General features: G+C 66.7%; 213 protein-coding genes and 2 tRNA genes (2 of these 215 running past the window's edge). 87 read left to right on the top strand and 128 right to left on the bottom strand.

All coding sequences use genetic code 11. From position 1 onward, the window contains the following. Positions 1-10, top strand: the final stretch of a protein-coding gene (locus R2733_22075) for a hypothetical protein (protein ID MEZ5379202.1). Its footprint begins 416 nt before the window's first position; the window shows 10 of its 426 coding nt (coding positions 417-426); its start codon lies beyond the left edge, outside the window; its stop codon occupies positions 8-10. A 61-nt stretch (positions 11-71) separates the two neighbouring features. Further along, positions 72-758 (top strand): hypothetical protein, encoded by a 687-nt coding sequence (locus R2733_22070; protein MEZ5379201.1) that lies wholly within the window; start codon positions 72-74, stop codon positions 756-758. A 13-nt stretch (positions 759-771) separates the two neighbouring features. Here the strand turns inward: R2733_22070 and R2733_22065 are convergent, their stop codons facing one another. The 4 genes from R2733_22065 to R2733_22050 form a co-directional block, all read right to left on the bottom strand. Further along, positions 772-1,380, bottom strand: coding sequence for a DsbA family protein (locus R2733_22065; protein ID MEZ5379200.1), 609 nt, complete (start codon positions 1,378-1,380; stop codon positions 772-774). A gap of 76 nt (positions 1,381-1,456) precedes the next feature. Further along, entirely contained in the window at positions 1,457-2,302 is an 846-nt protein-coding gene (locus R2733_22060; protein MEZ5379199.1) for a metal ABC transporter permease, read from the bottom strand. Positions 2,303-2,312: 10 nt separating this feature from the next. Further along, positions 2,313-3,125 (bottom strand): metal ABC transporter ATP-binding protein, encoded by an 813-nt coding sequence (locus R2733_22055; GenBank protein MEZ5379198.1) that lies wholly within the window; start codon positions 3,123-3,125, stop codon positions 2,313-2,315. Next, positions 3,122-4,135 carry a metal ABC transporter substrate-binding protein gene (locus R2733_22050; protein MEZ5379197.1) on the bottom strand — a complete coding sequence of 338 codons (1,014 nt, stop codon included), beginning with the start codon at positions 4,133-4,135 and terminating at the stop codon, positions 3,122-3,124. The genes R2733_22055 and R2733_22050 overlap by 4 nt, the downstream gene beginning before the upstream one ends. Before the next feature lie 83 nt (positions 4,136-4,218). On the opposite strand from R2733_22050, the gene R2733_22045 reads away from it, so the two are divergent. From R2733_22045 to R2733_22015, 7 genes are all read left to right on the top strand, one after another. Beyond that, on the top strand, positions 4,219-4,659 hold the full coding sequence (locus R2733_22045; protein ID MEZ5379196.1) for a transcriptional repressor: 441 nt from the start codon (positions 4,219-4,221) through the stop codon (positions 4,657-4,659). Between the two features lie 134 nt (positions 4,660-4,793). Continuing rightward, entirely contained in the window at positions 4,794-5,369 is a 576-nt protein-coding gene (locus R2733_22040) for a sigma-70 family RNA polymerase sigma factor (GenBank protein ID MEZ5379195.1), read from the top strand. Continuing rightward, positions 5,362-6,273 (top strand): hypothetical protein, encoded by a 912-nt coding sequence (locus tag R2733_22035; protein MEZ5379194.1) that lies wholly within the window; start codon positions 5,362-5,364, stop codon positions 6,271-6,273. The genes R2733_22040 and R2733_22035 overlap by 8 nt, the downstream gene beginning before the upstream one ends. Before the next feature lie 81 nt (positions 6,274-6,354). Continuing rightward, positions 6,355-6,942 carry a hypothetical protein gene (locus tag R2733_22030; GenBank protein MEZ5379193.1) on the top strand — a complete coding sequence of 196 codons (588 nt, stop codon included), beginning with the start codon at positions 6,355-6,357 and terminating at the stop codon, positions 6,940-6,942. 175 nt (positions 6,943-7,117) lie between these two features. After that, positions 7,118-7,804: a hypothetical protein gene (locus tag R2733_22025; GenBank protein ID MEZ5379192.1), complete on the top strand. Its 687-nt coding sequence runs from the start codon at positions 7,118-7,120 to the stop codon at positions 7,802-7,804. A gap of 1 nt (position 7,805) precedes the next feature. Next, entirely contained in the window at positions 7,806-8,750 is a 945-nt protein-coding gene (locus R2733_22020) for an FAD:protein FMN transferase (protein MEZ5379191.1), read from the top strand. Beyond that, positions 8,747-9,310 (top strand): ferric reductase-like transmembrane domain-containing protein, encoded by a 564-nt coding sequence (locus R2733_22015; GenBank protein MEZ5379190.1) that lies wholly within the window; start codon positions 8,747-8,749, stop codon positions 9,308-9,310. Before R2733_22020 ends, R2733_22015 begins: the two co-directional genes overlap by 4 nt. 35 nt (positions 9,311-9,345) lie before the next feature. On the opposite strand, the gene R2733_22010 is transcribed toward R2733_22015, so the two are convergent. The 7 genes from R2733_22010 to R2733_21980 all read right to left on the bottom strand — a co-directional run bounded on the left by R2733_22010 (position 9,346) and on the right by R2733_21980 (position 18,812). Continuing rightward, positions 9,346-9,996 (bottom strand): nitroreductase family protein, encoded by a 651-nt coding sequence (locus R2733_22010; GenBank protein MEZ5379189.1) that lies wholly within the window; start codon positions 9,994-9,996, stop codon positions 9,346-9,348. Next, the gene (locus tag R2733_22005) at positions 9,993-10,775 is read right to left on the bottom strand and encodes a class I SAM-dependent methyltransferase (GenBank protein MEZ5379188.1); all 783 of its coding nucleotides are present in this window, start codon (positions 10,773-10,775) and stop codon (positions 9,993-9,995) included. The genes R2733_22010 and R2733_22005 overlap by 4 nt, the downstream gene beginning before the upstream one ends. Positions 10,776-10,785: 10 nt before the next feature. Continuing rightward, positions 10,786-12,939 (bottom strand): acyl-CoA dehydrogenase, encoded by a 2,154-nt coding sequence (locus R2733_22000; GenBank protein ID MEZ5379187.1) that lies wholly within the window; start codon positions 12,937-12,939, stop codon positions 10,786-10,788. A gap of 116 nt (positions 12,940-13,055) precedes the next feature. Beyond that, positions 13,056-13,880 carry an amidohydrolase family protein gene (locus tag R2733_21995; GenBank protein ID MEZ5379186.1) on the bottom strand — a complete coding sequence of 275 codons (825 nt, stop codon included), beginning with the start codon at positions 13,878-13,880 and terminating at the stop codon, positions 13,056-13,058. A gap of 98 nt (positions 13,881-13,978) precedes the next feature. Further along, positions 13,979-14,293, bottom strand: a complete 315-nt coding sequence (locus tag R2733_21990) for a hypothetical protein (protein ID MEZ5379185.1) — start codon at positions 14,291-14,293, stop codon at positions 13,979-13,981. A gap of 219 nt (positions 14,294-14,512) precedes the next feature. Next, a complete protein-coding gene (locus tag R2733_21985) occupies positions 14,513-15,355 on the bottom strand; it encodes an ankyrin repeat domain-containing protein (GenBank protein ID MEZ5379184.1) in 843 nt (280 codons plus the stop codon). 73 nt (positions 15,356-15,428) lie between these two features. Continuing rightward, complete coding sequence (locus R2733_21980) at positions 15,429-18,812, bottom strand: carboxyl transferase domain-containing protein (GenBank protein MEZ5379183.1); 3,384 nt, start codon at positions 18,810-18,812, stop codon at positions 15,429-15,431. Positions 18,813-18,973: 161 nt separating this feature from the next. Here R2733_21980 and R2733_21975 point away from each other — a divergent pair, with 161 nt between their 5' ends. Next, positions 18,974-19,840: an alpha/beta hydrolase gene (locus tag R2733_21975; GenBank protein MEZ5379182.1), complete on the top strand. Its 867-nt coding sequence runs from the start codon at positions 18,974-18,976 to the stop codon at positions 19,838-19,840. Positions 19,841-19,913: 73 nt separating this feature from the next. After that, positions 19,914-20,489 carry a DUF1801 domain-containing protein gene (locus R2733_21970; protein MEZ5379181.1) on the top strand — a complete coding sequence of 192 codons (576 nt, stop codon included), beginning with the start codon at positions 19,914-19,916 and terminating at the stop codon, positions 20,487-20,489. Between the two features lie 21 nt (positions 20,490-20,510). Here the strand turns inward: R2733_21970 and R2733_21965 are convergent, their stop codons facing one another. Beyond that, on the bottom strand, positions 20,511-20,747 hold the full coding sequence (locus R2733_21965) for a hypothetical protein (GenBank protein MEZ5379180.1): 237 nt from the start codon (positions 20,745-20,747) through the stop codon (positions 20,511-20,513). Between the two features lie 175 nt (positions 20,748-20,922). Between R2733_21965 and R2733_21960 the strand changes: the two genes are divergently transcribed. The 5 genes from R2733_21960 (at position 20,923) to R2733_21940 (ending at position 25,657) form a co-directional block, all read left to right on the top strand. Further along, positions 20,923-22,485: a long-chain-fatty-acid--CoA ligase gene (locus tag R2733_21960; GenBank protein ID MEZ5379179.1), complete on the top strand. Its 1,563-nt coding sequence runs from the start codon at positions 20,923-20,925 to the stop codon at positions 22,483-22,485. A gap of 106 nt (positions 22,486-22,591) precedes the next feature. Further along, entirely contained in the window at positions 22,592-23,497 is a 906-nt protein-coding gene (locus R2733_21955) for a universal stress protein (protein ID MEZ5379178.1), read from the top strand. A 75-nt stretch (positions 23,498-23,572) separates the two neighbouring features. After that, on the top strand, positions 23,573-24,424 hold the full coding sequence (locus R2733_21950; GenBank protein MEZ5379177.1) for a helix-hairpin-helix domain-containing protein: 852 nt from the start codon (positions 23,573-23,575) through the stop codon (positions 24,422-24,424). Positions 24,425-24,436: 12 nt separating this feature from the next. Next, positions 24,437-25,105 (top strand): DUF6629 family protein, encoded by a 669-nt coding sequence (locus R2733_21945; GenBank protein MEZ5379176.1) that lies wholly within the window; start codon positions 24,437-24,439, stop codon positions 25,103-25,105. A gap of 81 nt (positions 25,106-25,186) precedes the next feature. Continuing rightward, positions 25,187-25,657: an Hsp20/alpha crystallin family protein gene (locus tag R2733_21940; GenBank protein MEZ5379175.1), complete on the top strand. Its 471-nt coding sequence runs from the start codon at positions 25,187-25,189 to the stop codon at positions 25,655-25,657. Between the two features lie 59 nt (positions 25,658-25,716). Here R2733_21940 and R2733_21935 read toward each other — a convergent pair whose 3' ends face one another. The 3 genes from R2733_21935 to R2733_21925 all read right to left on the bottom strand — a co-directional run bounded on the left by R2733_21935 (position 25,717) and on the right by R2733_21925 (position 28,331). Next, positions 25,717-26,100: a PPOX class F420-dependent oxidoreductase gene (locus R2733_21935; protein MEZ5379174.1), complete on the bottom strand. Its 384-nt coding sequence runs from the start codon at positions 26,098-26,100 to the stop codon at positions 25,717-25,719. A gap of 91 nt (positions 26,101-26,191) precedes the next feature. Continuing rightward, entirely contained in the window at positions 26,192-27,334 is a 1,143-nt protein-coding gene (locus R2733_21930; protein ID MEZ5379173.1) for a phytanoyl-CoA dioxygenase family protein, read from the bottom strand. A 67-nt stretch (positions 27,335-27,401) separates the two neighbouring features. Then, positions 27,402-28,331 (bottom strand): zinc-binding dehydrogenase, encoded by a 930-nt coding sequence (locus tag R2733_21925; protein ID MEZ5379172.1) that lies wholly within the window; start codon positions 28,329-28,331, stop codon positions 27,402-27,404. A gap of 132 nt (positions 28,332-28,463) precedes the next feature. Between R2733_21925 and R2733_21920 the strand changes: the two genes are divergently transcribed. The 3 genes from R2733_21920 to R2733_21910 all read left to right on the top strand — a co-directional run bounded on the left by R2733_21920 (position 28,464) and on the right by R2733_21910 (position 32,063). Next, the gene (locus R2733_21920) at positions 28,464-29,246 is read left to right on the top strand and encodes a hypothetical protein (protein MEZ5379171.1); all 783 of its coding nucleotides are present in this window, start codon (positions 28,464-28,466) and stop codon (positions 29,244-29,246) included. A gap of 129 nt (positions 29,247-29,375) precedes the next feature. After that, on the top strand, positions 29,376-30,824 hold the full coding sequence (locus tag R2733_21915) for an FAD-dependent oxidoreductase (protein ID MEZ5379170.1): 1,449 nt from the start codon (positions 29,376-29,378) through the stop codon (positions 30,822-30,824). A gap of 54 nt (positions 30,825-30,878) precedes the next feature. After that, complete coding sequence (locus R2733_21910) at positions 30,879-32,063, top strand: hypothetical protein (protein ID MEZ5379169.1); 1,185 nt, start codon at positions 30,879-30,881, stop codon at positions 32,061-32,063. A 19-nt stretch (positions 32,064-32,082) separates the two neighbouring features. Here R2733_21910 and R2733_21905 read toward each other — a convergent pair whose 3' ends face one another. The 19 genes from R2733_21905 to uvrC form a co-directional block, all read right to left on the bottom strand. After that, entirely contained in the window at positions 32,083-32,241 is a 159-nt protein-coding gene (locus tag R2733_21905; protein MEZ5379168.1) for a hypothetical protein, read from the bottom strand. Between the two features lie 179 nt (positions 32,242-32,420). Then, complete coding sequence (locus R2733_21900; protein ID MEZ5379167.1) at positions 32,421-33,167, bottom strand: hypothetical protein; 747 nt, start codon at positions 33,165-33,167, stop codon at positions 32,421-32,423. Further along, positions 33,167-33,823 carry a helix-turn-helix domain-containing protein gene (locus tag R2733_21895; protein MEZ5379166.1) on the bottom strand — a complete coding sequence of 219 codons (657 nt, stop codon included), beginning with the start codon at positions 33,821-33,823 and terminating at the stop codon, positions 33,167-33,169. The genes R2733_21900 and R2733_21895 overlap by 1 nt, the downstream gene beginning before the upstream one ends. Positions 33,824-34,281: 458 nt before the next feature. After that, a tRNA-Leu gene (locus R2733_21890) sits at positions 34,282-34,365 on the bottom strand. A 44-nt stretch (positions 34,366-34,409) separates the two neighbouring features. Continuing rightward, on the bottom strand, positions 34,410-35,909 hold the full coding sequence (locus tag R2733_21885; protein MEZ5379165.1) for an ABC transporter substrate-binding protein: 1,500 nt from the start codon (positions 35,907-35,909) through the stop codon (positions 34,410-34,412). A gap of 104 nt (positions 35,910-36,013) precedes the next feature. After that, positions 36,014-36,244 carry a preprotein translocase subunit SecG gene (secG, locus tag R2733_21880; protein ID MEZ5379164.1) on the bottom strand — a complete coding sequence of 77 codons (231 nt, stop codon included), beginning with the start codon at positions 36,242-36,244 and terminating at the stop codon, positions 36,014-36,016. 7 nt (positions 36,245-36,251) lie between these two features. Then, positions 36,252-36,869, bottom strand: a complete 618-nt coding sequence (locus tag R2733_21875) for a hypothetical protein (GenBank protein ID MEZ5379163.1) — start codon at positions 36,867-36,869, stop codon at positions 36,252-36,254. 8 nt (positions 36,870-36,877) lie between these two features. Next, entirely contained in the window at positions 36,878-37,933 is a 1,056-nt protein-coding gene (locus R2733_21870; GenBank protein MEZ5379162.1) for a dipeptide ABC transporter ATP-binding protein, read from the bottom strand. Beyond that, positions 37,930-38,925, bottom strand: a complete 996-nt coding sequence (locus R2733_21865; protein MEZ5379161.1) for an ABC transporter ATP-binding protein — start codon at positions 38,923-38,925, stop codon at positions 37,930-37,932. The genes R2733_21870 and R2733_21865 overlap by 4 nt, the downstream gene beginning before the upstream one ends. Then, on the bottom strand, positions 38,922-39,848 hold the full coding sequence (locus R2733_21860; protein MEZ5379160.1) for an ABC transporter permease: 927 nt from the start codon (positions 39,846-39,848) through the stop codon (positions 38,922-38,924). The genes R2733_21865 and R2733_21860 overlap by 4 nt, the downstream gene beginning before the upstream one ends. Continuing rightward, on the bottom strand, positions 39,841-40,800 hold the full coding sequence (locus R2733_21855; GenBank protein MEZ5379159.1) for an ABC transporter permease: 960 nt from the start codon (positions 40,798-40,800) through the stop codon (positions 39,841-39,843). Before R2733_21855 ends, R2733_21860 begins: the two co-directional genes overlap by 8 nt. Before the next feature lie 76 nt (positions 40,801-40,876). Beyond that, positions 40,877-42,748, bottom strand: a complete 1,872-nt coding sequence (locus tag R2733_21850) for an ABC transporter substrate-binding protein (protein ID MEZ5379158.1) — start codon at positions 42,746-42,748, stop codon at positions 40,877-40,879. Positions 42,749-42,953: 205 nt separating this feature from the next. Further along, positions 42,954-43,733, bottom strand: a complete 780-nt coding sequence (gene tpiA, locus R2733_21845) for a triose-phosphate isomerase (GenBank protein MEZ5379157.1) — start codon at positions 43,731-43,733, stop codon at positions 42,954-42,956. A gap of 13 nt (positions 43,734-43,746) precedes the next feature. Next, positions 43,747-44,880, bottom strand: coding sequence for a phosphoglycerate kinase (locus R2733_21840; GenBank protein ID MEZ5379156.1), 1,134 nt, complete (start codon positions 44,878-44,880; stop codon positions 43,747-43,749). A 152-nt stretch (positions 44,881-45,032) separates the two neighbouring features. Next, a complete protein-coding gene (gap, locus tag R2733_21835; GenBank protein MEZ5379155.1) occupies positions 45,033-46,046 on the bottom strand; it encodes a type I glyceraldehyde-3-phosphate dehydrogenase in 1,014 nt (337 codons plus the stop codon). A gap of 122 nt (positions 46,047-46,168) precedes the next feature. After that, complete coding sequence (gene yvcK, locus R2733_21830) at positions 46,169-47,086, bottom strand: uridine diphosphate-N-acetylglucosamine-binding protein YvcK (GenBank protein MEZ5379154.1); 918 nt, start codon at positions 47,084-47,086, stop codon at positions 46,169-46,171. Then, on the bottom strand, positions 47,073-47,978 hold the full coding sequence (gene rapZ / locus R2733_21825; GenBank protein ID MEZ5379153.1) for an RNase adapter RapZ: 906 nt from the start codon (positions 47,976-47,978) through the stop codon (positions 47,073-47,075). Before rapZ ends, yvcK begins: the two co-directional genes overlap by 14 nt. 5 nt (positions 47,979-47,983) lie before the next feature. Continuing rightward, complete coding sequence (locus tag R2733_21820; GenBank protein ID MEZ5379152.1) at positions 47,984-48,748, bottom strand: class I SAM-dependent methyltransferase; 765 nt, start codon at positions 48,746-48,748, stop codon at positions 47,984-47,986. Positions 48,749-48,971: 223 nt separating this feature from the next. Beyond that, positions 48,972-50,828, bottom strand: coding sequence for an excinuclease ABC subunit UvrC (gene uvrC, locus R2733_21815; protein MEZ5379151.1), 1,857 nt, complete (start codon positions 50,826-50,828; stop codon positions 48,972-48,974). Positions 50,829-51,321: 493 nt separating this feature from the next. Between uvrC and R2733_21810 the strand changes: the two genes are divergently transcribed. From R2733_21810 to R2733_21785, 6 genes are all read left to right on the top strand, one after another. Then, positions 51,322-52,182 carry a hypothetical protein gene (locus R2733_21810; protein ID MEZ5379150.1) on the top strand — a complete coding sequence of 287 codons (861 nt, stop codon included), beginning with the start codon at positions 51,322-51,324 and terminating at the stop codon, positions 52,180-52,182. A 74-nt stretch (positions 52,183-52,256) separates the two neighbouring features. Further along, positions 52,257-53,384: a quinolinate synthase NadA gene (nadA, locus tag R2733_21805; protein MEZ5379149.1), complete on the top strand. Its 1,128-nt coding sequence runs from the start codon at positions 52,257-52,259 to the stop codon at positions 53,382-53,384. 91 nt (positions 53,385-53,475) lie between these two features. After that, positions 53,476-54,684: an N-acetyl sugar amidotransferase gene (locus tag R2733_21800; protein ID MEZ5379148.1), complete on the top strand. Its 1,209-nt coding sequence runs from the start codon at positions 53,476-53,478 to the stop codon at positions 54,682-54,684. A 2-nt stretch (positions 54,685-54,686) separates the two neighbouring features. Then, complete coding sequence (hisH, locus tag R2733_21795; protein MEZ5379147.1) at positions 54,687-55,322, top strand: imidazole glycerol phosphate synthase subunit HisH; 636 nt, start codon at positions 54,687-54,689, stop codon at positions 55,320-55,322. 2 nt (positions 55,323-55,324) lie between these two features. Then, entirely contained in the window at positions 55,325-56,077 is a 753-nt protein-coding gene (locus tag R2733_21790) for an imidazole glycerol phosphate synthase cyclase subunit (GenBank protein MEZ5379146.1), read from the top strand. A 47-nt stretch (positions 56,078-56,124) separates the two neighbouring features. Then, positions 56,125-57,084: a methyltransferase domain-containing protein gene (locus tag R2733_21785; GenBank protein MEZ5379145.1), complete on the top strand. Its 960-nt coding sequence runs from the start codon at positions 56,125-56,127 to the stop codon at positions 57,082-57,084. A 48-nt stretch (positions 57,085-57,132) separates the two neighbouring features. Here the strand turns inward: R2733_21785 and R2733_21780 are convergent, their stop codons facing one another. Next, positions 57,133-58,767, bottom strand: a complete 1,635-nt coding sequence (locus R2733_21780) for a hypothetical protein (GenBank protein MEZ5379144.1) — start codon at positions 58,765-58,767, stop codon at positions 57,133-57,135. Positions 58,768-58,917: 150 nt separating this feature from the next. On the opposite strand from R2733_21780, the gene pseB reads away from it, so the two are divergent. From pseB to R2733_21760, 4 genes are read left to right on the top strand one after another with little or no spacing between them, the layout of a single operon-like run. Continuing rightward, on the top strand, positions 58,918-59,907 hold the full coding sequence (gene pseB / locus R2733_21775; protein MEZ5379143.1) for a UDP-N-acetylglucosamine 4,6-dehydratase (inverting): 990 nt from the start codon (positions 58,918-58,920) through the stop codon (positions 59,905-59,907). Beyond that, positions 59,904-61,031 carry a UDP-4-amino-4,6-dideoxy-N-acetyl-beta-L-altrosamine transaminase gene (gene pseC, locus R2733_21770; GenBank protein ID MEZ5379142.1) on the top strand — a complete coding sequence of 376 codons (1,128 nt, stop codon included), beginning with the start codon at positions 59,904-59,906 and terminating at the stop codon, positions 61,029-61,031. The genes pseB and pseC overlap by 4 nt, the downstream gene beginning before the upstream one ends. Further along, entirely contained in the window at positions 61,028-62,071 is a 1,044-nt protein-coding gene (locus R2733_21765; protein MEZ5379141.1) for an N-acetylneuraminate synthase family protein, read from the top strand. Before pseC ends, R2733_21765 begins: the two co-directional genes overlap by 4 nt. Then, positions 61,957-62,814, top strand: a complete 858-nt coding sequence (locus tag R2733_21760) for a glycosyltransferase family protein (protein MEZ5379140.1) — start codon at positions 61,957-61,959, stop codon at positions 62,812-62,814. The genes R2733_21765 and R2733_21760 overlap by 115 nt, the downstream gene beginning before the upstream one ends. A 5-nt stretch (positions 62,815-62,819) precedes the next feature. Here R2733_21760 and R2733_21755 read toward each other — a convergent pair whose 3' ends face one another. Then, positions 62,820-63,836, bottom strand: a complete 1,017-nt coding sequence (locus R2733_21755; protein MEZ5379139.1) for a glycosyltransferase family 2 protein — start codon at positions 63,834-63,836, stop codon at positions 62,820-62,822. 98 nt (positions 63,837-63,934) lie between these two features. On the opposite strand from R2733_21755, the gene R2733_21750 reads away from it, so the two are divergent. After that, positions 63,935-65,479, top strand: a complete 1,545-nt coding sequence (locus tag R2733_21750) for a polysaccharide biosynthesis C-terminal domain-containing protein (GenBank protein MEZ5379138.1) — start codon at positions 63,935-63,937, stop codon at positions 65,477-65,479. Here R2733_21750 and R2733_21745 read toward each other — a convergent pair whose 3' ends face one another. From R2733_21745 to coaE, 7 genes are all read right to left on the bottom strand, one after another. Further along, the gene (locus tag R2733_21745) at positions 65,480-66,802 is read right to left on the bottom strand and encodes a sugar transferase (protein MEZ5379137.1); all 1,323 of its coding nucleotides are present in this window, start codon (positions 66,800-66,802) and stop codon (positions 65,480-65,482) included. A 34-nt stretch (positions 66,803-66,836) separates the two neighbouring features. After that, the gene (locus tag R2733_21740) at positions 66,837-68,312 is read right to left on the bottom strand and encodes a bifunctional UDP-2,4-diacetamido-2,4,6-trideoxy-beta-L-altropyranose hydrolase/GNAT family N-acetyltransferase (protein ID MEZ5379136.1); all 1,476 of its coding nucleotides are present in this window, start codon (positions 68,310-68,312) and stop codon (positions 66,837-66,839) included. 136 nt (positions 68,313-68,448) lie between these two features. Beyond that, positions 68,449-71,310, bottom strand: coding sequence for an excinuclease ABC subunit UvrA (gene uvrA / locus R2733_21735; GenBank protein MEZ5379135.1), 2,862 nt, complete (start codon positions 71,308-71,310; stop codon positions 68,449-68,451). Between the two features lie 122 nt (positions 71,311-71,432). Further along, a complete protein-coding gene (locus R2733_21730) occupies positions 71,433-73,148 on the bottom strand; it encodes a hypothetical protein (protein ID MEZ5379134.1) in 1,716 nt (571 codons plus the stop codon). A 63-nt stretch (positions 73,149-73,211) separates the two neighbouring features. Next, positions 73,212-74,936 carry a hypothetical protein gene (locus tag R2733_21725; GenBank protein MEZ5379133.1) on the bottom strand — a complete coding sequence of 575 codons (1,725 nt, stop codon included), beginning with the start codon at positions 74,934-74,936 and terminating at the stop codon, positions 73,212-73,214. 154 nt (positions 74,937-75,090) lie between these two features. Continuing rightward, positions 75,091-77,121 carry an excinuclease ABC subunit UvrB gene (gene uvrB, locus R2733_21720; GenBank protein ID MEZ5379132.1) on the bottom strand — a complete coding sequence of 677 codons (2,031 nt, stop codon included), beginning with the start codon at positions 77,119-77,121 and terminating at the stop codon, positions 75,091-75,093. A 10-nt stretch (positions 77,122-77,131) separates the two neighbouring features. Further along, positions 77,132-77,785, bottom strand: a complete 654-nt coding sequence (coaE, locus tag R2733_21715; GenBank protein MEZ5379131.1) for a dephospho-CoA kinase — start codon at positions 77,783-77,785, stop codon at positions 77,132-77,134. Positions 77,786-77,993: 208 nt separating this feature from the next. Between coaE and R2733_21710 the strand changes: the two genes are divergently transcribed. From R2733_21710 to R2733_21695, 4 genes are all read left to right on the top strand, one after another. Then, positions 77,994-79,769: a sensor histidine kinase gene (locus R2733_21710; GenBank protein ID MEZ5379130.1), complete on the top strand. Its 1,776-nt coding sequence runs from the start codon at positions 77,994-77,996 to the stop codon at positions 79,767-79,769. A 149-nt stretch (positions 79,770-79,918) separates the two neighbouring features. Further along, complete coding sequence (locus tag R2733_21705; protein ID MEZ5379129.1) at positions 79,919-80,545, top strand: response regulator transcription factor; 627 nt, start codon at positions 79,919-79,921, stop codon at positions 80,543-80,545. Between the two features lie 109 nt (positions 80,546-80,654). Further along, a complete protein-coding gene (locus R2733_21700) occupies positions 80,655-80,843 on the top strand; it encodes a Flp family type IVb pilin (GenBank protein ID MEZ5379128.1) in 189 nt (62 codons plus the stop codon). Between the two features lie 151 nt (positions 80,844-80,994). After that, on the top strand, positions 80,995-81,180 hold the full coding sequence (locus tag R2733_21695; protein ID MEZ5379127.1) for a Flp family type IVb pilin: 186 nt from the start codon (positions 80,995-80,997) through the stop codon (positions 81,178-81,180). A gap of 243 nt (positions 81,181-81,423) precedes the next feature. Here R2733_21695 and R2733_21690 read toward each other — a convergent pair whose 3' ends face one another. The 12 genes from R2733_21690 to R2733_21635 all read right to left on the bottom strand — a co-directional run bounded on the left by R2733_21690 (position 81,424) and on the right by R2733_21635 (position 95,633). Continuing rightward, positions 81,424-82,950, bottom strand: a complete 1,527-nt coding sequence (locus tag R2733_21690; GenBank protein ID MEZ5379126.1) for a hypothetical protein — start codon at positions 82,948-82,950, stop codon at positions 81,424-81,426. Positions 82,951-83,006: 56 nt separating this feature from the next. After that, positions 83,007-83,951: a type II secretion system F family protein gene (locus R2733_21685; protein ID MEZ5379125.1), complete on the bottom strand. Its 945-nt coding sequence runs from the start codon at positions 83,949-83,951 to the stop codon at positions 83,007-83,009. Then, positions 83,944-85,887: a type II secretion system F family protein gene (locus R2733_21680; GenBank protein ID MEZ5379124.1), complete on the bottom strand. Its 1,944-nt coding sequence runs from the start codon at positions 85,885-85,887 to the stop codon at positions 83,944-83,946. Before R2733_21680 ends, R2733_21685 begins: the two co-directional genes overlap by 8 nt. After that, positions 85,884-87,194 carry a CpaF family protein gene (locus R2733_21675; GenBank protein ID MEZ5379123.1) on the bottom strand — a complete coding sequence of 437 codons (1,311 nt, stop codon included), beginning with the start codon at positions 87,192-87,194 and terminating at the stop codon, positions 85,884-85,886. The genes R2733_21680 and R2733_21675 overlap by 4 nt, the downstream gene beginning before the upstream one ends. A gap of 85 nt (positions 87,195-87,279) precedes the next feature. After that, complete coding sequence (locus tag R2733_21670; protein ID MEZ5379122.1) at positions 87,280-88,593, bottom strand: P-loop NTPase; 1,314 nt, start codon at positions 88,591-88,593, stop codon at positions 87,280-87,282. A gap of 31 nt (positions 88,594-88,624) precedes the next feature. Next, positions 88,625-89,518 carry an RcpC/CpaB family pilus assembly protein gene (locus R2733_21665; GenBank protein MEZ5379121.1) on the bottom strand — a complete coding sequence of 298 codons (894 nt, stop codon included), beginning with the start codon at positions 89,516-89,518 and terminating at the stop codon, positions 88,625-88,627. A gap of 202 nt (positions 89,519-89,720) precedes the next feature. After that, on the bottom strand, positions 89,721-91,052 hold the full coding sequence (gene rpsA / locus R2733_21660; protein ID MEZ5379120.1) for a 30S ribosomal protein S1: 1,332 nt from the start codon (positions 91,050-91,052) through the stop codon (positions 89,721-89,723). Between the two features lie 172 nt (positions 91,053-91,224). Beyond that, positions 91,225-92,004, bottom strand: a complete 780-nt coding sequence (locus R2733_21655) for a class I SAM-dependent methyltransferase (protein MEZ5379119.1) — start codon at positions 92,002-92,004, stop codon at positions 91,225-91,227. A gap of 5 nt (positions 92,005-92,009) precedes the next feature. After that, positions 92,010-94,652 carry a DNA polymerase I gene (gene polA / locus R2733_21650; GenBank protein MEZ5379118.1) on the bottom strand — a complete coding sequence of 881 codons (2,643 nt, stop codon included), beginning with the start codon at positions 94,650-94,652 and terminating at the stop codon, positions 92,010-92,012. A gap of 10 nt (positions 94,653-94,662) precedes the next feature. After that, complete coding sequence (locus tag R2733_21645; protein ID MEZ5379117.1) at positions 94,663-95,241, bottom strand: response regulator; 579 nt, start codon at positions 95,239-95,241, stop codon at positions 94,663-94,665. Then, positions 95,238-95,528, bottom strand: a complete 291-nt coding sequence (locus R2733_21640; GenBank protein MEZ5379116.1) for a hypothetical protein — start codon at positions 95,526-95,528, stop codon at positions 95,238-95,240. Before R2733_21640 ends, R2733_21645 begins: the two co-directional genes overlap by 4 nt. Before the next feature lie 22 nt (positions 95,529-95,550). Next, positions 95,551-95,633: transfer RNA gene (locus R2733_21635), tRNA-Leu, on the bottom strand. A gap of 223 nt (positions 95,634-95,856) precedes the next feature. On the opposite strand from R2733_21635, the gene fabD reads away from it, so the two are divergent. The 5 genes from fabD (at position 95,857) to R2733_21610 (ending at position 100,403) form a co-directional block, all read left to right on the top strand. Continuing rightward, complete coding sequence (gene fabD, locus R2733_21630) at positions 95,857-97,029, top strand: ACP S-malonyltransferase (protein ID MEZ5379115.1); 1,173 nt, start codon at positions 95,857-95,859, stop codon at positions 97,027-97,029. Next, positions 97,026-98,060: a beta-ketoacyl-ACP synthase III gene (locus tag R2733_21625; protein ID MEZ5379114.1), complete on the top strand. Its 1,035-nt coding sequence runs from the start codon at positions 97,026-97,028 to the stop codon at positions 98,058-98,060. The genes fabD and R2733_21625 overlap by 4 nt, the downstream gene beginning before the upstream one ends. After that, a complete protein-coding gene (gene fabG, locus R2733_21620; protein ID MEZ5379113.1) occupies positions 98,057-98,794 on the top strand; it encodes a 3-oxoacyl-ACP reductase FabG in 738 nt (245 codons plus the stop codon). The genes R2733_21625 and fabG overlap by 4 nt, the downstream gene beginning before the upstream one ends. Positions 98,795-98,985: 191 nt before the next feature. Next, positions 98,986-99,225: an acyl carrier protein gene (gene acpP, locus R2733_21615; protein MEZ5379112.1), complete on the top strand. Its 240-nt coding sequence runs from the start codon at positions 98,986-98,988 to the stop codon at positions 99,223-99,225. Beyond that, a complete protein-coding gene (locus R2733_21610) occupies positions 99,225-100,403 on the top strand; it encodes a beta-ketoacyl-ACP synthase II (protein MEZ5379111.1) in 1,179 nt (392 codons plus the stop codon). Before acpP ends, R2733_21610 begins: the two co-directional genes overlap by 1 nt. Before the next feature lie 30 nt (positions 100,404-100,433). On the opposite strand, the gene fabZ is transcribed toward R2733_21610, so the two are convergent. From fabZ to R2733_21590, 4 genes are all read right to left on the bottom strand, one after another. Then, positions 100,434-100,886: a 3-hydroxyacyl-ACP dehydratase FabZ gene (gene fabZ, locus R2733_21605; GenBank protein MEZ5379110.1), complete on the bottom strand. Its 453-nt coding sequence runs from the start codon at positions 100,884-100,886 to the stop codon at positions 100,434-100,436. Next, complete coding sequence (bcp, locus tag R2733_21600) at positions 100,883-101,356, bottom strand: thioredoxin-dependent thiol peroxidase (protein MEZ5379109.1); 474 nt, start codon at positions 101,354-101,356, stop codon at positions 100,883-100,885. Before bcp ends, fabZ begins: the two co-directional genes overlap by 4 nt. A gap of 247 nt (positions 101,357-101,603) precedes the next feature. Beyond that, positions 101,604-101,879, bottom strand: a complete 276-nt coding sequence (locus R2733_21595) for an HU family DNA-binding protein (GenBank protein ID MEZ5379108.1) — start codon at positions 101,877-101,879, stop codon at positions 101,604-101,606. Between the two features lie 145 nt (positions 101,880-102,024). Next, positions 102,025-102,504 (bottom strand): globin, encoded by a 480-nt coding sequence (locus R2733_21590; protein MEZ5379107.1) that lies wholly within the window; start codon positions 102,502-102,504, stop codon positions 102,025-102,027. Between the two features lie 176 nt (positions 102,505-102,680). Here R2733_21590 and R2733_21585 point away from each other — a divergent pair, with 176 nt between their 5' ends. The 3 genes from R2733_21585 to leuA all read left to right on the top strand — a co-directional run bounded on the left by R2733_21585 (position 102,681) and on the right by leuA (position 105,513). Beyond that, positions 102,681-103,271: a sigma-70 family RNA polymerase sigma factor gene (locus tag R2733_21585; protein ID MEZ5379106.1), complete on the top strand. Its 591-nt coding sequence runs from the start codon at positions 102,681-102,683 to the stop codon at positions 103,269-103,271. Continuing rightward, a complete protein-coding gene (locus R2733_21580; GenBank protein MEZ5379105.1) occupies positions 103,268-103,531 on the top strand; it encodes a zf-HC2 domain-containing protein in 264 nt (87 codons plus the stop codon). The genes R2733_21585 and R2733_21580 overlap by 4 nt, the downstream gene beginning before the upstream one ends. A 284-nt stretch (positions 103,532-103,815) precedes the next feature. Further along, positions 103,816-105,513, top strand: coding sequence for a 2-isopropylmalate synthase (leuA, locus tag R2733_21575; protein ID MEZ5379104.1), 1,698 nt, complete (start codon positions 103,816-103,818; stop codon positions 105,511-105,513). Positions 105,514-105,742: 229 nt separating this feature from the next. Here the strand turns inward: leuA and R2733_21570 are convergent, their stop codons facing one another. The 6 genes from R2733_21570 to R2733_21545 form a co-directional block, all read right to left on the bottom strand. Beyond that, positions 105,743-106,126, bottom strand: a complete 384-nt coding sequence (locus R2733_21570; protein MEZ5379103.1) for a hypothetical protein — start codon at positions 106,124-106,126, stop codon at positions 105,743-105,745. Between the two features lie 14 nt (positions 106,127-106,140). After that, on the bottom strand, positions 106,141-106,932 hold the full coding sequence (gene trpA / locus R2733_21565; protein ID MEZ5379102.1) for a tryptophan synthase subunit alpha: 792 nt from the start codon (positions 106,930-106,932) through the stop codon (positions 106,141-106,143). After that, the gene (gene trpB / locus R2733_21560) at positions 106,929-108,134 is read right to left on the bottom strand and encodes a tryptophan synthase subunit beta (GenBank protein ID MEZ5379101.1); all 1,206 of its coding nucleotides are present in this window, start codon (positions 108,132-108,134) and stop codon (positions 106,929-106,931) included. The genes trpA and trpB overlap by 4 nt, the downstream gene beginning before the upstream one ends. Before the next feature lie 14 nt (positions 108,135-108,148). Then, positions 108,149-108,919, bottom strand: a complete 771-nt coding sequence (locus R2733_21555; protein MEZ5379100.1) for a phosphoribosylanthranilate isomerase — start codon at positions 108,917-108,919, stop codon at positions 108,149-108,151. A gap of 102 nt (positions 108,920-109,021) precedes the next feature. Further along, on the bottom strand, positions 109,022-109,798 hold the full coding sequence (locus R2733_21550) for an indole-3-glycerol phosphate synthase TrpC (protein MEZ5379099.1): 777 nt from the start codon (positions 109,796-109,798) through the stop codon (positions 109,022-109,024). Positions 109,799-109,827: 29 nt separating this feature from the next. Beyond that, positions 109,828-110,139 carry a putative quinol monooxygenase gene (locus R2733_21545; GenBank protein MEZ5379098.1) on the bottom strand — a complete coding sequence of 104 codons (312 nt, stop codon included), beginning with the start codon at positions 110,137-110,139 and terminating at the stop codon, positions 109,828-109,830. A 56-nt stretch (positions 110,140-110,195) separates the two neighbouring features. Here R2733_21545 and R2733_21540 point away from each other — a divergent pair, with 56 nt between their 5' ends. Next, on the top strand, positions 110,196-110,864 hold the full coding sequence (locus R2733_21540) for a response regulator transcription factor (GenBank protein ID MEZ5379097.1): 669 nt from the start codon (positions 110,196-110,198) through the stop codon (positions 110,862-110,864). Then, entirely contained in the window at positions 110,864-112,288 is a 1,425-nt protein-coding gene (locus tag R2733_21535; protein ID MEZ5379096.1) for a HAMP domain-containing sensor histidine kinase, read from the top strand. The genes R2733_21540 and R2733_21535 overlap by 1 nt, the downstream gene beginning before the upstream one ends. Here the strand turns inward: R2733_21535 and R2733_21530 are convergent. Further along, positions 112,254-113,489, bottom strand: coding sequence for a hypothetical protein (locus R2733_21530; protein ID MEZ5379095.1), 1,236 nt, complete (start codon positions 113,487-113,489; stop codon positions 112,254-112,256). The genes R2733_21535 and R2733_21530 overlap by 35 nt on opposite strands. Between R2733_21530 and R2733_21525 the strand changes: the two genes are divergently transcribed. Continuing rightward, a complete protein-coding gene (locus tag R2733_21525) occupies positions 113,464-114,198 on the top strand; it encodes a DUF459 domain-containing protein (protein MEZ5379094.1) in 735 nt (244 codons plus the stop codon). The two genes, R2733_21530 and R2733_21525, sit on opposite strands and share 26 nt — an antisense overlap. 97 nt (positions 114,199-114,295) lie before the next feature. Here R2733_21525 and trpE read toward each other — a convergent pair whose 3' ends face one another. Genes trpE through R2733_21510 form a run of 3 tightly spaced genes read right to left on the bottom strand, consistent with a single transcriptional unit; the run spans position 114,296 to position 116,651 of the window. Beyond that, positions 114,296-115,804 (bottom strand): anthranilate synthase component I, encoded by a 1,509-nt coding sequence (gene trpE / locus R2733_21520; GenBank protein MEZ5379093.1) that lies wholly within the window; start codon positions 115,802-115,804, stop codon positions 114,296-114,298. Between the two features lie 12 nt (positions 115,805-115,816). Beyond that, positions 115,817-116,185 carry a phosphoribosyl-AMP cyclohydrolase gene (gene hisI, locus R2733_21515; GenBank protein ID MEZ5379092.1) on the bottom strand — a complete coding sequence of 123 codons (369 nt, stop codon included), beginning with the start codon at positions 116,183-116,185 and terminating at the stop codon, positions 115,817-115,819. A 4-nt stretch (positions 116,186-116,189) separates the two neighbouring features. After that, positions 116,190-116,651: a co-chaperone GroES gene (locus tag R2733_21510; GenBank protein ID MEZ5379091.1), complete on the bottom strand. Its 462-nt coding sequence runs from the start codon at positions 116,649-116,651 to the stop codon at positions 116,190-116,192. 62 nt (positions 116,652-116,713) lie between these two features. Between R2733_21510 and R2733_21505 the strand changes: the two genes are divergently transcribed. Continuing rightward, positions 116,714-117,343: a hypothetical protein gene (locus tag R2733_21505; protein ID MEZ5379090.1), complete on the top strand. Its 630-nt coding sequence runs from the start codon at positions 116,714-116,716 to the stop codon at positions 117,341-117,343. Positions 117,344-117,376: 33 nt separating this feature from the next. Here R2733_21505 and hisF read toward each other — a convergent pair whose 3' ends face one another. The 6 genes from hisF to hisD are packed head-to-tail and all read right to left on the bottom strand — an operon-like array spanning position 117,377 to position 122,653. Continuing rightward, positions 117,377-118,159, bottom strand: coding sequence for an imidazole glycerol phosphate synthase subunit HisF (gene hisF, locus R2733_21500; GenBank protein MEZ5379089.1), 783 nt, complete (start codon positions 118,157-118,159; stop codon positions 117,377-117,379). Beyond that, positions 118,156-118,932: a 1-(5-phosphoribosyl)-5-[(5-phosphoribosylamino)methylideneamino]imidazole-4-carboxamide isomerase gene (hisA, locus tag R2733_21495; protein ID MEZ5379088.1), complete on the bottom strand. Its 777-nt coding sequence runs from the start codon at positions 118,930-118,932 to the stop codon at positions 118,156-118,158. Before hisA ends, hisF begins: the two co-directional genes overlap by 4 nt. Beyond that, positions 118,929-119,603 (bottom strand): imidazole glycerol phosphate synthase subunit HisH, encoded by a 675-nt coding sequence (gene hisH / locus R2733_21490; protein ID MEZ5379087.1) that lies wholly within the window; start codon positions 119,601-119,603, stop codon positions 118,929-118,931. The genes hisA and hisH (R2733_21490) overlap by 4 nt, the downstream gene beginning before the upstream one ends. Then, positions 119,604-120,224: an imidazoleglycerol-phosphate dehydratase HisB gene (gene hisB, locus R2733_21485; protein MEZ5379086.1), complete on the bottom strand. Its 621-nt coding sequence runs from the start codon at positions 120,222-120,224 to the stop codon at positions 119,604-119,606. It abuts the gene before it with no gap. A 3-nt stretch (positions 120,225-120,227) separates the two neighbouring features. Continuing rightward, positions 120,228-121,349, bottom strand: coding sequence for a histidinol-phosphate transaminase (gene hisC / locus R2733_21480; GenBank protein ID MEZ5379085.1), 1,122 nt, complete (start codon positions 121,347-121,349; stop codon positions 120,228-120,230). Beyond that, positions 121,349-122,653: a histidinol dehydrogenase gene (gene hisD, locus R2733_21475; protein MEZ5379084.1), complete on the bottom strand. Its 1,305-nt coding sequence runs from the start codon at positions 122,651-122,653 to the stop codon at positions 121,349-121,351. Before hisD ends, hisC begins: the two co-directional genes overlap by 1 nt. A 129-nt stretch (positions 122,654-122,782) precedes the next feature. On the opposite strand from hisD, the gene R2733_21470 reads away from it, so the two are divergent. Beyond that, positions 122,783-122,974, top strand: a complete 192-nt coding sequence (locus R2733_21470; protein ID MEZ5379083.1) for a hypothetical protein — start codon at positions 122,783-122,785, stop codon at positions 122,972-122,974. A 306-nt stretch (positions 122,975-123,280) separates the two neighbouring features. Here the strand turns inward: R2733_21470 and nth are convergent, their stop codons facing one another. Then, complete coding sequence (gene nth, locus R2733_21465; GenBank protein ID MEZ5379082.1) at positions 123,281-123,919, bottom strand: endonuclease III; 639 nt, start codon at positions 123,917-123,919, stop codon at positions 123,281-123,283. A 60-nt stretch (positions 123,920-123,979) separates the two neighbouring features. On the opposite strand from nth, the gene mshD reads away from it, so the two are divergent. Further along, a complete protein-coding gene (gene mshD, locus R2733_21460) occupies positions 123,980-124,873 on the top strand; it encodes a mycothiol synthase (GenBank protein MEZ5379081.1) in 894 nt (297 codons plus the stop codon). Between the two features lie 55 nt (positions 124,874-124,928). Here the strand turns inward: mshD and R2733_21455 are convergent, their stop codons facing one another. Beyond that, the gene (locus R2733_21455) at positions 124,929-125,657 is read right to left on the bottom strand and encodes a VIT1/CCC1 transporter family protein (GenBank protein MEZ5379080.1); all 729 of its coding nucleotides are present in this window, start codon (positions 125,655-125,657) and stop codon (positions 124,929-124,931) included. 38 nt (positions 125,658-125,695) lie between these two features. Then, positions 125,696-127,747, bottom strand: a complete 2,052-nt coding sequence (locus R2733_21450; protein MEZ5379079.1) for a right-handed parallel beta-helix repeat-containing protein — start codon at positions 127,745-127,747, stop codon at positions 125,696-125,698. A 160-nt stretch (positions 127,748-127,907) separates the two neighbouring features. On the opposite strand from R2733_21450, the gene rlmN reads away from it, so the two are divergent. The 3 genes from rlmN (at position 127,908) to R2733_21435 (ending at position 131,263) form a co-directional block, all read left to right on the top strand. Next, complete coding sequence (gene rlmN / locus R2733_21445; protein MEZ5379078.1) at positions 127,908-128,963, top strand: 23S rRNA (adenine(2503)-C(2))-methyltransferase RlmN; 1,056 nt, start codon at positions 127,908-127,910, stop codon at positions 128,961-128,963. A gap of 46 nt (positions 128,964-129,009) precedes the next feature. Continuing rightward, a complete protein-coding gene (locus tag R2733_21440) occupies positions 129,010-129,372 on the top strand; it encodes a hypothetical protein (GenBank protein MEZ5379077.1) in 363 nt (120 codons plus the stop codon). Between the two features lie 403 nt (positions 129,373-129,775). Beyond that, positions 129,776-131,263 (top strand): hypothetical protein, encoded by a 1,488-nt coding sequence (locus R2733_21435; GenBank protein ID MEZ5379076.1) that lies wholly within the window; start codon positions 129,776-129,778, stop codon positions 131,261-131,263. 131 nt (positions 131,264-131,394) lie between these two features. On the opposite strand, the gene R2733_21430 is transcribed toward R2733_21435, so the two are convergent. Then, the gene (locus R2733_21430) at positions 131,395-131,943 is read right to left on the bottom strand and encodes a hypothetical protein (GenBank protein ID MEZ5379075.1); all 549 of its coding nucleotides are present in this window, start codon (positions 131,941-131,943) and stop codon (positions 131,395-131,397) included. A gap of 194 nt (positions 131,944-132,137) precedes the next feature. Here R2733_21430 and R2733_21425 point away from each other — a divergent pair, with 194 nt between their 5' ends. The 3 genes from R2733_21425 (at position 132,138) to R2733_21415 (ending at position 134,702) form a co-directional block, all read left to right on the top strand. Then, positions 132,138-132,836: a ubiquinone/menaquinone biosynthesis methyltransferase gene (locus R2733_21425; protein MEZ5379074.1), complete on the top strand. Its 699-nt coding sequence runs from the start codon at positions 132,138-132,140 to the stop codon at positions 132,834-132,836. 97 nt (positions 132,837-132,933) lie between these two features. Next, positions 132,934-133,722, top strand: a complete 789-nt coding sequence (locus tag R2733_21420) for a WecB/TagA/CpsF family glycosyltransferase (GenBank protein ID MEZ5379073.1) — start codon at positions 132,934-132,936, stop codon at positions 133,720-133,722. After that, complete coding sequence (locus R2733_21415; protein ID MEZ5379072.1) at positions 133,719-134,702, top strand: glycosyltransferase family 2 protein; 984 nt, start codon at positions 133,719-133,721, stop codon at positions 134,700-134,702. Before R2733_21420 ends, R2733_21415 begins: the two co-directional genes overlap by 4 nt. On the opposite strand, the gene R2733_21410 is transcribed toward R2733_21415, so the two are convergent. Then, positions 134,655-135,668 carry a glycosyltransferase gene (locus R2733_21410; protein ID MEZ5379071.1) on the bottom strand — a complete coding sequence of 338 codons (1,014 nt, stop codon included), beginning with the start codon at positions 135,666-135,668 and terminating at the stop codon, positions 134,655-134,657. The genes R2733_21415 and R2733_21410 overlap by 48 nt on opposite strands. 91 nt (positions 135,669-135,759) lie before the next feature. Between R2733_21410 and R2733_21405 the strand changes: the two genes are divergently transcribed. Then, positions 135,760-137,259 carry a right-handed parallel beta-helix repeat-containing protein gene (locus R2733_21405; GenBank protein ID MEZ5379070.1) on the top strand — a complete coding sequence of 500 codons (1,500 nt, stop codon included), beginning with the start codon at positions 135,760-135,762 and terminating at the stop codon, positions 137,257-137,259. Positions 137,260-137,456: 197 nt separating this feature from the next. On the opposite strand, the gene R2733_21400 is transcribed toward R2733_21405, so the two are convergent. The 5 genes from R2733_21400 to R2733_21380 all read right to left on the bottom strand — a co-directional run bounded on the left by R2733_21400 (position 137,457) and on the right by R2733_21380 (position 143,763). Further along, entirely contained in the window at positions 137,457-139,001 is a 1,545-nt protein-coding gene (locus R2733_21400; protein MEZ5379069.1) for a glycosyltransferase family 39 protein, read from the bottom strand. Between the two features lies 1 nt (position 139,002). Next, positions 139,003-140,514, bottom strand: coding sequence for a glycosyltransferase family 39 protein (locus tag R2733_21395; GenBank protein MEZ5379068.1), 1,512 nt, complete (start codon positions 140,512-140,514; stop codon positions 139,003-139,005). A 64-nt stretch (positions 140,515-140,578) separates the two neighbouring features. Then, the gene (locus R2733_21390) at positions 140,579-140,905 is read right to left on the bottom strand and encodes an LPXTG cell wall anchor domain-containing protein (protein ID MEZ5379067.1); all 327 of its coding nucleotides are present in this window, start codon (positions 140,903-140,905) and stop codon (positions 140,579-140,581) included. A 109-nt stretch (positions 140,906-141,014) separates the two neighbouring features. After that, positions 141,015-142,832 carry a DUF4012 domain-containing protein gene (locus tag R2733_21385; protein ID MEZ5379066.1) on the bottom strand — a complete coding sequence of 606 codons (1,818 nt, stop codon included), beginning with the start codon at positions 142,830-142,832 and terminating at the stop codon, positions 141,015-141,017. Further along, positions 142,822-143,763 carry a glycosyltransferase gene (locus R2733_21380; protein ID MEZ5379065.1) on the bottom strand — a complete coding sequence of 314 codons (942 nt, stop codon included), beginning with the start codon at positions 143,761-143,763 and terminating at the stop codon, positions 142,822-142,824. Before R2733_21380 ends, R2733_21385 begins: the two co-directional genes overlap by 11 nt. A gap of 60 nt (positions 143,764-143,823) precedes the next feature. Between R2733_21380 and R2733_21375 the strand changes: the two genes are divergently transcribed. Then, positions 143,824-144,717: a glycosyltransferase gene (locus R2733_21375; GenBank protein MEZ5379064.1), complete on the top strand. Its 894-nt coding sequence runs from the start codon at positions 143,824-143,826 to the stop codon at positions 144,715-144,717. A 24-nt stretch (positions 144,718-144,741) separates the two neighbouring features. Here R2733_21375 and R2733_21370 read toward each other — a convergent pair whose 3' ends face one another. Further along, positions 144,742-145,581 carry a WecB/TagA/CpsF family glycosyltransferase gene (locus R2733_21370; protein MEZ5379063.1) on the bottom strand — a complete coding sequence of 280 codons (840 nt, stop codon included), beginning with the start codon at positions 145,579-145,581 and terminating at the stop codon, positions 144,742-144,744. Positions 145,582-145,682: 101 nt separating this feature from the next. Between R2733_21370 and R2733_21365 the strand changes: the two genes are divergently transcribed. The 5 genes from R2733_21365 (at position 145,683) to R2733_21345 (ending at position 152,373) form a co-directional block, all read left to right on the top strand. Then, positions 145,683-147,014 (top strand): O-antigen ligase, encoded by a 1,332-nt coding sequence (locus R2733_21365; GenBank protein MEZ5379062.1) that lies wholly within the window; start codon positions 145,683-145,685, stop codon positions 147,012-147,014. Positions 147,015-147,036: 22 nt separating this feature from the next. Continuing rightward, entirely contained in the window at positions 147,037-148,698 is a 1,662-nt protein-coding gene (locus R2733_21360; protein MEZ5379061.1) for a polysaccharide biosynthesis tyrosine autokinase, read from the top strand. A gap of 101 nt (positions 148,699-148,799) precedes the next feature. Beyond that, complete coding sequence (locus R2733_21355) at positions 148,800-149,429, top strand: methyltransferase domain-containing protein (GenBank protein ID MEZ5379060.1); 630 nt, start codon at positions 148,800-148,802, stop codon at positions 149,427-149,429. A gap of 58 nt (positions 149,430-149,487) precedes the next feature. Then, a complete protein-coding gene (locus R2733_21350; GenBank protein MEZ5379059.1) occupies positions 149,488-151,536 on the top strand; it encodes a right-handed parallel beta-helix repeat-containing protein in 2,049 nt (682 codons plus the stop codon). Between the two features lie 93 nt (positions 151,537-151,629). Further along, on the top strand, positions 151,630-152,373 hold the full coding sequence (locus R2733_21345) for a class I SAM-dependent methyltransferase (protein ID MEZ5379058.1): 744 nt from the start codon (positions 151,630-151,632) through the stop codon (positions 152,371-152,373). A 19-nt stretch (positions 152,374-152,392) separates the two neighbouring features. Here the strand turns inward: R2733_21345 and R2733_21340 are convergent, their stop codons facing one another. Next, on the bottom strand, positions 152,393-153,106 hold the full coding sequence (locus R2733_21340) for a sugar transferase (protein MEZ5379057.1): 714 nt from the start codon (positions 153,104-153,106) through the stop codon (positions 152,393-152,395). A 272-nt stretch (positions 153,107-153,378) separates the two neighbouring features. On the opposite strand from R2733_21340, the gene R2733_21335 reads away from it, so the two are divergent. Then, positions 153,379-155,013: a sugar transferase gene (locus tag R2733_21335; GenBank protein MEZ5379056.1), complete on the top strand. Its 1,635-nt coding sequence runs from the start codon at positions 153,379-153,381 to the stop codon at positions 155,011-155,013. A 62-nt stretch (positions 155,014-155,075) separates the two neighbouring features. Then, positions 155,076-156,029 (top strand): GDP-L-fucose synthase, encoded by a 954-nt coding sequence (locus tag R2733_21330; protein MEZ5379055.1) that lies wholly within the window; start codon positions 155,076-155,078, stop codon positions 156,027-156,029. Positions 156,030-156,083: 54 nt separating this feature from the next. Here R2733_21330 and R2733_21325 read toward each other — a convergent pair whose 3' ends face one another. The 3 genes from R2733_21325 to R2733_21315 form a co-directional block, all read right to left on the bottom strand. Next, positions 156,084-157,910, bottom strand: a complete 1,827-nt coding sequence (locus R2733_21325; protein ID MEZ5379054.1) for a DUF4012 domain-containing protein — start codon at positions 157,908-157,910, stop codon at positions 156,084-156,086. An 87-nt stretch (positions 157,911-157,997) separates the two neighbouring features. Then, positions 157,998-158,345 (bottom strand): LPXTG cell wall anchor domain-containing protein, encoded by a 348-nt coding sequence (locus R2733_21320; protein MEZ5379053.1) that lies wholly within the window; start codon positions 158,343-158,345, stop codon positions 157,998-158,000. Between the two features lie 127 nt (positions 158,346-158,472). Beyond that, positions 158,473-159,519 carry a hypothetical protein gene (locus tag R2733_21315; GenBank protein ID MEZ5379052.1) on the bottom strand — a complete coding sequence of 349 codons (1,047 nt, stop codon included), beginning with the start codon at positions 159,517-159,519 and terminating at the stop codon, positions 158,473-158,475. Positions 159,520-159,713: 194 nt separating this feature from the next. Here R2733_21315 and R2733_21310 point away from each other — a divergent pair, with 194 nt between their 5' ends. Then, a complete protein-coding gene (locus R2733_21310) occupies positions 159,714-160,946 on the top strand; it encodes a glycosyltransferase family 4 protein (protein MEZ5379051.1) in 1,233 nt (410 codons plus the stop codon). Next, the gene (locus tag R2733_21305) at positions 160,946-162,133 is read left to right on the top strand and encodes a glycosyltransferase family 4 protein (protein MEZ5379050.1); all 1,188 of its coding nucleotides are present in this window, start codon (positions 160,946-160,948) and stop codon (positions 162,131-162,133) included. The genes R2733_21310 and R2733_21305 overlap by 1 nt, the downstream gene beginning before the upstream one ends. On the opposite strand, the gene R2733_21300 is transcribed toward R2733_21305, so the two are convergent. The 5 genes from R2733_21300 to R2733_21280 form a co-directional block, all read right to left on the bottom strand. Beyond that, positions 162,099-163,412 carry a polysaccharide biosynthesis C-terminal domain-containing protein gene (locus R2733_21300; protein ID MEZ5379049.1) on the bottom strand — a complete coding sequence of 438 codons (1,314 nt, stop codon included), beginning with the start codon at positions 163,410-163,412 and terminating at the stop codon, positions 162,099-162,101. The two genes, R2733_21305 and R2733_21300, sit on opposite strands and share 35 nt — an antisense overlap. Positions 163,413-163,414: 2 nt before the next feature. After that, the gene (locus R2733_21295; GenBank protein ID MEZ5379048.1) at positions 163,415-164,833 is read right to left on the bottom strand and encodes an O-antigen ligase; all 1,419 of its coding nucleotides are present in this window, start codon (positions 164,831-164,833) and stop codon (positions 163,415-163,417) included. A gap of 2 nt (positions 164,834-164,835) precedes the next feature. Next, the gene (locus R2733_21290; protein ID MEZ5379047.1) at positions 164,836-166,470 is read right to left on the bottom strand and encodes a polysaccharide biosynthesis tyrosine autokinase; all 1,635 of its coding nucleotides are present in this window, start codon (positions 166,468-166,470) and stop codon (positions 164,836-164,838) included. After that, positions 166,467-167,444 (bottom strand): WecB/TagA/CpsF family glycosyltransferase, encoded by a 978-nt coding sequence (locus R2733_21285; protein MEZ5379046.1) that lies wholly within the window; start codon positions 167,442-167,444, stop codon positions 166,467-166,469. The genes R2733_21290 and R2733_21285 overlap by 4 nt, the downstream gene beginning before the upstream one ends. A 74-nt stretch (positions 167,445-167,518) precedes the next feature. Continuing rightward, positions 167,519-168,598, bottom strand: a complete 1,080-nt coding sequence (locus R2733_21280; protein MEZ5379045.1) for an NAD-dependent epimerase/dehydratase family protein — start codon at positions 168,596-168,598, stop codon at positions 167,519-167,521. Between the two features lie 364 nt (positions 168,599-168,962). Between R2733_21280 and R2733_21275 the strand changes: the two genes are divergently transcribed. The 4 genes from R2733_21275 to R2733_21260 all read left to right on the top strand — a co-directional run bounded on the left by R2733_21275 (position 168,963) and on the right by R2733_21260 (position 174,925). Continuing rightward, positions 168,963-170,243 carry a DUF4214 domain-containing protein gene (locus R2733_21275; protein ID MEZ5379044.1) on the top strand — a complete coding sequence of 427 codons (1,281 nt, stop codon included), beginning with the start codon at positions 168,963-168,965 and terminating at the stop codon, positions 170,241-170,243. Between the two features lie 76 nt (positions 170,244-170,319). Then, entirely contained in the window at positions 170,320-171,492 is a 1,173-nt protein-coding gene (locus tag R2733_21270; GenBank protein MEZ5379043.1) for a DUF4214 domain-containing protein, read from the top strand. Between the two features lie 184 nt (positions 171,493-171,676). Beyond that, positions 171,677-173,392 carry a DUF4214 domain-containing protein gene (locus tag R2733_21265; protein MEZ5379042.1) on the top strand — a complete coding sequence of 572 codons (1,716 nt, stop codon included), beginning with the start codon at positions 171,677-171,679 and terminating at the stop codon, positions 173,390-173,392. A 258-nt stretch (positions 173,393-173,650) separates the two neighbouring features. Beyond that, positions 173,651-174,925 carry a nucleotide sugar dehydrogenase gene (locus tag R2733_21260; GenBank protein MEZ5379041.1) on the top strand — a complete coding sequence of 425 codons (1,275 nt, stop codon included), beginning with the start codon at positions 173,651-173,653 and terminating at the stop codon, positions 174,923-174,925. Positions 174,926-175,077: 152 nt separating this feature from the next. Here the strand turns inward: R2733_21260 and R2733_21255 are convergent, their stop codons facing one another. Continuing rightward, on the bottom strand, positions 175,078-177,102 hold the full coding sequence (locus R2733_21255; GenBank protein ID MEZ5379040.1) for an O-antigen ligase family protein: 2,025 nt from the start codon (positions 177,100-177,102) through the stop codon (positions 175,078-175,080). A 45-nt stretch (positions 177,103-177,147) separates the two neighbouring features. Then, positions 177,148-178,182, bottom strand: coding sequence for an SDR family oxidoreductase (locus R2733_21250; GenBank protein MEZ5379039.1), 1,035 nt, complete (start codon positions 178,180-178,182; stop codon positions 177,148-177,150). A 270-nt stretch (positions 178,183-178,452) separates the two neighbouring features. Between R2733_21250 and R2733_21245 the strand changes: the two genes are divergently transcribed. Next, positions 178,453-179,958 (top strand): sugar transferase, encoded by a 1,506-nt coding sequence (locus R2733_21245; GenBank protein ID MEZ5379038.1) that lies wholly within the window; start codon positions 178,453-178,455, stop codon positions 179,956-179,958. Positions 179,959-179,986: 28 nt separating this feature from the next. Here the strand turns inward: R2733_21245 and dnaE are convergent, their stop codons facing one another. From dnaE to R2733_21220, 5 genes are all read right to left on the bottom strand, one after another. Continuing rightward, positions 179,987-183,577: a DNA polymerase III subunit alpha gene (gene dnaE, locus R2733_21240; GenBank protein MEZ5379037.1), complete on the bottom strand. Its 3,591-nt coding sequence runs from the start codon at positions 183,575-183,577 to the stop codon at positions 179,987-179,989. Positions 183,578-183,774: 197 nt separating this feature from the next. Continuing rightward, on the bottom strand, positions 183,775-184,647 hold the full coding sequence (locus R2733_21235; GenBank protein MEZ5379036.1) for a DUF4214 domain-containing protein: 873 nt from the start codon (positions 184,645-184,647) through the stop codon (positions 183,775-183,777). Between the two features lie 429 nt (positions 184,648-185,076). Continuing rightward, entirely contained in the window at positions 185,077-185,733 is a 657-nt protein-coding gene (locus R2733_21230; protein MEZ5379035.1) for a hypothetical protein, read from the bottom strand. 231 nt (positions 185,734-185,964) lie between these two features. After that, a complete protein-coding gene (locus R2733_21225) occupies positions 185,965-186,510 on the bottom strand; it encodes a bacterial proteasome activator family protein (protein MEZ5379034.1) in 546 nt (181 codons plus the stop codon). Between the two features lie 63 nt (positions 186,511-186,573). Further along, the gene (locus R2733_21220) at positions 186,574-187,620 is read right to left on the bottom strand and encodes an alkaline phosphatase family protein (GenBank protein ID MEZ5379033.1); all 1,047 of its coding nucleotides are present in this window, start codon (positions 187,618-187,620) and stop codon (positions 186,574-186,576) included. Positions 187,621-187,816: 196 nt separating this feature from the next. Between R2733_21220 and R2733_21215 the strand changes: the two genes are divergently transcribed. Together R2733_21215 and R2733_21210 are read left to right on the top strand one after the other, a co-directional pair. Then, positions 187,817-188,260 carry an Rrf2 family transcriptional regulator gene (locus tag R2733_21215; protein ID MEZ5379032.1) on the top strand — a complete coding sequence of 148 codons (444 nt, stop codon included), beginning with the start codon at positions 187,817-187,819 and terminating at the stop codon, positions 188,258-188,260. A 12-nt stretch (positions 188,261-188,272) separates the two neighbouring features. Continuing rightward, positions 188,273-188,929, top strand: a complete 657-nt coding sequence (locus R2733_21210; protein MEZ5379031.1) for a nitroreductase family protein — start codon at positions 188,273-188,275, stop codon at positions 188,927-188,929. On the opposite strand, the gene R2733_21205 is transcribed toward R2733_21210, so the two are convergent. The 3 genes from R2733_21205 to R2733_21195 form a co-directional block, all read right to left on the bottom strand. After that, entirely contained in the window at positions 188,907-189,857 is a 951-nt protein-coding gene (locus R2733_21205; protein MEZ5379030.1) for an RluA family pseudouridine synthase, read from the bottom strand. The genes R2733_21210 and R2733_21205 overlap by 23 nt on opposite strands. 8 nt (positions 189,858-189,865) lie before the next feature. Next, positions 189,866-190,837: a hypothetical protein gene (locus R2733_21200; GenBank protein MEZ5379029.1), complete on the bottom strand. Its 972-nt coding sequence runs from the start codon at positions 190,835-190,837 to the stop codon at positions 189,866-189,868. A 143-nt stretch (positions 190,838-190,980) separates the two neighbouring features. Then, positions 190,981-191,268, bottom strand: coding sequence for a DUF167 domain-containing protein (locus tag R2733_21195; protein ID MEZ5379028.1), 288 nt, complete (start codon positions 191,266-191,268; stop codon positions 190,981-190,983). 146 nt (positions 191,269-191,414) lie between these two features. Here R2733_21195 and ileS point away from each other — a divergent pair, with 146 nt between their 5' ends. After that, complete coding sequence (gene ileS / locus R2733_21190; protein ID MEZ5379027.1) at positions 191,415-194,561, top strand: isoleucine--tRNA ligase; 3,147 nt, start codon at positions 191,415-191,417, stop codon at positions 194,559-194,561. A 56-nt stretch (positions 194,562-194,617) separates the two neighbouring features. On the opposite strand, the gene R2733_21185 is transcribed toward ileS, so the two are convergent. From R2733_21185 to R2733_21100, 18 genes are all read right to left on the bottom strand, one after another. Continuing rightward, a complete protein-coding gene (locus R2733_21185) occupies positions 194,618-196,111 on the bottom strand; it encodes a hypothetical protein (GenBank protein MEZ5379026.1) in 1,494 nt (497 codons plus the stop codon). A gap of 57 nt (positions 196,112-196,168) precedes the next feature. After that, positions 196,169-196,420, bottom strand: coding sequence for a YggT family protein (locus tag R2733_21180; protein ID MEZ5379025.1), 252 nt, complete (start codon positions 196,418-196,420; stop codon positions 196,169-196,171). Position 196,421: 1 nt separating this feature from the next. Further along, a complete protein-coding gene (gene sepF / locus R2733_21175; protein ID MEZ5379024.1) occupies positions 196,422-197,180 on the bottom strand; it encodes a cell division protein SepF in 759 nt (252 codons plus the stop codon). A gap of 130 nt (positions 197,181-197,310) precedes the next feature. Continuing rightward, positions 197,311-197,970, bottom strand: coding sequence for a YggS family pyridoxal phosphate-dependent enzyme (locus R2733_21170; GenBank protein MEZ5379023.1), 660 nt, complete (start codon positions 197,968-197,970; stop codon positions 197,311-197,313). Then, entirely contained in the window at positions 197,967-198,683 is a 717-nt protein-coding gene (locus tag R2733_21165) for a polyphenol oxidase family protein (GenBank protein MEZ5379022.1), read from the bottom strand. Before R2733_21165 ends, R2733_21170 begins: the two co-directional genes overlap by 4 nt. A gap of 43 nt (positions 198,684-198,726) precedes the next feature. Continuing rightward, complete coding sequence (gene ftsZ / locus R2733_21160) at positions 198,727-199,842, bottom strand: cell division protein FtsZ (protein MEZ5379021.1); 1,116 nt, start codon at positions 199,840-199,842, stop codon at positions 198,727-198,729. A 114-nt stretch (positions 199,843-199,956) separates the two neighbouring features. Next, the gene (locus R2733_21155; GenBank protein MEZ5379020.1) at positions 199,957-200,814 is read right to left on the bottom strand and encodes an FtsQ-type POTRA domain-containing protein; all 858 of its coding nucleotides are present in this window, start codon (positions 200,812-200,814) and stop codon (positions 199,957-199,959) included. Further along, complete coding sequence (gene murB, locus R2733_21150) at positions 200,811-201,818, bottom strand: UDP-N-acetylmuramate dehydrogenase (protein ID MEZ5379019.1); 1,008 nt, start codon at positions 201,816-201,818, stop codon at positions 200,811-200,813. Before murB ends, R2733_21155 begins: the two co-directional genes overlap by 4 nt. After that, entirely contained in the window at positions 201,815-203,263 is a 1,449-nt protein-coding gene (gene murC, locus R2733_21145) for a UDP-N-acetylmuramate--L-alanine ligase (protein ID MEZ5379018.1), read from the bottom strand. The genes murB and murC overlap by 4 nt, the downstream gene beginning before the upstream one ends. A gap of 28 nt (positions 203,264-203,291) precedes the next feature. Continuing rightward, a complete protein-coding gene (locus R2733_21140; protein MEZ5379017.1) occupies positions 203,292-204,410 on the bottom strand; it encodes a UDP-N-acetylglucosamine--N-acetylmuramyl-(pentapeptide) pyrophosphoryl-undecaprenol N-acetylglucosamine transferase in 1,119 nt (372 codons plus the stop codon). Positions 204,411-204,457: 47 nt separating this feature from the next. Continuing rightward, entirely contained in the window at positions 204,458-205,645 is a 1,188-nt protein-coding gene (ftsW, locus tag R2733_21135; protein ID MEZ5379016.1) for a putative lipid II flippase FtsW, read from the bottom strand. Positions 205,646-205,929: 284 nt separating this feature from the next. After that, positions 205,930-207,261: a UDP-N-acetylmuramoyl-L-alanine--D-glutamate ligase gene (murD, locus tag R2733_21130; GenBank protein MEZ5379015.1), complete on the bottom strand. Its 1,332-nt coding sequence runs from the start codon at positions 207,259-207,261 to the stop codon at positions 205,930-205,932. Positions 207,262-207,271: 10 nt separating this feature from the next. Next, on the bottom strand, positions 207,272-208,333 hold the full coding sequence (mraY, locus tag R2733_21125; GenBank protein ID MEZ5379014.1) for a phospho-N-acetylmuramoyl-pentapeptide-transferase: 1,062 nt from the start codon (positions 208,331-208,333) through the stop codon (positions 207,272-207,274). Then, positions 208,330-209,793 (bottom strand): UDP-N-acetylmuramoyl-L-alanyl-D-glutamate--2,6-diaminopimelate ligase, encoded by a 1,464-nt coding sequence (locus tag R2733_21120; protein MEZ5379013.1) that lies wholly within the window; start codon positions 209,791-209,793, stop codon positions 208,330-208,332. Before R2733_21120 ends, mraY begins: the two co-directional genes overlap by 4 nt. Next, positions 209,790-211,712 carry a penicillin-binding protein 2 gene (locus R2733_21115; GenBank protein ID MEZ5379012.1) on the bottom strand — a complete coding sequence of 641 codons (1,923 nt, stop codon included), beginning with the start codon at positions 211,710-211,712 and terminating at the stop codon, positions 209,790-209,792. The genes R2733_21120 and R2733_21115 overlap by 4 nt, the downstream gene beginning before the upstream one ends. After that, complete coding sequence (locus tag R2733_21110) at positions 211,712-212,104, bottom strand: hypothetical protein (protein ID MEZ5379011.1); 393 nt, start codon at positions 212,102-212,104, stop codon at positions 211,712-211,714. The genes R2733_21115 and R2733_21110 overlap by 1 nt, the downstream gene beginning before the upstream one ends. Beyond that, positions 212,104-213,087 carry a 16S rRNA (cytosine(1402)-N(4))-methyltransferase RsmH gene (rsmH, locus tag R2733_21105; GenBank protein MEZ5379010.1) on the bottom strand — a complete coding sequence of 328 codons (984 nt, stop codon included), beginning with the start codon at positions 213,085-213,087 and terminating at the stop codon, positions 212,104-212,106. The genes R2733_21110 and rsmH overlap by 1 nt, the downstream gene beginning before the upstream one ends. Positions 213,088-213,339: 252 nt before the next feature. Then, complete coding sequence (locus tag R2733_21100; GenBank protein ID MEZ5379009.1) at positions 213,340-213,765, bottom strand: hypothetical protein; 426 nt, start codon at positions 213,763-213,765, stop codon at positions 213,340-213,342. Positions 213,766-214,161: 396 nt separating this feature from the next. On the opposite strand from R2733_21100, the gene R2733_21095 reads away from it, so the two are divergent. Genes R2733_21095 through R2733_21075 form a run of 5 tightly spaced genes read left to right on the top strand, consistent with a single transcriptional unit; the run spans position 214,162 to position 217,235 of the window. Next, on the top strand, positions 214,162-214,944 hold the full coding sequence (locus R2733_21095; protein MEZ5379008.1) for a hypothetical protein: 783 nt from the start codon (positions 214,162-214,164) through the stop codon (positions 214,942-214,944). A 22-nt stretch (positions 214,945-214,966) separates the two neighbouring features. Next, positions 214,967-216,214 (top strand): acyl-CoA dehydrogenase family protein, encoded by a 1,248-nt coding sequence (locus tag R2733_21090; GenBank protein ID MEZ5379007.1) that lies wholly within the window; start codon positions 214,967-214,969, stop codon positions 216,212-216,214. 28 nt (positions 216,215-216,242) lie between these two features. After that, positions 216,243-216,572 (top strand): antibiotic biosynthesis monooxygenase, encoded by a 330-nt coding sequence (locus tag R2733_21085; GenBank protein ID MEZ5379006.1) that lies wholly within the window; start codon positions 216,243-216,245, stop codon positions 216,570-216,572. Further along, the gene (locus tag R2733_21080) at positions 216,527-216,964 is read left to right on the top strand and encodes a VOC family protein (protein MEZ5379005.1); all 438 of its coding nucleotides are present in this window, start codon (positions 216,527-216,529) and stop codon (positions 216,962-216,964) included. The genes R2733_21085 and R2733_21080 overlap by 46 nt, the downstream gene beginning before the upstream one ends. Positions 216,965-216,974: 10 nt before the next feature. After that, positions 216,975-217,235, top strand: a complete 261-nt coding sequence (locus R2733_21075; GenBank protein ID MEZ5379004.1) for a hypothetical protein — start codon at positions 216,975-216,977, stop codon at positions 217,233-217,235. 25 nt (positions 217,236-217,260) lie between these two features. Here the strand turns inward: R2733_21075 and R2733_21070 are convergent, their stop codons facing one another. Beyond that, positions 217,261-218,136 carry an ROK family protein gene (locus R2733_21070; GenBank protein ID MEZ5379003.1) on the bottom strand — a complete coding sequence of 292 codons (876 nt, stop codon included), beginning with the start codon at positions 218,134-218,136 and terminating at the stop codon, positions 217,261-217,263. Between the two features lie 146 nt (positions 218,137-218,282). Here R2733_21070 and R2733_21065 point away from each other — a divergent pair, with 146 nt between their 5' ends. From R2733_21065 to R2733_21050, 4 genes are all read left to right on the top strand, one after another. Next, positions 218,283-218,942 carry a TIGR03086 family metal-binding protein gene (locus R2733_21065; GenBank protein ID MEZ5379002.1) on the top strand — a complete coding sequence of 220 codons (660 nt, stop codon included), beginning with the start codon at positions 218,283-218,285 and terminating at the stop codon, positions 218,940-218,942. A gap of 190 nt (positions 218,943-219,132) precedes the next feature. Continuing rightward, positions 219,133-220,116 carry a MoxR family ATPase gene (locus R2733_21060; GenBank protein ID MEZ5379001.1) on the top strand — a complete coding sequence of 328 codons (984 nt, stop codon included), beginning with the start codon at positions 219,133-219,135 and terminating at the stop codon, positions 220,114-220,116. Continuing rightward, positions 220,116-221,291 carry a DUF58 domain-containing protein gene (locus R2733_21055; GenBank protein MEZ5379000.1) on the top strand — a complete coding sequence of 392 codons (1,176 nt, stop codon included), beginning with the start codon at positions 220,116-220,118 and terminating at the stop codon, positions 221,289-221,291. The genes R2733_21060 and R2733_21055 overlap by 1 nt, the downstream gene beginning before the upstream one ends. Further along, the gene (locus R2733_21050; GenBank protein ID MEZ5378999.1) at positions 221,288-223,546 is read left to right on the top strand and encodes a transglutaminaseTgpA domain-containing protein; all 2,259 of its coding nucleotides are present in this window, start codon (positions 221,288-221,290) and stop codon (positions 223,544-223,546) included. The genes R2733_21055 and R2733_21050 overlap by 4 nt, the downstream gene beginning before the upstream one ends. Positions 223,547-223,679: 133 nt before the next feature. On the opposite strand, the gene R2733_21045 is transcribed toward R2733_21050, so the two are convergent. The 3 genes from R2733_21045 to R2733_21035 form a co-directional block, all read right to left on the bottom strand. Further along, complete coding sequence (locus R2733_21045; protein MEZ5378998.1) at positions 223,680-224,036, bottom strand: DUF3040 domain-containing protein; 357 nt, start codon at positions 224,034-224,036, stop codon at positions 223,680-223,682. A gap of 146 nt (positions 224,037-224,182) precedes the next feature. After that, positions 224,183-225,484, bottom strand: a complete 1,302-nt coding sequence (locus R2733_21040; GenBank protein MEZ5378997.1) for a DNA polymerase IV — start codon at positions 225,482-225,484, stop codon at positions 224,183-224,185. Positions 225,485-225,494: 10 nt separating this feature from the next. Then, complete coding sequence (locus R2733_21035) at positions 225,495-226,022, bottom strand: NUDIX hydrolase (protein MEZ5378996.1); 528 nt, start codon at positions 226,020-226,022, stop codon at positions 225,495-225,497. Between the two features lie 72 nt (positions 226,023-226,094). Between R2733_21035 and R2733_21030 the strand changes: the two genes are divergently transcribed. Genes R2733_21030 through R2733_21010 form a run of 5 tightly spaced genes read left to right on the top strand, consistent with a single transcriptional unit; the run spans position 226,095 to position 230,467 of the window. After that, positions 226,095-226,532, top strand: a complete 438-nt coding sequence (locus tag R2733_21030; GenBank protein MEZ5378995.1) for a hypothetical protein — start codon at positions 226,095-226,097, stop codon at positions 226,530-226,532. Then, entirely contained in the window at positions 226,519-227,334 is an 816-nt protein-coding gene (locus R2733_21025; protein ID MEZ5378994.1) for an inositol monophosphatase family protein, read from the top strand. Before R2733_21030 ends, R2733_21025 begins: the two co-directional genes overlap by 14 nt. A 37-nt stretch (positions 227,335-227,371) precedes the next feature. Beyond that, entirely contained in the window at positions 227,372-228,055 is a 684-nt protein-coding gene (locus R2733_21020; protein MEZ5378993.1) for a response regulator transcription factor, read from the top strand. A gap of 19 nt (positions 228,056-228,074) precedes the next feature. Then, positions 228,075-229,799 (top strand): HAMP domain-containing sensor histidine kinase, encoded by a 1,725-nt coding sequence (locus R2733_21015; protein ID MEZ5378992.1) that lies wholly within the window; start codon positions 228,075-228,077, stop codon positions 229,797-229,799. Beyond that, entirely contained in the window at positions 229,796-230,467 is a 672-nt protein-coding gene (locus R2733_21010) for a hypothetical protein (GenBank protein MEZ5378991.1), read from the top strand. The genes R2733_21015 and R2733_21010 overlap by 4 nt, the downstream gene beginning before the upstream one ends. A gap of 32 nt (positions 230,468-230,499) precedes the next feature. Here R2733_21010 and R2733_21005 read toward each other — a convergent pair whose 3' ends face one another. After that, positions 230,500-230,686, bottom strand: partial view of an ATP-dependent 6-phosphofructokinase gene (locus R2733_21005; protein MEZ5378990.1) — the 3' portion only. It continues 842 nt past the right edge of the window; the window shows 187 of its 1,029 coding nt (coding positions 843-1,029); the start codon falls outside the window, past its right edge; its stop codon occupies positions 230,500-230,502.

The raw sequence follows: 230,686 nt of genomic DNA, 5'->3' as shown, positions 1-230,686 counted from the left end.
CACTCACTGACCACGTTTCGTCGCTCACCGAGGTGCCCGCTTCGGCCCCGCGGCTGCAGTAGTTTCACTGCATGCGGCACGATCGACCGGCGGTCACTTGGCGAGCGGCGATCGCTACCGACGCTCGGGCGGCGAGCACCAGCCGACTGGCGGCGCTGATCACCCTCATCGTCGCCCTGCTCTACGAGTGGGGGTCGGGCAACGAGACCCTCAACGTCACGGTCATCGCGTCGGCGTACGAGCGCCATCTCGGCGTCGTCGGCATCGCCATGGCCACCCTGGTCGGGGGCGTCGCACCCGCGCTGCTCCAGGTGGTGACCGGATCGATCGCCGCGCTCGGCTTCGCCGCGGTCACCGCGACGACCGACAAGTCCTGGTCGAGTCTTCTTCGGCTTCGTCCCGACTTGGCCGGATCCTCATGGCTCGGGCTACGGCCGCTCGGCCAGTTCGCGGTGGCGTTCGGGCTCGGCGCATCGGTGGCGGTCTTGATCGAACAGATGACGACCGGTCGCTCGGGCCTGCGGGCCATGTTGCCGGTCATCGCCCGGTCTGCGGCCTACACCGGCCTCGGTGCTGCCGGCGTCTCACTCGCACTCACCTCGGCGACCGAATCGGCTCGTCGCTTCGAGCGGACGCGACCAGCAGCCGACTTCCTGCTCCGTTGGGCGACCAATCCCGTCGTCTGGTTCGTGCTTTTCACGCTGCTCGCCGTGTGGGCATGGTGGAGCGGCCGCTCGTCGGCGAACGTCGGCAGCTGACTGACAGCAGGCTTCAGGCGAAACACGCCTCGACAAAGGTCTCGAATGCTGGGAGGTCGGGCGCAATGCGGAGGTGGCCGTCTACTCGCTTGATGTCGAGCGCCGGACAGAAGAACGCACCATGCTCGGTGAAGAAGTGCGGTGAACCGACCACGCCACGCTCCTTGCCCTGCTCCCACTCGGCCAGGACGGCCTCGGTGTCGGCCGGGATCGCCGGCGGCAGACCGGCGGCGTCCGCGATCGTGTTGAGCACGTGCGGATCGCTGATGTCTCGTCCCTCTTCGAACAGGGCGTCTCGTAGTGCGAGGCTGAGTCGCTCACCCTCGGCATCGCCGATGCGGTAGGCCGATTCGACCAGCGCCAGTGCCGGCAGGGTGGTCGTCGGAAAGGCCTCGACGTCGAATCCGCTGAACAGGTCGCCGGCGGCCTGCTCCCGTAGATCATCGACTTCCTCGCCGATGAAGTGGGCGTCCATGGGTTTGCCGTTGACCAGTTCGAGGGGCCACGGACGCACTCGCAGCGTCACCCCGTCACCGCGAGCAGCTCGCTGCTCGACCAATCGCTTGAGTCCAACGTGGGTGAACGGACACCAGATATCGGCATACACATCGATGACGGTCATGGCTCCAGTGTGGCGACGGGGCCCGTGGATGCGCACGGCCGAAGGTCCCAAATGTCCGGACATAGCGGACGCAGCGTCAGTGATGATCGATTCCCGCGAGGCGGCTGCGGGTTCGTGACCCCGAGACCAGGTAGACCGCGGCGAACCCGATCGCCCCGACGAGCACGATGGTCGGACCGGACTGGATGTCGAGGTGGTAGCTGAGATTCATCCCGACGAAGCCGGTGACGGCTCCAATGCCGGTGGCCAGGAACAACATGTCGCGGAACGAGTTGGTGAGCATCCGGGCGATCGATGCGGGGATGGCGAGGGTGGCGGCGATCAGCGTGACGCCGAGCACCTGCATGCTGACGAGGATCGATGCCGACAGCACGACCATCAGCAGAGCGTCGACCCGTGCGGTCGAGATGCCAGAAGATTCGGCGACGTCGGGGTCGAACGTGGTGAACAGCAGCTGGCGGTAGCCGAAGAAGACCACCACCATGACGGCCAGTGTGACGACGGCGACCGCCACCACGTCGTCGTAGTCGACGCCGAGGATGCTGCCGAACAACGCCGCTTCGAAGCTCCTCCCCTGGCGACCGAAGATGGCGAAGAGAGCGAGACCAAGCGCAAACGACGCCGTGGTGATCACGCCGATCGCGGCATCGGCCCCGATGACCCGACGACGGGTCACGCCGTTGATGGCGAGCGCAGAGGCAACACCCCAAACCCCGGCCCCGAGCACGAAGTTGACGCCGATCAACGCGCTGATCGCAAACCCACCGAAGATCGCGTGTGACAATCCATGCCCGATGTAGCTCATGCCCTTGAGAACCACGTAGACGCCGATCATCCCGCACAGAGCACCGGCCAGCGTGGCCACGATGAGGCCGTTGCGAAAGAACTCGAACTCGAAGGGGCGAACCAGTTCCTCGATCATCTGCGGCTCCTCATCGTGCGTCACGCATCAGCGGAATGATCGGTGCGGTGTCGGCGAGGTCGATCACGACCCGATGACCGCTGTAGTCGAAGACCTCCATCGCCGCCCCGAACGTTGCCTCCATGACCTCCGAGGTGAGGACGTCGGCCGGAGCACCGCTGGCGACGATCGAGGTGTTCATACACACCAGATGTGGGAGGTGTGACGCCATGCCGTTGAGATCATGCGTGGTCAGGACCACCGCGAGGCCATCGGCGTTCAGATCGGCCAGGAGATGGAGCACCTCGTGACGAGTCTTGACGTCGACACCCGAGGTCGGCTCGTCCATCACGAGCAGCTGCGGCTGTCCGAGCAATGCCCGAGCGATGAACATGCGCTGCTGCTGACCACCGGACAGCTCGCGAATGTGCCGATCGGCCAGCGCACCGATGCCGAGGCGATCCATGACGTCTCGGGCCGCAGCTCGCTCGGCCCGGCTCGGCCACGGGAGCCGACGATTCCCGGGGCTGGCCAACAACACGCACTCCGACACCGTGAGTGGGAAGCTCCAGTCGACCGTTTCGACCTGCGGCACGTAGCCGATCCCGAGACCCGGTGTGCGGTATACCTCGCCGTGCACGGGCCGCATGGTGCCGAGCAACACCTTGAGCAGGGTGGTCTTGCCCGAGCCCGATGGGCCCACGATGCCGGTGAATTGGTGATCGCCGATCGTGAAATCGATGTCGCGCAACACCGGGCCTTCGCCGTAGGAGCACGTGACGTGTTCGAGGCGGAGCAGCTCACCGGGCCGGATCATCTTGTGGACCTCACCATTGTCGTTCATTGGGGGTACGTCGCTTCGTCAGGTGCGACATTGCGCACGTCGAGGGCGGCAATGGCCGAGGAGTCGCCGCCAAGGGCATCGGTCATCGTGAGGTAGTCGAACACCATCAGGCCGAGCCAGGAGTGTTCGGCGTCACCGGGCTCCCCGGGAAGGTCGTCGTCTCGCAGGACATCGACGTAGGTCACGCCGGCCTCCTGGCCGATCTGTTCGAGGACCGGGCTCGGGAACACTTCGGAACCGAAGATGGCTTGCACGCCCTCGGCCCGGACCTGATCGATGAGGTCGGCCAACTCCTTCGCCGTCGGGTCCTCGAAGTCCGATACCTGGATCGCCCCGATCACCTCCCAGCCATAGTTCTTGGCGAAGTACGCGTAGGCGTCGTGATAGGTCAGCAACTTCTTGCTGCCTTCGGGAATGGTGGCGAACGACTCCCGCATGGCGGCATCGAACTCGTCGATGAGGGCGGCGAACGCCTCATAGTTCGCCGCGTAGTAGTCGGCGTTCTCGGGATCGGCAGCGGTCACCCGGTCGCGAATGATTTCGGTGTACTGGAGTGCGTAGCTCGGATCGGTCCACAGATGAGGGTTGGGTTTGCCTTCGGACTCGGGGAACGAGAAGTCGTAGATGTAGTCCGCTTCCGGCAGGGCGATCGTCCCGAGTTCGATGATCTCGGCGTCGTCACGCATATTGGCCTCGGCCAACTCGACGGTCGGCTCCTCGAGCTTGAGACCGTTGACGAAGATGAGGTCGGCCCGACTGAGCAGTTCGGCGACGCTCGGCTTCGGCTCGTAGGTGTGGGAGTTGGTGCCCTCGGGGACGATGCCGACCACCTCGGCGCGATCGCCGACGATCTGGCTGGCCAAACTGGTGATGGGAGCCACGGTGGTCGCCAACACGAGCCGGTCGCTGTCGGCGCTTGCGTCGTCAGATGCCGAGGCGCCGCCCCCCGATCCGCCGCACGATGCAGCAACCAGGGCACCGGCCAACAACAGTGGAGTCAGAAGCTTCATCCCGAGCACGCTAATCGCAAGCTGCTTGCAACAACGGGTCGGGCGGCGAAGTTCACCAGATTGTTTCCGACTACCCTCCGGCCATGGCCGGGACCGATCTCGCGAGCATCCTCGAACTGTTGAGCAACAACGGCCACCGGATCACCACCCCTCGCCGCCAGATCGCCGAGGCAATGCTCGCCCTCCCCGACCACTTCACGCCGGCCGACCTTGCCGATGCGGTGAAGGTCGACCACCCGGAGATCGCCGAGTCGACGATCTATCGCTTCCTCGACACACTGAGCGAGCTCGACGTGGTCGAACACGGCCACATCGCCCACGGGTCGGCCGTGTACCACGTGCAGCCGGTTGCCGACCACGTGCATCTGGTGTGCGTGCAGTGCTCGTCGATCACGGAAGCACCCACCGCCGAGTTCGACGCTGCGACCCGCGAACTGCGTGAACGGTTCGGATTCACCCCTCGACCACGACACTTCGCGCTCGAGGGCATCTGCTCGGCCTGTGTCGATGACGGCAGCGCCTGACACCTGCTGCAGTAGCCGTCCAACCTTTGGTTAAGGAACGGCAAGGACCCTGGTCCCCGCCTCAACCGATCGGTACAAGTTGACGAAGTTCAACGCAAGCCAAACCTTCGACGTCGCCGGTGACGTGGAAGGGCGTGAACTCGTTCGTCCTTGCCCCCGCCGCCGGTGCGACGGAGATGACCTTGTCCTGGGAGGTGTTGATGCGTTCCGACGCCGAGTTCGATCGGTTCTTCTGCAGCCACTACCCGGGCGTCGTGCGCTCGCTCACCGTCATCACAGGCAACCGCGAGGCCGCAGCCGACTGCACGCAGGAGGCCTTCATCAGGGCGTATGCCCGCTGGGGCCGAGTCCGGCGCTACGCCAGCCCCACGGCATGGGTCCGACGGGTGGCGATCAATCTTGCGAACGACCAGTTCCGGTCCGACGACCGTCGCCGTCGCCGCGAGGACCGATTCCATGTCGGACGTCAGCAGTTCGAAGGCCCGGCGTCGACCACGGTCGACCATGATCTCGTACTCGGATCGCTCCTCGGCTCACTCACGCCACAGCAGCGTTCCGTCGCCGCCCTGTTCTACGTCGAGGACCTGCCGGTCCTCGAGATCGCCACCACACTGGGCCTCTCGGAGGGTGCGGTGAAATTCCACCTCCATTCGGCACGCAAGGCGCTCCGTACGTCGTTGGAAGCAGCCGAGGAGGTCGATCATGTCTGATCACTTCGATCCGCTCGAGTTCGATCCGCTCGATCTCGACGCCGAACTCGACACGGCACACCTCGACCAGCTGATCCGGCGCCGGCTCTCAACGGCCATCGAGGCGCCTGCGCCCTCCCCCGCCGTGCTCGATGACCTGCGCCGACCGCTCCGCCGGGCTCGGCTCGTGCACCAGACGCACCTCGTCGCCAGCGCAGCCGCCGTCATCGCACTGGTCGCCGGGGCGTCGCAGTTGGTCGTCGATCGGTCGACGGAATCGACGCTGATCGCCGCCAGTAAGACCTCCGAGGTGGCGGCACCGCTGGCATCGGACGCATCGACCACCATCGACGAGGGCCCGGACCAGGGCGTGCAGATCGATACTGCGGTTGTCACGACCGGCGACGGTTCCACCCCCGTCACTGCCGCCGACGGGTCGGTGGGCGAGGGTTCGGCCGTTGCATCGACGACGGTGTACGGCACGGGGTCGACGGTCACCAACCGTCCCAACCCCACCACCAGCCCCACGAGCACTGCGCTGCCAACGACGGTACCCGCCACCTCCGGCTCACCCGCGACGACCAAGGCGCCCGCGACCACGGCCACCACCGCCGTATCGACATCCACGACGAGCACGGTGCCCGCCACGACCTCGACCACCGTCGCGACGACGCCGAAGACGATCTCGACCAGCTGTGGATCGATCACCGCAACCGCAAGCGGCCGGGCCATCTCGCTCGTCGGCACCCAGCCGAAGCCGGGCTTCACCGCTCACGTCGACAACGACGGTCCCGAGGAGCTGGAGGTGAAGCTGTCGGGTTCGCAGGGTTCCTGCGAGATCAAGGCGACGGCTCGGGGCGGCGTGATCAGCGCCGAGACCAGCTTCGAATCCTCGAGCGACGACGACGGCGAACACGACGACTGAACGAAGTTCCGAGATTTCTCGTCATCGCACAAACCTTTCGGGTTCGCGGTGACGTCTCTTCCACCAAAGGAGGTCACCAACGTGATCACATCAACGGCCCTCTCGGGCAAGACTGCAGCCATCATCCTCGGAGTTGCCGGCGCCGCCGGTGGTCTGAACATGAGCGTGATGGCCCTCACGCCCTCGGCCGATGCCAGCGGCACCACCGAGGGAGCGGCCGCCTCCACCGATCCGCAGCGAGTCCAGGTCGTCGTCGACGTCCCGACGGCCGCCAGCCCCGAGACCACGGTCGACGGCACGGTCGCCGGCAGCGGTGAAACTGGAGCGCCCGCTGCCGTTGCGCCAGCCGATGGACAGCCGGCCTCGCTCGCCTGGAGCCAGTCGAACGACGCGTCCGTCCAGGCTCCTGCGGCTCCCGACGAAACGCTGCCCTCCGCCCCGGCCACGACGGCGGCCCCGGCCACCACGACCGCGCCGCCGGCACCGAAGCCCACCGCCGCTCCCCCAGCTCCAGTGGCGACGACCACGGTTCCAGCCCCCGTCACCACCGCCTCCGGTGGGAGCAGCCACGACGATGACGATGACGAGCACGACGAGCACGACGACCACGACGACGAGCACGAGTACGAAGGCCACGAGTCGCGTGAGCACGAGGATGACGATGACTGAACCGACGGCTCAGGAACGCCTGGCCGCCTTGCAGGCTCGGCGGGCGCAGACGTCGCCCGGCGCTCAACCCTCACCGGGTGCACGATCCTCCCATGGTGCAGAGGGCCGACCGCAACGTGCTCCCCGACCGCAGCGCACCCCGAGCACCGAGCCGGCAACTGCTTCGTCCCCTCGAGTGAGGCAATCCTCTGGGTCGGCGGCGGCCACGGCTCGCAAGCCGGTGTCGACCGCTCGGCTGGTCACCGCCGGAGCGTCGGCGATGTCGTTCGGTGCCATGGTCGTCGCCATGGGCCCGATCCTGCAGTCGACGGTCGACGCCCAGCTCGCCGCCGAGGCCAACGACGCCGCCAATGCGGTTGCCGGCGTCGGCTCGGCCATCGCCCCCAACGTCGTCATCGAAGTGGTCCCGAACCCGGTGCCGCTTGTCGACGAGTCGGCGGCCATCGATCCGCTCACGGGCCAGGCCCTGCTGGCCGATGGCACCGTCGCCCCCAACGCAGCGGTCGACCCCAATGCCGCCGTCGACCCGAACGCAGCAGCAGTGTCGACGCAAGCAGCGGCCCAGACGGCGCCAGCGGCAGCGGCCCCCGCCACCACCCCGGCCAAGCCCAGTGCATCAGCAGCCCCGGCGACGCAAGCTCCGGTTGCCGCCCCGCCGGCGACACAAGCGCCGGCTACTGCGCCTCCGGCGACCCAACCACCGGCGACGGCCGCACCGGCTCCTCAGACCGCGCCGCCGCAGACGGCACCTCCGCAGACCGCTCCACCCCAGACAGCACCACCGGAAACGGCACCTCCGCAGACCGCGCCGCCACAGACCGCGCCGCCCGCACCCCCGACCACGCAGGCGAGTGGCGGCTGACATGCACACGATCAGCTTCCGGGCCATGGGAAGCCCCTGCCGCATCGTCGCCGATGGGTGCAGCGAGTCGGCCGTGGCCGACGCGCGCTCGCTCATCGACGACCTCGAACAGCGCTGGAGCCGCTTCCTTCCCGACAGCGAGATCAGCGATCTGAACCGCCACGCCGGCGAACTCACGATCGTCAGCGAATGGACCTACCGCCTCGTCGAGGCAGCCGCCGACGCCCAGGTTCGAACCGGCGGCCTGTTCCATCCGCTCATGCTCGACCAGCTCGTCGAACTCGGGTATTGCTCGCCCTGGCAGGAGCGTCCTGCCGGGGGTGGCTCGACCGCCACCAAGCCGGCGAGCAGCGAGCCGATCGAGTGCTTCGGACCGATTCTGGGCGTTCGTCTTCCTCCCGGCACCCGCCTCGATCCAGGGGGAATCGGCAAGGGGCTCGCCGCCGATCTCGCTACCGATCTGTTGGTCAGTCATGGGGCGACCACCACGTCGGTCGAGCTCGGCGGCGATCTCCGAGTCAGTGGTCAGGCCTGGTACGGGCCTTCCTGGCGGATCGGTGTTGCCGATCCGTTCGACGACGATCGTGAAATTGCCGGACTCACGATCAACGAGGGGGCCGTCGTGACGAGCAGCACGCTGCGCCGTCGCTGGCCGGGCGAGGGCGCTGATCTGCATCATCTGCTCGACCCTCGCACGGGCTTGCCGTCCGAGAGTGACATCGTTGCCGTTTCCATGTGTGGCGCATCGACAGCGTGGACCGAGGTGGCAGCGAAGGCTGCCCTGCTCGCCGGATCTCAGCAGGTGATCGAGGTGGCGGAGCGTCTCGGGGTCCGAGGCATCGCCGTCACGGCAAGCGGCGAGATCCTCGGCAACGATCACGCAGCGATGGCCGCTGCCGATGATCGATCAACGAACCAACGAATCGAACAAGGGAGTCTTCGATGAATGAGCAACTGTGGTGGTTCGTCGCCCGATCGGGCGGCATCGTCGCCTGGGCGCTGGTCACGCTGTCGGTGTGCTGGGGCCTCTTCATCTCCACGAAGGCCGTTGCCAAGGCCAGCCAGCCTGCCCACTTGCTCAACCTGCACCGCTTCCTCGGCGGGCTTTCGGTCGTGTTCACCGCCATCCATGTCGCCGGGCTCATGCTCGACAGCTACGTGCAGTTCCGCTGGATGGACATCCTCGTTCCCTGGGCCGCCAGCTGGAAACCGACGGCGGTCGCCTGGGGCGTCATCGCCATGTATCTACTCGTTGCGGTCGAGGTGACGTCGCTGCTGATGAAGCGACTGCCGCGAACCGTGTGGCGCCAGATCCATCGCTCGAGCTTCGCCCTCTACATCCTCTCGACCATCCACGGCATCCAGGCCGGCACCGACGCAACCAACCCGATCTACCGGATGCTGATGACGGCATCGATCAACATCGTGGCCTTCCTCACCATCGTCGCCGTCTTGGCGCATCGCAAGAAGCAGTTGGGCTCGGCGGGCGTTGCCGCTGCCTCCTGACGACCCGTCGCCCGATGGGCCGGATCACGCCGATCTCAGGGACCCCACGGTGGACGTTCACCCCAGTTGTTCCAAAAGGTGGTTTCGCTCGTCGGCCGCCGACGCGTCGTGCCGAAGTTTCCCCGCGGGTAGCCCATCGGGATACAGCAATGGAAACGCATCTCCGCCGGCACCGCGAACATCTCGTAGAGCCGTTCGAGCACCGTGTCGTGCAGCGTGGTCAGCACCGAACCGATCCCGAGCGCGCGAGCGGCGATCATCAGGTTCTGCGCCGTCGGGAAGACCGAGACGCCCGGTGCCCGATGCGAGAAGACCAGGAGGACAACGGGCGCTGCGCCAATCTCGTTGGCGAGCAGCGCCGGCATGGCATACGGCGACCCTTCGGGCAGCTCCTGGTCGGGAACCCAGCCGTAGGCGTCGGCTCGCTTGGCCCACCACGCCTCGTGGTAGAGCTCGCCAAAGGTGGCAATGCGCTCACGATCGCGGATCACGAGCAGCCGGACCGGCTGCACGTTTCCACCGTTCGGTGCCTTGGAACCGGCGTCGATGATCGTTCGGAGATCGGCATCGCTGATCGGTCGGTCGGGGTCGAATCGCCGAATCGCCCGTTGCGTGAACAGCGCCTCACCAACGCTCATCGACAGCTCGGCGGGTGGTGGCAACGCCACCATGTCATGGTCGGTCATGGGTGCTCCTCGCGATGGTGGTCGGGTCGCCCATGATGGTCGACCGAGCGGGCGACGAAGACGAACTCCTTGCCCGGCCGATCGGGAGCGTCGCGCACATCGACGACGGCAAACCCCGAAACACCAAGCGACTCGACGAGTTCGTCTCGCTCGCGAAACCGCAGTGTCGAGTCCGATGTGAGCGTCGTTCCACCGGGACTGAAACAGTACGTGTGGCGGAACGTCACCAGGGGCAGCGCCACGTCAAGCAGTTCGGTCCACGTTTCCACCACACCGCCGTCGCCGGTGGCGACCAACCGACGAGTGTGCTCGGCCGTCCATTCGGTCCACCCCCGAGCCATCGGGTCGCGAGTCTCGAAGATCAGGTGCCCGTCCGGTCGGAGGGCAGCTCGAATGCCCGACAGCGTGGCGAGCCAGTCGGTGTCGTCGAGGAAGACCTGCGCCACGTTGCCGGTCATCACCGCAGCGTCGACGCAGAGCTTGGGAAGGGTGGTTGCGTCGCCGTTGACCCAGCGAACCTGTTCGGCACCTGCCTTGGTTTGGGCGATCTCGAGCGAGGCCACCGCGGGATCGACGGCGGTGATCTCTGTGCCCCGAAGCGCAAGAGCGCAGGCAAGTGTGCCGGTGCCGCACCCGACGTCGAGCACGGAGGTGGCGCCGACCTCGTCGAGCCAGCTGAGGTAGTGCACGAGGTCATCTCGCTCCCCGTCGACCACGTCGTAGATCGCGGCCAGCCGGGGATGCGAGAAGATCGGGTCGATCCCGAGGTCGCCGCTCACCGCGCTTGGGTCATTTGATCAGGGGGTCTCGCGGGAGGCCGAGGATGCGCTCGCCGATCTGGTTGCGCTTGATCTCGGAGGTGCCACCGGCGATGGACATGCCACGGTGCATCAGCACGAGGGCATTGCTCATCGCTCCCGACCCTTCCATGAACAGCGAATCGGTGCCGCCGAGCTCAGTCAGGATGGCCGCCGCCTCGTGTCCGATCTCGGACAGGATGAGCTTGGTCATCGCACCCTCCGGGCCGGGAGCGCCACCGGCGACCGCTCGGCTGGCGCTGCGAAGATTCAGCAGACCCATGGCCTGGTGCTCGGCGATGTAGCGACCGACTCGCGCCGCGCCGCCATCGAGTCGTTCGGGGTGCGCGTCGAACGGGGCGATCAGTGCGGTGCCGGGCAGCGAGAGGCCACCCTGTCCCCCACCGATACTCACACTTTCGTTGCCGAGCGTGGCTCGGGCGACGGTCCAGCCGCCGTCGACGGGTCCGACCACATCGTCGTCGGGGACGAACACGTCGTTGAAGAACACCTCGTTGAACTCGGAGTCACCGGTGGTCATCTTGAGCGGCCGAACCTCCACGCCCTCGGCGTGCATGTCGATGACCATCGTGGTGATGCCGTCGTGCTTCGGCACATCGGGATCGGTGCGCACGGTGGCGAATCCCATGCCGGCCACATGCGCGCCGCTGGTCCACACCTTCTGACCGTTGACGAGCCAACCACCGTCGACGCGAGTCGCCTTGGTCTTGACACCGGCGGCGTCCGACCCGGCGTCGGGCTCGCTGAACAGCTGGCACCAGATGACGTCCTGGCGCAGCGCCGGGTTCACCCAGCGGGCCACCTGGTCTGGCGTCGAGTACTGGATGAGCGTGAGGATCACCCAGCCGGTGATGCCATAGGCGGGCCGCTTCACGCCGGCAGCGGCAAACTCCTCTTCGATCACCAACTGCTCGATCGCGCCGGCGGCGCGCCCGTAGGGCTCGGGCCAGTGGGGCATGACGTAGCCGGTCTCGATCAGCTTCGCTCGCTGCTCGGCCGAGGGCAGATCCTTGATCGAGTTGGCGAAGGACCGCACGTCGTCGCGGATCGCTTCGGCCTCGGGCGGCAGTTCCACGGTCTTCGCTCGTTCGACGCCCCGCCGGGTGAGATCGGTGAGGTCAGCCGCTGCGGCGTCGGCCTCGAGGAGGGCGAGGAGTGTGGTGGCCCGCCGCATGTACAGGTGCGCGTCGTGCTCCCATGTGATGGCGATGCCGCCGTGTACCTGGGTGCTGAGATTTGCGCAGAGATCGGCGGCCGGGGCTGCCAGTGTGGCGGCGACGGCAGCCGCGTAGGTGAGCTGATCGCCGCCGGTGGAGGCGGCTCGGGCGGCGTCCCACACGGCGCTGGTCGCCAGTTCGGTGGCGACGATCATGTTGGCGCAGTGGTGCTTCACCGCCTGGTACATGGCGATCGGGCGTCCGAACTGGATGCGTTCCTTGGCATAGGCCGCCGCCAGCTCGGTGCTCTCGCGGGCTACCCCGACGGCCTCGGCCGAGAGGAGCACACGGGCGAGATCGACGAGCGTCTGACGAGCTCCGGCGATCACCGTGGCCGGGGCGGCATCGAGAGTGACACGTGCTGTTCGACGGCTGGGATCGAGGTTGCGAGGCACCTCGACGGCGACGCCATCGCCGACCTCGACAACAGCGATGTCGTCCCCGGCGGGAACCAGCAAGAGTGTGGCCAGACCGCCGCCAAGCACGACACCGGCCGAGCCGGAGACCGTTCCGTCGTTCACCGTGACCGAGCCGCCGAGTGCGACGGCACCGACCGCCGACCCGTCGGCGACGCCCGGAAGGTGCGTTGCCTTCAGGTCATCGCTGCCGACGGCATCGATGACTGCGCTCGCGATCACGCTGGGCACCAGCGGCCCGGGAGCGACCGCTCGGCCCAGCTCTTCCACGATGATCACCAGTTCTTCGAGTCCGTAGCCCGATCCGCCATGCTGCTCCGGAAGATGCAGGCCGAGCCAGCCCAGGTCGGCCATCTGTTGCCAGGTCTCGGGCAACGACTCCTCGCTGGCTTCGAGCAACGCCCGGGCGGCGCCTCGGAGCTCACGTCGGCTGGCGAAGTCTCGAACGGTCTCGGCGAGTGCTCGATGCTCGTCGGTGATGGCAATGGACACGATGTGGCTTCCGATTCGGTCGGGGCGCCGGTTCGAGGCGCCGGCAGCAAGGAATTGCCGCCCATCGTGTTCGACCCGGGTCCGATCGACAAATCGCCGGCCGATCGGTCGCAGCGTCAGTCGACGGGTACGAGGCGACGGGCGTTGCCGCCGAGGATGGCAGCGACGCCAGCTTCGTCGATGCCGCTCGTGACCACTCGCTCGATCAGCGTGCCGACCCGGCAACCGGTATTCGGGGCGTCGCTCCCGAGCAGGATCCGATCGGCGTATCGGGCAAGTAGCTCGACGCCGATGTCGACCTGGGAGTGGACCACCGGTGTCAGATCGGCATAGAGGTTGGCATGCCGATCGAGGTAGGGCACCGCGTCGTTGGCAGCAGCATGACCGAAGTGGGCCAGCACCAGGATGGTGTCGGGGTGATCGGCGGCCGCCCGCCCGATCGGTGCGAGCTCGTCGGCCCCGGTCATCCCGCTGACGGCATGGCCGGCGTGCACGACCACGGGCAGGCCGAATGCGCCTGCCGCGTCGAGCGTGCCGGACAGCCTTGGATCGTCGACCTCGTAGTTGCCGACCGAGCAGTGCAGCTTGAGGACCCGGGCTCCAGCGCGTGCCGCCACTTCGAGATCGGCCGCCGGGTCGGGGTCGTCGGGGTGCACGGTGCAGCCGGGGATCACGGTCACCGGATGATCGGCGAACGTCGCTGAGGTGGCGATCATGTCGCGATTGAGTGCGGCGGCCATCCCCGGCTTGTGCGCGTAGGGCAGGTTCCACACGGTGTCGACTCCCTCGGAGGCGAGGGTGTCGAGCACGATCCGGTGGTCCAATGGGTACTGGAGTTGGTCACCGATGTTGGCCTCGAAGAAGGCGCGGATGGCGTGGCCCAACTTGCCGGGCTTCAGGTGCACATGGGCGTCGACGATCGGCGAGTAGGAAGGTGTCACCCCGCCATTGTGGATCAGCCGTCCGGCGGGTGTCTTGCCCAGCGCCCGAGCAGTCCCGCGAACACGATCGAGCAGCTCGCGACCCTGCTGGCGTCGACCTACCCGGCCATCGTCGACAACGCCGCCTGCACATCGTCGACGTCGACCAGTTCGATCCAGCGCTCGGCAACCGTCATGCCCGCCGCTCGGCGGGCGAGGGTTGCGGCAGCACCGCCAGCACTCGACCCTTCCTTCATGTCGAGCAACAGCACGACATCCCAGTCGCCGACATCGGTGAGCCACATGCCTTCGATCTCACCGTGCACGTGATGGACGAGATGCTCGAGATAGGACCGCCGAGCGACGGGCCCGTCCTTGACCATCTTTGCTGCCTCCTCGGACGAAACCTTCAACATGCCCAAGAAACGTGTCATGACGGCTCCTTCGTTCAGCTCTCCTCCCACCGTACGAACCACATCGGCACCGGACCAGGGTCGAACGTCCGAGAACGTTCTGTGCGTCAAACACGTCGCCTGATCCGTTCTGTGCGTCAAACGCGTCGGCTGCGGGAACTTTGACGCACAGAACGGGAATGGCGGTGACTCTGACGCACAGAACGGGGGGGGGTGATGTCCCGGGCGCCACCACCAGCGTCAGGGAGTGAGAAGGTCGACCAGATGGTCGTGGCCGTGGTGACGAGCCCACCCGGCGGCGTCGGCGCCGACCATGCCGTCGGTGATCGTGGGGTCGGCACCGTGCTCGAGCAGCCAGCGAACGAGGTCGGCATCACCCGAGGCGGCGGCAGCGTGGAGGGCGGTGCCTCGCCAGTGAAATCCGGGAGGTACGGCGTCGATGTTGGCGCCGCGTTCGAGGAGGTCGGCCGCTGCTGCCCGCCGGCCACAGTCGGCCGCCATCACGAAGGCGTGGTCGAGGACCGACTGTCGCTCGTCCGCACGGTCGAGTGGCACGGTCTCGGCGAACGGCGAGCCGATCCGGCCAGCCGCGGCAGTGAGGTTGCCGGTGGCGTCGAAGCACGCCGCGATGGCGCCGAGGTCGCCAAGTCCCGCCGCCGTACTGAGCGCGCGAATGCCGGCACCGCGATCCAGGAGCACCTGAGCCATGTCGGCGTTCGACCAGTACAGCGCCTCGTCGAGTGGTGTCCACGACGTGGTGGCTGCGAGGTCGCCGCCGTCGATGTCGGCACCGGCATCGAGAAGCACGTCGACCACAGCGAACGACCCGCAGCCGGCGGCGGCGACGAGCGGCCCCTGCAACTCGGCACCGGCCGCGACCAGCACACGAGCTGCGCCAGCCGGGTCCGGTAGCTGTGCCGCCTCGCAGGCGACGAACTGGAGCAAGGACGGGTGGCTCACGGCCGATGGCCGGGTGATGAGCTCCGCATCGGCGGTGACCAGGTCGGCCAACTCGGCGAGGTTGCCGGCCAGGATCGCCATCGCCGCGGGACCGAATCGTTCCTCCACCGCTCCCCCTCCCATCAACCGATCGTGCGTTGAACACGCTAGTCGCCGCCTGCTCGACACGGCCGCCGAGCGCCGACGCCCTCGTGGTTCAGGGGCGATATTCGATCGACCGCGGGGTCAGGTTCGCCGGCAAATTGATCATTCGGTACGCACCGGGCAGCCACTCGCAGATCAGGCGTCGTGTGTCGCGCGGGTCGATCATCTCCTCGAGCTCGAATCGGTTCAGCGGACCGACGGGGCCCCGCACGCTCTCGATCCGAGCTTCGAGATCGGCTCGAAGCGCAGCGGGATCGTCGGCCTCGGCCAGCTGTCGCTTGTATGCCGCCTCGATCCCGCCCTCGGGTGGGATGCCACCGACGTCGGCCGACGGCCAGGCCACCCGCACCGTCGCCGCCGAGCGCGGCGTCGCGTAGTTGTTGCCGGCGACGCCGAAGCTACGCCGCATGAGCACGGTGAACATCGGCACCGTCGACTGGGCCGCCGCGATCATCCACGTCGCACCTTTGCGGATCGTGCCGTTGATCTCGTGCTCGATGCCAACCGCGAACCCGGGGTTGTCGACGAGGTTGAGCACGGGCACGTGGAAGAGGTCGCACAGGTCGAGATGGCGAGTCAGCTTGTCGCACCCGTCGGCGGTGAGTGCGCCGCCGTTGACGTGGCGGCTGTCCGACGCCACGATCCCCATCGGGTGCCCGTTGAACCGGGCGAAACCGACGACTTGGTCGGTTCCCCACAGCGAACCGATCTCGAAGAACGAGTCCTTGTCGGCGAGCAAGCGAATGGCCCGCCGGATGTCGAAGGTCGTGGTTCGGTTGCGGGGCACGATGGTGAAGAGCTCGTCGTCACGCCGATCAGCCGGGTCTGCCGACGACGGCGGGACCACCGGTGGTGCCTCGTACACACTCGACGGTAGGTACGACAGGAAGCGGCGGGTCATCTCGGCCGCTTCCTCCTCCGACTCGGCCAGATTGTCGACCGACCCGTTGCGGCAGTGGATCCGCCAGTCGCCGAGGTCCTCCTTCGTCACGTCGTATCCCATGGCGTGGCTCACGACCGGCGGCCCGGCAACGAACAGCTGGGAGATGTCTCGCACCATGACCGAGAAGTGGCCGAGCACGGCTTTGGCCGCACCGATCCCGACCACGCTGCCGAGGAGCATGTTCACCACCGGAACGGTGGCGAGCTGCCGGGCGTACATCGAACTCCCGAGATGGCCGGGCAAGAACGAGCCGCCACCGCCGCTGACCCGAGGTCGCCCGGCTTTGATCGCCCCGCTGCTCTCCTGGGCCTTGCTCTCGCCGTCGGACTTCTGCTTCGGCAACATTGCCGCCACACTGCCGCCACCGCTCGAGCCGTCGAGGAGACGGATCGACGGCTGCAGCAGCTCGATCGAGAGCCGGTCGAGATAGGTGCTCTTCGCCCCGATGGCGCCGTCGGCGTGGCCACCGCGAGACGTGAAGTCGTCGGCGCAGACGATGGCATTGCGCCCCTCGATCAGACCGTGCCCGCCCACCATGTTGGCGGGCGTGAAGGCGTCGATGTCGCCGTACTCGCCGTAGGACGCAAACCCGGCGATGCTCCCGACCTCACGGAACGAGCCGTCGTCGAGCAGCAGATCGATCCGCTCCCGGCAGGTCAGCTTGTTGCGGGAACGCTGTCGGACCACGCCGGGATCGTCGGAGTCGTGGCCGAGCCGCTCGTGAGCGAGGCGCTGCAGCGTCGCAACGTCGTCGAGCGTCGGTGCCCAGGTGTTCTCGCCGCTCGGCGTGTCACCGTGACCACTGCCTTCTCCGGGTGCGACAACCGCCAGCACGTCACCGAGGGCGACCGAGTCGCCCGCTGTGACGTCGGCCAGCGAGACGATCGTGCCTGCGCATGGGGCCGTGATGAGTGTTTCCATCTTCATCGCCGTCACCACGAGCAACGTCTGGCCCGCAGCGACGGCGTCGCCGATCGACACGGTCACGTCGATCACCGACCCGGACATGGGACACGCCACGGCCTCATGGCCCGACTCGACCGGCAGGGTGCGCGTTGGCCCACTCGCCGGGCCGGAGGCACTGGTCGTTGGGGCTGCCCGAGATTCGAACAGCTCGGTGAGGGCCGTACGAGGCACCGCTGCGCTTGCCGTCAGCCCGTCGGCGGTGGCCACGAGTGTGGTGCGGGCGTCGCCGGCGCGTACCGAGTCGTGCGCCAGGATCGCATCGAGCTGGCCGAGGTTGGTGGGCAGGCCACCGATGTGGAAGCCGGCGAGGGCCCGCCTCGTCTGCTCGGCGGCCGCCTCGAGCGTTCCGCCGTTGGTCGAGGTGATCAACTTCGCAATCAGCGGATCGAAGTGGGGCGGAGGGGTGAGACCCGGATACGCCGAGCCGTCGACCCGGACCCCTGGTCCCGACGGTTCGCGGTAGCCGGAGATCGTGCCGGCGCCGGTCGCCACCACCCGGGTCTGGATCGACCAGCCCCGGGGAGACCCGATCGCCTCCTGCGATCCCAAGCCGAGCGAGTCGAGGGTTGCTCCCTGTGCGATCAGGAACTGTGTCTGCACCAGGTCGACGCCCATCACCTGCTCGGTGACCGTATGTTCGACCTGGATCCGGGGATTGCACTCGATGAAGTAGTGCGCCCCGGTCGACGGCTCGACGAGGAACTCGACCGTGCCCGCGTTCCGGTAGTCGGCGGCGCCGACGAGTTCGACCGCATGTCGGTGGATCGTGGCCCGCAGGTCGTCGCCGAGGTTGGGCGCTGGCGCGATCTCGACGACCTTCTGGTTCCGTTGCTGGACGGAGCAGTCGCGGTCGTAGAAGTGGACGATCGTGCCGGAGGCGTCCGCCATGATCTGGACCTCGACGTGTCTCGGGTCGACAACGAGTCGCTCGACGAACAACGCACCGTTGCCGAACGCCGCCCGAGCCTCGCTGCTCGAGCGTTCGAAGGCCTCGGGCATGTCTTCGGTGCGGTGCACGGTGCGCATGCCGCGACCACCGCCGCCCGCTGCGGCCTTGAGCATGACCGGATAGCCGATCGCCTCGGCGACCAATGCGGCGTCCTCCGAAGTGGCTGCGGCCTTCGCGCTTCCTGGGACGACCGGGATGCCGAGCGACTCAGCCAGCGTTCGGGCGGTGACCTTGTCACCGAAGAGGGCCAGCGCCTCCGATGGTGGCCCGATGAAGGTGATGCCCACCTGTGCGCATCGTCGGGCGAACTCCGGATTCTCCGACAGGAAGCCGTAGCCGGGATGCACGGCGTCGCAGCCGGCGTCGTGTGCGGCCTGGAGCACCGCATCGATGTCGAGATAGGCGCTCACCGGATCGCCCGGTTGGGGTAGCACCAGCGTGTCGGTCGTCATCCTCGTGTGCAGCGCGTCGGCATCGGCGGGCGGTGCGATCGATACCGATTCGAGCCCGAGTCCGGCTGCGGCGTGGGCGATTCGGATCGCGATCTCGCCGCGGTTGGCGATCAGGACGCGTTGCATGGGGACTCCTGGCATGGGGCGTGTGTTGCAGCCCCCACGATTGCCGTACGACTGCTCGGTCTCCAAACCGCGCCGCACCCACGAGACCGCGCGATCGAACATCGACGACCCTGCCCGTGACCTCAGTTGCCAGCATCGGCGGCACTGGAGCAAGCTGCGGCATGCCCATCGCACCATCGAACGACATCGAGCTCTATTACGAAACCCACGGCGACCCAGCCGATCCGGCACTGCTGTTGGTGAATGGCTTCTCGTCGCAGATCCTCGGATGGTTCGACGGCTTCCGTGAGGCACTGGCGGAGCGCGGCCGGTTCGTGATCAGCTTCGACAACCGCGACGTCGGCCTCTCCACGCACCTCGACGGGATCGACGTCGACCTCGCGGCCATCGGCGCCGGTACCGCACAGGCGCCCTACGACCTGTCGACCTTTGCGCTCGATGCGGTCGGGTTGCTCGATCATCTCGGTGTCGACAAGGCCCACATTGCCGGCTCGTCGATGGGCGGCATGATCGTGCAGCAGATGGCGATCGACCATCCCGACCGGGTGGCGACCCTCACCTCGATCATGTCGACCACCGGCGAACCCGACTACTTCCAATCGGCGCCCGAAGCCATGGCGGCACTTCGGTCACCGCAACCGTCGGAACGCTCGGCGTTCATCGAACGAGCGGTCTCGTCCCGGCACATCTTCGGCAGCAAGCGCTACGTCGACGACGATGCCGTCGCTGCGCAGGCCGGCGCATCGTTCGATCGCATGTACTACCCAGAGGGACTCGCTCGTCAGACCGCTGCCATCCGGGCGTCGGGCGATCGGGCCGAGGGGCTGCGCAAGCTGCAGACCCCGACCCTGGTCATCCACGGTCGTGATGACACGCTGATCCTGCCGTCTGGCGGCGAGCGCACCGCCGAGCTGGTGCCCGGCGCCAACCTACTCATGCTGTCCGACATGGGTCACGACCTGCCGAAGCCGCTGTGGCCGCTGATCGTCGATGCGATGATCAGCCACTCCACGCACGCCATCGGTTGATTGCGATTCGGGCCTCAGCGCTAACCTGCGTCAACGAGCGGCCGGCCCGATGCCGAGCGGAACGGAGCACCACATGAGCGCCAAGGTCGATGCCTATATCGCACGGTCGACGAAGTGGCCCGACGAGATGGCCGAGCTACGCCCCACGCTGCTTGGCTGTGGCCTCGACGAGGAGATCAAGTGGGGCAAGCCCTGCTACAGCCACGACGGCAAGAACATCGCGATCATGCAGGAGATGAAGGACTTCCTGGCGCTGATGTTCTTCAAGGGCGCGCTGCTCGAGGACCCTCAGGGCATCCTCGAATCGCAGGGCCCGAACTCCCGGTCGGCGATGCGACTGACCTTCCGGTCGGTCGACGACGTGCGGCAGCTGGCCGACACCGTGGCGGCGTACGTCGAGGAGGCGATCGATGTCGAGGCCGCAGGGCTCGAAGTGGAGCCAGCACCCGAGGTCGTCTTCTGCGACGAGCTGCAGCAACGCATCGACAACGATGACGACTTTCGCGCCGCGTTCGAAGGGCTCACGCCCGGTCGCCAACGCGAATACAACCTCATGATCGCCGACGCCAAACAGGCCAAGACCCGCGAGGCTCGGGTCGAGAAGTACGCCCCAAAGATCCTGGCCGGCAAGGGTTTCCGCGACCGCTGACCCGGGCGACGCCGGCGCGGGTCAGTTCTCGGGCAGGTCGGCGAAGGCCCGCTTCGTGTTCTTGTACCACTTCATGCCGGACACCGGCCGCTTCCAGCGTCCCTTCATGGCCGCTGCTGCCTCGGCGTGCGAGGTGTCACCTGCGGCGACCGCATCCTTCAGATGCTGATCCTGGAGGTTGATCACCTCATCGGCGGTTGCACCCCGCAACTCGTGATCGCACGGTCCGCCCAGCTGTTTGCATGTCATCGTCTTCATCTCGCGACCGTACAACGGCCTCGATCGGCACGGCTTCTTCGATCCTGCTCGACGACTCCGCCCGGTGGTGTGGCGAATGCCACTCCGACCTGCTCAACTGGGGCGCTGCCGCCGACCATGAGCGGCCGGCGATCGAGCCGATCGCGTTCCATGACACCGACGGAGGAGTCCACCGATGTTCAGCCTTGCCGAAATCGCTCGCACCCAGGCGACGGAGCGGCCCGACAAATCGGCGCTGATCTGTGACGACCGGACGTTGACGTACGCCGAGCTCGACGCCGAGAGCTCGCAGGTCGCCAATGCGCTGGTCGAGGCGGGAGTCGGCTCCCAGGATCGGGTGGGGTACGTCGGCAAGAACATCCCCGAGTACTTCACGCTGCTCTTCGGTGCGGCCAAGGTCAACGCGGTCACGGTGGCAGTGAATTGGCGACTCGCGCCACCGGAGATGGCGTACATCCTCGACAATGCCGAGGCCAAGGTGGTCCTGGTCGAGGCCGAGTTCCTCGACCACATCGCCAAGATGGACCTTCCACGCCAACCGTTGATCGTCGCCGTCGGCGGTGACTCGGCACATCGCACCTACGCCGACTTGATCGACGGACAGCCCACCTCCGATCCCGGGTATCCCACTGCCATCGACGACACGGCCGTGCAGCTCTACACCTCGGGCACCACCGGCCTGCCAAAGGGCGCCGAGATCAGCAATCGCAATCTCGGTGCCATCATCGAGCCGCTGAGCGCCATGATCGGGATGAGCGCGAAGAGCGTGGTCCTTCATGTGCTGCCGCTGTTCCACATTGGTGGGAGTGGCGTCGCCATCATCGGTCTGGCCAACGGCGGCACCAACGTGGTTCACCGCGACGTCGACCCGGCACGCATGCTGGCCGACATTCCGGGCCATGGTGTCACCACCGGGTTCTTCGTTCCGGCACTGCTCCAAGTGCTGCCGATGATCCCCGGCGCATCCGATGTCGACTTCTCCTCGCTCGAGTACATCTTCTACGGCGCGTCCCCCATCACCGAAGAAGTTCTGGTCTCGTCGATGGCGCTCCTCAAGTGCCCGCACGCCCAGGCCTACGGTCTGACCGAGACCACCGGTGTCGTCACCTGGCTCCCGGCCGAGGATCACGATCCGTCAGGGCCGAGGGCCAACCTGCTGCGCTCCGCCGGCAAACCGGTCGGCGGGGTCGAGCTGCGCATCGTCGGCGAGGACGGCGGCGACGTGGCCGACGGCGAGGTTGGTGAGATCTGGGTCCGGACCAACCAGAACATGAAGGGCTACTGGCGGAACACGGCGGCGACCGACGAGGTCTTCCCCGAAGGTCGAGACGACGAGGGTCTCGGGTGGTTCCGCACCGGCGACGCCGGCTACGTGAACGACGGCTATCTCTTCATCCACGACCGAGTGAAGGACATGATCGTGTCGGGCGGTGAGAACATCTATCCGGCCGAGATCGAGAACGCGATCATGGCGCACCCCGGCGTCGCCGATGTTGCGGTCATCGGGATCCCGAGCGATCGGTGGGGCGAGTCGCCGCTGGCACTCATCATCCCCAAGCCGGGCGAGGACCCCTCCGAGGACGACATCATCGCTCATTGCGCCGAGCGGCTGGCTCGGTTCAAGCTCCCTGCCCGAGTTGAACGCATCGAGGAGATCCCTCGGAACCCCTCGGGCAAGATCTTGAAGGTCGAGCTGCGCAAGCCGTACTGGGCCGGCCGCGACCGAGCCGTGAACTAGCCAGGCCCGCCTCACCAGATCGGAACGAACAGCGAGCAGCGAATCGGCGAACGATCGGGTCGTTGTGCTCTGAACGTTGCACACCGATCGGTGTTGGATCGCGTTGATGGTGATCGTCAACGTGCTCTTCAGTCCCCTGGCCCGCTCGGGCAATGCCGCGGCGATCGAGCGAGTGACGGGCTTCGCCGCGCAGCACCACGCTCGGCTCACCTTGCTGGGAGTCGTGCCAGAACCGTCCAGGCTCCAGCTGATGCTGCAGTCCGCAGAGGACGTCCGCTCCGCCGTCGAGACCGCCGTCGATGACCTCGAATCGGAGCTGCAGCAGTGGTGTCGCGACCCAGTGGTCGTCGACCGTGAAGGGATCGTGGCGGTCGGCGATCCGACCACCACGATCCTCGAACACCTTCGGCGAGGACACGCCGACCTCCTCGCCGTGACGGCCGACGCCGGACGTATCCAGGACCCGGCGATCAGGCGCCTCCTCCATCTCTGCCCGACACCCGTGTGGGTAATGAAGCCGCCGCACGATAGCGGACATGGTGTCGTCGCCGCCGTCGACGCGGATCCCGACGAGTTCGATCTCAACATGGCCATCCTCGACCAGGCGGTCGATCTCCATCGACTCGTCGGCGGCGAGCTCCACGTCGTCCACGCCTGGGAGTTCTACGCCGAGGCCCAGCTGCGGCATTCGGCGTTCATCCATCCGAGCGGGTCGACGATCGACGCCATGTTGGGCGACGAGCACGACGAGCACCTGGCTCGCCTGGAATCACTGATTGCGGCATCGCCACACGCCGACGCCCCGTGGGTCGTCCACCTCTTGCGGGGACGGCCCGATGAGGTGATCACCCGGTTCATCGACGATCACGGGATCGACTTGGTCGTGCTCGGGACGATCGCTCGTCGAGGACTCCCCGGTCTGGTCATCGGGAACACTGCCGACCGCGTGCTGGCCGAGGCCCCCTGCTCCATGCTGGCAATCAAACCTCCATGGTTCGAAGCGACCTGGTGACCGGTGCGCTCCGCACGTCGAGCTGAATGACGAAGGCCACTGGTCGGCTCGAGCAGTCAGGCCGACGATGAACACATGGCCGAGACCGAGTCGGTGTCCGCCCATGTTGCGGACGCCGACCTCAACCAGACGATGGAACATCTCTTCCGGCGAGCAGGTGACCTGCTCGAGGAACAGGACGCCGACCCGTTCCGGGTCCGGGCCTACCGGGCAGGCGCCGATGCCATGGCCCGCCTCGATGAACCGGCGTCGGCCATCTACCGCCGAGGCGGTCTCCCGGCGTTGATGACGCTACCGGCCATCGGTCTCGTGCTCGGCCTTGCCATCGCCGACGTGGTCGACACTGGCCGCTGGCATTGGCTCGAGCGGCTCGAAGGATCCGTCGATCCGGTGGCGGCCTTCGCAACGATCGGCGGCATCGGCACCGTGCTTGCGCACCGGCTGCACGACGAGCTCGGCATCGACAACATCGAGGAGCTCGAGCGGGCGGCGAACGATGGCCGCCTCGAGACGGTGCCGGGCTTCGGCCCGCAGCGGATCCGCTCGATCCGCGAATCACTCGCCACCCGCCTCCGCTACCGAACCGCATCCCGGTCGCGGGCCGAGATCGGTGAGGGTGACCCGACGACCGAGGAGTTGCTCGGACTCGACGCCGAGTATCGGCACCTGGCCGCGGAGGGACGGCTCCCGCTGATCACGCCCCGCCGCTTCAATCCCGACCGCGAAGCGTGGCTCCCTGTCCTTCACACCTCCCGAGCTGACCGCCACTATTCGGTGATGTTCTCGAACACCGCCCGGGCGCATCAGCTCGGCCGCACGAATGACTGGGTCGTCATCTATGGCGAGTCGCCGAACCATCGCACGTGGACGGTGGTGACCGAGACCCAGGGCCCTCGGGCCGGGCAACGGGTCGTGCGAGGGCGTTGAGGGGCGAACGCCGTGTGTTTCTCCGCCGAAGCCGACCTTGCGATTGGTGTCGTGGTCACGGCCATCGGGATCGACGCAGTGCACCACAACGATCGGCGCCACCTCACGCCGCTCGCCACGCTTCCCGTTGTCTTCGGGCTACATCAGCTGACCGAGGTGTTCGTCTGGCTCGGCCTCGACGGTCGGCTGCCTGCTGACGTCGCCACCACCGCGACATCGATCTACCTCACGGTGGCACTCGTGTTCCTTCCGGTGTTCATCCCGGTGGCCACCTCACTTGCTGGCCAACCGGCGCGCTGGGAGATAGTTGCGTTCACCGGCACGGGGCTCGTTGTCGCCGCCACCATGGGGCTTGCCTTGCTCGATGGCCCCGCCACCTCGGCGATCGAGGCGCACCACATCCACTACGTCGTGCACGTCTGGCAACGTGACCCGCTCATCGCGTTGTACGCCATCGCGACCTGCGGGCCCCTGCTTCGCTCCACCGATCAGCGGTTGGTCTGGCCCGGGGCTGTCAACGTCGTCGCCGGCCTGGCGCTCGTGTGGATCGATCAGACGGCGTTCGTCTCGCTGTGGTGCCTTTGGGCGGCCGTCGTGAGTGCAGCGATCGCGCTGTATGTGCGGGCGAGTCGAACGCTCGAGGAGCGCGGAGCGACCTCTCGGCGGTTGATGACGGATTGAGGTTCGGCTGATGCGCGCTTGACGTCCCCGGCGCACGCTCGCGGACGCGCGGACCAAGCGCGCTGCACAGGAGGAACTGACATGACCGACATCGAACCAACACCGACCAGTCGCCCCCCGACGCCCACTGCGCCGAGTCGCTGGGATCCGTTTGCCGAACTGGAGGCCTGGCTGGGCCGCGGCCCCGGGCAACGCCTCCCTTGGGCCAGTCTCTGGGGAACGCCAGACGGCGTCGACTTCACACCGGCCGCCGACATCGAAGAAACGGACAAGGCATGGTCGATCGACCTGGAGCTGCCCGGCGTCGACAAAGACGACATCGACGTGGAGACCCACGGGCGGACCGTGGTCATTCGCGGTGAACGCAAGCAGAAGGAACGGGAGGGCGTCGTGCGCCAGAAGCGCCGCGTGACCGGCACGTTCCGCTACGAGGTCACGCTCCCGGGCGAGATCGACCTCACGGCCATCGAGGCCAAGCTCGACAACGGCGAACTCGTCGTGACCGTGCCGAAGTCCGAGGCGGAGAAACCGCTCAAGATCAAGGTGTCGTGATCCGGTTCAGGCTGCGCCCGCCGCCGCGAGCGCAGCTGACCCGATGATCGCCGGGCAGATCACATCGTGGTCGTGTGGACCGGACGGATCCTGACGACGACGCGTTCCTCGCCGGGCTGCAACCAGGGGTAGTCCTGGCCCATGTAGCGGTTCGACAGCGAGTGGATGAAGGCGTAATCCGCGTCGGGCTCGATCGATGCGACCTCGCCGCGAACCTCGAGGTATCGGTACGGGTTCTCCGGATCGAGAATCGACAGCGACACCCGCGGCTCCCGCTGGATGTTCTTGAACTTCTGCTTCGTGGGCGTCTGGCTGATCGCGATCGTCTCGCCGTCCCAGGCGAACCACACCGGGTTGTTCTGTGGTTCGCCATCGGGACCCACCGTTGCCACGTGGGCGAAGCCATTCGAGTCGAGGATGTCGGCGACCTGGTCGGGAATCATGGGAGCCTCCTGGAAGAAGCGGATCGGTGTGATCCGCTTGCGGGTCCCAACGATGCCCGACGAGCCTTCATTCCCAGTCGGGGAGCAAACCTCAGATACTGAGGTCGTCGAGGTTGTAGTCGCGGATGTCGGCACGAGCAGCGTCGTCCCAGGTGTACTCCAAGCCCTCCTCGACATGGGGACGGTAGGCGTAGGGGGTCTCGGACGGGAACCGTTGACGGCGAGCGTCGATCCCGTACCCGATGAGGCGGGCACGACGCCGGATGCGTTCGGCGTCGTAGACGGCTCGGGCGTTGTGGACGCCTCCGGCCTCGACGTCGAGCACCGAGGCCCGCCGGTGGAACCCGAAGTTGACGGTGACCCGCCAGTCCTCGCTCGTGTTGGCGAACGAGCCGTGCACCGCTTGGCGGTTGGTGATGGCCACGTCGCCAGGCGCGCACACGATGGGCACGGCGTCGGCAATGCGTTCCGACCCGGCGGCAGCCACCATGCCTGCGATGTCGGCGTGACGTTCCTTGTGCGATCCGGGAACGACCCACACCCCGTTGGCCGGCGTGCATCCGTAGAGCTGCGCCATGAAGTTGAATCCGTGGCTCCCTTGGTCCCAGTCGTCTCGATCCCAGTGCGTGACCCCATCACGATGCCAGGCGACCGATGCACCGAGTCCGGGCGCCTTGAAGAACAGCGCCTCGTTGAAGGGTGCGAAATCATCGCCGTTCACGGCGGCCGCCACCGCCAGCAGGTCGGGGTGACCGTAGACCCGGAGGCAAGCGTCGGAGTGCTGCAGACTCCCGAGCATCACATAGACGACTTCGTCGGGAGCGTCATCGGCCGGCGTCGGCTCGTGCATCTTCACCGGGTGCCGCCCGTTCGCAGCGGCCGTGCCACCGTTGGGGTCGGACAGTGGCTTGGCGAAGAAAACGCTCGGCCCCCGCAGCCCGGCGTTGAGCGCCGGCCGCCCGTGCGCGTCGACCTCGCTCCCCCGGCTCACCGGTACCCGGTCGAGGACGTCGATCACGTCTCGCTCGATGTCGTCGAGCTCCTCTGGGCCGAGCACTCCCTCGAAGACGAAGAACCCGCAACGCCAGTAGGCATCGAGGATGTCGGGGTGAAGGTGTCCCTCGTCGTCGAACCGGATCGGCCCTCGATTGCCCAACGCGAACGCCTTGCGTTCCCCCTCGGCAAGATATTCGTTCATCGCGGCCGCATCCGGCCCGTAGCTCAGCGTCCCCATGCGCGAACCCTACGACACGGTCTCGCCGTGTCAAGCCGCACACCCCGGCCGCCGCGGTGACGGGGAATCAGAAGGTGACGCTCACCTTGAGCGCGCCGGACTCGAACGGCTGGTTGGCTGCGACGATCGCCTGATCGATGTCCTCGATGGAGAACGTCTGCGACAGCAGTGGCTTCACGTCGATCGCTCCCGAGGAGATGAGATCGAGCGCAGTCTGGAATGACGACGCCGATGGCTCGTCTTGCGCCCCGTAGGTGCTTGCGGCCCGCAGGCGCTTGCGGAAGAACTTCGAAAACTCGATCGGTACTGCCTGGTCGGAGTCGGGAAGTCCGAACCACATCAGGTTGCCGTCGGGACGCACGAGGTTCACCGAGTCGTTGAGGGTCTGCTTGGTGCCGACGGCCTCGACCACGAGATCGGGTCCCGGTCCGGTGAGGTCGCGCAAGGCTGCCTCGATGTCGTCGCTCCGGGGGTCGAGCACCGTGTCGACGCCGAAGTGTGCCGATGCCGCCCGCCGTTCGGCCACCGGGTCGGAGGCGATGATGGACGCCGCGCCGCAGTGGCGCAGCCACGACGCCCAGAACAGGCCGGCCGACCCCTGCCCGATGACCATCACCGAGCGGCCCTCGACCTCGACGCCCCACTGCTTGGCGGCGAAGATCACGGTGCCAAGCTGCTGCGCCATGAGAAGTTCGGCCGCGGTGACGTCGCACTCGGGAAGCGGCAGCACGTACTTCGAGCCCAGGGCCTGATAGTCACCGAAACACGTGGCGATGTGCGCCGGCGGGAAACACAGGACATTGGTGCCGACGGGCAAGGCGCTCGTGTCACTCCCCGACGAAGCGACGATCTCGCCGATCGCCTCGTGGCCTGGATAGCCGTGGGCGCACGGAACCGGTGGCATGTTGACGCCGTGACAGACCACATGAAGGTCGGACCCGCAGATCGAGGCCGCATGGGTCTTCACGAGCACCTGCCCCTCACTCGGTTCGGGCATCGGCGCCTCCACGCAATGAATGTCGTTCCTGGCCGTGACCTGAGCCGCTCTCATGCCGCCTACCTCAACACGTTGTTCGGCGGCGCGCCAGCGGAACGACAACCTGCCACCTCATCGTGGTAGACCGTCGCCATGACGCCTTCGGTGATGGAGCATCTGGTCGACGAAGAGACACGGTCAGGTGGTGAGCGACTGCTCGAGTTCACACTCGACCGGGACGGACGACCGGTGACGGGCGTGCTCTGGCTGCCGCCCGACGCCGGCGCGGCCACGCCGCTGGTGTGTTGCGGCCACGGTGCCTCCGGCGACCGGCATCAGGCGCCGATCCCGTGGCTGGCGAAGCGCCTCACGCTCGATCACGGCATGGCCGTGTTGTCGATCGACGGGCCGGTCCATGGTCGTCGCCAGGTCGGACCGGGCGGCCGCGACGCCTTCTGGCCGGAGTGGCAGCGTGAGGGCAGCACCCAGGACATGGTGGCCGACTGGAAACTCGCCCTCGATGCGGCATTGGAGCTCCCCGACCTCGCTGACGGTCCAGTCGGCTACTGGGGACTCTCGATGGGCACCCTCTTCGGGGCGCCGTTCGTCGCCGCAGCACCTCGCATCTCCGTGGCCGTCCTCGGCTTGATGGGGATCACCGGACCCGACCACTACCGGCCGCTGATCACTGCCGCAGCCGAGCAGATCGAGGTGCCGGTGCTGTTCTTGATGCAACTCGAGGACGAGCTGTTCAGCCGGGACGAATACCTCGCCCTGTTCGACACGCTGGCCTCGACCGACAAGCGGCTCCACGCCAATCCCGGACTGCATCCGGCGGTGCCGCTCGAGGAACTCGACCACGGACTCGAGTTCCTGGTCCAGCACCTCACCGGCACGGTGCCCGCCCGAGGCACGGCCTTCTCGGTGTCGGAGTAGCACCAGCCTCGATCGAGTGCCGGTGCGAGCTATGGTCGCCGTGTTTGGACCACCAGCCGGAGGACCCGTGTCACGCCCTCACCCGACGATGTCTCATTTCGCGCAGCGCACCGACGCACGGGCGGCATCATGACCGCTCCGGAACCACTCGCTCCACCTGCCGACGGAGCATGGAGCCGATCGGTCGACGTCGTGGTCATCGGCTTCGGTGTTGCCGGCGCGAGCGCTGCACTCGAAGCGCATCGAGCCGGGGCCGAGGTGCTGATCGTGGAACGGGCCTCGGGTGGTGGCGGAGCGAGCGCCCAATCCGAAGGCATCTTCTACCTCGGCGGCGGCACGGCGCTCCAACGCGATCTCGGCTACGACGACAGCCCCGACAACATGTATGCGTTCATGCGGGCCAGTACCTCGACGCCCGACGACGACGCGCTCCGCCTCTTCTGCGACGACGCAGCCGAGCACTTCGACTGGCTCGAGGCCCAGGGCGTGCCGTTCGAGCGGCGAGCCTTCACGGGCAAGGCGGTTGCAGTTCGCACCGGCGAAGGACTTCTCACCACCGGCAACGAAAAGGTCTGGCCGTTCAGCGACGCCGCCACACCCATGCCACGTGGACATCAGACCCGCGCCGAGGGCGGCGCCCGAGGTGGCGTCAACACCATGAAGGCGCTCCTCGCAGCGGTCGAGCACGAGTCGATCCCCACGGTGTACGACACCGGTGCGACCGCACTGGTCCGCAATGACGCCGGTGTCATCTGCGGCGTGCGACTGGCCACGCCAGGGGCATCCGATGAAATCGTCGAGGCCCGCCAGGGCGTGATCCTGGCCACCGGCAGCTTCAACCTCAACGACGAAATGACGCACGCCAACTTCCCCGTCGTGGCTGGCCACGGACGGCCGCTCGGCATCGACTCCAACGACGGCGCCGGGCTGCGCCTCGGTGAAAGGGCAGGCGGGGTCACGAGAGGGATGGACGGTGTGATCGCCACCGGGTCGATCTATCCGCCCGAGCAGCTCATCTTCGGGATCATGATCAACAACCGCGGCGAACGGTTCGTGGCCGAAGACGCCTATCACGGTCGCGCCGTCCACTTCATCGCCGAGCAACCCGACCAGCAGGCGTGGCTGCTCGTCGACGAGGCCCACTTCGCCTACCCCGAGCGGGGCCATCCCCTCGTCGACGTATTCGAGACCGTCGAGGCGCTCGAGTCGGCGCTGGAGGTTCCGTCGGGATCGGTGCAGGCCACCCTCGACCGATTCAATGCCGATTCGGCGAACGGTGCCGACGAGCAGTTCCACAAGTACCGGGACTGGCTCGCTCCCCTGCAGCCGCCGCTCGCTGCGTTCGACATCTCCTACGGTGTCGCCGAGTACAGCTACATCGCCCTCGGTGGTCTGCAGGCCGACATCGACGGGCGGGCGCTCGATGCCGACGGCCAAGCGATCCCCGGTCTCTACGCGGTTGGCGCCGTCGCGGCGCACTTCCCCCAGAACGGTGGTGAGTACGCGAGCGGGATGAGCCTTGGTCCCGGGTCGTATTTCGGCCGCCGGGCCGGTCGCCACGCAGCGACCCGCCGTTGACCAACTGATCAACCGCGAGGCGGTCGCGACCGTCGGTCATCTAGGTTTGGGGCCATGTCACCTCCATCGTCTCCCGGCACCGGTGCCCCCGCCGATGCGGCACGATCGGTCGCTCCCGCCTTGGCGGCCAATGCGCAGTTGTCGGAGCGGCTGCGCCGGCTCGCTCCCGAGTCGGTCGATCTGATGGTCGAGGCCGGGCTGTGGCGAGTGCTCACCCCGGCATCGGTCGGTGGCGCCGAGGCCGGCCTGCGGGCACTCGTCGACTCGCTCTTCGTCGTCGGTGCGGCCGATCCGGCGGCCGGTTGGGTCCAGATGGTGTCGAATGCTCACACGTGGATGGTGGGGAACTTTCCCGCCGAATGCCGAGGGGAGGTGTTCGCCGATGGGCCCGACGTTCGGGTGCCGGGCACGTTGGCCTCGCAGGGCAAGGCCGCCAGGGTGGACGGTGGGTGGCGGATCGACGGTCGCTGGCAGTTCGCTTCGGGCGTCGATCATGGCGAGTGGTTGATCGTCGGGGCCATCGCCGACGTGCTGCCCGAGAGCCCGAACAGGTTGTTGCACCTGATCGTCCCCAAGACCGACGTGACCATCGACGACACATGGTTCACCCTCGGCCTTCGCGGCACCGGTTCCAACGACGTGGTGGCGACCGACGTGTTCGTACCTGACCACCGAGCGCTGCCGACCAAACTGCTCTTCGACGGCGAGAGTCCGCACGGCGAGGGCAGCGCCACGTTCCTCCACCGGCTACCGGTGCTGGTCTGTTTGTCGATCCAACTCGCCGCCGCCGTCGTGGGGATCGCCGATGGCGCAATCGAGCTCCACGTCGAGAGGACTTCGGCCCGACGCGAGGTCTACACCGGCGCATCCAAGGCCGAGAGCGCCGGTGCGCAGATGCGAGCGGCGGAATCATCCACCGAACTCCACCTCGCACACTTGTTGCTGCAAGAGGCCGCCGACCGGTGCGACGTCGTGGCCGACACCGGTGAGCGGCTGACCATCGAGGAGCGAGCCGAACTCAAGTGGCACGCGGCCTACGCCGTCGAACTCGCCCGGCGAGCCACCGAGCGCATCTTCGCGGCGGCCGGTGCGCACGGCATCTACGACGACAGCCTGCTCCAGTCGCGCTACCGAGACGTCAACACCGCCTGCCATCACGCCATCGCCGACTTCGACGGCAACGCCCAAATGTACGGCCGCACTCGACTTGGCCTCGATCCCGGCACCCCGCTGGTATGAGCGAGTTGCAGCTCGACGTTCAGGACGTCGCGGGGCAGTCCAGCACCGAATCGGCCCATGCCAGCTCCTCGGCGCTCGGCTCACCGTGCTCGGCCTCCCACTCCGCCGCGCCAGCAAGGCCCTGCTCGACGAGTAGAGCCCGCTCGGCTGCGGCATTGAGCCAAGCAGACAGCGTCACCCTGCGGCGTTCGGCTGCGTCCGCCGCTTGGGCAGCGACCGATTCGTCCAATGCAACCGAGAGCTTTCGAACAGCCACCACGCCCCGGTAGTACCGCATTCCTACCCGCCCTCGACCTGTTGAGGTGAGCTGTCAGGCGGCAAGCGACACACCCTCGGTCCCTCCGACACACTCTCGGATCACGCCGCAAGAAGGCGGTAGGCCGCTCTGCCACGGTCTGCGGCATCGACCGGCAGGCTCGCCCACGCTCGCTGGTCGACGTCGGCCATCTCCGACCGTGCTCGGATCCGTTGCCTGTCCTTCTTGGTGAGCTGACCCGCCATCTCGAGTGGATCGTCGACCAGACTGAGCAGCAGCCCCAGATCGAGCCGTTGCGCCTCGGGCACATCGTCGACGGCGACGGCGACCGCCTTGCCCACTATCGCGCCGAGCAGCGACGGCCGAGGCACGAGGCCGATTCGGCTGCCGAACGCCACCGGCACCAGTTCGGTTCGCTCGAGTGCCTGAGTGCCGCCGGGGACCTGCAGGGTCCGGCCCGGTGGTGAGGTGGTGAGGTCAGCGCGGGGCCCGAGGCCCTCGGGTGCCAGCACGTCGATGCTCACTCCACCGCGCTGGTATCGGTGGGCAATGCCCTCCGGTGATACCCCAGCGAGAACGAAGCCCCGGTCCTCGATGGTCGTCACGAACTCGCGCACGCCACCGGTCACCACCCTGGCGTTGACGAGCACGTCGAGGTCGGTCGAGACCCGAGGTGGCGTGACATCGTGCTCAATGGCATGGAGGAACACCATCTGCCCGCCTACAAGGGTCCACTCACCTGGTCGCAGCTCGGAGAGCTCGATCAGTGCGGCCCACATCTCGTCGTCGTGACCAGGGAGCGCAGGAAGCTGGATCGGCTCCCGGTCCAGCACGGACCACGAGCTCATCACCGTGCCAGTAGCTCGGCGCCGGCTCGTCGGGACCGCGGCTCCTCGGACTCGAGGAGGTCGACGCCTACGACGGAGCGAGCTGCGTAGCGCTGGTCGGACTCGAACGGCCACGCATCGTCCTCGACCATCCGGAGCAACACGTTTGGCCGTGCTGCCTGCTCGTCGAGACCGAACTGCTTGACCAGCCGGTCGATCTCGCCGGCACGGACATAGCCCTCCACGCTCTCACCGATCACGAGATCTGCTCCGCAGTGGGCTGCCGCACTGGCCCCGGCTCGAACAAGTTCGTCTGCCAACCGGTCCAGGACACCAGGGTGGGCGTAGAACCGTCGCCGTTCGCACCGGGCAGCGAGCCGGCCGACCAGGTGGCCCAACCCCTGTCCGAGGCGCTTCCTGGCCCGTGAGCGCTCGACGGGCGACAGATCGACCTGCTCACCATCAGCAAGAGCGAGCACGGCCCACGCCGACACCGGACTCCAGGGCCGACCCACCTCGGGGCGCAGCCCTGCAACTCGGTGCAACCGCTCACGGTCGATGATCCAGGCCCGGCCAACTCGCTCGCCGTCGAGCACGCCATCGGCAAGCATCTGCCGCACACGACGCGCGCTGACCCCCAGCTCATCCGCAGCCTCGGCGACACTCAGCATCGACATATCAAAATACTACCGGTATCGGAACCAATATGCAAGCGGGGTCGCCGGGTGACAACTGCCAGCGAGCTACCACCAGGCGGACAACGAACATCACCGCACGCAAATCTGGCGGTATGCGCCGTCTTGGGGATCAGCCAGCTCTCGCCAAGCCGTGTAGGCGGACTCCTTGCTCCGCTCCGGGCTGCTCGAAATGGCGAGCCACTTCCCCACCGCGGAACCTCCCCTCCGACGAATCCTGCAGATCCTGCTGTGACGAGCCGGCCAACTCGAGCGGCCGCCGGCGGACGGCCTACCTCGATCTCCGAAGATCTGCGTCGTCGGCTCGCCGCCCTATAGACGAGCCCGTACTCGCCGAGAAGAACACCTTGCAGGTGCCGGGCCGCTCACCGAGGACGGCTGCTCGTTGAGATCGGACCCAAAAAGCAGAATCCCCAGGCCAGTGACCTGGGGAAACTCAGTGTCGAAGGGGGGACTTGAACCCCCACGTCCTAACGGACACTAGCCCCTCAAGCTAGCGCGTCTGCCAATTCCGCCACTTCGACGTGGTCCACAGATCTTAGCGGTTGCTCGCCGAATCACACCCGTGTCACGGCAGAGATCTGATCTCGATCGAGCCGTCGGCACGAGTCACGACGCCACGGAACGCAGGCGAGACGACGAAACGATTCTCGGCCGCTGCGACCGGCAGGAGCACGGCGCTGGCCAGCGCCTGTTGGTGCGCTGCAGCAAGCAATGCCCAGCGTTCGGTGTCAGCCGTGGTCACCATTGCCGTGGCGAGGAGCTGGTCGACATCGGGCGAGATCGAGCCAAGCGGATTTGCCGTGCTCGTGCTGCTGAGCAGGGGCGGGACGATCGCATCGACCGACCCGGCAGGGGCAACCCAGCCATAGGGGAACATGTCGACCGGCGTCCCATCGATCGCCGTGGCAAGCTGACCCGTAGCGAGTTCGACCGCTTCGGCGGTGACCCCGACGACACCGAGCTGTTCGACGATGTTGGCCGCCAACTCGGCTTCGTGCGGTGTGGTGAAGCCGACGCGAATGGTCGGGACGACGCCCACCTCGGCCACGAGGGCTCGGGCGCGGTCGGGATCGAACGCGCACGGGGCGCCGCACGGATCTCCTTGGAATCCAGCAACCGTCGGCGCCACGATGCCGTCGAGCGCAAAGGCCGGCGAGGACAGCTGATCGAGGAGCGTCGAGCGATCGACTGCGGTCAGCAAAGCCTGCCGCACCCGGAGGTCGGCGAGGGCCGTCGAGGCCGGATCGAGGACGAAGAACCGCACGATGCTGCGCGCCGAGGGAGCAAGGCCGACCTCACGCACCGCGCGCTCGCTCGAGTCCACGGGTACCACGGCCCCGTCGACGGCACCGGAGGCCGCGTCCGCCTCAGCGGTTGCATCGTCGCTCACCCAGGCGATGGCGACTGATAGGGCGTCCTCGCCGTCACCGTTCGTGAGCAGTGCATGCTCGGCGTCATCCGCCACCAACCGATAGCGGCCCGTCGGTGCGCCACCGTCGTCGACGATCGAGAACGGCAACCCGCTCACGACCCACGCAAAGCCGGCGTTCGGCGACGAGAGGACGAACCGCACGGTGGCGTCATCGACCGCGTCGATGCGGGCTACGGAGGACAGCAGGCCGGCGGCGGCCGACGCAGGAGCGTTCGCCCTGAGTCGTTCGAAGCTGGACCGGACGGCGGCGGCGTTCGTTCGCTCCGCATCGAGCGAGAACGTCCACGCGAGACCGTCGTCGCTCGTGGTCCACTCGGTGGCCAGAGCGGGCACGAGGCGACCATCGGCGGTGGTCTCGGTCAGTCCGTCGTAGAGCAGATCGGAGACGATGACCGCACCCTGGTCGGCCAGCGACACGGCGATCGGGTCCCACGAGCCTGGACGGACCAGCGCCAGGCGGAGGACCGAGCCGGTGATCTCGTCGGGCAGCTCGAGCGCCAGCGCGTCGGGGATGGATGTCGACGCCGCTGCGGTTCGTTCGCTACTCGGCTCGAGGCGCGAACACGCCGACGCCATCGAGATGGCGGCAGCCAACAGAAGCGCACCCAGCGAGCGAGGACGAAGTGAACTCACTGTTCCAGCATCGGCCGAACACTGGTGAAGATGAGCCGAATGGACTACCCGGCGGTGCCGCCCATCGAGGTCAGGCACTCACCCGACCAGCAAGAGTTTGCTGATCAGGAGTCGAGCATGAACGCCATGGCGACGGTGAGGAACGTGAAGATCAGCCCGAAAACGATCGTGAGCCGATCGAGGTTTCGTTCCATCGACGTGGACCCGGCCGCCGAGCCCGACATACCACCACCGAACATGTCGGAGAAGCCACCGCCGCGGCCACTGTGCAGGAGCACGAGCGAAACGGTGATGATGCCGACGATGAGGTAGATGGGGCCGAAGATCCAGATCATGACCGAATCACGCTAGCAGGTCGACGAGACCATCCGACGCACGCCCCCGCCGCTTCTTGTGCAGCCACGTCGGCGGCACGGATGCGTCGGGGCGTGACGCTCGAACGGGCAGCGCGGGCGCCCACACGGTCATCGAGTCGACGATGTGATCGAACTCGGCACGGCTCTCGATCTTGTCGCAGAGCAGGAACGGACGACGCCGGACCTCGGCGACCAATCCGCCCTTGGCTCCGGTCAGCAGCCTGGGGTTGGAATGTGCGGGGGCAAGGCCTGTCGCACGCGCCGAGGGCGCACCACCGACCGCACCGGCCGCATGATGATCGCGCCGCCAACGCGAGACCTGGGAGGGGCGGGCCAACGTCGAGATCCGCTCCCAGCCGAGATGCTGTCGCCGGAGCAGACACCGACGCTCGACCCCGTCGGCGCCGAGCACCGTGACGATCGGATAGTCGGCAACAGCCACCCACGCCAGCAGGAGACCGACGAGGACAAGGACGAACGGAAACCAGCGGAACCGATCGAGCAAGCCATAGCCGCCGAGCGCCAGGAGCGCGATCGGCGCAAACGCCGTCGTCGCCCGCCCCCGCCACGACGTGTGCAACACGACCGAGGGCCAGTGGGCCACGGCAGCGCTCAGATCGTTGCCGAGTTGCCGGCGCCGGCAGCGATCCGCTCGAGCAGGAGTTCACCCGGCTCCAGGTGATAGTGGCATGCCACCTGGTGCCCCGGGCGGACCTCGACCAGCGGCGGTTCCTCGGCGGCGCATCGCTCGGTGGCGATGGGGCAACGAGTGCGGAACCGGCAACCGCTCGGCGGTTTGGCCGGGCTGGGGATGTCGCCCTCGAGCACGATGCGCTGGCGAGCCCGCTCGATGCGGGGATCGGCAATCGGGACGGCCGACAGCAGCGACTGGCTGTAGGGGTGGGCCGGCGCGTCGTAGAGCGACCGCGAGTCGGCGATCTCGGCAACCTTGCCGAGGTACATCACCATCACCCGATCGGAGATGTGACGGACCACCGACAGGTCGTGGGCGATGAACAGGTACGCGAGCTGGAATTCCTCCTGGAGGTCTTCCAGGAGGTTGATGACCTGCGCCTGGACCGACACGTCGAGGGCGGAGACGGGTTCGTCGAGCACGATCAGGCTCGGACGGAGCGCCAGTGCCCGGGCGATGCCGATGCGCTGGCGCTGACCACCGGAGAACTCGTGCGGGTAGCGGTTGCCATGCTCGGGCAGCAGACCGACCGCACGGAGCAGTTCGCCCGCCCGCTTGCCGGCCTCGGCCTTGCCGATGCCATGGATTCGCAGTGGCTCGGCGATGATGTCGGAGACCGGCATGCGGGGATTCAACGATGCGTACGGATCCTGGAACACGATCTGCATCTCGGCCCGCAGCTCGCGGAGCCGATCGTGGTCGGCAGCGATCACGTCTTCGCCCCGGAATCGCACCGAGCCCGACGTCGGCTCGATCAGCCGCAACAAGGAGCGGCCGAAGGTGGTCTTTCCGCAGCCCGATTCACCGACCACGCCGACCGTCTCGCGCTCGTTGACGGTGACGCTCACCCCATCGACTGCGTGGACGTGGCCAACGGTCTTGCGCAGGAGTCCGGCCCGAATCGGGAAGTGCATGACGAGGTCATCGACCTCGAGCAGCGGACGTGCTCCGTTGCTGGCTGCGTGCTCGCTCACGCCGTGACCTCCCGGCTGAAGGCAGGTAGCTGTGAGGTGAGGTGACACCGCGACCGGTGGCCCGGCTCGATGATCTCGAGGGTCGCCGACCGCTCGTCGCAGACGCCTTCCCGATGGGCGCACCGGGGAGCGAATGCGCAGCCGGAAGGCATGTTGATGATGCTCGGTGGCGTTCCCTCGATCGGAATCAGCCGGTCACCGATCGCGTCGAGCCGCGGCATCGAGGAGAGCAGGCCCCGGGTGTACGGGTTCATCGGGTGGTAGAACACCTGCTCGAGCGTGCCTTCTTCGAACACCCGCCCGCCGTACATGACTTCGACTCGCTCGGCGGCGCCCGCCACAAGACCGAGGTCGTGGGTGATCAGGATCATGGCTGCGCCGGTCTCGGCACGGATGTCTGACAGCACCTCCATGACCTGCGCTTGGACCGTGACGTCGAGCGCCGTGGTCGGTTCGTCGGCGATCAGCAACTCGGGGTCGTTCGAGATGGCCATGGCGATCATGGCCCGCTGGCGCATGCCGCCCGAGAACTCGTGCGGGTACTGGTTGACCCGCTGGGCCGGCTCAGGCACGCCGACGAGTTCGAGCAGATCGATGGCTCGCCGGGTCGCCTCCTTGCCCGCGTACTTGCCGTGGACCTCGAGCGCTTCGATGATCTGATCGCCGATCGTATAGACCGGATTGAAGGCGGTCATCGGGTCTTGGAAGATCATTGAGATGCGGTTGCCTCGGATGGCCCGCATGTCGTGCGTTGGCAAGCCCACCAGTTCGATGCCATCGAACACGGCCGAGCCACCGATCTGGGCCGATCGGGGCAGCAGCCCCATCAGGCCGAGCACGGTGACCGACTTGCCGGAACCCGACTCGCCGACGACAGCGATCGACTCACCGCGGTGCACGTCGAACGTGACGCCGCGAACGGCCTGCGCCATGCCCTTCTTGGTCTTGAAGGCGACGGTCAGCTCGTTGAGCGAGAGCAGTACGTCGCTCATTCGATACCAGCCTTCGGGTCGAGAGCGTCACGCAGAGCGTCGCCGATGAAGTTGAAGCTCAAGATGATGAGCGTGACGATCGCGCCCGGGATGAGGACTTCCCACGGCGCGGTGTCGATCGAACCCTTCGAGTCGCTGATCAGGGTGCCGAGCGTGGTGTTCGGTGCCTGGACGCCGAGACCGAGGAACGACAACGTCGACTCGAGGATGATGGCGGTGCCAGCGAGCAGCGTGATCTCGACCAGCAGGGTGCCGACGATGTTCGGCAGGAGATGCCGGGTGACGATCCGGAACGACCCGGCACCGGCAGCCCGAGCCGCCTGCACGAACTCGGTCTCCTTCAGTTGGATGGTCTGGGCCCGAACGAGGCGGGCGGCACGGGTCCACGACAGCAGGGAGAGCAGGATCGCCACCGACAGCGGATCGAGACCGAACTTCCGGCCCATGATGATGAGGACCAGGATCAGCGGCACCGACAACAACACGTTGATGACGAAGCTGATCGTCGAATCCAGCCACTTGCCGTAGAACCCGGCGATCGATCCCAACACCGTGCCGAGCAGGGTGGTGAGTAGGGCGGTGAGTGCGGCGATGCGAATCGAGAACTGGCCGCCGGTCATGGCCCGAACGAAGTAGTCACGTCCGAGGGCGTCGGTGCCGAACGGGTGGTCGAGTGACGGTCCCAGCTTTCGGTCGGCCACGTTGGTCTGGTCGATCGCGTAGGGCGACAACCACTCGCCGACGAAGAATCCGACGACGAGGATGAACAGGAGCGCAACCCCGATGATGGCGAGTCGGTGACGGCGGAACCGGTTCCAGGCCTGACGGCCGAGGCTCTCAGGCGTCTCGGCCAAGCCGAGCATCTCGTTCATTTCGGCCAGTTCGTCGGCCGCTGTCGGGGTTGGTTCGGCGAGGTCAGTCATATCGCACCCTCGGGTCGAGGTAGCCGTAGGCCAGATCGGCAATGAGGTTGAAGATCACGACCAACAAGGCGATGGCGATCGTCACCGCCATGACGACGTCGAGGTCGGCGGCGAAGATGGCGTCGATCAGCAAGCGACCGAGGCCGGGCCAGGAGAACACGGTCTCGGTGATGAGTGATCCGCCGAAGAGGGCGCCGGCGTTGAGCGACCACACGGTGACCGCCGGGATCATCGCGTTGCGGAAGATATGGCGGGTGATGACCTTGCGCTCGCTGAGCCCCTTGGCCCGAGCGGTGCGGATGTAGTCGGACGACTTGATGTCGAGCACGGCGGCCCGGATGAACCGGGAGTCGCCCGCCAGCAGGATCAGCAGCAGCGTGAACACCGGCAAGGTCACGCTCGACAGGTATTGGGTGAAGGACTCGGTGTGCATGCCCGAGGACCAGAAGGGTTTCCACCCGGTCCATCGCGGGAACCAGATGGCGAACACGACCTGGAGCAGCAACCCGAAGAAGAAGGTCGGCATCGACAGGCCGAAGTAGGAGATCGTGGTGACGGCGTAGTCGCCGACCGAGTACTGCCGCAAGGCGGAGTAGACACCGGCGGACACGCCGAAGATCATCAGCAACACGAAGGCGGGGATGGCCATCTTCAACGTGTTGCCGGCTCGTTCGAAGAACAACTCGCTCACCGGGCGCTCACCCTGCGACAGGGCCTCACCCATGTCGCCGGTGACGAAGTCGCCAAGCCAGCTGAGGTAGCGAGTGGGAATGGGTTTGTCGAGCTGGTAGCGCTCGATAAGGATGTCGTAGGCCGACTGGTCGCAGGTAGCGCAGGCAGCCAGATTGTCTCGGGGATCGACGACCGACGATGCCGCCCAGTAGACGCCGAACGTGGCGACCAGCAGGATCGGGATGGTGGCGATCAGGCGTCGAAGGGCAAAGGCGAACATGGCTCCGGGATCCTAGACCAGGGCGGGCGGGCCTGTCGCCAGGCCCGCCCGCACTCGAATCAGCTCAGCTTCTCGCTCAGCCGGCGAACTGGAAGTCGACCACGTTGGTCAACGGACCAGCATCGTTGGCGTCGGGAGCAACGCCCGCACCGGAAAGCTGGCTGCTCAGATAGCCGTAGAACGAAGGCTTCTGGGTCAGCGGGATCACGAACAGGCCGTCATCACCCTTTTCGAGGGTGGTGGCGTACAGGTCGAGGTCGTTGTAGCAGGTCGCACGCTCGTCGTCATCGACGGTGGCGTCACAGGCCGGAGCAGCCTCATCGAAGGCCTCATTGCTGAAGGCGTAGATGTTGTTGCCGCTGGCGGTGAGGTAGTTCGGCGAGGTACCGCCGGGCCACGGGCCACCGACCCAGGCGAACTGCGCGATGTCCCAGATGGTGGGGTCGCCCTCGGCGCCGCCGGTGTTGGCGGCGAGCAGTGCCTCATCGGAGAACGGACGCTCACCGAAGTAGGCGCCACCGTCGACGTTGTCGATCTCGATCTCGATGCCCGACTCCTTGAGCTGGGCCTGGATCAGCTGCTGCTGCAGCTCACGCAGGGCGTTGCCACCGGTGGTGCCGACCCGCAGGGTCAGGCGGCCACGCTCGGGATGCTCGTAGATGCCATCGTCACCGGCGACGTAGCCGGCCTCTTCGAGCTTGGCCTTGGCCATGTCGACCTGCTTGCCGTCGTACTCGGTCTGGTGATCCTCGTACGGGCCCTGGTTCGACATCCAGTAGGTGTTGCCGAGACCGGCGGCCGGCAGCGCATCACCGAACAGCGGGGTGTACAGACCCTCCATGACCTCGTGCTTGTCGATGCCGTAGGCGAGGGCTTCACGCACCAGCGGGTCGGCCAGGTGCACGTTCAGGGTGTTGAGGCCCCAGTGCTCGTAGACCGGACCAGCGGTCGAAGCGACGGTGAAGTTCTCGTCGGTGGCCAGACGCTCACCGAAGGCGAGCTGCGGCTGGGTCATGATGATCTGGGCCTCGCCAGCCTTCAGCGCATTGATCTGCGCATCGGTGTCGGTGACCCAGTTGATCTGCACGCCGTCGACATAGGCGACGCCCTTGTTGCGAGCGTCGGGGCTGTTCGAGCCGTGGTAGTTGTCGTTGCGAACGAGGTTCATCGACACGCCGCGTTCCCAGCTGTCGAAGATCATCGGACCAGCCGACACCAGCGGACCGTCGGCATTCATCCACTCGCGCAGGTTCTCGTTGACCTCGGCAGCATCAGCGCCGAACGACGGGTGGTAGATCTCGTCGAACAGGGCCTTCCAGCCGGCGAAGAACTGCACGAAGGTCATGCTCATCTCGGTGTCGCTCGTGGCGGTCACGTCGCTGATGAGGTCGAGACCGGTGCGGTCGCCGGAGAGGTAGACACAGTTGGTGCCGTCACCGATGGTGCCGTCGTCTTCCATGTCACAACCCTCCTTCCAGATGTCCCAGGTGTAGAGCACATCGGCGGTGGTCATGGGATCACCGTTGGACCACATCAGACCATCACGCAGCACGAAGTTGATCGTGTAGGTGCCGTCGTCGTTGGCAACGACCTCGCCCTCTTCGGCGAGGATCTCGGGATAGAACTCGGTGGCGCCGGACACGCCGTAGAAGCCCTCGAGCAGCGCGCGGCGGATCCACGACGTGATCGACAGGTTGTTGCCCGGATCGTCAAGGTGCATGTCGCCGGGCTCTTGTTCGTGTGCCCAGATGAGCGTGCCACCCGAACCGCCCTCCTCGGTCGGAGCCGGCGGAGCGGTGGTGGTCACCTCCTCCATGGCCTCGGTGGTGTCTGTCGCACCTTCGCTGTCGCCGGCGCCTTCGCTGTCACTACCACCGCACGCTGCGGCGACCAGTGAGAACGCGAAGACCAAAGCGAGCAGGCGTGCAAGCTTGCTGTCTCGGATCAAGGGATACCTCTCCTCCATGTTGGGAATGGATACGGAGGCAGGGCCCGCTGACCTCGAGTCGAAGATCCGACGGCACAGGCCCCACAACCGAAGACGGAATGCTAGCCACTCCACCTTCTGTTGCGCTGGAACCTGGACCACTTGTGACGCGCCGGTAACAAACTTGTGACACGTTCCAGTGGGCCGACCTGCGGGAACTCGCCGATCAGTCGACCAGGCGAAATTGTGCGATTCGGGCGAACGAGTCGGCCTCGAGCGATGCGCCGCCGACAAGGGCACCGTCGATGTCGGGCTGGGTGAGCAGTTCGTTGGCGTTGACCGGCTTCACCGACCCGCCGTACTGCACCCGCAGAGCGTCGGCTGCGGCGTCACCGAAGGCCTCACGAACGGTCGAGCGAACCACGGCACACATCGCCTGGGCGTCGTCGGCGGTTGCGGTCTTGCCGGTACCGATGGCCCAGATGGGCTCGTAGGCAATCACCATCGCACCGACCTGCTCGGCGGTGAGACCGGACAGCCCGGCGAGCACCTGGCCCTGGACCTTCGACTCGGCTTCGCCGGCCTCGCGCTCCTCGAGCGTCTCGCCGCAGCACAGGATCGGGGTCATCCCGTTGGCGATGATGGCCTTGACCTTGGCGTTCACCATCTCGTCGGACTCGCCGAAGATCTCACGACGCTCGGAGTGACCGGCGATCACGTAGGACACGTTGAGCTTGGCCAGCATCGAGGGGGCGACCTCGCCGGTGAAGGCGCCCTTCTCTTCGAAGTGACAGTGCTGCGCTCCAACGGCGAACGGGAGGTTGTCGGAGTCGATCGCAGTCTGGACCGTACGGATATCGGTGAACGGCGGATGGACCGAGACATCGACCGCGTCCATGTCATCGCCGGTGAAGAGATAGCTCAGCTCCTGGACCAGTTTGAGCGCCTCGAAGTGGTTGAGGTGCATCTTCCAGTTGCCGCTGATCAAGGGTTTGCGCTGGCTCATCGTGGGTTCGCTTTCAACTCTGGTGCTGGTTTCGGAGGGCGGCGAGGCCCGGGAGATCACCCTGCTCGATCAGTTCGAGCGAGGCGCCGCCGCCGGTGGAGACATGGTCGACGTCGTGGTCGATGCCGAACTGCTTGGCGGCCGCCGCGGAGTCACCGCCGCCGACGACGGTGAAGGCCCGCGTCTCGGCGATGGCGGTGGCCACGGCACGAGTGCCAGCTTCGAAGCGGGGGTCTTCGAACACGCCCATCGGACCGTTCCACAGCACGGTGCCCGCCTCTTCGATCACGTCGCCGAAGACCGCTGCCGTTCCCGGTCCGATGTCGACGCCCATCCAGCCGGCCGGCAGATCGACGCCGGACTGGCGCACCTCTCCCCCGGCGGCCGGATCGAACAACTTGCCCCCACCACCGAGCGCAGTGACGTCTTCGGGCAGGTGGATGGTGGCGCCACTGGCCAACAGCCGGGCGCAGGTCTCGACCATGTCCTCTTCGAGGAGGCTGTCGCCGATCTGGTGTCCCTGGGCCTTGAGGAAGGTGAAGGCCATCCCGCCGCCGACGATGATCGAGTCGACGATCTCGAGCAGGGCCTCGATCACGCTGAGCTTGTCGGAGACCTTGGCGCCGCCCATGACGGCGACGAACGGACGCCGGGGCTGGTTGCGCACGCCGAGGAGGACGTCGACCTCGCGAGCCAGCAGGCGACCGGCCGCCGACGGAAGGAACTGGGGCGGTCCGACAATCGAGGCGTGGGAGCGATGCGACGCACCGAACGCGTCGTTGACATAGGCGTCGTGACCGGCAATCAGCTCCTGCACGAAGGCCGGGTCGTTACCTTCTTCACCGGCGTTGAACCGCAGATTCTCGAGCAGCTCGACGCCGGGAGCGAGCGTGGCCAGGTGCGCTCGCACCGGGTCCATCGAGTACTCGGGATTGGGTGTGCCCTTCGGACGGCCGAGATGCGACATCGCCGTGACTCGAGCGCCCTGCTCCTGCAACCAGCGCAGCGTCGGCAGCGCGGCCTGGATGCGCAGGTCGTCGGTGATCACTCCATCGCGAATCGGCACGTTGAAGTCGACGCGCACCAGCACGGACTTTCCATCGAGCGGGCCGAGGTCTTCGAGCTCGGGCACTCCGAACACGGTCATGGCAGCAGGTCCTTCGTTTGGTGAGTCGAACGGGAACGATGCCCGACGATGGCAGGGTGGAACGGAAGCTGGGGTGAAGGCAAAACGAGCGAGGTGTCGCTGCTCGTTCGAACAGCGACACCTGGACTCACTCGGTCATGTCACCCGGCGGCTCAGGCCTGGTTGGCGGCGCCGACGATCTGGCTGAGGTCGACGAGACGGTTCGAGTAGCCCCATTCGTTGTCGTACCAACCGCACACCTTGACGAGGGTGCCCTGGGCCATGGTCATGTCGGCGTCGATGGTGCACGATGCCGGCGAGGTGACGATGTCGGAGCTCACGATCGGCGCCTCGGTGTACTCGAGCACACCGGCGAGTGGCCCCTCGGCTGCGGCTGCGGCGTAGGCGGCGTTGATCTCGTCGACCGACGGCGAGCCCTTCAGCACGGCGGTGAAGTCGGTGATCGAACCAGTGGGGATCGGCACACGAAGCGAGGTGCCGTCGAGCTTGCCCTGCATCGCCTGGAGCACGAGGCCGGTGGCCCGGGCGGCGCCGGTCGAGGTGGGGATGATGTTGATGGCTGCGGCGCGAGCCCGGCGGAGGTCCTTGTGCGGGCCGTCGACGAGCGACTGGTCGCCGGTGTAGGCGTGGATGGTGGTCATCAGTCCTTGCTCGACGCCGAAGGCGTCGTCGAGGACCTTCACCATCGGCACGAAACAGTTCGTGGTGCACGAGGCGTTGGAGACGACCTTGTGGGTGGCCGGATCGAAGTCGCCGTCGTTGACACCGACGACGAAGGTGTTGTCGGCGCCGTCGCAGGGTGCGGACACGATGACGAACGGGGCGCCACCCTCGAGGTGTGCCGCTGCAGTGTCACGCTTGGTGAAGATGCCGGTGGACTCGATGACGACGTCGACACCGAGCTCGCCCCACGGGAGGTCGGCCGGGTTGCGCTCGCTCAGGACCTTCAGCACGTCGCCACCGACGGAGATACCGCCGTCGACTGCCTTGATCTCCTCGGGCAGGATGCCAAGGACCGAGTCGTACTTGAGCAGATGCGCCATGGTCTCGAGCGATCCGAGATCGTTGACGGCCACGAAGTCGATGTCGGCTCCGGAGAGCTTGGCAGCACGGAAGAAGTTCCGTCCGATACGGCCGAAGCCGTTGATCCCGACGCGAATGGTCATGTTGTATTCAGCCTTCTGTGAGATGGAGCTCTTCGTTGAGAACCCTCGTCGATGAGAACCGCGGCGGCCGACGTTTGGGCTGTTGAGGCCCAGCAGAGGTGGAGTGGCACGCCGGTACAACCTTAGTTGGTGAGCAGGGCGCGAAGCACTGATCCAAGTTTCTCTGGATCGTGGCCCCAGTTGTCGGTAGAGGCGACGTCGGCCGATGTCACGGGAACGTCGGCCCGATCGGCCCGACGGGTGCCGAGGTGCGCGACCGCGACATCGACGTCGATGCCGTGGTCGGCCAGGGCTTCGAGATGTTCGGGGAGGTCGAATCCCCGGAGTTCGGCTTTGTCGTTCGCCACGTTGGCGACGAACACACGTTGCGCCGAGGTGGCCTGCAGCGCGGCACGGAGGTCGGGGACGACAGCGACGGCGAGAACACTCGTGAAGAGCGACCCCGGTCCGATGATGACCTGATCGGCGTCGAGAATGGCACGCACTGCCGCCTCGGGCGCACGTGGATCGGGCGGTTCGAAGCGCAGGTTGCGAATGTTGGTGGCCCGCTCGATCGTGACCTGTCCGCGCAGCGGACCGCTGTCGGAGTCGGCCAGCAGCGTGACCGAGCCGAGCGTTGCCGGGTAGAGGTGACCGTGCGCGCCGACGAGCCGCGCCACCTCGGCGATGGCGGCTTCGAAGTCGCCGGTGGCGTTGGCCAGGCCGGCGATCAGCAGGTTGCCGATGGGGTGGCCTTCGAGGTCGCCGGCATCGAAGCGGTGCTCGAGCGATCGGGCCAGCAGCGAGTCGTTGCCGGCGAGCGCCGACAGACAGCGTCGGACGTCGCCGGGTGCCGGAAGGCCCAGGTCACGACGGATCTTGCCGCTGGAGCCACCGTCGTCGGCCACCGACACCACGCCCGCGATCGCGCCGGCATAGCTGCGGGCCGCCCGCAGCGACGCGGCGAGTCCGTGTCCGCCACCGAGTGCCACCACCCGGGGGCCGCGGGCCGCGTCGGATAGTTCGGCGGAGGATGCAGAGGTGGGGTCAGCGTTCGACATCTCGATGCTTCACTCTCGGCATCCACCCTCGATCTTTGAGTACTGCCGCGATGTGCTCGGCCACTGCGACCGATCGATGGTGCCCGCCGGTGCAGCCGAAGGCGATGTTCAGGTATGAGCGACCCTCGTCGGCGTATGCCGGCAGCAGCTCGTCGAGGAGTGCCTCGAGCTTGTCGAGAAAGGCCTGCGCCCGATCATCGGCAAAGACGAACGCCTGGATCGACGGGTCGGTCCCTCGCAACGGTCGCAGTGCCTCGTCCCAGTACGGGTTCGGGAGGAAACGGCAGTCGATCACCATGTCGACATCGAGTGGGACACCGTGTTTGAACCCGAACGAGCTGACGGTCAGGTGCAAGCCGTTGGTGGTGGTCGAGTCGGAGAACTGGGAGGCAAGCCGAGCCCGCAGCTGGTGCGGGCTGAGCGAGCTGGTGTCGATCACCAGGTCGGCCAACGATCGCGCCGCCATCAGCTGCTCACGCTCGGCCTGGATGGAATCGATCAGCGTGCCCCCCTCATCGGCGGACACGAGGGCAGCGTCGCCGGCGGTGCCGGGGTCAGTCTCACGTCGCGCCCCGTGGGCGAAGGGATGACGACGTTTCGTGCTCTCGAATCGGCGCACGAGGACATCGGTGCTGGCCTCGAGGAACACCACCCGAACGTCGTGCAGTTCGGTGCGAAGGTGGCCGATCTCACGGGCGAGGTCTTCCCCTGCAGCGGCCATGACCAGCGCCACCTTGTCGTAGGCGCCGCCGGCCGATGCCAGCTCGGCCACCTTGGGGAGCAGGCTCACCGGCAAGTTGTCGATCACGAACCAGCCGAGGTCTTGCAGCGCGGCGCCGGCGACGGATCGCCCGGCGCCCGAGAGCCCGGTGACGAAGACGAGTTGGCCCATGGTGGTCACACTCCCGTGGAGGATGTCGAGGGGTCCGGTTGTCGTCGAGTGTGCAGCACGAGCAGCCGCGGCACGGTTGCCGCCTCGGTGTACTCGGGCGCAATGGCCAGGAACCCGGCGGGCGGGGCCGGCTCCAACATGCGGTGCAGCACCAGTCCGGCGTCGGCCAGGGCGTTCACGTAGCGCGACAGTGGCCGGTGGATGAAGCGCACGAAGACGTTCTTTTGCACCTCCTCGATCGTCGCCGCCTCGTCGAGATAGGGACCGATGCGCCAATACTGCTCGGGCGGATCGATGATCTGGTCGTCGATCCAGCCGCTCCCCGGCGTCTGCAGCAGCGGGTGGTTCAGCAGGAACACGAAGTGACCACCGGGGCGCACGACTCGAGCGACCTCGTTGATCGCTTCGTCGACCTCGTCGATGTGTTCGAACACCAGACAGGCCACGGCGGCGTCGAACGAGGCATCGACGAAGGGAAGACCCGCTGCGGCGGCAAGTCCGTAGGCCGGTCCACCGGCTCGCTGCACCGCCGTTTCGATCTGGGCGGCGAACGGATCGACACCGACCACCTCGCTCCCCCGGCTCGCCAGTGCCCGTGCGACCTGGCCCTCGCCGGTGCCGATGTCGAGCACCCGTCGCTGGGCCCCTGCCGGCTCGACGGTATCGATGGCCGCCATGATCAGCGGAATGATCTGCTCGGTGTACTCCGGATCGACACCGTCGGTGAACTCTCGTTGCCACCAATCGGTCAGTACAGGGTCACTCCACACCCGGCCAGCCTACGGCCGCCACATGGCCACCCCGGTGACCACCAAATGAACAGTCTCACGACGTGGCCGAGGGACGAGGCCGCTCACTCCACTCGACCCGGATGGGCGGAGCCCACCTGCGGAGCAAGTGCAGTGTTAGAGCCTGACGAGGTGGCCGAGGGACGAGGCCGCTCCAACCGCATGACTCGGATCGGCGGAGCCCATCTGCGGAGCAGGTGCAGTGTTACAGCCCGTGGGTTTTGTCGTAGACCGCCTCGGCGACGGCGTCCGGGAGCCACGACAGGGCCTTCAGGGATTCGAGCGTCGCCCGCCGGACCTTGTTGACGCCGCCGAACTCGTCGAGGAGCCGCTTCTTGCGGGTGGCGCCGAGACCGGGAATGTCGTCGAGGACCGAGACGGTCATGCGCTTGCCCCGCAGGTTGCGGTGGTAGCTGATGGCGAACCGGTGGGACTCGTCGCGCAGGCGCTGCAGCATGTAGAGCGCTTCGGATTGGCGAGGGATCCGGATGGGTTCGGACTGGTAGGGCAGGTACACCTCTTCGAAGCGCTTGGCGAGCGAGGCAACGGGGATGGAGTCGAAGAGATCGAGCTCTTCGAGCACCTTCACGGCGGAGGTCAGCTGCCCCTTGCCGCCGTCGACGACGAGCAGCTGGGGTGGATACTGGAACTTGCCTCGTTCCGATGGTGGCTTGTCGAGGTCTTCTTTGTAGGCGGTGAGACGGCGACGAACGACCTCTTCCATCGCGGCGTAGTCGTCGTTCTGGTCGACGGTCTTGATCTTGAACCGGCGGTACTCGCGCCGGTTGGCCAGACCGTCCTCGACGACGACCATCGACCCGACGTAGTCGGTGCCCTGGAGGTGGCTCATGTCGAAACACTCGATGCGGAGCGGCGCCGCCGGAAGACCGAGCCATTCCTGGAGTTCATTGAGCGCCTTGGCCCGGGCGTTGTGGTCGGAAGCCCGCTTCATGCGGTGACGGGTGAACTCCTCGTCGGCGTTCTTGGTGACGGTGGCGAGGAGATCCTTCTTGTCGCCCCGTTGGGGCACCCGGATCTCGACGTTCGAGCCGCGAAGCATCGACAGCCACTCTTGATAGAGCTCGGTCTGCGACGGTTCGTTGGGCACGAGGACGACCTTGGGCATGCCCTGGACGGGCTCCTCGTCGTAGACCCCCTCGAGCACCTTGTCGATGAGCTCGTTGGTGTCGAGGTCTTCGACTCGATCGATCACGAACGACCGTCGGCCGACAACCCGACCACGCCGGACCACGAAGATGAACACGAGCGCTTCGAGTTCGTCCTCGGCCACACCGATCACGTCGATGTCGTCGGTTCGCTCGCCGACCATCATCTGCTTCGCCACCGCCTTCTTGACGGTGGCAATGCGATCGCGAAGCCGGGCGGCCTGCTCGAACTCGAGCTCTTCGGCGGCCTGCATCATCGACGACTCGAGGCGGTGGATGACGGGATCGGTGTCGCCCTCGAGGAACTGGCAGAGGTCGCCGACCATGGTCTGGTATTGCTCGTGGGTGACCTCGCCGACACACGGCCCCGAACACTTCTCGATGTGGAAGAGGAGGCACGGCTTGCCGAGCTTGCGATGGCGTTCGAGCTTGTTGTCGGAACAAGTACGCACGGGGAAGGTGCGCAGGAGCGAGTCGAGGGTGTCGCGGATCGCGTACGCGTGCGCGTAGGGGCCGAAGTAGCGGGTGCCCTTCTTCTTGCGGCCACGCATCACCCGGGGGCGCGGCCATTCGTCGTCGACGCTGACCGCCAGGTAGGGGTAGCTCTTGTCGTCGACGAGGCGGACGTTGAACCGGGGGCGGTGCTCCTTGATCAGGTTGTACTCGAGCATCAAGGCCTCGACCTCGTTCTCGACCTGGATCCACTCGACGGACGCCGCCGTGGTGACCATCTGCATGGTGCGGGGGTGCATGTTGGCTGGATTCTGGAAGTAGTTCGACAGGCGCGAACGCAGCGACTTGGCCTTGCCGACATAGATCACTCGACCGTCGGCGTCGCGGAACTGGTACGAGCCAGGAGCGTCGGGGATCGTTCCGGCTGGGGGGCGGGTCACCATTGGGTCAAGCTTAGGGAAGCGGTACGACAGCGGGCGGTGACCGACGCCGGCGAACACGCAACGGTTGGTCCGTAAAGTTGTGATCGTTCATGCCGATCTAGACACCATGGCGTTGTGTTCGAGCTGCCAAAACATCGTTCCGCAGTCGGCAGCACGCTGTCCTGTCTGCGGAAACGCGCCTGGTATCAGCCCGGACGACTTCCTTGCCTCCCTCGACACCACCCCGGTTCCCTCGCCGGCCTTCGAACCCTTCGGGTCCGGATTCGACGATGCCGACGAACCCGTCGGCACGATCGCGCCCAACGGCAGAGTCTTCACTCCTCCCCCGCTGTCGACTCGTTCGCCCTCTGGCTCACACCCGCAGATGATTGGCGCCCAGCCGCCCGCTGCCACGCCATCGACGGCGACAGTGGCGCCCAGCCGTCCATCTGCTGCGGAGCCTTCGGTTCTGCCGACACTCATCGGCGACGATGATGACGACGTAGGCGACGAGATGCTCCGCACCGTCCGAGCCATCTCGAATCGTCTCGATGCCGACATTCGCATCGGGCGCCGTAGCGGCCATCGGCTGTTCGTCGTCGGTGCCCCGATTGCGGCTGCGTTGCTGATCCTCGGTGGCACCTATGGTGCCTACGCCTTCGCCGATCTCGGCCGGCCGGTGCGTACCACGGCCTCGGAGGAGGCGGCCCAGCCCGGAACCCTCGCCTTCGGCGAAGCCCAGTCGAATGCGGCGCAACGCAATGCCGAAACCGTCGCCACGCAGGTCAACGAGGTCGTGTCGGTCAACTGCGGTGTGCCCGCAACCGGCAACGCCGTTGCGCTCTCCGCCACCCGGTTCGTGACCAACGCCGCCTCGGTCGCCAATGACGCTCGACCAGTGATTCGGTTTGCGGACAACACCAGTCGGGTCGGCACGGTGATTGGTGTCGACCGTCGCACTGACATCGCCGTGATCGAGATCGACCCGGTCGCCGGTGTCGAGGCGATGCAATGGGGTGTCGCCGACCAGATCTTCTCCAATCCACAGGTGGTGGTGGTCGAGCGTTTCGGCGCAGCGATCAACGGCACCCCGGCGATCGTCGACCAGATCGACGGCATCATCGGCCTCGTCAACTCGTTCGGGTTCAGCGGGTCGGCCTTCCGCCCCGGATCGGCAGTGTTGAACCACGACGGCTTCATCATCGGCATGGTCGACGACAGCGGCCGCGCCGCCATCGGCGGCGCCGAGCTCAGCGCGGCCTACGGTCGGGTGATCGCTCGTCCGGCCACCCCCACCAGCTCGTGCCCGGCCTCGGCGTCTGACCAACCGCCGACCGACGACCCTGCGACCGAGGACACCACGCCGACCGGCTGAGCTGCCGTCGCGCCGACCACGGTGCGAACGGCTACTGCCGAAGTCCGGGCCGGGCAGTTCTCTATACTGTCGACGTGCTTCGACTCCAGCGTCCTCTGCCCGATCGATACTCGAAGGCGTCCGACGCCGAGCTTGCCGACTGGATCACCGCGGCCAAGGCCGAGCTGGGTGACCGGCTGTTCATCCTCGGGCATCACTACCAGCGCGACGACGTCATCGCCTTCGCCGACGCTCGCGGCGATTCGTTCAAGCTGTCCGTCCTGGCTCAGCAACGGCCTGAGGCTGAGTTCATCGTGTTCTGCGGCGTGCACTTCATGGCCGAGTCGGCCGACATCCTCACCAGCGACGACCAGGCAGTGATCCTGCCCGACCTGAACGCCGGTTGTTCGATGGCCGACATGGCCGACCTCGACCAGGTCGAAGAAGCGTGGGAGGTCCTCGGCGAGACGGTCGACATCAGCCGAGTCGTGCCCATCACCTACATGAACTCCTCGGCTGCCATCAAGAGCTTCGTGGGCAAGCACGGTGGCGCCGTCTGCACGTCGTCGAACGCTCAGGCGGTGCTCGAATGGGCACTCGGCACGCCCGACGCACAAGGGGTTCGCCAAGGCGGGCAAGGCGACAAGGTCCTGTTCTTCCCCGATCAGCACCTCGGCCGCAACACCGGTCTCGCCATGGGCTACGACCACACCGACATGCGACTGTGGAATCCTCGCCTCGACCGAGGAGGCCTCACCGAGGCCGACTGCAAGGAAGCCACCTTGCTGCTGTGGAAGGGCCACTGCACCATCCATCAGCGCTTCAGCCCCGAACAGGTCGCCGACTTCCGAGCCCAGTACCCCGACGGTGTGGTCATCATCCATCCCGAGGCGCCGTACGAGGCGTGCGAGAAGGCCGACTTCCTCGGGAGTACCGGCTACATCCTGAAGAAGGTCGCCGAACTCCCGGCCGGCACCGCCATCGGCGTCGGCACCGAGGTCCACCTGGTGTCACGGTTGGCGCAGGAGCACCCGGACAAGACCATCGTCAACCTCGATCCGCTCATCTGCCCGTGCTCGACCATGTCGCGCATCGACCTTCCTCACCTGGCCTGGGTGCTCGAGGAGTTGCTCGAAGGCCGAGTGATCAATCAGATCTCGGTCGATGCCGACACCACGGAATGGTCGAAGGTGGCGCTCGAACGGATGCTCGCCATCACCTGAGTCACCGGGCTTGAATGGCTTGACCTGCGGCCGATAGGAGCCTCACCGAAGTCCGTCGACTCGACGGGCTGCGCTCGAGAGGTTCCCGCCGATGATCCGATACTGCACGAATTGCGTGATGCCCGAGACCAAGCCGGACATCCTCTTCGACGATGCCGGGGTCTGCAGCGCCTGCCGCCATTTCGAGGGTCGCAAGGACGTCGACTGGGACGCCCGACGGATCGAGCTGGAAGAGGTGCTCGCTCGCTACCGGCGCGAAGGTCGCACCTACGACTGCGTGATCCCGGTCAGCGGCGGCAAGGACAGCACGTTCCAGGTGATCCGTATGCTCGAACTGGGTGCGCGTCCGCTCTGCGTCACGGCGACCACCGATCATCTGACCGACATCGGACGCCGCAACATCGAGAACATCAAGTCGCTGGGCGTCGACCACATCGAGGTCAGCACCAACCCGGTCGTCCGACGTCGCATCAACAAACTGGCGCTCACCCAGGTCGGCGACATCGCGTGGCCAGAGCACGTCACCATCTTCACCGTGCCGGTGCGCATCGCCGTGCAGATGGACATCCCGCTGATCGTCTGGGGCGAGAACTCCCAGAATGAGTACGGCGGCCCGGCGGCGGCAGCCAACGACAACACACTGACCCGCCGCTGGCTCGAGGAGTTCGGAGGGCTACTCGGCCTCCGGGTCAACGACCTCGTCGGACAGAGCGGCATCACCGAGCGCGACCTCACCCAGTACACCTACCCCACCGACGCCGAGCTCGAACGAGTCGGGGTGACCGGCATCTTCCTCGGCTACTACCTCCCGTGGGACGGTGCCCAGAACGCCACCATCGCCCAGGCCTACGGCTTCGAGTCGTATCCGCACACGGTCGAAGGTGCGTTGCTCAACTACGAGAACCTCGACAACGCTCATCACCGTATTCACGACTACTTCAAGTTCCTGAAGTACGGCTTCGCCCGAGCCACCGACCACGCCTGCATGGCGGTGCGGCGGGAGCGGATGTCGCGCCACGACGCCGTGGAACTGGTGCGTCGCCACGACGGCAAGTTCCCGTGGTCCTACCTCGGTGTCGATCTCGTCGACGTTCTGGACTCGATCGACATGACACTCGACGAGTTCGTCGCCGTCTGTGACCGGTTCACGAACAAGCGGATCTTCGTCACCGATCGCAACGGGAATCTGGTCAAGGATCGCCACAACAATCTCACCAAGATCAACGATGACAACGTGCCCAGTGACGGCGCCGACAACCCGGGGCGACGGTCGACCGACCGAGTGACCTCGCGGGTCTGAGCGTGAACCGCGTCGCCATCGTCGACTACGGCTTGTGCAATCTCGATTCGGTGCGGCGCGCCGTCGAGGAGTGTGGGGGCACCGCAACCGTGACCTCCGATCCTGCCGACCTTCGTGTCGCTGATCGAATCATCCTTCCCGGCGTTGGTTCCTTCGCCGCCGCGGCAGCCAACCTGCAGCGCTCAGGTCTGGCCGACGAGCTCACCGAACAGGTGATGTCGTTGCAGGCACCGTTTCTCGGGATCTGCCTCGGCATGCAACTGATGCTGACCGTCGGGGTCGAAGGATCGACCGACGGCGCCGGCGAGACCAAAGGCCTCGGCTGGATCGACGGTCGCGTCGAGCGCCTCGCACCGACGCCCGACGATCCCCGAATCCCGCATGTGGGATGGAACGAGGTGCATCGCACCGAGGTCGATGCTCCCTTGCTCGACTCCATCGACGACGGAGCCGACGTCTACTTCGTGCACAGCTTCCATGCCCGGTGCAGCGACGATCGACAGGTGATCGCAACCACGCCGTATGCCGGTGGTTTCGTCTCGGCGGTGGCGAACGGCAACGCGTTCGGCGTCCAGTTCCACCCGGAGAAGAGCCAAACCGTTGGCTTCGCCATCCTCCGACGCTTCCTGGAGATCTGATCGTGCTCAAGACCAGGATCATCCCGACGTTGCTGTACCGAGACTTCGGCCTTGTGAAGGGCGTGAAGTTCGACAGTCGACGCGCCGTCGGCGGGGCGACACAGGCAATCAAGGTCTACAACATGCGGGGTGTCGACGAACTCGTCTTCCTCGATGTGACGGCGACGCTCCAGAACCGGCCACCCGACTTCGACCTGATCGACGACCTCGCCGACGACTGCTTCATGCCGCTCACCGTCGGTGGTGGCGTGCGAACCGTCGACGACGTTCGACGTCTCTTGCACGCCGGAGCCGACAAGGTCGCCGTCTGCACCGCAGCGACATCCGACCCCAGTCTCGTTGCCGACGCCGCCGAGCAGTTCGGCAGCCAGTGCATCGTCGTGTCCATCGACGTCGCCACGCTCGACGGTCGCGCCACTGCGATGGTGCGCTCCGGTACCGAGTCCAGCGGGCTCGATCCGGTCGACCTCGCGGTCTCGGCTCAAGACCGGGGCGCCGGCGAGATCCTGCTCCAGAGCGTCGATCGCGACGGAACGATGGAGGGGTACGACCTCGCCACGATTCGCGCCGTCACCGATGCCGTGTCGATTCCCGTGATCGCGTCCGGTGGTGCCGGCAACTACCCGCACATGGCCGAAGCGGTTGCCCACGGTGCGTCAGCGGTCAGTGCGGCGAGCATCTTCCACTTCACCGAGCAGACCCCGCTCGAGGCCAAGCAGTACCTCCGATCCTGCGGCGTACCGGTGCGCCTCTAGCGACCACGATCCCGCTCCCCCTCGACCACGATCTCCAAAGGACCGACATGACCATGACCACCGTAGGTGAACTGCACACGTCGAACCGTGCCGACATGTGGAACGCGAGCATGCAGTCGCATCTGCCCTATCTGGATACAGCGACCGGCCTGTTCAAAGAGGAGTTCACGCGCGACCGGCCCTGTCCGGTGTGCGGCGGCGCGAACGAGACTGCGCTCTTCGTCAAAGAAGGTGGCCGGTACGTCAGGTGCACCGATTGCACGATGGTGTACCTGAATCCCGTCTTCACCGACGAGGCCCTCACGGACTACTACCGCAACAATCACGTGGAACAGTCGGTCGTGGTCGAGGCAGACCGGGCGTTCTACGAAGGCCTGTACACCCAGGGGCTCGCGTCCGCCGAGAAGTACACCTCCAAGGGGTGGATCCTCGACATCGGTTGCTCCTCGGGAGTGTTCATCGATCTGGCGAAGTCAAGGGGCTGGAAGACCAGCGGCCTCGAGCTCAATCGCCAGGAGGCGGCACTGGCTCGAGCAAAGGGCCACACCGTCCAGGAGCGACCGATCGCCGAGGCCACGTTCGATAAGAAGTTCAACGTGATTTCACTCTGGGATGTCTTCGAGCACATCGCCGACGGTGGAGCACAGCTCGACCTGATGCAGGCCAACCTGACCGACGACGGCGTGATGCTCCTCCAGATCCCGAGTGCCGACTCGTTGGCCGCCAGGATGCTCCAGGAGAAGTGCAACATGTTCGATGGCCTGGAGCACACCAACCTCTACGGCGTGGCGTCGCTCGCACGTCTGGTCGAGAGCAAGGGGCTCGAGATCCTCAACATCGAGTCCGTGATTTCGGAGATCGGCGTCATGAACAATCACTTGGCGTATGACGGCCTGTACACCGGGGCATCCGACAACTTCGAGACGTTGATGGACCTGGTCGATGCCCGGACGGTGCTCGACAAACTCCTGGGCTACAAACTGCAGGTGGTCATCGGCCGCAAGTAGCGGGAAACCGGTTGCAGTCCGACCCATCAACGTTCGGCTGGATCGATCTCACCCAGCACTCGTGACCGCCGATGTCGGGACCGGTGCTTCCGGCCCGACGAATGGGACGCCGTCGAGAATGCCACGGCAGATGCGATCGAGCCCCGGATTCGCTCCTGGCATCAAGTCCGACGGGTTCTCCGTCGTCAGGCGAGCGAGTCCCTTGGCCGGCTCGGCGACACCGGGAGCGTCGATCGGCGCCCGGAAGAAGAAGAAGTGCGCATAGCGACGTGCCCGCTCGACATCGGCCTGGTGCCCTGACGGATCGTCGAGGGCGGCGGTCAGCATCGCGTCGAATTCGTCGACCGTGGTCGGATCCAACGTGAAACCCTTCGATCGATAGTGTGTCTCCCCTGCCGTCAGCACCGGCTTGCCGTTGAGCGCCAGCTCGAGCCCGGTCGTCGAGGTGTAGACCAGACCAACGTCGCAGGCATCCATCAGCGGATACGACGTCACGGTGTCATCGGGCGCAATCACCCGAACGTTGGGCGGAAGATCCGGAAAACGATCCTTGATGACCCGATACAGCGAATCCCGGGTCCGCTGGCCGGGCAGTGCGACCTCGGCCGGATGCACGCGGACCACCAGCTCGTCCTCGGGTCGCCGTGCGAAGAACTCGATGGCGTGGGTCACCCACGCCTCGATGTCCTCGAAGACGAGATCTCGGCCGATGACCGCGGTGTCCCACGTCAGATTCGTGAACAGCACCGCCAGCTTGCCGCCGCTCCTCGTCAGTTCGTTCGGTCGCCACGACCACTGCTGATCGAAGGCGCTCCCTTCACGGCGGCTTGCGAGGTACGCGTCGAGTTCGGCGGCCTCGCTCGACTCGAGCGCCCGGTCGTTGTCGGCCCACACGCTCGAGAAGTCGTAGAGCCCAGCCGGGACGCCACGGTGCATCACCAGGGTCTCGCGTCGGAACGATCGCTCGTACGTGATGACATCGATACCGCGCTGACGGCAGCGTGCCCACAGGATGGCTTCGAAGAGGAAGAGACCGTTCAGCACGAGTACGTGGTCGGGCTGGACGTCGTCGAGCAGCTGGTCCATCGCTCGCGCGATGCGACGGGCCGATCGCAGGAAGGCCCGAGCGGTCTTCCCCGCCAGTGGGTCATCAGCCAGATTGGCTGCACACAGGAACCACTTCACCGGGATATCAGCCAACTGACCGAGGGGTAGTCCCTCCGCCTCGGCACCAACGAGCTCGGCCGCCGTCATCTCATCCAGCTCGGGCCAGGCTCCCCCATCATCGTCGGTCCAGTAGTCGTTGAGTGAACGAACGTCGAAACCGTGCGCTCCCAGCGATACCGAGGTGTAGCGACTGCACGTCGTGCACGGCATCGGTGGTGCTTCGTAGGTGTTTGCTCGATCGCAGATCTCCAGCCCGCCGCCACAGGTCGCCATCGTGACTCGAGCGCCGCGCAGCTGCAGACCATGGCCGATCACCGAGTCGTATTGCACGATCGATGACCAGTCACGTGGGCTCAGAATCAAGACCTTCGGCCCGTTGTCGGCGTCGACCATCGGCAAACGATCGCGTAGGCGCCGCGAACTCCGTTGTTCGGGCGCCTGTCCGACCGTTCGGAGCAGCAGCTCGACGCCCTTGCGGGCCTGAAGCGGAAGGTCGGTCGATCGTCGGTGTGCCATGCACGGCCAATCGGCAGCCGTATGACCTACATGAGGGGTTCGAAAGGCCCAAATTTCCTGCGCGCAGGCATCAAGTCTGAGACCACCGTGCCGAAGGGAGCAGCATCAATGGTTGGATCACGATGGTCCAACGCCCCACGAAGCGAGGAAATGATGGATTCGACCGGTGGCTATGACCTCTCGGGAAAGACGATCTTGCTCACCGGCGGAACCGGCAGCTTCGGCAACGCCTTCGTTTCGTACGTACTCGACCGGTGGCCGACCGCGACGATTCGGATCTTCTCGCGTGACGAACTGAAGCAGTCGGAAATGTCCGATCGCTTCAACTCCGATCAGCTCCGGTTCTTCATCGGTGATGTCCGCAACAAGACGCGACTCACCCGAGCAGCCCAGGGCGCCGACGTCATCATCCACGCCGCGGCGATGAAGCAGGTGGGTGCATGCGAGTACAACCCGTTCGAAGCGGTGCAGACCAACATCCTGGGCGGCCAGCACATCGTGGACGCTGCGATCGATGCCCGTGTCAGCCGGGTGGTTGCCCTCTCGACCGACAAGGCGGTCAACCCGGTCAACCTCTACGGCGCCACGAAGCTCTGCGCCGAGAAGATCATCAATCAGGGCAACAACTACGCCGCACAGCACGACACTCGCTTCGCGTGTGTGCGCTACGGCAACGTGGTGGGCTCACGAGGATCGGTGGTTCCCGTCTTCAAGCGGCTCATGGACGAAGGCCAGCCGCTCCGAGTGACCGACCAGCGAATGACTCGGTTCTGGATCAGTCTCGAGAACGCTGTCGAGCTGGTCATGTACGCGCTCGGCAACATGCGCGGCGGTGAGGTCTTCGTTCCCCGCCTGCCGTCGATGCGCATCGCCGACCTTGCCGAAGCCATGAGCCCGGAGCAAGAGGTCGAGTACATCGGCATCCGTCCTGGCGAGAAGTTGCACGAGCAGATGATCACGGCCGACGAGTCACGCCACACGCTGCGCGTCGGCAACATCTTCGTGGTGCTGCCCGAGTCGCACCAGTGGGAGAAAGGCACCGAGTGGAGTGGCGAAACCCTTCCCGACGGCTTCGAGTACATCTCCGGCGACAACGACTGGTGGCTGACCTCCGACGAGCTCGTCGAGATGGTCCCGTGATCCCCTACGGACGCCAACACATCGACGACGCCGACATCGAAGCGGTCACCGCGGTCCTCCGCAGCCCCTTCATCACGCAGGGGCCGGTCGTCGAGGAATTCGAGGCCGAGCTGTGCCGGATCACCGGCGCCGCCCACGCCATCGCGTTCGCCAACGGTACGGCAGCGCTGCATGCGGCCTGCCATGCCGGCGAACTCGGCCCGGGCGAGCGACTCGTCACGACCCCCCTCACCTTCATCGCCAGCGCCAACTGCGCCAAGTTCGTCGGCGCCGACGTCGGCTTCGTCGACATCGATCCGGCGACACTCAACATCGATGTCGAGCAAGTACCGCAGGACGCCGACGCACTCGTTGCCGTGCACTACGCCGGTCTTCCGGTCCAGCTGGATCGGCTCGCCCACCGGCCGCGACTGGTCATCGAGGACGCCAGCCACGCGATCGGCGCCATTGGACCCGACGGTCCGGTCGGCAACTGCGCCCGCAGCGACATGACGACCTTCTCGTTCCACCCGGTCAAGACGATCACGTCGGGTGAAGGCGGCGCCGTGACCACCAACGACGATCGGTTCGCCGAGCGTCTTCGCCGCTTCCGCACCCACGGCATCATCCGCAAGGACGACTTCGAGCCCTGGTACTACGAGGCGGTCGAGCTCGGCTACAACTACCGGCTCACGGACTTCCAGGCCGCGCTGGGGCGATCGCAGCTCACCAAGCTCGACAACTTCATCGAGCGGCGCAACGAACTGGCCGCCGTCTATGACCGCGAGCTCGCCGAACTCGATCTGGTTCGAGCCCCTGACGTGCCCGCGGGTCAGACCCATGGCCGCCACCTCTATCCCGTGCGTGTCGACGATCGAGATGGCCTTGCGTGGCGGCTGCGGGCTGCTGGCATCGGCACACAGGTCCACTACGTGCCCGTCCACCTTCACCCCCTCTATCGGCGCGACGGCTGGAGACCGGGCGACTTCCCGCACGCCGAACGGGCGCACGAGCAGCTCCTCTCACTGCCGCTCTTCCCGTCGCTCACCGATGCCGAGCAGGATCACATCGTCACGACCCTGTCCCGCTTGGTCGGCCGCGTCGGAATCGATGAACTGACGCCTCCTCGGGAGAGCGCCCGATGACACTCGACTTCGGCGGACGCCTCGTCGGCGACGGCCAGCCCTGCTACGTGATCGCCGAGGCCGGTGCGAACCACAATCGGTCGTTCGAGACCGCCATCGAACTGATCGACGCAGCGGCAGACGCCAAGGCGGATGCGATCAAGTTCCAGACCTACAGCGGGGCCTCGCTCTACAGCACGAAGGCGCCGAAGTTCGAGTACCTCGGCGATCTGGCAGCCGAGGCGCCGCACGAGTTGCTCGAGCGAATCTCGCTTCCTCGGGAGTGGCAGGCGCAGCTGGCCGCGCATGCAGCGAAGCGCGGCATCCATTTCATGTCGAGCCCGTTCGATCGTCAGGCAGTCGACGAACTCGACGCATTGGACGTGCCCGCGCTGAAGATCGCTTCGTTCGAACTCGTGGACCTCGGGTTCATCGAGTACGTCGGCGCCACCAAACGCCCGGTGATCCTGTCGACTGGCATGGCGTCGCTCGGTGAGATCGAGGAGGCCATCGCCGCGTGCCGACGCGGCGGCACCGACCAGATCGCGCTACTCCAGTGCGCGTCGCTGTACCCGTCGCCACCGCACATCATGAATCTTCGGACGATTGCTGCCATGTCGGCTGCGTTCGGCGTGCCCGTCGGCCTGTCCGATCATACGCTCGGTACGCACATCAGCTCGGCGTCGATCGCTGCCGGGGCTTCGATCATCGAGAAGCACTTCACCCTCGACCGTTCGATGCCCGGTCCTGATCACCCCTTTGCGATCGAGCCGGACGAGCTCACCACCCTGGTGCAGCACGTCCGAGACGTCGAGGCGGCGATGGGGAGCAGTGTCAAACGCGGCCCCTCGGCGGAAGAGGCCGAGGAGATGTACAGCAAGGCCCGGCGCTCGATCGTCGCTGCGACCGATCTCCCCGCCGGCACGGTGATCGCACAGGAACACCTGTGCGTGAAGCGTCCCGGCTTCGGCATTGCCCCGAAGTTCATGGAGGCGGTCATCGGCCGGGTTGTCCCCAGGGACATCGAGGCCGACGAGATCATCACCTGGGACCACCTGTGAGCAGGCGGTCGGGTGACCGCGCTGCGGTCGCGGTCATCCAAGCCCGAATGGGTTCCACTCGACTGCCGGGCAAGGTCCTCCGCCCGCTCGGTCACCGACCGGTGTTGCAGTGGGTGGTCGATGCCGCCATGGCCAGTGACGTGATGAGCGACATCGTCGTCGCAACGACCACACTGGCCGAAGACGACGCCGTGGCCGAGCTCGCCGAATCCCTCGGTGTGCGCGTCCATCGAGGCCCCGTCGACGATGTGCTCGAGCGCTTTCTCGGCGCCATCGCCGACGTCGAGGCCGGCGCCGTCGTCCGACTGACCGGTGACTGCCCCCTGCTCGATCCGTCGCTCATCCGCGGTGTCGTGGAGTTGTGGCGCGCCGTGGGTGGTGACTACGTCAGCACCGTCAACCCCCGTTCCTTGCCGAGAGGCCTCGACGTCGAGCTCATTGCCATCGAGCAACTGCGCCGTCTCGATGCGCTCGCCCAGGGTGTCGATCGAGTCCACGTGACGTCGTACGTGAATGCCCACCCCGACGAGTTCCGTCGAACGGCGGTCACGGTGTCACCCGGAGCCGAAGACCTCCGGATCACGCTGGATACACCGGAAGACGCAGAGTTGCTCGACGCCATCGTTTCCCGGCTGGGCTCGGGCGCATCGAACTGGCGAGCAGTGGTGGATCTGGTCCGCAGTGACCAGCAACTGCTCGCCATCAACGCCCACATTCGCCAGAAGGCGATTGCCGAGGGCTGAACGCCTCAGCGATGACCGCGCGGGTTGCTCACGAAGCCCCGCCCGGTCAGGACCCGGCCGACGCCGCGCCAGAAGCCCAGACCGAACGACCAATGCATGATCTCCGTGGCCAGGATGCACCGGAGCAGATCGGTGTCGTGTTCGGCCCGCTTCGCCGCCGAGCGCGACGACCACGACACGACGGCAGCGTGGCCGGCGGGAACAACGAAGCGAAGCACACCGACGCCCACGCCGAGATTGATCCCAGCCAACAAGACCAGGGCTGCCGGTGGCATGCTTCGCCAGGTCGGCAGGCGGTGATGCTTGCGAAGGGTGGAGACCTTGCCGATGCCGTAGTTGTGGTATTGCTTCGCCAGGCCCCGCGGCGTGTCGCGAGGGAAGTAGGTCGAGTGAATCGAGGGATCGAGCACGATCCGGCCGCCCGACTCGGTCAGACGCAGGTTGCACTCATGATCTTCGGCCGCCCACTGGAGATGCTCGGCATCGAATCCGCCGAGGCGTTCGAGCGTTTCCCTCCGCCAGCAACCGAGAAAGACGGTGTCGACCTCGGTGCGGTTCTCGGCATGGTGAAAGCTGCCGGGTCCGACGCACGCGGGCGTGGACGTCACGGCGGCAACGGCACGTCCGAAACTGGTCAGACCCACCGGGTTCATTCGGCCGCCCACGTTGTCGGCGCCCGTCTCGATCAAGACGGCGACACAACGCTCGACATAGTTCCGGGCGTAGAGCGCGTGGGCATCCATGCGGACGACGATGTCTCCGCTGGCTTCGGCCAGGCCCACGTTCATCGCTGCGGCGGCCGTGACGCCAGGGTTGTCGACGAGGCGGAAGGGTGCGCCAAGCGATGCAGCAATCGAGCGAGTGCCGTCGGTCGAGCCGCCGTCGATGACCAGCACCTCCACGATGTTCGAGTAGGTCTGGCGCTGGATCGAAGCGAGGCAGTCACGGATGAATGGCCGCTCCGAATGCGTTGGCAGCAGGATCGTCACCGATGGGGCCGCAGGCAGCGGCGAATCGGTCACGACCGCTTCATTCGTGCCGATGGAGTGAGCGATGCAGTTCGCGATCCGAGCCATGCCGACCAATCGGCACGATCCAGGTCGATGTGAGGCCGCAGCCGATGACGACCGCTGAGATCGAGCCGTCGCCAACACCGGCTGCCGGACCGTACCGACGACGTCTCCTCGCCAACAGCGCCTCGTCGGCGATGACCGGCGTGTGGTCGATTGCTCTCGGCTTCGGCGTCACGGCCCTCCTGCTCGCTCGACTCGGCCCCAGCTCGTTCGGACTGTGGGCCCTTGCGCAGTCCTTGTCGATCGTGTCGGGCTGGACCTCGATCCTGGTCTATGGCCCGTCGGTGGCGGTGGCCCGCTCGATCGCCGAGCGCGCCGGCGCCGATACCGAGCCCGCCGAAATGGCCACCTTCGCCCGCCAGGTCGTCACGATCTTCGCCCTCATCGCCGGTCTGGCCGCCACGTTGCTCGCGCTCGGCGCAACGCCGTTGGCCTCCACGGTGTTTCGTCTCGACGGATCCGACGGTCGAGCCTTCGCTGCGGGGACACGCTGGTTTGCGCTGCAGATCGTGGCCGAGGGCGTCATCGTCGGACTCGCTGCCGTCTTCGAGGGGTATCAACGACTGGATCGGGCACGAATGCTCGACGCCGTACGGCGCACCGCGGCTGCGCTGGCTGCCGTCCTCGTCGTCGCCTTCTCGACCGATCTGACACTCGTACTCGCGGCCCAGGCAATCGCCACGGCCGTCGTCGCTGCGGCCATCCTCTTCGGGGCCCGACTGGCGCCAACCTTCCGCCTCGACCGCTCGATCATCCACGACCTGCGACGGAGCGCCATCGGACCGGTCGCGCTGAACTCGGCGGGGGTCCTCCACCGGATGATGGACCGGGCACTCGTCACCATGATGCTCGGTCCCACCGCACTCGCCGTCGTCGAGGTCGCCAGCCGGCTGCAAGACGTCGTACGACTCGTGCTCGCCACCAGTTCTCAGACGGTGGTGTCCGCCGCCCCGTATCTCTCGGCCCGCCAGGAGGAGCACAAGCTGCGCGATCTGGTGCTCATCAGCACTCGGCTGTCGACGGGCGTCACACTCGTGGTCGCCGCCGCGCTGGCCGGTCTGGCCCATGAGATCCTGACCGTGTGGACCGATGGCGCCACCGCCGCCTTGGCGACCGGCCCGCTCCTCTTCGGGTTGCTCTACCTGTCGATCGAGGCACCATTTCAGGTCATCAACAACTTCCTCACCGGTCTCGGCCAGATGCGCCGGCTGCTCGTGGCCTCCTGGCTCGGCGTCATCGTCAATCTGGCGCTGACCATCGTCCTCATCGACCGCAACGGCGTGGTGGGTGCGTTCCAGGGAACGCTCGCCGGCTCGGTGTTCACCGTCTCGCTCTTGTCGCCCCTCCTCCTGAAGACCACGCAGGCGACGCCGATCGAACTGCTGCGCCGCTGCCTTGCGCCGGCGGTTCCGACCGCTGCTGCGATCCTTGCGGTCGCCGTCCTGCTCCACCGCCTCCCGTTGGCCCCGATCGCCACGTTGGCGGTTGCCGCTCCCCTCCTCGGTGCCACGGCCGCCGTCGTCGGCTGGTCGACCTTGCTGGATGCGACCGAGCGCTCGCAGCTGCGGTCGATGCTTCAGCGTCGAGGCTGATCAGCGGCCGTCGCCGAGGAACAGCGAGCGAAGGGTCCGAATGAGGATCTGGAGGTCGAAGCTCAGCGACTGCTGCCGCAGGTAGTAGAACTCGTACTGCAGCTTCTCGAGCGCATCGTCCTCGTCGGCCGCATAGCCGGCTTTCACCTGCGCCCACCCGGTCAGTCCGGGGCGGACCAGGTGGCGGAGCTCGTAGAACGGCAGCTTGCCACTGAGTTCGTCGACATAGCGTCGCTGCTCGGGCCTCGGACCGACGAGGGACAGCTCGTTGCGCAGGATGTTGATGAGCTGCGGAAGCTCGTCGAGATGACTCGCCCGCAGGAACCCACCGAAGGGCGTGATCCGCGGATCATTGGTCTGCGTCCAGGACTGGTCGTCGTTGGGATCGGGGCGCATCGACCGGAACTTCAACACGGCGATCTCGGTGCCCATGTGGCCGACGCGCACCTGACGGAACAGCAGCGGACCTCGATTGGCGAAGCGGTTGCCGATGACCACCATGGGGATGACTGCAAGCAGGACGGGCAAGCCGGCAGAGGCGACACAGATGTCCATCAACCGCTTGAGGCGGCTGAACGGCGAGCGATGCAGTTCGCCGATGTCGAACAGCAGCGAAACCCGCTCGAGCTCGGAGATCGGGAGCTTGTTGAACCACTGCTCGTAGAAGAGCGACAGCGTGCGGATGCGGATGCCCTGGATGTGGAGAGCGGCCGCCTGATCGACGATTCGGGGATCGGCTTGGGCCTCTCGATCGAGGACGACGATGTTCGCACCGAGGGCCTCGACGATGCCACTGACACTCGTGCTCGAACCGGTGGCACCGGTCGCCTCATCGACCGTGAGGAGCGCAACGAGCGAGGCCGGACGCTCGGCGTCGGCGAACTCCCGCTCCAGTTCCGATGCCGACGCCCGGTCCGATACGACGACGACACGATCGCGTTCGACCGCGCGCCGACGACCGCCGGTTGCTGCCTCGGCGCAAATCAAGAACCACGGCACCAGCACGAACGCCGAAGAGAACACCACGAAACGTGGCAGCAGCGGGGTGCCGAGAGCGAGCTGGACGAGTGACAGCACAATGGCTCCGCCGAAGGACGCGGCGACCGCAGTGAACCAGCGGGACTTGCGGGTTCGAGGCAGGTCCGGCAATCCGAGCGCATAGGCGACGAGGAGCAGCGCAACGCCGTACGCCAGCGAGATCGGGAACCTGGCGTCGCCCACGAAGCGGTACGAGCCGTCGACCACCGAGGCGTGGAACGCACCGAAACCGAGGAGCGCAGTGAACACTCCGAGGGTGAGCAAGAGTTGCGGGCCGCGCGTCATGCAGTGGTCCTTCCGTGGTCGCCGGATCGACGCTTCACACCCATCGATCGGTCCGTTCGTAGTGCAACACCTTCACCCCCGGGTCGTGATCGCCGTTCTCGACGCCCGGGTGGAAGCCGGCGAGCGTGAACGCAGTGATCGATGCGGCGTTGTCGGCCTTGATCAGCGCCTCGACGCGCTGAACGCCCGACTCGGCGAAGCAGGCGCGCAGCCCAGCGAGGATGAGTGGAGTGGCCAAACGGCGGCCGCGAGCGTGTGGCGCAATCACCACACCGATCACGGCGTGTCCGCCAGGAGACCGCTGAAACCGAACATGCCCGATGTCGTCGTCACCGACTCGACCGACATAGAGGAACGAGTCCGGATCCTGGAGACGTCGGTCGATCCATGCAAGATGCTGATCGAGATCGATGACGTCGCTGTCGAAGCTGCTCGATCGGGTGGTCGCATCATTGCGCCACGCCAACAGCATCGCCGCGTCCTCGAGGTCGACCGGTCGAGTGACGATGGATGCAGCGTCGATGTGGGCCAGGCAACGCCGGGCCCCCCGGCCATCGACGAGCGCGCGTCCGGCCTTCGACATCGCCTCACGGCGCTCCCGATCCCCCAGCAGGTCAACGACCGCCGACACCAGGCGGGCGCCGTCGAGATCGGCGAGGCGGCCGAGATCGACCGCCGCCCCCGCCTGTCCAAGGGCTTTGGTCACGGGCACCTGATTGTCGGCGATCGAGACGAGGACGGCGGGTGTGCCGAGGCACGCCAACTCCAGTGCCGTGCCTCCGGCGGCGGCAATCGCCACCGGCGCGTTGGCCATCGCGCCGACGGGCGACTCGGCGCGATCCAAACGAGGCACGTCGGCCAGTTCGGGAGGTCGGTGGCCCATGAGCAACATCGACTCGGCCATGACCTTGCTGAAGTGAGCGAGCGCCGTCGAACCGTTCGATGCGGTCGAGCCACCGAGCGCGATCACCAGGGGGCCCACGCGCTCGACGGCGTCGTCCCTCACCGCAGCGGCGAACTCGGGTCGTAGCAGTGCGAACGACGGGCCGTGCAGCGAGACCGGAACCGAGACGTCGGCCCGTCCCGCAGCCACGTTCGGGTCGACGGCGATGTCGACGTTGCGGCGCCCGGCCTGATCGTGGTCGTCGATCGACACGATGATCGGGCGGTTGCCGCCGACGTCGTTGCTGCCCAGCACCTCGGCGACGAAGGCGTCGACACATCGATCATCGAACCGATAGCCGTCGATGACGACGACGTGCGGCGTGTCCTCCAACCCCATCGCTCGGAGCTGCTCGCCCGCATCGCCGCTCGAAGCGGTGAGCAACTCGGCGCGGCCCACCAACGGCGCCAGCGTCGGGTCGAGCTGATCGACGAACAGCACGGCGCGTCCGCCCTGTTCACACCAGCTGTCGCACAGCGCCGCCGTTCGCACCAGGTGTCCCAGACCCGTCGCTGCACCGTTGGCGACGCGACCAACCAGCAAGCGGCCTTGGGACGGAGTCTTCACCCGCTCCAATCGGCACGAGCCCGTGCCATATGAGGCCGAAGAACGAGCTCAACGAGCTCGTTCTGCCACACCAGAACTCAACGAGCTCGTTCAGCCCACACCAGAACTCAGCGAGCTCGTTCTCCCACACCAGAACTCAACGAGCTCGTTCTGCTGTCCCGTCGAGGAGTGGGCCCAGGAACTGGCCGGTGTAGCTCCCCGCCACCGACGCCACGTGCTCCGGCGTGCCCGACGCCACGATCTGACCACCACCGGACCCACCCTCGGGACCGAGGTCGATGATCCAGTCGGCGGTCTTGATGACATCGAGGTTGTGCTCGATCACGAGCACCGTGTTGCCTTGGTCGACCAGTCTCGACAATACGGTGAGCAGGCGGCGGATGTCCTCGAAGTGCAACCCGGTGGTCGGCTCGTCGAGCAGGTAGATGGTGTGGCCTGTGGAACGTTTCGCCAGTTCAGAGGCCAACTTGACCCGCTGAGCCTCACCACCGGACAGGGTCGGCGCCGATTGCCCGAGGCGCACGTAGCCCAATCCGACGTCGACCAGCGTCTGCAGGTGACGGGCGATCGGCGGCTGGTTGGAGAAGAACTCGAGGCCCTCGGCGATCGGCATGTCGAGCACTTCGGCGATGTTCTTACCCTTGAACTGGATCTCGAGCGTGTCGCGGTTGTAGCGGGCGCCCTTGCAGACCTCGCATGGCACGTAGACGTCGGGGAGGAAGTGCATCTCGATCTTGATGGTGCCGTCGCCGGCACACGCCTCGCATCGGCCGCCCGCCACGTTGAATGAGAATCGGCCGGGCTGGTAGCCACGGACCTTCGACTCGTTGGTCTGGGCGAACAGCTTCCGGACGTGATCGAACACGCCCGTGTAGGTGGCGGGATTCGAGCGCGGGGTGCGTCCGATCGGCGACTGATCGATGTCGATCACCTTGTCGAGGTGCTCCAGCCCGCTGAGCGAGGTGTGGAGGCCGGGCGGGATCTTCGACTTGTAGATCTTTTGCATCAACGCCCGGAGCAGGATCTGGTTGATCAGGGTGGACTTGCCCGAACCCGACACGCCGGTGACGGCAACGAACAGCCCGAGCGGGATCTCGACGTCGAGGTTCGTGAGGTTGTGTTCACGTGCCCCGTTGATCACCAGCCGATCAGACCCTGGAGGACGCCGTTTGGCCGGCACCGGGATCTTCTTTCGGCCAGAGAGGTACTGCCCGGTGATCGAGGACTTGCGCTTCTTCAGGCCGGCGACGTTGCCGCTGTAGACGACCTGGCCCCCGTGCTCGCCGGCGCCGGGGCCGATATCGACGACGTGGTCGGCCACGGCGATGGTGTCTTCGTCGTGCTCGACGACGAGCACCGTGTTGCCGATGTCGCGCAGGCGCATGAGGGTCTCGATGAGCTTGGCGTTGTCGCGCTGGTGGAGCCCGATCGAGGGCTCGTCGAGTACGTACAGCACCCCGACGAGACCCGAACCGATCTGGCTGGCGAGTCGGATGCGCTGGGCCTCACCGCCCGACAACGTGGCGGCCGACCGACCGAGGCTCAGATAGTCGAGACCGACGTCGAGGAGGAACTGCAGGCGAGCGTTGATCTCCTTGATCACCCGTTCGGCGATGAGGAAGTCGCGTTCGCTGAACTCGATCGCTTCGAGCACTCGGGCGGCCTCACGGATCGACATGTGCGACAGGTCGGCAACCGAATACCCACCGACGAGACAGGCCAACGACAGCGGGTTGAGTCGCGACCCTTCACATGCCGGGCAGTCGACCTCGCGCATGAAGCCTTCGATCTGCTCACGCTGGGTGTCGGACTCGGCCTCGGTGTGGCGGCGACGCAGATAGGGCAGAATCCCCTCGAAGTTGGCAACGTAGGTGCGCTCACGCCCGTATCGATTGCGGTAGCGAACGGTGACTTTCTCGTTCTTGCCGCCGTTCAGCAACAGCTCGCGGTGCTTGTCGTTGAGCAGCCGCCACGGCTTGTCGGTGGGGATCTTGTGTGCGGCGCACACCGACTCGACGAGTCGGCCGAAGTAGCGGCTCTTGCCCCCACTCCACGGGCTGATCGCTCCTTCGTCGATGGTGAGGTCGGGGTTGGGGATGACCAGCTCGCGGTCGACCTCGTAGGTGGTGCCGAGGCCGTCGCATGACGAGCACGCGCCGTAGGGCGAGTTGAACGAGAAGTTCCGCGGCGCCAACGCCTCGAAGCTCTTGCCGTCGGAAGGCCGCGAGAGATGTTGGGAGAAGATGAGGGTCTGGGGCTCGTCGTCGGAGTCGCGTGGCGGGACGATCTCGATCTCGGCGACACCTTCGGCCAGGCCGAGCGCCGTTTCCATGGAGTCGGTCAGACGCCGCTCGATCCCATCGCGCCGAACGAGGCGGTCGACGACGACCTTGATGTCGTGCTGTTCGTAGCGCTCGAGTTCGGGCAGCTCCCCACCGAGTTCGATCAAGTCGCCGTCGACGATCGCACGCACGAAACCCTGACCTGCGAGGTCGGTGAGCAGGGTGTCGTAGGTGCCCTTGCGCCCCCGGACCACCGGCGCCAGCACCTGGAAGCGAGTGCCTTCGGGCAGCCGGAGCACCTGGTCGACGATCTGCTGTGGGGTCTGGCGCACCAGCTGTTCGCCGGTCTCGGGATCGTGAGGCACGCCGACCCGGGCGAAGAGGAGTCGCAGGTAGTCGTAGACCTCGGTGACCGTACCGACGGTCGACCGGGGGTTCCGGCTCGCCGACTTCTGATCGATCGAGATGGCGGGTGACAGCCCCTCGATGAAGTCGACGTCGGGCTTGTCCATCTGGCCGAGAAACTGGCGGGCATACGCCGACAGGGATTCGACGTACCGACGTTGCCCCTCGGCATAGATCGTGTCGAACGCCAGCGACGACTTGCCCGAACCGGAGAGCCCGGTGAAGACGATGAGCTTGTCTCGGGGGAGATCGAGGTCGATGTCGGTGAGGTTGTGCTCCCGGGCGCCCCGGATGACGATCTTGTTGCCCACCCGGAAAGGCTACCGCCGCACCGATCCAGAACACGTGTTCGGTGGAGGGATTTGGTGGCCCACGTTGCGGCCGTGCACCCGGTGGCCGGTCACGCCCCGTGGTCAGTCAACCCTGTGCTCAGTCAACCCTGCGGCGCGAACGTCCCCACTCGGTAGTCGAGGCCACTCACGAAGTCGACGGTTGCTGCCTCCACCTCGGTGAAGCCGTCGAAGGTCGGGGCGGCACCTCCGAGGTCGGGCGCCACGAAGAGGAACGACGCCACCCCGGCCTCGGCGAGAAGTTGGGCCGCTTCGTCCCGAGCGGGTGCGTCGGCCGCAGCAAGCATCGGCTGATCGAGGGCGATCGATCCGGCGCCGCGGGCCGTGAGCGACGAGTCGAACACCACGACGGGAGCGTCGAACGACGCGATCGTTGCGTAGAAGTCACCCATGGCACGCGACCGCTCGACCGTCCAGGCGACGCCCAACGCGGTGATCACAAGGCTCGCGCCCACCATCAGCGCCCAGCTGCTGCGCTCCACCCGGTGGCGGCGAGCGCAGGCGATCACGGTCAGCACCCAACCGCTGAGCAAGAGGTAGCGACCGCCCCACTGGGCTTCGAAGCCGCCAGTGCTCTGCACAGCGAGGATGCTCGGTATCGCGACCACGGCGTAGATCGACAACGCACGCGAGCGCCCGTCGCCCCAGCCCACGATCGCACCGACGACGACCAACGGGGTCGAGAACAGCAGGCTCGGCACGAACGAACGGCCATCGGCCAGTGCAGCGAGCACCACCATCAGCAGCGGCAACACCACCATGGCGACGACCGGTCGCTGTTCTGCGATGGTGCGTCCCGACCGCACCAGCACGACCGTGCCGAGGAGCAACAGCAGCCCGAGCGCGATGCCGGCAGGACGCACGTCTGAGGGAACGAGGAGGGTGACCAGCGCGTCATGGAGTCGAGCGTCCAGCTTGGTCCCGGCGAGGCTGGCCGTGCCGCCGGCGCGACTCGAACGCAGCACGCTGCCCAGGACCAGGCGTTCGAAGACGGTGTTCGCCATGAGCATGGCCAGACCGCCGGTCGCCATGGCGATCGAGGACCTGAGCATCACCAACGGCCGAGCCGTCGTGGCGAGTCCGATCACGAGCCCGATACCGGCCAGCGCACCGTAGACGAGGGCCTCTTGCCGCATGGTCGCCGCCAAACCGAACAGCAATCCGGCGGCCAGCGCCGGGGCCAGCCGATGGTTGTCGACGGCCGTCACGACCGCCACCAGACCCCACGACATCAGGGCCAGGCCCGGTGCGTGTTCCCAGAAGGCAAGGGAGTACACCGTGACTGGGGTGCCGAGTCCAACGATCCAGAAGGCCACGGTGCCATCCGTCGGCCCGAGCATCGCCGCCAGCCGTCGTGCCGCAGTGGCGGTGAACACCCCGCCGAGGACCGGCAAGATCATGGCGAGATGCATGCCGCCGAGCTCATGGAGCGGCCACGCCAGGTAGAGCATCGGGAACGTGGTTGCGTTGACCCACTTCCCGTCCATCACCGATGTCGAATAGAACGGGTACAGCGAACCGTCGGGATCGAATGCCTCGGCCCAGTAGCCAAGGTCGAGTGAGCCATTCGAGGACAGCACCGTCATCGTGGCGGTTTTTCCGCCCACGTCCGAGCCGAGGCTCGACAGCGGATCGACGATCAGCGACATCCCGAACAGCACCACGAAGAGAACGATCCAACTGGCACGGCCTCGAAGCAGTCGGGTGATCCCCCGCGCGCGAGGCGCACCGGATCGCCGGTCGGCCTCATCGTCTTCGTGGAGCACGTGAGGGCCGTCGAGTGTCGTGGAGGTCGGCACCTCACCCCATCGGCCCGGAACGGACGAGTTGAAGCCGATTGCTCCAGTCGTCGGTGGGCGAGATCAGGGACGCGCGAAGGTGATGACCTCGAGCTCCACACCCGGGAGGAGCGGGATGCGGTCGCTGCCAACGACATGGAAGCCCTCGAAACTCGCCGTCAGTGTCGCGACTCGTTCGTCGTAGCTCCGCTCAGCTTGAGCGTCGCCGTCGAGTACCGATGCCTGATAACTGACGAATCCGAACGACTCGTAGCCGAGAGCGGACACGGCCGCTCCCGCTTCCCGGCGCGACTCGTCGCCAGTGGCGGCGAACCACTGCTCGTTCCGGGCCACCGGACCTGACTCGCGTGCGGCGTGCGGATCATCGAAGATGAGGACGGGCTCGGGCCGTTCGGCCAGATCGGCGGTTGCATTGGCGAATCCGCTGCTGCGCTGGCCGAGCCAGGCGACCCCCAGCAGCGTGATCACCGCTGACAGCACCAACAACCCGCGACCGGCGTGTCGCGGGACTCGGTCGAGTTCGACGAGCCCGATCGTGGCCAAAAGTGCACCGCTCGCCAGCAGGTACCGCCCGCCCCACTGAGGTCCCGCACCACCGGTGTACTGGGTGAGCCAGATCATCGGCAGCGGGACGACCGCCATCGCCCAGGCCAGCTGGAGGCCCGTTCGCCGGAGACCGAGGACGAGCCCGAGGCCTGCGATCGGCGAGGCGAGCAACAGCCCCGACACGAACGACAGTCCGCCGACGGCGAACCCCGCGATCAGGAGAAGGTAGACCAACGCAACGAGCAGGCCGCCGCGCACCGCCCAGGCGCCGGTGTTCCGTGCGGTGGCACGGTCGTCGCCGGCGCCGAGAGGAGCCCGGCCGCCTTCCGCCGTGAGCAGCGCGAAGCCGGTGATCAGCACACCGACGAGCAGGAAGGCCGGTACGAGCGGCAACCGATCGATCGAGCCGAGCGTCACGACGGCCTCGTGCAGGCGCAGCATTGCCTTGCCACCGGAGCTCGAGGCCGTGCCGGTCGTGCGCCCGGTGCGCAGCGATGAACCCATCGCCACCACCTCGAGGGCGACACCGGCAGCCAGCATGGCCACAGTGGATGCGGCCATGCCGAGCGCCGGAACCAACGCCGAGACCGACCGCCGTCGCAGGCCAAGCCCGACGACGATCACCCCGGCGACCGCGCCATAGACGAGCGCCTCCTGCCGCATCGTCGCCGCTGCTCCGAAGGCAAGTCCTGCGCCGATGCCGTGCACGACGCTCGAGCGACGAGTCAGATCGAGAACGAACGACATGGCCCACAGCATCAGGGCCAGGCCGAGCGTGTGTTCCCAGAGGTCGAGTGCGTAGATCGCCACGGGTGTCGCCGACCCGATCGCCGCCATCGACAGTGCGCTCCGACGCACGACCTCGGCCCTCGGCCGGCCAGCAAGGAGTTGGCGAGCGATGCGGCCTGCGGCCCACGCCGAGGCCACACCACCGAGCATCGGGACCAGGAGCGCGAGCTCGTAGCCGCCCCATCGATAGAGCGGCAGCGCAAGGTAGATCATCGGCAGGCTCGTGGCGTTGACCCACTGCCCGTCGATGTCGAGCGTGCCGTACATCGGGTAGAGCGAGCCGTCGGGATCGACCGACTCGGCCCAATAGCCGAGGTCAGGACGAAGATCGCCTCGCTCGGCCATTGCGTCGAGTGTCGCCACCTTGCCGCCGGTGTCTGTGCTGAGATAGCCGCCGCCATCGGTGAACACGCTGCACACCAGGTAGAACGCGAGCAGGAGGACGGCGATCACGACCGGCCTGGTCCACGGCGGTGTGGACGATGGCGTCGGTTCGTCGGTGAGGGAACGATGAACCCGCGGTCGGTCGGTGGTCGGTGCGATCACACCGCTCTATCGGCAGCCAGGTCGACGCTCTGAGCAGGATCCAGATCGGTGTATGGCGCGGTCAGCGCACGGCGTCTTTCAGTTCGCGGCGCAGGTCGCGAATCTCGTCTCGCAGGCGAGCCGCGTATTCGAAACGGAGATCGGCCGACGCCTCGTGCATCTCGATCTCGAGGCTCTGGATGAGGCGTTCGAGGTCGGACTCGGGCATCTCGGCCAGATCGCGGATCCGTTTCGCTTCCTCGGGCCGCCGTTTGCGCTTGTCGCCGCCCGGCACCGGCGCGGTGCCATCGCCATCGGGCCGCAGCATCGACAGGATGTCGGTGACCGCCTTGCGAATGGTCTGCGGATCGATGCCGTTGGCCTCGTTGTAGGCCATTTGCACGCCTCGACGACGGTTGGTCTCCGAAATGGCGTTCTGCATCGAGTTGGTGATCTTGTCGGCATACATCACGACACGGCCCTCGACGTTTCGGGCCGCTCGACCGATGGTCTGGATCAGGGAGGTCTCCGAGCGGAGGAACCCTTCCTTGTCGGCATCGAGAATGCAAACGAGCTGGACCTCGGGCAGGTCGAGGCCTTCTCGCAACAGGTTGATGCCGATGAGGACGTCGAAATCACCGAGTCGCAGACCTCGGAGGGTCTCGATGCGCTGGATGGTGTCGATCTCGGAGTGCAGGTAGCGGCAGCGCAGGCCCTGCTCGAGCAGGTAGTCGGTGAGGTCTTCGGCCATCTTCTTGGTGAGAGTGGTGACGAGGACCCGACCGTCGTTCTCGATGACCGCCGACACCTCGCCGAGCAGGTCGTCGATCTGGCCCTTGGTCGGCCGGACGACGACTTCGGGGTCGAGCAGGCCGGTGGGACGAATGATCTGCTCGATCGGTTCGCCGGAATGTTCGAGCTCGTAGGGCCCGGGGGTCGCCGACACGAAGATCACCTGACCGGTGCGCTCGACCCACTCCTCGAACCGCAGCGGGCGGTTGTCGGCCGCCGACGGGAGCCGGAAACCATGCTCGATCAGGGTGTCCTTGCGCGATCGATCGCCGGCGTACTGGCCGTTGAGCTGGGGAACCGCGACGTGGGACTCGTCGATGATCGTGAGGTAGTCGTCGGGGAAGAAGTCGAGCAGGGTGTAGGCGGGCTCGCCCGCAACACGACCGTCGAGATGGCGGCTGTAGTTCTCGATGCCGTTGCAGAAGCCCATCTCGGCCATCATCTCGAGGTCGTACTGGGTGCGCATGCGCAGCCGCTGGGCCTCGAGCAGCTTGTTCTCGGACTCGAACTCGGCGAGGCGTTCCTGGAGTTCGACCTCGATCGAGGCCACCGCCGCCGCCAGCCGTTCATCAGAAGTGGCGTAGTGGGTGTTGGGGAACATCACGAGTTCATCGAGCGAACCGAGGTGCTCACCGGTGAGCGGGTCGATCTTGGTGATGGTCTCGATCTCGTCGCCGAAGAGTTCGAGACGAACCATGAACTCCTCGTAGGCGGGGTGGACCTCGATGGTGTCGCCCCGGACCCGGAACTTGCCGCGAATGAGGTTCATGTCGTTGCGTTCGTACTGCATCTCGACGAACTGGGTGAGGATCGAGCGATGGTCGTATTCCTCGCCGGCCCGCAGGACCAGGAGCTTGCCCTTGTATTCCTCGGGGTTGCCGAGGCCGTAGATGCACGACACCGAGGCCACCACGATGGTGTCGCGTCGAGTGAGCAAGGCCGAGGTGGCGGCATGGCGCAGACGGTCGATCTCGTCGTTGACCGAGGAGTCCTTCTCGATGTAGGTGTCGCTGGACGGGATGTAGGCCTCGGGCTGGTAGTAGTCGTAGTAGCTCACGAAGTACTCGACCCGGTTGTCGGGGAAGAACTCGCGGAACTCGTTCGCCAGCTGCGCGGCCAGCGACTTGTTGGGCGCCAGGATCAGGGTGGGCCGCTGCACCTGTTCGATGGTCCAGGCGATGGTGGCTGACTTCCCCGAGCCGGTGATGCCGAGCAGAGTTTGCGCCTTTTCTCCCCCTTCGATCCCCTCGACCAGGCGTTCGATCGCCTGGGGCTGATCACCGGCAGGGCTATAGGACGAGACCATCTTGAACGGCGGCATGGTTCCCACTCTACCGAGGGGGTCTGACACCCTCTTTTTCCGGAGGCCAAGGCGTCGGAGGCAAGGTCTCGAGCCAGGCCCAGCAACGCGCGACCTCGGCGTCGAGCGACTCCAGACCGCCACCGTTGTCGACTACGAAGTCGGCGAGCGCCCGGCGTTCCTCGCGGGTCGCCTGCGCCGCCACTCGCGCCTCGGCGTCGGCCACGTCGAAGCCCCGGAACTCGACCAAGCGAGCGACGGCGACCTCGACCGGGCAGTCGACGACGATCACGGCCGACGCCTGGTGCTCGTTCTTGCTCTCGGCCAGGAGGGGGATGTCGAGGATCACGACCCCGTCGCCATCGGCAGCAGCATCCATCTGGGCCCGCATCTCTCGCCGGACTGCCGGGTGCACCAGCTGGTTCAACGCCTCGAGTTCAGCCTTGTCGGCGAACACGATGCCCGCCACCGCTGCACGGTCGAGGGTGGGGGCACCATCGGGATCCGTGGTGAGGATCTGGTCACCCCACCGCTCGACCATGGCCTCGAAGACGGGGGCGCCGGGTGCCTGCAGGTCCTTCACGATGGCGTCGGCGTCGATGATCTTCGCGCCCAGCGTGGCCAACCGAGCCGAGACCGATGATTTGCCCGAGCCGATGCCGCCGGTGAGTCCAACGAGTCGCATGCCTCTCCTGTTCGTAGGTGTCGTGTGTCATCAGGACGGGTCCGCCGGGGCCCATCGGCGCAGGTCGATGGCTCCGATGGCCCACTGGGCTGCGCCAACGGACCGGGACGAAATGAGCACAACGACTCAACATCGCCGGGCCAGGGCCGATTCTGACAGGGCACGGGCGACGACGCCATCCGGCGCTGCTGCCCAGCACACCCTCCCCATGACTGACACCCTCCCGCCACCGAACGTGAAGACGCTGCCTGTCGACGACATTCATCGAATCGACGCGTTCCGTGGCCTCCCGCAGAGCGACTCGTTCGAGCGCCGCGACCTGCGCGACGAGGGAGAGTTGGCGGCCGATGAGCGCCGCGACCGACTCGAGCCGTTCGGGCCCGCAGTGCTCGCCATTCGTTGGGCCACGGTCGCGCTGTCGGTCTCATTGGCAGCTCCGGCGTTCGTCGAGGCGGACCGGTTCGTCATCGTCGGCGTCATCGCTGTCATCGCCGTGGCCGCCGTCCGCAGCGTGACCCCCCAGCGCGACACCGGCGACAGTCGGGCAACGGCCGAGATCGTTGCCGAACTCGCGGTCCACGCCGTTGTCGTCACACTTACGGGACTGTGGCAGTCACCGCTGCTGTTCTCGCTGATGAGTACGGTCGTGATCGCCGGCTTCGCCCGCGGTTTTGCCTTCGGTTTGCGGATCGCTGCAACCACGGCCGCTGCCCTCACCGCCGGCCTTCTGCTCACCACCGACGATCTCGGGCTTGGGTTCGAACTGCCCGACGCCATCCGGTGGTCGGCGGTGCTGCTGCTCGTCGGCGTGGTCGCCGGCTACGGGCGCCGGATCTCCGGCGAAGCCGACCGCCAGCACAGCATCGCGCTCGGGCGCATGAACCGTCTCGCCGACGCCAACGCGCTGTTGTTCAACCTCCACCGGATCGCCCAGACCCTGCCCGCATCGCTCAACCAGGACGAAGCGCTGGACTCGACGATCAGCCGATTGCGCTCCCTGGTCACCTTCGACAGCGCAGCGATCCTCACGCTCGACGAGTCCGACGGGAACTGGGTCGTCGCTCGCCGCCAGGCGATGGCCATCGGGCAGCTTCTCGACACCACCGAGATGCCAGGCCCGGTTCGCCGTGCGATCGCCAGCAAAGCAGTCACGGTCAGCAACGATCTCGCCGTCGATGGGCCCGGGTTCAATCCCGGCTCGGGAAGTGGGGTCTACGCCCCGCTCATGGCCCGCGGGTCGTTGATCGGCATCCTCTGCATCGAGGCTCGCGATGTCGACGACTTCGACGCCCGCGACGTCGAGGTGCTGCGCCGCTACGTCGAACCGGCAGCGCTCGCCATCGACAACGCACGATGGTTCGGTCGGCTGCGCACGGTCGGCGCCGACGAAGAACGCACACGCATCGCTCGCGACCTCCACGACCGCATCGGACAGTCACTGGCGTATCTCGGCTTCGAGGTCGACCGGGTGATCCGACGTGACGCCAACGGCGAACCCGTCACCGAGATGCTGCGCCAGCTCAACGTCGACCTCCGTAGCGTCGCCGGCGAAGTCCGCGAGACGCTGTACGACCTTCGCACGAGCGTCGGGAACGAGAAGGACTTCGCTCGAACGATCACCGAGTTCGCGAACCGAGTGGCCGAGCGAAGTTCACTCACCATCGAACTGGATTGTGAGGGCTCCGAACGCCTTCCGATCCTCCAGGAGCGGGAGCTGTGGCGTATCGCCCAGGAGTCGCTCATCAACATCGAACGCCACGCGCAGGCCTCGCTTGTCGAGATCAAGTGGCGTTCCGACGGGACCAACGCCCTGTTGTCCATCACGGACGACGGCGTCGGGTTTCCCGTCGGCAAGGCCGGACGTCAGGACTCCTACGGGCTTCTTGGCATGCGGGAACGCGCATCAAGTATCGGGGCGACGCTCGAACTCGTTTCGTCGCCAGGAGAAGGGACAACAGTACGGTGCTTCCTCGCACAGGGGTAACAGACCAGTCATACGGCTCGAGGGCGACCGCCACGCGTGGCGCGACCCGACCCTCGGGTGACGGCAGCGGTCCTCCCCGCTTCCAGCAGCCCACCGGCCCGATTGCGTCGCAGCTCGGCGGCAGCAGCGGCCCGGGAACGATCCGCCTCATGCTTGCCGATGACCACCGCATGCTCCGAGAGGGCTTGCGCCGCTCGATGACCGAGCGCGGGTTCAACGTCATCGGGGAAGCCCGTGACGGCGCCGAAGCGGTCGACATGGCCACCTCGCTCCGTCCTGACGTGATCTTGATGGACGTCACGATGCCCGGTCTCGACGGTGTCGAGGCCACCCGCCAGATCAAGGCTCAATGCAGCGACGTTCGCATCGTGGTCCTCACGATGCACGCCGATCAGGACGTGCTCGCCGATGCCATTCGAGCCGGCGCCAACGGCTATCTGGTCAAGGACTGTTCGACCGATGAGATCGCGGCGGCGATCGAGACGGTCGCCGGTGGCGAGACCGCTCTCTCCCCTCGCCTTGCGGCCAGCATGCTGGCCGAGGTGCGACGGCAGGGCGATCACGTCGAGCCCGAACGAGTGGTCACCAAGCGGGAGGAAGAGGTCCTCCAGCTGATCGCCGACGGTTGTTCGACGCCGGAGGTGGCCGAGCAGCTCTTCATCTCGCAGAAGACGGTGAAGAACCACCTTGCCTCCATCTATCAGAAGCTCGATGCCCGAGATCGGACCCAGGCCGTTCTGGCTGCGGTCCGCATGGGCATCGTCACTCTTGATTGACGCTCGACATTTGGGCCACATGGCCCATCCAGTCGGGCGCCGAACGCGCCGATCAAAACATCAACAAGCCCGCAAGGGACCAAGTAACAACACCTGGAGAACATCCAAAATGCTGCATTTCGAATTCATCAAGGCCTACGCCATGGCTCACGCCAAGACCGAGCGTGGCGCCTCCCTCGTGGAGTACGCCCTCCTCGTCGCCCTCATCGCCGTGGTCTGCATCACCGCAGTCACCATGCTCGGTGAGTCCGCTGCGGAGAAGTTCTCGAAGGTCGACTCCTCGATCAACGGCGCCTGATTCCAAGCGAACCCGAAGACGAGATCTCGATCTTGTCTGACTCGAAGGCCAGGGTGGTGGGCGCATGCGCTCTCCCCCTGGCTTTCGTGCGTTTGCCTGCCGGGCGTGACGGCATCGGGTTCGCACGATCATCAACGGAGAACATGCTCTGATGCTGCACTATCACTTCATCAAGGCCTACGCCTTGGCCCGGGTCGAGAGTGATCGTGGCGCCTCCCTCGTGGAATATGCGCTGCTCCTCGCCCTGATCGCAGTGGTTTGTGTGACGGCACTCAACACCCTCGGCAAGACCACCGCGAACGAGTTCTCGCAGGTCACCTCGGGTATCAATCAGTAGTCGAACACGCCGACCTCACGATCGTCGCTGACATCTCGGCGACGCACACCGTCCAGCACGGCTGGCACGGAACGCCCACATCGGGCAACCGTGCCGGCCGTTCGACGTTTTCTCGAGTCCAAGCGCCCGACTCCCCCTCTGCAACTTTGGCGAGTTGATGCCGCTGAGAGGTGTCAACTCTCCAAAGTTGCGCCCTGGGGAAGGTGTCGAGGACTGGGAGAGGGGTAGGCGGCTGGGGTGGGCTCAGTGGCAGCGCTGGTCGGCCGTCGAACCGGCGCGGCAGGCGATCAGCCAGTCGTCGGTGCGGTGCGCGATGCGCCACTCCGGCGCTTCGGCGAGCCAGGAGGCAAAGCCGCCCTCGCCGTCCCAGAGGACGACGTCGGCCTCGTAGCGGTCGAGGATCTCCCGATAGTCGCCGCCGAAGAAGAGCGAGCGATGGTCATCGAGAATGTCGAGCGGATAGAAGTCGAAACGATCGTCGACGAACACCGAGGCGTCGGTGCCGTACCGGAGCTCGAGGTAGTTCCCCACGGTGTCGCGGTGGATCAGGTGGACGTCGGGATTGGCGACCAGGTCTCGGTCGTCGAGCCAGCTCACCTCGTCGACCGGGAAGGACTCGAGCGAGACCGGAGCCTGACCGGTCACCATGACACCACCGAGGCAGAGGCCGACGACCGACGTGATCGACACCGCCCTCGGGATGAAGCCTCGCATCGACGCCGTCAGCGTGCCGATCTCGAACCCGAGGTGCGGTGCGAGCGTGAGGGCCATCACGAGCATGGCCGGCGCGATGTTGCGAACGGCCAGCGCCGACGCGAACAGGAAGATGCCACCGGGAAGCAGCGCCGACCAACGAGCACCTCGTGCGGCGGCCACGATGTGGAGCCCGACGAACGCCACGAGCACGAGTCCCAGCGGCTCATCGAACGCCGGAGGCGACCATTCGCCGACATTGGCGAGCGCCTCACGACGGGTCATGAGGTGGATCGGGAACCACAGCAAGTCGAAGCCGAGCGGGCTGATCGCGCCGCCGAGCATCCCCACGCCGGCCCACCCGAGGACTCGAAGCTCGTGGACTGGAAGCCGGCGGTGGTCAATCGCTGCACCGACGGCGATGGCTCCGACGGCCACCAGGCCAAGCGGGAATGATCCGTGGCTGTTGACCCACAGCCACATGACGGGGAGCAAGCTCCACAGCGGGAGCATCTGCTGTTGCACCATCAAGAGCGCCACCAGTCCCAGCAGCCCGAACAGCGTCGGTCTCGGTCCCCACATGAAGGCAGCGACCGTGAGCGTCGCTCCGACCAGTGCAAGCCGAACCAGCAGCTGCTCCAGCCGCTGCGTGAGCTTCCAGGTGCCGGCGGCGATCAGCGCGCCCAATGCGCCATTGAGCAGCCGAATGGCGAAGCCTCCGACATTGGCATCGAGCCAGGCGTAGATGATCGTCGGCAACCAGCTCTGGACCGTGACCTTCTCCCCCGTCGCCGAGAACGAATACGGGTCGACCCTCACGATTCCCTTGCCATCGAGGAACGCCCGGCCGTTGGCGAGATGGGTGAAGAAGCTGTTGTCCGCGATGACCTGGCTGCCGATGAAGAAGCCCAGCAGGGCGAACATCAGCCCGAGCGCGACGCCGAGCGAGGGCCCGGGCATCGGGCGCTCACTCGGCTCGGTCGGTGTGCGACGGCGGTCGAGGACCTCATGGCCCGCTTCCTCGACGGCAACCGGTGCGGGATCGCGCCGGTCGAGTTCGGTGGTGAACGTGTCCATGAAGCGAGGCCTTCTGATCGGGCCGACGTCGCTGGTCGGCGGCAGGATCTCGGGTGCTAGAACGCCTTCGAGATGTTGATGATTGCGGGCCCGAGCACGACGACGAACAGGGCGGGGAAGATACAGAACACCATCGGGATCAGCATCTTGACCGGCGCCTTCTGCGCCATCTCCTGGGCCCGCTGGCGTCGCTTGATACGCATCTCGTCGGCCTGTGAACGCAGCACACGACCGATGCTCACACCGAAGGTGTCGGCCTGGATCATGGCGAGCACGAACGAGCGGACTTCGGGTGAGTCACAGCGGACATCCATGGCCCGCAGTGCGTCGGCTCGGGTCGAGCCCGCCCGGCTCTCACCGAGCACTCGGGAGAACTCGTCGGACAACGCGCCCGGCACGTTCACGATCACCCGGTCGAGCGCCTGCTCGAAGCCGAGTCCGGCCTCGACGGAGATCACGAGGAGATCCATCGTGTCGGGGAGCGTCCGCTGGATCTCCTTCTGACGGGCCTCGACCTTCTTGTTCAGCTGCGAGACCGGGCCAAGGGCACCCACCATCGCGCCCAGTCCGAGCATCGCGATCAGCTTGATGCCGCCGAGATCGAGCGGGTTGACCACGACCATGAAGATCAGCCAGAACGGGATGAACACGAACCCGAGAATGCGAGTGGCGAGGAATCGCTCGATGGCATCCGGGCTGCTGATACCGGCGGTGAGGTGCTTCTTGCGCACCGATTCGACGTACTCCGGCGGGTTGAAACGAGCACCGGCCTTGGCCAAGAACTCTGCGACCGGCCCGAAGAGACGTTCGCTCAGCGGAGCCAGCAGCTCCTGTTCCCGCACGTCTTCGATCTGCTCGTAGTCGTCGAGCTGGCGCAACGTTGCCCGGAGCGAGGACTTCTCCTCGGCCTGCGACAGCACCGTGTAGAGGACCAACCCGAGGCCGGCCCCCAGCATGCACACCAGGATGATCGGATTGATGCTTCCCAGGAGTTCAGACATTGATCGTCATCACCTTCTTCATCCAGGCCATGCCGATGGCCATGAGGAGCAGGCCACCTGCCAGCATGATCTTGCCGAGGGTTTCGGTGAACAGCAGGCTCATGTATTCGGCATTCATGATGTACATCACGAGCCCCAGCCCTGGCGGCATGCCGCCGAGCAACACGGTCGATGCCTTGCCTTCTGCGGTGAGTGCGGCGACCTCGCCCTTGAGGCGTTCACGCTGCACCATGGTGTCGGAGACCGTCATGAGCAGCTCGTTCAAGTTGCCGCCCACCTCTCGCTGGATGGCGATGGCCATGACCGCCCAGGCGAAGTCCGGGCTCGAGAGTCGATCAGCGGCCGATGCCAGCGCGTCCTCCAGCTCTCGGCCGAGGCGGGCCTCGGTCATCACCCGACGGAGTTCGAACCCCATCGGATCGCTGATCTCGTGCGACACGGCCTCGAGGCCCTGAGGCAGCGAGTAGCCGGCGCGGAGCGTGCCGGCGAGCAACTGCAGCGCATCCGGCAGCTGCTGCTCGAACTGACGCATCCGGCGCCGTGCCTTGAATCGCAGCACGAAGATCTGCACGAAGGCACCGATGACGGCCATGATGAGCCCGCCGAAGATCCCCCCGAAGAGCACCATGCCGAGCGCACCGGAAACGAGGATGCCGACGGCCCACAGACCCATGGCTTCGCCGGGACGCAGGGGCACTCGGGCCCGCTCGAGCATCTCCTCGACCTTGACCAGGAAGCCTCGGTCCTCGGCGAAGCTCTCCGACATCTCGACCGCACGACGCACCAGCGCCGTCTGGACGATCGCGGACTCTTCTTCGTCGAGCTCGTCGCCGAGCGCATCACCGGAGTACCGAGAGATCAGGCCTTCGAGCGAGGTCTCCCCGCCGGCGAACAGTGAGCCGAGCGAGAAGATCGCCAGGCCGATGGCGGCGAAGGCCAGACCGAGGGCGACGTAGAGGCCGATGTCCGAGCGGAAGAAGGCGAAGCCTGACGGTTCGATCACCTCACGGGGCGGGAAGCTCACCGGCTTGGTGAGCTTGATCCCGCCGGCATGCGAGTACGACACCGAGGCCGCACCGATGTTGACCGTGGTGTTGATGATCCGAGTCGAGTCGATCGAGCCGTCGTAGCTCACCAACAGCCGGTCGCTCGCTGCGCTGAGGGCGCGACCCATGACCGTGGTGACTTCGCTGTCGGACTCGACGCCGAGGGTGAGGCCGCCGGACTTGACGACGATGTCGTCGAGCTGGGATTCACCACCCTGGTAGCGGACCGAGATCAGCTGCGCCTCGGCGGCGATGAGGGCGCTCTGGATGCGAGGCACCTGCGCCGTCGACCCGGTGTCGATGCCACCGGAGAAGGCGATGATCGTGCTGATGCGGCCGTCGGCCGGGTCGATCAACGCCGCAGCGCGATCGAGGGCGTTGAACAGCTTCGCTCCACCCGACATCTCCATGGCGGCGATGGTCGCCTTGGCGGCTGCCTTGTCGGTCGAGCGATCGACACGAAGCACAGCGGTGTCACCGGCATCGACCACCGAGATGATCGTGCCCTCGGGCAGCTGATCGATGGCGCTGGCCACCGAGGCCTTCACGTTCTCGAACACATTGCCCTGGGCAAGGCGGTTGCTCGAGTCGATGACGTACACCATCTCGAACACTTCACCGGCCGCCGTGGCCCGCTGCACCTGCTTGACCTCGGCGGTTCCGTCGTCGGAGGTGACGACCACATCGCCCGCAGCGACGTCGTAGGTATCGGCGAGCAGGGTGACCTTCGTGACCGGATCGGTGGCGTCGATGGCATTCGCCACGATGACGGCCGGGCCGGCCGGTGTGTCCTGGGCTGCTGCGGCGGGAGCGACGAGCGCCAGGATCAACGCGAGGAGTGCCAAGAGCGAGAGTCCCCGCTTCGTGGCGGTGGGTGCGTTGCTGGTCATCGGCGACCTCGTTGGGCCGGGCCGGCCTCGGTACCGGTCGAGAACATCTCTGGACCCAACCGGATGCCGTGGTCGGCGAGCTTCTGAGCAAACTTCGGACGCACGCCGGTCGGCTTGAGCGAGCCCTTGAACCGGCCTTGTTCGTCGACACCGGCGCTGAAGTCGAAGAGGAACACGTCTTGCAGCGTCACGACTTCGCCTTCCATGCCCGCCACCTCGGTGATGTGGGTGATGCGGCGAGAACCGTCGCGCAGACGCTGGAGCTGCACGATCATGTCGACCGCCGAGGCGATCTGTTCCCGGATGGCTCGGACCGGGAGGTCGTAGCCCGCCATCAGCACCAGGGTTTCGAGGCGGCTGAGGGTGTCTCGGGGGTTGTTCGCGTGCAGCGTGGTGAGCGAGCCGTCGTGACCGGTGTTCATGGCCTGCAACATGTCGAGCGCTTCGCCGGAACGACACTCGCCGACCACGATCCGGTCGGGTCGCATACGGAGGGTGTTCTTGACCAGGTCGCGAATGCTGACCTCGCCCTTGCCCTCCACGTTCGGCGGACGAGTCTCGAGCGAGAGGACATGGTCCTGGATGAGCTGGAGCTCCTTCGCGTCCTCGACCGTGATGATTCGCTCGTCCGAGGGGATGAACGACGAGAGCACGTTGAGCATCGTGGTCTTGCCGGTGCCGGTACCGCCGGAGACGACGACGTTGAGCTTGCCGACGATGCAGGCCTGCAGGAAACGGGCGGAGTGGACCGACAAGGTGCCGAAGCGGATCAGGTCGTCGATGCGGAGCGGGTCGGCCGAGAACTTCCGGATGGTGAGGAAGGGCCCGCCGACCGAGAGCGGCGAGATCACGGCGTTGACACGAGAACCGTCGGGAAGACGAGCGTCACACAGCGGTGACGATTCATCGATGCGGCGACCGACCTGGGCGACGATCTTGTCGATGATGCGGCGCAGGTGCATCTCGTCGACGAAGGTCACCTCGTCGAGCGTCAGCTTGCCCTTGCGCTCCACGTAGATGCTCTTCGGACCATTGCACATGATCTCGGAGACGTCTTCGTCGCGGAGCAGCTTGTCGATCGGGCCATAGCCGAGGATGTCGTCGGAGACGTCCTGGATGAGTTGCGCCTTGTCGGCTGCCGACAGCGGCGTCCGCTCCTGGGCAATGGCGGAGTGGAGTGCCTCGTGGACCTTGCTTCGGAGTTCGTCCTCACCCAGACGCTTGTCGTAGAGGATCGGACCGAGCTCTTCGATGAGGGCTCCATGGACGCGATGGCGGAGCTCGTCGAGCGCAGGGTCGTTGCGCACGCTCAGCCCTGCTGGCGCAGCTGGGCGTCCGTCCCCGTTTTCATGCAACCGCTTGTACAACGACATTCTCTACCACCGCTCCTGTTCAAGAACCAAAGAACCGACGCCGGCCCGCGGAGGACTCGGCGACTGGGGCGGCCGCAGTTCCGTCGAGGAACATCGCGGCCAACTTTTCGAACTCCCGTGCCACGTTCGACCGATTGGCCGACAGGACGACGGGGCTGCCCTTGTTCACCGAGATCGGCACGACGACGTCGGAGGGAACATGGGCGATGGCGTGCAGCTGCAGCGTCTTCTCGACCTCACCGACATCGAGTTTCACTCGGGAGTCGGCACGGTTGAGCACGAGGTGCAGCTGCTCTTTCGGGATATTGAGCAGCGACAGCGTGCTCAGGCCGATCTTCACGTTCTTGATGTTCGGGATGTCGAGCCCGGCGACGAGCAAGATGTCGTCGCTGGCCTCGAGCATGGAGATCACCACGTCGTTGAAGATGGCGGGAAGGTCGACGACCACGTGGCCGACGAACGTCTTGAGCATCTCGATCAGCCGCACCATCTGCTCGCCGCTGATCTGATCGGCGAAGGTCGGTTCGAGCGGAGCCGGCAACACCATCATGCCGGTCGGCTGGTGCACCGTCATGAGCTGCTGGAGCATGCTCGGGTCGAGCTTGTCGATCTGGGACACGGCGTCGACGATCGTGTGCTGAGGCTGGAGCTTGAGCATCACCGACACGTCACCGAACTGGAGGTGCCCATCGATGAGCGCCACGGGACGATCCGACATCTGGGCCAGTGCACAGGCGATGTTGGTCGCCGTGACCGACTTGCCGGATCCACCCTTGGTGGAGAACACCGAGATGACTCGACCCGGGTCGCCCTCGAGCATCTCGAGGAACTCGGGCTCGGGAGTGCCGCCGGCCGCCGGGCGTGGCCGCACGGTCAGCCCCTCGGCCACCCGCCCGACCGTGTCGACCAACTGCATCTGGTCGATGGGGGCAGGAATGACATCCTTCACCCCGGCCCGCAGGGCGGTGTGGAGGAGGGTCGTGGTCAGTTCGCTGGTCACCAGGACGCAGCCCACCTCGGGGTTGGTGCGGCTCCAGCGCTCGACGACGGCGAGATCGGTCGGATCGACACACGATGGGCCGAGCACCACCACCACCGGCCCGAGCCCGAGCCGGTGCTCGAGATCGACCAGTGAGGCGACCGTTGCGACACCTTCGCCGAGCTGTGAGGCGAGGTAGTCGCGGACTGCCTGGTCGGAGTCGACGACCGCCAGGGCGGCGCCGTTGGGGAGGCGGATGTCGTTGGCGACAGGCTCCTCGGTGATGGTCTCGGTCGTTCCGTGCTCGTCGAAGTCGTCGAAGCGGAAGTTCGAGAAGTCTTCTAGCTCATCCATGTCGGCTCCTGGGTCCCTCGAACGATCGATCTCACTCGTTGCCGCCGTCGGCGGCGTCGGCGTCGGCCTGCTGGGTCTCCCAATACGGGGTCAGCTTGCCCTCTTCCTCACCGGGGAGGAGATCGCCGTAGGTGGGCAGCGGCAGCGCCTTGGGAACGTAGGTCGAGGGGACGAGCGACAGGTAGAAGGTCGACGGGTCGACCGAGAGCAGCAACTGCACGGCCTCTGGCGGCACCGCCAGCGTGATCATGCCGAGGTTGCCGGCAGCCGCACCCGCTTCGGGGTCGGCCTCGCCGAGATCGGCCGGGAGGGTCTTGTCGATCGCCAGCACCTCGGCCATCTGGTACACGTACCGCACCTCGGCCTCGTACGGGCCGGTGTCCTCGGTTGCCGCCGCGGCCTGAGCCGGGTCGGCCGGATCGACGGCGCCGTCGGTGGCTTCCTCGCCGTCCTTCGCACCGCCGACCTTCAAGATGTTGATGAAGTCACCGGGCTGGATCATGTACGCCGCTCCGCGAACCTGGTCGAGCGACATGGTGAAGGTGACCATGCCCTTCTCCTCGAGCCGATCGGTGATGCCGGTCGTGATGACGCCAGGCGTCACGAAGTTGCCGGCGACGAGCGTCGAGTTCGGGGCAAGATCGGTGACGGCGACGAGGTTGGCCAGCTCGACCGCAGGGTCGGTGATGGCCGTGCTCGGGATGAACTGCACCGGGACCTGCTGCTTCACGATGAAGTCACCGGTGATCGCGGTCTCACCAGGGGTGCCTCGGGCGATGGGCTGGTTCACCACCCAGACCTCGGCCAGTTCGGCGTCTTTTTGCGCTTCGGTCTCGAGACCTCGCACATAGTTCAGCAGGCCAAACGATGCGATGGCACCGACCACGACTGCGACGATGAGAATGATGGTTCGCCGTGAGTTCACGACACGCTCCTGGTGACTCTGCCGGATGCGGATCATCCGATACCCGATTGCTCAGATCTCATGTCGGCCAAGATCGGCTTCAGACTTAGGGATCACCGGAAAGAATTTTGGGCGCAGGGCTGATGGCGGCCCCAAACGCGCCGATGGCCACTCCCCATCGGGGAGTGGCCATCGATCAAATCAAGAGTTGATCAAGATGTGATCAGACCTCTTCGGACTCCTCGGCATCGGCAGCCGCACCGGCATCGCCGCTTTCGAGGTTCTCGTAGTACTCGGCCCATGCCGCCTCGGTGGCCGGATCGACCTCGGTCGGGCCGATGTAGTTGCCTTCGTCGTCGAACGCATGCTCGCCGAAGTGCTCCTGGTACTCGGCGGCGACCACACCGCCCTCGGCCGCCTGCTTGATCGACAGGCTGATCCGGCGACGCTGGAGGTCGATGTCGATGATCTTGACCCAGAGCTCTTCGCCGGGGGTGACGACCTGCTCGGGTAGGTCGACGTGGTGAGCCGACATCTCCGAGATATGGACCAGACCCTCGATACCGTCGCCGACCTGGACGAACGAGCCGAACGGCACCAGCTTGGTGACCCGGCCGTAGACCAGCTCGCCGACCCGGTGGGTGGAGGCGAACTCCTGCCAGGGATCCTGCTGGGTGGCCTTGAGCGAGAGGCTGATGCGCTCGCGGTCGAGATCGACTTCGAGCACCTGGACCGTGACTTCGTCGCCGACGGCGACGACGGAGCCGGGGTGGTCGACGTGCTTCCACGACAGCTCCGAGACGTGAATGAGGCCATCCATGCCGCCGAGGTCGACGAACGCACCGAAGTTGACGACCGAGGAGACCACACCGCTGCGCACCTCGCCGGGCTGCAGGTTGGTGAGGAAGTCCTCGCGCTGCTCCTTCTGGGTCTCCTCGAGGAAGGCCCGCCGGCTCAACACGACGTTGTTGCGGTTCTTGTCGAGCTCGATGATCTTCGCCTCGAGCGTCTTGCCCACGTAGGGCTGCAAGTCGCGGACCCGGCGCAGCTCGACCAACGACGCCGGCAGGAAGCCCCGCAGGCCGATGTCGATGATGAGGCCGCCCTTGACGACCTCGATGACCGGTCCGGAGACGACGCCTTCGCGCTCCTTGATCGACTCGATCGTTCCCCAGGCTCGCTCGTATTGCGCCCGCTTCTTCGACAGGACGAGGCGACCCTCTTTGTCTTCCTTCTGCAGCACGAGGGCTTCGACCTCGTCGCCCACGTTGACGACCTCGGACGGGTCGACGTGGTTGCGGATCGACAGCTCGCGCGAAGGGATCACGCCTTCGCTCTTGTAGCCGATGTCGAGGAGCACCTCGTCTCGATCGACCCGGACGATGGTGCCGGTGACCATCTGGCCGTCTTCGACCGACACCATCGAGTTGGTGTAGGCGTCATCGAGGGAGCCGACGAGGTCGTTCTCGATGATCTGGCGGGGGACGTAGGCGCCGGCGCTCGAAGCGGGCATCTCGGCCGACGCAGCGTCGGTCAGTGGCGCTTCGGCGGACACATCAGTAGGGGACACATCACTAGGGGACACGGAGTAGAGGTACTTTCGTGGAACTCTGCGCCGTCTCGAAGCGCTGGCGGGCACGCGAGGTCGGCGAAGAGGGCGGGACGATCCCGACCGGGGTCCAAGCTAGCAGTGAGGCGCGACAAACCCGTGTGATCGGGGCAAAACGTCACCGATCAGGCTGACCGCGCCGAGCGAGCAGCAGGAACTCGGGGCAGTCGGTCGATGCATCGTGGGGTCCGTACGCCCCCGGGGTCACGCCATGTATTGCGACCGGTTCGAGTCCGACCGCCCGGGCGAGCAATCGAAGCTCGCGAGGCGTGAAGCACGTCGTCCAGAGATCCGCCGGCATCGCCCGGCCATCGGGATCGCGGACCTCGGTGGTTTCGTGGTTGACACCGGTGACGGCATCGAAGGTGTCGAAGGCTTCCAGAAAGCGAATCTGGAAGTAGGCCGAGAAGGCCGAGATCGCGGCGACGCCACCGGGGCGCAACGCTCGTGCGATGCCGTCGAGAATGGGTTCGTCGAGTTCACGACGGGGCAACTCGAGGTGGGCCCCGGCACCACCGGCCAGACCGAAGGCGCCCTGACAGAGCGAGATCACGGCGTCGAACTCGCCGTCGAACGGCAGGGCTCGGGCGTCGGCCACGGTGAAGGTCGCCCGCTCGTCGAGCCCGGACGACACTGCCGCCTCGTTGGCCAGGCGGACGAAACGTTCAGCGATGTCGACCCCGACCACGTCGAAGCCCAGCTCGGCCAGGGCCAGCGAGTGACGCCCCGGACCACAGCCGACGTCGAGTACCCGTTGGCCCGGCTCGAGCCCGAGCAACTCGACCAGCGAGGCGACTTCCTGCCGTGTGCCCTTCGTGAAGCTGTAGCGCAGATAGGCCGGCCCCATGTGCTCGGCCAACGCCTCGAACCAGTGCCGATCGTTGGCTGCGGCGGTCACCGTCTTCAGTCCTTGGCGTCGGCCCACGTGGCGCCGAAGCTCAGATTGACCTCGAGCGGGACCGCCAGATCGAACGCGTGATGCATGACGTCGAGCACGACGGTCTCGGCCTGCGCATGCTCGCTCGGCGGCACCTCGAGGATCACCTCGTCGTGCACCTGCAACACCACGCGGCTCGCCATGCCTTCTGCTCGCAGGCGCTCGTCGAGCTTCACGAGCGCCACCTTGAAGATGTCGGCGGCCAGCCCCTGGATGCCGGCATTCATGGCCTGACGCTCCCCCGCCTGACGGATCCTCGGATTGTCGCTACGCAGCTCGGGGATCGCCCGGCGTCGGCCGAACAGCGTTTCGGTGTAGCCCCGATTCCGGGCCTCGGTAACGGTGGCATCCATGTAGGCCCGCACGCTCGGGAAGCCCTCGAAGTAGGCATCGAGGATGACCGCCGCCTCTTTGACGGCGATGCCGAGACGCTGAGCCAGCCCGTAGGCCTCCATCCCGTAGGCCAGCCCGTACGACACCATCTTGGCTCGGCTCCGCTGCTCGAAATCGACCGACTCGGGCTCGACCCCGAACACCCGTGCCGCGACCGCCCGGTGCACATCCGTGCCGGTGGTGAACGCCTCGATCAAGCCAGGATCATTGGCAAGATGGGCGATGCAGCGCAGCTCGATCTGGTTGTAGTCGGCGACGAGGAACTCGAAGCCTGGCGCCGGAACGAACGCGGTACGGAAGACCCGCCCCATCTCGCTGCGCACCGGGATGTTGTGCAGATTGGGATGCTCACTCGACAACCGACCGGTACGAGCGACGGTCTGGTTGAAGGTCGCATGGATGCGGCCATCGGCGGCGATGGCGTGCAGGAGGGTCTCGCCGTAGGTCGAGCGGAGCTTCTCGACCTCGCGGTAGCGCAGCAGATGCTCGGCGATCGGGTGTTCGTCGACGAGCTTCTCGAGCGTTGCCTGGTCGGTGGAGTAGCCGGTCTTGATCTTCTTGCCCTTGGTCAACCCGAGCTTGTCGAACAGGATCTCTTGCAGCTTCTTCGTCGAGTTGACGTTGAAGTCCTCGCCGGCGTCGCGCTGGATCTGGACGGCGAGCGCCTCGGCCTCGGCGGTCATCTCGCGATTGAGGTCTTCGAGTGCGTCACGGTCGACGCCTACGCCGAGATGCTCCATGCGGGCGAGGACACCGATGAGCGGCACCTCGACGTCGTCGTTGAGCGCGGTCAGCCCGTCGGCCGCCATCGAGGCGGCCAACACCGGGGCCAGCTGCCCGACCGCCAATGCTTCACCGGCAGCCACCATCGACGGCGACACCGTCGACTCGCCGAAGTCGAGCTGCCCACTGGGTGCGGCAACCCCGTCAGGGAGGAGCCAGTCGGTGTAGCGAGGCAACAGATCGACGAGTGGATACGAACTGCCTGCCGGGTCGAGGAGGTACGCGGCGAGCGCGGTGTCGAGTCGCAAGCCCTCGACCCGCTGCCCGCGGTCGAGCAGCAGCCGCAGCATCGGCTTGGCGTGGTGCGCAACGATGCCCGGACCGTCGCCTCCGAGCACCGGCGCAAACGCGTCGAGGTCGTCGATGGGAACCCAGACGACCTCAGCCGACGGATCACCGCTGGGGACCAGCGCAAGGCCGCTCAACTCGGCACCGTCGAAGCCGGGCGCCACGGCGATCTCGACGGCACTGGCGAGAAGCCGCTCGAGCGACACGCTCACCGGCGCCGCAGAGACCGTCGGCTGGAGCACGGCGTCGTCGGATCGCTCGACGGCTGCGGTGTCGAACGCCGAGGGCAGCCGCTCGAACAGGGTGCGGAACTCGAGGAAGTCGAAGAGCTTCTTCACGTCGTCGACGTCGTAAGGCTCGCGGGTCATCACCGCGTCGAGATCGAGCTCGACCGGGGCATCGCGCACCAGCTCCATCACCTGCAGGTTGAGCCGGACCTGTTCCTCGTTGGCCGCAAGGTTCTCGCGAAGTTTCGGGGTTTGGTCGGCGAGGTGTTCGTAGATCCCGTCGATCCCGCCATAGTTGTTGATCAGCTTCGCTGCGGTCTTCTCGCCGACACCGGCGACACCGGGAAGATTGTCGGACGGATCGCCGCGGAGCGCGGCGTAGGCGACGTAGCTGGTGGGCGGCACTCCGGTGCGTTCGACGATGCCCGCCTCGTCGTAGAGGGCATAGTCGGAGACGCCCCGTTTGTTGTAGACGACCTTGATGTGCGGGTCCTCGACCAGCTGGTAGCTGTCGCGGTCGCCGGTGACGATCAGGACGTCGGTGCCGGCATCGCGAGCCCGGCTGGCCAGGGTGGCGATGATGTCGTCGGCCTCGAACCCGAGGAGGTCGATGACCGGGAGCCGCAGCACATCGAGCACCTGGCGCACCAACCCCATCTGCTCACGAAGGGTGTCGGGTGCCTTCGCTCGATTGGCCTTGTAGGTGTCGACACGGTCGTGGCGGAAGGTCGGCTCCGGCCGGTCGAAGGTGACCACGATGCCGTCGGGCTGGTGGTCGCGCACCAGGTTGATCAGCATCGAGGTGAAACCGAACACGGCGTTGGTGACCTGCCCGGACGCCGTTGCGAGATCAGGTGGCAAGGCATGGAACGCGCGGTAGGTCAGCGAGTTGCCATCGATCAGCATCAGGGTGGGCATGCACCCGAGACTAGGGCGAAATCTCTCCGGCGAGGATGCCTGCGGCGACCGCCGCCATGGTGGAGCGCGAGGTCATGGCCGATCGCTGCACGAACAGGAACGCGTCGTGCTCGCTCATGCCGTGTTCGTCCATCAACATGCCCTTGGCCCGATCGATGATCTTGCGGTTCTCGAGCTGTTGGGTGAGGTGATCGGTCTGCTTCGACAGCGCGACCAGTTCGGTGAAGCGGGCAAGCGCCAACTCGATGGCCGGCACCAACTCGTTGCGATGGTACGGCTTCACCAGGTAGGCCAACGCTCCGGCGTCGCGGGCCTGCTCGATCAGTTCCCGCTGGGAGAACGCCGTGAGGATGACCACGGCCGCCAGCCGCTCCTCGATGATCTGCTTGGCAGCCGACAGGCCATCGCGCCCCGGCATCTTGATGTCGAGGATGGCAACATCGGGCTGCAGCTCGCGGACCAGACGCACCGCCTCGTCGCCATCGGCGGCCTCACCGACGACCTCGTAGCCCTCCTCGACCAGGGTCTCTGCCAGGTCGAGGCGGATGATCGCCTCGTCCTCGGCGAGCACGAGGCGCACCGCCTTCACTTGGCTTCCAGCATCTTGTCGAGCAGCTCGTCCTGGCGGCGTTCGAGCTTGGCGATTCGTTCGACCCAGACCGAGCGGTCTTTGTTGAGCGCCGACACGGTGCGGGCTGCATCGCGGTGTTCCCGAGAAGCGAGCGGCGTCTCCGACACGAGGGCCCGGAGACGGGCGTCGTCGGCCGAATCGGCGAAATGGGCGAGCTGTTCGTCGAGGATGCGCAGCTCTTCGCGAGCCGAACGGATCTCGGCGGCGCCGTTGATCAGTTGCCGTTCGATCGATGCTCTACTCATGTGTGTGCCCGACTCATGTCTGTGCCCGGGGTGGGACTCGAACCCACACGCCCTTTCGGACAGCGGATTTTGAATCCGCCGCGTCTGCCATTCCGCCACCCGGGCTGGGTAGGGACCGGCAATCGTACTGCCTCCGCTCAGAACTACCTCTGCCCTGAACGACCTCCGATCACCCCACGCCGGCGCTACCGGCCAGTAACCGCGCCCCGGCCGATCACGCGCCTACCATCATCGGTTGCGACGAACCTGTCACGACCCGTGTCGATCGCACCAGAAATTTGAAACCCCCACCGTGGAAGGCGAGTCCAAACCACCAATGAGTTCGATCATGATCGCTTTCACCTTCCCCGGTCAGGGTTCACAGAAGCCCGGCATGGGCGCCCCCTGGCAAGACCACCCCTCCTGGGAACTGGTCGCCGAGGCAAGCGAGGTGTCGGGTCGCGATGTCGAACGGCTCCTGCTCGACGCCGATGCCGACGAACTGGTCGAAACCCGCAACTCGCAGCTGACCACGTTCGTGATGAGCATGGTCGTCCTCGACGCCGTCGAGCGAACCGGCGTCGAGGCCGCCTTCCACGCCGGCCACAGCCTGGGTGAGTACTCCGCCCTCACCGCCGCCGGCGTGATCAGCTTCGACGATGGCGTCCGACTCGTCACCGAGCGCGGCAATGCCATGCAGGCCGCAGCCGACGGCCACGAGGGCACCATGTACGCGATCTTGGGCCTCGACGACGACCTCGTCGAGATGGCCTGCAGTCGGGTCGACGGCGACGTCTGGGTGGCGAACTACAACGCACCCGGCCAGGTCGTGATCGCCGGCGAGCCGTCCGCACTCGAAGCCGCAGGCGCCGAAGCCAAGTCGCTCGGGGCCAAGCGAGCCATGCCGATCAAGGTCGGCGGCGCCTTCCACACCCCCTTCATGTCGCCCGCTCGCGACCGTCTCCGCAAGGCGATCGCCGACACCGACTTCCGGGCACCCAACCGGCCCGTCTACGCCAACGTCGACGCCCTCCCCCACCTCGACGCCGCCGACTGGCCCCGCCTCATGGGGGCGCAGCTCACATCGCCGGTGCGGTGGCGGCAGACCCTCGCCAACCTTGCCGAGGCCGGCGTCACCGGGTTCCTCGAACTCGGTCCTGGCACCGTGCTCACCGGCATGGCGAAGCGCACCGTCGCCGAGGCAACGACCATCTCCATCAGCACACCGGCCGGCGTCGACGAACTGCTCGATTCGTTGTCGCGAGCCAAGGAAACCGGAGCGGTCCACGAAGGCGAGGTCCTCTACGCCATCGAGCGTTTGGTCGTGAGCCCGGCCACGGGCGTGTTCACACCGGTTGCCGATCTGAGTGCCGGCGTCGTCGTCGACGCCGGTGCGCTCGTCGGGCACGTCGGTGCGGTCGAAGTCCGCTCGCCGTTCCCTGGTCAACTCCAGGGCGTGCTCGCAGTCGAGGGTGAACGGGTCACCACATCACAGCCCATCTGCTGGCTCCGCACGGCATGACCGCCTCCGCCCCCACTTCTGCCGGCCTTCGTTTCGCCGGCATCGGCACCGCGCTTCCTGCGAACGTGGTCACCAACGACAAGCTGTCCGAGCAGATGGACACCTCCGACGAGTGGATCCGGGAGCGCACCGGCATCGGGTCCCGGCGGCTCGGCAGCACCACGTCCGAACTCGCGATCGCCGCGGCTCGGGCCGCAATCGAGCAGTCCGGCATCGACCAGGCCACGATCAGCCAGGTCATCCTGGCCACCACCACCCCCGACTACATCATGCCGGGGACAGCGCCGGCGGTGGCCCACGCCCTTGGACTCGAATGCGGCGCGTTCGACGTCCAGGCGGTGTGCTCCGGCTGGGTCTACGGCATGGTCGTCGCCAACGGCATGCTGCTGCAGGGACTCGACAACGTGCTGCTGATCGGCGCCGACGCAATGGAGCAGATCACCGACTACACCGACCGTGGCACCGGCATCCTGTTCGGCAACGGCGCAGGCGCCGCCATCCTGCAGCGCAACCCCTCGGCCTCCGGCGAGCTCCTCGGCTGGGATCTCGGATCGAACGGCAAGCACGTCCACATCCTGTACTCCGAGCACGGCAAGACGATGAGCATGGACGGCAAGGAGGTCTTCCGCCAGGCCGTCACCGTGATGCAGCGATCCACCCGCGCCGCGCTCGACATGGCTGGGCTCGACATCGACGACGTCGATTTCGTGATCCCGCACCAGGCCAACGTCCGCATCGTCGAGGCGGCGTGGAAACGACTCGGCTTCTCGATGGACCAGACCGGCCTCGTGCTCGATCACACCGGCAACACCTCGTCGGCCTCGATTCCCCTCGCTCTCGGTGAGGCCGTTGCCGATGGTCGCATCACCGACGGCAAGATCGTGCTCTTCCTCGGGTTCGGGGCCGGCATGACCTGGGGCGCCAACGTGCTTCGCTGGCACGGCCCCTCCGATCCGGCGACCACGCAGCACATCGAGGTCCCCGTCGCCGGCGACACCGCAAAGATCACAGGAGCAGCACCCGCCTCATGACCGACTCCTCCCCCGCCGAACCCCAGCGCGTCGCCTTCGTCACCGGAGGTACCCGCGGCATCGGCCTCGCCTGCGCCCAACAGCTGGCCGACGACGGCTACCGCGTGGCGGTCGGCTCCCGATCGAAACCCGACGACCTCGATGAGCGCCTCTTCTGGGTGACCTGTGACGTCACCGACCCCGAGTCGGTCGATGCGGCATTCGCCGCCATCGAGGCGCACTTCGGCGACACGGTCGCCGTCCTCGTCGCCAACGCGGGCATCACCCGCGACACCCTCGTGTTGCGGATGAAGGAGGACGACTTCGTCGATGTGATCGACGCGAACCTGACCGGTGCCTTCCGGGTCTCCAAGCGAGCGGTCAAGGGAATGATGAAGGCCCGCTTCGGCCGCATCATTCTGATGTCGTCGGTCGTCGGCACGCTCGGCCAGACCGGGCAAGCCAACTACGCGGCGTCCAAGGCCGGCCTCGCCGGTCTCGGTCGCTCGCTCGCCCGCGAGTTCGCCTCCCGCAACATCACGGTCAACATCGTCGCCCCCGGACCCATCGAGACCGACATGCTCGCCGCGCTCGGCGACGCCGCTCGCAGCGCCATGGTCGACGCCGTGCCGCTGCAGCGAGTCGGCCAGCCGAGCGACATCGCCGCCGCAGTGTCGTTCCTCGCCTCGCCGGGAGCCGGCTACATCACCGGCGCCACCATTCCCGTCGACGGCGGACTCGGTATGGGCGGCTGAGACGGCATCGACCACGACGACGTCGGAGACGACACCCTTCGGACGGATCGCCGCACATCGACGGCGGGATCCGTCTGACCTGCAACAATGCGGGTCACAGCAAGGAGCGGACCAACGTTCGCTCGAATCGAATAGCGTATGAGCGCTCGGCCGGCAGGCCGGGCGATGTGAAAGGTTCAGGAGGAACCCAAGTGAGTGACGAGAAGAACTTCGAACGATTCCAGAAGTGCGCCGTCGAGGTGCTCTCGGTCGACGCCTCGGCGGTGACCAAGGAAGCTCGGTTCGCCGAAGATCTCGACGCCGACAGCCTCGACCTCGTCGAGCTGGTGATGGCGCTGGAAGAAGAGTTCGACGTGTCGGTCGACGAAGAAGAACTCGAGGGCGTGGAAACCGTCCAGGCTGCCTACGACCTGGTCGTCGGCAAGCTCTGATGGAGCGTCGAAGGGTCGCCGTCACCGGCGTCGGGGTGGTCGCCACCTGCGGCATCGGCAAGCAAGCGTTCTGGTCGGGGCTGTTCACCACACCGGCTGACGGCGCCCAACGTCGCGTCGAGGACTGGGACCCGCTCCCCTATTTCGACAACCCCAAGGACGCCCGGCGCTCCGATCGCTTCTCCCAGTTCGCGTTGGCGGCAACCGCCGAGGCGCTCGAACAGGCCGGTGAGTTCGGGATCGATCACGGGCGCATCGGCGTCCTCATCGGTACCGGCATCGGCGGCATCATCACCAATGAGGAACAGATCGTCACCCGCCATGTGAAGGGCGACCGGCGAGTCTCGCCGTTCCTCGTACCGATGATGATGCCGAACGCCGCCGCCGCCTCGGTGTCGATGCGTCACGGTTTCCAGGGGCCGTGCGAGGCCACGGTCACCGCCTGTGCCGCCGGCACCCACTCGATCGGCAATGCCATCAACATGATCCGCGGCGGCCGTGCCGACGTGGTGATCGCCGGTGGCGCCGAGGCGCCCATCACCCCAACGGCCGTTGCCGGTTTCGGCAACATGACTGCGCTCAGCTCGAGCGGCAAGTCGATGCCGTTCGACGCCGACCGTGACGGTTTCGTCATCTCCGAGGGCGCCGGCGTGCTGGTGCTCGAGGATTGGGACCTGGCCGTCGGCCGCGGGGCCACGATCCTCGCCGAGGCGATGGGTTCGGCCAGCACCGCCGACGCCCACCACATCACGGCTCCCGCCCCCGGTGGTGTCGGTGCCATCCGCTGCATGGAAGTGGCGCTGGCCGACGCCGGGCTCAGCCCGGCCGACATCGGCCACATCAACATGCATGGTACGTCCACGCCGCTCAACGATGCCGCCGAGGCGCACGCCGTCGCCAAGGTCTTCAGCGGGCACGATCCGATCGTGACCTCCACGAAGGGTGTGACCGGCCACGCGCTCGGGGCCGCAGGAGCGATCGAAGCCGCCGCCGTGATCCTGGCGATGCAGCACTCGCTCGTGCCCCCCACGGCAGGCCTGGTCAACTACGACCCCGAACTCCCCGATCTCGATGTCGCTCGGGGCGACGGCAAGGCGTGGACCCCCTCGGCTGCGATGTCGAACAGCTTCGGCTTCGGCGGCCACAACGGCACGATCATCCTGGCACCGGCCAGCTGAATCGAACGTCGGTGGTCGACGCCTGAGGAGTCAGGCGTCGACCACGACCAACATGAGCTCGGCCTGGCACGCGACCTCGTCGCCGACCTTGGCGACCCCGGCCGCGCGTCCCCCGCGACTGCCGAGGCGGAGGAACTCGACCTCGAGCGTCAGCTGCTCGCCGGGCACCACCTGGCGGCGGAACTTGACCTTGTCGACGCCGCCGAACAGCGGGATCTTGCCGGCGAAACGCGGCTCGGCGAGCGCGAGGCAGGCACCGACCTGGGCCAACGACTCGATCATCAACACGCCAGGTAGCGTCGGGCGTCCGGGGAAGTGCCCGGGGAAGAAGTACTCCTCGCCCGTGAGCTGCCAGGTGCCCACCGCTCGAACCCCGGGCTCGAGCTCGATGAGCTGGTCGACGAGCAGGAACGGCGCCCGATGAGGAAGTAGTGATGCCGGGGTCGGCAGTTCGCCGACGGTATCGGTCTCGCGCTCGGTCATGCCAGTGCCTCCAATGCGGCGAGCAGTTTGATCGGGGTGTCCTTGGGCGAGATCTTTCCGAAGACAGCAGCGAGCGTGCCGTCTGGCCCGATGAGGAACGCCGAGCGGACGACCCCCATGTAGACCTTGCCGTAGAGCTTCTTCTCGGCCCAGATCCCGTAGGCCTCGGCGATCTCGTGATCAGGATCCGACAGCAGGGTGAAGCCGAGTTCGTGCTTGTCGTCGAACTTCTTCTGGCGTTCGGGTGTATCGGGACTGACGCCGATGATGACCGCATCACCGATGTCGCCGGCGACATCTCGCATCAGGCACGACTGTGTGGTGCACCCCGGGGTCATTGCCTTCGGGTAGAAGTACAGCAGCACCGGTCGTCCGGCGAAGTCGTCGAGCGATCGCTCGTTGCCGTGTTGGTCGAGGGCGGTGAAGGTCGGTGCGGGCGAACCGACCGCCGGGAGGCTCGGTGTGGTCATCGAGTCACCGTACTCAAATCCACGGTGCCGGAGGCACCCAACCCGACCGCTGCCGGAGGCAGCCAACACTGCCCGTGCCGAAGGCACCCAACGCTGCCCGCGCCGGAGGCATGCGCCCCTTCTCGCAAAACGAGCGATGCCCGGGCCCCTCTCCGAGCCCGGGCATCGGCGGTGGTGAGAGGGCAGACCGCCGTGCGCCCTTGGTGGGGCCACTCGGTTGCCGAAACACACCTCGTTTCGGCGACGATCAGGCCTTGCCTGCCGCCTTGAGCTTGGCGCCGGCGGAGACCTTCACGGCCTTGCCTGCGGGGATCGAGATCGGCTCCTTGGTCTGGGGGTTGAAACCGGTGCGGGCCTTGCGATCCACCTGTTCGAACGTGAGCATCCCGGGGATGGCCACCTTCTCACCCTTGCTCACCGCATCGCAGACGCTGGCGAACATGGAATCGATCACCGCGCCGACGTCCTTCTTCGACACGCCGGTGTCACCGGCGACTGCATCGACCAAGTCGGTCTTGTTCATGGAAGAACTCCTTACCTGACCCCGCCATTCGGGGCAACCCCGCCAGGAGAGTCGCAACGAATCACAAAGTCAAGCATCCCCTCGACATGAATCGACGTTTTCCCTGTTCAACGAGCCGGAGAAACCCCAGGTCAAATGACACACCTCATGCGCCGACGTGAGGATGCGGGGCGTCGTCGCTGTGGTTGATCATGGCGGTGGCGGCCGTCTCGATGTAGTTCTCGAGCATCGGGCGCACCGCTTCGAAGATCGATGGGGGGAGTTCGGTGGCGTCGATCGAGGCCATCATGTGCCGCACCCAGCCGTCGCGCTCGGCCTGACCGATCACGAACGGCAGGTGCCGAGCCCGCAACCGAGGATGACCTCGCTCGTCGGAGTAGGTCGTTGGCCCGCCCCAGAACTGGGCCAGGAACAGCGCCGTGCGACGGCGGGACTCGGCGAGGTCGTCGGGATAGAGCTTGCGCACCACCGGATCGCCCTCGACCCGATCGAAGAACCCGTCGACGACGGTCTCGAAGTACGGCAAGCCACCGACGGCCTCGTAGAGCGTGACTCGCACCTGGTCTGCGGTCGGTTCCGGTGCAGGGTTGGTCGTGGATGCTGGGTCCGTTGCGGGGTCCGACATGGCCACCACCGTAGCGAGCACCATCGGCGTCACCCAGGGACCTTCGTCCGCACCGACCCTCGGTGGCGCCGATGGTTGGGTTAGCCTCGGCCCGTGTTCGTGCGCAGCCGGAGCGGCATCGAAAACGATGGAATGACCGACCGCGCCCAAGGGTTGCGTCGGGGATGGTTTGCCTGATGGCCACTCCTCCGTTCGATGACGCTGCCAACCGACCCGAGACGCGGGGCTCGGCAGCCGCGGCCTTCGAACGACACGTGCTGCCCGAGCTCGATCTGCTCTACCGCACGGCCCGATCGCTGACGGGCAACCAGGCCGACGCCGAGGACCTGGTGCAAGACACATTGATCCGGGCGTTCGGCGCGATCGAACGGTTCGACGGCCGGTATCCGCGGGCGTGGCTGCTGACCATCATGCGCAATGCCAACATCAATCGTGCTCGCAAGAAGAAGCCGGATCTGCTCGACGATCCTGATCTCACCTTCGAGCGCTCACTCGATTTCGCCGAGTCGGACACCCCGGAGTCGATCACCGTGGCCCCGGTGTTCGACGCCGCAGTCGAGGATGCCTTTGCCGCGTTGAGTCCCGACTTTCGCCAGATCGTCGAGCTGGTGGACCTCGACGGGCTGGCGTACCAAGAGGCGGCCGATGTGCTCGACATCCCCGTCGGCACGGTGATGAGCCGGTTGCACCGGGCGCGGCGCAAGATCCGGGCCGAGATCGCCGAGCGTGGGCTCGAGTCCGAGCGGGTGGAGGGGACCGACCGATGATCAAGCTCTTCCGACGCAAGCAGAGCGGTCCGACGTGCGGTGAGGTCATGGAAGTCCTGCAGAGCTATCTCGACGGCGAGGTCGAGGCCGAGCAGGCCCGAGCGGTTGCCGCCCACCTCGAGGCGTGTGCGCACTGCGGCCCCGAGGCCGAGGTGTACCGCCAGATCAAGGTCTCCTTGCGCCATCGGGCCGCCCCGGTCGATCCTGCGGTCCTGGCGGGTCTGGAGGCGTTTGGGCGACGCCTCGCCGCAGGCGAGTAGTGACAGAGCGCCGCAGGCGAGTAGTGACAGAGCGCCGCAGGCGAGTAGTGACAAATTCCGTCGGTGCGCGTCCGTTTCGATGCGTCGCGCTATGGTGTCAGGGTGCTCGTTCCCACTGAGCTTCGACTTGCGCTTCGACTTCTGAGCCCGGCCGCCGTCTAGAGGCGAGCCGGGTCGTGTCACGCCCTGGGCCCCCAGCGCCCGGCGATGACCCTCAACTCAGTAGCAATCACATCCGCAACTCTTTCGTCGAAACTCGAAGTCTGTAACCCAGGAGAACTCTCATGACTGCACGCACCGTCAGCGTCAATGCCAAACCGGGTGTCATGCCCATCCAGAAGTATCAGCCGTTCCCGGCCATCGACCTCCCCAACCGCACCTGGCCCGACAAGCGGATCGATCGTGCGCCGCTGTGGTGCAGCGTCGACCTGCGCGACGGCAACCAGGCCCTCATCGAACCGATGGACACCGAGCGCAAGCTCACCATGTTCAAGGCGTTGGTCGAGATCGGTTTCACCGAGATCGAGGTCGGCTTCCCGTCGGCCTCCGACACCGACTTCGAGTTCGTTCGCACGATCATCGAAGAGGGCCTGATCCCCGACAACGTCACCATCCAGGTACTCACCCAGTCGCGACCCGAGCTGATCGAGCGCACCTACGACTCGTTGGTGGGGGCCAAGCAGGCGATCGTCCATCTCTACAACTCCACGTCGACCGTGCAGCGACGCGTGGTGTTCGGGCTCGACGAGGCCGGCATCGTCGACATCGCCGTCCAGGGTGCCAAGCACTGCAAGGCGCAGGAGGCAAAGGTTCCGGGCACCAAGATCCGCTATGAGTACTCGCCCGAGAGCTTCACCGGTACCGAACTCCCCTTCGCCAAGGAGATCTGCGAAGCGGTGATGGACGTGTTCGAGCCGACGCCCGACAATCCCCTCATCTTGAACCTGCCGGCGACGGTCGAGATGAGCACCGCCAACCTCTACGGCGACATGATCGAGTGGTTCGACCGCAACATCCGCGATCGCGACTCGGTGATCATCTCGCTCCACCCCCACAACGACCGCGGCACCGGCGTGGCCGCCGCCGAGTTCGGTGTGATGGCCGGCGCCGATCGGGTCGAAGGCACCTTGTTCGGCAACGGTGAGCGCACCGGCAATGTCGACATCGTCACGCTGGCGCTGAACCTGTTCAGCCAGGGTGTCGATCCCGAGCTCGACTTCACCGACATCAACGAGGCCCGCCGAGTGGCCGAGCACTGCAATCAGCTGCCGGTCCATCCCCGCCACGCCTACGTCGGCGACCTCGTCTACACCGCCTTCTCCGGCTCCCACCAAGACGCCATCAAGAAAGGCTTCGAGGCAATGGAGAAGACCGGCCAGGTCCTGTGGGAGGTCCCCTACCTGCCGATCGATCCGAAGGACGTCGGCCGGACCTACGAAGACGTCATCCGTGTGAACTCCCAGTCCGGCAAGGGTGGCGTGGCCTACCTGCTGAAGACCGATCAAGAACTCGACCTGCCGCGGCGCCTGCAGATCGAGTTCACCCGGATCGTGCAGCAGATCACCGACACCACCGGCAAGGAAGTCACCGCAGCCGAGATCTGGGACGTCTTCTCGGGCGAGTACCTGACCATCCACAAACCGTTCGAACTGCTCAAGTTCTCCACCTCCCAGAACGAGCGGGGCGAAGACCGCACCTCGATCAAGGCCACGCTCCGTCACGACGGCCAGGAGATCACCATCGACGGTGAGGGCGGCGGCTCGATCGAGGCGTTCGCCAACGCCATCCGCACCAGCCTGGGCATCGAGTGCCGTGTGCTCGACTACCACGAGCACGCCATCGGCGCCGGTACCGAGGTCAAGGCCGCGAGCTACGTCGAGCTGAAGGTCGGCGATCGTGAGCTGTGGGGCGTAGGCATCCACTCCGACATCGTCACCTCGTCGCTGCGTGCTCTCATCTCGGGCCTGAACCGAGCCAACTGACCCAGAGACCCGAGCCAAACGCGGCGCCAAACCGGCACCAACTCTCGGCTCACCAAACCACCGCATCGCAACTGTCGACGCTGAAGCCCACTCCTGCCAACTGTCGGCACTGAAGCCCGATGCTGAGCTTCAGTGCGGACAGTTCGCTGAGAGGGGCTTCAGCGTCGACGGTTCACCCGGCGACTCGGCGGTCTCGGGCGAGTTGGCGCGGTCAGCCGAGGTGCCGCGGTCAGATTTCGACGCGGGTGCCGCCGACGCCGGTGTAGCGGGTCAGTGGCCGGGTGAACCGTTGGCTCCACCAGTCGGTGTCGCGGGCATGGGCGTGGAAGTGCTCGGGGACCTGTCGCATGTGGCGATCGATCGACCAGCCGTCAGGGCCGAATCGCTCGCTCGCCACGCGCTCCAGCACGGCCACGAGGTGCTCGACGACCTCGTCGGGCGGCGTGGGCCCGTGTCCGTGCCAGACCACCATCGGCACGCCACACGCTTCACAGTCGGCGACCCACCCGTGGTCGTCCTCGGCGTACCAGTGGGTAAAGCGATCGGCCCGACACAGCTCGCACTCGGGATCGTGGACGAGGCCCGGTCGGTCGGTGGCGGGCTGGTCGGGCATCGACTGGTCTCGGGTCAGACCCGGTCGAGGGCGGTGCGCAGTTCACCGACGAAGTCGATGGCCTGCTCGATCGATCCCCCCTCGAGCATCCGGCGGATGATGGCGGAGGCGACGACGACACCGTCGGCGATCTGCGAGATCTCCACCGCCTGCTCGGCGTTCGAGACGCCGATCCCGATGATGACCGGCTTGTCGGTGACGGCTTTCAGCCGGCTGGCCATCTGGGTGGCACTGGCGGCGAGTTCGGCTCGTTCGCCGGTGATCCCGACCAGTCCGACGCCGTACACGAACCCGCGTGCACGATCGACGACTCGGGGCAGCCGCTCGTCGGGCGCGGTGGGGGCGGCCAGCATCACGGTCTCGACCCCGATCGCGTCGGCGACGTCGGCCCACGGTCCGACTTCTTCGAGCGGGAGATCGGGCAGGATCGCGGCGCAGATTCCGGCCTTGCGCAGTTCGGACGCGAAGCGTTCGTGGCCCATGTGGTAGGCGACGTTGTAATAGGTCATTGCGATGAGCGGGACGCCGGGATCGGTCGTGGCCACGGTGGCCAGCGCCGAGAGCGGATTCATCCCGTGCTCGAGTGCGATCGACGACGCTTCCTGGATCGTCGGCCCGTCCATCACCGGGTCGGAGAACGGGATGCCGATCTCCATGGCGTCGGCGCCGGCCGAGGCGAATCCCTCGATCAGCCGCGGCCAATCGTCGATCGGGTAGCCGGCCGTGACGTACGGCAGGAGGAGCTTGCGACCTTCGGCGCGTTTGGCTCGCAAGTGGTCCTCGAGGGTGCCGGTGTAGCTGTTCACGATGCTGCTCCCGTGCCGTTGCTGTCGGCGCCGTTGGCGGCCTGCTTTCGGGCGGCGAGGATCTCGGCGACCTGAGCGACGTCTTTGTCGCCACGCCCCGAGAGGTTCAACACCACGACCTTGCCCTGGAGTTCGTCCCTCGCCTTGACCATCCAGGCGAGTCCATGTGCCGACTCGAGCGCAGGAATGATGCCCTCGGTGCGGGCAAGCAGCTGGAAGGCGTCGAGCACCTCGTCGTCGGTGACTGCCTCGTAGCGGGCCCGCCCGATGTCGGCCAGATGGGCGTGTTCGGGACCGACGCCCGGGTAGTCGAGACCGGCGGAGATCGACTCGGCCTCCTGCACCTGGCCGAACTCGTCCTGCATCAGGTACGACACCGAGCCATGAACGACGCCCGGCACCCGGCGCCCGATCGCGGCACCACCGGCCGGTTCGGCACCGACCAGCTCGGCGTCGGTGTCGACGAAACCGGAGAAGATGCCAATGGCGTTCGAGCCCCCGCCGACACAGGCGACGACGACATCGGGGTCGCGGCCGTCGAGCATCTCGTGGCACTGGGCCCGAGCCTCCTCACCGATGACCCGGTGGAACTCGCGGACCATCCACGGGTAGGGGTGCGGCCCCATCACCGAGCCGAGGCAGTAGTAGGTTGACTCCACTGCAGCGACCCAGTGGCGCATGGCCTCGTTGACCGCGTCCTTGAGCGTTCGGCTCCCCGACAACGCCGCCCGAACTTCCGAACCGAGGAGCTCCATGCGGAAGACGTTGAGCGCCTGGCGCTTGATGTCGACCTCGCCCATGTAGACGATGCACTCCATGCCGAGCAGAGCGGCTGCGGTCGCCGTGGCGACGCCATGCTGGCCGGCGCCGGTCTCGGCCACGATCCGGGTCTTGCCCATGCGCTTCGCCAGCAGCACCTGACCGAGCACGTTGTTGATCTTGTGGCTACCGGTGTGGTTGAGGTCTTCCCGCTTCAGCAGGATCCGAAATCCCAACTCTCGACCGAGGTTGTGGCACTCGGTCATGGCCGAGGGTCGGCCGGCGTAGTCGTTGAGGAGGGTGCGGAACTCCTCGACGAAGCTCGGGTCGGCCCAGGCCTCGCGGAAGGCCGCCTCGAGTTCGGCACACGCCGGCACGAGCGTCTCGGGGACGAAGCGTCCGCCGAACTGCCCGAACCGGCCGGTGGCGTCCGGCTCGCTCATCAATGATGACGCGGTCACTTCCACAGTGGGTCTTCCTTCCAATCGAAGAGTGGCGAGGCGTTGCTGGGTGGTTGCTCGTCGGTGATCCAGTCACTGGCGAACGAGTCCAGGTCGTCGTCGGGGTCGGGCAGCGCCTCGAAGGCGGCGCGAGCGTTGGCGATGAAGTGCCGCAATTTGACGGGATCCTTGCGACCGGGTGACGCCTCGACGCCGCTGGCGACGTCGACGCCCCAGGGCCGCACGGTGGCGATGGCGTCGGCGACATTGTCGGGACCGAGACCGCCCGCAAGGATGAACGGGCGATCGAGCCGCCGGGCAACCAACTCGGACCAGTCGAACACCTCGCCGCCGCCGGGGGTCGGGGCGTCGATCAGCAAGTCGATCCGGCCGAACTCCTCGAGGTGGTCGAGGGCGGGATCGTGGACGGCGAAGGCACGGATCACGGCGGGCACTCGCTCGGCAATCCAGCGCGTGTCCTCGGGGGATTCGTGTCCGTGGAGTTGGACGGCTCGCAAGCCGATCGTGTTGGCGATCTCGACGACCTTGGATCGGGTCTCGTTGCGGAACACCCCGACGCTGAGGATCTCGGGTGGGAGTCGACGCACGATGTCTCGGGCGACGTCCTTGGTGACCTGCCGGGTGGAAGGGGCGAAGATGAGTCCGACGGCGTCGGCGCCGAGTCCGGCCGCGAGCAGGGCGTCGGTTTCGTTGGCGATTCCACAGATCTTCACGAACACGCGAGCACCGCCTCGCTGCGCTGCGTCGGGAGGGTCGTCGTCACGCACTGGACGCTAGTCGGGTGAGCGGAGCGAACCGACCGATTTGCCAGCGGGTGAGCGGAGCGAACCGACAGAAATGGCGTCGGGTGAGCCACCGAGGGCGGCAGCTCAGACGGCACGGAGGTCGGCGACCGCGGCGGCGGGGTCGCCGGAGGTGACGAGGGATTCGCCGACCAGCACGGCGTGATAGCCCGCCGCCTTGAGCGATCGGCAGTCGTCGGGACCGCGAACGCCCGACTCGGCGACACGGATCACGTCGTCGGGGAGGGACCGCCCGACCCGAATCGCTCGCTCGGTGTCGACCTCGAACGTGACGAGGTCTCGCTGGTTGACCCCGACCAGTGTGGCGCCCACCGCCATTGCCCGCTCGACTTCGGCCTCATCGTGGGTCTCCACCAGGACATCGAGGCCGATGTCGGTGGCGAGCGCATGGAAGTCGGCGAGCTCGTGCTGGTCGAGCGCGGCCACGATCAGGAGGACGGCGTCGGCACCCATGATCCGGGCGTCGCACACATCGTTGGCCGAAACGGTGAAGTCCTTGCGAAGCACCGGCAACGAGATGGCGGTGCGAGCGGCTTGGAGGTCGGCGACGCTTCCGCCGAAGTTGTTGGCGTCGGTGAGCACCGACAGCGCCGTTGCGCCGCCGCGTTCGTACGAGCGAGCCCAGCTCGCCGGATCGACGCCAGTATTGAGATCGCCCTTCGAGGGCGACCGTCGCTTGATCTCGCTGATCACACCCAACCCATCGACCGCGGCGAGCCCAGCCCGGAATCCCCGGGCGGGCTCACACGACTGGGCCTGCTCGATCAGTGCGTCGAGTTGGCGGGGGTCATCGGCCGCAGCGGCACGGTGTTCGGCGAGGATGCGGTCGAGATAGGTGGTCACGCCCCCAGTGTGGCAGGCTGATCCAACGCTCAGACAGTCAGACCCTTGGCGACCACCGCTTCGAGCTTGGTGATCTCGGGGCGGGCGCCCAGCAGACCACCGAGGGCCCCCATGGCCGCCTTCATACCGTCGCCTTTGCCGTGCACCGCGAGGGCATCGGCGTCGGTGTACATCTCGAAGAAGTAGTAGACGCCCGGCTCGGAGCGATCGGCGTGCACCGAGTAGACCTCGAGTCCCGGTTCCTCGTCGGCGGCAGCGATGAGATTCGCGAAGGCCGCCTCGAGTTCTTCGGCCTTGCCTTCGGCGGCAGTGAGCTTGGCGATGAGCGTGATTTTCGACATGAGGGGAACGTAGTCGCCTTCATTCGTCCCTAACAAAGACCGCCTACGCTCGAAGGATGGACCTGACCGTGGTGATCGTCGAGGACGAGCCCGACATCGCCGATCTGTTGGCCACCTACTGTCGTCGAGAAGGCTGGGCGGCGGCGGTCGCCGGTGACGCCGAACGCGGCCTTGAGCTGATTCGAGCCCATCGCCCCGACGTCGTGCTGCTCGATGTCGGGCTTCCCGGCAACATGAACGGTTTCGACATGTGCCGGGAACTGCGAACCACCAGCAACATCCCGGTGCTGTTCCTCACGGCCCGCGACGACGAGATCGACCGCATCCTCGGTCTCGAGCTCGGTGCCGACGACTACGTCACCAAGCCGTTCTCGCCCCGCGAGGTCATGGCTCGCATCAAGGCGATCCTGCGCCGAGGCGCCGCGGCGCTCGATCAGCCCAGCCATGCGTCCTTTGATTCGATCCGCATCGATCTCGGACGACGCGAGGCAACCGTCGCCGGCCGGCCGGTGGCGTTGGCCACCCAGGAGTTCGCTCTGCTGGAACACCTCGTCCAGCATCAGGGGCGGGTGCTCTCGCGAGATCAGATCTTGGAAGGCGCATGGGGCGAGGGATGGATCGGCGATGTCCGCACCGTCGATGTGCACATCCGCCAGCTCCGTAAGAAGCTCGGTGACGACCTCCCGCTCGCCACGATCCGCGGCATCGGGTACCGCCTCGGCTGATGTCGCTCCAGCGCGAGCTCGTCTTGGTGATGGTCGGCATTGCCCTCGTGGCGATCACCTTGGTCGGCGCCGGCGTTCTCGCATTCGCCCGGCTCGGGGCGAGGGCCGAAGCCACCCAGGCCGTCGACGATCAGCTGGTCGCGCTGCAGGAGCTCGCAGCCAGCAGCGATGGCCGCACATTGGCGACCCTCGAGCCTGCCATCCGCCGGCTCGGGGCTGCGTTCGGCGACGGTCAGCTCGCCGTGGTGATCGTCAACGACAATGGCACCGTTCGGGCGCTCCCGAACCCGCCCCAGCGCCAGCTCGCACCCGTCGACGGCACGGCCTCCGTCACGATCACGCCCGAGGAGCTGGCGTCGCTACGCGCCGATGACGTGGTCATCGTCCAGCAGCCCAGGAACGTGGTCGGCATGGTCCGCCTCGACATTCCGATCCGGCCCGGTGTCCTCGACGGGACGCCTGTGCTGTGGGTTCGCCACGGGGTCGGTACCGTGTCGAGCCGCGCCACACGCTGGTTCCTCGCGTCGGCCACCATCGTCGTGCTCGCCAGCGCCGTGGCCGCCACCGTGCTGGCCCGGCGCATCACCGAACCCATCCATGCCATCGAGCGTGCCACCGCAGCGATTGCCGCCGGCCGGCTCGATACTCGGATCGACGAGCCCGGCGACGACGAACTCGGTGAGCTCGCCAGCTCGGTGAACTCGATGGCCGGAGACCTGGAACGATCGAGGGCGGCAGAACAGCAGTTCCTCATGTCGATCACCCACGACCTGCGCACGCCGTTGACTGCGATCACGGGCTGGGCCGAGGCGCTGAGCGACGGAGCGGTCGACGACCCTCGCCGTGCCGGCGAGATCATCGGGTCGAACGCCGGACGACTCGACCGACTCGTTGCCGATCTGCTGACGCTCGCGAAGCTCGAGGCCAAGTCATTCTCGTTCGATCTGGGAACGGTCGACGTCGTCAGCCTCGCCTCCGAGCAGGTGGCACACGCCGAGCCTCGGGCCGCCACGCACGGCTTGCACCTCGGCGTCGACCCGGGCGCCAGCACCGCCGCCTGGGTGGTCGCCGACGCCGATCGACTGCGACAAGTGGTCGACAACCTGATCGACAACGCCGTCAAGTTCGCGGCCTCCACCATCACCATCACGGTTTCGGGGGCGACGCCGGAAGCTCCCGGCGTGGAGATGTCGGTGGTCGACGACGGACCGGGCATTCCCGACAGCGATCTGCCCTACGTCTTCGAGCGCTTGTACGTGACCCAACTTCGACCGGTACGGGCCGAGAACTCGAGCGGCCTCGGACTCGCGATCGTCCGTGAGCTGGTCGAGGGCATGGGCGGCTCGGTGATTGCCCGGCGAGCAGCAACTGGCGGCACCGAGATCGCTCTCAGCCTGCCGGCAGCTCCAGCACCTCGACGCTGACCCCATCGATTTCGGCCGGGCCCGGCACAGCGGCCGATCGGGCGATCGATGCCAACGCCACCGAACGGCCGTCGCCGGTTGGCGCGCTGCTCGTGACCACGCCGACGGCCTCGCCGCCGATCTCGACCGATGCCCCGGTGGCGATCGGTTCATCGGCACTGATGCCCCAGACTCGGCGTGGTGTGTTGTTGCCCCGGCTGTCGACCCGGGCGACCAGCTCCTGGCCGACATAGCAACCCTTGGTGAAGTCGACCGACGCCTCGACGATGCCGAGCTCGGCGGGGATCGTCTTCTCCCCCACCTCGGCGCCCATGACCGGCTGACCGGCACGAATGCGCAAGGCCTCGAAGGCGAGCGGATCTCCTTCCGTGACGCCGGGCGGCAGCTCGATGTCGACTCCCAAACGGTCGAACCCGCTGGCGCCGCCCCAGAGAACAGGCACGTCGACCTGGCGCTCCGAGATCGGCTCCGGCGCCGGGCTGGAAGGGCCGCGAACGCTGATCATGGTCATGGTCATGAGCTCGAAGGTCGCCTTTGTCCGCAGCTTGAATCGCTCGAGACGTTCGAGCAGTCGCGGACCGTGACCGGAGTCGACATCGAGCCAGAAGGTCTGATCGTCGACACGGGTGACCCGCGCCCAGGCATCGATTCGACCCTGCGGTGACAACACCAGCGTGCGGGCTGAGTGGCCGACGGCGAGACCGCTGACGTTCTGGCTGACCTGGCCGTGGAGGTACGACGCGGCCTCCTCGCCGGTCACGACCACCACGTCTCGCTCGGAGCGACACGCCGCAGCGGCGGAACGGAGCGCAGTCTCGGTGGCCGTGAGGTCAAGCATGGCTCGAAGTATGGCACCATGCCCGAAGCACTCCCCCTCGCCCCCGGGTGTCACCTTGCCTCTTCGCTGTTCATCGTCTCGAACTCGACGCGCCATCATCGCCCTGCTCGGCATCGCCGTGTCGGCCACCGTTGCCGCCTGCGCGCCGCCGGATGACCCTTCCACGCCGGCCATCGCCGCAACCGGGGACCCGACGGGTGAGGGGTCGACGACGGGGTCGACGACAACCAGCACCGTGTCGACGACAACCAGCACCGTGTCGACGACGACCAGCACCGAGCTGTCGACGACGACCAGCACCGAGCTGACGACGATCACCACCTCGACGACCACGACCGTGCCCACGACGCCGGTCCCGACCACGCCGCCACCGACCGAACCACCCACGACCTTGCTCGCTCCGCTGCGGCCGATCAGCAGCGCCGATCCGCTGCGACTCTTCGTCGGCGGTGACTCACTCCCCGCCTACATCATCACGGCCCTCAACGCCGGGCATGCCAACATCGCCCAGCTCCGACTCACCTACGACGCCCACATCTCGAGCAGCATCGTCCGCCCGTCGTTCTTCGATTGGCAGCAACAGCTCACGCTCCTCCTCGACCAAGAGTCCGCCCCCGAAGCGATCGTCTTCATGATCGGCGGCAACGACAACCAGCCCATGACCGATACGGAAGGAAACCACCTGGCCACTCTGTCACCGGAGTGGCAAGTGGAGTATCGCCGCCGAATCGCGGCGCTGATGGACCTTGCGGAACGCGACGGCACACGCATGCTCTGGATCGGCCTCCCGCCCCCACGTGACGGCGTCCGGATCGAGCTGAACCCCACTCTCAACGGCATCTACGCCGGCGAAGCCGAGCTCCGACCGTGGGTCACGTTCCTCGACATCAGACCGCTGCTGAGCGACGCCGACGGCAACTACGCCGCCCGTCTACCCGGGCCTGGCGGCGGCGATCCGGTCACGGTGCGTCCGCGAGACGGCGTCCACATCACCTACGAGGGCAGCACGTGGATGGCCGACCTGGTCTGGTCGTGGCTGGTCGACACCTGGGCCATCCCACCGGAGGAATGAGTCAGCGGCCCCGCCTCGCTGCTCTGCTTCCGGTCAGCGGCTTCGCTTCGCTGCTCTGCTTCCGGTCAGCGGCTTCGCTTCGCTGCTCTGCTTCCGGTCAGCGGCTCCGCTTCGCCGACATCCGCTGTGCGGGGCGGACGGCAGCGAGGAGCGCCTTGGCCTTGTTGGCGCACTCGAGGTCTTCGAGCGCCGGGTCGGAGTCGGCGACCACACCGGCACCAGCTTGGACCGAGGTGCGTTCAGGTCCGCAGAACATGGTGCGAATCGTGATGGCCGAATCGAGATTGCCGTTGAAACTCAGGTAGCCGACCATGCCGGCGTACGGGCCACGCTTGGCCGGCTCCAGTTCGTCGATGATCTCCATGGCTCGCACCTTCGGCGCACCCGAGACGGTGCCGGCAGGCACGGTGGCTCGGAGCACGTCGATGATGGTCTTGTCGGGTCGCAGGTCGCCCTCGACCTGCGACGTGAGGTGCATGACGTGGGAGAACTTCTCGAGCGTCATCATTTCGACCACCTCGAGCGAGCCGAACTCAACGACCCGCCCGAGGTCGTTCCGGGCCAGATCGACCAGCATCACGTGCTCGGCCCGTTCCTTGGGGTCCTCGGCCAGTTCGCCCGCCATGCGCCGATCGTCGGCCTCGTTGCGCCCGCGTCGACGGGTGCCCGCAATCGGGCGGGAGATGACCCGACGGTCGCGGACCTGGACGAGCGGCTCAGGTGAACAGCCGACGAGCGTGACCTCGGGCGATCGGAGCATGAACATGTACGGGCTTGGGTTGATCTGGCGCAGGACTCGGTAGACGTCGACCGGGTCTGCTGCGAGGTCGAAATCGAAGCGCTGCGACAGCACGACCTGGAAGATGTCGCCGGCGCGGATGTACTCCTTCGCCACCTCGACGGCGTCCTGATAGGCGCCGTGTCCCATCGACGACTCGACCTCGGGAAGATCGTCACTCCCGCTCGGCGGCTCGAGCAGTGGCTCCTCGAGCCCGCGGGCACCGTCGTCAGCCAACTGATCCAGTCGTCGTACGGCATCGTGGTACGCCGCTTCGATCGTCGCTTCGTCGGCGTCAGCAGGGAGGAGCGCCACGGCGACCAGGGTGACGCGTTGGCGCCAGTGATCGAACACCGCCAACTCACCGATCACTTCCAACACCGAGTCGGGATAGTCGACCGCATCAGGTGGGACGTTCGGGAGGTGCTCGACTTCGCGCACGACGTCGTAGCCGAAGTATCCGACCAGACCGGCGACGAGTGGCGGGAGGTCGTCGATCGCCGGGCACGTGAGTTCGGCCAGGAGCACTTCGACCGCGGCGAGGATGCCCCGATCGGTCGGCACGTCGATGCCGGGCAGGTCGCCGGCCACGGTCACGGTGTTGCCCCGAGCCGTCAGCGTGGCATGCGGGTGACGGCCGACGAAGCTGAACCGGCTCCAGCGCTCGCCGTTCTCGACCGATTCGAGCAGGAACCCCCGCTCGAGATCGTCGGCCAGGCGGAGGAACGCAGCGACCGGAGTGATGAGATCGGCCAACAGTTCACGGGTGACCGGGATCGCCCGATAGCTGCGCGCCATCGTTCGGAAGTCATCGAGGGTCGTGGTCATGCGTCGAGACTCTCAGTCGGTGATCGATCGGAAGAAACAGCTGTAGGCACCGGTGTGGCAGGCTCCGCCACCGGCCTGTTCGACCTGCAGCAGCAGCACGTCGCCATCGCAGTCGTAGTGCACGGAATGCACGAACTGGTGCTCACCGGAGGTGTCACCCTTGCGCCAGACTTCGTTGCGGGACCGGCTCCAGAACACCGATCGCCCCTGATCGAGGGTCATCCGGAGCGTTTCGGCGGTCATCCACGCCATCATCAGCACCTCGCGGGTTTCGACGTCTTGGACGATCGCCGGGACGAGCCCGCGGTCGTCGTACACGATCGAGTCGAGCGCAAGTTCGGACGGGATGATCGGGGTGGCGTAGTCCTCGGGCGTCGTCATGAGATCAGAGGTAGAGCCCGGTGTGGGAGTCGTCGAGTCGCTCGGCGGCGACGGCATGAACGTCTCGTTCACGCAGGATGATGTAGTCGCGGCCTCCGACCTCGACCTCGTAGCGATCTTCGGGGTTGAACAACACCCGATCGTCGAGCTGCATCGAACGCACGCTCGGTCCGGTGGCCATCACCACCGCCCAGGTGAGGCGCTTGCCAACCTGGGCCGTTGCCGGGATCAGGATGCCACCCGAGGACCGACGCTCGCCGTCGGCGCCCTCGAGCTTCACGAGGATGCGGTCGTTCAGCATCTTGATCGGCAGCCGGGCGGCCCCGGCGCGAGTGTCGTCGACGACCGTCGCGTTGCTCGCCGTCGGATTCGACGCACCGTCTGATGCAGCGCTCGCCACCGTGCCGGATGAGGAGTCCGATGCGGTGGCATCGTCGGGTTCGACGAGGTCGTTCGTGGTCGTCACGCCAAGCACGCTACCGCCGAACGCCGCCCGCCCCCAGCGGAATTCCGGCCTACGCTGGCGTGATGACGGTCCCGGTGCAACGACTCGCCCTCCACACCTCCGACGGCTTGTCATTGCGAGCCGAACTGGCCTCGCCCGAGCACCCGACCGCTGCGGCCCTGCTGTGCCACCCTCACCCCTTGCACGGCGGCAACATGTTCGCCACCGTCATCGACGCCCTGTTTGCCGATCTCTCCGCTCATGGGGTCGCCTGCCTCCGCTTCAACTTTCGAGGCGTCGACGGATCCGACGGACGTCACGACTACGGACGGGGCGAGCAGCTCGACGTGGTCGCCGCCATCGCTCACCTTGCCGAGGCGTTCCCCGAACTCGACATCTGGAGCATGGGCTGGTCATTCGGCGCCGACATGTCGCTGGGCGTTGCTCATCCCCGATTGTCCGGCTGGTTCGCCGTCGCCCCACCGCTCAAGATCATCGCGGCGAGCGACATGATCGCCGGTCGTGACGAGCGACCGACGCTCCTGGCCGTTCCCGAGCACGACCAGTTCAACCCGCCGGAGGCCGCCACGGCGGCGACCGAGGGCTGGACGAACGCCAGTATCGAGACGATCCCGATGGCCGATCACTTCCTCGCCGGTGGTATGGGTGCCGTCACGAAGGCGGCTCGACGCCTGGTGACCGGCTCGGATTGATCGACGGCAGCGGCTCCGCCGACGGCTTGGGTCTCAGGCGTCGGCCGGGCGGACGTCGAGTCCGGCGGCGGCCAACGACTGCTTGGCCTCGGCGATCGTGTGCTCGCCGAAGTGGAAGATGCTGGCCGCCAGCACGGCGTCGGCGCCACCATCGGTGACCGCCGGCGCAAGGTGGTCGAGCGAGCCGACGCCACCGGATGCGATCACCGGGATGTTGACTGCGTCGGTGATCGCACGGGTCATCTCGAGGTCGAACCCTTCACGAGTGCCATCGCGGTCCATCGAGGTGAGGAGGATCTCCCCCGCACCGAGTGCTTCGACCTCGCGGGCCCAAGCGACGGCATCGCGACCGGTGCCTTCACGGCCGCCCTTCACGAAGACCTCGAACCCCGACGGCAGCGCGTCGGACGGTGCTGAGCGCCGCCCGTCGATCGCCACCACACAGCACTGGCGACCGAACTCGGCAGCGATCTCGGCGACGAGTTCGGGACGGACCACCGCAGCGGAGTTGACCGACACCTTGTCGGCGCCGGCGCGCAGCAGCTTGCGAGCGTCATCGACCGAACGGATGCCGCCACCGATCGTGAACGGGATGAACACCTTCTCGGCGACAGCCGCCGCCATGGCGACCGTGGTATCGCGGTCTTCATGGGTTGCGGTGATGTCGAGAAAGACCAGTTCGTCGGCGCCCTGGGCGTCGTAGATCGCTCCCAGTTCGACCGGATCGCCGGCGTCGATCAGATCGACGAAGTTGACGCCCTTGACGACTCGACCCTGGTCGACGTCGAGGCAGGGAATGACACGGATGGCTCTCATCGTTCGGTCAACCCTTCATCGAGCGACAGCGTTTCATCGATTGCCAGTGCTGCGGCGATGGCGGCTCGTCCCTCGCTCACGGTGAACGCCTGCTCGTAGATGGCACGACCGGCGATGACGCCCTCGAACCGGCGCCCGGCGGCCTCGACTCGGGCCAGCGTGGCCAAGTGTTCGAGCGTGCCAACCCCGCCCGAAGCGATCACGGGAATGGGGGTCGACTCGAGCAGTTCGGTCAGCCCGGCGACGTCGGGCCCGGCGAGGGTTCCATCGACGCTGATCTCGGTGACCACGAGGGCAGCCACGCCGGCGTCGGCGAACTGGAGGGCGAGGTCGTGCACCGTTCTCCCGCTCCGCTCGGTCCAGCCGTGGGTTGCCACCTCGCCGCCGCGAGCATCGAGCCCGACGGCGACCTGATGGTTGGCGGCGACCTCGACGACGAGTTCGGGATGCTCGAGCGCCGCCGTGCCGATCACGACACGGGTCACGCCGAGCTCGAACAGTGCCTCGGCGGCGGCAACCGTCCGCACACCTCCCCCGACCTGGACCGGCACGGGCGAGGCCGCACAGATCCCACGAATCACCTCGCGGTTGGTCGGTTCGCCGGTGAGCGCAGCGTCGAGATCGACGACGTGCAACCACTCTGCACCCTCGGCGACGAACGCCAGGGCCTGCGACACCGGATCGGTGCCGTAGACCGTCTCCTGTCCGTAGTCGCCCTGATAGAGGCGGACACAATTGCCGCCCCGGAGATCGATGGCCGGATACAGGATCATGCGGACTCCCCGATTCGCTCGTCGTCGGCGAGTCCGCTCACCCGTTCCACCCAACGGACCCAGTTGGCGAGGAGGCGCCGGCCGGCCTCGGCCGACTTCTCGGGATGGAACTGGGTGGCCCACACGTTGTTGTGGGCCGCAACGGCCGACACCGGACCGCCGTAGTCGGTGGTGGCGATGATCTCTGCGCCGTGGGGTGCGGCATAGCTGTGCACGAAGTACATCCACGTGCCGTCGATCCCCTCGAGCAGGGGGTGGCCCTGATGGGTGACCCTGACGGTGTTCCACTGCATCTGGGGTCGCTTGACATCGCCGCGCAGCAGCTCGACGGTGCCCGGGATCAGCCCGAGACCCGGGCGGCCCGGGGTCTCCTCGGAGCCGTCGTAGAGCAACTGCATCCCGACACAGATGCCGAGGAAGGGTCGCCCCGACTCGGCGGCGAGGTGCGCCTGCTCGGTCAGTCCGGTGCGATCGAGCGCGTCCATGCACGCACCGAAGGCGCCAACTCCGGGCAGTACGACGGCATCGGCCGCTGCGATCTCGGCGGGATCGGCGGTGAGGTGGGCGTCGGCTCCGACGCGTTGGAGGCTCTTCTGGGCTGAGCGCAGGTTGCCGATGCCGTAGTCGAGCACGGCCACCTTCACCGAGCGGGAGGTGTCGCGACTCGTCATCTACAGCGCTCCCTTGGTGGAGGGAATGCCGTTCGCATCTTCGATGCGCACGGCGTCGCGCAGGCAGCGGGCGAGTCCCTTGTAGCTGGCCTCGATGATGTGGTGGACATTGCGCCCCCGACGCAGCGACACGTGCAGCGTGATGCCGGCGGCCGTGGCGAAGCTTTGCAGCGAGTGTTCCGCCATCGACGGATCCATCGGCGGGGTCCCCAGGGGAATGGCTTCGGGCAGTTCGACGTCGTAGACGAAGAACGGCCGCCCCGACAGGTCGAGGGCGACCTCGACCAGCGCCTCGTCGAGCGGGTACAGGCCGCTGGCAAAGCGACGGACGCCGGCCTTGTTGCCGAGGGCGGCGGCGAAGGCCTCGCCCAGCACGATTGAGGTGTCCTCGACCGTGTGGTGAGCGTCGATGTGCAGATCACCGTCGGCGTGGACGCGCAGGTCGAAGCTCCCGTGCCGCCCGATCTGGTCGAGCATGTGATCGAAGAACGGCAGGCCGGTGGCGATGTCGGTGGTCCCGGTGCCGTCGAGATCGATGCTGACCTCGATCGAGGTCTCCTTGGTGGTCCGCGAACGGGTCGCGCCGCGGGCGGAAGTCGTCGGGGCGTCGTTGGTGGTCATGCGTCAGGTGTCCTTCAATGAGCCGGCGTTCGATGCGACCGCCTGCAGTGTGGCAGCCATGGCCTCGAGGAACCTCGAGTTTTCCTCGGGCGTGCCCACGGTGACCCGGAGGCAGCCGCCCAGGCGATCCCAGCTCGCCGTGTTGCGGATCAACACCGAGCGGTCGAGCAAGCCCTGCCAGACCCGGTTGCCGACCGACGGGTCGGCCAGCGCGCCCGGCGGGCGGAACAGCAAGAAGTTGGCGCCGGATGGCCAGACCTCGACACCGAGATCGCTCAGCGCCGCCTCGATCCGGCCCCGTTCCTCGACGATGCTGGCGACCCGCTCGTCCATCGACTCGACGAAGTCGAGTGCGATCAGGCCCGCCGCCTGCTTGAGTGCATCGAGGTGGTACGGGAGCACGACCTTGTCGAGTTCGTCGACCAACCATGCGGGAGCGATCAAATAGCCCAATCGGGCCGCCGCCATGGCCCAGGTCTTGGAGTAGGTACGGCTCACCACGAGGGGCACGTCGTCGTCGAGCAACTCCTGCGCCGTCCAGTTCGCGAACTGGCCGTAGGCCTCGTCGACGACCAGCAAGCCGTCGACGCTCGCCACCATGTCGAGGATCGCACGGACGGTCTCGGGCGTCTCGACGATGCCGGTCGGATTGTTGGGTGAGCACAGGAACGTGACCGCCGGCCGTTCTCGCTCGATCACCGACCGGGCATGGTCGAGGTCGATGCCGAACCCGTCGGTTCGCTCGGCTTCGATGGTGCGGGCACCCGTGATGCGGGCGAGATGTTGGTGCAGCGCGTAGGTGGGCTCGAAGGTCAGGACCGAGCGACCGGGGCCGGCGAAGGTGAGCAGGATCGTCTGCAGCACCTCGTTGGACCCGTTGGCAACGAAGATCTGCCCGGGTTCGCAGTGATGGAGCTCGGCGATTCTGGTGCGCAGCGCCAGTGCTGCCCGGTCGGGGTAGCGATGCCATTCGACGCCGGCGACGGCGGACGCTACCGCTTCGGTGAACGCCGCCGGCGGCGCGGTCGGCGCTTCGTTGGTGTTGAGCCGGACCTCGACCTCGACCTGCGGCGAGTGATACCCCTCGAGGGCGGCGAGGTCGTTTCGGACCTTGGGACGAGCCATCAGTTGCGCTCCTTCGAGATGTCGGCCAGACGGAGGCGAACCGAGTCGGCATGAGCCGCCAGCCCCTCGACGTCGGCCAGGGCCGCGGTGGCGGGGCCGAGACGCGACATCCCGGACTCGGTGATGGTCACCACGTGATGGTCCTTGCAGAAGTCCGCCACGGTGAGCGCGCTCGAGAACCGGGCCGAACCGTAGGTGGGCAACACGTGGCTCGGGCCGGCGACGTAGTCGCCGATCGACGCGGGAGCGAAGTTGCCACAGAAGATGGCGCCGGCGTTGTTCACCTCGGCAGCAAAGTCCGCAGCGTCGGCGATTTGGAGTTCGAGGTGCTCCGGAGCAATCGCATCGACCACCGCGAGCGCGGCCGCGCGGTCGTCGACGATGGCGACGTAGCCGCCTTCGGCCAGGGTCGAGCGGATGTCGGCGGCACGAGGCGCAACGTCGAGCAACGCATTGCCGGCATCACAGACGGCATCGGCCACATTGGGATCGGTCGTGACCAGCCATGCCAACCCGTCGGGGCCATGTTCGGCCTGGACCATGATGTCGATGGCGGCATAGCGAGGATCGGCCGAGGCGTCGGCCACCACCACGACTTCGGACGGTCCGGCGAACGCAGCGGCAATGCCGACGTCGCCTGCGACCTCACGCTTGGCGAGCGCAACGTAGATGTTGCCCGGGCCGGCGATCACATCGACGGGAGCGATCGACTCGGTGCCGTAGGCCATGGCCGCGATCGCTTGCGCTCCCCCGACGGCATAGACCTCGTCGACCCCGCTGAGACGAGCGGCAGCAAGGACCGTGGGATGCACCCCGCCGACCTCTCGGTTGGGTGGCACGCAGAGGACGACCGAGCCGACACCGGCCACACGGGCCGGCACGGCGCTCATGATCACCGTGGACGGGTAGACCGCCCGGCCTCCCGGTGCGTAGACACCGGCTCGGCGCATCGGTTTCTGATAGGCCGTGATGGTCATCCCCTCGGAGGTGATGGCCTCGCTCGCACGCCGCTGGTGCTCGTGGAAGGTCGTGACGTTCGCGATCGCGGTGTCGATCGCGGAGCGGAGCTCCGGGGTGAGACCGGCGACGGCCGCGTCGAGTTCGGCGTCGGGCACCCGGACCTGCTCGAGCTCGACGCCGTCGAAGGTCGCCGTCAGCTCCAGGAGCACCGCATCACCCTCGTTCCGAACGCGTGCGATCAGCTCCCGGACCACGCCGATGGGCTCATCGCCGTCGAGGGTCGGTCGGGGAAGGTGGTCGACGACGTCGGTGCCGCGTCCACGTAGATCGAGCCGATTGAGCACGGAGTCCTCCCGAGGGCCGGCCGCACGATCCGGCTTCTCTGATGGGAGGAGCGACGGAGACGTCCGGCGTTGGTCCCGTGAGACGGTACCGTGAGCGCCCCCTGGTCCCGCCAGCGATTTGGACGCACCATGCCGCTCGATGTCAACGCTCTCGAAAGCCTTTCCGCCACGCTCGATGATCTCGTTCGCCGGCTGGCAGCGATTGCCCGGGAGGCAGGAGACGACGAGGAAATCGGCGTCGAGCTGCGCGAGGTCGAACGACAGCTCGAGACCGCGTCACGTCGACTCACCAAGGCCGTCGCTCGGACCCGTCCCCGCTGACGCTCCGCTGGCCGACCCGCGCAGCGAGTCCGACATCAGCGCCCAAAATCACGTCGGCGCCCACCAAATGGAGGGCGCCGACGGAGCGACGAGAGGCGGCGGATCCTCAGGTCGCGGTTACCAGGTGGCGGGAACCTGGTAGGCAAGACAGCGTAAGTGAGTTCGGCGTGTCGTGGGGTGATGTTCGGACTGAAATTTCGACGAACCGCCGATTTCGCCTCTCAGCGCCGGAATCCGGGGCCAGTAGATCGTCCGACCGTCACTGCACCGACGGTGCAAAACCTCACTGCACCCACGGCGAGAACGTCACTGCACCGACGGGCAGAACGAGGCGAGCGTGCACTCGCCACAGCGGGGGCGACGAGCCACGCAGACCCGGCGTCCGTGCAGGATCATCCGTAGGCTGAACTCGCCACGCTCACCGGCCGGGATCATCGGATTGAGCGCATGCTCGACCTTCACCGGATCAGTTTCCTCGGTCAGCGCCAACAGTCCGCTCAGCCGCAGCACGTGGGTGTCGACGGGCAGTCCCGGCAGGCCGAGGGCGACACTCCGCACCACGTTCGCCGTCTTGCGCCCCACGCCGGCGAGCGCCACCAGGTCCTTCATCGGCCCCGGGACCTCGCCGTCGTGCCGTTCGAGCAATTGCTGGGCACACGTCACGATGTTCTTGGCCTTGTTGCGGTACAACCCGAGACTCGAAATGAGTTGCTCGACCTCCTCGAGGCTGGCACTGGCCAGGGATTCCGCGTCGGGAAAGCGAGCGAACAACCCGGGCGTCGCCTTGTTGACACCCACGTCGGTCGCCTGCGCAGAGAGGATCGTGGCGATCAGCAACTGGAACGGGGTCTGGTGGTCGAGCTCGCAGATGGCGTCGGGATATTCGATCGCCAGGAGCTCGTGGGCGCGGCGAGCGCGACCGTTGGGTGTGCGAGGGCGGGCCATGCCTGCGAGGCTACTGCTGACCACCTCGCCCCCGACCTCGCCAGGACGCTACGCCGCACCATGATGTTCGATGTTCGAGTCGAAGACACCGCCGACGACGAGATCGTCGGCGTGGCCCGCCATCTCCTCGACCACGCCCTGGCTGCCGACCTGCAAGACGATCGCTTCTCCGACGCCTGGGTGAGCGAGATCAATCACCCCGATCACACGTTCATCGCCGCCGTCGCGGTTGGCGACGCTCACCCGGTGGGCTTCGTCGGGGGCACGGTCGAAGGCGGAAGACTCCAGCTCGACGCACTGGTGTCGCCCCATTCACGCTGGGATCGGGCCGAGGTCTTCGATGCACTCCTCGTGTCGGTCCTGTCCACCGACCCTTCACCGATCGCCGTGCCGGTCGACCAGGTCGAGGTCTGGGGCAAGCCCGCCTACGACTGGCACGAGTCGGTCCTCACCCGTCATCGGTTCCGCGAGGTGCGGGCGCTCCAGCAGATGCGCTGCCCGCTGCCGATCGATGCCGAACCCGTGCCGACGCGGGCCTTTCGTCCGGGCGATGACGACGCTGCGCTCATCGAGGTCAACAACCGAGCCTTCGTCGATCATCCCGACCAGGGTGGGTGGACCCAGGACACCCTGGAGCAACGGATGGCGGCACCGTGGTTCGATCCCGATGGTGTTCGGATGTTCGAACGCGACGGACGGTTGGCCGGCTTCTGTTGGACCAAGATCCACGAACGGCCGCCGCTGGGTGAGATCTTTGCGATCGGCATCGATCCCGACTTCCACGGCCAAGGCCTCGGTGTGCCGATGACCGCCGCCGGACTCCGGTGGCTCGGTGACCGCGGCCTCACTGAAGGCATGCTCTACGTCGAGTGTGACAACGCACCGGCGGTGCGAACCTACGAACGGCTGGGGTTCTCGACGGTCAGGATCGACCGGGCCTGGCGACGCGATTGAGGACGCCTCGAGGGCAGACGGTCTCGACGTGGACCGCTGCGACCGGGACCGCCAGCTACACGCCGACGCCGACCGCCGAGCCGATGGCGTAGGTGAGTGCTGCAGGAACGGCGGTGAACAGCACCTGCCGTGTGACGGTCTTGGTCCGTGAGACCTCGGTGAACTTGGCGATGGCGAGACCCAGTCCAACCGCCGCGACGAGCGCGACCACGAGCGTGGCGACGATCGCGCTGGTGCCGTCGGACACGAGCCAGGGGATCAGAGGGAGCACGGCACCGACCGAGAAGGTGGCGAGCGAGGCCACGGCAGCACCGATGGGTGAACCGAGCTCGCCGGGTTGGATGCCCAGCTCTTCACGAGCATGGAACTCGAGGGCGAGATCCGGGTCGTCGATCAGGGAATTCGCGAGGTTGCGAGCGAGGTCGGGGTCGACGCCGCGGGATTGATAACGCTGGGCGAGTTCCACGGCCTCGACCGCCGGATTGCGCTCGATCTCACGCCGCTCCATCGCCAGCTCACGCTCGAGGAGCTCGGATTGGACCCGCATCGAGTTGTATTCGCCAGCCGCCATCGAGATCGCGCCCGCAACGAGACCGGCGAGGCCGGCGAGCACCACCGCCGATGAGCTGGAATCGGCACCGGCGACGCCGAGGATGAGGCCGACGTTGGACACCAGGCCGTCGCTCATTCCGAACACGGCGGCCCGAGCCGCTCCGCCCTGGATGTCGCGATGGTGGTGCTCGTCGATCGGTGGCATCGGGATCGTCGAGGGTTGATCGCTCATGATCCGAAGCTACCGCGGCCGGTCGCCTCACCGTGTGCTCAACGACGGGTTGCGCCCCGCAGACGATCCACGAGCGACCGTGAACCCAACCACATGGTCAGCAGCGTGGCGGCGGCGGCCAGCGCGATCGGCACGGAACGGGGAGACGACGACGCACCGCCGTCGGAAGAGGTCTCGACGAGCTGATGACCAAGACCGAGCTCGGGGTCGACCTGGTTCTCGGCGAGGTCGCCGGAGGGCGACCCGTCCGGGGCCGCGTCGGTGCTGTCAGATGTGTCGCCGGACGGAAGCGTCGGATCGGCAGGGTCCCCTGGGGCGAAGGCCAGGGCTTCGGGCGCACTCTCGGCCGGTGTGGCCGAAGGGCTGTCACCGATGGCTCGATCGGCGGCATCGCCCGGGGTCGGTGTCGTCGAACCCGTCGACGGAGCCGTGACACCGTCCTTCGTCGTCGGCAGCGTGACGGTTGACGGCAAGGTCGTCGGCGTTGCGGTCGGCGGCGCGATCGTGGCCGGCGACCCAGCGGCTGCCGGCGACGCAGTGGTTGCGGGCGGGGCTGCGGTCGTTGCCGGAGGCGCCGTCGTTGCCGGAGGCGCCGTCGTTGCCGGAGGCGCGGTCGTTGCTGGCGGGGCTGCGGGGACGACCACGGTCGGCGTCTCCGGGGACGCCAGCGGGGTCGATGCCGGAACGAAGCCGAGTGCCTTCCACTGCTCGAGGGTGAGGCTTCGATCCCCTTGCGAGAGGTCGGTCCACCAGAACCCCAACTTCGTGAGGTCGTCGTAGTAGTTGTTCTCGAAGCGGTTGCCGGCCCGCTTGAAGTCGCTGTGCTCGTCGGTTGCGATCCCGACTCGGGTCGGGCGTCCGAGCGTGATCACCACGTTGTTGCGAACCACCATGTTGCGCAGCGTGCGGCTGAACTCTCGCGGTCGGGCGTTGCCGACGATGGCGTTTGCCGTGCCCTCGATCCGATTGCGTTCGACGAGCACACCATCGGACGACCAGACCATGATCCCGCTGGGGCTGAGGTAGTTGCCGCTGGCCCCCTGCTCGCGGACGACATTGTCGCGAATGGTCCCGTTCTGGGAGATCTCGTAGAAGATGCCGACGCTGTCACGTCCGATGTTCCGCTCGACCAGGTTCTTCTCGATCACGACGTCGTTGCAGTTGATGTCGCACCAGATCCCGACACCCACGTTGTCGTGTACGTGGTTCGAACGGATGACGAGCGCCGTCCCTCCACTGCAGGAGCCGGTGCTCGCCATCGACCGGCAGTTGACGTTCGCCACCTTGATGCCGGCCGCGTTCCATGCCCAGTCCCAGGGACGGCCGGTTTCGTAGTTGAAGTCGCCGGTGGAGTTTGACGGGTCGTTGTTCGAGTAGATGTCGTTCGACTCGATCAACCCGCCGTTGAAGTCACCACCGCCAATCCCCGCCATGCCGTTGTGATGCAGGGTGTTCTGGCGGATCACGAAGCCGTCGCCTGGTGCCACTCCCCAACCGGCGTTGTGGTGGATGTCGTTGGCTTCGATGCGCCAGTTGCTCGCGATGGCGACGAAACCGCCGCCGGCGTTCACCTCCGCCCCGTGGATGGCCCCCTGGTGGCGATACTCATTCGGGCCCCAGATCGGCTTGGTGTAGTTGCGGATTTCGAGGTGGGAGACGACGACGTCCGATGCCGAGCCCGAGATGGCGAATGGGGTCGGAGCCCCGGTGCCGTCGAGAACGGCGCCGGCCTCACCGGTGATCGTCTGGGAATCGAGCGGGACGAGCGACTGACCGCGATGCACTCCGGCGGCGAGCACGATCGTCGCGCCTGGTCCAGCGGATTGGATCGCCGCCTGGACGTCCTCGCCCGCTGCGACACGTTGCGTCGCCGCCCCGAGGACCAAGGGCATGCGATGCTGCTCGGCCGACGGCGATCGAGGCGCAGGCTGGATCAGACACAGCATCAGCGCCAGGGCCAGGACCGAAAGCGGCGCCAGCCTGCGGCCAACGGTCGCTGGGACGGGGGCGACCAGCCGCAGCAGCGTGACGAACCACGCCGATCGACCCGGCGGCGCGGCACGAACCTTGCTGTACTCGCTTGGTTGCACGTCAGGACCCCCTGCCGCTCGTCGAATGCTCGTATCGGCACATCGGCACCGCATATTGAGCGGTTTGGCAATGCAACGAGGTCGCCGCATCGCAGTCTCGGAGGCGGTCCCCCGGCCATGAGCGGCGCATCCGAACCCGGGACCCGGCTACCGTGAAGGGGTGAGGTCACCTTGGGATCCGGATCGGGCCGAGTTCGCCGAACGTCTCGCGCACCACCCTCGGTTCCGGGTCGATCAGCTCTGGAAGGGCCTGTACGAACAGGGGATCGAACCAGGCGAGATCAGCACGCTGCCGTCTGCATTGCGCGATGAGTTGGCCGAGGACTACGCCAAGGCGCTCGTCCCGATCGCTCGGCAGGCCACCGCCGATGACCTGACGGTCAAACGGTTGTGGGAGCTCGACGACGGCGCTCGCATCGAGTCGGTCTTGATGCACTATCCCGAGCGCTCCACCGTGTGCATCTCGAGCCAGGCGGGGTGTGCCATGGGGTGCGGCTTCTGCGCCACCGGGCAGGCCGGCTACGAGCGGCATCTCTCGGTCGGCGAGATCCTCGAGCAGGTGGTCACGGCCCGCAACGAGGCTCGGCCCCGGCGGCTGTCGAACGTGGTGTTCATGGGCATGGGCGAGCCCTTCGCCAACTTCGATCGAGTCATCGAGTCCATCGATCGGATCAACGTCGATCTCGGTATCGGCGCTCGGCACATCACCGTCTCGACCGTCGGTCTCGTTCCGCAGATCCGACGGTTCACCGCACTCGGGTGGCAGGTCGGGCTGGCCGTGTCACTCCACGCCGCCAACGACGACCTCCGGACCGAGTTGGTGCCGATCAATTCCCGCCACCCGATCGACGAACTGGTCGACGCCTGTCGGGAGTTCCGGGCGACGACCGGTCGGCGGGTGTCGTTCGAGTGGGCCATGATCGCAGGCACGAACGATCGCGATCGCGACATCGATGAACTGGCCCAGGTTGCTCGCCGGGCCGATGCCCACGTCAACCTGATTCCACTCAATCCCACACCGGGGTGGCCGACCGTCGGCACCGATCCGGAACGGATCCGGGTGTTCGCCCGAGCGCTGGCCGACCGTGGGGTCAACGTCACCGTTCGAGCAAACCGCGGCACCGACATCGATGCCGCCTGCGGTCAGCTCCGTGCGGACCACAGCGCCACACCGGTGGCGATGCGGCCTCGCCGACGATCGACCGCCGGGTCGTGACCCCGCCCTCCGTCCGCTCGGGCCGACGGAGCTCCATACTGGGTCCATGTACCGCTGGTTCAACCCGTCGCACCCGCAAACGCTGATGACCGCGGTCTTCCTCGGCTACTTCTCCGCCGTCTTCGGGCTGCTCAGCCTGAGCGCACGTGACACCGGGCTGCATCTGATGACCGCCATCGCCCTCGGCGTGGGTGCGTTCGGGACGGCCAACAACAAGCGGATCGGCTACTACGCTCTGGGCGTGGCGAGTGTGATCGAAGTGCTGCTCATCGTGGCGCTCCTGCGGTACGGACTCGACCTGAAAGCAACGCTGCGGCTGGTCGTCAACCCGCTGGTGTTCCCGGTCGCCCTCGTGGCTGCGGTGTTCCACCCGCACAGCCGCGAATACCAAGGCATCTGGTTCGGGTAGGCCCAAAAAGAAGCTGACCCCGGGGGGCGGCGGCAGTCCCGGGGTCAGCGGCCGCTGCTCCGAGGAGCGGCGACACATCAAACTGTAGCCTTTCGTCGTAAGAATCAGGGCCACCTCTGCATAGTTTTTTTGAAGTTGAACCAGTCCTGACCTGCGGCGATGCCGCCCAGTCGGGGAGTTCCCTGGTCAGGGCGGACCCGCGATGGTTGTTGATCAAGCAAGCATCAAGACGGCGCCGCCCCGCTCGGGTATCGTGACCCACCGATCGGGACCAAATGGACGATCGCTGCGTGCACGTGGTGGCCGGCGCCCCCGATTCCGGGCGAACCCGCTCCGCGGTGCACACGGCGCCGGTGTCGGTGCGGTCCCGTAACGGTGGCACACGTCAAGGGTGGCGGAGGCGATGACAAGCGACACGAAGCGATGGACGGCGGCCCTGGCCGGGGGGATCGCCCTTGTCGACGTGGTGCTGGTGTTCTGGTTGCGGGTCCGGCCGCAGGACGGTCTCGCCGACCTCGAACTCGTCCAGGCACTGGTGGATCACCACTCGACGGTTCGGTGGCACCTTGGGTTGTGGCCCTACCAGATCGCCACCTGGTCGCTCATGGGCACGTCGGCGGTCATGCCGATCGATCGGGCCGAGCAGCTGCTGATGATGATCGTCCTGTTCGTGCAGGTGTGGGGGCTCAGCCGGTTGCTCGCCACCTACGGCTGGCCGCTCGTCGCGTCGCTCGGCGTTGCCGCTCCGGTGTCGATCGGCTTCTTCTTCCATGCCGGCTTCTACGAGTTCACCCTCGGTACCGGCGTCGCCTTCCTGGCACTGGCGGCTGCCCGCAACGACCGGATCGTCCGGACGGTGGTCCTGCTCGTCGTCTGCTGGTTCTGCCACCTCCTCCCCTATGCCGTGGCCGCCGGATCGCTGACGCTCGAGCAGCTGGCCGATCAGCGAGTGCGCAGCCGCACGAAGGTGCTGCGGATCGGGGTGCTCGCCCTGCCCGTGCTCCTCTTCGTCGTCGCCGCTCCCAAGGCGCAGCTCGACGGTGGCCGCTACGAGCCGCTCCGCCGAGCGGTCAAGATCGCCATCGCCGACTCCTTCATGGCGACGTTCGACACCACCGAGCGTGTCCTGCAGTCGACGCTGGCCGCCGCCCTGTTGTCGTGGCTCGTGGTCATGGCGTGGCGCCGCTACCGGCGCGGCGATGGTGTTGCGGTCCACGGGCCGATGGCACTCGGCGCGATCGTGATCGCGCTCGGCGGCGTGTTCGCTCCCCCGTCGGTGTTCAACGGTACGTTCCTGTGGCAACGGTTCGGGCTGTATGCGTGGGTCTTCGCCCTCGCCGCGCTGGGGCCGGTGATCCGAATGGCCGACGATCGTGCACACCGGGTCGTCGGCGTCGGCGGTTTGGTCCTCATGGTCGCACTCACGGTTCACCGGGTGCCGACCTATCGACAGATCGATCGCGAACTCGACGACATCGCGAGCATCGGCCGCCTGCTCGAAGCCGACGACATCGTCGCCGGTCTCCATGGGGGCATGCTCCATCCGTACGCTCAGGCCTATCCGACGGCACACGCCGAGTCGATTGCCGCCCGGCGGTCGGGAGCGGACTACCTCTCGAACATCGTGACGCATTCGGGCATCGCGATCGGCACGTATCCGAAAGGTGTCTCGGCGGCGTGGGGGTACCCCGAGGAGGGCTATCACTCGCTCGCGATCGTCCCCACGGTCATCGTCACGATGGGACCGGTGGACCCGGCGGTACGACAGCGGCTGCACGACGAAGGCTTCGTCGAGAGCGGAACCACCGACGGTGGTCTGGCCACGGCCTGGCGCGAGCCGACCGTCCGGACCGAGGTCGACCCGGACGCCGACGCCAACCGTCACGACTGAAGCCCAACCCAGCGAACGGTCGAGACTGAAGCCCGGAAGTGAGCTTCAGTGTCGACGGATGGCGGTGGTGGGCTTGAGTTTCGACAGTTCGGGAAGGACGCGGCTCGGCAGGCGAGGCGGCCGCGTGCTCGTCAGAGGGCGCCGATCGCTTTGCCGATCAGTTCCTGGATCTCGGCGGCGGAACGTTTGTAGTGACGCCGTCCTCGCTTGTAGGGATCGTCGACGTCCCATTGGCGATCGAGATAGCGCATGGGATCGCGATCGACCATGGCAGCGAGCAAGCCGTCGAGCCCGTTGATGCCGCGCCGTTCGATGAGTTCGACGGCTTCCTTGAGCGGTAGAACCCGTTCGAAGGCACGTTCGTCCTCGATCACGATGTTCTGTACATGCCGAGCTTCCATGGTGAGGATGAGCGCCGACGAGGCGAGGAGATCGGCATCGATCACCGCCGAGCGATGGTCGCCAGGCACAGCGACGCCGAGCTTGGCGACCGCCTTCGCCATGTCGGGTTCGAACGGTCGGCCATGCTCGAGGAACCCGGCAGACCGAAAGCGGAATCGAGCTTCGCCAAACCGGTCACGAGCGATCGTCTCGGCCGCCGGTGAGCGGCAGATGTTCGCCGTGCAGACGAAAAGGATCTGCGGCCGGCTCGCCGTCGGGTCGTCGTTCTGATCAGCCACCTCGTGCACCCACGCCTTTCACTCCTCGGTGTCGCAGCCACCACGGTATTGCCATCTGCCATCTGATCGGCCATTCCACGCCTCCGCTGAGACATCGGCCCGACCAGAACACCGCTGCGATGATGGCGGCGCCGCCGGCGGCGGACGGCGACGGCGGTCATGGGGCGGACGCAGGGGCCAGATAGTCTCCGACCATGGTGCAGATGCCGACCGACCAGCTCCCCCAGGGCGATCAGAAGCGGCAGGCGGTGCAAACGATGTTCGACACCATCGCCCCGCGCTACGACCTCGTCAACCGGATCTTGACCTTCCGGATGGATGTCGGTTGGCGTAAGGCGACGCTCGCGTCGCTCGATCTCGCCCCGTCCTCGCTCGTGCTCGACCTGGCTTCGGGCACCGGCGACTTCGCAGTGGCGCTCGAGGCGCTGGGGCACCATCCGGTCGGGATCGACCTGAGCTACGGCATGCTCGCCGCCGCCCAGAGCCGCCACGATCGGGTGCAGGGCGATTTGTTGGCCCTGCCGATCGCATCCGGCTCGGTCGACGCCGCAGTCTGCGGGTTCGCCCTGCGAAACCTGGTGGCACTGCCGCCGTTCTTCGCCGAGCTGCGCCGCGTGGTCCGATCCGGCGGGCGGATCGCGCTGGTCGATGTCTCCGCCCCCGACAACCGACTCATGGCCTGGGGACACGGCATCTACTTCAACCATGTCGTCCCTCGAGTCGGTGGTCTCCTCTCCGACGGCGATGCGTACGCCTACCTGCCCCGGTCGGTGTCGTACCTCCCCGAGCCCGGTGTGATGATCGACATGCTCGCAGCGGCCGGCTTCGACCAGCCGGAGCGCCGACAGCTCAGCGGCGGTATTGCCCAATTGCTCACGGCCGTTCGCCGATGAACCGACCGGGTCCACGCCGACCTGGGCACTTCTCCCTTGCGGAGCGGGTAGGACGACTCCACGTGCCGGGCACGGCGAGCTACTACCTTGTGCCAGGATGACTCTCGTGACCGCGGCGACCACCACTCCCCTTGGCCAACGGCTCGACCTCTTCGGCGTCGACGTGACGGTCTCGACCTACGAGCATGCCACTGATGCGGTGATCGAAGCCGCGCTTGCTCACCGCTCGTTCGGCCTGTCGGCGCTTGCGGTGCACGGCTTGATGGAAGCGGTCGCCGACCCCACCTTCCGGGACCAGGTCAACTCGCTCTCGATGGCCGTGCCCGATGGCCAACCGGTGCGGTGGGCCCTGAACCTCCTCCACCACGCGGATCTCGACGATCGTGTCTACGGACCTGAACTCACCTGGCGGGTCATCGAGGCCGCTGCTGCCACCGGGATCGGGATCTACCTGTTCGGGTCGACCGAGGCCACCTGCAACGCCTTTGTCGATGCCATCCACGATCGCCATCCCGACGCCAAGGTCCTCGACGTGCAACCCGACCGGTTTCGCGACGCCACTCCGGAAGAAGACCTCGCCGACATCGAGCGGATCAACGCTTCCGGGGCCGGCATCGTCTTGGTCGGCCGGGGCTGTCCCCGTCAGGAGCGCTGGGTGGCCGACCACCAGGGGAAGGTCAACGCCGCGATGTTGGCCGTCGGTGCCGCCTTCGACTACGGCGCCGGCACCCTCGAACCTCCACCCAGCTGGATGCAACGGTTGGGCCTGCAGTGGCTCTTCCGACTGGGTCAAGAGCCCGGTCGGCTGTGGAAGCGCTACCTGATCACCAACTCGAAGTTCCTGTGGCACCTCGCTCGAGCCATGGTGAGTCGACCTTCGGCGTGACCCACCGCCCGGCGAACGCCGACCCCTTCGTCTCCGTCGTGATGACGTCCCACAACCCGGGGCCCTACCTCCGAGCTGCGGTCGAATCGGTGCTCGCGCAAACCGTCACCGATCTCGAGATCATCCTTGTCGACGACGGCTCGACCGACGGCTCACTCGAGTCCATTGCCGACATCGACGACGACCGCCTGCGAATCGAGCGCCAGGAGAACGCCGGTCTCGGCGTGCCGGTGAACCGCTGGCTTCGGGAGGCTCGGGGTCGCTACCTCATGCGGATGGATGCCGACGACCTGATCCACCCCGAACGGGCCGCCCGCCAGGTGGCCTTCCTCGAAGCCAACCCCGAGATCGGCATCGTCGGGTCGCAGTACCAATTCATCACCGATCACGGTGGCGGACCCGTCTCCCAATTGCCGAACGACCATGAAACGATCACCGTTGGGCTGGAACGAGGGTGGCACACCATCTCCCACGCGACGACCATGTACCGAACCTCGCTGATCCGTGATGGTCTCGCCTACTCCTGGAGCGGTCCGGGTGAGGACTGGAGCTTCTTCGGCGACGCCAGCCGCATGACCCGGCTCGCCGTGCTCGACGACGTGCTGTACTCCTACCGGCTACACCCGGCGAGCAGTGCCTGGCGGGGATCACGGCAATCGGTGGAGGGTTTGGCCTTCGCCCGAGAACGGATTGGACGGCTCGATGCCGGCAAGCCGGTGGTGAGTCAGGAGGAGTTCCTCGCCAACCGGTCGTCACGTCGGATGGGTCTGCTCGATCGGACCCGGGCCGTCTCGGGCGTGCTCTACCGCCAGGCGATCATCGACCAGATCGACGGTCGCACCGCCAAGTCCCGGCTGACCAAGGTCGCGGCCGCTGCGCTCGATCCGCTGAAGACGCTCGGCTGGGCGAAGAAGCGGATCGACAGGGCACGCTCAGCTCGGCGAGGTGAGCCGCCGGTACTCACCGACCGGTCGGCCTAGCACCGCCGCGCACTCCCCCACCCCCATCAAGAGGAACCGCCCACCGCGCCACACCGTGCGACCGGGCACGATCGGGGTGGTCAGGATCAGTGCGGCGCCCACGGCAAAGCGGGCACCGCCGCGAAACAGATGACGGAGCCGGCACACGAGGCGAGCCCGCAGGCCGTCGGCCAGCAGGAGTTCGGTGCTGGTCAGCGATCCGCCTTTGCGCAACAACCGGCGGGCCGCCCAACGCGGCTCGGTGCGGACGGCGGGAACGTATTCGTGGACGACCGCCCGGGGCGAGGACACGATGCGGTGGCCACCCGCCGACAGCCGCAAGCCGAGATGGTGGTCCTCGCCGCCGAGCTGGCCGAAGAACGGGTCGAACAACGGCCCGAGCGATCCGACCAGGTCGGTGCGCAGTAGGGCATTCCCGGTGGCGAAGTACTCCGGCTCCGCCCCATCGACCAGGGTCGGCTCTTCGAACAACTCGGTCTGCTCCAACCACGCGGGCAGCGGGGTCTCGAAGACGTAGCTGACCAGGCCCATCACCGCCGCAGCATCGGGTGACGACTGCAGGGTGCGATCGAATTCGACCAACCACTGAGGCGCTGGCACCTCGTCGTCATCGACAAAGGCAACCAGTGGGGTGCCGGCGTGGTCGATCGCCGCATTCCGTGCGGCGGACAGGCCCGGCTCGGGCACGTGCACGTAGTCGATCTTCAAGTCGCCGTAGCCGGCCGCGACGACGGCGCGGGCACCGGCGTCGGGGCTGTTGTCGAGCACGAGTGTTCTGGTCCATCGCAGCATCCCGTTCGGGGGCGCAACGTCGGCAAGACCGGAGAACAGGCGAACGAGTTCGTCATTGCGTCGGTAGGTGGCAATGCACACCGTCACGTCGAGCGGGGCGACCTCACCGACCGGCGAAGGCGACGTGTGAGCGGCGGGGTCGGAACGACGCTCGGGATCGGTGGGGGTGATCATGGTGTCGTCCTCGGCTCGTTCCGTCTGACCAGGTCGGCGGGTCACGGGGACCGACCCGGAGCACTCGACCCCCGAGGCTACAGTCGATCCGATGAACGCAGGACCGAACGGGGCCGAGGCGACTCCCGACGGCGTGGTGCGACGCCCACCTCGAAGACACCGCCTGGCCATCGTGGTGCTGCTGCTGAGCTTCGTCATGCTCGCAGCGGGTGCCTGCACCAGGGGCGACGTCGACGAAGTGAGCTCGCCTTCCCAGACAACGGGCACCACCGGCCCGCAGCAAGGCGACGACCTCACGTCGGGTGCCGCCGAGACACCGCCGTCGACCGGGTCGACCACCACGACCGAGCCCCCGTGTGCCCCTCTCCGACCGGGCGATGACCCGCAGGCAGTCGTCGATGGCGCGGGTGCCGGCCGCACGATCTGCTTCGAACCGGGACGGTTCGAGCGCTTCTCGGTGATTCCCCTCGACGGCCAGCACTTCCAGGGTGTGCCGGGCACCGTGCTCGATGGCCTCGGGGAGACCACCCATGCGTTCTCGACGACAGCTGAGCGCAAGGCCGACGACGTCACCATCGAAGGGCTCGAGATCACCGGCTATGCGAGTCAACAGCGCTGCGAGCTGTTCCGATCCGACTGCTCAGGCGCACCGGTGCGCGGTGGTGTCGTCCATCCCCATGTCGAGCTCGACATCGATGCGGTTCCCGATGTGCTCGTCGAGGCAGCCTCCAGCCTTCGTTGGACCGTCATCGGCAATCACATCCACGACAACCTCGGTACCGGTATCAGCGTGGGCGAGGCGATGCGGATCGAGGACAACCGGATCATCGGCAACAGTCACCTCGGCATCGGTGGGGGCACGGTCGGCGACCTGGTGATCGTCGGAAACGAGATCGTCGGCAACAGTCATGACGAGCGTGTACCGCCCAACTGGGAATCCGGCCAGATCAAGCTCGGCTTCGTGCACGACAGCTCGATCTCGGTGAATCGATTCTCCGGTGTCGGACCGGTGATCTGGTGCGACATCCAGTGCACCAATATCGAGATCAGCGACAACTCGATCGACAACATCATCGGTGGTCGCGCCGTTGCCATCTTCTACGAGGTGTCCGAGAACGCGAGGATCGAGGGCAACGTGATCGACAATGTGCACGGCGCCTGCACACCGGCCGACGGGGTCGGCGTGCTCCTCTCCGAGTCACGCGACGTCGTCGTGACGAACAACACGATCACGAACGCCGAGTCCTCCGTCCTGGTGCAGCAGATCGATCGAAACCGGTTCTCGGGCGACATCTCCCACTGGGCGGTGACCGTCACTCCCGACACCGACCGACTGTGGGTCACTCGCAACCTGACGATCACCGACAACGTGCTCGGCCCGACCACCGACGGGTGCGAGGACGCGCCGGGCGGTCGAGTTGGGCTGCTAGTCGAAGACGTCGGCAATCATCCCAACACCGAGAACGTCGCCCCCGAAGTGACGTTCTCGAACAACGACTTCGCCGGCACCGAGGAGTCGGTGGCGTTCCTTTGGCCGACCTCGCCGACGCCCCTGACCTTTGCCGAATGGACCGCCCTCGGTCACAGCTGATCGCTTGCGATCAGCCCAGCAACACAGCTGATCGCTTGCGATCAGCCCAGCAACACAGCTGATCGCTTGCGATCAGCCCAGCGACACAGCTGATCGCTTGCGATCAGCCCAGCGACACAGCTGATCGCTTGCGATCAGCCCAGCGACACAGCTGATCGCTTGCGATCAGCCCAGCAAGTCCAGCTGACCGCTTGCGATCAGCCGACTTCGTAGAGCCGGACGCTGAAACGTCCGAGTTCGAACCGGTCGATGAGGGTGGCCGATGCGGGGAGCAGGTCGACGGCCTCGTCGAAGACGAACTCGTCGTCGGACGGGAGGTCGCCCTTCCACACCGGTGCTCCGTCGGCACCATCGATCAGCCAGATGCGGTCACCGGTAACCCGCTCGGTGAGGAGCTCGGCGTTCTGTGTGATCTCGCCGTAGTCGAGCACGGGGCCCATCGGGGGTGCGGCCACGAATCGATCGGGTTCGTCTCGGAAGTAGTAGTCGAGTCCGACTCGCTCCCACGGTTGGGTGAAGCTCAGCACGTCGCCCGGCTGGGACCGCTCACGCAGCTCACCGGCCAACGCCTCGAATTCCCACAGGTCGTCGTCGGCGATGCGTTCGGTGCGCACGAACCCGAGGATCACGATGAGGAACAGCGTCGCGAGCGCAACGGTGCGCCGCCGGGTGTCCGCGAGGTAGGTCCCGACGATGACGAAGGCCGCCGGCAGCGAACCGATGAGCATGCGGTGCCACAGCAGCGGTTCGACCACCGAGACCACGAGCGTGGTGAGTGGCGGGCCGAGGAACCAGATCCAGATGATCCACGACCGGTCGTTGCGATCGGGCCGCTCCTGGAGCTGTCGGATGGCCGCAAGGGCAAAGAGGGTGAGGAACAACAGCATCAAGACGAAACCGGAACCGTCGCGAGTGAAGACACCGTGGTCGCCGGCGAGGAGTCGGGCACTCCGGACGATGACCTCCAGGCTGAGCGGCGGCGGGAAGCCGGCCGCGTCTCGGGGCGTCGAGAGCGCGATCAGCGCGAGACAGACGGCGGCGGCGGCACCGGTGGGCAGAAGCCGAAGGAGGGCGCGATCGATGCGGTGCCGCATCAGCACGACAACGCCGATCGAGGGCAGTGCGAGCAGCGCGATCACGTGCGCCGAGAGCGCTCCGAAGGTCACCAGACCGAGCAGCACCCAGTGGCGGGGACGATCATCATCGAGGGCGCGAAGCAGGACGAGCCAGCTCAGCGCCGACAAACAGGCGAGCATGGCATACGACCGCGCCTCGAGTCCGTAGAACGTGAGCGGGACGCTGGCACCGGCGAGGAGGGCCGCGGCGCCGGCGGCGTTCGGGGTGGCCACTCGCCGTGCGATCGCCCACACGGCGACCACGGTGAGCACGGCGAACATGAGCGAGGGCAGGCGCAACGCCACGGCACCGTCGCCGACCGAGGCCACGAGGCGGACGATCGCCATGTAGCCGAACATGTTGGAGACCGTCAGGTCGAGGGCGTCGATGAACCGGGAGAAGGTCGGCTGATCGACGATCGACCAGGTGTACGCCTCATCGAGCCAGACCCCCTTGCGGCCGAGATCGACGAGGCCGATCGCTGCCAGCATCAGCGGGCCCAGCACCGGCCCGTAGCGTCCGATCAGCGGCCACCCGTCGGCAGCGGTCGGCGCGTCCGTCGTGGGCCGATCCCCGGCGGTCGGCTCCGTTGTCGTGACCGTCATGTCGTTCGTCTCCCTGCTCATCTCATTCGGCCTCCTCGAAGCGAATGACCGTCGCTTCTCCGAAGCTCGTTCGTTCCGTCTCGCGCATCGGGATACCGAACCGCGCGAGGAGGTCGGGCACGCGCCCCTCGTCGAGTCGGACCACGATCCACAACGCGCCGCTGGGCGGCGCCAGGGGCGTCGTGGGGTACACATCGAGGTTCGGGTGTCTTGGTGGGGTCCATCCGAGCGCCGGCGCCATCGGGCGAGCCATGGTCGTCTCGTCACCCCGCAACCAGGTGTAGTACTCGAACGGCGCCTGAGTGTACGCCGGTTCGAAGGCCACGATGTCGTCGATGATCGCCTGCTCGGACACGTGGGCCTGGAGTTCGTCCCACGGAACGGGCTCGTTGCCGTAGCCGGCCACCGTGCGACCGAGGAGCGCTGCGACGAGGACGGCGGTGGCAACAAGCGGGGCGCGACGATCGACCAGCCGGAGCCGCTGGATTCCGACGGCCGCGAGTGTGGCAGTGGCGGGAACGAGGGGCACGGCGTAGCGGGCGATCAGGAACGCCCGAAATGCGCTTCCCACGAGCAGGACCATGATCGGTACGACGACCCACAGGACGTACGGGAGCTGCCGTTTGTGACCGCTGACGCTCGTCGGTTGACCGCCATCGTTGCCCGGGCGCGGCGACAGCGCGCCCACGGTGGCGAACCCGACGGCGAGAAGTGTCCCCACTGCGCTCAGCACCAGGGCGTCGGACACTCGCTGGGCACCGAAGGCGGCCGCGACGAGTTCGGCGAAGCTGCGGAGGCGGAACGTCCCCAACCAGCTGGTGTGGTCGCCGGCCTCGAACAACGTGAGATACCCGAACGGCACGCTGATCACGGCGGCCGCAGCGAAGCCGGTAATGACCGATCGGGCAACGAGCCGACGGCGCTCGATCAGCATCCAGATCGCCTGGCCCATGAGGATGGGGAGCCCGAGCGGCTGGGCGTAGAGCGTGAGGGCGGTGACGATGCCCCACCGCAGCCATCGCGCCGGGGACGGCGTCTCGATTGCCCGATCCAGCAGCAACCACGACCAGGTGATCAGCGCGGCCAGCATCGTGTAGGACCGAGCTTCCTGCGCGTTCGTGACGAAGGAGTAGCTCACGGCGAGGATCACCACGGCGATCGTGGCGACGCTCGGTCCGAAGCGGCGAGCGGCGAGCCGGTACGTCGGCATGGGCACGGCCGCCGCCGCCAGCAGCGAGGGCAAGCGGTACACCCATGGATCGTCGCCGAGCATCGAGGTGAGGCGGGCGGCGAGGAAATAGAGCGATTGACTGCCACCGTCCTCGGCCACACCGGTCCACCACGAGGACCAGGAGCCCCGGGCGAGCCCGGCCGTGATCGACTCGTCGAGCCAGATGCTGCGACCGTTCAGCGAGATCCCACCGAGCACGAGGATCAACAACGTGGCGGCGACCACCGGGAGCGGCCAGGCCGTCTCACCGGACTCGCCGGGCGTCACTCGCTCGCGACGAAGCTGGTCCGCTGTTGGTTGCATGGGCCGCCGTAGCTCCTCGGACGTGATGACGAGGGCGCCGGGCGGCGTCGCCTCAGGATGTGACTCAGCCGACCTCGGCGGTGCGGCGGGCCCGAAGGGTCAGGAAGGCACCGGCGCCGACGAGCGTGCCACCGACGACGGCCAGCGTGAGGGCGTCGCCACCGGTGACGGGAAGCTGCTGCTTGCCGGCGACGACAGGCGAGGCGGGGGCGGCAGCGACCGGGGTGGCAGGGGTGGGTTCGAGGGTCACGGCCTCGACTTCGACCACGCACTCCGAGGCGGCAATGCTCGAGGCGCCAGCCTCACACGGATCGGTCTGCGCACCAGCGACGGCAGGGAACGCAAGGGCGGCGAGAATCGCTGCGGGGATGCCAAACTTCAGAGGGTTCATCGTGACCACCAAGGGCTGTCGGGATCAGCCCATACTAGCGCATCGGCCGCCCGCAAACATAGGTGGATCGACTCGGGAATCCCGCGCGGCGAACCCCGACGAGCGGGGCTCACGGCCGCTGCAGCGGCTGGTCTACCACCTCGGCGTCGTCGAAACTCCGATCGCCCCACTGCCAGCGGATGGGCACGGGCCGGGCCGAGGGGACGATCTGCATCGACTCGAGCTCCGAGGACACCTCGAACACCAGGCGGATGGTCGTCGAGCGGCCGGGCCGGACCGCGAAGCGCGTTCCGAGCAGGACACCGTCGCCATCGGGGCCGAACACCTCGAGTGGTACCGCGCTCGTGAACCGTGCCGCCGACGTGGCCCCGGGCAGCCGGACGACCAACCGTCCCAGATACTCCCCCGGTTCCTCGACGTCGATCCACTCCCAGGGTCCCACCACGTACTCCGGCAGGCGATCGCCCTGCTCGACTCGGTTCGACACCGTGACGGCCATCGCGATCGATGTCACCTCGGGTCCCGGCGATTCCTCGACCACGACATCGGCCTCGACGTAGGGATCGAGCTTGGAGGCGCCCATGTTCGAGACGAACACACCGAGTTCGTCGCCGCTCGTGCCACCGTCGGCGCCGACGACCTGCCATGCCCGCTGCTCGACCGCCTTGTCGCCGTAGACCAGGACATGCCGACCCCGTAGGAGCGACGGGACGGTCTCGACGATCCGGGGCAGGTCGTGCGGTCCCGCCACCAGTGCGTCGAGCACGGCCGAGGTCACCTCGGACAGCTTGGCCCGACGTCGGGCCTGCTCGACCTCGGAGGCACCGAACTCGGTGTACTGATCCTGGAGCAGATAGCGCAGCAGACGCTCCTCGTCGTAGGTGGTCCCCCCGACCTCGACCGTCCCGACGACCCCGAGGAGGCGAGAGAGGGCGTAGGCGTCGACCAAGATCGCCCCGTCGACGGGGCGACCGGTCTCCGCCTCCCACATCGCGATGGCCTGAGGGCCGACGTACTCGTCGAAACGCGGTGTCAACCCCAGCTTGCGGAAGTCGTTCGTCGGTTGGAGAAAGCCCCAACGCTCATCGACATCGGCGTCGACCAGACCGTTGGAAGGGACCGGGAACAGATCCTCGGTCGAGAGCAGACCACCGAACTCGACACCGTCGTCACCGAGGGCGACCTCGCCGACCGAGAGCACCATGCCCCCTCCGACCTGCATCTCCGCGTTGTTCGCGCCGAGGATCACGTAGCGGGAGTCCTGCTGGAACGAGCGGAGACCACTGGCCACCTCGGCGGCCTCGCCGAGCGATGGCTCGTAGCGGTCGAGGAGCTCGTCGACCTCGGCCCGGGCGTCGGCCAGGGGACCGATGAGTCCCTCCGACGGTCCCAGATCGGCCGTTCGCACCATCTCGTACAAACGGTGGAGTGACGACTCGACCGCCACGAGGTCGATCGAGGCGAGGGCCGACGGTGCCGGCTCCTCGACATCGCCGGCGTCGTCGGTGGTTGCAGCATCGCCAGTGGTTGCAGCGTCGACGAGCGCGAGGAGCCGTTCGGCCTCGGTGGCCGCGTCGGCGCCGACGTCGGCCATGGCACGGGCCGTGCGAAGCTGGCGCCCCACGATCGGCAGCGGCCGCAGCGGAAGCAGGACCGGGTGGAACAGGTCGTCCCTGGCGCGTCGTAGCCGGTCGGCACCGGTGGTCAGCTCGACCCGAATGGTGTCGAGATCGCCCTCCTTGGCGGCCGGCACGGCGACATCGATGTTGCCCCGGGCGGCATCGATATTGGTCTTGGCGTCGAGCACGAGCCCGCCGACCGCAGCGAGCCACAGTCCGACACCGAGGAGCAACCAGAGCCGCAGGGACCGACGCTGGAGCACGAACGCACCGGTGCGTCGTGCGCGATCACCCGCCTCATCGGTCATCGGCACTCCACCAGGCGCGTCCGGCCCCTCCGCCGAGCGCTCCGCTGATCACGCCGAGACCCTCGGCTGCCACGACGACGCCGAGCGCCATGCGGGGCGGAGCGAGACGCACGGCACCGGTCGCGACGAGCACCAGACCCCGAGCGACCCTTCCGGCTCCCGTCACCACCCGGGTCGGTCGCCACCCGGCCACGAGCCCCTCGGCGCGTGTGTAGTTGGCGGCGCCGATGTGATGGCGGCGAGCCACGTGGCGCAACCGGGCCCGATCGGCCGGTACGTGAGTGTCGACCAATGCCTGGGGGCTCCAGACGATGGCCGCCCCGGCCGCCATGAGTGTCAGCGACAGGAACACGTCCTCGCCACCCGACACGTTGAAACGGGGATCGAAAGGACCGGAAACCGCCTCGAGCAGGGCGGCAGCGAACAGCGAGTTCCCGCAGGCGGCGTAGGGCGCCGGCGCTCCGTCGGCCCGCTCCGGCGGGCGGTAGAAACCGGCATCGCGGTACCAGGCGGGAAGTGCGTCATCGAGGACTTCGACCACCGGTCCTGCCACGATGGGTGCACCGCTCGCACGTTGGGTGGCCAGCAGCGTTGCCAGCCAGTCGGCGTGCGGTGACTCGTCGTCGTCGACGAACACCACGAAGTCAACGCCAGTTTCGAGCGCGGCGGCCACCGACGCGTTGCGGGCATGCACGACACCTCGCCGGGTTTCGACCCGATCGTGGATCTCGAGGTCGTGGTCGCGCCGTGCCCGATCGATGGTGGACCGCGCCGACCCTTCCGGGTCGTTGTCCGTGACGAAGACGAGGACACGAGGTAGGGCTTCTGCGGGAAACCGCTGATTGGCGAGGGCCGCCAGCAGTGCGGCCAGACCCGGCGGACGCCGAAACGTGGCCACGCAGACGCCGACGATCGGGGCACGGGAAGTCACGGGTGGGCGGGGCTCGTCTCTCGGGAAGCAGTGCGGGCGGAGGCTCCTATCCTATGGCACATGCCTTCCGGGGACAGCGACAGCCGACCGAGCAGGGAGTACGTGGCGTCGGTCATCGTGCCGGCTCACAACGAGGCCCGGGTCATCGAGCGATGCCTCCGCTCGCTACTCGACGGGGCCGCCGAGGGCGAACTCGAGATCGTGGTGGCGTGCAACGGTTGCACCGACGACACCGCGGCAATTGCGGCGGCCGTCGATCCGTCCATCCGTGTCGTCTCGACGCCGGTCGCCTCGAAATGGGGCGCACTCGATCTGGGCGATGCCCACGCCTCCACCTTCCCCCGGATGTACATCGATGCCGATGTCGAGGTGAGCCGACGAGCCGTCCAGTCCCTGGCGGCCGCCATGGCCACATCGGGAGCAGCCGTCGGCGCCCCCACCCTGCGATTCCCCGACATGTCCACTTGCCGTCTGCCGATCCGGCTCTTCTATCGCGGCTGGCGGTGCTCGCCGTACTTCGATGATCGCCTCGTCGGCTTCGGGTTCTATGCGATCTCACAGGCCGGTCGGGAGCGGTTCGGCCGCTTCCCCGAGACCATGGCCGAGGACTACTTCCTGCATCGTCTGTTTGCCGACGAGGACCGGACCGTCGACCCCGACTCCTGGTTCACACCGCTGCTGCCCCAGACGCTCACCGACATCATCGGGGTCCACTCACGACAGCTGGTCGCCAACTCGACCCTCGACGCCGTTGCCGAAGGCGAGGGTGTCCAGCTGCCGCCGCATCACCGGCCTGCAGTGTGGCTGCCGCGAGCGGCTCGCGACCCGCGCCGGTGGCCGGCGCTCGCAGCGTTCGTGTCGGTCCGGCTCGTCACGATGGCGGTCGGCGCCCGCAAGCGCCGACAGGGCGAGCAGGTATGGACCCGTGACGCCGGCACCCACGACGGTGCCTGACCCGCTCACGGGTCTGGCCCATGATCAGGGACGGCGCTGACGCACCGAGTCGGCGACGGACCATCCCAGCAACCAGAACGGCTCGACCAAATAGCGATAGCCGAGTCGTCTCGGCTCTGCGACGAGGCGGTACAACCATTCCAGGCCGAGCCGACCAGCCCAGCGGGGCGGGCTCTGGATCGCTCCCGAAGCGTAGTCGAGACCAGCGCCAATCGCCACGACCACCGGGGCCGACAGTCGGGGCCGCTGTGCGGCAGACCACAGTTCCTGCAACGGCATTCCCATGCCGACGAAGACGAGCGACGGCTCGAAGGCGTTGGCGGCGGCGACCACCGCCCGGGACTCGGCTGAGTCGGGCGCATGATCGAAGTAGCCGTGATGGCCGTCGATGATCAGACCCGGATGGAGTGATCGCAATACGTCGAGCCCGCCGGCAAGCGACGCTTCGGTCCCGCCGATGTAGTAGATGCGCCACTCGTGGGTGGCACAGGCGTCGAGGAAGGTGCTCTGCCAGTCGAGCCAGGTCGCCCGCATCGATCGGTTGACCTCACGCCCCGCGAGCCGAGCGAGCCAGATCAGGGGCATGCCGTCGGCATAGGCGAACGCACATTCCCGGTAGAGGCGCCGGTAGAGGGGGTCTCGGCGCTGGAGATAGACGCCGTGGAGGTTCTGGTGGAAGACGAGCGAGGTGATGCCGCCTTCGATCCGATGGCGGAGTTCGGTGATCAACTCGTCGGGGGCGAGAAAGGTCACTGGTGTGCCAATCACCTCGTGGCAGCGGTCGCCCATGGCAGCACCGATGCGTTGTGGCAATGCCCTCCGCTCGCCCCGACCGCTCCATTGTGGATCAGCGTGGTCGGGCATGAACGGCAGAGCTTAGCGATGTGACTGGTCCGACGCGCCAGCAAGGCAGCCGGCGTTGTCGGTAAGGTGATGCGTTCCTGCGATCGAACGGCGGAGATGCCTTGGCAACGCTCACCCCATCACGCGCCACCCCATCCGTCGTGCGCTACGACGCGTCGCCTCGGCGCACGGTGTCGCTACCACCGCCGCCGTCCCGCTTCGAACGGATCTTCGCCTACGTCGGCGTCATCGTCTTCTCGACCGGCGTTCCCAGTGACTGGTTCTCGATCTCGTCACCCGACGTGCCCGACAGTGCCGATTCTTCGGGCCCGCTTGCGTCGATCGTCTTTCTTGCGCTGGCTGCTCTTGCCCTTCTGCTGCTCGTCCCCCGCATCGAGGCACTGGTCCGCATGCTCGAGCGCAACAAGATCCTGGTGCTGATCCATGCATGGATCCTGACCACCACGCTGTGGTCGGTCGACAGCGCGACCACGTTCCGCCGGGCCATGGGCCTGAACGCGACCCTGCTCTTCGCGACGTACCTCGCCCTGCGGTTCAAACGACGCGATCTCGTGCGATTCGCGGCGGCGGGGGGCGCCGTGGTGGTCTGGCTCTGCCTCATCTGGGTGGTCGCCTTGCCCACCTACGGCTTCGCCAAGACGACGGTCACCGGTGACCAGTGGTCTGGCATCTTCACCAACAAGAACTCGCTCGGCCAGATGTCCGTGTACGCCGCCACCCTGCTCCTCCTCGAGTCCGCCCAGTCCCGATGGCATCGGTTGTGGACCGTGCCCTCCATCGGGGCAGCCGTCGCCCTGCTCGTCGGCTCGGAGTCGAAGACTGGTCTGGCCACTGCGGTCCTCCTGGCGGCACTCCTGATCGTCTTCCAGCTGTTCCGGGCACGCCGCACCCTCTACGGGGCGGTGGCGATCTCGATGCTGGCCGCATCGGTGACAGCGGTCCTCTTTGCGATCGCCGCCCTCCCTTTCATCGCCGATCTCCTCGACAAGGACGTCACGCTCACCGGACGCACCGAGATCTGGGCCCAGCTCCTACGGACGATCTGGAACCGACCGATCGTCGGGTACGGCTACGAGGCGTTCTGGAACGGTTGGCGAAGTCCCGCCCGCGAGGTCTGGCTGGCGGGCGACTGGACCCCGGTGCATGCTCACAACGCTGCCTTCCAGTACATGCTGGACCAGGGCATCGTCGGTCTGCTCCTGATTCTCACGTTCTTCATCCGATCGGTCATCAAGGCCACTAAGCTCATCGGCCTGCAACCAGGAGCGGCAGCAACGGCGCCGATCGCTCTACTCAGCTTCATGTTGCTGTCCTCGATCACCGAAGACGGCATCCTCGGTCGAACCGCACCGTGGCTGATGATCTGCGCATTCTTGGCGGGTGCGAACTGTGAGAACGGCTTGCGGGTCAAACGGCGGGCCCCCAGGACGTGAACCGACTCCCGAGGCATTCGTCATGATGTACAACCCCGAGTTCGCCGACACCGAGAACACGACACTCGAGGACTATCTGCGCGGCATCCGGAGCCACCGGCTCGCGATCGTCGTCTGCGCCCTCGCCGGACTGCTCGCCGGCCTGTTCGTGTTCTCGCAACTCACGCCGTCGTACAAGTCGACCGTCAGCGTCATCCTCGGCCCCACCCGGGTCGGCTCGGCCAACGACACGCCACGAGCCCCGGTGCTGGAACGCGAGGCCGAGGTGCTCACCTCCGACGCCGTGGCCCAGCAGGTGATCGATCGGCTCTCGCTCGACACCACCACCCCGGCGTTGCTGACCACCGCCGAGGTCACGTTCCTTCCCCGTAGCGAGATCCTCGATCTGGAGATCACCGCAGGATCGCCCGAGGACGCCACCGACATCGCCAACGCGTTCGGCGAGGTCTATGTGGAACAGGCCGAGGCCGCCGACGCCAAATTGCTCGAGGACCGCGTTGCGGTGCTGCGACAGGAGCAGGAGAACGCCGTCGCTGCGATCGACGAGGCGACGGCTGAGCTCGATCGGCTCCAGGAACTGCGAGCCGACCAGCTCGCCGAGTCACCCAGCGACGCACAAGCCGCAGCGGTACGCGACACCGAGGCCCTGCTGTCGACGGCGCAGACGGTCTACAACCTCGGTGTTGCCCAAATGCGTACGGTAAGCAACGACCTTGATGTCGCGATCCGCGCCTTGAATACGAGAGCGCCGTCAGCGCGCCTGCTGCGACAGGCGACCGAACCGACGTCTCCTTCGGGCCCGTCGCAGAACGTCCTCGGCCTCGCCGGCCTCATCTTCGGGCTGGTCGGAGGGGTGGTTCTCGCCATCGTGCTCGACCGCCTCGACACCACGGCCAACGACGAGCATTCCGTCGGGCTGGCGCTCGGCGCAGGCGTGCTGACCAAGGTGCCGCGCCTGCCGTTCAAGGCCCGATCCGGTCGAGCCTCGCTCGTCATGCAATCCGACGCCAAATCCGGACGTGTCCAGGAGGCCCGGGAGTCGTACCGGCGGCTCCGATCGTCGGCCCAGTTCATCTCGTCGAACCTGCCCGAACCCGACCAGGCCCTGGTGGTGATGATCACGAGCGCCTTCCCCGGCGAGGGCAAGAGCGTGACCTCGGCCAACCTCGCCGCTTCGTTGGCCACGAGTGGCTCCCGGGTGGTTCTCATCAACGCGGACATGCGCCGACCGACGGTCGAGGGGCTCTTCGGGATAGACAACGGGTCCGGCCTGTCGATGTTCCTCGGCGGCGTCAGCGACCAGTCCCTCGATAGCCTCGGCGCAGTCGAGATCGACGGGATCCCTGGCCTATGGGTCATCCCCTCGGGGCCGATCCCGGCCAACCCCGCCGAATTGCTCAACAGCCCACGCTTCAAAACCGTCATCGGCGAGCTGCGCGAGTCGGTCGACTACGTGGTGATCGACTGCCCGCCGGCCCTCAGCACGAGCGATCCGCTGACGGTCGCGCCCCTCACCGATGGCGTGATCGTCGTCATCGACTCCCGCCGTACCGAGACCGACGATCTCCTCGAGGTGCGCTCGAGTCTCGAGAACACCGGTGCGAAGATCCTGGGCGCGGTGCTGAACCGTTCCGGTCGGCGCCGCCAGCCGTGGTGGAGCAAGGACCGCTACGCCTACCGGTGACCTGTCCCTGTCAGCCGCCCGATCGATCGTCACGCTCAGCGGTGCGCGGTCACGCAGCGCCGGTGGTGGCCTAGGCTGCACGATCCGAGAGGAGGGCCAGTGTGAAACCAGTACGGGCGCTGTTGTATCGCGCTGCCGGCCGCTACAGCCTCTACAACCGGCGTCGCAAGGCACGCATCGTCACCGACCTGATCGCCGCAGTCGATGCCCGAACCGTGCTGTTCGTGGGCGTGGGTGCCGATGAAGAAGACCGGACCAACCTCTTCGAGTCGCTCGTCGCCGAGGTCGTCGATGCCCCGGTCGGCGCCGGACTCGGTCCAGGCGCCCCCGCCTTTACCGCCACCTATGTCCAGGCTGACGGCCGAGCACTGCCGTTCCCCGACGCGAGCTTCGACCTGGTGATCTCGAACGCCGTCATCGAACACGTCGGACAGGTTCGTGACCAGGCGATATTCGTCGCAGAGCACCGCCGTGTCGGGCGGGCGGCCGTGATCACCACCCCCAATCGCCACTTCCCCATCGAGGCCCACACCGGCGCGGTCTTCGTGCACGTCAGACCAGGCTGGACCGATACCGACGGCTACGTGACCCGCCTGCTCTCGAAACGCGACTTCGAGGCACTGCTGCCATCGGGCACCGTCATCCGCGGTCATCGGCTGTCGCCGACGTTGACCGCCATCGTCGCCGCCCAGCAACCGACACTCCCCGATCGCGCTCAAGTTCCAGGATGACGCGTCGACACTCCTTGGAAGGTTCTCGACCCCTCGGGAGAGCGAACCGGAGCATCCCATGACGCATCCCGACACGACCAGCCGCCGGTCCCGCTTGTTGAAGCTGCTGGCGGCCCTCAGCTTCGCCGTTGCCTTCGTGGTGTTCGTCGCCCAGCGTTCCACCGACGACGAGACCGCCGAGCGATCCCTCACGGCACCTACCACGAGCGTCTCCTCACCCGATGAAGGCAATGCCGGCGACACCACGACCCCAACAGTGCTCGGGTCGACGACCACCCTCGCCGACACCGACCCGGCCACCCTCTACGTGAGCCCGACCGGCAACGACACCAACAGCGGACAGAGTCCCGAGGTGCCATTCCGCACGCTCGAACATGCGATCGGGGCCACCAAGGTCGGCATGACGCTGTATCTCATGGACGGGACCCACACGATCACCCGTCCCGGTCCCACGCAGATCGCCTTCCGCCGCGAAGGCTCACCTGAGGCGTGGACCCGGATCACGGCCGCACCCGGTGCCGAACCGGTCGTGATCGCCCGACAGGGCACGGCGCTGGAGCCATCGGGGAACTACATCGAGATCTCCGGACTGACCGTTCGGGGCGAGGGGTTCGGCCTCGACAACGCGTACGGCGTCGGGATCCTGGTCGCCGACGGACACCACTTCCGGATCACCGACAACGTCGTGTCGGGCTTCCCGGTCGGCGGCATCGCCGCGGTACGAGCGTCGCACCTCCGTTTCGAGCGCAATGTCGTGTTCGAGAACTCCAAATGGGGGCCTGAGCAGGGCAGCGGGCTCTCGTCGTGGATCGGGCAGAACTACGGGTTCCCCGACGACGAGCACGGCTACACCGACTACTTCCTGAACAACGTGATCTACCGCAACGAGAACAGAGTCACCTCGAAGTGGTCGCCGGGCAACATCACCGACGGCAATGGGATCATCATCGACATGAATCTCGACAGCGGCTTCACCGGCAGGACGCTGATCGCGAACAACATCATCGTTGACAACGGCGGTCGATCGATCACCGTCTACAAGTCCCAGCGGGTCGACATCGTCAACAACTCCACATTCGCGAACGGGCGGACGGGCGCAAGCCTGCTCGGCGGAGGGGCCGAGCTCTCGGTCGTCGATGGCCGAGACGTGCGGCTGTCGAACAATCTGCTCTGGAATGACGGCACGTGGCCGACCATGCTGGTCGCCAACTCCCGCGACGTGACCGCCACCGCGAATGCGCTGGTCGGCGGCGGTGTCGAGGGCATCGCAAGCGACGGAAACCTCCTCCTGTCGGGCGACCCCGGCGTCGCGTCATCCTCGCCGGGGCCCGATTCGGGTGACTTCCACCTCCTGCCCGGCAGCCCGCTGATCGACGCCGGAGTGGCCATCCCACCAGTGGTGTCGTCAGACGTCCTGGGCAACGCCCGCACGGTCGGTGACGCGGTCGACATCGGCGCCATCGAATGGTCGGCCGGCACTGCGCCCCGTCCCTCGGCCGTCACGCCGCCCCCGACCACCAGCCCCCCGACCACGATGCCCCCGACCACCGCGACCCCGACGACCCTCCCGGCGGCCTCAACGCCCACCAGCGGCACCCCTACCACCGCACCTGCCACGACCAGCGCAGTTCCAGAGCGGACCCCGGTCACGACAGCTGACCCGACGACCGATGAACGAGCAGACGCACTTCCGACGCCAGCGGCCGAGCCGCTCGCGCTCGCCCCCCACGCTGCCGCGATCGATGCCGACGGGCTCGATCCCGCAGGGTCCCCCGCCGCCGCGGTTCCGGTTGGTCCAACCGCCACCCCGAACGAGCTGTTCAGCGATCCAACGACGAGCGGTCCACTGCTCGGAGGCGCCGACAACGCAAGCCCGACACCTCCAACCTCCGAATCCCCCACCGCTGAGCCCCCAGGAGCCACACCGCCGGCCGAGCCCTCGGGACCCGATCTCGCCTCCGAGCCGCCCCCGGCGCTGGCGTTCACCACCGTGACACGGCCCTCGTCCTCGCACTGGCCGGCGCCGGCGGTCGTGGTAACGGTCGCTGCGATCGCCGGGCTCGCCATCGTCGGTCGGACGTTCCATCCCGAGCGTCGTCGCCGCTGACCCGCCCCGAGCACGACCCAATGGCCCTACTAGGCTCTATCGCCAGCGTGCCATCACCGAGACCGGGCCGGCCGCCCCGACACGAGGTACGACGTGACCGACATTCTCGACGAGATCTACGAATCCGGGACGGTGCTGACGCCCGAGGGGGTTCGCAAACCCCTCCACTCCGCCGTCAACCGGCTCGAAGGCCAGTTCCTCGAAGGTCTCATCCACGACGACCCGAGCATCCGCAACGTCCTCGAGATCGGCTGTGCCTACGGCCTGTCGTCGCTCCACATCCTGCGCGGCCTCGCTGGGCGCGACGGTGCTCACCACACGATCGTCGACCCCTTCCAGCATGAGATGTGGGAAGGGATCGGCATCGCCAACATCGAACGAGCTGGACTCACCGGCTACTCGCTGGTGGAGGAGCGTTCCGAGGTGCTGCTTCCGCAACTCGCCGCACAGCAGCCGGGATCGTTCGACCTCATCTTCATCGACGGCTGGCACACCTTCGATCACACGCTGGTGGAACTCTTCTTCGCCAACCTGATGATCCGTGAGGGTGGCTACATCGTCGTCGACGATTGCAGCTTCTCCTCGGTGGCGAAGGCGGTGTCATACCTCGAGCACTATCCGGCCTACACGATCCACCGCCAGAGCCCGACAACCCGAGAACCCAAACGCCTCGCCGCCTCCCTCCTGCACCGACTACTGCCCGAGCCCATCGCCGGCGCTGTCCTCCCCCGCACCGTTTATGACCGGATCTACGTCCGGACGATGTTCTCGACGATGGTGGCCTTGCAGAAGGTGGCACCCGATGAACGCGACTGGGACTGGTTCGCGCCCTTCTGAGGATGAGCTGTCGCCCTGATCAGCTCCCCGAGCCGCGGGCAACTGCGACCGCGGTGGCGGCCAGCAGGCGGAGGTCGGTCCCGAGCGAGACCGTGTCGACGTAGGCTTCGTCAAGCTCCAGACCGTCGACGAGTCGACCGTTCGTTCGGAGCTCCGAGACCTGGTAGGGGCCGGTAAGGCCGGGTCGCACGGCGTGACGCCGGTGGTTCAGAAAGGCGGCGGTGGCCACGGATGCCATCTCGGGACGCGGACCGACGAGGCTCATCTCGCCCCGAACGACATTGACGAGTTGCAGGACCTCGTCGAGGGAATAGCGACGTACGAGGCGGCCGAGACGGGTGTGGCGGGGGTCGGCGTCGGACTTGTGTGTCAACCGTCGATTGGGGCCGTTGTAGTCTCGCGATCGCTCACGGCGACAGTGCGCCATCGTGCGAAACTTGAGACAGGCGTAGGTGCGACCCGACCGCCCAATGCGCTCCTGACGCAGCACCACGCCCGGCCCGAGCGTGCACCGGAGCGACAACCAAACGGAGGCGAGGAGCGGACTCAATACGACGAGCAAAGCGACGGCACCGATCACATCGAAGCTTCGCTTGCACAGCCGGAGGTACATCGTTCGGGCCATCGGGGTCGTGGTTCGCCCCCGCGCATCCCAATCGTCGAGCAGGCGAGCATCGGGACCGTCGGTCGACGACACCGATGACGTCGAAGGATCCACGCTCCACCCCAGCATCCGCCCGACTGTACGCAATGCGACCGCTCGTCGCACGTCCGTTCCCGGCCGGTCGATCGCTGCGCCGACCCTGACAACCGCACTCCGAGTCGGCCCATCACTGCGGGTGCCCGCTGTCGGAGCGGGCTCTCGTCGGTCCGACGCCCCCGTGCTCGGCACACGCCGAGAGACTCGATGGGTGGTATTGCCCACCATCGAGGCGCGATTCGTTCTGACGCAGAGTGATCGGTTCACTACCCTGGCTGGTGCGAGCGGGCAATGCGGGAGAAGACATGGCGAGAACACGAGACTGGCGCTGGGTTGCAAAGCGAACGCAGCCTTGGGCCGACTTCGCAGCGACAGCGCTGGGGTGGGGCCTCGTCCTGGTCTTCAGCGGCCTCACGGCGCTCAGTGAACGCAGCCGCATCGAGTCGCTCATCTTCGCTCTCGCCGTCGGCTTCATCACCGTCGTTCTCCTCGCTCGTCGGGGTCTCTATTCCGGGCGACCGACGCTTCCCCGAACCGAAGAGATCTCTCGGGTGCTGTCATCCGTCGTCATCGCCGGCCTGGCGCTGGCGGCGTTGTCGGCACTCTTCAACTGGCCGGTTGGCGCCCGCGAATTGGCGCTCGGCATCCTCGTCGCCTTCGTGTTCCGCTCGCTGGTGCGTGGCGTCCTGCGCGACGTCGGCTCCCGGTTCTCTTCGGCCGACACCCGAGTCTCGGTCGTCGTCGTCGGCGTCGGTGAAGAGGCACGTGACCTCGTCGCCCTGATCCGCGATCACCCCGAGAGCCGACTCCGCCTGCTCGGCGTCATCGGCAAGGAAGAGGTCGCCCAACTGAACGGGCTCGATGGCGACTGGCTCGGCCCGGCCGAGAACATGATCGAGATCATGGGCTCACGCAACGCCGAAGCCGCCATCTTGACGGCCACCGGCTTCCGCAGCCCGCAGTTCAGCCGGCTCACCACCGAGCTGTTCAGCGCCGGCTACGACATCCACGTCTCGACCGGTGTCAACCGGCTCACCAACAACCGCTACGACGTCCGTTCGTTGTCGCACGAACCACTGGTCGTGCTGCGGCATCGCCGCCCCACCCGCTGGGAGCTGGCCATCAAGCGTGTCATCGATGTCGTGCTGGCATCGGCCGGGTTGGTGGTTGCGGCCCCGCTGATGCTGCTCACGGCGCTCCTGATCAAGCTCGACGACCGTGGACCGGTGTTCTTCCACTCCCAGCGAGTCGGCATCGATGGGCGTCCGTTCGCGATGATCAAGTTCCGCTCGATGGGTGTCGACGCCGAGGCCAAGAAGGATGCGCTCCGCGAGAAGAACCAGCGCGACGGGCCACTGTTCAAGATGGCAGGCGACCCTCGCATCACCCGTGTCGGTCGACTCATTCGTGAGACATCGATCGACGAGCTGCCTCAGCTACTGAACGTCATCCGCGGCGACATGAGCCTGGTCGGCCCTCGACCCGCCCTTCTCGAAGAGGGTGAGGCCTTCGACGACGAGCTGCGCAATCGCTTCCTCGTGCCTCCGGGCATCACCGGCCTATGGCAGGTGGAAGCGCGCTCGAATGCCGCGTTCTCTGCCTATCGCCGGCTCGACCTCCACTACGTGGAGAACTGGTCGCTCGGCCTCGACCTGCGCATCATCCTCGCCACCGCCGAGCAGCTCGCCATCAGCGTGATCACCCTCCCGCTGCGCTGGATCGGCGGGTCGGCCATCGACGGCGTGATCGACCTCAGCGAGCCGGCCACCGAGGACGCGCCGACTCCGTCACGGGGGCTCACGACGCCGGCAGCGCCGCTTCGCCAGGCAACCGCCGATCCCTCGGAGGTGACCAGCATCGATCGGGTGCTGGTCGACCTCACCGACTCGGCAGCCGACTCGACGAGCGATCGAACGAGCGGTCAGACCGTCGCCAACTGAGCCTCGGCTCGTGATCGCGCCATGGCGCTAGCCTGGCGCACGATCGCAACGAGGGAGTCGAGTTGAGTCCGGTACCCACCAACGCCAAGATCTTCGTGGCCGGCCACCGTGGCCTCGTCGGATCAGCCATCGTGCGGGCGCTCGAAGCGCGGGGCTACGACAACATCGTCACCGCCACCCGCGACGAACTCGATCTTCGTGACCAATCGGCGGTCGACGCGTGGTTCGACACACATCGACCAACCCACGTCTACCTGGTCGCCGGCACCGTGGGCGGTATCTGGGCGAACGCCACACGACCGGCCGAGTTCCTCTACGACAACTTGATGATCCACGGCACGGTCGTGCACGCGGCCCACTGCACCGGTGTGACCAAGCTGCTCTACCTGGGCTCGAGCTGCATCTACCCCCGTCTGGCCGAGCAGCCGATCGTGGAAGAAGCATTGCTCACCGGCCCGCTCGAGCCGACCAACGAGGGATACGCCCTGGCCAAGATCGCCGGCATCAAGCTCTGCGCCACCTATCGACGCCAGTATGGCGACGACTTCATCTCGGCGATGCCCACCAATCTGTATGGGCCGGGCGACAACTTCGATCTCGAAGCGTCCCACGTCATTCCCGCGCTGATTCGAAAATTCCACGAAGCGAAGCTCGCCGGGATCGATCAGGTCGAGATCTGGGGAACCGGCTCGGCGATGCGAGAGTTCCTCCACGTCGCCGATCTCGCCGACGCCTGTCTGCATCTGATGGACAACTACTCCGACGAGCTCCACCTCAATGTCGGCACCGGCGAGGACCTGTCCATCGCCGACCTGGCCGGTTTGATCAGAGAGATCGTGCACCCGGGTGCCGAGCTGGTGTTCGACACCTCCAAGCCCGATGGGATGCCCCGGAAGGTCCTCGATGTCACCCGTCTCCACGACACTGGGTGGAAGCACACCATCGAGCTGCGGGAAGGGCTCGAGTCGAGCTATCAGTGGTTCCTCGAACACTACGAATCAGCCAGGGGCGTCTGATCCTCTCGTGACAGGACCGGATCGTGTCCTGTCGCACCGGAGAGCCCGTGAGCCTCAGGGGGCGGGAAGCGGCATGGGGCGAGGCTGTTGATCCTGGAACGTGGTGTCACCCCATCGCCACGCCACGTTCGGCACCCGCCCCGAGGGCAGCACCGTGATCTCGGACACGCCGGCGTCGGCCAGCACCTCGTCGTCGAGGAAGACGGTGAACTCGAAGTTCCGATCGGTACCAGGCGGGACGTACACCGCCACCGCCGCCATTCCGAGCGGGCCATCACGACCGTAGGCCTCGAAGGGCATGTCGGCCGGGAACTCGATCCGAGTCGTGGCGGCCGGTGCAAAGACCACCACCCGTCCGATGTAGCCGCCGGCCTGTTCGCCGCCGTTGCGCTCCCACAATCCGAGCACATACTCGGGGAGGTCCGGCGTTGCTCGATTGATGATCCGCATGCTGGCTCGGAGTTCGATGCCCTCGTCGGTTCGCACCGGATCGACGACCACGTCGACGTTGAGGTAGGGATCGAGCTTGTTGCCGCCGAGGTTCATGAGCCCGACGAGCATCTCGTCGCCGTCGATCTCACCGGCCACGCCCACCTGACGCCACAGCGCCTGTTCTGAGGCCACCGTGCTGTAGGCCTTGATGTGGCCGGCGTCTGCGGCCGACACCAGCTCGCGCAACAACAGCACCGGATCCCATGGTCGGGTCCCGAGCGCCTCGAACGCCGCACCAGCGATGCCGGCCAGTCGATCCCGCCGCTCCAACCGCTCGTCATCGTCGGCATCGGAGAAGGTCGAATACTGATCGGACAGGAGGTAGTCGACGACGTTGTCGGCGCCGAACCGCTCCCCCTCGACCTCGATGTCGCCGACCACCCGCAAGACGGCCTCGAGCGCAATCGGATCGATGTAGAACGTGCCCCGCAGCTGCTCACCGGCGGATGCTTCCCACATGGTGAGCGCTTCGGGTCCCACGTAGTCCTCGAAGCGAGGCGTCAACGGGAGTTTCCGGAAGTCGTTGCCCGGCTTGAGGAACCCCCATCGAGCCGCGATGTCGGGATCGATGACTTGCGACCCGCTGATCGGAAACAGGTTCTCTGATGCGTTGATCGTCAGCAGCTGGAGGTCACCGTCGTGGGTGGCGAGCGTGCCGACCGAGAGTGGCATGCCGCTCGCCGCCTGGGTCTCGGACGGACTCCCGACGATCAGCAGGAACTCGCCGTCGGCCAGGAGGGACTCGAGGCCGGTGACGCCGACCGCCGCCTGATCGGCGAGTACCGCCAGTTCCTCGAGCGCCACCACACCGTCCTGGCGGGAGTCGGCCAGACTGGCGAGCAGGTGATGGTCGGGACCGAAGTCGATGGTGTCCATCGTCGATCGCAGTTCAGCAAGCAGCACACCCATGGTGTCGAGGAACTGCATCCGATCGAGTTCCTGCGCTCCCCCGGCCTGGACCTCGTTGACCTCGGCGAAGATCGGGCGGAGTGCCCCGGTGAGCTCGAGCGACGCGTCGACGAGCGCGTTCCCCGACTCGAGTTGGCGGCCGATCACCGGAAGCACGCCGAGCGGACGGATGGCCACCTTGGCGAGGTGTCGATCGGCGATCCGGAGCTCGGACTCGGCAAGGTCGATCTGGTCGGCGACCTCGTCGAGATCGGCAGCCAACGGGTCGATCGTGCCCAGTTCCAGCAAGATGTCGCGCCCTGTGGCCGCGTGGGTGCCCGCTCGGTAGAGCGTCCACGTCGACCATCCCAGCCACAGCACGACGAGGCTCAGCGCGCCGAACACGACACGGCGGCGTGACGCCCAGCGCACCGGTGCCGATGCACCGAGGTCGTGGTTCACATCGGCGAGGCCGTGGTCGGCGCTCGAGTCTTCGGTCATCGTCACCTCGGACCGCTCATGGTAGGAGACGCGACACGGCCTGCCGCGGACGGCAGGCCATCATCGTTCGATTGGTTGTTGGCTAGGTCAGGCCGTTGCCCGCCGGGAGCGGGTGACCAACACCGCACCACCACCGACGAGGGCGACACCGGCGAGCGCCAGGGTGGCGGTCTCGGTACCGGTGACCGGGAGGGTGGCCTGGCTGGGCTGCGTGGCCGGTGCCGACGGGGTGGTCGGGGCGGCAGGGGTGGGCGATGCCGGCGACGGCGCGACGGGCTGTGGGGTCGGGACGAGCTCGCCGCCCTCGACGATCACACCACCACAGTCGGGGGTGCCGAGGCTGCCCGAACCGGCGCAGTCTTCTGCCGAGGCCGGCAGGACAACGCCGAAGGTCGCCGCGCCGGCGAGAAGTGCACCGAGGAAGAGCTTACGCATGGTGGAGCCTTTCGAATGTTCCGCAGTGGCTGCAGTGTAGCCACTGATGACGCTCAGCGTAGATTCCACCACGAAGCGTCCAAAACGAGTCGAGTCACCTACGCGTCCGGGCTCCCCACCACGGCCCTCATCTGGCGATGGCCGCGGCGGCTCGCTCGTAGATCACCCGATGGGCCGCCGCTTTTGCGGTCCACTCCCAGGGGCCGGGAGCAGCTCCCACACGGTCGAGCGCAGCCCAAGCCAGGAAGTCGGCGATGGAGGCCGGATCGCTGGTGTCAGGCAACACCCGAACCCACTCGTTCCCCTGCGACTCGGTCAACCAGTCGGCCTGGCGACTCGGCGACAGGGCAACCGGTGTGCCCGCCGGGAGGCACACGTACGGCACGCCGGTGTTGAACGCGTGATCCTGCGGCGCCACCACCGCGTGGTGGGAACGAATGATGTCGTCGAGTTCGGGATCGCTCACCCAGCGATCGACCACCTCGAACCCGTGGTCGGGCGCGAGCTCACGGAGCTGCTCGAGATAGTCGCGATCGCCGACGGGCCCGGCGATCGTCAGCGTGGCTTGTTCCGACTCGATGAACGGCTTGAGCCAACGGAGTACATCGAGCTGCTGCTTGTAGGGCCCGATGGCACCGACCATGAGCAGGCGGACCGGCGTCCCCGTCGGTGGCCGGGCAGGTGGGTCGTCCGAGGTCACGGCGACGGATCCCCACTCGATCGGCTCGAATGGCACCGCCGCCAGATCGGGGTAGCGCTCGATGATCGCCCGCTCGTGCCCGGGCACCAGCGTGACGATGCTCGACATCCGGCGACGCATCGCCCAGAACAACGCCCGCTCGACCGGGCCCCTCCAGCCGTCGTGTGGCTCGAGATTGTGGGCGGTCCAAACGACCGAGTGGCGTCGGGCCAGCAGCGACAACGTGATCACCGAGGCCTCGAGCTGCTTGACGAGCTTCTTGGCCGTCGAGCCCGACGAGCGAACGATGTGTTCGGGCCAGTTCACATGCAACACGACCGGCGAGCGGCGGAGCAGCGTGGTGGCCCGAAGGTTCTCAAAGGTCACGCCGACACCGGCATAGGCGCTGGTCAGGCGCACCAGCTGCGGCGACGACTTCTCGTTGATCACCGGGTGAATGACGACGGCGAGCGGGTGCGGGGTATCGGGTACCATTCCCCCACTGTGCCGCAACGTGTGACCGACCGACACCGACGCGTCGCCCACTCGGGCTGAGCAATTCGACTGTGGTGCACCACGGCGACCCACCAGCTGGCCACACTCGGTGAACGGCACATTCCGAGGCTTGATCTACGAGGTCTCGCGCCGATGGTACCTACAGTCCCGCCCGTCCGATTCGGAAGGCCTTCATGGCTCCTGCAACCCCACCGCCGACAACGCCACCGACGGCGCTGCCCCCGACCAGGGCGGTGGTCGGTCAACTCATTCGCTATGCCGCGCACTATCGCAAGCACTTCTTCGATGCGGTCCGCGACGAGCTCGCGCTCCAGGGCATCGAGTACCGCGTGTTGTATGGCGAACCGTGGGCCGACGAGCAGCCCATCGGCGGTGTCGTCGAGCTGCCATGGGCCACCAAGGTCAAGACTCGGCACCTGTCGATCGCCGGCAAGACCGTGCTGTGGCACGGCGCGCAGCGAGCCGCAACCGGCTGCGATGTGATCATGCTCGAGCAGCAGGTCAAAGCGGTTGCCAACTACCTCTTCCTCGTTCGCCGCCTCGTCGGCGGACCGAGGATCATCCTCACGGGCCACGGTCGCAACCACCAGACCGACGACCACACGACCATCGTCGAGCGCTCGAAGGAGTGGCTGACTCGACGAGCCGATTGGTTCTTCGCCTACACCGAGAACTCCGCCGACATCGTCGCCGAGATGGGATTCCCACGCGAACGGGTCACCGTGTTCACCAACGCGCTCGACAACAACGCGCGGCGAGCTCAGATCGAAGCGACGACCGAGACCGAGCTGGCCACGCTGCGCAGCGAACTGGGCCTCGGAGCGGGGCCGATCGGCGCCTACATCGGTCGGATCTATCCCGACAAGCGACCCGACTTCCTCATCGATGCCGCACTCGAACTCCGGGCGCTGCAACCCGATTTCGAGCTCCTGATCATCGGCGACGGCAACGACCGGGCGGCGATCGATGCCGCGGCGGCAGAACACCCGTGGATCCATGACGTCGGCGCTCGCTTCGATTCCGACCTCGTGCGCCACGCCCTGCTCGCCGACGTCATCCTCAACCCTGGTGCCATCGGCCTGGTCGCCATCGACTCGCTCGCACTCGGGCGACCGATCGTCACCGTCGCCGATACCGGGCATGGGCCGGAGATGGCCTATCTCAAGCCCGACTTCGACTGCATCGTCCTCGACCGTGAGGTCACGCCCCAGCAGTACGCCACCACCGTGTCCGAGCTCTTCGACGATCGCCCTCGTCTCGTGCAACTCCAGCAGCAGGCCCGGAGCCGGGCCCACGAGTTCTCGATGGAGGACATGGTGGCCACCTACGCCGCCGGCTTCGTCACGGCGCTCGAAACGCTCGGCATCATCGAGCCGACCCCGGCCCCCGATCCGAACGACGCGTGATGCGAGTCCTCCAGATCCACTGTCGCTACCGCTTCGAAGGCGGCGAAGAAGCCGTCGTCGCGTCCGAGGCCGAATTGCTCGCTGCGCACGGCGTCGAGGTCGTGCAGTACCAGGTCGAGAACCCTGAGTCGGGTGGCCAGGCCGCGTTGACCCTGGCCCAATCACTGTGGAACCGATCGGCGCGGCGAGCCGTCGATGCCGAGATCGAACGGGTCCGGCCCGACGTCGTCCACATCCACAACACCTGGTTCACCCTGTCCCACTCGGTCTTCGGCGCCGGCCACGCCGCCGGCCTTCCCACCGTGGCCACCTTCCACAACTACCGGCAGAGCTGTATCAACTCGCTCTTCCTCCGCAACGGCGTGGCCTGTGACGATTGCCGCGGCCACGGGCCCTGGCGTGGCGCCATTCGTAAGTGTTACCGCGACAGCTACGTCATGTCGGGGATTGCCGCCGGCACGCTGGCGTTCCATCAGCAGCGAAAGACGCTCGCCAACGAACTCGATGTCGCCACCGTCATGACCGAGTTCGGTGCCGACATCCTCGTCGATGCCGGCTTGCGCCGAGAACAGGTGGTCGTGATGCCTCACGGGGTGCACGATCCCGGACCACGGACCGTGCACCCCTCCGCCTCCGACACCGTGCTGTTCGTCGGACGGCTGTCCGAGGAGAAGGGACCGCAGTTCCTCGTCGACGCGTGGATGGCGGCACCGCCCGAGGGTCTCGTGCTCGAACTGGTCGGTGATGGGCCGCTCGATGCCGAGCTGCGAGCTGCCGCGGCCGGCTGCCCGAGTATTCGCTTCGCGGGACGGATCCCTCGGTCAGAGGTCGAGCGTCTTGTGCTCGGCGCCCGGGCCGTGGCCGTGCCGTCACTGTGCTACGAAGGCCAGCCGCTGTCCCTCCTCGAATCACTCGGCGCCGGCCTTCCGGTGATCGTCGCCGATCACCCGCCGCTGCGAGGCACACTGGCCGGCACCGAGGCGGGCATCCTCGTCGAACCCGGGAACACTGCGGCGTGGACCCGTGAGTTGGCACGGTTGAACGATCTCGATTGGATCGGCCGGGCCTCGACCGCCGGACGCCGATTGTTCGAGACCGAGTACGACCGCGAGCTCGGTGGCGCTCGCCTGCTCGAGGTCTACGAGCGCATCGTCAACGCCGCTGGGGCTCGCCGTACTCCTCGATGAGCTGCGCCTCGAAGTCGTCGATCCGGCGGTCCTTGCGCACCAGGTAGACCAATGCGATCCACATGCCGATGGCACTCAGTGACTCGGCGACCAACGTGGCGGCGACGGCGCCCTTCCAGTTGTACGACGGGATCAGCCACACGTTGATCGCGAAGTTGATGACCATCGCCATGACGATGAGCCCGTTGCGAAGCCCCTGCCGGCCGGCGCCGGTGAGTGCATTCGCGGGGAAGATCGAGACGCCACGGATGAGCGGGAGCACGGCCAGCCAGCGAATGACGGTGTCCATCTGCGCGTCCTGGTCCCGCAGAATCCAGGGGAAGACCGGAGCGAAGATGAACAGGCCGATCCCCGCCGCGATGCCGAAGAGAATGACCGGACGCACCAGCTTCTTCGCCAGTACATACGCCTCGGCGAGACTGCGCGAGCCGGCGCCGAAGAAGTCCTGATCGGTGGCGCGCACCAGCGCCATGACCGGCACCACGGCGAGCGCAGCGATGCGGTACCCGGCGGCGTACCAGCCCGCCTGCAGCTCGAAGCCGTACTTCGGCAACATGGTCTTGTCCATGGAGTCGAGCAAGGTGTTGGCACCACCCATCAGGGTGTAGGGAATGCCGTCGCGAATGTCGTGCTGTGTGAAGGTCCCGAGGGTCGGCGAGGCGCCGAACGATGACCGGACCGTGACCAGCGACCAGGCCGCAGCGGCACCCCACGCGAATAGTCCGAATACCGCCCACTGATCGAGCGTGCCATTGCCGACCACGAAGAAGACCAGGACACCGATGAGTCGGATCACGCCCGTCGAGAGGCGAACCCGCATGGCGACCTCGAGCTTTCGGTGCGCCTGAGCGGCGATCACGGCGAAGTCGGTGAGGCCGAAGAAGAGCATCTGCGACACGACGAGCAGCAGGTACGTCACCGGCGAGACCTGGTCGAGGAGCCAACCACGAGTGACCATCAGCAGCGCGCTGAAGATGACCGTGCCCGCCAGCACGGTCGAGAGCAGGCGACTCCAGAGGACCTGGAACGGCCGCCCGAGGGCGAAGTCCCGCATCAGCAACTGCTGAGAACCGAAATAGCCGATCGTCGCCGCGAGGAGGCCGTGGGCGATCGCCGCCGAGTAGAGCCCGAACGACTCGGCGCCGAGTGACTTGTAGATCAGGAAGAAGGCCGCCATGCTCAGCGCGAGCTGAGCGATCTCGGCCCCGAGGGCGAAAACCGTGTTGCGTTTGGTCTGTGAACCGAGGGCCTTCGACTTGACCTTGGCGATGACGCTCACGATCAGTTGCGCCAGGGATCGTCGTCGTCCACGTCAAGAACCTCACCCGTTGGTGGTTGATGGCCGGCAGCGACGGGCATCGGAGGATCGTCGTCGAGGTAGCGCTCGTCGATGCCGAGCGACGCCAGTGTCGCCATGCGGGCTTGGCGCTGCTTGTAGCCCATCTCCAGAGGCACCTTGCCCTGCCGGGCGACGGTGAGGACCGCAAGAATGAATGCCACCCAGTAGATGGTGCGTCCTTGCACGCCGACCTCGGTGATCGAGTACAGCAGCGTGTAGGTGAGAATCGTCAGCGGCCACAGGCCGAGCACGCCGGGGACGGCGCGTACGAAGCGGGTGGCGCGAACGACGGCGCGGACATACATGATCATGAACATGCTGGTCCCGACGATGCCGAGCTCGAGCATGTATTCGAGCAGGGCATTGTGGGCGTGGGGCAGGCGCCCTCCGAAGTCGATCCACACCTCGTGCGCCGGGCCGAACCAATCGGTCCAGAACGCACCGGCGCCCGAGCCCAACCAGAAGCGCTTCGGGATCTCGTTGATGACGAGGATCCACAAATCGGTTCGTCCCGTGAGTGTGACGTCCTTGCCCACGATGCCGGCAATGACCTCGAGCTGCGTCAAGCCCACGTAGATCCCGACGACCACCGCCGTGAAGTAGCCGGTGGCAACGGCGCCGTAGAGGGTCTTGCGACCCCGGAACGCCTGAAACATGACCATGAACCCGATGAGCGCGATCCCGCCGCCGAGCGACGTGCCCGATGTCGAGCCGAACATCAGGAAGAGGGAACCCGCCGCGCCCAGGTAACAGACGACCCGGAACCGCCGGAACAGCCGTGCGGCCATGAGCAGGTTGATCAGCTCGAAGACCGACGCCCGGCCGAGCGAGTTCTTGTCGGTCTGGACCCCGCTCCAGCCCAATGGCGTGTCGGCATACACCGGCAGCGCGAGGCTGAAGACGATGTTCGAGACCACCCCGAGTAGGGACACCCACATGATCATCCAGAGCACTTCCTCGAGCTCGAATCGGATGAACAGGTAGTAACCGACCAGCGTGGTGAGCAGGAAGATGATCGAGAAGTCGAGCGTGCGTGCGGGGTCTTCGGACCAGACGGCCGAGAGCAGGCAGAAGAACACCCACGAGAACAGCAGCGGCTCGACCCGAATGGCCTTGACGAACTGCTTCTCGTTTCCATGCAGGCGGCTGAGGAGAAACCCGTAGCAGCCGAGGAACGACAGCTGGGTGATCGGGTCGCTCGGTTGCACGGCGACGAACGACCCGCCATAGGACCGGAACCACGTGGTCGGCACGGCATAGGCCAGGATGAACAGGGCGAAGGTCGCCACCATTCGTTCGACCTGACCCGGTCGTTTGATGAACGCCCGCTCGTACACCTGGGGCCGGGCCCCAGCCACCATGGTCACTTTCGAGTTTCGTAGGTGTAGCGCTGGCCGTACGAGGTGATCGCTGCCCGTCGCTCCTTGTTGAGCACGGCGCCCAGCAACTTGCCGCCGGCCCGTTCGATGTCGGAGCGGAGACGATTCAGCGATGCGGTGTCGGTGCGGAGGCTGTCGACCACCACGATGACGCCGTCGACGTAGACGGAGGCGCCGACGGCGTCGGCGGCATTGAGCACCGGCGGCGAGTCAACGAGCACGATGTCGGCCATGCTGGCGAGGGTCTTGATCAGCGAGTCGAACCGGGCCGACGACATCAGCTCACCAGGGTTGCGAGGCAGATGACCGGCAGGCACGATGCGCAAGTTCTCTCCGACCGGGCGCATCGGGATGCGCTTCATCTCTGGATCGGCCAGCCAATCGCCGAGGCCCTCGGACTCGTCGAGCCCGAACAACTTGTCGAGGCTTGGGCGACGAAGGTCGGCCGAGACCAGCACGACTCGCTTGCCGGACTCCGCCAGGGCGATGGCGGTGTTGGCCGAGGTGACCGACTTGCCTTCGCCCGGTGTTGCGCTGGTGAGCAGCACCGAGCGCAGGCCCTGCGCTCCAGCGAGGAACAACAACGACGAACGGAGGCGGCGATACGACTCCTGGGCGACCAGGATGACGCTGGAGCGCTTCTCGGAACGCATGACCAGCAGCGCTCCACCGAGCGAACGGGCGAACCCGAGGTTCGGCACCGACGCGAGCACGTCGACGCCCAGGGTGGCCTCGATGCTGTCACGATCACGAGCGGTCTTGTCGAGGCGATCGAGGGTGAAGGCGAGGACCACGCCCATGATCGAGCCGAGGATCAGGCCGACGGCCATCAGGGTGCTGGCGCCGAGGCCGAGCGGGGCCCGAGGGGTCTCGGCGTATTCGAGCACCGAACTGGGGTCGTTGAGGGTGGCCTTCGACCGCTGAAACTCGGCCAGATCGGTCTGCAGCGCCCGCAGGCGGACGAGATCCTGTGCCCGGGTCTGGGTGATCTGCGACGCGAGGTCGAACTGCGACTGGCGCTCGGCCGAGCCGGCGTCGGCCCGGGCGGCCGCCGCCTGTGCGGCCAGGATGTCCTGCTCTTCCTGATCGATCAGGGCCTGCAACGGCGTGATCAAGTCGTTGGTGGCGGTGATGCGCTCGTCGTAATACGCGTCAGCCTCGCCGTTGCGCTGGGCAACGTAGACGTCGGCGAAACCGTTGACCGCGTCGCGGGCCAACTCAGGGTCGGTCGAGGTGAACGACAGGTTGAGCACGTCGGAGTCGGGACGGAAGTCCACCTTCATCGGCCGTAGCAGCGACTGCGGGTCGCCACCTTCGACCCGGTCGGCGCCGACGATGTCGACCACTTCGCGAGCGATCGGGAGCGAGCGCAGGATCTCCCGTTCCTTCTCGAGCACCGGGTTCACGAGCTGATTGTTCACCGAACCGACGGGTGACGGGTTCAGCTCGACCCGAGCGGCCGCTTCGTAGTTGTCGGTACGGACCTGGGTGTAGATGTTGGCCAGCACCAGGCCGACCGCGGCGCACACGAGCACCGTGATGAATCGGCGCTTGACCGCGCCGATGTAATCTTCGAGTCCGGGCGCATCCTGCGCGATCGATCCAGGTTCGTACATCATGGGGCAGTAACCGTTGTGGTGTTGTCCGAGGAGACCGGCGGATTCGGCACGGCACGAGTCGGCAAACTCGAGCCTGCGCCGTTGCGGGCCGTCAGTCCCTCGAGGGGGGCGGGCGTCGGAATGACCGGGACGGTCGATCCGGATGCTCGGCGAACCATCGCCGTCGTGAGCAGAGCGAGGAAGCGAGAGTTGGTACTCAGATACCGGCGCCAGAGCCGCTTGGGCTCGGCGGCGAGACGCCACGCCCATTCGAGACCGAGGCGCTGAATCAAGGTGGGTGGGCGGGATTTGAGACCGGCCCCGAAATCGAAGGCCGCACCGACCGCCATCATGGCGGCGTCGACCTTGCCGCGGTGATCGGCAACCCAACGCTCTTGGCGGGGGCAACCTCGTCCGACGAGGACGATGCCGGCGCCCGAGTCGTGAATGACCTCGATGTCGGCGAGATCTTCCTCGGGCGTGGCGTCGCGGAAACGATCGGGTTGGATACCAGCGATCAAGAGATTGGGATGCCGGTTGGTGATGGCCTCGGCGAAGAGACGGCAGGTCTCACCGGTGGAGCCGTAGAGGAAGATCGACACGCCCTCACGCTCGGCCCGCTCGAAGACGTGCCAGATCACCTCGGGTCCAGCCACTCGGCTCTCCAACCCGGCACGGTGGAGCAGGTTCATGGCCCACTTGACCGGCATACCGTCAGGAGTGACGAGATCGAAGCGCTCGTTGATGAGTGCACCGAACTCGTCGTTGGTGACCGCTTCGATGAGCCCGTGCACGGCGAGCGCCGTCATGCCGAAGGACTGATGACGTTTGCCGGCGGCCACGATGGCATCGGCTGCTTCGGCGTAGGTGGTCTTCGACACACCGATGCCGAAGACGTTGAGACGCTCGATGACACCGGCGGACGCCCCGGCGTGCGACTCGCCCCGCCGCTCGGATGCGGGGTGCTGTTCGGTCACAGCGTCTTGATCGGTCACAGGGTCTTGATCGGTCACAGGGTCTTGATCGGTCACACGGTCCTGCCTGGTCGCTTGGTCCTGCCTGGCGTCGTTCACACCGTGGCCTCAGCGAGCCACCGGTCGGAGGCACGCTCGTAGATGTCGGCAATGATGCCCTTGATATCGTAGGTGAGCTTGAAGTCCGGATAGTGGGACTCGAACTTGGAAATGTCGGAGATCCACCACATGTGGTCACCGATCCGGTTGTCCTCGGCATAGGTCCACTCGAGCTTGCGACCCGCCACCGCTTCGCACATGTCGATGGCTTCGAGCATCGAGCAGTTCGCCGTGCGGGCGCCCCCGATGTTGTAGGCCTCGCCGACACGGGGGTTCTTGGCGAACGCGTCGAACGCCGCGATCAGATCCTCGGAGTGGATGTTGTCACGGACCTGCTTGCCCTTGTAGCCGAACACTGTGTAGGGCCGACCGATCACGGTGCAGCGCATCAGGTAGGCGAGGAAGCCGTGCAGCTCGGCGCCGGAGTGGCCCGGTCCGGTCAGGCAGCCGCCCCGGAAGACGCCGGTCTTCATGTCGAAGTACTTGCCGTATTCCTGCACCATCACATCGGCGGCCACCTTGGAGGCGCCGAAGATGCTGTGGGTCGAGTTGTCGAGCGACATCTCCTCGGGGATGCCGTGCTCGGCCCACTCATGTGACGGGTCGAGTTCGTAGCGGCCCTCGAGCTCGATCAGGGGGAGACGGTTCGGGGTGTCGCCATACACCTTGTTGGTCGAGGTGAAGATGAAGGTGGCCTGCGGTGCGTGGAGCCTGGTGGCCTCGAGCAGGTTCAGCGTGCCGACGGCGTTGACGTCGAAGTCGGTGAACGGCTCACGGGCGGCCCAGTCGTGTGACGGCTGAGCGGCGGTGTGCACGATGAGTGAGATGTCGGTGCCGTACTCGGCGATGAGATCGTTGACGCCGGCCCGGTCACGAATGTCGAGGGCGCGGTGCACGTAGTTGTCGAGATCGGCCTGGTGGGTATCGGTCGCCCACGCCGTGGAGGATTCCTCGCCGAAGAAGTAGGCCCGCATGTCGTTGTCGACACCGACGATGATGTCGGCGGACTTGGCGAAGTGACGGACCGTCTGGGCACCGATCAAGCCGCCTGCTCCGGTCACGATGATCACTGACATTTTCGGACTCCTGTGGTGGGCCGGCAGACGCCGACTCCTGTCAAGGGCCGGCCCTCGCCGACCGTTCGTTTTCGGGTTGGCCTTGCGTCCCACACGCTGATCCACTTCGAACGGTACCGAATCGATCCGAGCCGGGCCGTGAGTCGAAGGACCCAACGAACGGCGCAGCGCACAGGAACACCTGACCCTGACCCATCGGCGCGTGTCGCAGAGTCCTGAACTTCGACACGTGTGAACGTCTCGCTAGGAACACTGCCCGGTTGATCACGCAGCGTGCCAAAGAGCTGGTGCAGGCCGAGAGCGCCGACCACCATGAGTGATCTTGCTCAGCGTCCGCCGCCCGCACTGGGCTAGCGTGCCCGCCATGGCGAAAAGTGTGCGGGTGGGTCGCGTCTTGGCGGGCATCGTCGCGTTCTCGGTGGGAACGTTGATGGCGACATCGAACGGTGGGGCGGTGCTGGCACCGACGGCGAACGGAGCGGCGGCCGAGGCATCAGCGAAGCCGGCGATCTATCTGTCGTTCGACGACGGTCCGTCGCTCGACGGGGGTACCTCGCAGCTGCTCGACGTTCTCGCTCGGCACAACGCAAAGGTCACGTTCTTCATCAACGGAGTGAACGTGACGACGCCGGCAACCAAGGAATCGTTGCGGCGGGTGCTGGCCGAAGGTCATGCCCTCGGTAGCCACTCGTACCAACACCTCGAGCTCGACAAGCTGAGCGACGACGAGATCGTCAACGTCCAACTCAAGCGAAACCACGATCTGGTGAAGTCGGTGACCGGCCACGACATGGCGTGCTTCCGCTCACCATGGGGCAGCACCTATACCCACGAGCGAGAACTGGCCCTGATCCGTGGGTTCGGCTACCAGGTCGAGAACTACTGGGGACGGAACGACGCCAGCGACTACACCTTCGAAAACCTCGTGCCGTCGCTCCCGGCCGGAGCGACAACGGCCGAACGAGCAGCATGGGAAGCCGAACGGAAGCGGATCATCGCCCGAGCCACCGCCGACAAGCTGGCGACGGCCACGGGCGGCGAGACCTTCCTGCTCCACGACGGGGTGGCGAACAAGTCGGCCACGGTCGCCGGCATCGAGCTGTTCCTCGCCGAGCACGGCGACGACTACACCTTCCTTCCCATCCCCGGTTGCGGCGGCGACTCGACGCCACCGATCACCACCCCACCGACCACGACGGCCCCGACCACCACGCCGCCCCCGGCTGGCCCGGTCTACAACGGCCCGGTCGCCGGTGCTGCAACGGTCGAGGAAATCCTGGCGGCGAGCGACTACACGGCCAATGACGCCAACTACCTGCGGCTCTACCACGCCCTCCTCGCTCGCGAACCCGACGTCGCCGGCGCCAAGTACTGGCTGGCCCAGTCACGCGTCGGCTCCACCCTCGACGACGTCGCCTGGGGATTCTCCCAATCCACCGAGTTCGTCGCCAAGTACGGCAACCTCGACGACGCAGCGTTCGTGACCACCGTCTATGGCAACGTCCTCGGTCGCACTCCCGACGCCGCCGGCCGCAACTACTGGCTCGGCGAAGTCACCTCCGGGCGACTCAGCCGACACAGCGTCGTCCGGTGGATCGCCGAAAGCAACGAATTCAAAGCAGCCCACCCCTACGCCCCAACCTGACCACTCCGCTCATCTCCGCAACGACAGGTGATCCTGCTCTCTCCTGCGCGGTGTCGAGGCCGGTAGCGTCCTCACCATGGCGAACAACAAGCGGGTGGGCGGTCTCGTTGCTGCCGCGTTCATGATCAGCACGGCGGTGGTGGCAGCGACTCCATCAGCGGCAACGTCAGCGGCCCAACAGACAGGCAGCGCAACGGCCAAGCCGATCATCTATCTGTCGTTCGACGACGGCCCGTCGCTCGACGGCGAGACGACGCACCTCATGAACGTGCTCGACGCCTATGACGTCGACGCCACCTTCTTCATCGTGGGCGACAAGCTGGCGAGCGCGACCAATCAGACGGCGCTGCGCCGCATGTACGCCGACGGTCACGCGGTCGGCAACCACTCGTGGAACCATCTTCCACTCGACACGCTCAGCGACGCCGAGTTGATCAACACACAGCTGCGTCAGACGCACGAGCGGGTCAAGGCCGTCAGCGGCTACGACATGCGCTGCTTCCGTGCCCCGTGGGGCAAGTCACGGATCACCAAGAACCAGGTGACCATCATCGAGGACTTCGGCTACCAGGTCGAGAACGCCTGGCAGATCGACGCCAGCGAATACGTCTTCACCGAGGCGCTGCCGGGCGGACCCGCCGTGGCCGATCAGATTGCCGCCAAGCTGGCAACTGCGACCCACGGCAACCGGATCCTCCTCCACGACGGAGTGCTCGATCGATCGGCCATGGTCGCCGGCGTGGAGCAGTTCCTCGCCGCCCATCGCAACGACTACGAGTTCCGCACGATCCCGGGGTGTGAGAACGACACCACCACACCGCCGCCGGCCGGCCCGAGCTACGACGGCCCCATTGCGAATGCGGCCACGGTCGGGGAGATCCTGGCGGCGAGCGACTACACCGCCGGCGACGCCGACTACCTGCGGCTCTACCACGCCCTCCTCGCTCGCGAACCCGACGTCGCCGGCGCCAAGTACTGGCTGGCCCAATCACGAGTCGGCTCCACCCTCGACGACGTCGCCTGGGGCTTCTCCCAATCCAGCGAATTCGTCAAGAAATACGGCAACCTCGACGACGCAGCGTTCGTGACCACCGTGTACGGCAACGTCCTCGGTCGCACCCCCGACACCGCCGGCCGCAACTACTGGCTCGGCGAAGTCACCTCCGGACGACTCAGCCGACACGGCGTCGTCCGGTGGATCGCCGAAAGCAACGAATTCAAAGCAGCCCACCCCTACGCCCCCACCTGAACACTCCGTCGGTGACCAGGCAGTAGGCCGAACGGCTCAAGTTTTCCGTAGCGAAAAGACGATGGGTAGTTTCACCTGAAGGACCGACTGCGTCACGACGCTGAGGCCTGAAGGCGACTACATTCGGACGTTGGCGGGGTTCCCGTCTCGCCAGCCCGCATTCACCATCAAAGGATTCTCCCTTATGAACCCATCGCTACGTCGTGTCCTCGGCACGGTGGCAGCCGGTGTGGCCCTCACGGGCTCGCTCGCGGTCTCGCCACTTGCTGCCGGTGCAGAGTCGGCGCCGGCCGCGGTCTCCGCACCTGCGGCAACCGCCTCGGCCACCGCTGCCCGCACTCAGGCCGAGAACGAGCGCATCGTTCGCGCCATGTACCTCGGCTTCCTCCAGCGCGAGCCCTCCACCACCGAACTCGCCGCCGGGCTCACCAAGGCCACGGCCGGCAACTTCGCCTCACTCGTCAGCGATGTGTCGCGGGGCGACGAATGGCTCGGCGTCTTCGTCGACGACCTCTACAACCAGGCGCTCGAGCGCGATCCCGATGCGGCTGGCCGCACCTACTGGATCGGCGAGCTCAAGACCGGCAAGGCCAGCACCCTGATCGCCGCATCGGTCATCGGCTCCGCCGAGTTCCGCAACCTTGCTGGCAACACCGACGACGGCTTCATCGAGCGCAACTACGTCCGCATCCTCGGCCGTGCCTCAGAGCCCACCGGAAAGTCATTCTGGCTCGGCATCCTCGGGAGCACCAGCGATGCTCGCATCGGTTCGGAGTTCTTCGAGAGCCAGGAGAACCGCAACCGCCGCGTCACCAACCAGTACGACCAGCTGCTGTGCCGGACCCCGGATGCCGCCGGCCTCGCCTACTGGGCCGACGAGATCACCGGTGGGCGCGACGTCGCGCTGTCGGAGTTCCTCGCCACGTCCGACGAGTTCATCAACAATGCGGTCGCCGGCACCTGCCTGGCAACGCCGAAGGATCCCGATCCTGAGCCCGACACCCCGCCGGATCCGGCCGCGGTCTGCACCGGTGTCACCACGATGCCGAACGATGACTGCCAGGCGTTGGTCAAGATCTACAACGAAAACGGTGGCAAGGACTGGGTCGTCACCGACGACGATCGGGACTACCCGGGCACCTGGGCCAAGGCTTCGACCGATCCCTGCACCTGGGCCGGTGTCACCTGCTCCGCCGGGAAGCTCACGGCCCTGACCCTGAACTCGGCTGGCGCCACCGGCGCCATCCACTCGTCGCTCGCCGACCTGACCGACCTGGTCGACCTGAACCTCAGCCTCAACGAGATCACCTCGATCCCGACCGGCTTCGCCGGCATGACCGGGCTGCGGTTCGTCAACGTCTCCTACACCAACCTGAGCGGCCCGGCCGACCTCACCTCGGCGTCGGCACTCAACGTGATCACCGCCACCCAGGCCGGTCTCAGCACGCTCGACGTGTCAGGTCTCGCCGACCTGCAGGAGCTGTACATCAACAACAATCCGTCGAACAACACCGACGGAACGAAGAACACCTTCACGTCGTTGCCGTTGCCAACGGCCACCGACACGCTGACCACGCTGCAGGCCCAGTACAACCAGATCACCTCGATCGACGGTGTGCAGGGGCAGACGGCGCTCACGCAGCTGTGGGTGTTCAATAACGCCATTCCGACCGTGCCTGCCGGCATCGAGGCGCTCACCACGCTCGACGCCGATCCGACCCCTGCGGTCGCCACTGACAACTCCACCAATGCGTTCCGCTTCGGCCCCCAGTGTGTGGGCTCGGCGGTCACCGCTGCCGACGGCACCGGCGCCGCCTTCATGGACGGCCGCGACGGTGGTCCGACCGGCAACGAGGCCTGGCGTTCCGCCACTTCGGGTTCTCCGGCCTGCCCGGCCTGAGGTCGACAAGCTCGAACCTCACCGTGAGCACCGACTCGTCGGTGTGAGCATCTGAAGAACACCGTCACGGGCGGGGGCTTCGGCCCCCGCCCGTTTCGCGTGGCCGATCGAGCGATTTGCTCATCCCCATCCTCCACTTCGGGTCTGTTCTGCCGACACAATGGGTGTCGTCGCTGTACGACGCATCCCGCACGTCGTGACCCGTCGAGCAACACCGACCATCGAGCGCCGCGGCGGCGCCTAGCCACAGGAAGTTTCATGACCTTCGATCCATCCTCCACCCGAGTCGCTCTCATCGGTCAGGGCTATGTCGGCCTTCCGGTCTCCATGCGAGCGGTCGAGGTCGGCTACGACGTCCTGGGATTCGATCTCGACCAGCGCAAGATCGACGGTCTCAACAACGGCCGTTCACACATCGACGACATCACCGACGCCGACGTCGCAGCCGCCAACGCGACCGGTCGCTATCGCGCCACCTCGTCGCCCGCCGATCTTGCGGACTTCGATATCGCCGTCATCACCGTGCCGACCCCGCTGGCCGATGGCGCACCTGACATGAGCTACATCGAGTCGGCCTCCCATCTCCTTGCCGACCACATCCGCCCCGGCTGCACGGTCATCCTCGAGAGCACCACGTATCCGGGCACCACCGAGGAATTCGTGGCGCCGATTCTCGAAGCAGGCTCAGGCCTCAAGGCGGGTGTCGACTTCTTCCTCGGCTTCAGCCCCGAGCGCATCGATCCCGGCAACGTCACCTGGACCTTCACCAAAACCCCGAAGATCGTCGCCGGCGTCAATCCCGAATCACTTGCCAAGGTCCAGTCGTTCTACGACGACCTGGTCGAGACCACGGTGCCGGTCAGCGGCACCCGTGAGGCCGAGATGGCCAAGCTGCTCGAGAACACCTACCGCCACGTCAACATCGCCCTGGTGAACGAACTGGCACCCCAAGCCCGGGCGCTCGGCATCGACATCTGGGAAGTGATCGCCGCCGCGGCCAGCAAGCCATTCGGGTTCATGCCCTTCTACCCCGGACCGGGTGTCGGCGGCCACTGCCTGCCGATCGATCCGTCCTACTTGTCGTGGAAGTTCGAGCGTCAGCTCGGCACGATCAGCCGCTTCGTCAAGATCGCGAACGACATCAACGAGCACATGCCTGACTACGTGGTGAAGCGGGTCCAGCTCGGCCTCAACGATCGTGAGAAGCCGGTCAAGGGCTCGCGGGTCCTCGTGTTGGGCGTCTCCTACAAGCGAGACTCCAACGACGCACGCGAGACACCGGCGTCACCGATCATCCGTCAGCTCGTCGAGTTGGGCGCGATCATCCATGCACATGATCCCCACATCGACCGCTACGAATACGACGACCTGATCACCCGAGTCGAGCTCACCGCCGACGAGGTGGCGGCTGCCGATGCCGTCGTGTTGATTACCGATCACAGCGACGTGGACTACGAGCTCGTCCTCGCCAACGCCGACTACATCTTCGACACCCGCAACAAGCTCAGCGGCCACAACGTCGAAACCCTCTGAACCAGCGCCGGGCGCCCGGCGCCGCAATGTTGCCCCAACGCTTCTGTGCGTCAAACCCACCGGCCGTACCTGTTCTGTGCGTCAACGTTCCCGGGTCCGGGAACTTTGACGCACAGAACGGGATTTGCGATGCGTTTGACGCACAGAATGGTTCAGGAGGAGGGGATGGCGGGGACCGACTGACCCTCGTAGATCCGTAGTCGCTCGAGGGAGCCGACGAACGGACGGTCGCCGGTGGCCTCGTTGCCGAGCACGGCTCGGCGATCCTCGTGCCATTCGTCGAACTCGAGTGGCTCGAAGCCGGCCCAAGTATCGACCAACTCGCCGTCCTTGCGAATCTCGACCCGGTCTTGGAAGACGGTGACCCGGAGTCGGTGCATCGCCAGATCGGTGAAGATGCCAGGGACCTCGGTGTCGTTGCGCCACGTGCTGCTCTGGCGGAACCGGAGGCTGAGTCGATCGGCTTGCTGCCCGACGTGGAGGTCGATCTCCGACCACTCGGGTCCGACCGAGAGGGTGACGATCCGGCCCGGCCCCTCGGTGTCGAGCCCGGCGGTGGCAACGTCGATGTCGATCGTGAGCCCGTGCTCGCGCACGGCGCCGCATCGTACGACCCGCGGCAGGTCATTCGGGAGCAGCACGCCGGTCTGCCCCGGCTCGAAGACGAGCACATCGCCGTCCACACCGAGAGCAGCCCCGTCGACGAGCTGGTCGGCCGGCAGCGGCGTGGTCGAGTTGGGCAGCGTGAGGGTGCCGGCGCCGGGATCGACGTCGACCAGCAGACCGGCAGCGTTGAGCGGGGCTTCATCTCGGCATCGATAGCGCACCGGGTACTCCCCTGGTTCCAGCCACACCAGCCCGATGGCGAGTGACAGTGCGACCGATGAGCCGAGCAGCACCGGACCGAGCGGAATCGGTGAGGGAAGGCGCTCGTGCGACGCGGCGACGGGTGCCGCAGTGTCGGTACGACGACGCTTCGGCGTCGCCGTCTCGGCGACGACCGATTGCTCATCGTCGGTGGGCTTGCCGCGGACGAAGGCCAGCGTGATGACGGCGATCAACGCCACCCACGTCGGCTGGGGAAGGCGTACCACCGGCTCGGCGATGCCGTCGACCAGCATGAACGCAACGATCGCCCCGACCCACGGATCGCCCCGCCACAGCGCCATCGCCAACGCGACCGCCATCGCCGACAGGAACAGTGCCGCACCTACCCAACCGGTGGTGAACGCCAGGTGCAACACCAGATTGTGAACGTGCTGGGGGTCCCAGCTGATGGCCGTCTCTGCGTTGATCTGGCGCATCCGCTCGCGATCGACCCCGAGGCCGATTCCCGTGACCGGGTGGTCGTCGATCACGTTCAACACTTCGGGCCAGAGCGTCGTGCGCCCGTTGCCTCCGTTGAGGTTCGACAGCTCGGTGCCCGATCGATTCGTGAGCTCGACGATGCGGGCATCGAACCCGCTGGCCAGTAGACCACTCACCACGACCGTGCCCGCAACGACGCCGACGACCAGGAGTCGCCAACGCCGTGCCGCGAGCAGGGCGATGAAGCCGGCAACGACGAGCGCAGTCGGAGCAGTCCGGCTCCCGGTCAACAGCAGGCCGAGGGTGGTGACTGCGACGAAAACAACGGCCGGGGACCAGCGACGCGCCGGATGCTCGATGATCCACAACACGGTGAGCAGGATCGACAGCGCCAAGAAACGCCCGAGCTGATTGGCCTCGAGGTGGACGAGGGACAACCGTGTCGGAAACTGGTCGAACTCGACGGTGAAGGCCGCAACCAGTGCAGCGACGGCCTGGACCAGTGCGGCGACGCCCATCACGACGATCAGACTCGTTCGACTTCGGTGGGCCACGACGCCCATGGCACCGAGCATCACAGCGACGAACGACGCCGTCGTGGCCATCGCCAGCGCGGGATCCTCGCTCGTCAGCGCCGATAGATAGCTCCAGCCGAGCCACGAACCGAACAGCCCGAGGATGAGGCGGCTCCGCCCCGGCGCGAGGACGGCCGGGGGCGAGAGCGCGGCACCGATGGCAGCAACGGCCGTGATGACCAGCGGCAGGACCTCGGCCGGGAGGTCCGGCGCGATGCCGACGAGATCGACCGTTCCGAGGCCACTGGCGATCCCGACCGCAAGCACCGAGAGGGCAGCTCTGGGTTCAGCCACGCGGACGAGTCACCATGGTTTCGGACGGGTCGACGCAAGCGCCGGTCAGGACTTCCAGTAGAACTTGTCGTCGATCTGGTCGGTTGCCATGAGGTACTGGATCTGCTTGAGACGACGGTGATTCCGAGCGGTCAGGAGGCGCTCCTCGAACTGGATGCGATCGAGCACCTCGCGCAGTTCGACCACGCCGGACCGGACGTCCCAGTCTGCAGAAAAGCCGGGCAACTTCGCAGCAATCTTGTCGAAGTTCACACGATAGTTCCTGGTGTCACCGCCCTGGTCACCGATCTGCACCTCGCAACCGGGAATCTCTTCACCGATGATCTCGCAGATGTCACGGACTTGATAGTTGGATCGAGTGTCGCCGACGTTGAACGCTTCAGCCCGCACCGCGTCGGCCGGTGCTTCCACCGAACAAATCATCGCCTTCGCGATGTCACGAATGTGGACGAACGGACGCCACGGCGTGCCGTCGCTCTGCAGAACGAGCTTGCGAGTGAGATAGGCCTGCGCAGTGAGCTCGTTCACCACCAGGTCGAAGCGCATACGAGGGCTGGCGCCGAAGGCAGTGGCGTTACGGAGGAACACCGGCGTGAACGAGTCGTCGGCCATCGGTCGGAGATCGTTCTCGACGAGGACCTTGCACTGGGCGTATGCCGTGATCGGAGCGGTCGGTGACTCTTCGGTGGCCAGCTCGTCGCTCTCGGCACCGCTGGCCCCGTACACGCTGCACGAGGAGCTGTAGACGAAGCGTTCCACGCCGGCCGCCTTGGCCATCTCGGCGAAGCGAACGGTGGCTCGGTGGTTGATGTCGAAGGTCAACTCCGGGTTGAGTTCACCGACAGGATCGTTCGAGATGTCGGCGAGGTGCACAATGGCGTCGAAGCCTTCGAGATCGGCCGGTTGGCTGAGGCGGGTGTCGAGCTTGCGCCAACGCGGCGCCGCCTCGACACCGTCGTAGAGCCAGCCCACTCGGTGGAAACCGGTGTCGTACACCGTGACGTCGTGGCCACGCTCGAGCAGCATCGGGCCGAGCACGGTCCCGATGTAGCCCTCGCCGCCGGTAAGGAGAACCTTCATTGCCTCGCTCTTTTCATTGCCGTGGGGGTGATGCTCAGGGTAGGACGGGGGTGCATCGCCAACGATGGAGCGATTCGCCCAGGCCCTCGCCCGTCGGTTCCATGATCGGCCCGGCAACGGTCACGTTGAGTGAACGTACCTTTGCCGCGACTTCTCCCTGTTCACCGGCGTCGGACTGGAGTACACCGAGGGGCATCGGCGGATGCCACCTCGGCCTTCCACCACGCAGGGCGACAGCTGCGTTCACCCGACAGCACCACAGGAGTATTCATGACGACGCTGGATCGTGCGGCATCGAGACGGCGAGCCATCGCGGCAGTGCAGGTCATCGCCATGGCCGGCGTATGGGGCCTGTGTCTGCACCCAGCGATCGCCTCCGTCCGCTCCGCCGCCGTGTGGAGCGCCGTGGCGGCGTCGATCACCACGGCGTGGCTGATGCGCCGCACCCGAGCCCATCGCATCATCAGGAGCTCAACCGAAGACATCAACGACGTCGTGGTCACTGCCCTCGCCGGCGCCGCCGCCGCCATGGTGGGTGCGGCATCCACAGGGGAGCCACTCCCCGTCCCTGCGGTGCTGCTCGCCTCCGCTGCGTCGATCATGATCCTCCTGATCGTCCGCTCGCTCGCCGCTCGGTCTCGGTCGATGCAGCGTCATGCCCGACGAGTCGTGGTGATCGGCACTGGAGAGGAAGGGGCCGAACTCGCTCAGCTGGTGATCGAACACCCCGAAGCGGCGATGAAATTGGTCGGCGTGGTCGGCAACCGGACGATGGCCGACCGCAACGGCCTCGGGCCGGCGCTCCTCGGCGATGTCGATCGTCTGGCATCGATCCTCTCGTCGGCCTCGATCGACATGGCGATCGTGACGCCAACGGGGTTCCGCGCTCCGCAGTACCGCCGGATCATGGCCGCCATCGAAGACGCTCGAGTCGATGCCTATCTGAGTTCGGGCGTTGGCCGTATCGCCGCGCCCCGCTACCAGGTCTCGTCACTGGTCCACGAGCCGTTCCTCTCGATTGGCTGGGACGAGCCCAGCGCACTTCAGCAGCTGGCCCGTCGAGCCATCGACATCGCCGGGGCCGGTGTCGGCCTCCTCCTCGCGTCACCGGTGATGCTCGTCGCCGCCCTGGCGGTGAAGCTCTACGACCGGGGCCCCGTGCTGTATCGGTCGGGACGCATCGGCCAAGATCGCCAGCCATTCGGCATGCTCAAGTTCCGATCGATGCGTCCCGACGCCGACCAACTGAAGAACGACCTCGCACAACGCAACGAGCGTTCGGGTCCACTGTTCAAGGTCAGCAACGATCCGCGAGTCACACCGGTCGGTCGGCTCCTACGCGAGACCTCGATCGACGAACTGCCCCAGCTGATCAACGTCTTGCGGGGCGACATGTCGCTGGTCGGTCCTCGCCCGGCACTCCCCGAGGAGCACGAGCGCTTCGACGACGAGTTGATGGCCCGCTTCGGCGTTCGGCCGGGCATCACGGGCCTCTGGCAGGTCGAGGCCCGCTCCAACGCCGAGTTCGGCGCCTATCGCCGGCTCGATCTGCACTACGTCGCCAACCGGTCGCTGCTTCTCGACGCACAGATCATCGTGGCCACGGTCGTGCAGATCCTGACGAGCGTTCTCCTCCTGCCCGTCTCGCTCATTGCCCGACGACAGTTCGTCGACCAGATCAGCGATCACGCCGTCGCCCCGGTGATCGACCTGCGGGCCGCGGGCGAATCGATCAACGAGCTGCCTCCGCCGACCTCGGTGTCCGCCGGCAACTGAACCGGGCGGCAATGGACGGGGCCGCTGGTCAGAGGATGACGGACTGCGCCCCGAGCAGGACTCGCAGCTCCGGGATCAGACCGCTTGCCGTGTCGACACAGTAATCGTCGGACAGCTTCACCGCCTGATGATCGCTGAGGTGGATGTAGACCGGGGCGTCGCCCTGGTACTGCGACAACATCGCCTTCAGCTCGCTGATCAGCTCGTCGGACAGCTGGTTGGGACGGATCTCGAGCCGGAGCGGCGGCGACGAGCCGAGCACGTCGGCCTCGAACACCTCGATCGACTGCGCCATCAGTTTGGGCTGGTCGTCGCGCTTGTCGACCCGGCCGCGCACGATCACGATGCGGTCGTCTTCGAGGAGATGCCCGTAGTCGGCGAAGGTACGAGGGAACACCATGGTCTCGGCCGATGCCGTGAGGTCTTCGAGCACGAAGATACCCATGAGGTCGCCACGTTTGGTCCACTTGCGTTGCAGCGACGTGACGACGCCGCCGACCGCCACCATCGCCCCGTCGTCGACCTCGGCGAGGTTGCTCAGGCGAGTGTCGGACTTTCGGGCCAACACCGCCTCGGCTCCCATCAGCGGGTGGTCCGACACGTAGAGCCCGAGCATTTCCTTCTCGAAGGCAAGGCGCTGCGATTTGTCGAACTCGACGTTGGACACCTTCGGGCGGTCGTCGTAAGAGGGGCCGCCGTCGCTGCCGCCGAAGAGGGTCATCACCCCCATGTCGTGTTCCTTGCGGCTGGAGACGGTCTTGTCGATGATCTCCTCGTAGGCCAACAGCAAGCCCTGGCGAGTGTGGCCGAGGGAGTCAAACCCACCGGCCTTGATGAGTGACTCGATGGTGCGCTTGTTGAGCACGGCGTAGTCGACCCGCTCACAGAAGTCGATGAAGTCACGGAACGGACCGTTGGCCTGACGCTCATCGAGAATGTGCTGCACGAGCCCTTCGCCCACATTGCGCACCGCCGACAGGCCGAACGCGATTACGTTGAGTGGCTCGCCGTCAGGCCCGGGAGCGGCGTCGAGGTCGGGATCGGGAATCGAGGTGAAGTCCATCTCGGAACGGTTGACGTCGGGAACGAGCACCTTGATGCCCATCTGGCGGCACTCGTTGAGGTAGATGGCCGCCTTTTCCAGGCTCGACTTCACCGACGTGAGCAGCGACGAGAAGTACTCGACCGGGTAGTTCGCCTTCAGGTAGGCGGTCTGGAAACTGACGAAGCCGTAGCCGTACGAGTGGCTCTTGTTGAAGGCATAGTCGGCGAAACCTTCGATGATCGTGAACAGGTTCGCGCCGAAATCGGCGCCGTAGCCCTGGGCGTCACACCCCGCTTCGAACTTGGCCCGTTCCTTGGCCATCAGTTCACGGTTCTTCTTGCCTGCGGCCTTGCGGAGGTTGTCGGCATCGGCAAGGGAGTAGCCAGCAAACTTCTGACTCATCCGCATCATCTGTTCCTGATAAATCATCAGGCCGTAGGTGTCGCCGAGGATGTCTTCGGCATCGGGATGGATGTGCTCGATCGGCTTGCGGTCGTTCTTGCGATCGGCGTAGTCGTTGTGCATGTTGGCCGCCATCGGACCCGGCCGATAGAGCGCCACGAGGGCGGCCACGTCTTCGAACCCGGTGGGCGCCATCGAGCGCATCAAGGCCCGCATCGGCGTGGATTCGAGCTGGAACACGCCGATGGTGTTCCCGGCTCGCAGGAGCTCGTAGGTTCGTTCGTCTTCGAGATCGACGTTGTCGATGTCGACCTCGACCCCCTTGACGGCCTTGATCAGCTCGAGGCTGTCGGAGATGACGTCGAGGTTCCGCAACCCCAGGAAGTCCATCTTCAGCAGGCCGAGGTCTTCGACCCCGTGCATCTCGTACTGGGTCACCACCGGCGCGTCTTCGATGTCCTTGCCGGCTTCGGGCTTGCGCTGGATCGGTAGGTAGGTGGTGAGCGACTCCTTGGTGATCACCACTGCGGCGGCGTGAATGCCGTCGGAGCGTCGGAGCCCTTCGATGCCGCGGGCCACATGGATGACCTTGGCCATGTCTTCGTCGGTGTCGACCATCGACCGGAGCTCGGCCGCCATCTTGTAGCCGTCGGCGTACTTCTCCGATTCCTCGAAGCAGTACTTGAGCGGCGTGTCGCGCCCCATCACGAGTGGCGGCATCGCCTTGGCCGCCTTGTCGCCGACGGCGTAGGGGTAGCCGAGGACTCGGGCGCCGTCGCGTACGGCAGCCCGCGCCTTGATCTGTGAGAAGGTCACGATCTGGGCGACGTGATCCCGGCCGTAGCGTTCGGCCGCGTAGCGGATCATCTCGTCTCGATAGCGGGAGTCGAAGTCCATGTCGATGTCGGGCATCGAGATGCGAGACGGATTCAGGAATCGTTCGAACAGCAGGTCGTATTTGATCGGGTCGAGATCGGTGATCCACAGGCAATACGCCACGGCGCACCCGGCCGCGGAACCGCGCCCGGGGCCAACGCGGATCCCGGTCTTGCGAGCGTGCGCGATCAGGTCCCAGGTGATCAAGAAGTACGAGCTGAAGCCCATGTTCTTGATGACATCGAGTTCGTAGATGAGGCGCTCGACGATGGTGTCGGGGAGGGTCGACCCCCAGCGGATCTTGGCCCCTTCCATCGTGAGGTGCAGGAGGTAGTCGTCGGCGCCGGCGAAGCCCTCCGGGATCGGGAAGTCGGGCAGCTGGGGCTTGCCGAATTCGATCTCGACGTTGCAGCGCTCGGCGATCCAGAGGGTGTTGTCGCAGGCCTCGGGCAGCTCGGCCCAGAGGTGACGCATCTCGGCCGCCGACTTCACGTAGTGCTGGTCGCCGGAGAACTTGAACCGATTGGGATCGGACATCAGCGAGCCGGTCTGCACACACAGCAGGGCGTCGTGGGCCTCGTGATCGTGCTGCTCGGTGTAGTGCGAGTCATTGGTGGCGAGCAGCGGCGCACCGATCTTGCGTGCGATCTCGAGCAGTTTGGGATTGGTGGCCCGCTGCTCCGGGATGCCGTGGTCCTGGATCTCGATGAAGAAGTTGTCCTTGCCGAAGATGTCCTGGAACCTGGCCGCCTTCTCGAGCGCCATCCGATCGTTGCCGGCCATGATGGCCTGAAGCACCTGCCCACCGAGGCAACCCGACGTGGCAATGATGCCCTCGGAATGATCCGACAGCACATCCCAATCGACCCGAGGCTTGTAGTAGTAGCCCTCCATGTAGGCCCGCGAGGCCAACTGGATCAGGTTCTTGTAGCCGGTGTCGTTCTCGGCCAGCGCAATCAGGTGGTAGTAGAGCTTCTTTCCGCCATCGGTCTCGCCGCCGGAGTCATCGACCTTGCCCCGACGGCTGGGCCGCTCGAACCGGGAGTCGTCGGCTTGGTACAACTCGCAGCCGATGATCGGGTTGATCTCGTTCTTCTTGCAGGCCCGATAGAAGTCGAGCACCCCATACATGTTTCCGTGATCGGTGATCCCGAGCGCCGGCTGGCCATCGGCCGCCGCCTTGGCGACGAGTTCATCGAGCCGGGAGGCTCCGTCGAGCATCGAGAACTCGGTGTGCACATGCAGATGGGTGAACGATGACGCCACGAACCAACTCCCGCTCGGCCGACTGGGCACTCGACGAATCCTCGGCACCAACGGGCCTCGAGCCCGCGGAACTCAGGGTCCGGTGACCACACGATGTGTTCGGCCTGAGACCACATCGCCGTGGCGAATCACCTCGATGTGATTCGCCCGGCCGCACTCTACCCGTCGTACCGCTTGGCCTGCCACCAGGGGGCACCGATGTGACCGTAACGTGGGGCGACGAAGCGTCAGTAGATCCCCGTGCGAGCCATGAACTCGGCGCTCTCGGAGAATCCGATCATGACCTCGCCTCGTGGCGTGCCACGATTGAGCATGCTGGTCCAGTAGTTGAGGCCAGACGCATCGGGCTGACGACCGAGCACGTTCACGTAGACGAGCCGCACGAAGTCTGCGTTGGACAGGTTGCCGTACCGCTGCCGGAATTCCGAAGAAGCGGCGAACGCCTCAGAGACCGTCTTCAGGCGTGCACCACGCTGGAGTTCGCCAACCCAATAGTTGACACCCGACGCATCGGCGCTCCGCAGGAAGTACGCCAGATAGAGCCGCTCGACCGAGCCGGTACCGACGCCCGAGCCACAGCCATGGCCGCTGTTCGGATCGGTGATCCGCGGCGTGGCCGACGATGAGCTGAGCGTGCCGAGCGATCGATCAGCCCGCTCGAACTGTACGACCGCCCACATCTGGCCGTTGGCGTCGCACTGCACGCCGACCCCGGCCACGGTGAGGTTGGGATCGACGATCAGGTTGCGATGCGACGGCGAGCGCATCCAGGCGTCGGTGATCTGTCCGGTGCCGTAGCCCCGAGCGATGATCTCGGCTCGCCCGTCGCTGGAGTGCACCAACCCGCCCCGACCCGCCATCGAATCGGCCCAGTTGCGTGAGGCTCCGATCAGCCCACCGTCGGACGACATCGGCGCGATCCCCCGGGCGGCGCGCTCGGCGTTGAGCTGGGCGAGGAACTCCTGCTCGAGTGTGCCCTCGATCCCGCTCGATGCCGAGGCGGTCGAAGGAGCAACCACCAGGCCGGTGAGCGACACGCTCACCACCACCAGGAACATCACCAGGCGTGTCCAGCGACCACGGGGCGAGCGAGTCGTCATGCGTTCGACACTTTGCGGCAACGGTTTCGTCATGTCAAGCGTGCACCTTCGACATCGCTCGGCACCGCCACGAAACCGTGAGAACCGGCTGGGCGCGCCACAAACGAGCGGGCGGCCATGCGTGGGCTACGGCGGAGGGGAGGGCGTAGGGACGTCACAGTCAGAAGCATTCGGCGCGGCAACTCCGAACATGAGGTGTGCATCGACACCCTGCCCGACTCCGCAACAGCGCAGAACCGTAGCATTACTGTCACACTCCACCAGACGAAGTGATCAGCGAGCCCCGAAGGCGAGACCGGCACCTCCGGTGTCTTCGCAGCTCAGATGGGGCGCGCGGCAGGCGTGAGGTCTTCGGTAAAAATTTGCCAAGAGCCCCGCAAATTGCGCCCGATCGGCGCGATCACACCAATGGCGGGCAGTCGACCACTCTCAGTGTTTGGGGGTGTGATACCGCTCGAGGAACTCCGCCATGGCCCATCCCCACGTGATCATGTGGTGGCCGACCTCGGGGCGGCAGTCGCTGAACACCGCCGCGATTTCATGCGACTTGAGTGCTTCATGATCGAGCACGAGAAGGGTGTCCTCACTCGCTCCCTGCATGGTGCGATCGCTGAAATCGATCGTCTGGTAGCGCTTGGCGAGGCGGCGCCCCCAGGCCCGTTCCTCGCCGTTGGGACGGGTGTCGGGCCATGGACGAATGTCGCTCAGACCGCTGAACGCCTCGGCGGCGCCCGGATCGATCAATCGAGCGGCGACGATCACATCTTCGTCGGGAAACGCCATGAGCGTCTTGTGGAGCTGCTCGGCCATGAGCGCCTTGAGCACGGACGAGCGGTTGCGTACTCGACCGACACAACCGATGCCGATGATCAGTGCCGGTGTCCCCCCGATGCGCTCGAGGGTCGAGAATACGAAGCCTCGGAGCTTCCCCTTGTCAAAGGCCTGGCTGACCAACACCCATTCTTCGGCCTGCTTCGACAACAAGCCGGCCTGCCAGCCCAGGCTGGCGGCGCTCAGATCCGCCATGTCGCCCATCTCGGCGTCGGTGAGCGCCGTGCAATCCTTCGTCGTGACTTCGATGGCCATTGCCCATCGTCCCCTTCGTTCTGCGGCTCGCCAAAGGGGGCGTCAGCTCATCGCTCGGGTCCCCATCGGCTCTGATCACACCGGGTGTGCGGTGCGGCGTCGGTGAACGTCGTTCGCCTTGCGGCGGTCCCCTGGTTCACCGAACACAGGATGACATTGTCCCAACGGGACGAGCTCAGCGTCAAACAGAGCTCCTGCTCGGGGCCAGTTCGGGGCCGACGCCGAGGTCGATCAGAGGTAGACACCCGAGGCCGGACCGTCAGGTCGTGACGGTGGCAGGGCCTGCGAATGCTTCATCTGTTCGAGCTGCTGACGAGCGGCCATCTGCTGGGCGAACAGCGTGGCCTGGATGCCGTGGAAGAGGCCCTCGAGCCAGCCGACGAGCTGGGCCTGGGCGATCCGCAGCTCCCCCTCGGACGGTACGACGTCGTCGGAGAACGGGGTGGCCAGCGACTGCAGCTCGTCGCTCAGGTCGGGCGACAGCGCATCGGACAGCTGCGACACCGAGGTCTCGTAGATCTCGCGCAGCCGATGCCGCCCGGCCTCATCGAGATCGGTGGTCCGGACCTCTTCGAGGAGCTGTTTGATCATGGAACCGATGCGCATGACCTTCGCCGGCTCGGCAATGGTCGACATCTCCTCGCCTTCGTCGTCGTTGTCGACGACCTCGGGGATCTCGTGGGGCCGCTCCGCGCCATCGACCGAAGCGGCGGACGACGACGCCTCCTCGCTCCCCGGGGATGCGGTGTGGCCATCGAAGGGGGGAACGTCACTCATCTGCTACTCCTGGTCGTCCTGATTGCGTCAACATCGCGCCATGGTCTGCGCCGTCACGCCCGGTCATGCAACGGCCGAAACGAGCGGTACGTACATCTCGGCCGAGGTGAGCGAGCCGTGCCGTCCCACCAACTCGAAGGGCCCGGAATCGTCGGGATCGAAGAAGGCGATCGGCTCGAACGGGCAGAGCGCGACGTCGCCAAGACGCGATCGCGCGGCGCGACTCAACGAGCGGCCAAACCAATGCTCGTCTTCGATCTGCTCGAGTGATCGCACCCAAGCATGGTGGGCGTGCCGCTCGGTGGCCGCCGCCAGGAGCTCGGCGCCGGCTCCGGGCTCCGCGTGCAGCCACCGAAAGCGACCCTCGCCGCTCAGCGAGCGGGTGTTCGCCAGCACTCCGTCGTCGATCGGCACCACGCCATCGCGGCAATCGACTTGGCCGTGGTCGGCGGTCACGATCAGCTCGACGCCCGAGGGCAGGACCTCGAGGAACGCCGCAACGAGCCGGTCGGCGAACACGACCTCGGCGTCGAACACGGACCCGAAGCCGTATTCGTGGGAGACCTTGTCGACGCCGTCGTAGTACGTATAGACGAACGGCGCGCCTTCACGCACCAAGCGAGCGACCTCGTGCACCAGCGTGGCAATGGTGCGGTACGGCGTGAGCGTGGCACCACGGAGGTGTGCCCCCGAGAATCCCGAGCTGCGGAACTCGGCCTTGTTCACCATCGCAACGTCTCGGCCGAGAAAGGGGTCGAACGGCTGCACGTGTTCAGGCGGAGCGACCTTGCGAGCGTCGGGCCATGCGGCACTCCCCCACCGGAGGGTGTTCATCACCTCGCCATCGACCACCATGCGATAGCCGACGACGCCGTGCTCGGCCGGCTCGAGACCGGTGGTCAGCGAGGTCAGCGCCGTGGCGGTGGTCGAGGGGGCAACGGTGGTGATCGGCCCGCCGCCACAGGCCTGCAGCGTCGGGGTCAGTTCGGCCCGTTCGACCAGCTGCTCCCATCCCAGTCCGTCGAGCACGAGCAGCACCCGCTGGCGTGCCGACGCGCCGTCGAGCGGCAGCGCATCGGGTCGCTGTCCGACCCCGACGAGGTAGGGCATCACGCCGGTCAAGCAACCTTGCCCATAGGCCGGGCGAACGAGTTCGTGCACGTGTCTGCTTTCTGGATGGGTAGGTGGGCGCCGTGCTGGTGAGCGTCCGGGCCACAGGATAGACAGACCACGCCGCCCGACACCGATCCGGCTCACACCCTTCACGATGTGACCCGCCGGAGCAAGTAGGGTGGACGGGGTGAAGGTGTCGACCCGCGGAGACTACGCAAGCCGGGCCCTGCTCTCGCTCGCGCTCCATGCCGAAGAGGGTCGGCCGACCACCGTTCGCGACATCGCCGACCGCACCGGCTTGCCTCAGCCCTACCTCGAGCAGATCCTGTTGGCCCTCAAGGGTGCCGGCCTGGTCCGGTCCAAACGAGGTGTCGGTGGCGGCTACGTCCTCGCCCGAGATCCATCGGAGATCTCGCTCGCCTCGATCATCCGTGCGGTCGACGGACCCATCGTGCTCGGCGACTTCTCCGAACCGCATTCCGACGGTGCCTGCGATCATGAAGGCCAGTGCGTGCTGCTGCACCTGTGGCATGTCGTCGGCGACGAGATGCGCCAGCTGCTCGAGGGCTACTCCCTCGCCGATGTTGCCACCATGGCCAAGGGCAACGAGTCCTGGCCGACCGCCGGACCGCGCTGAGCGTCCGCCGAGGTGAGCGACACACGCAGCAATGCCTCCGAGATCGGGTCGGGCCCCTCGGTGGTCGAGGCACTACGGCGGCGGCGCATGATCCGATCGTTCGACCCGGCCCCCCTCGACCCTGGCCGGCTCGACGCACTCCTCGATCTTGCCCGCCGGGCCCCTTCCGCCGGCAACACCCAGGCCGTCGAGTTCCTGGTGCTCGATACCCCGGCGGCAGTCGCTGGCTACTGGGATCTCACGTTGCCGCCCCCGCGCCGCCAGATGTTTCGGTGGCAGTCGCTCCTCGATGCACCGGCGCTCGTGGTCGTGCTCACGAGACCGGACGCCTACGTGGAGCGATACAGCGAGGCCGACAAGGCCCGAGCTCGGCTCGGCGAATCACTCGACGGCTGGCCGGTCCCATTCTGGTGGGTCGATGCCGGGGCGGTGATCGAGAATCTCCTGCTCCTGGTCACCGCAGCTGGCCTCGGTGCCTGCTTGTTCGGTCTGTTCGAGCACGAGGCGGCGGTCCTGTCCGCCTTCGGGGTCCCGTCGGAGTACCGAGCCGCCGGCACCATTGCCATCGGACGACCGCTCGACGAGCGGACCGGTCCGTCGCAGGATGGTCGTTCGGCTCGGCGAGGTCGCCCACCGATCGCCGATCTCATCCATCGAGGTCGGTGGTGATGCCCAGCGAACCGGCCAGGTCGGCCAGCTCCGGCGGCAACGGCGACCGGAAGTGGAGTGATTCGCCGCTGATTGGATGGACGAAGCCCAATTCGGCCGCATGGAGGAACGGCCGCCCCAACCCGAGCGACGGTCGGCGGGGCGCGTAGCGCTGATCGGCCACCACGGGATGGCCGATGGCCTCGAGATGGGCGCGGATCTGGTGGGTGCGACCCGTCTCCAACCGGCATTCGAGCATCGTGACCTCGGGGTCCTCGTGTCGATCGAGGACCCGATAGCGAGTGCGCGCCGGTCGCCCGCCCGCCACCACCGCGCGTCGGGTGGCGTCGCGAGGTGACCGGCCGAGCGGCGCATCGATCAAGCCCTCACCCGAGGTCACGCTCCCCCAGACCAATGTGAGGTAGCGCCGGAGCACGGACCGGTCGGCCAATTGCCCCGATAACGACACTCTCGCTACTTCCGTGCGGGCGACCATCAACAACCCGGACGTTCCGCGGTCGAGGCGATGGACGATGCCAGGCCGCTCCGCCTCGCCCCCGGCGTCGACGATGTCGGGGTAGACGGCGAGCAGCGCCTGGATCATGGTGCCGTCGCTGACGCCCGACCCCGGGTGCACCACCAACGCAGCCGGCTTGTCCACCACCAGCAGGTGGTCGTCGACGTAGACGACGGGAACGTCGACGTCGGGGGCCGGCGACAACACGTCCGTTCGGTGCGGCACGACGACAACAAGCGCAGCGCCAACCTCGAGACGGTCGGACGGTTTGGCCGGCGGTCGTCCGTCGACGGTCACTCGATCCTCGCTGATCAGCGCCTGCGCTTCGCGACGTGACACATCGGCAAGCATCGCAACGACACGGTCGACCCGCTCACCACCCAGCGCTTCCGGGACGCAGACGTCGAGCCGACGCTCGGAGTCGTCGGCCATCACGGGGATCAGAACATCGAGGTCTGATGAGCAATGCACTTCGGCGCCATGGGCAACGCCTCGAGTCGCTCCTCGGGAATGTAGTCACCGGGGCCGCCCACGATGCACTGTCCATAGGTGCCACGATCGAGCCGATCGAGCGCCGCATCGATTTCATCGACCTTCTCGCGAGCCTGCGCCGAGAGGGCCAGATCGCGATCTCGCTCGACGGCCAGCGTGTCGCCTTCACCCGATTCCTCGTCGAACTGGACATCGCCTGGTTCACGATCGGCCATGAGCGCCGCCGCCTCGGCGGCGAGGGCCTCGGCGCTGTGGGTATAGCGCTTGCGCTCGGCGATGAGTTCTTCGCGACGGGCGGCCAGCCACTTCTTGTCGGACAGGTACTTTGGCTTGTCGTGCTTTTCTTGCTTTGCGGTCACTGAGGTCTTCCGGGATGCCTTTGTGGTTGTGCGATCGGCCGAGGGGCCGGCCGCATCGGTGCGGGCTGAGGTTGCGGCGGTGCGCTTGGCGGCGCTCTTCGCAGGCGCCTTCGTGCCAGCGGCGGCCGAAGCCGCCACCTTCTTGGTGGCGGTCTTCTTGGCGCCAGACGGCTTCGTCGCCGCAGGCTTCTTGCTGACGTTCTTCTTGGCGGGCGCCTTCTTGGTGGCGGTCTTCTTGGTGGCGGTCTTCTTGGTGGCGGTCTTCTTGGTGGCGGTCTTCTTGGCAGCCTTCGTTGCTGTTGCGGCCTTCGAAGCTGCTGCCTTCTTGCTTGCGGCCTTCGTCGTGGTGCTTGCGGTGGAGGCCTTCTTGGCCGGTGCCTTCTTGACTGGGGCCTTCTTGGCGGGCGCCTTCTTCACCGCCGATCGCTTCTTCGTCGACGATGCGGCGGACGACGCCGGCGACGTCTTGGCAGCGGCGGATGCGGCCTTGTTCTTCGTCGTCGCCTTGCCGGCCGACGCACCAGCGCCGGCTGCTCGCTTGGTCGAACGTGCACCTGCCATTGAAGAACCTTTCCGACCGCCGTCCCCTGGCCGATCGACAGAGCCAAGACTCCGAGCGCCTTCGGCCCCTGCACCCCGTGGAAACCCCCAAGAGGAAGCCGTACCTTATCTTCCACTGTCCAGAAGTACCGCCACGGTGGCCATCAGTCTGTCAGTCTCCCCTCTGACCAGGACTTTTTGCGACGACTGGCCGGACCTACCACCACCGAGACCGCAGGTGGGCGTACCCCGAAGGCCTCGGCGAGGGTGCGCTCGACTGCCTGGTTGGCCTGGCCTTTCGTCGGTGCGGCCGAGACTCGTACGGCCAAGGCACCATCGAACCCTCCCTCGACGGCGTTGCGGCGGCCACCGGGCCGTACGTGGATCCAGACCTCGATGCCGTCAGTCACCGCTGTCACGACTCCGGGGGTGTGGTCGGATCGGTCGGACACGGGGCGAGCGTAGACCGAGCCGCCAGGAGACCGACCTGCGAAGAGACCGAGCTGCCAGGAGACCGAGGTGCCATCGGGTTGGCCCCGCCCGGTCGGGGCCGAATACTCGCAGGAGAAGGACGGACGGCAGCGGTACCCTGCACCCCATGAATGCAGCCAGTTCGACGCCGTATCCCGATGTACCGCCCCGGGCCGACTACCCGGCCATCGAGCGCCGCATTCTCGACTTCTGGCGCCAGGAGCAGACCTTCGAACGGTCGATCGAGCAACGGCCTCACTCCGACGACGGCGGCACGGAGTTCGTCTTCTACGACGGCCCGCCATTCGCCAATGGTTTGCCGCACCATGGGCACCTGCTCACCGGCTACGTGAAAGACGTCGTTCCTCGGTATCAGACCATGCGGGGCCGTCGGGTCGATCGCCGATTCGGCTGGGACTGCCACGGCCTCCCTGCCGAGATGGAGGCGGAAAAGCAGCTCGGTGTCACCGGACGGGTCGCCATCCTCGATCACGGCATCGCCCCCTTCAACGACTACTGCCGCACCTCGGTGATGCGCTACACCGAGGAGTGGCAGCAGACCGTCGAGCGCCAGGCGCGCTGGGTCGACTTCGACAACGACTACAAGACCATGGACCTCTCCTACATGGAGTCGGTCATGTGGGCCTTCAAGGAGCTCTACGACAAGGGTCTCATCTACGAGGCCTATCGGGTGATGCCCTATTCGTGGAGCGCAGAGACCCCGCTGTCGAACTTCGAGATCCGCATCGACGACGCCACTCGTCCTCGCCAAGACCCCGCCCTCACCATCGCCTTCGACCTCGCACCTGTCGACGGTGACCCCGCGCCCCTCAAGATCCTGGCCTGGACCACCACCCCCTGGACCCTGCCGTCGAACCTCGCGCTCGCGGTCGGCCCCGAGGTCGTCTACGCGATCGTCGAATCGGACGGACAACACTACGTGATCGGCGAGCAGGCCCTCGGGGCCTTTGCCTCGGTGCTGGGCGATGCGAACGTCGTGGCAACCATGCCAGGGCGCGATCTCGTCGGGCGCACGTACACCCCGCTCTTCGATTACTTCGCCGACCGCACCGACGCGTTCCGCATCCTCGAAGCCGACTTCGTCGATACCACCGAGGGCACCGGCATCGTCCACATGGCGCCAGGCTTCGGCGAGGACGACCAACGTGTCTGTGAGGCCAACGACATCCCGATCGGCCGCGCCGTGCCGGTCGACGACCAGGGACGCTTCACCGACGACGTGCCCGAGTGGGCCGGTCAGAACGTCTTCGATGCGAACCCCGGGGTCATCCGGCATCTCAAGGACGCCGGCCGGGTCCTGAAGCACGAGACCTACGAGCACAACTACCCCCACTGCTGGCGCACCGATCAGCCGATCATCTACAAGGCAATCTCCTCCTGGTATGTCGAGGTCACCAAGATCCGTGACCGCCTCGTCGAGCTGAACCAGGAGATCAACTGGGTACCCGGCCACGTTCGCGACGGCCGCTTCGGCCAGTGGCTCGCCGGCGCCCGCGACTGGTCGATCAGTCGCAACCGGTTCTGGGGCTCACCCATCCCGGTGTGGAAGTCCGACGACCCCAACTATCCGAGAATCGACGTCTACGGCAGCCTCGACCAGCTCGAGGCCGACTTCGGCGTGCGCCTCGACGATCTCCATCGACCGGCCATCGACGAACTGGTCCGCCCCAACCCCGATGATCCGACCGGCGCGTCGATGATGCGCCGTGTCGACGAGGTGCTCGACTGCTGGTTCGAGTCGGGATCGATGCCCTTCGCACAGGTGCACTACCCGTTCGAGAACGCCGAGTGGTTCGAGGACCACTTCCCCGCCGACTTCATCGTCGAGTACATCAACCAGACCCGTGGCTGGTTCTACACCCTCCACGTGCTGGCCGGCGCCCTCTTCGACCGCCCGGCGTTCCAGAACGTCATCTGCCACGGCATCTTGCTGGCCGAAGATGGCAACAAGCTGTCCAAGAAGCTGCGGAACTACACCGAGCCGGCCGAGATCTTCGACCACCAAGGCGCCGACGCGCTGCGTTGGTACTTCATGTCGTCGAACATCGTCCGCGGCGGCGATGCCCGCATCAGCGATCAGGCGATTGATGACGTCACGCGCCAGGTCATGCTCCCGATCTGGAATGCGTACAGCTTCTTCACCCTCTACGCGAACGCCGACGGCTACCGGGCGCAGGAGCGAACCGACTCCTCACACGACCTCGATCGCTATCTGCTGGCCAAGACCCAACAGCTCGTTGCCCAGACCACGCAGCGACTCGACGCCTATGACCTGGCCGGCGCCTGCGCCGTCGTCCAGAACTACCTCGACGCCCTCACGAACTGGTACATCCGCCGGAGCCGTGAGCGGTTCTGGAACGCCGAAGGCGGCTCGGTCGATCGCGATGCGCTCGACACGCTGTACACGGTGCTCGTCACGCTCACGAAGGTCTTGGCCCCGCTGATGCCGATGATCGCCGAAGAGATCTGGCAGGGACTCGTCGGTGAGAGCTCGGTCCACCTGCAGGACTGGCCCGAGGTCGACGCCCTTCCCGCCGACGCCGACCTGGTGGCGGCCATGGACCTGTTGCGGGCCGCGGTCACCCCGGCGCTCGCACTTCGCGAGAGCCGCGGGCTGCGAGTGCGTCTGCCACTGGCCAAGGCCATTCTCGCCGGTACCGAGCCGAACTCGGCCATCGAACCCCTCAAGCAACTGCTTGCCGACGAGCTCAACGTCAAGAACGTCGAGTTCAGCTCCGACGTCGATGCCTACGGCACGTTCCGTCTCGTTCCCAATCCCCGGGTGCTCGGCCCCCGCCTCGGCAAGGATGTCCAGTCGGTCATCAAGGCGGCCAAGGCCGGTGAGTGGGTGAGCCAGCCCGACGGCAGTGTCGAGGTCGGCGGCCAGGTGCTGCAGCCCAACGAGTTCGATCTCGCGCTGGATCCGCGCGAGGGCTACGCCGCCGCCGCACTCCCCGGCAATCAGGCCGTGATCGTCCTCGACACCGAACTGACTCCCGAGCTCGAAGCCGAAGGTCTGGCTCGTGATCTGGTCCGAGCCGTGCAACAGGCCCGGAAGGACGCCGACCTCAACGTCGCCGACCGGATCCGGCTCGAGCTGAACCTCGGTGATCAGCGAGCGGCATTGGAACCGCATCTCGACTGGGTTGCTGCGTCGGTGCTCGCCACCGAGGTCGACCTCGACAGCCAGACCGCTGCACTCGAAGCCGCCATCGGCGACGCCAGCGTCACCTTCGCCCTCGCTCGGATCTGAGAGGCATCGGTGCCGCCGCCGGGTGTCCCCGGCGGCGGGCCGATGGGGCGGTTGCCCTACTTTCGGCGGCTGAACCAGCCCGAGCGACGGTCATCGTCGTTGTCGTTGTCGTTGAGGAACCGTTCGAGGGCGACGTCGGTCTCGGCGTCGTCGCCAGTGGCCCGACGTAGCTCGTCGAGGAACGGATCTTCGCTCTTCGCCACCTGGCGAGGCGGTTCGAAGTCAGGGACGGCCTCAGCCCAGGCCGGTCGTCCGAGCTCGTCGCTGGTTGCAGGCGAGGAGGGGACGTGATCGGCGGCATCCTCGAAACCGAAGTCGGCGGGGCTGGCCGCCGGGGATGGGGCGTCGTCCCATCGCACTTCGTCAACGATGACGGCCCCGGAGGACAGCGACGAAACCGTTCCCCAATCGTCGAGGTCTTGGTCGGTGGCGTCGGCGGCCTCATCGGCAGTCGACGTGACCAACGCGTCGGCTTCGTTCTCCTCGATCGGCAGCGCAGCGACGTCGCCCGGCTCGTTCGCTGGGCTTTCCCCCGCAACCTCGTCGTGGTCGATGAGTACGCCCGCCGTCGGCTCGGACTCGGGTTCGGGATCGTCATCGGCATCGTCATCGAACAGCTGCACCATCGGCACGGCCTCGGTGGGCTCACCGGTGTGATCGAGTTCGCCCAGCAAGGAACCGCGAGCATCGGCCGGCGCGACGGTGTCGCTCACGCTGGACGGCGCCAGGTCATCGAGGCCGTCGACGGCGAGCACGACGGCGCCCGTGCCGGCCTCGGGGACCGTGACGGGATCGCTGTTGGCCGTCGGCATCTCGGAATGCAGCCGACCCGGATCGTCGACCACCATCGCGATGTCGGCGAGCGCCGCTCGAATGGTCTCGCGCCGCTGGGCGAGGTGGCCCTCCAACCGTTCGATGTCGAGACCGAGCTCGTCTCGAGTCGCGGTGTACTCGGCGATCTCGGCCACCAGTGCCTCGCGTTGCGCACCCTCGGCTTCGGCCAGTGCCGCCTCGGCGGCTTCGACCTTCGCCTGGACCTCGGCATGGGCGGCGGCGAGCAGCGCTTCGCGTTCGGCGGCGACGCTGGCCTCGGCATCTCGCCTGGCAGCGGCGTTCTCGGCGTCGAGACGAGCGGCCTCGGCTCGGGCCGCTGCGACCAGGCTCTCGGCCTCGGCCCGTGCGTCGGCGACCGTCTGGTCAGCGGTTCGTTGGGCGAGCAGCAGGGTCTTGCTCAGCGTCTCGTCGAAGTTGGCGGGAACGGCGGGCGTCTCGACCGCGGCCGGTGCGGCAGCGGGAGCCACCGCCGGCGCGGCGGAGGGAGCCGCAGCGCGATTCGCCGCTCGTGCCTCGACCAGGCGCGCCTCAGCCGAGGCGGCCCGGGCTTCGGCATCGGCAAGCCGCTGCTGGAGCGATGCGACATCGTCGGCCAGCGGAGCGAGGCCTTGGAGCACTCGATCGACCTGGCTCTTACTGTACCCCCGCAGTTCCTCTTCGAAGCGGACCTCGGGCAGCTTGCGAAGCACCCGGAACTTGTCATCTTGCGCGACCATCCCGCGAGGCTAGCCGTGCGCCTGCGCCGGCAAGCGGATGGCAGCGGGTCAGTTGGCTCAGCAGATGATGCCGAGGACGACCACCAGCAGCAACAGGACCACCAACTCGGCGATGCCGAAGCCGATGGGTCCGGGAACCGGTGGAAGCCGCCGACGCAGCGGCCACACGACGGGGTCGGTGAGCGCAAACGCCAGGTCCTTGGCGGTTCCGGCGGGCGTGCCGGGCCGGATGGGGAAGAACGACAGCGCGATGCGCGACAGGAAGACGAACTGGAAGAGCAGCAGCAGGATGCAGAACAGATCGCCCATGTCAGCGATCGAAGCCGCGCTCCTCGATGCGGCGACGCTCTTCACCGGAGACCTCGACCGATGCCGGCGTGAGCAGGAAGACCTGCGAGGCGAGCTTTTCCATCGAGGCGTCGAGCGAGTAGCAGACACCGCTGGCGAAGTCGATCAGGCGTCGAGCGAGATCGCGGTCGGCTTCGCGCAGATTCATGACGACCGGCACCGACCCCTTGATGTCGTCGGCGAGCACCTTGGCGTCGGCGAAGGTCTTCGGGGTGAGGGCGCGAGGCTTGGTGCGCTGGATGGGGACGGGACGCACGACCGGTTCGTTGCGCTGACGATCGCCCGGGTAGCGGTCGTGGCTCCCAGCATTGCGGCCACTCAACGAACGTGCCTCCTCGGCATCGAGATCGAGCAGGTCGTGCTGACCGGCTCCGGACGTAGCGGTGCGGCTCCGACCATTCGAGCGCTCGACCGACTCGGTGCTTCGGCTCCAGTCGTCGTCGAGTTCGGGCGACGGAACCGGCCGGAGCGGACGGACCGAGCTGACGGCGCTCGCCCCAGGGTCGGGGTTGAACCCGGCGTCGTAGCCGAGACCCGAGTGATCAGGTTCGGGTGAGCGAACCGAGCTTCGGTTGGCCGGCACGGCGGTGACCCGACTGCGTTCCTCACGGGGATGGTCGAGGTCGATCGCGCCGTCGTCGTCGAAGTCGTCGTAGAGATACCCGTCGTCGTACTCTTCGTCGGGGCCGAGCCCCAGATACGTCATGACATTCTTGAACATCTGCGGTCCTCGCTTCTCGCCCGAAAGACTAGTGTCTCACACCTCACGTGCGGTGGCACACTGCGCCGGTTGTGTGACCTCGCCTACGACCATGCAGGTCAGCGCAACGGAACGAGCCGCGGCGAGGGCGTCATTCGGCTGCTCGCGGTGGCCGCGGGCCGAACAGTGCGGTTCCGACCCGCACCATGGTCGAGCCCTCGGCCACGGCGGCCTCGAGGTCGCCCGACATCCCCATCGAACAGACTCGCAATCCGAGCCGGTCGACATGCGACCGCAGGAGCGCGAACCCCGGCTGCGGATCGCCGCCACCGGTCGGCCCGACCGTCATCAAGCCAACGACATCGAGACCAGCCGCAACCGCAGCGTCGACCAGGGCATCGAGTTCCCTGGGTTCACACCCGGATTTCTGCGGCTCACCGGTGGTGTTCATCTGGATCAGCACCCGGGCCCCCGGGGCACGTTTCGCGATCTCGAGGGCGAGGTCGACCCGATCCACCGTCTGCCAGAGGCTGATCCACGGCGCGATCTTGCGCACCTTGTTCCGCTGGAGACCGCCGATGAAGTGCCACGATGCACCATCGACCAGCGGCGCCTTCTCGAGCACCTCCTGCGCGTAGTTCTCACCCAGTTGTTCGAGTCCGGCGGCCACGGCGGTGCGTGCGACGTCGGCCGGGAACGTCTTGGTGACCGCCAAGATGTCGACGGTGTCGGGATCGCCGCCGGCCGCCAGGATCCGCTCGTCGAGCGCATCCCGGCGCCGGCGAATGTCGTCGACGGTGAGGTCGCTCACGCCGGGTCCTCCTCGATCCATGCCACGGTGGTCTGGCGCCCGCGGTCGCCGCGCACACGATGCGAGAAGAAGTCCGGTGCGCTGGTGCAGGCCACCGGGTCCGGACGACCCCAGCCCGAGTTCGCACATGCGGCGGCAATCACTTCCGCCATGTCCAACGCCGGTGTTCCCTCGTCGGTCAGAGCCGCAACATCGGGACCGTACGCCTCGACCATCGACGCCAGGTCGTCGCCGCCGAACTCGTAGCGTGGCGCTGCGATACACGGACCGAGGACTGCGGACACGGGCCGTCCTCCCTCGGCCAGCAACCGCCGCCCGGCTGTCTCGATGATCCCCGAGCGTGCACCCCGCCAGCCGGCGTGCACGACCGCGACCCCGGCCGTCGAGATGAGCACCACCGGTGAACAGTCGGCGGTCGTGACGGCGATCGGCACCCCGCTGGCGGTGGTGATCGCTCCATCGGCCACTGCACCGGCGCCAGCACCGGGTTCGGCCACGACGACCAGGTCGGTACCGTGCACCTGTCGCAGCCACGTCCACGGCGCATCCATGATGTTCGAACGCCGTTGCCGCAGGTCATCGGGGTCGACCTGTGGTAGAGGTCGACCGTTGTGATCGAGCTGCACCGGTGGAATGGCGAAGTCGCCATCGTGGACCGTGGTCGATCGCACTTCGACTCGTCGGCCGACGAGCGGAATCGTCCACGAGAGCATCGGCATCACCACCTCGGGAGCGGGCCGCGATGACCCGGGTGCGTCACTTCAAGAAGTCGGGAACGTCGAACCCGTCGTCGGCGTCGTCATCATCGGAGCCGAACAGATCGGCGGTGCCCCGGGGGGCGACGTCGTCGTCATCATCGTCGAGCAGGCCGGCCAGCGGATCGGCACTGGCCGCTGCCGACGTCGCGGGCACCTCATCGCGGGGTGCATCCCAACGGTCGAAACCGGCGGCAATGACGGTGACACGGATTTCGTCTTCCATGTCTTCCTCGACCACGGTGCCGAAGATGATGTTGGCATCCGGGTGGGCGACATCGTGGATGATCTCGGCGGCTTCGTTGACCTCGAACAGGCCGAGCTCGCTCGAGCCGGCGATCGACAGCAGGATGCCGCGCGCCCCCTCGATCGAGCTCTCGAGCAGCGGGGAGGCAATGGCGGCTCGGGCCGCGGCGAGGGCGCGCCCCTCGCCTGATGCACGACCGATACCCATGAGGGCGCTGCCGGCGTCGTGCATGACCATCCGCACGTCGGCGAAGTCGGTGTTGATCAGGCCGGGCGTGGTGATCAGATCGGTGATACCCGATACGCCCGAGAGCAGGATCTCGTCGGCCATGCGGAACGCGTTGACCATGGTGGTCTTCTCGTCGGCGATCGACAACAGCCGGTCGTTGGGGATGACGATCTGGGTGTCGACCTTCTCCTTGAGCCGGTTGATACCCGACTCGGCCTGTGCGGCCCGGCGTCGGCCTTCGAAGCTGAACGGCCGGGTGACGACCGCAATGGTGAGGGCGCCCTGGTTCTTCGCGATCTCGGCGACGACCGGGGCGGCGCCGGTGCCCGTGCCGCCACCTTCACCGACGGTGATGAACACCATGTCGGCACCGTCGAGGGCGGCGGCGATCTCGTCGCGATGATCTTCGGCGGCCTGCTGACCGATGCCGGGGTCGGAACCGGCACCCAGGCCCCGGGTGAGTTCACGGCCGATGTGGATCTTGGTCTCGGCGTCGTTCATGAGCAACGCCTGGGCATCGGTGTTGACGGCCACGAACTCGACGCCCCGGAGCCCGCCGTCGATCATCCGGTTGATGGCGTTGCAGCCACCGCCGCCGATGCCGACGACCTTGATCACGGCGACGTAGTTCTGGGTGCTCATCGGTTGCGGTTCCTCGAGGTGTGCTTCGGGTTGACGTGCTGGACTTCGACGCGCGGTCGATCCACGGGATGCTCGGTGTGCGCGAGGAGACCTCGCCCAGTCAAACAGTCTAGCTTAGGTGCATTCTGCCAGGTCGGTCAACGTTGCCCGTGGATCCCCGGCGGCGCTCAACCGGGTCAACGCCGGTGCCGACGGCACCCTGACGTCGATTTCCCACAGACATCGCAGGTCAGCATGGGACAACATGGTTTCGAGACTGACGATCTTCGCGTCGAGCGAGCTGTCGTCACCGAGTTTCACCCGCCCACTCGGGCTCAACTCCAGGTAGAGCGTTCCCTCGTCGATCACGATCTGGGTCACCACCGCCGAGACCGCAGGCGTCAGATGATCGAGCACCGACACGACCGCGCTGGTCTCGGGCGGGGCCGGCTGGCCGACCTCGCCACTGGCGACGATGCCCGCGATCGGGAGGTAGTCGGGCGCTCGCCCCGCAACCCGCTCGAGCTGCCGGCCGTGTTCATCGACGAGGACGAACCCACCGTCGACCGTCGACAACACTGCTCGCGGCGTTCGCTCCTCGATCGTGACGACGACGTCACCGTTCATCCGCCGTTCGACCGTGGCCCCGAGTACCCAGGGCAGCGCCTCGACATGGGCAACCACCGCATCCGGATCGAGATCGATGAGCGGTTCGCCGACGGTGATGCCCGACGCGACCACGACGTCGTGCGGGTCCGACAGCTGCGCCCCCTGGACGACCACGGCGTCGACGTCGGCCAGCGAGCTCTGCGACACCACGACCGCCCCTCCGGCGATGACGGTGACCACGATCAGCCCGATGAGCGCACGGAGACGACGCCGGCCCGCATCACGCTGGACCTCGATGCGTCGGGCTCGAAGCCGAGGATCGACGACGGCACCCGACGATCGGGTGCCGGCCTTCGATGCCTTCGATCGCTCCTTCGCGGTCATGGGCGATCCACTGTGGCGGTTTCCTCACCTTGGGTGGTGGATGGCTCGAACCCGACCAATCGGTTCTCGGCCCGAAGGCGCACGCCAAATGCGGCCTCGACCCGATCACGGACCTCGTCGATCAATGTTGCAACGTCGTCCGCCGACCCGGGAGGGTCGACCTGGATGAAGTTGGCATGTTTGGTCGACACCGACGCACAGCCGATGCGGAATCCCTTCAACCCGGCCGCATCGATCATCCGCCCGGCCGAATCCCCGGTGGGGTTGGCGAACACGCTTCCGGCATTGGCACCGCCGGGCTGATGGGCCCGGCGCCAGCGAACGATCTCGGAGAGTCGCTCGTCTTCGTCACCCGTACCAGGATGGAGGCGGATCTCGGCCCGGGTGACCACCTGGTTCGCTGCGACGTTGGAGTACCGATAGCCGAGCTCCAGGTCTCCGGCCAACCGCCAGATTCGCTCGCCGGTTCCGAGGTCGAGAAGTTCCGCCCGCACCAGTGAGTCCTGCATGTCGGCACCGTGCCCACCGGCATTCATCCTCACGGCGCCGCCAACGGTGCCGGGGACACCAACGGCCCACTCGAACCCGGTCAGGCCGGCACGGACGGTGGCCCGGGCTGCAACCGGCAGCAACGTTGCCCCTCCGAGCTCGACGAGAACACCATCGTGAGCGTGTCCATCGTTCGGTTGGAGATCCGAGATCTCGATGGCGGCGAACTGCGGTCCGAGCATGATGACGAGCCCGTCGAACCCGCGGTCGGCGACCAGCAGGTTCGACCCCTTGCCGACGATCAATGTGGCGACACCGGTCCGAGCCACCACCCCGGCGACACGATCGAGCTCGCCGAGGTCGCCAACCTCGACGAGCGCCGCTGCCGGCCCGCCGACCCGGTACGTGCAGTACTGGCCGAGTGGCACGTCGAACAGCGCTGTGTCGGCGAGTTCGGCTCGGGCGGCTCGGGTGGTCGATGACCAGGGGCCGGAAGTGCTCGACGCGTCGATCACGACGAGCGTGGCTGGTCCAGGCGCGGCAGCAGTCGCGACGGCATCGCGGTCAGGTCACCGGCGCCGAGCGTCAAGATGAGGTCACCCGGGCGGGCGAGTTCCACGATTCGATCCTCGACATCATCCAGCGATTCGACGTAGTCGACCGCCGCATCGGGATGTGACTGACGGACCCGGTCGGCGATCAGCGAACCGGTGATGCCGGGCCGTGGGGCTTCGTTGGCCGAGTAGATCCCGGTGACGATCAGGTGATCGGCGTCGACGAACGCATCACCGAAGGTCGAATGCAGCTGCTCGGTGCGGCTGTAGCGATGAGGTTGGAACACGGCGATCAGCCGGGCCGGCTTGAGGCTACGGGCGGCAGCGAGCGCCGACGCCACCTCGGTCGGCAGGTGGGCATAGTCGTCGACGAGGCGGATGCCGTTGGCTTCGCCCCGTGGTTCGAACCGTCGGCCGACACCGCCGAACGAGCTGGCGCCGGCGGCGGCGATGGCCGGCTCGACACCATGGGCGACCGCCATCACGACGGCAGCTGCGGCGTTGCGCGCATTGTGCATTCCCGGCTGCCCGAGACGAACCGTCTGCCGGCCGCCGTCTGCACCGGGCGCATCGTCTCGCGGCTCGAGGTCGAAGCTGATCCCGCTCGGCGTCGGCATCGGATCGACGATGCGCCACATTGCATCGGGGTGGGTGCCGTAGGTCAGGAGTGGCGCGGCGTCCGGGTGCTCGGCCTCCGGGTTCGCAGCGCGGTGACGATCGATCAATTCGGTCACGCCGGGATCGTCGATACACACTACCTTGGCTCCCGGGGCCTGGGCGACGAACCGGTCGAAGGTCGAAGAGAGGTTGTCGAACGAGCCGTAGTGCTCGAGGTGATCGGGTTCGACGTTGGTGACGATCACGCTGTCGGAGACCAGCTCGACGAACGTGCCGTCGGATTCATCGGCCTCGACCACGAGCAGCTGGCCTTGACCGACGGCGGCGCCGCGTCCGAGATCCCGGAGGTCGCCACCTACGATGTACGCCGGGTCGAGTCCGGCGTGCTGCAGCACGATGGTCAGCATGGCGCTGGTCGTGGTCTTGCCGTGGGTTCCGGCGACGGCGATCGTCGTCCATTCCCGGGTGATCGCCGTGAGGAGCTCGGCCCGGCGCAACACCGGGATGCCACGCTCGTTGGCGGCGACGACCTCGGGGTTGGACGCCGGGATGGCGGTCGAGATGGCCACCAGGTCGGGATCGCCCAGGTTCGTAGCGTCGTGCCCGACGTGGGCGATGACGCCCCGGTCGACCAGGCGCTCGAGCACCTTGGAGGTGGCGATGTCGGACCCGGTCACCTCGTGTCCGGTGCCGATGAGGATCTCGGCGATTGCGCTCATTCCGCTGCCACCCAGCCCGATGATGTGCACCCGTCGAGGCGACGAGAGATCGATCGGCGTCGAGGTCATCACGATGCTGCTGCTTTCTGCTCGGGGTTCACGGCGTGGTCTCCAGCTTGCCGGTCTCGATGATGATCGATGCAACCGCATCGGCGGCGTCAGGTCGGCCGACGGATGCCGCAGCGGCCGCCATCGATGCCCGCGCTCCGGCGTCGTCCAGCAGGGGGCCGAGGACCTCCAGCACCGTGGCGACGGACAGGTCCCGGTCGGCGATGCGGAAACCGCCACCGGCCTCGACGAGCTCGCCGGCGTTCGCCGTCTGGTGGTCGTGCGGAGCCCCGGGGAGCGGCACCATGATCGCCGGGAGACCGGCGACGGCCAGCTCCGAGGTGGTCGAAGCGCCGGCCCGGGTGATCGCAACATCGGCGGCGGTGAGCACCAGCGGCATCCGATTTTCGTACTCGACCGACTGGTAGTGGAGGGCAGCGCCGGACAACTCCTCGCCGAGCTCGGCATAGCGCGGCCAGTCCCGCCGCCCGACGACGTGGTGGATGGCGAGGTCGGAACGATCGGCGAGGGTGCGAGCGAGTTCGGCCGCCAGTTGGTTGACCGAGCGGGCACCCAACGACCCCGACCAGATCGCCAGAACGGTGCGATCCTCGGGTAGCCCCAGCTCTCGGCGACTTCCAGTGCGGTCGGCGGCGTCGATCGCCGCGACGATGGGAGCGAGAATCGGGTTGCCGGTGAGCACCCCCTTCGGGAGATCCGTGTCGGGGTACGGCAATGCACAGACCCGGGCCCACCGAGCCATCAACCGGTTGACGGCGCTGGCCCGAGCGTTCTGCTCGGATACCACGAGTGGCACCCGGGCAAGGATGGCCGCGGCGCTCATTGCGAATGCGGCGTAGCCGCCAAGACACAGCACCACCGATGGTCGGCGGGTTCGCACGATCGAATACGCCTGGCGCCATCCGCGCAGCAGGCCGGCGACGGCGCCGAGATTGTCGACGATGCTGGATGGCCGCAGCGACCGCTGGATGCCGCGTCCGGGGAGCAGATCGATCTCGAACCCGGCGGCAGGCACGAGCGTCCCTTCGTTGCCGCGCTCGCCACCGACGAAGCGAATCCGCTCCGCACGCACGCCTTGGCGGACCAGGGCCTGAGCGATGGCGATCCCCGGGTTCGTGTGTCCGGCCGTGCCCCCACCCGTGATCACGACGGTACCCGGCAGTGGAGTTCGGCCGAACGCCCTCTCGCCCGAGGTCACAGTCGGGCCCGGCGAGCGACGTTGACGAGGAGCCCGGAGGCGCCGAGCGCCGTCACGAGTCCAGAGCCGCCGGCGGAGACGAACGGAAGCGGCTCGCCGGTGATCGGCATCAGCCCCATCGCCATGCCGATGTTCATGAAGGCCTGGAGAATCAGCCAGGTGGTGATCCCGACGGCGAGGAGCATGCCGAATCGGTCAGGCGCCTTGAGCGCCACCCGTACCCCGAAGTAGCCGAAGAGCAGGAACGCGAGGATCACGGCAGACCCACCGATCAGCCCGACCTCCTCGGCGATCAGGGCGAAGATGAAGTCCGAGTCGGCGTAGGGCAGGAACCCCCACTTGGTACGACCGGCGCCGAGTCCGACACCGAGGAGCCCACCCGAGGCAATACCGACCTGGCTCTGGATGGTCTGGAGACCGTCGCCGAGCGGGTCGGCGAACGGATCGAGATAGGCGAAGATTCGCCGGCGCCGATAGGGCGCCGAGTAGGCGAAGTAGGCGCCGGCCAGACCGAGCGCCAGGCTCCATGCCGCAAGGTTGCGAATGCGTGCGCCGCCGATGAACAACATCGTGAACGCAACGGTGCCGAGCACGATCGTGGTACCCAGCTTCGGCTGGACCAGGATCAGCCCGCAGTACGAGCCGAGAACCACCAGCACCGGACGGACGGTGAGCTCCGCTCGTTCCATGTAGCGCGCCCGACGCGTGAGCAGGTCGGCGACGAACACGATCATGGCAACCTTGGCGAGCTCGGCTGGCTGGATCACGACCGGCCCGATGCCCATCCAGCGACGCGAACCGTTGATTCGGATACCGACACCGGGGATCAACGTGAGCACCAAGAGCACGCCAGCCAGCACGGTGATCGGAATCGCAATGCGCTGCAGCCAGCGGTAGTCGACCGACCGGGCGACCAGGAACACCACGGCGCCAATCCCGGCCCACATGAGCTGTTCTTCGAACTTCACGAAGGGTGAGTCGGACTGGTAGGTGCTCGCCACCGACGAGGCCGAGAGCACCATGACCAGACCGAACATCGTGAGCCCGGCGACGAGCACCGTGAGCCAGGCCCCGGCTCGCCGGCCTCCGTGGGTGACGGGCAGCGGTGAGGTTCGCGGGTTGACCAGTGACCCGGCTCCACGCCAGAACGCGGCGCGGCGTTCCTCGGATCGGCGGGCCTGCACCCGTCGATCGCCAACCCGTCGATCACCAACACGCCGATCGCCCGCAGCGCGACCCCGGTCGACTCGCCGCCGGTCACCTGATCGACGGTCCTCGGACCGCCGATCCGTTCGGCGATCGGTGGCGGCGGGCGTGCGCCGCGCGTCAGAGGCTCGACGCCTGCCGGCGGGTGCAGGGCGAGCGCTCGTCGTAGGTGAGCGCTGTGCCTTGGAACGACCAGTCGTGCCTGCTGCGTTGCTGCTCCGGGGGCGGTTGGTCGACGGCCCGGATCGAGGGGGTCGTGAGGTCATGTGTCGTGACGCTCCTTCACGAGGCGCATGAAGTCGCGCCCACGTTCGCCGTAGTTGGCGTACCAGTCATAGGACGTGCAGCTCGGTGACAGCAGCACCACATCGCCCGATGAGGCCAGCGTTCCGGCCTGGGCAACCGCTTCCTCCATCGAGCCGGCCTGCCGTACCTCGACGAGGGGCTCGAAGACCGCAGCGATCTCGGCGGCAGCGTCGCCCGTGGCGACCACGGCCCGAACCGGCGGCACCGCCGCGGCGAGCGCTGCCATATCGAGGCCCTTGTTGCGACCACCGGCGATCAACACCACCGAGGCGAAGCCACCCACCGCGGCCAGCGTTGCATGGGGCACCGTGGCCTTGGAGTCGTTGTACCAGGCGACGCCGTCCCACTCCCCCACCAACTGCACCCGGTGGTCGAGACCGACGAAGTCGATCAGGGTCGCAGCGATGTGTTCCAGGGCAGCGCCGGCGGCGAAGGCAGTGGCCGCGACCGCCGCCGCGTTGGTGAGGTCGTGGGGCTGGCGGCGCACCAGGTCGGCGACGGCGACGACGGCACCGGCTGGACCGACGAGGTGGCCGTTCTCGATCCGCCAATCGCCGGCGTCGAGTCCGAAGGTGACCGAGTTGACCTCGGGCAGGTGACGCATCACGGCCGGGTCATCGAGGTTGCCGATCGCCACCGAGTCGGGGCCGAGATCGCGCCAGATCGCCGCCTTCGCCGCCTCGTAGGCTTCGGCGGTGCCGTGGTTGTCGAGGTGATCGGGGGCCAGATTCAGCCATGTTGCGACCGCGGGAGCGAAGCAACCGGTGTGTCCGAGGCGGAACGAGGAGGCTTCGACCACGAAGACATCGACGGTCGGGTCGTCGAGCGCCTCGACCAATGGCACCTCGGTGTTGCCGACGGCGACGGCGTGTCGACCTGAACGCTCCAATGCCTCGGTCACGAGCATGGTCACGGTCGTCTTGCCGTTGGTGCCGGTGATCGTGACGATTGGACGATCGTCCCAGAGTCGAGCGAGATCGAATTCGCTGCGGATGGGGAGACCCTGGGCCCGAGCGGTCGCCACAGCGACGTGATGATCGGGGAGACCGGGTGTTGGCAGCAGCACCGATGCGACTCCGACGAGCCCAGCGACCTCGTCGGACGACGGGGCCACGATCAGCTCGACCCCGAGTGTCTCGGCCGTCTGGCGTGCGACATCGCTGGGACGGTCGTCGATCACGGTGGGCGTGACACCACGGCTGACCAGCGCTCGGGTCACCGCCTGTCCGGTCACGCCGAAGCCGACGACCAGCGGGGAGCCGAGGTCGACTTCGGCGTTGGTGCTCATGTCCGCCACCTCAGTCGACCAGCTCAACGGCTCGGACCCAGTCGGTATAGAACAACCCGAGGGCGACGGCGGTGAGGGCGATGCCGATCAGCCAGAAGCGGATGATCACCTTCGTCTCCTTCCAACCGAGGAGCTCGAAGTGATGATGAATCGGCGCCATGCGGAACAGGCGCTTGCCTTTCGTCGCCTTGAAGTACGCCACCTGCAGCATCACGGACGTCGTTTCGGCGACGTAGATCCCGCCGATGATGGGGAGCAGCAGGTGGGTGTTCGTGGTGAGGGCGAGCGCCGCGAGCCCGGTACCGATGGCCAGCGAACCGGTGTCGCCCATGAAGATCTCGGCGGGGGCGGCGTTGAACCATAGGAAGCCGGCGAGAGCCGCCAGCATCGCGATCGACACGACCGCCAGGTCGAGGGCGTGGGCCACGCCGTAGATGTTGTCGGGCGCCGTCGATCCCTGCGTCTGGCGGAAGATCCAGAAGCACACGAGCGTGTAGGCGCCAAAGGAGAACATGCTGGTGCCGGCAGCGAGGCCATCGAGCCCGTCGGTGAGGTTCACGGCGTTGGATGCGGCGTAGACCAGGATGATCGCCCAGATCAGCCAGCCCCAGGTCCCGAGGTCGATCCCCAGCTGGTTGGCCCGGGTGAAGCTCAGGTCGGTCGAGGCCGATGTCAGCCAGTGGGTCGACACGGCGAAACCGATGGCGACCGCCAGCAGCCCCAGCGACTTGGTTCGCTTGTTGAGACCGAGGTTGCGCTCGCTCCTGACCTTGATCCAGTCATCGGCGAAACCGACGGCGGCGGCGGCGCAGATGGCGGTCATCACGATCAGGCCGCTGCGGGTGAACACCCCGCCGAGCAGCAGGTCCGACAGTACATAGCCCGCAACCGCTCCGGCCACGATCGCCAATCCACCCATGGTCGGCGTTCCGGCCTTGGTCTTGTGCCCCTGTGGACCGTCCTCGCGAATGGGTTGACCGATGCGCTGACGAGTCAGGAAGTCGATCAACAGCCGGGTGGTCAAGGCGGTGACGGCAAAGGCGAGCGCCGCAGCAGTCAACAGACGAATCACGAACGATCACGCTCCAACGAAGAGGCAGACGACGGGAGGGGTCGGAGAAGGTGGGCGACAGCGACCTCCCGATCGTCGAAGGGTAGGACCTCTGCGCCGACGATCTGGTGGATCTCGTCACCCTTTCCGGCAATCAGCACCACATCGCCTGCTTGGGCCACGTCGAGTGCGCGAGCGATCGCGGTCGCCCGGTCCTCGATCCTCGACACCGACGAACGTCGCTCCGCCGGCACCCCGGCCTCGATCGCATCGAGGATCGCCTCGGGATCCTCCGATCGTGGATTGTCCGATGTCAGCACTGCGTGGTCGGCATACCGAGCCGCGATCTCTCCCATCAAGGGGCGCTTGAACGGATCACGATCACCACCGCAGCCGATGACCACGATCACCCGCCCCGGTGTGCTGTCGGCCCGTTCCCCCACGATCTGACGGCAGGCGGTGATCACCGCCTGCAGGGCCTCGGGCTTGTGGGCGTAGTCGACGACGACCGAGAACGGCTGGCCGACGCTCACCATCTCGAATCGGCCCCGGGCACCGTCGGCGTGACAGAGTGCATCGGCGATGTCGACCGTTTCGATGCCGAGCTCGATGCAGGCCAGCGCAGCAGCGAGTGCGTTCAGCACGTTGTGCGAGCCGGGGAGGCGGAACACGATCTCGTGACCGCGCCAGGTGAACGTCGAAACCGGCCCGTCGATCCGAAGGTGCTCCACATCGGCCAGACCATAGGGACGCACGGGCACGTCGCACTGGTCGGCAATGCGGCGACCCGCAGGATCATCGACGTTGATGACCGCCGTTTCGATGTAGCGAGAAGAGAAGAGTTCGGTCTTTGCCGCCTCGTAGGTGGCCAGGTCGCCGTGGAAGTCGAGGTGGTCCTGCCCGAGGTTGGTGAACACGCCGACGGCGAATCGGGTGCCGGCGACTCGGTGCAGGGCCAAAGCGTGCGACGAAACCTCCATGGCCACCACGTCGCCACCTCGGGCCACCTCCTCGGCGAAGATGGCCTGGAGTTCCGGGGCCTCGGGCGTCGTTCGGGGGCCGGTCAGTGTGCCGAGCATGCGGATCGGCAGGCCCGCGTGGGCGACGATCTGCTGGATGAGCCCGACGACGCTCGTCTTGCCGTTGGTACCGGTCACGCCCACCACACGGAGGTGGCGCGATGGCTGGTCGAAGAGTTCGGCCGCCGCCGGACCCATGTCGCTTCGGACATCGGCGACGAGGATCTGCGGCACGTCGAACTCGGCGAGTGGCCGCTCGACCAGCAGCGCCACCGCGCCGGCGGCGATGGCTGCACCGGCGAAGTCGTGACCATCGGCGACCGCACCGGGAACACAGGCGAAGAGCGTGCCGGGGCCGGCGTGCCGGGAATCGTGGGTGATGTGGGTGACCTCGGTGGCCTCGGCACCGAGCACTCGGGCGCCGGGCAGCACCGCAGCCAGGGCAGCGACCGTGACGCTCACCCTCCGCCCTCGCCCTCGCTCTCGCCGTCATCGGGTGCCGGCGTCTCGGTGGGTGTCGTGGCGAGGTCGAGGGTTTCGACCTCGAGCGTTTCACCACCGTCGATCGGTGTCTCGGTCAGCGGCTCGTCGGTCACCGCCGCTGGGGTGCCGCGTACGACCTCACCAGGCGCCAGCGCGTCGTGTTCCGGGGCAATGCCCATGATGCGCACCACGTAGTGGGCCACGTCGGCGAAGACCGGAGCGGCAACGAGACCGGCACTGGTCTGGGTCTTGGGTTCGTCGACGACGACGACGATCGACAGCTGGGGATCCTCGGCCGGGAGGAAGCCGGCGAAGGTCACCACATAGCGACGATTCCCGGGGTAGCCGTAGCCGACGTCGCCATTCTCGTCCTCGAAGACCTTCCACGCGGTTCCGGTCTTGCCGGCGACGGTGTAGCCGGGAACCGCCGCCGCCCGACCGGTGCCGATGCCGTTCGGGTCGACAACGGCCGTCAGCATCTTCTTCACCTCGGCAGCCGACTCTGGCGAGATCACCCGCCGGGTGACCTGCGACGGCTGCGGCTCCTCGGTTCCGTCGGCGGACACGATCGAACGGACCAGCTTGGGAGCGAGATAGACGCCGTCGTTGGCGATGGTGTTGTAGGCCATGGCGAGCTGCACGGTATTGGTCGACATGCCCTGACCGATCGAGATCGATCCGATATCGGACCCGTACCACTCGTCGTACGGGCGGACCCGACCTGACGCCTCGTCCTTGAACCCGAGCCCCGTTTCCTGTCCGAACCCGAACGCCGCCAAGTACTGTGACAGCTTCTCGGGCCCGACAGCCTGGCCCATCATGATCGTGCCGACGTTCATCGACTGGCCGATGATCTGGGCGACCGGATACGGGGCCACCGGGTGCTCGTCGTGCTCGAAGAACTCCTTGTCCTCGACGACGATCGAGTTCGGGACGTCGAAGGTGGTCGCCGAGTCCCAGCCGAGTTCCTCGACTGCGGCGGCGGCCGTCACCATCTTGATCACCGAGCCAGGCTCGAACGTGTCGACAAGGGGGGCGTTGTAGATCGGCACCACACAGTCGCCGTCCTCGGTCCGCAGCACGGTTGCCATGGCGAGGATCTCACCGGTGCGAGGGTCACTCACCACGGCCTGTGCCGAGTTCGCCAGGGTGTCCTGGCAATGCTGGATCAGCGCCTCTTCGACCACGTACTGGATGTTCTGGTCGATGGTGAGGTAGACGTCGTCACCCTTGGTGGCGGGCTCGACCTCGCGCTCGCCCACCGAGATGACGCCGAAGACCGAGCGTTCGTGCCGATCGATGCCGGCCTCTCCTTCGAGGGCCTGGTTGAACTGCCACTCGAGACCGTACAGAGCGCGGTCCACACCCATCTTGCCGACCACTGGGCGAGCCAGATTGCCGGCCGGATAGATCCGCTCCTCCACCGGCACCACCGAGATCCCGTTCAAGGCCTGTTCCATCGATTGGTCGTCGTCCAGATCGAGGTACCGGGCCAGACCGTCGTCATCGATCGATTCGGCCAGCAGGCCGTAGCGGTCGTCGGTGCTCGATGGCGTCAGCGGGTCGATCAGGGTGGCTGCATCGACGCCCAACACGGGTCCGAGGATGGCGGCGGTCGCCGCCGGGTCCTCGACCTTCTGGGGATCGACCACGAGCTGCTGGCCCGGCGTCGATGCCGCAAGGACGGCACCGTCACGATCCAGCAGTCGGCCGCGATACCCGGTGAGGGCGACGGCACGAGTCCGCTGCTCTTCACCGATGTCGCGATAGCGATCGGCGCGAACCGTCTGGAGATCGGCCAGGCTGAAGATGAATCCCGCACCGATGAGGCAGAACACACCGAGCAGCGCCACGATGCGGCGCCGAGGATCGTGCGGATGGGTGGTTCGAGGTGCCATCAGTCCTCGATGGCGCGCACGGCCGGGAAGTACTGGGGCTCGGTGGCGCGCACCATGCCGAGGTTGCGGGCTCGCTCGACCACCACCTGCGGTGCCGACGCCATCACGATCTCACGCTCGAGCCGAGCCTGTTCGGCCTGGGCATCGGCGACCTGCTGGCGCATCTGGTTCAGTTCTTGCTGACCGCGGACGAGCTCCGCCTGGGCGAGCGCCGACACGAACATGCCGACCGCAACGGCGCCGGCGACCCACAAGCCCATCCGCCGGCGGCGGGCCGCCTGCTTCAGGCGGTGGTGGTCGACGACGCGCAGCTTCGGCTTCGTCGCTGCCGGACGGCGTGCAACTGATCGGTCGGCGACACGGGCGGTGTTCGCACCATGGCGTGGGGTCATCAGGCAGCCAACTTTCGCGGGGCCGTTCGCTCGATCGTGCGGAGGCGGGCGCTTGCGGCCCGTGGATTGGAGGTGACTTCGTCGTCGCTCGGACGACGAGCAAGCGGGCGCAACACGGCGAACTCGGGTTCGTCAGTGGCGGGTACCGGGAGCCCGGGCGGGACGTCCGCCGTGCTGCGCCTGCGAAAGACGTCCTTCACGATCCGGTCTTCACCGGAGTGGTACGTGAGGACGGCGCCTCGCCCACCGGGGACGAGGAGGTCGAGAGCGGCCTCGAGGGCCGGGCGGATGACCGCCAGTTCTTGGTTCACCTCGATGCGAAGCGCCTGGAAGGTTCGCTTCGCCGGGTGCCCGCCCGTCCGACGAGCGGCGGCGGGGATCGCGTCGACCACCACGGCAGCGAGCTGCGTGGTGGTGGCGAACGGGCGCTTGGCCAGGATCGCCGAGGCGATGCGACCAGCGAACCGCTCATCGGCGTGGGTTTTGAGGGCCCGAGCCAACTCGCCGTGGCTGTAGGTGTTGACGACGTCGGCCGCCGTCAATGCGGCGTCGGGGTCCATCCGCATGTCCAGTGGACCGTCGTGACGGAAGCTGAAGCCGCGATCGGCGACATCGAGCTGGGGCGAGCTGACACCGAGATCGAAGAGGAAGCCCGACAGGGCGTCGATCCCCAGTTCACGACACACCGTCGCCAGCGAGTCGAATCGGGAGCGGGCGAGCACGACCCGCTCACCAAAAGGCGCCAGCCGCTGGGCGGCAACCTCGAGGGCCACCGGGTCCTGGTCGATCCCGAGCAGGGTCAGGTGATCGTGTGCAGTGAGCACGGCGACCGCATGGCCAGCTCCTCCGAGCGTGCCATCGAGGTAGGTGCCCGCCGGCACGCTGTCGAACACGTCGACCACTTCGGCGAGCATGACCGGCACGTGATGGAAGTCCGCCTCGGCGCCGGATCCGCTGGAGTGTGAGCGCGCTTGATCCGCCATCGCCGTGGACGACAACACCTGTGCGATTCGGCCATCGGTAGCCCCCCGGGAAATGGGCGTACGGCAGGGTTTCTCTCCTGGAACGTACTCGAGGGGTAGCGGGCGGAGTTGTGGGGCAGAAGTACCACTCTCCATCGCCCGGAAGGCAACCGATGAACGATTCGATTCGGTGTTGTCGTGCTCCTTTCTGGTCGTGCTGCTCGTTCGCCCGAAGGCGCACCCCGACCACTCCGGCTGCAGGCCGGTGCGGACCTAGAGGCCCAGTGCGTCGATGGTGTCCGCCAATTTCGCATTGCTGTCGGTCGCAGCGTTCTTCTCGGCGAAGACCGCTGCCGGCCAGATTTCGACCCGATCCCAACGACCGGTGATCACCACTTCCCGATCGAACCCGAGTTCGTCGAGCAGCTCACGGGGCACCGTGATCCGCCCGGCCGAGTCGAGTTTGACCTGGCGAGTCTCTCTCATCATCTTGCGGAAGTCGTCCTGACTGAGCGTGCGCTCCGCCAGGAGTTTCTTGAGTTCCTCGGTGATCGCTTGGAACCCTTCCTCATCCCACAGTCCGATGCACGAACCCAGGTTGGTGACGTAGCCACGGTCGACGACCGCCGAACGGAATGACGCAGGCAGCACCACTCGACCCTTGGGGTCGAGTGAGTGTTCGTGTTGCCCGACGAACATTCACCTCTCCTGGATGTTGTGCATTTTCACGAGGGACGCCCACCCCGCGAGGTCACCCGGAGGTGGCGTTCGTGAGGGAGGTTCGACTCGATCGTGCGACCCGGTGTTCTGGGCCTGCACTCCCGTGCCGATGTGTGACACTTTATGACACTTCGCCCCACCACACAAGCACTTCCTGACATTCCGTGGTCACATCACCACCCTTCGACACAAACAGGTGTTCGAAGCCGATCGCGTTGGTCCTGGTGACAGCCGTTCTCACACCGAACGTGCTCGTGTGACCACCGGCGGAGAACTTTTTGGGTGACATGACGATCGTCATGATTCGGTCACGATGGGTGTGCGAACCTCACGCCCTGACGACCGCCGCCGCTCGCTCCCGGTACGATCCGGGCCATGCCCGAGCACCGGCCCCCGCACGTTCTGGCCGACTCCGGTGAATGGACGATGCAGGCCACCAACGGCTCCGCCCTGGACTTCCACGCCCGGCCGCTGCCACCCCTCACGCACGGTCGGGGCGAGGTGTGGGTCCACCGCTCGAGCCGGCCGGCGCTGGTACTCGGGAGTGCACAGTCCGACGATCTCGTCGATGCCGAGCTGGCCCGGTCTGCCGGCTGGGAGGTCGGTCGACGCCGGAGCGGAGGCGGCCTTGTGGTGGTGGTCCCGGACACCCACCTATGGGTCGATGTCGTCATCGGTCCCGACCATCGCCGATGGGACAACGACGTCCATCGAGCGTTCGACTGGGTTGGCGTGGCGTGGGCTCGGACGATCGCCCGGTGCACCGGGTCACCACCGCCTGATGTCCACCGCGAGGCACTCGTCGGCCGGGAGGCCGGCCGACTCCTGTGTTTCGCCGGCCTCGGCGCCGGCGAGATCGCCGTCGATGGTCACAAACTGCTCGGGCTGTCGCAGCGTCGCACTCGCGACGGCGCACGGTTCCAGACCATGCTCGAGCTCGCCGACCACTCCGCCTCGCTTCGCCCATTCGCCTGTGGGCCACTCGCCGACCTCCTCGACCGACGAGCCGGCGAGGCGACCGGCGATCACCCGCCACCGCTCCACCAGGGCATCGGCCTGCCGGCCGGGCGAAGCGACCTCGACTCGCTACGCGATCTCGACCGGGTCCTCGGCACGCTGTGGGAAGAACTGACCTTCGACCCGGTTTCCCCCACTTGACCGAGCGGTCTAGATTGGCCGCATGCAGCCCACGTACAGCCCCGAAGCCGCGGTCTTCCGCGAGAAGATCCAAGCATTCCTCGCCGAGCACCTGCCGGCCGATTGGGAAGGTATCGGCGCCCTCGAAGCCGACGCCGCCGCCGAGTTCACCAAGCAGTGGCGTGACATCCTGCGAGACAACAAGCTGCTCGCGGCGTCCTGGCCCGCCGAATACGGCGGCGCCGGACTCTCCCAGCTCGAAGCCGTCATCATGGCCGAGGAATTCGCCAAGGCCGGCGTCCCCACCGGCGGCGCCAACGACGCCTTCAGCATCCAGATGGTCGGCAACACGATCATCCAATGGGGCACCGAGGAACAGAAGCGCCATTTCCTCCCCCGCATCATCTCGGGCGAAGACCTGTGGTGCCAGGGCTACTCCGAGCCCAACGCCGGCTCCGACCTCGGCAACCTCGGCTGCAAGGCCGAACTCGACGGCGACGAGTGGGTCATCAATGGCCAGAAGATCTGGACCTCGGCCGGACACCTCGCCGATTGGATCTTCGTCCTCACCCGCACCGATCCCAATGCGGCGAAGCACCGCGGCATCACGTTCCTGCTCGTCCCGATGAACCAGCCGGGCGTCGAAGTGCGCCCGATCAAGATGATCAGCGGTGAGTCCGAGTTCAACGAGGTCTTCTTCACCGACGCCCGGGCTCCGAAGGAGAACGTCATCGGCGAGGTCAACGGCGGCTGGGGTGTGGCCATGACCCTCCTCGGTTTCGAACGCGGCGAAGCCTCGGCCACCACGCCCGTGCTGTTCGGCGTCGAGCTCGACCGCCTGCTCGCGCTAGCCAAGGAACAGGGCAAGGCCGACGATCCGATCGTCCGCCAGCATCTGGCGTGGTGCTACTCGAAGGTGCAGATCATGCGCTACCTCGGCATGCGCACCCTCACCAAGTTCCTCGCCGGCGAACACCCCGGCGCCGACGCCTCGATCTTCAAGCTGTACTGGTCGGAGTACCACCGCAAAGTCACCGAGCTGGGCGTGTCGCTCTTCGGCGCCGGCGGCATGGTCGTCGACGGCAAGTTCCCGAGCAGTGCCTTCTCGACCGACTCACCGGGTGCGCCGAACGACTCGGGCTCGTGGATCGGCACGTTCCTCAATGCTCGTGCCGGCACCATCTACGCAGGCACGAGCCAGGTGCAGCGCAACATCATCGGCGAGATCGTTCTCGGACTCCCGAAGGAGCCGCGGGCCGACGCCGGGCCCTGGAAGGACATCCCGAAATGACCCACCACCCGGCCACCGAGGAGTACGTATGACCGTCATCAAGATCAACGCCATCACCGTGCCCGCTGATGCCGGCGACGAACTGGGCAAGCGTTTCGCGGCCCGGGCCGGTGCCGTCGACGGGCAGGACGGGTTCGAAGGCTTCGAACTGCTCCAGCCGACCGACGGCCGCAACGTCTGGCTGGTCATCACCCGCTGGCGCGACGAGGCCGCGTTCGAGGCCTGGACGGCATCGCAGTCGTTCGCCCACGGCCACCAGGGCGCCGACCGTCCCGCACCGAGCGGTGGCCCGGTCAGCACCGGTGCCGAACTGTGGAGCTACACGGTGTCGACCGGCTCGCCCGGCTCGGCGTCCTGAACACAACCGCCCGCAGCAACATGATCGTCGGGGTCGACCACATCCAGATCGCCATGCCGGTCGGAGGTGAGTCGGCCGCGATCGCGTTCTACAGCGAGCTGCTCGGTCTCGAGCAGGTGCCCAAGCCGCCCGAGCTGGCCGTTCGTGGCGGCTGCTGGTTCGCCACCCCGACACTCCAGATCCACCTCGGCGCCGACCCGAACTTCCGGCCCGACGAGAAGGGCCACCCTGCCTTCCTCGTCGATGACCGTGCGGCACTCGCCGAACGGCTCGTGGCAGCCGGCGTGGCCACCCGCGACGGCACCACCGTCGCCGGCGTCACGCAGTTGTTCTGCGACGACCCGTTCGGCAACCGCATCGAGTTCGTGTCGGCGCCGACCAGCTCCGCCTAGCGTGGTCGGCGTGCTGAACGACCGCCTCCCGCTCTCCCCCGCCGCCGTCACGTCGCTCCTCGGCCGGCCCGACCTGTGGCCGGTCGCCGTGAAGGCGGCCCTCGAGCTGGCGCCCCGAGGTTGGTGGCGGCGCCCACCGTTCCTGCCACTCCCCGAGCCCGAGTGGCTCCATTTCCGACTGGTCACGGCCTACGGCGGCGACGGCTCCACCCCGATGGGCGCCGACGAACTGCTGACCTGGCTGGAGTGGAAGCGCGAGTTCCCCCACTAAATCCCACGTGGCGAATCGCCGGTGGTCAGGCGAGACCACCGAGATCGTGGCCGATGGCCCGGAACCCGACCGCGGCGGCACCGACCAACGGAGCCTCCACACCGAGTCCGACCGGCTCGATACGGGTGCCGATGCTGTAGTCGAGGGTGCAGATGCGATCGCACTCGGCCTGGGCCGAGGCGAAGAACGGCTCGCCGAGCCCCAGCGCCACGGAGCCCCCCACCACGGCGAGGTGGAGATCGAGCGCGTTGGCAAGCGAACCGACCGCTCGCCCCACCATGGTGCCGACGTGGCGGATCTCGGCCGTGCAGGCCTCGGTGGCCGGTCGACCGGTACGAAGGGCAATGGCGGTGCCCGACGCCTCACATTCGAGGCTGCCGGTGATCTGCCCGGGCAGGGTCTGCCCGCCCGGGTTCACCACGATCTGCCCGACATGGCCGGCGTTGCCCAGCCGACCGTCGATCAGCCGACCGTCGAGGACGATGCCACCACCGACCCCCGTGGACACGACCATGGCGACAAAGTCCCGCTCACCGACGGCGGCGCCGATCCAACCCTCGGCCAGCGCCAACGCTTTTGCGTCGCCGTCGAGCGCCGTGGGCAGGCCGGTGTGCTCGGCCAGCCGCGCCGCCAATGGAAAGCGGCGCCACGAGGGGATGTTGAGCGGTGAGACCAGCTGACCTTTCTCGGCCATCGGGCCCGGGCACCCGACCCCGAGCGCAGCGAATCGGTCGAAGGGCCGAAACTGATCGAGCAACTCGCACACCAACGCGAACGTCGCTTCACCGTCGGCGTGTTGCCCGGTCGGCGCAATCGTTCGATGACTCACCGTGCCGTCGGCATCGACGATTGCCGCCGCCAGCTTGGTGCCGCCGATGTCGAGTGCCAGCGCCTGATCCATGGCCCTCAAGACTATGCGAATCTCGAGTGTCAACCGGCGATCACCACGGCGTTGGCGCCCCACCGGGCTGGCCTCGCCTTGCATTCCGATAGCAGCAGAATGAAAGTGGCCACTTGGTGACCACTTCATCGGTTGATCATGACGGCATGACACCGAAAACGACAGTGACAACGACGACATCCAACACCTCCGACATCCACGCCGATCCCCGGCACCTTCTCGACCGAGCGATCGCCACCGCCGCATCCGTGATCAGCGGCGTTCGAGCCGACCAACTCGATGATGCGACGCCGTGCTCCGAGATGGATGTCCGCACCATGCTCCGCCACCTCGTGGGCGTGCTCGATCGCATCACCGCCCTGGGACAGGGCGAGGATCCATTCGCCGTTGTCGAGACCGACGCTCCCGACGACGGCTGGCCGTCAGCCTGGGCCTCCGCCTCCGAGCGACTCGCCGACGCGTGGCGAGACGATGCCGTCCTCGTTCGGCCCATGGCGTTGCCATGGATCCAGGGCAGCGGGGCCGACATCCTGGTCTCGTACTTCTCCGAGGTGACGGTGCACACCTGGGACCTCGCCACTGCGACCGACCAACAACCGGAGTGGGACGACACCGTCATCGAGGTGGCGCTGGCCAATCGCGACTTCCTTCCCGCCGAGCATCGCCTCGAGCTCTACGCCGAGATCTCGGCGGCGATGGGACTCGACGAGGTGGCCGTCCCGTTCGCCGAACGGGTCGTGGTCCCCGACGACGCCTCGCCGATCGACCAACTCGTCGCCTGGAACGGACGCGACCCCCGAGGCTGACCCCGGGTTTGGGTCGGTTCTCGAGACCGGGAGCGACACCCCACCGAGTTCTCGAGACCGGGAGCGGCAGTTCTGCCGCCCCGCGTCTCGAGAACGGAGTGGGTGCGGGGCAAAGTTGACGTGACCCGATCGCGTCACACGGTGTTGGTAATGTGCGACGAACGTTTGCCACGAAGGGACCCGCGCTCGAATGAACTCAACCGAAGCATCGCCCCTCGACCAGCATCGTGCCGGTCAGTTCGCAGCGGCATTCTCGGCCATTTGCGACAACGTCGAGTTCGTCGTGCGGGGCAAGCGTCGGGTCGTCGAGCAGTCACTGCTCTGCATGATCGCCGGCGGGCATCTGCTCGTGGAAGACGTGCCTGGCGTCGGCAAGACCACCCTGGCCAAGGCGCTGGCCGCCTCGGTCGGTGGACATCTCGGGCGCATCCAGTTCACCCCCGACCTCCTGCCGGCCGATGTCACCGGCGTCAGCATCTGGAACCGAGCCGACTCGGCGTTCGAGTTCCGCAAGGGCCCGGTGTTCACCGAACTGGTCTTGGCCGACGAGATCAACCGTGCCTCGCCGAAGACCCAGTCGGCACTCCTCGAAGCGATGGCCGAAGGACAGGTCACCGTCGACGGCGTCACCCACCAGCTGCCCGAACCGTTCATGGTGATGGCCACGCAGAACCCGATCGAGCAGGAGGGCACCTATCCCCTGCCCGAGAGCCAGCTCGACCGCTTCCTCATGCGGTTGTCGGTCGGCTATCCCGATCGCACCGATGAGTTGGCCATCCTCCATACCCACGAGAGCGACGGCCTCGTGCGCCGCCTCCAACCCGTCGCCACGTTGCGAGACATCATCACGATGAGCCGCCTGGTGCAGGGGGTGCACATCGCCGATGAGCTGCGGGCCTACCTGATCGACATCGCCGATGCCACGCGCCGTCACCCGGCCGTCGCGCTCGGCATGTCGCCCCGCGCCACCCTCAGCCTCCAGCGTGTCGCTCGGGCCCGGGCCCTCGCTGGTGGGCAGGTGTTCGTCTCCGATGACGACATCAAGGCCGTCGCCCGAGAGGTCATCTCCCACCGTCTCATCCTGCGGCCCGAGGCCCAATTGCAGGGCACGAGTGCCGACTCGGTGGTCGCCGACATCCTCGCCGCCGTACCGGTGCCCTACGACCGGGTCTGATGCGCCTCACACGGGCAGGTCTCGGCCTGGCGGTCTCCGCCGCCATCGCCTTTGTGATCGGTCGGCTGTTCGGCGCCGATGAGCTGCTCATCCTGGCCGCCATCCAACTGGCCGCGCTGGTCATCGCGGTCCTCGCCGCCGCATCGACCCGGCTCGATCTCTCGATCAGCCGGACCGCCAACCCGGCCCGCCTCCGAGCCGGCACCCCGGCTCGCATCGACGTGGCGATCACGAACCGGGCACGGCGTTCCACCCCGATGCTGCTGGCGGTCGACCACATCAGCGGCACACCCGGAGCCTCCCTGCACCTTGCGCCGATCAAGGGCGGCGCCAGTGCGCCGATCGCCTATCGGCTACCCACCGCACGCCGGGGTCTCATCGATGTCGGACCGCTCGACCTGCGCTTTGGCGATCCACTCGGCCTCACCCGGGGATCGGTGCGGGCATCCGACCTGATCACGCTGGTCGTCCACCCCGAACTGGTCGACCTCGGAGCGCTCCACGCGATCGCCGGCCACGACCCGACCGCAGATCAACAGCCCATTCGGGCACTGGCCACCGGCGGCGACGAGTTCTTCGCCCTGCGGCCCTACGTCATCGGCGACGAACTCCGCCGGGTCCACTGGCGAGCCAGCGCCCGGATGGGCGACCTCGTCGTTCGCCAAGACGAGCGCCCCCGCACCGGGCGGGTCACCGTTCTGCTCGACCTCCGCCGATCGAGCTACGACGAACCCGGCTTCGAGCGGGCGGTCTCGGCTGCGCTCAGTGCCCTGTATGCCGGTTGGCGCGGCGACGACGCGCTCCGCTTCATCACCACGGGCAACTCGGCCATCAGCGACATCCGCTCCCGTCACGAGCTCGACGCCATCGACGAACAGTTGGCCACCATCACCACCACCGAGTCCGCCTCGCTCGTGCGGTCCATCGAGAGCCTCACGAAGATGGGGCGGGGCGGCACGCTCGTCGTCATCACCGGCCGCCCCACCAACGAACTCCCCCATGCCCTCGACCGGGCTCGCCGGTCGTTCGGCGTGGTCACCACCGTCGTGTGCCAACCATGCGACGATCCACCCGCCGATGCCATCGTCTTCGACGGCACCACCCCGCTCCAACACCTGTGGCGGCAACACCAGTCGAACGCCACCGCCGCACCCAAGGCACAGGTTCGACGATGACCGAGCGTCGTCCGACACCCGCGTCCCTCGAGATCGTCGCCGCCGTGCTCGTCCCTGCGGCGGTGCTGGGCTTTGCCCGGGTGTTCACCACCTGGCGAGACGTCGCCCCCGTCGTCGTCGCCTCGTTGCTGTCGTCGTTGCTGGCGGCACTGCTGCGTCGGGCTCGAGTGCCGCTCGTCATCGCCGCCGTGCTCTCCATCGTCGGCCTCGCCGAGCTCATCATCGCCCGCTACGCGCCGGGCACGACCCGCTACGGGCTGCTGCCGACCGGCGACACCCGAGAAGCACTCCGTCTCCTCGTCGACGACGGTGTCACCCAGTTCCGCGAGCTTCGTGCTCCGGTCGAACCTCTCCCGCCGTTCATCGCTGCGGCCATCATCGGTGCGTGGGTGCTGGCCTTCCTCACCGACTGGGCCGCCATGCGGCTCCGGCTCGCGTTCGAGCCCGTGCTCCCCGCAGCATTGCTGTTCATCTTCTCCTCGATCCTCGGCTCGGGTCAGCGCCAGATCAGCTCCACCGTGATCTTCGCGACGGCCGTCGCCCTCTGGGCCGTGGTCCAACGAACCCAGACCCTCAGCGAAGGCGTCTGGCTCACGGTCGACCGCACGCGTGGCCCCTTCTCGGTGCTTCGCTCCGCCAGCCTGGTCGCCGTGGTCGCCATCGTGGCCGGCGTCTTCTCCGGGCCGCGACTTCCCGGGGCCGGGACCGACGAACTCTACGACTGGCGGAACCAGAGCGACCCCACCCGCCAGGTCACCAGTCCCTACGTCAGCATCGAGAAACGGCTCGCCTCGCAGCAGAACATCGAGATGTTCACCGTGGTGGCCGATCGACCGGCGTACTGGCGCCTTGCCGGTCTCGACGGCTTCTCCGGCAACGTCTGGACCACCAAGGGCGGCTTCGAGAAGCGCAACGGCGATCTCCCCGGCGCGGCAACGACCAGTGGGACCACGGCAACGCTGGACCAGACCTTCACCATCACCGGGTTGAGCGAGATCTGGCTTCCGGCGGCGTTCGCTCCGAGCCGGTTGCTCGACACCGGCGACGCCACCATCACCTGGAACGCCGAGATCAGCTCGCTCACCGTCGACAACGAGCGCCCCGACTCCGACGGTCTCACCTACGAACTGCAGTCGGTGCTTCCCCTGTTCACCGCCGAAGAACTGCGGGCGGCACCGGCGGTTGCCGACCGAGATCTGCTGGAGCGCTACACGGCACTTCCAGGTGATCTCTCCCCGATCGTCGCCCAAGAGGCCCAGCGCCTCACCGCCGGGATCGCAACGCAGTACGACCAGATGATCGCCCTGCAGAGCGAGTTCCAGACCTTCGACTACTCGCTCGAGCTCTCGCCGCGGGTGGGCGACCCCATCGAACAGTTCCTTGCCGAACGCATCGGCTTCTGCCAGCAGTTCTCCGGCACGTTCGCTGCGATGGCTCGTTCCCTCGGCATTCCCGCCCGTGTGGCGGTGGGATTCACCTGGGGCGACCCCGTCGACGGCAAGCCGAATACCTATCGCGTCACCGGGCGCCACGCCCACGCCTGGCCCGAGGTCTACTTCGAGGGTTTCGGCTGGGTGGCGTTCGAGCCCACACCCGGTCGTGGCGCTCCGGGCGCCACCCATACCGGGCTCGACCCCCGGCAGGACTCCCCTGTCGAGGCCACGCCGACCACGCCGACCACGGTCGACCCGGGTTCGGTCGTTCCGCCCACGCTGCCCGACGACTTCCTCGTCGATCCTGGATTCGCCGACACCGGCGACACGACCACTGCGACCGACCCCGGGTTCACGATCCCGTGGCGGCTCGTCGCCGTCGTCGCTGCACTCGCTGCGTACTGCCTCGGCATGCCGGCACTCGCCCGCCTCCGCCGAGCACGACGCTGGGCGGCGGCGTCGACACCGGCCGAGCAAATCGAGGCCATCTGGTCCAACCTGAGCGACGACCTCGAACGCAATCTGCGACTCTCACGACCAGCCGCGCTGACCCGCCGAGAGTGGGCCGAGCGGCTCATCAAGGATCGCCGTCTGCCCGACGAGCCGCTCCGTCGCCTGGGTGGGCTGGTCACCGATGCTCGCTTTGCCCCTGCCGGTTCCCTCGACGCCGCTGCGGTCGCCGACGCCGAGGCCGACGCCGAGGCGGTGCGGACGGTGATCCATCGCCGGGTGTCGCGGTTCCAGCGATGGCTGCGACTGCTCGATCCCCGCTGGTTGATCTCCGGGACGCGCCGCCAGGCGGTGGTTCTGGCCAGCTCCTGAGACGCCACGACAACGCCCAGACCTCCACGTCAGGCGACCTCGTGATCAGGCGCTCGACACGACCAACCCACGAGCTTCGGCGTGCAGCGGCAACAGCACGGCCGCCTCGCTAGGAGTGGATGGCGGTGGAGGATCAGTCCTCGTCGAGGTGATCGGCCCGGCGGCGAGCAGCCGGCGGGTTCGCCGCCCGAAATGCGCTCGACATCTGGGCGATGCCCGCCCGGCCCATCATCCGAAGGTTGCGCTCGAATCCGAGGGCGCTGACCAGCATGACCAGGAAGCCGGCGAAGGCCACGAGGTAGTGGATCTTGAGCGTGGCCACCATGACGATGAGGCCGACGGTGAAGCCGGCGATCGACCACTTGAGCGAACCGAGCGCATGGCGATACACCGAACTCTTGCCGACGTGTCTCGCAAGGCCGGGATCGGTCGCCTCGAGATGCCGTTCGATTTCGGCAAGAATGTTTTGCTCGTTTTCAGATAGCGGCATCGCTTGTCCTTGACCCTGTTCAGGACCCTGGTCTGTTCGGGACCCTGTTCACATGACCGTGCAGTTGGCCTGACCGGTTCATGTGCACCACAACGTGACGCTCAGTGTCGCGCATTCTCACGCTCGACACAACGCGGGCGAGGAAGTCAACTCGGCGGACGAGAGTCACATGACTCATCGTGTGTTGCGCCCGCTTCGGGCGCCGATGGACCCCACTGACGCTGGCCCGGCCGAAGCCGACGCAGACCGGAGCTTCCGAGCAGGGTGAGTGGACCGATGGCCTGATCACCGAATCGCTCTCGGATCTCGTCGATCGCTCGGTCGGTGGCGCCACCGACCTGGGTCGCACCGTTCAACAGTGCGTCGAGACTCAGCTGTTCGTTCACCTCGCTCGTGAGACCGGCGACACCGACACCGAGCAGGCGCACCCCCTGGTCGATGTCGACCCCGTCGAGGAGCTGCGTCGCCGTCTCGAGCACCGCAGCCGACTGATCGGTGGCTTCGGCCAACGTATGCGATCGGGTGATGGTCACGAAGGCCGGATCACGGACCTTGATGGACACCGTCCGACCCCGCAGGCCGGCCTTGCGCAACCGAGCGCCGACGGCGTCACTCAACCGAACCAGCTCACGGCGCACTGCGTCTCGCCCGACGAGGTCGTCGGGGAACGTGATCTCGTGCGAAATCGACTTCACGTCTCGGTCCGGCACCACCGGCCGATCATCGATGGCGTTGGCAATCGTGTGGAGATGACGCCCGTTCACCTCGCCGACGGCCGCCACCACCACGTCGACGGGAAGCGCAGCAAGTCCGCCCACCGTGGTGATCCCGAGGCGCATGAGTTTGTCGTGGGTGCGGGGGCCGACGCCCCAGAGCGCCCGCAACGGCAGGGGTGCCATGAACGCCGCCTCCTGACCGGCCGGGATCTCCTTGACGCCCAGCCCGGCTTCGACACGGCGACCGACCACCCGGGGTTTGGCCTCTTCGGTGGCGAGCTTGGCCACGAGTTTCGACGTGGCGATGCCCACCGAACAGTGCAGGCGTTCGGCTTCCCAAACCCGCCGGCGGATCAGTCGGGCGATGTCGAGGGCTGGCCCGAGCAGCCGGTAAGATCCGGTCACGTCGAGGAAGGCTTCGTCGAGCGACAGGGGCTCGACGAGCGGGGTCATGTCTCGGAAGATCGACATGATGGTTGCCGAGACTTCGGCGTAGCGATCGTGTCTCCCGTCGACGAACACGGCGTGCGGGCACAGCGCTCGGGCCCGCGACGACGGCATCGCCGAGTGGATGCCGTACACCCGGGCTTCGTAGCTGGCGGCGGCAACGACGCCGCGGTTGCCGGAGCCGCCGACGATCACCGGCTTGTTGCGCAGCGTGGGGTCGTCTCGCACCTCGACCGCAGCGAAGAACGCATTCATGTCGACGTGCAGAATGCTGCGTGCGCTCACCCCGCCGATGCTACAACCGCACCACCAGACGATCGGCCGCCGTGGTGCCGTCGAGTCGATAGCCGTAGTGACGACCGTCGGCGAAGCCATGCTCGAGGTGATCGAGCAGGGGCTCGGCCACCCACTGGGGCGCCGAGCCGAGGCGCTGGCGAGCAACGTCGACTCGCATGAATTCGGCCCCGATCACGATGCCGTCGGGGTCGTCGACGGCGAGCAGGCCGGAGTAGTCAACGGCGAGATGGGCTTCGACCCGCAGATGAAACCCGAACCCCGGAGCGGTGACTTCGATGCGATACAGCGGCCCGCTCCAGGATGCGACGGCGATGCCGGTCTCCTCGGCCACCTCCCGGGTGAGCCCCTCGATCAGCTGTTCGCCTTCATCGATCACGCCACCAGGGGTCGACCAATCGGTCTCGCCGCTGCGCCGCCGGTTCTCGACGAGCAGCACATCGCCATTGGCGTCGATCAGGACGCCACCGGCCACCAGCCACTCTCGCATCGGTCGTTGCTCGCGATCGTGGTCGGCGGAACTGCTCACACGGCACAGCATTCCAGATCTGGCTGCCTGGTGGTACTCGTCGTCGATCGTTCGCCTCTACCCTCGGACCTGATGAACCAGCGTGACGGGTCAGTACCCGACGAGGACCCAACTGCAGCGCCGGGCGGTGCCTCGCTCCAACCTCGACGGGGCGGCGACGGCGACCTGCTCCCCTACCAGGATCTGGTCGCCCCGACCCCGCTGCGGGCCGACCCACCGGTTGCTGCCCGCTGGCTGGCCTTCGCCGCGATCCTGCTCGGCGGTCTTCTCGGTGCCCTCATCGGCTACGGCGTGCTCGACCTCTTCACCGGGTCGGCCAACTGGTCGGCGCTGGGCGCGCTGCTCTTCGGCGTCGGTGGTGCGGTCGGTCTCGGTGTCGTCACCTCGTTGACCCTGCGGGCGATGAACGAGTGGACCGAGGTCAAGCATCCGGAGCGAGCGGCCTCCCGACGCGGCAATGAGCCGACCCGCGAGCCACCATCCGAGGACGGAACCGATGACCGCACCTGATCCCGCCGACTTGCTTCGGCTCGCCACCGAGCTGGCCCGCGCCGCCGGTCGACTGACGCTCGATATGCGAGCAAGCGCGCGCCTCACCCCCGACTCGAAGAGTTCGGTCAGCGATCTCGTCACCGCCGCCGACCGAGCAGCGGAGTCGCTGATCGTCGACGGCATTCTCGCCAACCGCCCCGACGACGCCGTCCTTGGTGAAGAGGGCGCCGACATCGAGGGCACCAGCGGTGTGCGCTGGATCATCGATCCGATCGATGGCACCTCGAACTACGTCTACGACCTGCCGGGCTACACGATCTCGATCGCCGCCGAGGCCGACGGCGTGGTGGTGGCTGGTGTCGTGTTCGACCCGAAGGCCGACGAGCTGTTCGCCGCCTCACTCGGTGGCGGGGCCACGATGAACGGCAACGAACTGCGCTGCAGCGAACGGACCGAACTCGACCAGTGCGTGATCGCCACCGGCTTCGGCTACGGGGCAGACCAGCGCCTCCTGCAGGCCAAGGTGCTCGTCCACGTTCTGCCAGCGCTCGGCAACATCCGCCGACTCGGGTCGGCCGCCCTCGACCTGGCCTATGTGGGCGCCGGTCGCACCGATGGCTACTGGGAGACCGGCCTCAACGCCTGGGACGCCGCTGCCGGTGCCTTGATCGCAGCGGAGGCAGGCGCCGTCGTGACCGATCTCCACGGCGGGTCACCGTCCAAGGCGATGACCCTCGCTACGCCTCCGACCATCCACGCCCGACTGCAGCACCTGCTGCAGTCGGCGTACGACGCCGAGTTGGGCAATCTGGCGGTATGACCCGCATCTGGTAGAGATTTCGGGCACCATTTGCGCTGTGGGCACTCGCATCCTGACCGTAGAAGACGACGATCGCATTCGTCAGGCCGTCAAACTGGCACTCGAGGACGAGGGCTGGAGCGTCGACGAGGCCGACACCGGCGAGCGAGCGCTCGACGCCTTTGCCGCCAACACCGCCGACGTCGTCCTGATCGACATCATGCTGCCCGGCATGGACGGGTTCGAGGTGTGCCGGTCGATCCGTCGGTCGAGCGATGTGCCGATCATCATGGTCACCGCCCGCGATGACACCCACGATGTCGTCGCCGGTCTCGAAGCCGGCGCCGACGACTATCTCACCAAGCCGTTCGCGCCCAAGGAGCTGTCCGCTCGCATCCGTGCCCTGCTTCGTCGGGTCCGCTCGTCCGACAACGGCAGCCTCGACCGCATCAAGGTCGGCGATCTCGAGATCAGTCCCGATGAGGGCATGGTGCTCAAGGCAGGTGAAGAACTGCACCTCACGAAGACCGAATTCAAGCTCCTCGTCGAGCTGGCCAGTCAGCCCGGCAAGGTCTTCAGCCGCGAGGTCCTGCTCGAACGAGTGTGGGGATACGACTATTTCGGCGACGGCAGGCTCGTCGACGTGCACGTGCGGCGCCTGCGCACCAAGGTCGAGACCGACCCCGCCAGCCCTCGGTACGTCGTGACCTCCCGAGGCCTCGGCTACAAGTTGCAGCCGTGAGGATGCTCGCCGAGGCCCGATGATCTCCCGACGACGGCTCGGTCTACGGGCCCGAGTCACGCTCATCTACGCCCTGGGCGCGCTGCTGCTGTCGTCGACCGTGGCGGCGTCGAGCTTCCTGCTGACGCAGCGTCGCCTGCTCAGCGAAACCGAGCGCACGGCCCAGTCCCAATTCTTCCGCAACATCCGTGACCTTCGACGTGGCCTACAGGTCGCAGAGATCTCCGACGACCAGACCTCGGTCGTCCAGGACGATGCCGCGGTCGAGGATGACACCGACGTGCCGGCGGTGTCGGTACCGACCACGCTGGCACCGTCGACGACCCGCTTCTTCCCCGCCACCACCACGACGTGGTTGCCGTCGAACATTCCCGCCGTCGACAAGGAATTGACCCCGCCGACCACGCTGCCGAACTCGGCCACCATGAGCAGCTTGTTGGGCGAAACGTTCGGTGCCGTGCCGACCCCGGTGGGCGAGACTCCGGTCATCGATGTCCCCCCGACCCCGCAGGACCCCATCAGCGTCATCCTCAACGGCCTCCAGCGCCCGAACGGTGCCGCCTCGCTCCTCGTCCTCCCACCCGGCAGCGATGGAGGCGGCGTTCGGCCGTTCTCGCTGAGCGGTCTGCAACCCACCTCGATTCCCGACGACCTACGGTCGATGGTCGAGGCCGGCGAGCCAGCCCGGCGGCGGTTCGACAGCACCGGCGGTGACCCCCAGTTGGCGCTCGGGATCCAGCTCCCCGAATACGACGCCGAGTACTTCGAGCTCGTGCCGCTCACCGACCTGCAAGGCACACTCAACTCCCTCCGCAACATCCTGTTCGGCGTGGCCCTGGCAGCCAGCATCGGCGGCGCCGGGCTTGGCTACTACTCCGCCTACCGAGCCGTGCAGCCGCTCAACCGGGTGTCGGCCGCCGCACAAGCCATCTCGGGCGGCGACTTCGAGACCCGCCTCGACGACCAGATCGACCCCGACCTCTCCAAACTCACCACGTCGTTCAACCAGATGGTCGAGGCCCTGCAGGCCCGGATCGAGCGAGACGAACAGTTCGCCTCCGACGTGAGCCACGAGCTCCGCTCGCCGCTCATGACCCTCACGGCTTCGGTCGGCGTGCTGGAAGGTCGCCGCAAGGACCTGCCGGCGCCGGCCCAGCAAGCCGTCGACCTGCTGGGCAAGGATCTTCGGCGCTTCCGTCGACTCGTCGAGGACCTCCTCGAAATCTCCCGGATGGACGTGGGTGCGGTCCAACTCGACCGTTCGCCGGTGTACGTCCGAGAGTTCCTCCGGTTCGTCATCGCCCAGTCACGAGCGGCCGGCATCAATGTCACCTGTGCGATCCCCGACGCCGACCTCATGATCGACGTCGACAAGCGCCGGATGGCCCAGGCCATCACCAACCTCATCGACAACGCCATCAAGTATGCAGGCGGGGCCACCGCCATCTCGTTTGCCCGACACGACGACCGAGTGCACATCTACGTCGATGACGAGGGTCCCGGAGTGCAGCTCGCCGATCGGGTCCGGATCTTCGATCGCTTCACCCGAGCCGGTGCCGACGCCGGCCGACGCGACATCGCCAAGGGCGTGGGTCTCGGCCTGTCGTTGGTGAAGGAACACATTCGTATGCACGATGGCACGGTCTGGGTCACCGATCGGCCCGATGGCCTGCCCGGAGCCCGGTTCGTGATCGACATGCCGATCGACGACACCGAGATGGGTGATGAGGAGATGGCGACGTGACCCCGTTTCGACCGATGCCGCTCCTGATAATGATCGTCTCGACCGCCGCGGTCGTGGCCGCATCGTGCGGACTCCCCGAGCAAGACCAGGCCCAGGCCATCGATGACCTCCCCGAGGACCTGCTCGCGGTGACCACCACGACCACCACGGCCCCGGCCGCCGTTGTCGACGACGCCCCGTACGAGCTGGTGCTGTACTGGCACGAGAGCGACCAGGGTGGTCGCCTGATCCGCAAGGTTCGCCTCCGCTCCACGCCACCGACCCCACAGGAGGCGCTGCAGGAGCTGATCGGCGGTCCCGTCGAGTCCGAGGTGGCCGAGACCGAGGGCGTCGAGTTCTTCGGTCCGAACGCCGGCCTGAAGGACGCCGAGCTGAACCCGATCATCGAGGGACCGGTCGAGGGCATCGTGACCGTGGTCGTGTCCGGCACCGGCTTCCGCGAGCTGCCCAACAAGGCCAACGCCGCCGAGGAGTTGGTGTGCACGCTCACCGAGTTCGACGCCATCGATGGTCTGGTCGTCCGTGACGCCCAACCGGAACCCATCGGCCTCGTCGGCCGCAACTCCGAGTCGATCGAAGGACCGGCGAGGCGCGAGAACTTCGACGACTGTGCGACGCCCGACCTCCCACCCGACGCTCCCGACTCGAGCAGTACCTCGACCGGTTGAAGCGGTTGCTCGAACGAGTCGGGCGTCTCGGGTCAGGCGAAGAACTCTTTGGCGGTTGCCCACATCTGAGGGCTGACCGGCTTGAGATCACGAACGGCTTCCGCCAGCGGGACCCTGACGATGGTGTCGGCCTGGATGGCCACCATCTGGCCGAACGCACCATCGTGGACGGCTTCGATCGCGGCGATACCGAAGCGGCTCGACAGGACGCGGTCCATC

It is taken from the genome of Acidimicrobiales bacterium (assembly GCA_041394265.1).
GTDB lineage: Bacteria > Actinomycetota > Acidimicrobiia > Acidimicrobiales > SZUA-35 > JBBQUN01.
This window is presented reverse-complemented; position numbering and strand designations above follow the sequence as displayed.

Bases quoted from the DNA above. Each gene is read 5' to 3' on its own strand.
- ileS (MEZ5379027.1), top strand. From the start codon at position 191,415: ATGAATGCAGCCAGTTCGACGCCGTATCCCGATGTACCGCCCCGGGCC.
- R2733_21780 (MEZ5379144.1), bottom strand. From the start codon at position 58,767: ATGGCACACCGACGATCGACCGACCTTCCGCTTCAGGCCCGCAAGGGC.
- R2733_21985 (MEZ5379184.1), bottom strand. From the start codon at position 15,355: ATGGGAGGGGGAGCGGTGGAGGAACGATTCGGTCCCGCGGCGATGGCG.
- R2733_21155 (MEZ5379020.1), bottom strand. From the start codon at position 200,814: ATGACCGCGAAGGAGCGATCGAAGGCATCGAAGGCCGGCACCCGATCG.
- R2733_21270 (MEZ5379043.1), top strand. From the start codon at position 170,320: ATGGCGAACAACAAGCGGGTGGGCGGTCTCGTTGCTGCCGCGTTCATG.
- R2733_21705 (MEZ5379129.1), top strand. From the start codon at position 79,919: ATGCTTGCCGATGACCACCGCATGCTCCGAGAGGGCTTGCGCCGCTCG.
- R2733_21100 (MEZ5379009.1), bottom strand. From the start codon at position 213,765: ATGTTCGTCGGGCAACACGAACACTCACTCGACCCCAAGGGTCGAGTG.
- fabD (MEZ5379115.1), top strand. From the start codon at position 95,857: ATGATCGCTTTCACCTTCCCCGGTCAGGGTTCACAGAAGCCCGGCATG.
- R2733_21410 (MEZ5379071.1), bottom strand. From the start codon at position 135,668: ATGATCACCCCCACCGATCCCGAGCGTCGTTCCGACCCCGCCGCTCAC.
- hisC (MEZ5379085.1), bottom strand. From the start codon at position 121,349: ATGGCTCGTCCCAAGGTCCGAAACGACCTCGCCGCCCTCGAGGGGTAT.
- R2733_22020 (MEZ5379191.1), top strand. From the start codon at position 7,806: ATGCACACGATCAGCTTCCGGGCCATGGGAAGCCCCTGCCGCATCGTC.
- R2733_21230 (MEZ5379035.1), bottom strand. From the start codon at position 185,733: ATGGCCATCGAAGTCACGACGAAGGATTGCACGGCGCTCACCGACGCC.
- R2733_21685 (MEZ5379125.1), bottom strand. From the start codon at position 83,951: ATGTCTGAACTCCTGGGAAGCATCAATCCGATCATCCTGGTGTGCATG.
- R2733_21935 (MEZ5379174.1), bottom strand. From the start codon at position 26,100: ATGATTCCCGACCAGGTCGCCGACATCCTCGACTCGAATGGCTTCGCC.
- R2733_21425 (MEZ5379074.1), top strand. From the start codon at position 132,138: ATGGTGCAGATGCCGACCGACCAGCTCCCCCAGGGCGATCAGAAGCGG.
- R2733_21085 (MEZ5379006.1), top strand. From the start codon at position 216,243: ATGACCGTCATCAAGATCAACGCCATCACCGTGCCCGCTGATGCCGGC.
- trpE (MEZ5379093.1), bottom strand. From the start codon at position 115,804: ATGACCACGACCCTCGATGACTTCCGAACGATGGCGCGCAGCTATCGG.
- R2733_21915 (MEZ5379170.1), top strand. From the start codon at position 29,376: ATGACCGCTCCGGAACCACTCGCTCCACCTGCCGACGGAGCATGGAGC.
- R2733_21680 (MEZ5379124.1), bottom strand. From the start codon at position 85,887: ATGACCAGCAACGCACCCACCGCCACGAAGCGGGGACTCTCGCTCTTG.
- R2733_21185 (MEZ5379026.1), bottom strand. From the start codon at position 196,111: ATGGTCGCGCAAGATGACAAGTTCCGGGTGCTTCGCAAGCTGCCCGAG.
- hisF (MEZ5379089.1), bottom strand. From the start codon at position 118,159: ATGAGAGCCATCCGTGTCATTCCCTGCCTCGACGTCGACCAGGGTCGA.
- R2733_21305 (MEZ5379050.1), top strand. From the start codon at position 160,946: ATGCGAGTCCTCCAGATCCACTGTCGCTACCGCTTCGAAGGCGGCGAA.
- R2733_21695 (MEZ5379127.1), top strand. From the start codon at position 80,995: ATGCTGCACTATCACTTCATCAAGGCCTACGCCTTGGCCCGGGTCGAG.
- R2733_21895 (MEZ5379166.1), bottom strand. From the start codon at position 33,823: ATGTCGATGCTGAGTGTCGCCGAGGCTGCGGATGAGCTGGGGGTCAGC.
- R2733_21595 (MEZ5379108.1), bottom strand. From the start codon at position 101,879: ATGAACAAGACCGACTTGGTCGATGCAGTCGCCGGTGACACCGGCGTG.
- R2733_21745 (MEZ5379137.1), bottom strand. From the start codon at position 66,802: ATGACGCGCGGCCCGCAACTCTTGCTCACCCTCGGAGTGTTCACTGCG.
- R2733_21990 (MEZ5379185.1), bottom strand. From the start codon at position 14,293: ATGACACGTTTCTTGGGCATGTTGAAGGTTTCGTCCGAGGAGGCAGCA.
- R2733_21810 (MEZ5379150.1), top strand. From the start codon at position 51,322: ATGCTCCGCACCGTCCGAGCCATCTCGAATCGTCTCGATGCCGACATT.
- R2733_21640 (MEZ5379116.1), bottom strand. From the start codon at position 95,528: ATGAGTAGAGCATCGATCGAACGGCAACTGATCAACGGCGCCGCCGAG.
- R2733_21440 (MEZ5379077.1), top strand. From the start codon at position 129,010: ATGTACCGCTGGTTCAACCCGTCGCACCCGCAAACGCTGATGACCGCG.
- rsmH (MEZ5379010.1), bottom strand. From the start codon at position 213,087: ATGGCGGATCAAGCGCGCTCACACTCCAGCGGATCCGGCGCCGAGGCG.
- R2733_21910 (MEZ5379169.1), top strand. From the start codon at position 30,879: ATGTCACCTCCATCGTCTCCCGGCACCGGTGCCCCCGCCGATGCGGCA.
- R2733_21505 (MEZ5379090.1), top strand. From the start codon at position 116,714: ATGACGGTCCCGGTGCAACGACTCGCCCTCCACACCTCCGACGGCTTG.
- R2733_21375 (MEZ5379064.1), top strand. From the start codon at position 143,824: ATGCCTTCCGGGGACAGCGACAGCCGACCGAGCAGGGAGTACGTGGCG.
- R2733_21070 (MEZ5379003.1), bottom strand. From the start codon at position 218,136: ATGGATCAGGCGCTGGCACTCGACATCGGCGGCACCAAGCTGGCGGCG.
- sepF (MEZ5379024.1), bottom strand. From the start codon at position 197,180: ATGTTCAAGAATGTCATGACGTATCTGGGGCTCGGCCCCGACGAAGAG.
- R2733_21095 (MEZ5379008.1), top strand. From the start codon at position 214,162: ATGCCCGAGCACCGGCCCCCGCACGTTCTGGCCGACTCCGGTGAATGG.
- hisI (MEZ5379092.1), bottom strand. From the start codon at position 116,185: ATGACGACGCCCGAGGACTACGCCACCCCGATCATCCCGTCCGAACTT.
- R2733_22065 (MEZ5379200.1), bottom strand. From the start codon at position 1,380: ATGACCGTCATCGATGTGTATGCCGATATCTGGTGTCCGTTCACCCAC.
- R2733_21750 (MEZ5379138.1), top strand. From the start codon at position 63,935: ATGACGACCGCTGAGATCGAGCCGTCGCCAACACCGGCTGCCGGACCG.
- R2733_21435 (MEZ5379076.1), top strand. From the start codon at position 129,776: ATGACAAGCGACACGAAGCGATGGACGGCGGCCCTGGCCGGGGGGATC.
- tpiA (MEZ5379157.1), bottom strand. From the start codon at position 43,733: ATGAGCCAGCGCAAACCCTTGATCAGCGGCAACTGGAAGATGCACCTC.
- R2733_22010 (MEZ5379189.1), bottom strand. From the start codon at position 9,996: ATGACCGACCATGACATGGTGGCGTTGCCACCACCCGCCGAGCTGTCG.
- R2733_21975 (MEZ5379182.1), top strand. From the start codon at position 18,974: ATGCCCATCGCACCATCGAACGACATCGAGCTCTATTACGAAACCCAC.
- R2733_22070 (MEZ5379201.1), top strand. From the start codon at position 72: ATGCGGCACGATCGACCGGCGGTCACTTGGCGAGCGGCGATCGCTACC.
- R2733_21235 (MEZ5379036.1), bottom strand. From the start codon at position 184,647: ATGACGACTCGCTCGCCCCGTGGTCGCTGGACACGCCTGGTGATGTTC.
- R2733_21335 (MEZ5379056.1), top strand. From the start codon at position 153,379: ATGGCGAGAACACGAGACTGGCGCTGGGTTGCAAAGCGAACGCAGCCT.
- R2733_21340 (MEZ5379057.1), bottom strand. From the start codon at position 153,106: ATGCTGGGGTGGAGCGTGGATCCTTCGACGTCATCGGTGTCGTCGACC.
- murD (MEZ5379015.1), bottom strand. From the start codon at position 207,261: ATGAGCACCAACGCCGAAGTCGACCTCGGCTCCCCGCTGGTCGTCGGC.
- R2733_21580 (MEZ5379105.1), top strand. From the start codon at position 103,268: ATGATCAAGCTCTTCCGACGCAAGCAGAGCGGTCCGACGTGCGGTGAG.
- R2733_21315 (MEZ5379052.1), bottom strand. From the start codon at position 159,519: ATGGTACCCGATACCCCGCACCCGCTCGCCGTCGTCATTCACCCGGTG.
- R2733_21955 (MEZ5379178.1), top strand. From the start codon at position 22,592: ATGGTGATCGTCAACGTGCTCTTCAGTCCCCTGGCCCGCTCGGGCAAT.
- R2733_21295 (MEZ5379048.1), bottom strand. From the start codon at position 164,833: ATGGTGGCTGGGGCCCGGCCCCAGGTGTACGAGCGGGCGTTCATCAAA.
- R2733_21800 (MEZ5379148.1), top strand. From the start codon at position 53,476: ATGATCCGATACTGCACGAATTGCGTGATGCCCGAGACCAAGCCGGAC.
- bcp (MEZ5379109.1), bottom strand. From the start codon at position 101,356: ATGACCACACCGAGCCTCCCGGCGGTCGGTTCGCCCGCACCGACCTTC.
- R2733_21865 (MEZ5379161.1), bottom strand. From the start codon at position 38,925: ATGAGCGACGTACTGCTCTCGCTCAACGAGCTGACCGTCGCCTTCAAG.
- R2733_21925 (MEZ5379172.1), bottom strand. From the start codon at position 28,331: ATGCCCGAACCGAGTGAGGGGCAGGTGCTCGTGAAGACCCATGCGGCC.
- R2733_21385 (MEZ5379066.1), bottom strand. From the start codon at position 142,832: ATGACCGATGAGGCGGGTGATCGCGCACGACGCACCGGTGCGTTCGTG.
- R2733_21965 (MEZ5379180.1), bottom strand. From the start codon at position 20,747: ATGAAGACGATGACATGCAAACAGCTGGGCGGACCGTGCGATCACGAG.
- R2733_21030 (MEZ5378995.1), top strand. From the start codon at position 226,095: ATGAACCAGCGTGACGGGTCAGTACCCGACGAGGACCCAACTGCAGCG.
- R2733_21590 (MEZ5379107.1), bottom strand. From the start codon at position 102,504: ATGTCGGACCCCGCAACGGACCCAGCATCCACGACCAACCCTGCACCG.
- R2733_21110 (MEZ5379011.1), bottom strand. From the start codon at position 212,104: ATGACCCCACGCCATGGTGCGAACACCGCCCGTGTCGCCGACCGATCA.
- R2733_21205 (MEZ5379030.1), bottom strand. From the start codon at position 189,857: ATGGCCGACGACTCCGAGCGTCGGCTCGACGTCTGCGTCCCGGAAGCG.
- murC (MEZ5379018.1), bottom strand. From the start codon at position 203,263: ATGACCTCGACGCCGATCGATCTCTCGTCGCCTCGACGGGTGCACATC.
- R2733_21860 (MEZ5379160.1), bottom strand. From the start codon at position 39,848: ATGACTGACCTCGCCGAACCAACCCCGACAGCGGCCGACGAACTGGCC.
- R2733_21785 (MEZ5379145.1), top strand. From the start codon at position 56,125: ATGACCATGACCACCGTAGGTGAACTGCACACGTCGAACCGTGCCGAC.
- R2733_21670 (MEZ5379122.1), bottom strand. From the start codon at position 88,593: ATGGATGAGCTAGAAGACTTCTCGAACTTCCGCTTCGACGACTTCGAC.
- pseB (MEZ5379143.1), top strand. From the start codon at position 58,918: ATGATGGATTCGACCGGTGGCTATGACCTCTCGGGAAAGACGATCTTG.
- R2733_21930 (MEZ5379173.1), bottom strand. From the start codon at position 27,334: ATGGGGACGCTGAGCTACGGGCCGGATGCGGCCGCGATGAACGAATAT.
- R2733_21400 (MEZ5379069.1), bottom strand. From the start codon at position 139,001: ATGAGCAGGGAGACGAACGACATGACGGTCACGACAACGGAGCCGACC.
- R2733_22045 (MEZ5379196.1), top strand. From the start codon at position 4,219: ATGGCCGGGACCGATCTCGCGAGCATCCTCGAACTGTTGAGCAACAAC.
- R2733_21260 (MEZ5379041.1), top strand. From the start codon at position 173,651: ATGACCTTCGATCCATCCTCCACCCGAGTCGCTCTCATCGGTCAGGGC.
- R2733_21060 (MEZ5379001.1), top strand. From the start codon at position 219,133: ATGAACTCAACCGAAGCATCGCCCCTCGACCAGCATCGTGCCGGTCAG.
- R2733_21920 (MEZ5379171.1), top strand. From the start codon at position 28,464: ATGACGCCTTCGGTGATGGAGCATCTGGTCGACGAAGAGACACGGTCA.
- R2733_21050 (MEZ5378999.1), top strand. From the start codon at position 221,288: ATGACCGAGCGTCGTCCGACACCCGCGTCCCTCGAGATCGTCGCCGCC.
- R2733_21180 (MEZ5379025.1), bottom strand. From the start codon at position 196,420: ATGGGCGATCTGTTCTGCATCCTGCTGCTGCTCTTCCAGTTCGTCTTC.
- R2733_21455 (MEZ5379080.1), bottom strand. From the start codon at position 125,657: ATGAGCGATCAACCCTCGACGATCCCGATGCCACCGATCGACGAGCAC.
- R2733_21045 (MEZ5378998.1), bottom strand. From the start codon at position 224,036: ATGCCGCTATCTGAAAACGAGCAAAACATTCTTGCCGAAATCGAACGG.
- uvrC (MEZ5379151.1), bottom strand. From the start codon at position 50,828: ATGGTGACCCGCCCCCCAGCCGGAACGATCCCCGACGCTCCTGGCTCG.
- R2733_21290 (MEZ5379047.1), bottom strand. From the start codon at position 166,470: ATGATGTACGAACCTGGATCGATCGCGCAGGATGCGCCCGGACTCGAA.
- R2733_21940 (MEZ5379175.1), top strand. From the start codon at position 25,187: ATGACCGACATCGAACCAACACCGACCAGTCGCCCCCCGACGCCCACT.
- R2733_21840 (MEZ5379156.1), bottom strand. From the start codon at position 44,880: ATGACCGTGTTCGGAGTGCCCGAGCTCGAAGACCTCGGCCCGCTCGAT.
- fabG (MEZ5379113.1), top strand. From the start codon at position 98,057: ATGACCGACTCCTCCCCCGCCGAACCCCAGCGCGTCGCCTTCGTCACC.
- R2733_22060 (MEZ5379199.1), bottom strand. From the start codon at position 2,302: ATGATCGAGGAACTGGTTCGCCCCTTCGAGTTCGAGTTCTTTCGCAAC.
- R2733_21700 (MEZ5379128.1), top strand. From the start codon at position 80,655: ATGCTGCATTTCGAATTCATCAAGGCCTACGCCATGGCTCACGCCAAG.
- R2733_21025 (MEZ5378994.1), top strand. From the start codon at position 226,519: ATGACCGCACCTGATCCCGCCGACTTGCTTCGGCTCGCCACCGAGCTG.
- R2733_21200 (MEZ5379029.1), bottom strand. From the start codon at position 190,837: ATGGCAGGTGCACGTTCGACCAAGCGAGCAGCCGGCGCTGGTGCGTCG.
- nth (MEZ5379082.1), bottom strand. From the start codon at position 123,919: ATGGCCCGCCCTCGCACACCCAACGGTCGCGCTCGCCGCGCCCACGAG.
- R2733_21950 (MEZ5379177.1), top strand. From the start codon at position 23,573: ATGGCCGAGACCGAGTCGGTGTCCGCCCATGTTGCGGACGCCGACCTC.
- R2733_21280 (MEZ5379045.1), bottom strand. From the start codon at position 168,598: ATGTCAGTGATCATCGTGACCGGAGCAGGCGGCTTGATCGGTGCCCAG.
- hisB (MEZ5379086.1), bottom strand. From the start codon at position 120,224: ATGACCACCAACGACGCCCCGACGACTTCCGCCCGCGGCGCGACCCGT.
- mshD (MEZ5379081.1), top strand. From the start codon at position 123,980: ATGATGTTCGATGTTCGAGTCGAAGACACCGCCGACGACGAGATCGTC.
- leuA (MEZ5379104.1), top strand. From the start codon at position 103,816: ATGACTGCACGCACCGTCAGCGTCAATGCCAAACCGGGTGTCATGCCC.
- R2733_21015 (MEZ5378992.1), top strand. From the start codon at position 228,075: ATGATCTCCCGACGACGGCTCGGTCTACGGGCCCGAGTCACGCTCATC.
- R2733_21535 (MEZ5379096.1), top strand. From the start codon at position 110,864: ATGTCGCTCCAGCGCGAGCTCGTCTTGGTGATGGTCGGCATTGCCCTC.
- R2733_22050 (MEZ5379197.1), bottom strand. From the start codon at position 4,135: ATGAAGCTTCTGACTCCACTGTTGTTGGCCGGTGCCCTGGTTGCTGCA.
- R2733_21325 (MEZ5379054.1), bottom strand. From the start codon at position 157,910: ATGACCGAAGACTCGAGCGCCGACCACGGCCTCGCCGATGTGAACCAC.
- hisA (MEZ5379088.1), bottom strand. From the start codon at position 118,932: ATGATCCTGTATCCGGCCATCGATCTCCGGGGCGGCAATTGTGTCCGC.
- uvrB (MEZ5379132.1), bottom strand. From the start codon at position 77,121: ATGCCGCCGTTCAAGATGGTCTCGTCCTATAGCCCTGCCGGTGATCAG.
- R2733_21360 (MEZ5379061.1), top strand. From the start codon at position 147,037: ATGATGTACAACCCCGAGTTCGCCGACACCGAGAACACGACACTCGAG.
- R2733_21265 (MEZ5379042.1), top strand. From the start codon at position 171,677: ATGAACCCATCGCTACGTCGTGTCCTCGGCACGGTGGCAGCCGGTGTG.
- hisH (MEZ5379087.1), bottom strand. From the start codon at position 119,603: ATGACGAGTCGCGACACCTCCCGCTCGGTGAAGGTGGCCGTGCTCGAC.
- R2733_21320 (MEZ5379053.1), bottom strand. From the start codon at position 158,345: ATGCGTAAGCTCTTCCTCGGTGCACTTCTCGCCGGCGCGGCGACCTTC.
- R2733_21065 (MEZ5379002.1), top strand. From the start codon at position 218,283: ATGACACCGAAAACGACAGTGACAACGACGACATCCAACACCTCCGAC.
- trpB (MEZ5379101.1), bottom strand. From the start codon at position 108,134: ATGAGCGAGCCGGACGCCACCGGCCGGTTCGGGCAGTTCGGCGGACGC.
- R2733_21900 (MEZ5379167.1), bottom strand. From the start codon at position 33,167: ATGAGCTCGTGGTCCGTGCTGGACCGGGAGCCGATCCAGCTTCCTGCG.
- R2733_21350 (MEZ5379059.1), top strand. From the start codon at position 149,488: ATGACGCATCCCGACACGACCAGCCGCCGGTCCCGCTTGTTGAAGCTG.
- R2733_22015 (MEZ5379190.1), top strand. From the start codon at position 8,747: ATGAATGAGCAACTGTGGTGGTTCGTCGCCCGATCGGGCGGCATCGTC.
- R2733_21390 (MEZ5379067.1), bottom strand. From the start codon at position 140,905: ATGAACCCTCTGAAGTTTGGCATCCCCGCAGCGATTCTCGCCGCCCTT.
- R2733_21420 (MEZ5379073.1), top strand. From the start codon at position 132,934: ATGACTCTCGTGACCGCGGCGACCACCACTCCCCTTGGCCAACGGCTC.
- ftsZ (MEZ5379021.1), bottom strand. From the start codon at position 199,842: ATGAGCACCCAGAACTACGTCGCCGTGATCAAGGTCGTCGGCATCGGC.
- R2733_21405 (MEZ5379070.1), top strand. From the start codon at position 135,760: ATGAACGCAGGACCGAACGGGGCCGAGGCGACTCCCGACGGCGTGGTG.
- R2733_22055 (MEZ5379198.1), bottom strand. From the start codon at position 3,125: ATGAACGACAATGGTGAGGTCCACAAGATGATCCGGCCCGGTGAGCTG.
- R2733_21960 (MEZ5379179.1), top strand. From the start codon at position 20,923: ATGTTCAGCCTTGCCGAAATCGCTCGCACCCAGGCGACGGAGCGGCCC.
- R2733_21310 (MEZ5379051.1), top strand. From the start codon at position 159,714: ATGGCTCCTGCAACCCCACCGCCGACAACGCCACCGACGGCGCTGCCC.
- polA (MEZ5379118.1), bottom strand. From the start codon at position 94,652: ATGCCCACCCTGATGCTGATCGATGGCAACTCGCTGACCTACCGCGCG.
- R2733_21395 (MEZ5379068.1), bottom strand. From the start codon at position 140,514: ATGCAACCAACAGCGGACCAGCTTCGTCGCGAGCGAGTGACGCCCGGC.
- R2733_21570 (MEZ5379103.1), bottom strand. From the start codon at position 106,126: ATGCCCGACCAGCCCGCCACCGACCGACCGGGCCTCGTCCACGATCCC.
- R2733_21245 (MEZ5379038.1), top strand. From the start codon at position 178,453: ATGACGACGCTGGATCGTGCGGCATCGAGACGGCGAGCCATCGCGGCA.
- yvcK (MEZ5379154.1), bottom strand. From the start codon at position 47,086: ATGTCGAACGCTGACCCCACCTCTGCATCCTCCGCCGAACTATCCGAC.
- coaE (MEZ5379131.1), bottom strand. From the start codon at position 77,785: ATGCGACTCGTTGGACTCACCGGCGGCATCGGCTCGGGCAAATCATCG.
- secG (MEZ5379164.1), bottom strand. From the start codon at position 36,244: ATGATCTGGATCTTCGGCCCCATCTACCTCATCGTCGGCATCATCACC.
- R2733_21165 (MEZ5379022.1), bottom strand. From the start codon at position 198,683: ATGCTCTCGTGGACGATTCCGCTCGTCGGCCGACGAGTCGAAGTGCGA.
- R2733_21980 (MEZ5379183.1), bottom strand. From the start codon at position 18,812: ATGCAACGCGTCCTGATCGCCAACCGCGGCGAGATCGCGATCCGAATC.
- R2733_21470 (MEZ5379083.1), top strand. From the start codon at position 122,783: ATGCCGCTCGATGTCAACGCTCTCGAAAGCCTTTCCGCCACGCTCGAT.
- gap (MEZ5379155.1), bottom strand. From the start codon at position 46,046: ATGACCATTCGCGTCGGGATCAACGGCTTCGGCCGTATCGGACGGAAC.
- R2733_21055 (MEZ5379000.1), top strand. From the start codon at position 220,116: ATGCGCCTCACACGGGCAGGTCTCGGCCTGGCGGTCTCCGCCGCCATC.
- R2733_21250 (MEZ5379039.1), bottom strand. From the start codon at position 178,182: ATGAAGGTTCTCCTTACCGGCGGCGAGGGCTACATCGGGACCGTGCTC.
- R2733_21220 (MEZ5379033.1), bottom strand. From the start codon at position 187,620: ATGCCCTACCTCGTCGGGGTCGGACAGCGACCCGATGCGCTGCCGCTC.
- fabZ (MEZ5379110.1), bottom strand. From the start codon at position 100,886: ATGACCGAGCGCGAGACCGATACCGTCGGCGAACTGCCGACCCCGGCA.
- R2733_21585 (MEZ5379106.1), top strand. From the start codon at position 102,681: ATGGCCACTCCTCCGTTCGATGACGCTGCCAACCGACCCGAGACGCGG.
- R2733_21970 (MEZ5379181.1), top strand. From the start codon at position 19,914: ATGAGCGCCAAGGTCGATGCCTATATCGCACGGTCGACGAAGTGGCCC.
- R2733_22035 (MEZ5379194.1), top strand. From the start codon at position 5,362: ATGTCTGATCACTTCGATCCGCTCGAGTTCGATCCGCTCGATCTCGAC.
- R2733_21275 (MEZ5379044.1), top strand. From the start codon at position 168,963: ATGGCGAAAAGTGTGCGGGTGGGTCGCGTCTTGGCGGGCATCGTCGCG.
- R2733_21625 (MEZ5379114.1), top strand. From the start codon at position 97,026: ATGACCGCCTCCGCCCCCACTTCTGCCGGCCTTCGTTTCGCCGGCATC.
- R2733_21115 (MEZ5379012.1), bottom strand. From the start codon at position 211,712: ATGGCACCTCGAACCACCCATCCGCACGATCCTCGGCGCCGCATCGTG.
- R2733_21225 (MEZ5379034.1), bottom strand. From the start codon at position 186,510: ATGAGTGACGTTCCCCCCTTCGATGGCCACACCGCATCCCCGGGGAGC.
- R2733_21545 (MEZ5379098.1), bottom strand. From the start codon at position 110,139: ATGTCGAAAATCACGCTCATCGCCAAGCTCACTGCCGCCGAAGGCAAG.
- R2733_21540 (MEZ5379097.1), top strand. From the start codon at position 110,196: ATGGACCTGACCGTGGTGATCGTCGAGGACGAGCCCGACATCGCCGAT.
- R2733_21090 (MEZ5379007.1), top strand. From the start codon at position 214,967: ATGCAGCCCACGTACAGCCCCGAAGCCGCGGTCTTCCGCGAGAAGATC.
- rapZ (MEZ5379153.1), bottom strand. From the start codon at position 47,978: ATGGGCCAACTCGTCTTCGTCACCGGGCTCTCGGGCGCCGGGCGATCC.
- R2733_21370 (MEZ5379063.1), bottom strand. From the start codon at position 145,581: ATGCCCGACCACGCTGATCCACAATGGAGCGGTCGGGGCGAGCGGAGG.
- R2733_21765 (MEZ5379141.1), top strand. From the start codon at position 61,028: ATGACACTCGACTTCGGCGGACGCCTCGTCGGCGACGGCCAGCCCTGC.
- R2733_21855 (MEZ5379159.1), bottom strand. From the start codon at position 40,800: ATGTTCGCCTTTGCCCTTCGACGCCTGATCGCCACCATCCCGATCCTG.
- R2733_21710 (MEZ5379130.1), top strand. From the start codon at position 77,994: ATGACTGACACCCTCCCGCCACCGAACGTGAAGACGCTGCCTGTCGAC.
- R2733_21690 (MEZ5379126.1), bottom strand. From the start codon at position 82,950: ATGGACACGTTCACCACCGAACTCGACCGGCGCGATCCCGCACCGGTT.
- R2733_21610 (MEZ5379111.1), top strand. From the start codon at position 99,225: ATGGAGCGTCGAAGGGTCGCCGTCACCGGCGTCGGGGTGGTCGCCACC.